At 61.2% G+C, this 223797-nt stretch carries 220 protein-coding genes and 5 pseudogenes (2 of these 225 only partly in view); 96 read left to right on the forward strand and 129 right to left on the reverse strand.

Features of this window, described 5'->3' with window-relative positions; genetic code table 11:
- Nucleotides 1–12, forward strand: the 3' portion of a protein-coding gene (locus TK06_RS33320) for a methyl-accepting chemotaxis protein (protein ID WP_371914168.1). 693 nt of this gene lie to the left of the window's left edge; 12 of the gene's 705 nt are visible here — the last part of the coding sequence; the start codon falls outside the window, past its left edge; its stop codon occupies nt 10–12.
- A 107-nt stretch (nt 13–119) separates the two neighbouring features.
- Here the strand turns inward: TK06_RS33320 and aceA are convergent, their stop codons facing one another.
- The 10 genes from aceA to TK06_RS01460 form a co-directional block, all read right to left on the reverse strand.
- Nucleotides 120–1445, reverse strand: a complete 1326-nt coding sequence (gene aceA, locus TK06_RS01415; RefSeq protein ID WP_063320477.1) for an isocitrate lyase — start codon at nt 1443–1445, stop codon at nt 120–122.
- Nucleotides 1446–1900: 455 nt separating this feature from the next.
- Nucleotides 1901–2662 (reverse strand): secretin N-terminal domain-containing protein, encoded by a 762-nt coding sequence (locus TK06_RS01420; RefSeq protein WP_063320478.1) that lies wholly within the window; start codon nt 2660–2662, stop codon nt 1901–1903.
- Nucleotides 2663–2832: 170 nt separating this feature from the next.
- Nucleotides 2833–3258 (reverse strand): GNAT family N-acetyltransferase, encoded by a 426-nt coding sequence (locus tag TK06_RS01425; RefSeq protein ID WP_018609216.1) that lies wholly within the window; start codon nt 3256–3258, stop codon nt 2833–2835.
- Nucleotides 3251–4417, reverse strand: coding sequence for a cupin domain-containing protein (locus tag TK06_RS01430; RefSeq protein WP_003203358.1), 1167 nt, complete (start codon nt 4415–4417; stop codon nt 3251–3253). The genes TK06_RS01425 and TK06_RS01430 overlap by 8 nt, the downstream gene beginning before the upstream one ends.
- An 84-nt stretch (nt 4418–4501) precedes the next feature.
- Nucleotides 4502–5872: an adenylosuccinate lyase gene (purB, locus tag TK06_RS01435; protein WP_063320479.1), complete on the reverse strand. Its 1371-nt coding sequence runs from the start codon at nt 5870–5872 to the stop codon at nt 4502–4504.
- 248 nt (nt 5873–6120) lie between these two features.
- Nucleotides 6121–6744: a high frequency lysogenization protein HflD gene (gene hflD, locus TK06_RS01440; protein WP_063320480.1), complete on the reverse strand. Its 624-nt coding sequence runs from the start codon at nt 6742–6744 to the stop codon at nt 6121–6123.
- The gene (mnmA, locus tag TK06_RS01445; protein ID WP_057450008.1) at nt 6741–7865 is read right to left on the reverse strand and encodes a tRNA 2-thiouridine(34) synthase MnmA; all 1125 of its coding nucleotides are present in this window, start codon (nt 7863–7865) and stop codon (nt 6741–6743) included. Before mnmA ends, hflD begins: the two co-directional genes overlap by 4 nt.
- A gap of 59 nt (nt 7866–7924) precedes the next feature.
- On the reverse strand, nt 7925–8371 hold the full coding sequence (locus TK06_RS01450) for an NUDIX hydrolase (RefSeq protein ID WP_063320481.1): 447 nt from the start codon (nt 8369–8371) through the stop codon (nt 7925–7927).
- Between the two features lie 199 nt (nt 8372–8570).
- Nucleotides 8571–9449, reverse strand: coding sequence for a hypothetical protein (locus TK06_RS01455; protein ID WP_063320482.1), 879 nt, complete (start codon nt 9447–9449; stop codon nt 8571–8573).
- A 453-nt stretch (nt 9450–9902) separates the two neighbouring features.
- A complete protein-coding gene (locus TK06_RS01460; protein WP_063320483.1) occupies nt 9903–12128 on the reverse strand; it encodes an NADP-dependent isocitrate dehydrogenase in 2226 nt (741 codons plus the stop codon).
- Between the two features lie 482 nt (nt 12129–12610).
- Here TK06_RS01460 and icd point away from each other — a divergent pair, with 482 nt between their 5' ends.
- Entirely contained in the window at nt 12611–13867 is a 1257-nt protein-coding gene (gene icd / locus TK06_RS01470; protein WP_063320485.1) for an NADP-dependent isocitrate dehydrogenase, read from the forward strand.
- A 77-nt stretch (nt 13868–13944) separates the two neighbouring features.
- Here icd and TK06_RS01475 read toward each other — a convergent pair whose 3' ends face one another.
- Nucleotides 13945–14214, reverse strand: coding sequence for a cold shock domain-containing protein (locus tag TK06_RS01475; protein WP_063320486.1), 270 nt, complete (start codon nt 14212–14214; stop codon nt 13945–13947).
- A gap of 226 nt (nt 14215–14440) precedes the next feature.
- On the opposite strand from TK06_RS01475, the gene clpS reads away from it, so the two are divergent.
- Both clpS and clpA read left to right on the forward strand, forming a co-directional pair.
- Nucleotides 14441–14803, forward strand: a complete 363-nt coding sequence (clpS, locus tag TK06_RS01480; RefSeq protein WP_003180089.1) for an ATP-dependent Clp protease adapter ClpS — start codon at nt 14441–14443, stop codon at nt 14801–14803.
- A 29-nt stretch (nt 14804–14832) separates the two neighbouring features.
- A complete protein-coding gene (gene clpA, locus TK06_RS01485) occupies nt 14833–17103 on the forward strand; it encodes an ATP-dependent Clp protease ATP-binding subunit ClpA (protein WP_063320487.1) in 2271 nt (756 codons plus the stop codon).
- Between the two features lie 217 nt (nt 17104–17320).
- Here the strand turns inward: clpA and infA are convergent, their stop codons facing one another.
- From infA to trxB, 4 genes are all read right to left on the reverse strand, one after another.
- The gene (gene infA / locus TK06_RS01490; protein ID WP_002553999.1) at nt 17321–17539 is read right to left on the reverse strand and encodes a translation initiation factor IF-1; all 219 of its coding nucleotides are present in this window, start codon (nt 17537–17539) and stop codon (nt 17321–17323) included.
- Between the two features lie 123 nt (nt 17540–17662).
- The gene (locus TK06_RS01495; protein WP_063320488.1) at nt 17663–18370 is read right to left on the reverse strand and encodes an arginyltransferase; all 708 of its coding nucleotides are present in this window, start codon (nt 18368–18370) and stop codon (nt 17663–17665) included.
- Nucleotides 18371–18427: 57 nt separating this feature from the next.
- Nucleotides 18428–19108 (reverse strand): leucyl/phenylalanyl-tRNA--protein transferase, encoded by a 681-nt coding sequence (aat, locus tag TK06_RS01500; protein ID WP_063320489.1) that lies wholly within the window; start codon nt 19106–19108, stop codon nt 18428–18430.
- Between the two features lie 81 nt (nt 19109–19189).
- The gene (gene trxB, locus TK06_RS01505) at nt 19190–20149 is read right to left on the reverse strand and encodes a thioredoxin-disulfide reductase (RefSeq protein ID WP_063320490.1); all 960 of its coding nucleotides are present in this window, start codon (nt 20147–20149) and stop codon (nt 19190–19192) included.
- Nucleotides 20150–20457: 308 nt separating this feature from the next.
- On the opposite strand from trxB, the gene TK06_RS01510 reads away from it, so the two are divergent.
- From TK06_RS01510 to cysG, 6 genes are all read left to right on the forward strand, one after another.
- Entirely contained in the window at nt 20458–22863 is a 2406-nt protein-coding gene (locus tag TK06_RS01510; protein WP_063320491.1) for a DNA translocase FtsK, read from the forward strand.
- Nucleotides 22864–22920: 57 nt separating this feature from the next.
- Nucleotides 22921–23544 (forward strand): outer membrane lipoprotein chaperone LolA, encoded by a 624-nt coding sequence (gene lolA, locus TK06_RS01515; RefSeq protein WP_063320492.1) that lies wholly within the window; start codon nt 22921–22923, stop codon nt 23542–23544.
- Nucleotides 23545–23647: 103 nt separating this feature from the next.
- A complete protein-coding gene (locus TK06_RS01520; RefSeq protein WP_063320493.1) occupies nt 23648–24973 on the forward strand; it encodes a replication-associated recombination protein A in 1326 nt (441 codons plus the stop codon).
- Nucleotides 24970–25347 (forward strand): fluoride efflux transporter CrcB, encoded by a 378-nt coding sequence (gene crcB, locus TK06_RS01525; RefSeq protein ID WP_063320494.1) that lies wholly within the window; start codon nt 24970–24972, stop codon nt 25345–25347. Before TK06_RS01520 ends, crcB begins: the two co-directional genes overlap by 4 nt.
- A 12-nt stretch (nt 25348–25359) precedes the next feature.
- Nucleotides 25360–26640, forward strand: a complete 1281-nt coding sequence (serS, locus tag TK06_RS01530; protein ID WP_063320495.1) for a serine--tRNA ligase — start codon at nt 25360–25362, stop codon at nt 26638–26640.
- Nucleotides 26641–28035, forward strand: coding sequence for a siroheme synthase CysG (gene cysG / locus TK06_RS01535; RefSeq protein WP_063320496.1), 1395 nt, complete (start codon nt 26641–26643; stop codon nt 28033–28035).
- Between the two features lie 127 nt (nt 28036–28162).
- Here cysG and TK06_RS01540 read toward each other — a convergent pair whose 3' ends face one another.
- The 8 genes from TK06_RS01540 to TK06_RS01575 all read right to left on the reverse strand — a co-directional run bounded on the left by TK06_RS01540 (nt 28163) and on the right by TK06_RS01575 (nt 32439).
- Nucleotides 28163–29161, reverse strand: coding sequence for a glutathione S-transferase family protein (locus tag TK06_RS01540; protein WP_063320497.1), 999 nt, complete (start codon nt 29159–29161; stop codon nt 28163–28165).
- 88 nt (nt 29162–29249) lie between these two features.
- The gene (locus TK06_RS01545; protein WP_063320498.1) at nt 29250–30251 is read right to left on the reverse strand and encodes a glycosyl transferase family protein; all 1002 of its coding nucleotides are present in this window, start codon (nt 30249–30251) and stop codon (nt 29250–29252) included.
- On the reverse strand, nt 30248–30583 hold the full coding sequence (locus TK06_RS01550; protein WP_063320499.1) for a TusE/DsrC/DsvC family sulfur relay protein: 336 nt from the start codon (nt 30581–30583) through the stop codon (nt 30248–30250). Before TK06_RS01550 ends, TK06_RS01545 begins: the two co-directional genes overlap by 4 nt.
- Nucleotides 30580–30873 carry a sulfurtransferase complex subunit TusB gene (gene tusB / locus TK06_RS01555; RefSeq protein WP_063320500.1) on the reverse strand — a complete coding sequence of 98 codons (294 nt, stop codon included), beginning with the start codon at nt 30871–30873 and terminating at the stop codon, nt 30580–30582. Before tusB ends, TK06_RS01550 begins: the two co-directional genes overlap by 4 nt.
- A complete protein-coding gene (tusC, locus tag TK06_RS01560) occupies nt 30873–31235 on the reverse strand; it encodes a sulfurtransferase complex subunit TusC (protein WP_063320501.1) in 363 nt (120 codons plus the stop codon). Before tusC ends, tusB begins: the two co-directional genes overlap by 1 nt.
- A complete protein-coding gene (tusD, locus tag TK06_RS01565; protein WP_063325040.1) occupies nt 31235–31627 on the reverse strand; it encodes a sulfurtransferase complex subunit TusD in 393 nt (130 codons plus the stop codon). Before tusD ends, tusC begins: the two co-directional genes overlap by 1 nt.
- Before the next feature lie 219 nt (nt 31628–31846).
- Nucleotides 31847–32176 carry a DUF6388 family protein gene (locus tag TK06_RS01570; RefSeq protein ID WP_063320502.1) on the reverse strand — a complete coding sequence of 110 codons (330 nt, stop codon included), beginning with the start codon at nt 32174–32176 and terminating at the stop codon, nt 31847–31849.
- 2 nt (nt 32177–32178) lie between these two features.
- The gene (locus TK06_RS01575) at nt 32179–32439 is read right to left on the reverse strand and encodes a hypothetical protein (RefSeq protein WP_063320503.1); all 261 of its coding nucleotides are present in this window, start codon (nt 32437–32439) and stop codon (nt 32179–32181) included.
- Between the two features lie 141 nt (nt 32440–32580).
- On the opposite strand from TK06_RS01575, the gene TK06_RS01580 reads away from it, so the two are divergent.
- Nucleotides 32581–32931: a hypothetical protein gene (locus TK06_RS01580; protein WP_013693699.1), complete on the forward strand. Its 351-nt coding sequence runs from the start codon at nt 32581–32583 to the stop codon at nt 32929–32931.
- Nucleotides 32932–33011: 80 nt separating this feature from the next.
- Here TK06_RS01580 and TK06_RS01585 read toward each other — a convergent pair whose 3' ends face one another.
- On the reverse strand, nt 33012–33443 hold the full coding sequence (locus tag TK06_RS01585; protein WP_063320504.1) for a GNAT family N-acetyltransferase: 432 nt from the start codon (nt 33441–33443) through the stop codon (nt 33012–33014).
- Nucleotides 33444–33607: 164 nt separating this feature from the next.
- On the opposite strand from TK06_RS01585, the gene ggt reads away from it, so the two are divergent.
- Nucleotides 33608–35335, forward strand: a complete 1728-nt coding sequence (ggt, locus tag TK06_RS01590; protein ID WP_063320505.1) for a gamma-glutamyltransferase — start codon at nt 33608–33610, stop codon at nt 35333–35335.
- A 40-nt stretch (nt 35336–35375) separates the two neighbouring features.
- Complete coding sequence (locus tag TK06_RS01595; RefSeq protein WP_063320506.1) at nt 35376–35909, forward strand: cysteine hydrolase family protein; 534 nt, start codon at nt 35376–35378, stop codon at nt 35907–35909.
- A 193-nt stretch (nt 35910–36102) separates the two neighbouring features.
- On the opposite strand, the gene TK06_RS01600 is transcribed toward TK06_RS01595, so the two are convergent.
- Nucleotides 36103–36963 carry a CAP domain-containing protein gene (locus TK06_RS01600; RefSeq protein ID WP_063320507.1) on the reverse strand — a complete coding sequence of 287 codons (861 nt, stop codon included), beginning with the start codon at nt 36961–36963 and terminating at the stop codon, nt 36103–36105.
- Between the two features lie 294 nt (nt 36964–37257).
- Nucleotides 37258–38223, reverse strand: coding sequence for an EamA family transporter (locus tag TK06_RS01605; protein WP_063320508.1), 966 nt, complete (start codon nt 38221–38223; stop codon nt 37258–37260).
- Between the two features lie 242 nt (nt 38224–38465).
- Between TK06_RS01605 and TK06_RS01610 the strand changes: the two genes are divergently transcribed.
- Both TK06_RS01610 and TK06_RS01615 read left to right on the forward strand, forming a co-directional pair.
- Nucleotides 38466–39596, forward strand: coding sequence for a sensor histidine kinase (locus tag TK06_RS01610; protein WP_063320509.1), 1131 nt, complete (start codon nt 38466–38468; stop codon nt 39594–39596).
- Nucleotides 39597–39692: 96 nt separating this feature from the next.
- The gene (locus tag TK06_RS01615; protein WP_063320510.1) at nt 39693–40784 is read left to right on the forward strand and encodes an SMP-30/gluconolactonase/LRE family protein; all 1092 of its coding nucleotides are present in this window, start codon (nt 39693–39695) and stop codon (nt 40782–40784) included.
- A 206-nt stretch (nt 40785–40990) separates the two neighbouring features.
- Here the strand turns inward: TK06_RS01615 and TK06_RS01620 are convergent, their stop codons facing one another.
- The 4 genes from TK06_RS01620 to TK06_RS01635 all read right to left on the reverse strand — a co-directional run bounded on the left by TK06_RS01620 (nt 40991) and on the right by TK06_RS01635 (nt 45666).
- Entirely contained in the window at nt 40991–41377 is a 387-nt protein-coding gene (locus TK06_RS01620; RefSeq protein ID WP_063320511.1) for a DUF1850 domain-containing protein, read from the reverse strand.
- Entirely contained in the window at nt 41374–43401 is a 2028-nt protein-coding gene (locus tag TK06_RS01625; RefSeq protein ID WP_063320512.1) for a TRAP transporter permease, read from the reverse strand. Before TK06_RS01625 ends, TK06_RS01620 begins: the two co-directional genes overlap by 4 nt.
- An 81-nt stretch (nt 43402–43482) precedes the next feature.
- Nucleotides 43483–44433 carry a TAXI family TRAP transporter solute-binding subunit gene (locus TK06_RS01630; protein WP_063320513.1) on the reverse strand — a complete coding sequence of 317 codons (951 nt, stop codon included), beginning with the start codon at nt 44431–44433 and terminating at the stop codon, nt 43483–43485.
- Between the two features lie 234 nt (nt 44434–44667).
- Entirely contained in the window at nt 44668–45666 is a 999-nt protein-coding gene (locus tag TK06_RS01635; RefSeq protein WP_063320514.1) for a LacI family DNA-binding transcriptional regulator, read from the reverse strand.
- 166 nt (nt 45667–45832) lie between these two features.
- On the opposite strand from TK06_RS01635, the gene TK06_RS01640 reads away from it, so the two are divergent.
- The 3 genes from TK06_RS01640 to TK06_RS01650 all read left to right on the forward strand — a co-directional run bounded on the left by TK06_RS01640 (nt 45833) and on the right by TK06_RS01650 (nt 49520).
- Nucleotides 45833–47008: a Gfo/Idh/MocA family protein gene (locus TK06_RS01640; RefSeq protein ID WP_063320515.1), complete on the forward strand. Its 1176-nt coding sequence runs from the start codon at nt 45833–45835 to the stop codon at nt 47006–47008.
- Entirely contained in the window at nt 47005–48096 is a 1092-nt protein-coding gene (locus TK06_RS01645) for a sugar phosphate isomerase/epimerase family protein (protein ID WP_063320516.1), read from the forward strand. Before TK06_RS01640 ends, TK06_RS01645 begins: the two co-directional genes overlap by 4 nt.
- A 191-nt stretch (nt 48097–48287) precedes the next feature.
- Complete coding sequence (locus TK06_RS01650; protein WP_063320517.1) at nt 48288–49520, forward strand: nucleoside permease; 1233 nt, start codon at nt 48288–48290, stop codon at nt 49518–49520.
- Nucleotides 49521–49538: 18 nt separating this feature from the next.
- On the opposite strand, the gene TK06_RS01655 is transcribed toward TK06_RS01650, so the two are convergent.
- Nucleotides 49539–50195: a polysaccharide lyase family 7 protein gene (locus tag TK06_RS01655; protein ID WP_063320518.1), complete on the reverse strand. Its 657-nt coding sequence runs from the start codon at nt 50193–50195 to the stop codon at nt 49539–49541.
- A gap of 246 nt (nt 50196–50441) precedes the next feature.
- Here TK06_RS01655 and TK06_RS01660 point away from each other — a divergent pair, with 246 nt between their 5' ends.
- Nucleotides 50442–50777: a hypothetical protein gene (locus TK06_RS01660; RefSeq protein ID WP_063320519.1), complete on the forward strand. Its 336-nt coding sequence runs from the start codon at nt 50442–50444 to the stop codon at nt 50775–50777.
- Between the two features lie 161 nt (nt 50778–50938).
- Here the strand turns inward: TK06_RS01660 and TK06_RS01665 are convergent, their stop codons facing one another.
- The 6 genes from TK06_RS01665 to TK06_RS01690 form a co-directional block, all read right to left on the reverse strand.
- Nucleotides 50939–52702: an L-lactate permease gene (locus tag TK06_RS01665; RefSeq protein WP_063320520.1), complete on the reverse strand. Its 1764-nt coding sequence runs from the start codon at nt 52700–52702 to the stop codon at nt 50939–50941.
- 241 nt (nt 52703–52943) lie between these two features.
- A complete protein-coding gene (locus TK06_RS01670) occupies nt 52944–53495 on the reverse strand; it encodes a thioesterase family protein (protein ID WP_063320521.1) in 552 nt (183 codons plus the stop codon).
- A 265-nt stretch (nt 53496–53760) separates the two neighbouring features.
- Nucleotides 53761–54141 carry a RidA family protein gene (locus TK06_RS01675; protein WP_063320522.1) on the reverse strand — a complete coding sequence of 127 codons (381 nt, stop codon included), beginning with the start codon at nt 54139–54141 and terminating at the stop codon, nt 53761–53763.
- A gap of 74 nt (nt 54142–54215) precedes the next feature.
- Entirely contained in the window at nt 54216–55094 is an 879-nt protein-coding gene (locus tag TK06_RS01680; protein ID WP_063320523.1) for an NmrA family NAD(P)-binding protein, read from the reverse strand.
- A 17-nt stretch (nt 55095–55111) separates the two neighbouring features.
- Nucleotides 55112–55795 carry an SOS response-associated peptidase family protein gene (locus TK06_RS01685; RefSeq protein ID WP_063320524.1) on the reverse strand — a complete coding sequence of 228 codons (684 nt, stop codon included), beginning with the start codon at nt 55793–55795 and terminating at the stop codon, nt 55112–55114.
- A 167-nt stretch (nt 55796–55962) separates the two neighbouring features.
- Nucleotides 55963–56916 (reverse strand): LysR family transcriptional regulator, encoded by a 954-nt coding sequence (locus TK06_RS01690; RefSeq protein ID WP_063320525.1) that lies wholly within the window; start codon nt 56914–56916, stop codon nt 55963–55965.
- Between the two features lie 100 nt (nt 56917–57016).
- Between TK06_RS01690 and TK06_RS01695 the strand changes: the two genes are divergently transcribed.
- Nucleotides 57017–57880, forward strand: a complete 864-nt coding sequence (locus TK06_RS01695; RefSeq protein WP_063320526.1) for an aldo/keto reductase family oxidoreductase — start codon at nt 57017–57019, stop codon at nt 57878–57880.
- Here TK06_RS01695 and TK06_RS01700 read toward each other — a convergent pair.
- Nucleotides 57877–58659 (reverse strand): MBL fold metallo-hydrolase, encoded by a 783-nt coding sequence (locus tag TK06_RS01700; protein WP_063320527.1) that lies wholly within the window; start codon nt 58657–58659, stop codon nt 57877–57879. The genes TK06_RS01695 and TK06_RS01700 overlap by 4 nt on opposite strands.
- A gap of 173 nt (nt 58660–58832) precedes the next feature.
- Between TK06_RS01700 and TK06_RS32865 the strand changes: the two genes are divergently transcribed.
- Both TK06_RS32865 and TK06_RS32870 read left to right on the forward strand, forming a co-directional pair.
- Nucleotides 58833–59105 (forward strand): hypothetical protein, encoded by a 273-nt coding sequence (locus TK06_RS32865; RefSeq protein WP_238992578.1) that lies wholly within the window; start codon nt 58833–58835, stop codon nt 59103–59105.
- A gap of 75 nt (nt 59106–59180) precedes the next feature.
- A complete protein-coding gene (locus tag TK06_RS32870) occupies nt 59181–59756 on the forward strand; it encodes a helix-turn-helix domain-containing protein (RefSeq protein WP_238992579.1) in 576 nt (191 codons plus the stop codon).
- Nucleotides 59757–59762: 6 nt separating this feature from the next.
- Here the strand turns inward: TK06_RS32870 and kefC are convergent, their stop codons facing one another.
- The 4 genes from kefC to TK06_RS01725 form a co-directional block, all read right to left on the reverse strand.
- Entirely contained in the window at nt 59763–61589 is a 1827-nt protein-coding gene (gene kefC / locus TK06_RS01710) for a glutathione-regulated potassium-efflux system protein KefC (protein WP_063320528.1), read from the reverse strand.
- 1 nt (nt 61590) lies between these two features.
- Nucleotides 61591–62112, reverse strand: a complete 522-nt coding sequence (gene kefF, locus TK06_RS01715; RefSeq protein WP_063320529.1) for a glutathione-regulated potassium-efflux system oxidoreductase KefF — start codon at nt 62110–62112, stop codon at nt 61591–61593.
- 177 nt (nt 62113–62289) lie between these two features.
- Nucleotides 62290–63636 (reverse strand): ATP-binding protein, encoded by a 1347-nt coding sequence (locus tag TK06_RS01720; protein ID WP_063320530.1) that lies wholly within the window; start codon nt 63634–63636, stop codon nt 62290–62292.
- A complete protein-coding gene (locus TK06_RS01725) occupies nt 63633–64343 on the reverse strand; it encodes a response regulator (protein WP_063320531.1) in 711 nt (236 codons plus the stop codon). The genes TK06_RS01720 and TK06_RS01725 overlap by 4 nt, the downstream gene beginning before the upstream one ends.
- 340 nt (nt 64344–64683) lie before the next feature.
- Here TK06_RS01725 and TK06_RS01730 point away from each other — a divergent pair, with 340 nt between their 5' ends.
- The 4 genes from TK06_RS01730 (at nt 64684) to TK06_RS01745 (ending at nt 67705) form a co-directional block, all read left to right on the forward strand.
- On the forward strand, nt 64684–65472 hold the full coding sequence (locus TK06_RS01730; protein WP_063320532.1) for an MlaA family lipoprotein: 789 nt from the start codon (nt 64684–64686) through the stop codon (nt 65470–65472).
- Nucleotides 65465–65701 (forward strand): hypothetical protein, encoded by a 237-nt coding sequence (locus TK06_RS01735; RefSeq protein WP_063320533.1) that lies wholly within the window; start codon nt 65465–65467, stop codon nt 65699–65701. The genes TK06_RS01730 and TK06_RS01735 overlap by 8 nt, the downstream gene beginning before the upstream one ends.
- A gap of 153 nt (nt 65702–65854) precedes the next feature.
- Nucleotides 65855–67156: an Nramp family divalent metal transporter gene (locus TK06_RS01740; RefSeq protein WP_063320534.1), complete on the forward strand. Its 1302-nt coding sequence runs from the start codon at nt 65855–65857 to the stop codon at nt 67154–67156.
- Nucleotides 67157–67225: 69 nt separating this feature from the next.
- Entirely contained in the window at nt 67226–67705 is a 480-nt protein-coding gene (locus TK06_RS01745) for a VOC family protein (protein ID WP_063320535.1), read from the forward strand.
- A 120-nt stretch (nt 67706–67825) separates the two neighbouring features.
- On the opposite strand, the gene TK06_RS01750 is transcribed toward TK06_RS01745, so the two are convergent.
- Nucleotides 67826–68227: a RidA family protein gene (locus tag TK06_RS01750; protein ID WP_063320536.1), complete on the reverse strand. Its 402-nt coding sequence runs from the start codon at nt 68225–68227 to the stop codon at nt 67826–67828.
- A 132-nt stretch (nt 68228–68359) separates the two neighbouring features.
- Here TK06_RS01750 and TK06_RS01755 point away from each other — a divergent pair, with 132 nt between their 5' ends.
- The 3 genes from TK06_RS01755 to TK06_RS01765 all read left to right on the forward strand — a co-directional run bounded on the left by TK06_RS01755 (nt 68360) and on the right by TK06_RS01765 (nt 70478).
- The gene (locus tag TK06_RS01755; protein WP_063320537.1) at nt 68360–69289 is read left to right on the forward strand and encodes a LysR family transcriptional regulator; all 930 of its coding nucleotides are present in this window, start codon (nt 68360–68362) and stop codon (nt 69287–69289) included.
- Nucleotides 69286–70020 (forward strand): CPBP family intramembrane glutamic endopeptidase, encoded by a 735-nt coding sequence (locus TK06_RS01760; protein ID WP_063320538.1) that lies wholly within the window; start codon nt 69286–69288, stop codon nt 70018–70020. Before TK06_RS01755 ends, TK06_RS01760 begins: the two co-directional genes overlap by 4 nt.
- A gap of 65 nt (nt 70021–70085) precedes the next feature.
- Nucleotides 70086–70478 (forward strand): GFA family protein, encoded by a 393-nt coding sequence (locus tag TK06_RS01765; RefSeq protein WP_063320539.1) that lies wholly within the window; start codon nt 70086–70088, stop codon nt 70476–70478.
- Nucleotides 70479–70483: 5 nt separating this feature from the next.
- Here TK06_RS01765 and TK06_RS01770 read toward each other — a convergent pair whose 3' ends face one another.
- The 4 genes from TK06_RS01770 to TK06_RS01785 form a co-directional block, all read right to left on the reverse strand.
- Nucleotides 70484–71932, reverse strand: a complete 1449-nt coding sequence (locus TK06_RS01770; protein ID WP_063320540.1) for an aldehyde dehydrogenase family protein — start codon at nt 71930–71932, stop codon at nt 70484–70486.
- 203 nt (nt 71933–72135) lie between these two features.
- A complete protein-coding gene (locus tag TK06_RS01775) occupies nt 72136–73317 on the reverse strand; it encodes an NAD(P)/FAD-dependent oxidoreductase (RefSeq protein ID WP_063320541.1) in 1182 nt (393 codons plus the stop codon).
- A 166-nt stretch (nt 73318–73483) separates the two neighbouring features.
- Nucleotides 73484–73888: a RidA family protein gene (locus tag TK06_RS01780; protein ID WP_063320542.1), complete on the reverse strand. Its 405-nt coding sequence runs from the start codon at nt 73886–73888 to the stop codon at nt 73484–73486.
- Nucleotides 73878–75014, reverse strand: a complete 1137-nt coding sequence (locus TK06_RS01785; RefSeq protein ID WP_063320543.1) for a DSD1 family PLP-dependent enzyme — start codon at nt 75012–75014, stop codon at nt 73878–73880. Before TK06_RS01785 ends, TK06_RS01780 begins: the two co-directional genes overlap by 11 nt.
- Nucleotides 75015–75109: 95 nt before the next feature.
- On the opposite strand from TK06_RS01785, the gene TK06_RS01790 reads away from it, so the two are divergent.
- Nucleotides 75110–75994, forward strand: coding sequence for a LysR family transcriptional regulator (locus TK06_RS01790; protein ID WP_063320544.1), 885 nt, complete (start codon nt 75110–75112; stop codon nt 75992–75994).
- Nucleotides 75995–76120: 126 nt separating this feature from the next.
- Here the strand turns inward: TK06_RS01790 and TK06_RS01795 are convergent, their stop codons facing one another.
- Nucleotides 76121–77068 (reverse strand): IS110 family transposase, encoded by a 948-nt coding sequence (locus TK06_RS01795; protein ID WP_063320545.1) that lies wholly within the window; start codon nt 77066–77068, stop codon nt 76121–76123.
- Nucleotides 77069–77620: 552 nt separating this feature from the next.
- On the opposite strand from TK06_RS01795, the gene TK06_RS01800 reads away from it, so the two are divergent.
- The 12 genes from TK06_RS01800 (at nt 77621) to TK06_RS01855 (ending at nt 91863) form a co-directional block, all read left to right on the forward strand.
- Entirely contained in the window at nt 77621–78289 is a 669-nt protein-coding gene (locus tag TK06_RS01800; protein WP_063320546.1) for a haloacid dehalogenase type II, read from the forward strand.
- Nucleotides 78290–78325: 36 nt separating this feature from the next.
- On the forward strand, nt 78326–79600 hold the full coding sequence (locus TK06_RS01805; protein WP_063320547.1) for an NAD(P)/FAD-dependent oxidoreductase: 1275 nt from the start codon (nt 78326–78328) through the stop codon (nt 79598–79600).
- A gap of 86 nt (nt 79601–79686) precedes the next feature.
- Nucleotides 79687–81330: an ABC transporter substrate-binding protein gene (locus TK06_RS01810; RefSeq protein WP_063320548.1), complete on the forward strand. Its 1644-nt coding sequence runs from the start codon at nt 79687–79689 to the stop codon at nt 81328–81330.
- Nucleotides 81331–81373: 43 nt separating this feature from the next.
- Complete coding sequence (locus tag TK06_RS01815; protein WP_014337747.1) at nt 81374–82330, forward strand: ABC transporter permease; 957 nt, start codon at nt 81374–81376, stop codon at nt 82328–82330.
- Nucleotides 82327–83202: an ABC transporter permease gene (locus TK06_RS01820; protein WP_063320549.1), complete on the forward strand. Its 876-nt coding sequence runs from the start codon at nt 82327–82329 to the stop codon at nt 83200–83202. Before TK06_RS01815 ends, TK06_RS01820 begins: the two co-directional genes overlap by 4 nt.
- Nucleotide 83203: 1 nt before the next feature.
- A complete protein-coding gene (locus tag TK06_RS01825; RefSeq protein ID WP_063320550.1) occupies nt 83204–85048 on the forward strand; it encodes an ABC transporter ATP-binding protein in 1845 nt (614 codons plus the stop codon).
- Nucleotides 85045–85353 (forward strand): (2Fe-2S)-binding protein, encoded by a 309-nt coding sequence (locus TK06_RS01830; RefSeq protein ID WP_063320551.1) that lies wholly within the window; start codon nt 85045–85047, stop codon nt 85351–85353. Before TK06_RS01825 ends, TK06_RS01830 begins: the two co-directional genes overlap by 4 nt.
- On the forward strand, nt 85335–86726 hold the full coding sequence (locus TK06_RS01835; RefSeq protein ID WP_063320552.1) for an NAD(P)/FAD-dependent oxidoreductase: 1392 nt from the start codon (nt 85335–85337) through the stop codon (nt 86724–86726). Before TK06_RS01830 ends, TK06_RS01835 begins: the two co-directional genes overlap by 19 nt.
- On the forward strand, nt 86723–87877 hold the full coding sequence (locus tag TK06_RS01840; RefSeq protein ID WP_063320553.1) for an NAD(P)/FAD-dependent oxidoreductase: 1155 nt from the start codon (nt 86723–86725) through the stop codon (nt 87875–87877). Before TK06_RS01835 ends, TK06_RS01840 begins: the two co-directional genes overlap by 4 nt.
- Nucleotides 87874–89031 carry an acetylornithine deacetylase gene (gene argE, locus TK06_RS01845; protein WP_063320554.1) on the forward strand — a complete coding sequence of 386 codons (1158 nt, stop codon included), beginning with the start codon at nt 87874–87876 and terminating at the stop codon, nt 89029–89031. Before TK06_RS01840 ends, argE begins: the two co-directional genes overlap by 4 nt.
- A 254-nt stretch (nt 89032–89285) precedes the next feature.
- A complete protein-coding gene (locus TK06_RS01850; protein WP_063320555.1) occupies nt 89286–90743 on the forward strand; it encodes an NAD-dependent succinate-semialdehyde dehydrogenase in 1458 nt (485 codons plus the stop codon).
- Nucleotides 90744–90783: 40 nt separating this feature from the next.
- A complete protein-coding gene (locus TK06_RS01855; protein WP_063320556.1) occupies nt 90784–91863 on the forward strand; it encodes a tartrate dehydrogenase in 1080 nt (359 codons plus the stop codon).
- A 131-nt stretch (nt 91864–91994) separates the two neighbouring features.
- Here the strand turns inward: TK06_RS01855 and TK06_RS01860 are convergent, their stop codons facing one another.
- From TK06_RS01860 to TK06_RS01870, 3 genes are all read right to left on the reverse strand, one after another.
- Complete coding sequence (locus tag TK06_RS01860) at nt 91995–92702, reverse strand: cupin domain-containing protein (RefSeq protein WP_063320557.1); 708 nt, start codon at nt 92700–92702, stop codon at nt 91995–91997.
- A gap of 41 nt (nt 92703–92743) precedes the next feature.
- A complete protein-coding gene (locus TK06_RS01865) occupies nt 92744–93601 on the reverse strand; it encodes a GNAT family N-acetyltransferase (RefSeq protein WP_063320558.1) in 858 nt (285 codons plus the stop codon).
- 225 nt (nt 93602–93826) lie between these two features.
- Nucleotides 93827–94753, reverse strand: coding sequence for a 2-hydroxyacid dehydrogenase (locus tag TK06_RS01870; RefSeq protein ID WP_063320559.1), 927 nt, complete (start codon nt 94751–94753; stop codon nt 93827–93829).
- A gap of 288 nt (nt 94754–95041) precedes the next feature.
- On the opposite strand from TK06_RS01870, the gene gabT reads away from it, so the two are divergent.
- The 3 genes from gabT to TK06_RS01885 all read left to right on the forward strand — a co-directional run bounded on the left by gabT (nt 95042) and on the right by TK06_RS01885 (nt 97612).
- Nucleotides 95042–96334, forward strand: coding sequence for a 4-aminobutyrate--2-oxoglutarate transaminase (gabT, locus tag TK06_RS01875; RefSeq protein WP_063320560.1), 1293 nt, complete (start codon nt 95042–95044; stop codon nt 96332–96334).
- A gap of 87 nt (nt 96335–96421) precedes the next feature.
- The gene (locus TK06_RS01880) at nt 96422–97078 is read left to right on the forward strand and encodes a hypothetical protein (RefSeq protein WP_063320561.1); all 657 of its coding nucleotides are present in this window, start codon (nt 96422–96424) and stop codon (nt 97076–97078) included.
- 45 nt (nt 97079–97123) lie between these two features.
- Entirely contained in the window at nt 97124–97612 is a 489-nt protein-coding gene (locus TK06_RS01885) for an Lrp/AsnC family transcriptional regulator (protein ID WP_003203167.1), read from the forward strand.
- A gap of 128 nt (nt 97613–97740) precedes the next feature.
- On the opposite strand, the gene TK06_RS01890 is transcribed toward TK06_RS01885, so the two are convergent.
- From TK06_RS01890 to TK06_RS01900, 4 genes are all read right to left on the reverse strand, one after another.
- Nucleotides 97741–98694: an alpha/beta fold hydrolase gene (locus tag TK06_RS01890; protein ID WP_063320562.1), complete on the reverse strand. Its 954-nt coding sequence runs from the start codon at nt 98692–98694 to the stop codon at nt 97741–97743.
- A 299-nt stretch (nt 98695–98993) separates the two neighbouring features.
- Nucleotides 98994–99641 (reverse strand): VOC family protein, encoded by a 648-nt coding sequence (locus tag TK06_RS01895; protein ID WP_063320563.1) that lies wholly within the window; start codon nt 99639–99641, stop codon nt 98994–98996.
- 39 nt (nt 99642–99680) lie between these two features.
- A complete protein-coding gene (locus TK06_RS32535; protein ID WP_158265810.1) occupies nt 99681–99833 on the reverse strand; it encodes a hypothetical protein in 153 nt (50 codons plus the stop codon).
- Nucleotides 99834–99994: 161 nt separating this feature from the next.
- Nucleotides 99995–100795: a DUF6630 family protein gene (locus TK06_RS01900; protein ID WP_063320564.1), complete on the reverse strand. Its 801-nt coding sequence runs from the start codon at nt 100793–100795 to the stop codon at nt 99995–99997.
- Between the two features lie 214 nt (nt 100796–101009).
- Here TK06_RS01900 and TK06_RS01905 point away from each other — a divergent pair, with 214 nt between their 5' ends.
- Nucleotides 101010–101759, forward strand: coding sequence for a substrate-binding periplasmic protein (locus TK06_RS01905; RefSeq protein WP_063320565.1), 750 nt, complete (start codon nt 101010–101012; stop codon nt 101757–101759).
- Nucleotides 101760–101799: 40 nt separating this feature from the next.
- On the opposite strand, the gene TK06_RS01910 is transcribed toward TK06_RS01905, so the two are convergent.
- From TK06_RS01910 to TK06_RS32610, 4 genes are all read right to left on the reverse strand, one after another.
- Nucleotides 101800–103188, reverse strand: a complete 1389-nt coding sequence (locus tag TK06_RS01910) for a surface-adhesin E family protein (protein WP_063320566.1) — start codon at nt 103186–103188, stop codon at nt 101800–101802.
- A gap of 249 nt (nt 103189–103437) precedes the next feature.
- Nucleotides 103438–104004: an RNA 2'-phosphotransferase gene (locus TK06_RS01915; protein ID WP_086936753.1), complete on the reverse strand. Its 567-nt coding sequence runs from the start codon at nt 104002–104004 to the stop codon at nt 103438–103440.
- Between the two features lie 235 nt (nt 104005–104239).
- Nucleotides 104240–104491 (reverse strand): hypothetical protein, encoded by a 252-nt coding sequence (locus tag TK06_RS01920; RefSeq protein ID WP_063320568.1) that lies wholly within the window; start codon nt 104489–104491, stop codon nt 104240–104242.
- Nucleotides 104488–104763, reverse strand: a complete 276-nt coding sequence (locus TK06_RS32610) for a hypothetical protein (RefSeq protein ID WP_063320569.1) — start codon at nt 104761–104763, stop codon at nt 104488–104490. Before TK06_RS32610 ends, TK06_RS01920 begins: the two co-directional genes overlap by 4 nt.
- Nucleotides 104764–105057: 294 nt before the next feature.
- Between TK06_RS32610 and TK06_RS01930 the strand changes: the two genes are divergently transcribed.
- Nucleotides 105058–105825: an SDR family NAD(P)-dependent oxidoreductase gene (locus TK06_RS01930; protein WP_063320570.1), complete on the forward strand. Its 768-nt coding sequence runs from the start codon at nt 105058–105060 to the stop codon at nt 105823–105825.
- A 58-nt stretch (nt 105826–105883) separates the two neighbouring features.
- Here the strand turns inward: TK06_RS01930 and TK06_RS01935 are convergent, their stop codons facing one another.
- Nucleotides 105884–106762: a LysR substrate-binding domain-containing protein gene (locus TK06_RS01935; RefSeq protein ID WP_063320571.1), complete on the reverse strand. Its 879-nt coding sequence runs from the start codon at nt 106760–106762 to the stop codon at nt 105884–105886.
- A gap of 191 nt (nt 106763–106953) precedes the next feature.
- Between TK06_RS01935 and TK06_RS01940 the strand changes: the two genes are divergently transcribed.
- From TK06_RS01940 to TK06_RS01950, 3 genes are read left to right on the forward strand one after another with little or no spacing between them, the layout of a single operon-like run.
- Nucleotides 106954–108231: a ribulose-bisphosphate carboxylase large subunit family protein gene (locus TK06_RS01940; protein ID WP_063320572.1), complete on the forward strand. Its 1278-nt coding sequence runs from the start codon at nt 106954–106956 to the stop codon at nt 108229–108231.
- 3 nt (nt 108232–108234) lie between these two features.
- Nucleotides 108235–109626, forward strand: coding sequence for a four-carbon acid sugar kinase family protein (locus tag TK06_RS01945; protein WP_063320573.1), 1392 nt, complete (start codon nt 108235–108237; stop codon nt 109624–109626).
- Between the two features lie 56 nt (nt 109627–109682).
- Nucleotides 109683–111026, forward strand: a complete 1344-nt coding sequence (locus TK06_RS01950; protein WP_063320574.1) for an MFS transporter — start codon at nt 109683–109685, stop codon at nt 111024–111026.
- A gap of 216 nt (nt 111027–111242) precedes the next feature.
- Here TK06_RS01950 and TK06_RS01955 read toward each other — a convergent pair whose 3' ends face one another.
- Together TK06_RS01955 and TK06_RS01960 are read right to left on the reverse strand one after the other, a co-directional pair.
- Nucleotides 111243–112808, reverse strand: a complete 1566-nt coding sequence (locus TK06_RS01955) for a GMC family oxidoreductase (RefSeq protein ID WP_063320575.1) — start codon at nt 112806–112808, stop codon at nt 111243–111245.
- A 58-nt stretch (nt 112809–112866) separates the two neighbouring features.
- Nucleotides 112867–113640 (reverse strand): alpha/beta hydrolase, encoded by a 774-nt coding sequence (locus tag TK06_RS01960; RefSeq protein ID WP_063320576.1) that lies wholly within the window; start codon nt 113638–113640, stop codon nt 112867–112869.
- An 87-nt stretch (nt 113641–113727) separates the two neighbouring features.
- Between TK06_RS01960 and TK06_RS01965 the strand changes: the two genes are divergently transcribed.
- The gene (locus TK06_RS01965; RefSeq protein WP_063320577.1) at nt 113728–115167 is read left to right on the forward strand and encodes an HD domain-containing phosphohydrolase; all 1440 of its coding nucleotides are present in this window, start codon (nt 113728–113730) and stop codon (nt 115165–115167) included.
- 21 nt (nt 115168–115188) lie between these two features.
- Here TK06_RS01965 and TK06_RS01970 read toward each other — a convergent pair whose 3' ends face one another.
- Nucleotides 115189–116097 (reverse strand): LysR family transcriptional regulator, encoded by a 909-nt coding sequence (locus tag TK06_RS01970; protein ID WP_063320578.1) that lies wholly within the window; start codon nt 116095–116097, stop codon nt 115189–115191.
- Nucleotides 116098–116202: 105 nt separating this feature from the next.
- On the opposite strand from TK06_RS01970, the gene TK06_RS01975 reads away from it, so the two are divergent.
- The 3 genes from TK06_RS01975 to TK06_RS33160 all read left to right on the forward strand — a co-directional run bounded on the left by TK06_RS01975 (nt 116203) and on the right by TK06_RS33160 (nt 117649).
- Nucleotides 116203–116535: a nuclear transport factor 2 family protein gene (locus TK06_RS01975; protein WP_063320579.1), complete on the forward strand. Its 333-nt coding sequence runs from the start codon at nt 116203–116205 to the stop codon at nt 116533–116535.
- The gene (locus TK06_RS01980) at nt 116529–117305 is read left to right on the forward strand and encodes an SDR family oxidoreductase (RefSeq protein WP_063320580.1); all 777 of its coding nucleotides are present in this window, start codon (nt 116529–116531) and stop codon (nt 117303–117305) included. Before TK06_RS01975 ends, TK06_RS01980 begins: the two co-directional genes overlap by 7 nt.
- Nucleotides 117306–117523: 218 nt before the next feature.
- A complete protein-coding gene (locus tag TK06_RS33160) occupies nt 117524–117649 on the forward strand; it encodes a hypothetical protein (RefSeq protein WP_259332198.1) in 126 nt (41 codons plus the stop codon).
- Here the strand turns inward: TK06_RS33160 and TK06_RS01985 are convergent.
- Nucleotides 117643–118254 carry a glutathione S-transferase family protein gene (locus tag TK06_RS01985; RefSeq protein ID WP_063320581.1) on the reverse strand — a complete coding sequence of 204 codons (612 nt, stop codon included), beginning with the start codon at nt 118252–118254 and terminating at the stop codon, nt 117643–117645. The two genes, TK06_RS33160 and TK06_RS01985, sit on opposite strands and share 7 nt — an antisense overlap.
- Before the next feature lie 120 nt (nt 118255–118374).
- On the opposite strand from TK06_RS01985, the gene TK06_RS01990 reads away from it, so the two are divergent.
- Nucleotides 118375–119166, forward strand: coding sequence for a helix-turn-helix domain-containing protein (locus TK06_RS01990; protein WP_086936545.1), 792 nt, complete (start codon nt 118375–118377; stop codon nt 119164–119166).
- Between the two features lie 162 nt (nt 119167–119328).
- On the opposite strand, the gene TK06_RS01995 is transcribed toward TK06_RS01990, so the two are convergent.
- Nucleotides 119329–121266 (reverse strand): M10 family metallopeptidase C-terminal domain-containing protein, encoded by a 1938-nt coding sequence (locus TK06_RS01995; RefSeq protein ID WP_238992580.1) that lies wholly within the window; start codon nt 121264–121266, stop codon nt 119329–119331.
- A gap of 209 nt (nt 121267–121475) precedes the next feature.
- Here TK06_RS01995 and TK06_RS02000 point away from each other — a divergent pair, with 209 nt between their 5' ends.
- The 3 genes from TK06_RS02000 to TK06_RS02010 all read left to right on the forward strand — a co-directional run bounded on the left by TK06_RS02000 (nt 121476) and on the right by TK06_RS02010 (nt 125431).
- Nucleotides 121476–121982, forward strand: a complete 507-nt coding sequence (locus TK06_RS02000; protein WP_063320584.1) for an RNA polymerase sigma factor — start codon at nt 121476–121478, stop codon at nt 121980–121982.
- Nucleotides 121979–122902 (forward strand): FecR family protein, encoded by a 924-nt coding sequence (locus TK06_RS02005; RefSeq protein WP_063320585.1) that lies wholly within the window; start codon nt 121979–121981, stop codon nt 122900–122902. Before TK06_RS02000 ends, TK06_RS02005 begins: the two co-directional genes overlap by 4 nt.
- Nucleotides 122903–123031: 129 nt before the next feature.
- A complete protein-coding gene (locus TK06_RS02010; protein WP_063320586.1) occupies nt 123032–125431 on the forward strand; it encodes a TonB-dependent receptor in 2400 nt (799 codons plus the stop codon).
- Nucleotides 125432–125566: 135 nt separating this feature from the next.
- Here the strand turns inward: TK06_RS02010 and cynR are convergent, their stop codons facing one another.
- The gene (gene cynR, locus TK06_RS02015) at nt 125567–126454 is read right to left on the reverse strand and encodes a transcriptional regulator CynR (protein WP_063320587.1); all 888 of its coding nucleotides are present in this window, start codon (nt 126452–126454) and stop codon (nt 125567–125569) included.
- A gap of 109 nt (nt 126455–126563) precedes the next feature.
- Between cynR and TK06_RS02020 the strand changes: the two genes are divergently transcribed.
- The 4 genes from TK06_RS02020 to TK06_RS02035 all read left to right on the forward strand — a co-directional run bounded on the left by TK06_RS02020 (nt 126564) and on the right by TK06_RS02035 (nt 128756).
- Nucleotides 126564–127223 (forward strand): carbonic anhydrase, encoded by a 660-nt coding sequence (locus tag TK06_RS02020; RefSeq protein ID WP_063320588.1) that lies wholly within the window; start codon nt 126564–126566, stop codon nt 127221–127223.
- Between the two features lie 39 nt (nt 127224–127262).
- Nucleotides 127263–127733, forward strand: coding sequence for a cyanase (gene cynS, locus TK06_RS02025; RefSeq protein WP_063320589.1), 471 nt, complete (start codon nt 127263–127265; stop codon nt 127731–127733).
- 112 nt (nt 127734–127845) lie between these two features.
- Complete coding sequence (locus TK06_RS02030; RefSeq protein WP_063320590.1) at nt 127846–128100, forward strand: DUF2790 domain-containing protein; 255 nt, start codon at nt 127846–127848, stop codon at nt 128098–128100.
- 218 nt (nt 128101–128318) lie between these two features.
- Nucleotides 128319–128756, forward strand: a complete 438-nt coding sequence (locus tag TK06_RS02035; RefSeq protein ID WP_238992581.1) for an ASCH domain-containing protein — start codon at nt 128319–128321, stop codon at nt 128754–128756.
- A gap of 276 nt (nt 128757–129032) precedes the next feature.
- On the opposite strand, the gene TK06_RS33165 is transcribed toward TK06_RS02035, so the two are convergent.
- A complete protein-coding gene (locus TK06_RS33165) occupies nt 129033–129617 on the reverse strand; it encodes an addiction module antidote protein (RefSeq protein ID WP_086936546.1) in 585 nt (194 codons plus the stop codon).
- Nucleotides 129618–129774: 157 nt separating this feature from the next.
- Nucleotides 129775–130047, reverse strand: coding sequence for a hypothetical protein (locus tag TK06_RS02045; RefSeq protein ID WP_063320592.1), 273 nt, complete (start codon nt 130045–130047; stop codon nt 129775–129777).
- 341 nt (nt 130048–130388) lie between these two features.
- On the opposite strand from TK06_RS02045, the gene TK06_RS02050 reads away from it, so the two are divergent.
- Both TK06_RS02050 and TK06_RS02055 read left to right on the forward strand, forming a co-directional pair.
- Nucleotides 130389–131348, forward strand: a complete 960-nt coding sequence (locus TK06_RS02050) for a hypothetical protein (protein ID WP_063320593.1) — start codon at nt 130389–130391, stop codon at nt 131346–131348.
- A 91-nt stretch (nt 131349–131439) separates the two neighbouring features.
- Nucleotides 131440–131706, forward strand: a pseudogene (locus TK06_RS02055) (pyridoxamine 5'-phosphate oxidase family protein); the annotation flags it as partial.
- Here TK06_RS02055 and TK06_RS32885 read toward each other — a convergent pair.
- A pseudogene (locus tag TK06_RS32885) lies at nt 131702–131860 on the reverse strand (HIT family protein); the annotation flags it as partial. The pseudogenes TK06_RS02055 and TK06_RS32885 overlap by 5 nt on opposite strands.
- A gap of 383 nt (nt 131861–132243) precedes the next feature.
- Nucleotides 132244–133110 (reverse strand): LysR family transcriptional regulator, encoded by an 867-nt coding sequence (locus tag TK06_RS02060; protein ID WP_063320594.1) that lies wholly within the window; start codon nt 133108–133110, stop codon nt 132244–132246.
- A 110-nt stretch (nt 133111–133220) separates the two neighbouring features.
- On the opposite strand from TK06_RS02060, the gene TK06_RS02065 reads away from it, so the two are divergent.
- Nucleotides 133221–134144 carry a DMT family transporter gene (locus TK06_RS02065; protein WP_063320595.1) on the forward strand — a complete coding sequence of 308 codons (924 nt, stop codon included), beginning with the start codon at nt 133221–133223 and terminating at the stop codon, nt 134142–134144.
- A gap of 219 nt (nt 134145–134363) precedes the next feature.
- Here TK06_RS02065 and TK06_RS02070 read toward each other — a convergent pair whose 3' ends face one another.
- The 11 genes and pseudogenes from TK06_RS02070 to TK06_RS02115 all read right to left on the reverse strand — a co-directional run bounded on the left by TK06_RS02070 (nt 134364) and on the right by TK06_RS02115 (nt 144430).
- Complete coding sequence (locus TK06_RS02070) at nt 134364–134906, reverse strand: hypothetical protein (RefSeq protein WP_063320596.1); 543 nt, start codon at nt 134904–134906, stop codon at nt 134364–134366.
- A 76-nt stretch (nt 134907–134982) separates the two neighbouring features.
- Nucleotides 134983–135165: pseudogene (locus TK06_RS30480) on the reverse strand (LuxR C-terminal-related transcriptional regulator); the annotation flags it as partial.
- 449 nt (nt 135166–135614) lie between these two features.
- A complete protein-coding gene (locus TK06_RS02075) occupies nt 135615–136688 on the reverse strand; it encodes a protein-glutamate methylesterase/protein-glutamine glutaminase (RefSeq protein WP_063320597.1) in 1074 nt (357 codons plus the stop codon).
- 2 nt (nt 136689–136690) lie between these two features.
- Nucleotides 136691–137188 carry a chemoreceptor glutamine deamidase CheD gene (gene cheD, locus TK06_RS02080; protein WP_063320598.1) on the reverse strand — a complete coding sequence of 166 codons (498 nt, stop codon included), beginning with the start codon at nt 137186–137188 and terminating at the stop codon, nt 136691–136693.
- On the reverse strand, nt 137185–138021 hold the full coding sequence (locus TK06_RS02085; protein ID WP_063320599.1) for a CheR family methyltransferase: 837 nt from the start codon (nt 138019–138021) through the stop codon (nt 137185–137187). Before TK06_RS02085 ends, cheD begins: the two co-directional genes overlap by 4 nt.
- Nucleotides 138018–138554 (reverse strand): chemotaxis protein CheW, encoded by a 537-nt coding sequence (locus TK06_RS02090; RefSeq protein ID WP_063320600.1) that lies wholly within the window; start codon nt 138552–138554, stop codon nt 138018–138020. The genes TK06_RS02085 and TK06_RS02090 overlap by 4 nt, the downstream gene beginning before the upstream one ends.
- A 39-nt stretch (nt 138555–138593) precedes the next feature.
- Nucleotides 138594–140252: a methyl-accepting chemotaxis protein gene (locus tag TK06_RS02095; protein ID WP_063320601.1), complete on the reverse strand. Its 1659-nt coding sequence runs from the start codon at nt 140250–140252 to the stop codon at nt 138594–138596.
- 33 nt (nt 140253–140285) lie between these two features.
- Entirely contained in the window at nt 140286–142388 is a 2103-nt protein-coding gene (locus TK06_RS02100; protein ID WP_063325042.1) for a chemotaxis protein CheA, read from the reverse strand.
- A 39-nt stretch (nt 142389–142427) separates the two neighbouring features.
- Nucleotides 142428–142712, reverse strand: a complete 285-nt coding sequence (locus TK06_RS02105; RefSeq protein ID WP_063320602.1) for an STAS domain-containing protein — start codon at nt 142710–142712, stop codon at nt 142428–142430.
- 15 nt (nt 142713–142727) lie between these two features.
- Nucleotides 142728–143096, reverse strand: a complete 369-nt coding sequence (locus tag TK06_RS02110; protein WP_063320603.1) for a response regulator — start codon at nt 143094–143096, stop codon at nt 142728–142730.
- An 11-nt stretch (nt 143097–143107) separates the two neighbouring features.
- Nucleotides 143108–144430 carry a methyl-accepting chemotaxis protein gene (locus TK06_RS02115; RefSeq protein WP_428993585.1) on the reverse strand — a complete coding sequence of 441 codons (1323 nt, stop codon included), beginning with the start codon at nt 144428–144430 and terminating at the stop codon, nt 143108–143110.
- Between the two features lie 332 nt (nt 144431–144762).
- On the opposite strand from TK06_RS02115, the gene TK06_RS02120 reads away from it, so the two are divergent.
- Nucleotides 144763–146109 (forward strand): MATE family efflux transporter, encoded by a 1347-nt coding sequence (locus TK06_RS02120; RefSeq protein WP_086936547.1) that lies wholly within the window; start codon nt 144763–144765, stop codon nt 146107–146109.
- Nucleotides 146110–146165: 56 nt separating this feature from the next.
- Entirely contained in the window at nt 146166–146834 is a 669-nt protein-coding gene (locus TK06_RS02125; protein WP_063325044.1) for an HAD family hydrolase, read from the forward strand.
- 129 nt (nt 146835–146963) lie between these two features.
- Here TK06_RS02125 and ppnN read toward each other — a convergent pair whose 3' ends face one another.
- The gene (ppnN, locus tag TK06_RS02130; RefSeq protein ID WP_063320605.1) at nt 146964–148337 is read right to left on the reverse strand and encodes a nucleotide 5'-monophosphate nucleosidase PpnN; all 1374 of its coding nucleotides are present in this window, start codon (nt 148335–148337) and stop codon (nt 146964–146966) included.
- A gap of 217 nt (nt 148338–148554) precedes the next feature.
- Between ppnN and TK06_RS02135 the strand changes: the two genes are divergently transcribed.
- Nucleotides 148555–149088 (forward strand): DUF3087 family protein, encoded by a 534-nt coding sequence (locus TK06_RS02135; protein WP_063320606.1) that lies wholly within the window; start codon nt 148555–148557, stop codon nt 149086–149088.
- A gap of 4 nt (nt 149089–149092) precedes the next feature.
- Here TK06_RS02135 and TK06_RS02140 read toward each other — a convergent pair whose 3' ends face one another.
- The 8 genes from TK06_RS02140 to TK06_RS02175 all read right to left on the reverse strand — a co-directional run bounded on the left by TK06_RS02140 (nt 149093) and on the right by TK06_RS02175 (nt 155656).
- Nucleotides 149093–149563, reverse strand: coding sequence for an arsenate reductase ArsC (locus TK06_RS02140; protein ID WP_063320607.1), 471 nt, complete (start codon nt 149561–149563; stop codon nt 149093–149095).
- 146 nt (nt 149564–149709) lie between these two features.
- Entirely contained in the window at nt 149710–149889 is a 180-nt protein-coding gene (locus TK06_RS02145) for a general stress protein (RefSeq protein WP_003203031.1), read from the reverse strand.
- A 125-nt stretch (nt 149890–150014) separates the two neighbouring features.
- Entirely contained in the window at nt 150015–150578 is a 564-nt protein-coding gene (locus tag TK06_RS02150) for an ATP-dependent Clp protease proteolytic subunit (RefSeq protein ID WP_063320608.1), read from the reverse strand.
- A 117-nt stretch (nt 150579–150695) separates the two neighbouring features.
- The gene (locus tag TK06_RS02155; RefSeq protein ID WP_063320609.1) at nt 150696–151751 is read right to left on the reverse strand and encodes a DNA topoisomerase IB; all 1056 of its coding nucleotides are present in this window, start codon (nt 151749–151751) and stop codon (nt 150696–150698) included.
- Between the two features lie 185 nt (nt 151752–151936).
- Entirely contained in the window at nt 151937–153016 is a 1080-nt protein-coding gene (gene modC / locus TK06_RS02160; protein WP_063320610.1) for a molybdenum ABC transporter ATP-binding protein, read from the reverse strand.
- A 3-nt stretch (nt 153017–153019) separates the two neighbouring features.
- Nucleotides 153020–153700, reverse strand: a complete 681-nt coding sequence (gene modB, locus TK06_RS02165; protein ID WP_063320611.1) for a molybdate ABC transporter permease subunit — start codon at nt 153698–153700, stop codon at nt 153020–153022.
- Between the two features lies 1 nt (nt 153701).
- Nucleotides 153702–154454, reverse strand: coding sequence for a molybdate ABC transporter substrate-binding protein (gene modA / locus TK06_RS02170; RefSeq protein ID WP_063320612.1), 753 nt, complete (start codon nt 154452–154454; stop codon nt 153702–153704).
- Nucleotides 154455–154582: 128 nt separating this feature from the next.
- Nucleotides 154583–155656 (reverse strand): NAD(P)H-dependent flavin oxidoreductase, encoded by a 1074-nt coding sequence (locus TK06_RS02175; RefSeq protein ID WP_063320613.1) that lies wholly within the window; start codon nt 155654–155656, stop codon nt 154583–154585.
- Between the two features lie 149 nt (nt 155657–155805).
- Between TK06_RS02175 and TK06_RS02180 the strand changes: the two genes are divergently transcribed.
- Nucleotides 155806–156294, forward strand: a complete 489-nt coding sequence (locus tag TK06_RS02180; protein WP_063320614.1) for a GyrI-like domain-containing protein — start codon at nt 155806–155808, stop codon at nt 156292–156294.
- Here the strand turns inward: TK06_RS02180 and ada are convergent.
- The 5 genes from ada to TK06_RS02200 all read right to left on the reverse strand — a co-directional run bounded on the left by ada (nt 156258) and on the right by TK06_RS02200 (nt 159620).
- A complete protein-coding gene (ada, locus tag TK06_RS02185) occupies nt 156258–157331 on the reverse strand; it encodes a bifunctional DNA-binding transcriptional regulator/O6-methylguanine-DNA methyltransferase Ada (RefSeq protein ID WP_063320615.1) in 1074 nt (357 codons plus the stop codon). The two genes, TK06_RS02180 and ada, sit on opposite strands and share 37 nt — an antisense overlap.
- A gap of 88 nt (nt 157332–157419) precedes the next feature.
- Nucleotides 157420–158100 (reverse strand): DNA oxidative demethylase AlkB, encoded by a 681-nt coding sequence (gene alkB / locus TK06_RS02190; protein ID WP_409077371.1) that lies wholly within the window; start codon nt 158098–158100, stop codon nt 157420–157422.
- Nucleotides 158087–158815, reverse strand: coding sequence for a 2OG-Fe(II) oxygenase (locus TK06_RS02195; protein ID WP_063320616.1), 729 nt, complete (start codon nt 158813–158815; stop codon nt 158087–158089). The genes alkB and TK06_RS02195 overlap by 14 nt, the downstream gene beginning before the upstream one ends.
- A 301-nt stretch (nt 158816–159116) precedes the next feature.
- Nucleotides 159117–159287, reverse strand: coding sequence for a hypothetical protein (locus TK06_RS32640; RefSeq protein WP_086936548.1), 171 nt, complete (start codon nt 159285–159287; stop codon nt 159117–159119).
- Nucleotides 159288–159317: 30 nt separating this feature from the next.
- Nucleotides 159318–159620 (reverse strand): DUF1883 domain-containing protein, encoded by a 303-nt coding sequence (locus tag TK06_RS02200; RefSeq protein ID WP_003182962.1) that lies wholly within the window; start codon nt 159618–159620, stop codon nt 159318–159320.
- 203 nt (nt 159621–159823) lie between these two features.
- Here TK06_RS02200 and TK06_RS02205 point away from each other — a divergent pair, with 203 nt between their 5' ends.
- Both TK06_RS02205 and TK06_RS02210 read left to right on the forward strand, forming a co-directional pair.
- A complete protein-coding gene (locus TK06_RS02205; protein ID WP_003203007.1) occupies nt 159824–160174 on the forward strand; it encodes a hypothetical protein in 351 nt (116 codons plus the stop codon).
- Nucleotides 160175–160283: 109 nt separating this feature from the next.
- Nucleotides 160284–160514: a hypothetical protein gene (locus TK06_RS02210; RefSeq protein WP_063320617.1), complete on the forward strand. Its 231-nt coding sequence runs from the start codon at nt 160284–160286 to the stop codon at nt 160512–160514.
- Here TK06_RS02210 and TK06_RS02215 read toward each other — a convergent pair whose 3' ends face one another.
- Both TK06_RS02215 and TK06_RS02220 read right to left on the reverse strand, forming a co-directional pair.
- Nucleotides 160515–160796, reverse strand: a complete 282-nt coding sequence (locus TK06_RS02215; protein WP_063320618.1) for a hypothetical protein — start codon at nt 160794–160796, stop codon at nt 160515–160517.
- Nucleotides 160797–160922: 126 nt separating this feature from the next.
- A complete protein-coding gene (locus tag TK06_RS02220) occupies nt 160923–161138 on the reverse strand; it encodes a hypothetical protein (RefSeq protein WP_063320619.1) in 216 nt (71 codons plus the stop codon).
- A 234-nt stretch (nt 161139–161372) separates the two neighbouring features.
- Here TK06_RS02220 and galU point away from each other — a divergent pair, with 234 nt between their 5' ends.
- The 4 genes from galU (at nt 161373) to ahpF (ending at nt 166196) form a co-directional block, all read left to right on the forward strand.
- Nucleotides 161373–162212 carry a UTP--glucose-1-phosphate uridylyltransferase GalU gene (gene galU / locus TK06_RS02225; protein ID WP_003182953.1) on the forward strand — a complete coding sequence of 280 codons (840 nt, stop codon included), beginning with the start codon at nt 161373–161375 and terminating at the stop codon, nt 162210–162212.
- Between the two features lie 200 nt (nt 162213–162412).
- On the forward strand, nt 162413–163771 hold the full coding sequence (gene gorA / locus TK06_RS02230) for a glutathione-disulfide reductase (RefSeq protein WP_063320620.1): 1359 nt from the start codon (nt 162413–162415) through the stop codon (nt 163769–163771).
- A 174-nt stretch (nt 163772–163945) separates the two neighbouring features.
- Complete coding sequence (gene ahpC, locus TK06_RS02235) at nt 163946–164509, forward strand: alkyl hydroperoxide reductase subunit C (protein ID WP_063320621.1); 564 nt, start codon at nt 163946–163948, stop codon at nt 164507–164509.
- 124 nt (nt 164510–164633) lie between these two features.
- Entirely contained in the window at nt 164634–166196 is a 1563-nt protein-coding gene (gene ahpF, locus TK06_RS02240; protein ID WP_063320622.1) for an alkyl hydroperoxide reductase subunit F, read from the forward strand.
- An 87-nt stretch (nt 166197–166283) separates the two neighbouring features.
- Here the strand turns inward: ahpF and gloA are convergent, their stop codons facing one another.
- Nucleotides 166284–166805, reverse strand: a complete 522-nt coding sequence (gloA, locus tag TK06_RS02245; RefSeq protein ID WP_063320623.1) for a lactoylglutathione lyase — start codon at nt 166803–166805, stop codon at nt 166284–166286.
- A gap of 194 nt (nt 166806–166999) precedes the next feature.
- Between gloA and TK06_RS02250 the strand changes: the two genes are divergently transcribed.
- Nucleotides 167000–167527: a DUF4946 domain-containing protein gene (locus tag TK06_RS02250; RefSeq protein ID WP_063320624.1), complete on the forward strand. Its 528-nt coding sequence runs from the start codon at nt 167000–167002 to the stop codon at nt 167525–167527.
- A 110-nt stretch (nt 167528–167637) separates the two neighbouring features.
- On the opposite strand, the gene TK06_RS02255 is transcribed toward TK06_RS02250, so the two are convergent.
- The 3 genes from TK06_RS02255 to TK06_RS02265 form a co-directional block, all read right to left on the reverse strand.
- The gene (locus TK06_RS02255; RefSeq protein ID WP_003202992.1) at nt 167638–168003 is read right to left on the reverse strand and encodes a histone-like nucleoid-structuring protein, MvaT/MvaU family; all 366 of its coding nucleotides are present in this window, start codon (nt 168001–168003) and stop codon (nt 167638–167640) included.
- Between the two features lie 211 nt (nt 168004–168214).
- On the reverse strand, nt 168215–169759 hold the full coding sequence (locus TK06_RS02260) for an EAL domain-containing protein (protein WP_063320625.1): 1545 nt from the start codon (nt 169757–169759) through the stop codon (nt 168215–168217).
- 105 nt (nt 169760–169864) lie between these two features.
- Nucleotides 169865–170728: a LysR family transcriptional regulator gene (locus TK06_RS02265; protein ID WP_063320626.1), complete on the reverse strand. Its 864-nt coding sequence runs from the start codon at nt 170726–170728 to the stop codon at nt 169865–169867.
- Between the two features lie 379 nt (nt 170729–171107).
- Between TK06_RS02265 and TK06_RS02270 the strand changes: the two genes are divergently transcribed.
- The 3 genes from TK06_RS02270 (at nt 171108) to hppD (ending at nt 174768) form a co-directional block, all read left to right on the forward strand.
- The gene (locus tag TK06_RS02270) at nt 171108–172376 is read left to right on the forward strand and encodes an IS110 family transposase (RefSeq protein ID WP_063320322.1); all 1269 of its coding nucleotides are present in this window, start codon (nt 171108–171110) and stop codon (nt 172374–172376) included.
- Nucleotides 172377–172496: 120 nt separating this feature from the next.
- The gene (locus TK06_RS02275; protein WP_063320627.1) at nt 172497–173441 is read left to right on the forward strand and encodes a DMT family transporter; all 945 of its coding nucleotides are present in this window, start codon (nt 172497–172499) and stop codon (nt 173439–173441) included.
- Between the two features lie 250 nt (nt 173442–173691).
- Nucleotides 173692–174768, forward strand: a complete 1077-nt coding sequence (gene hppD, locus TK06_RS02280) for a 4-hydroxyphenylpyruvate dioxygenase (RefSeq protein WP_003202983.1) — start codon at nt 173692–173694, stop codon at nt 174766–174768.
- A gap of 103 nt (nt 174769–174871) precedes the next feature.
- Here the strand turns inward: hppD and TK06_RS02285 are convergent, their stop codons facing one another.
- The 3 genes from TK06_RS02285 to TK06_RS02295 all read right to left on the reverse strand — a co-directional run bounded on the left by TK06_RS02285 (nt 174872) and on the right by TK06_RS02295 (nt 178191).
- Complete coding sequence (locus tag TK06_RS02285) at nt 174872–175819, reverse strand: IS110 family transposase (protein WP_063320545.1); 948 nt, start codon at nt 175817–175819, stop codon at nt 174872–174874.
- Nucleotides 175820–176118: 299 nt separating this feature from the next.
- On the reverse strand, nt 176119–177003 hold the full coding sequence (gene rarD, locus TK06_RS02290) for an EamA family transporter RarD (RefSeq protein ID WP_063320628.1): 885 nt from the start codon (nt 177001–177003) through the stop codon (nt 176119–176121).
- Between the two features lie 174 nt (nt 177004–177177).
- The gene (locus tag TK06_RS02295) at nt 177178–178191 is read right to left on the reverse strand and encodes an aldo/keto reductase (protein WP_063320629.1); all 1014 of its coding nucleotides are present in this window, start codon (nt 178189–178191) and stop codon (nt 177178–177180) included.
- Between the two features lie 262 nt (nt 178192–178453).
- On the opposite strand from TK06_RS02295, the gene TK06_RS02300 reads away from it, so the two are divergent.
- From TK06_RS02300 to TK06_RS02320, 6 genes and pseudogenes are all read left to right on the forward strand, one after another.
- Nucleotides 178454–179590, forward strand: coding sequence for a glycerate kinase (locus TK06_RS02300; RefSeq protein WP_063320630.1), 1137 nt, complete (start codon nt 178454–178456; stop codon nt 179588–179590).
- Nucleotides 179591–179880: 290 nt separating this feature from the next.
- A pseudogene (locus TK06_RS33325) lies at nt 179881–180651 on the forward strand (MCP four helix bundle domain-containing protein); the annotation flags it as partial.
- Nucleotides 180643–181506: a methyl-accepting chemotaxis protein gene (locus TK06_RS33330; RefSeq protein WP_371856948.1), complete on the forward strand. Its 864-nt coding sequence runs from the start codon at nt 180643–180645 to the stop codon at nt 181504–181506. The pseudogene TK06_RS33325 and the gene TK06_RS33330, both read left to right, overlap by 9 nt.
- Before the next feature lie 41 nt (nt 181507–181547).
- Nucleotides 181548–182732 carry a pyridoxal phosphate-dependent aminotransferase gene (locus TK06_RS02310; protein WP_063320632.1) on the forward strand — a complete coding sequence of 395 codons (1185 nt, stop codon included), beginning with the start codon at nt 181548–181550 and terminating at the stop codon, nt 182730–182732.
- 167 nt (nt 182733–182899) lie between these two features.
- Nucleotides 182900–183601, forward strand: a complete 702-nt coding sequence (locus TK06_RS02315; protein WP_063320633.1) for a response regulator transcription factor — start codon at nt 182900–182902, stop codon at nt 183599–183601.
- 4 nt (nt 183602–183605) lie between these two features.
- Nucleotides 183606–184907, forward strand: a complete 1302-nt coding sequence (locus TK06_RS02320; protein WP_063320634.1) for an ATP-binding protein — start codon at nt 183606–183608, stop codon at nt 184905–184907.
- Nucleotides 184908–184975: 68 nt separating this feature from the next.
- Here the strand turns inward: TK06_RS02320 and TK06_RS02325 are convergent, their stop codons facing one another.
- Nucleotides 184976–185617, reverse strand: a complete 642-nt coding sequence (locus tag TK06_RS02325; RefSeq protein WP_063320635.1) for a DUF1345 domain-containing protein — start codon at nt 185615–185617, stop codon at nt 184976–184978.
- A gap of 41 nt (nt 185618–185658) precedes the next feature.
- The gene (gene pncA / locus TK06_RS02330; RefSeq protein WP_063320636.1) at nt 185659–186312 is read right to left on the reverse strand and encodes a bifunctional nicotinamidase/pyrazinamidase; all 654 of its coding nucleotides are present in this window, start codon (nt 186310–186312) and stop codon (nt 185659–185661) included.
- A gap of 296 nt (nt 186313–186608) precedes the next feature.
- Here pncA and TK06_RS02335 point away from each other — a divergent pair, with 296 nt between their 5' ends.
- Nucleotides 186609–188687, forward strand: coding sequence for a putative bifunctional diguanylate cyclase/phosphodiesterase (locus tag TK06_RS02335; protein WP_063320637.1), 2079 nt, complete (start codon nt 186609–186611; stop codon nt 188685–188687).
- A gap of 6 nt (nt 188688–188693) precedes the next feature.
- Here TK06_RS02335 and TK06_RS02340 read toward each other — a convergent pair whose 3' ends face one another.
- Nucleotides 188694–189797 (reverse strand): DNA alkylation repair protein, encoded by a 1104-nt coding sequence (locus tag TK06_RS02340; protein ID WP_063320638.1) that lies wholly within the window; start codon nt 189795–189797, stop codon nt 188694–188696.
- 251 nt (nt 189798–190048) lie between these two features.
- Here TK06_RS02340 and TK06_RS02345 point away from each other — a divergent pair, with 251 nt between their 5' ends.
- Nucleotides 190049–190357, forward strand: a complete 309-nt coding sequence (locus TK06_RS02345) for an RcnB family protein (RefSeq protein WP_063320639.1) — start codon at nt 190049–190051, stop codon at nt 190355–190357.
- On the opposite strand, the gene TK06_RS02350 is transcribed toward TK06_RS02345, so the two are convergent.
- The gene (locus TK06_RS02350) at nt 190354–190677 is read right to left on the reverse strand and encodes a protealysin inhibitor emfourin (RefSeq protein WP_063320640.1); all 324 of its coding nucleotides are present in this window, start codon (nt 190675–190677) and stop codon (nt 190354–190356) included. The genes TK06_RS02345 and TK06_RS02350 overlap by 4 nt on opposite strands.
- Nucleotides 190677–191738 carry a M4 family metallopeptidase gene (locus TK06_RS02355; protein ID WP_063320641.1) on the reverse strand — a complete coding sequence of 354 codons (1062 nt, stop codon included), beginning with the start codon at nt 191736–191738 and terminating at the stop codon, nt 190677–190679. The genes TK06_RS02350 and TK06_RS02355 overlap by 1 nt, the downstream gene beginning before the upstream one ends.
- A 288-nt stretch (nt 191739–192026) precedes the next feature.
- Here TK06_RS02355 and TK06_RS02360 point away from each other — a divergent pair, with 288 nt between their 5' ends.
- On the forward strand, nt 192027–192368 hold the full coding sequence (locus tag TK06_RS02360; protein WP_003202944.1) for an FKBP-type peptidyl-prolyl cis-trans isomerase: 342 nt from the start codon (nt 192027–192029) through the stop codon (nt 192366–192368).
- Nucleotides 192369–192381: 13 nt separating this feature from the next.
- Here the strand turns inward: TK06_RS02360 and TK06_RS02365 are convergent, their stop codons facing one another.
- Nucleotides 192382–193518, reverse strand: coding sequence for a cytochrome P450 (locus tag TK06_RS02365; protein WP_063320642.1), 1137 nt, complete (start codon nt 193516–193518; stop codon nt 192382–192384).
- Between the two features lie 82 nt (nt 193519–193600).
- Between TK06_RS02365 and TK06_RS02370 the strand changes: the two genes are divergently transcribed.
- Entirely contained in the window at nt 193601–194356 is a 756-nt protein-coding gene (locus TK06_RS02370; protein ID WP_063320643.1) for an ArsR/SmtB family transcription factor, read from the forward strand.
- 76 nt (nt 194357–194432) lie between these two features.
- On the opposite strand, the gene TK06_RS02375 is transcribed toward TK06_RS02370, so the two are convergent.
- Nucleotides 194433–195227: an AraC family transcriptional regulator gene (locus tag TK06_RS02375; protein WP_063320644.1), complete on the reverse strand. Its 795-nt coding sequence runs from the start codon at nt 195225–195227 to the stop codon at nt 194433–194435.
- A gap of 110 nt (nt 195228–195337) precedes the next feature.
- Here TK06_RS02375 and TK06_RS02380 point away from each other — a divergent pair, with 110 nt between their 5' ends.
- Nucleotides 195338–196267, forward strand: coding sequence for a DMT family transporter (locus tag TK06_RS02380; RefSeq protein WP_063320645.1), 930 nt, complete (start codon nt 195338–195340; stop codon nt 196265–196267).
- A 175-nt stretch (nt 196268–196442) separates the two neighbouring features.
- On the opposite strand, the gene TK06_RS02385 is transcribed toward TK06_RS02380, so the two are convergent.
- The 5 genes from TK06_RS02385 to TK06_RS02405 all read right to left on the reverse strand — a co-directional run bounded on the left by TK06_RS02385 (nt 196443) and on the right by TK06_RS02405 (nt 202702).
- Nucleotides 196443–197462: a branched-chain amino acid aminotransferase gene (locus TK06_RS02385; protein WP_063320646.1), complete on the reverse strand. Its 1020-nt coding sequence runs from the start codon at nt 197460–197462 to the stop codon at nt 196443–196445.
- 283 nt (nt 197463–197745) lie between these two features.
- Nucleotides 197746–199131 carry a dihydrolipoyl dehydrogenase gene (lpdA, locus tag TK06_RS02390; RefSeq protein WP_063320647.1) on the reverse strand — a complete coding sequence of 462 codons (1386 nt, stop codon included), beginning with the start codon at nt 199129–199131 and terminating at the stop codon, nt 197746–197748.
- Between the two features lie 3 nt (nt 199132–199134).
- The gene (locus tag TK06_RS02395; RefSeq protein WP_063320648.1) at nt 199135–200406 is read right to left on the reverse strand and encodes a dihydrolipoamide acetyltransferase family protein; all 1272 of its coding nucleotides are present in this window, start codon (nt 200404–200406) and stop codon (nt 199135–199137) included.
- Nucleotides 200407–201465, reverse strand: coding sequence for an alpha-ketoacid dehydrogenase subunit beta (locus TK06_RS02400; protein WP_063320649.1), 1059 nt, complete (start codon nt 201463–201465; stop codon nt 200407–200409).
- 1 nt (nt 201466) lies between these two features.
- Nucleotides 201467–202702, reverse strand: a complete 1236-nt coding sequence (locus tag TK06_RS02405; RefSeq protein ID WP_063320650.1) for a 3-methyl-2-oxobutanoate dehydrogenase (2-methylpropanoyl-transferring) subunit alpha — start codon at nt 202700–202702, stop codon at nt 201467–201469.
- 192 nt (nt 202703–202894) lie between these two features.
- Between TK06_RS02405 and bkdR the strand changes: the two genes are divergently transcribed.
- Nucleotides 202895–203383 carry a Bkd operon transcriptional regulator BkdR gene (gene bkdR / locus TK06_RS02410; RefSeq protein WP_003180456.1) on the forward strand — a complete coding sequence of 163 codons (489 nt, stop codon included), beginning with the start codon at nt 202895–202897 and terminating at the stop codon, nt 203381–203383.
- A gap of 151 nt (nt 203384–203534) precedes the next feature.
- Here bkdR and TK06_RS02415 read toward each other — a convergent pair whose 3' ends face one another.
- From TK06_RS02415 to TK06_RS02450, 8 genes are all read right to left on the reverse strand, one after another.
- Complete coding sequence (locus TK06_RS02415; RefSeq protein ID WP_063320651.1) at nt 203535–204398, reverse strand: MBL fold metallo-hydrolase; 864 nt, start codon at nt 204396–204398, stop codon at nt 203535–203537.
- Nucleotides 204399–204718: 320 nt separating this feature from the next.
- Nucleotides 204719–205588, reverse strand: a complete 870-nt coding sequence (locus TK06_RS02420) for an aldose 1-epimerase (RefSeq protein ID WP_063320652.1) — start codon at nt 205586–205588, stop codon at nt 204719–204721.
- Nucleotides 205589–205784: 196 nt separating this feature from the next.
- Nucleotides 205785–207065: a TRAP transporter large permease gene (locus tag TK06_RS02425; protein ID WP_063320653.1), complete on the reverse strand. Its 1281-nt coding sequence runs from the start codon at nt 207063–207065 to the stop codon at nt 205785–205787.
- The gene (locus tag TK06_RS02430; RefSeq protein ID WP_063320654.1) at nt 207065–207592 is read right to left on the reverse strand and encodes a TRAP transporter small permease; all 528 of its coding nucleotides are present in this window, start codon (nt 207590–207592) and stop codon (nt 207065–207067) included. Before TK06_RS02430 ends, TK06_RS02425 begins: the two co-directional genes overlap by 1 nt.
- A gap of 75 nt (nt 207593–207667) precedes the next feature.
- Entirely contained in the window at nt 207668–208636 is a 969-nt protein-coding gene (locus TK06_RS02435) for a TRAP transporter substrate-binding protein (RefSeq protein ID WP_063320655.1), read from the reverse strand.
- A 58-nt stretch (nt 208637–208694) separates the two neighbouring features.
- Nucleotides 208695–209600 (reverse strand): SMP-30/gluconolactonase/LRE family protein, encoded by a 906-nt coding sequence (locus TK06_RS02440; RefSeq protein ID WP_063320656.1) that lies wholly within the window; start codon nt 209598–209600, stop codon nt 208695–208697.
- Nucleotides 209601–209642: 42 nt separating this feature from the next.
- Nucleotides 209643–210464, reverse strand: coding sequence for an NAD-dependent epimerase/dehydratase family protein (locus TK06_RS02445; RefSeq protein ID WP_063320657.1), 822 nt, complete (start codon nt 210462–210464; stop codon nt 209643–209645).
- Between the two features lie 173 nt (nt 210465–210637).
- The gene (locus tag TK06_RS02450; RefSeq protein ID WP_409077374.1) at nt 210638–211825 is read right to left on the reverse strand and encodes an OprD family porin; all 1188 of its coding nucleotides are present in this window, start codon (nt 211823–211825) and stop codon (nt 210638–210640) included.
- 902 nt (nt 211826–212727) lie between these two features.
- Here TK06_RS02450 and TK06_RS02455 point away from each other — a divergent pair.
- Complete coding sequence (locus TK06_RS02455) at nt 212728–213081, forward strand: DUF6124 family protein (protein WP_063320659.1); 354 nt, start codon at nt 212728–212730, stop codon at nt 213079–213081.
- A 273-nt stretch (nt 213082–213354) separates the two neighbouring features.
- Nucleotides 213355–213975, forward strand: coding sequence for a TetR/AcrR family transcriptional regulator (locus TK06_RS02460; RefSeq protein WP_063320660.1), 621 nt, complete (start codon nt 213355–213357; stop codon nt 213973–213975).
- A 55-nt stretch (nt 213976–214030) separates the two neighbouring features.
- On the opposite strand, the gene TK06_RS30490 is transcribed toward TK06_RS02460, so the two are convergent.
- Nucleotides 214031–215077: an RHS repeat-associated core domain-containing protein gene (locus TK06_RS30490; protein ID WP_086936549.1), complete on the reverse strand. Its 1047-nt coding sequence runs from the start codon at nt 215075–215077 to the stop codon at nt 214031–214033.
- Nucleotides 215078–215170: 93 nt separating this feature from the next.
- On the opposite strand from TK06_RS30490, the pseudogene TK06_RS02470 reads away from it, so the two are divergent.
- A pseudogene (locus tag TK06_RS02470) lies at nt 215171–215664 on the forward strand (TetR family transcriptional regulator C-terminal domain-containing protein); the annotation flags it as partial.
- A 29-nt stretch (nt 215665–215693) separates the two neighbouring features.
- Here the strand turns inward: TK06_RS02470 and TK06_RS30495 are convergent.
- The 4 genes from TK06_RS30495 to hydA all read right to left on the reverse strand — a co-directional run bounded on the left by TK06_RS30495 (nt 215694) and on the right by hydA (nt 221258).
- Nucleotides 215694–216809: an RHS repeat-associated core domain-containing protein gene (locus tag TK06_RS30495; protein WP_086936550.1), complete on the reverse strand. Its 1116-nt coding sequence runs from the start codon at nt 216807–216809 to the stop codon at nt 215694–215696.
- 183 nt (nt 216810–216992) lie between these two features.
- Nucleotides 216993–218267: an NAD-dependent dihydropyrimidine dehydrogenase subunit PreA gene (gene preA, locus TK06_RS02480; protein ID WP_063320663.1), complete on the reverse strand. Its 1275-nt coding sequence runs from the start codon at nt 218265–218267 to the stop codon at nt 216993–216995.
- Nucleotides 218268–219635 (reverse strand): NAD(P)-dependent oxidoreductase, encoded by a 1368-nt coding sequence (locus TK06_RS02485; protein WP_063320664.1) that lies wholly within the window; start codon nt 219633–219635, stop codon nt 218268–218270. It abuts the gene before it with no gap.
- A 183-nt stretch (nt 219636–219818) separates the two neighbouring features.
- Complete coding sequence (gene hydA / locus TK06_RS02490; RefSeq protein ID WP_063320665.1) at nt 219819–221258, reverse strand: dihydropyrimidinase; 1440 nt, start codon at nt 221256–221258, stop codon at nt 219819–219821.
- Nucleotides 221259–221866: 608 nt separating this feature from the next.
- Here hydA and TK06_RS02495 point away from each other — a divergent pair.
- Together TK06_RS02495 and TK06_RS02500 are read left to right on the forward strand one after the other, a co-directional pair.
- On the forward strand, nt 221867–223345 hold the full coding sequence (locus TK06_RS02495; RefSeq protein ID WP_063320666.1) for an NCS1 family nucleobase:cation symporter-1: 1479 nt from the start codon (nt 221867–221869) through the stop codon (nt 223343–223345).
- A 78-nt stretch (nt 223346–223423) separates the two neighbouring features.
- Nucleotides 223424–223797, forward strand: partial view of a Zn-dependent hydrolase gene (locus tag TK06_RS02500; RefSeq protein WP_063320667.1) — the 5' end (the start) only. 910 nt of this gene lie beyond the right edge of the window; only the first 374 of its 1284 coding nucleotides appear in the window; its start codon is at nt 223424–223426; its stop codon lies beyond the right edge, outside the window.

A 223797-nucleotide genomic window follows, 5' to 3' on the forward strand; every position in this document is an offset into this window, starting at 1 on the left:
TTCAAAGTGTAAAAAACGGAAAAAAAAAGCCCCGAACCAGTCGGGGCTTCAGATCGTCGGCTTTGCGGTTAGTTTTTATCCGGTCCGCAAGGGCCGCTTACTCGAGGCAAGCGTGTGAATCAGTGGAACTGTTCTTCTTCGGTGGAGCCGGTCAGTGCGGTCACCGACGAAGTGCCGCCCTGGATCACGGTGGTCATGTCGTCGAAGTAGCCGGTGCCCACTTCCTGCTGGTGAGCCACGAAGGTGTAGCCCTTGGCGGCGTCAGCGAACTCTTGCTCTTGCAGCTTCACGTAGGCGGTCATGTCGTTGCGGGCGTAGTCGTGCGCCAGGTTGAACATGCTGTGCCACATGTTGTGGATGCCGGCCAGGGTGATGAACTGGTGCTTGTAGCCCATGGCGGACAGTTCGCGCTGGAACTTGGCGATGGTCGCGTCGTCCAGGTTCTTCTTCCAGTTGAAGGAAGGCGAGCAGTTGTACGACAGGATCTGGTCGGGGTATTCCTTCTTGATCGCTTCGGCGAAGCGACGGGCTTCGTCCAGGTCCGGCTTGGCGGTTTCGCACCAGATCAGGTCGGCGTACGGCGCATAGGCCAGGCCACGGGCGATGGCCTGGTCGAGGCCGGCGCGCACCTTGTAGAAGCCTTCCTGGGTGCGGGTACCGGTTACGAACGGCTGGTCGTACGGGTCGCAGTCGGAGGTCAGCAGGTCAGCGGCGTTGGCGTCGGTACGGGCCAGGATGATGGTCGGTACCCCGGCAACGTCGGCAGCCAGGCGGGCAGCGGTCAGCTTCTGCACGGCTTCCTGGGTTGGAACCAGCACCTTGCCGCCCATGTGGCCGCATTTCTTCACCGAGGCCAGTTGGTCTTCGAAGTGAACGCCGGCGGCGCCAGCCTCGATCATGCTCTTCATCAGCTCGTAGGCGTTCAGGACGCCACCGAAACCGGCTTCAGCGTCAGCCACGATCGGCGCGAAGTAGTCGATGTAGCCTTCGTCGCCCGGGTTCTTGCCGGCTTTCCACTGGATCTGGTCGGCGCGACGGAACGAGTTGTTGATGCGCTTGACCACGGTTGGAACCGAATCCACCGGGTACAGCGACTGGTCGGGGTACATCGACTCGGCGGAGTTGTTGTCCGCGGCCACTTGCCAGCCCGACAGGTAGATCGCCTGGATGCCGGCCTTGACTTGCTGCACAGCCTGGCCGCCGGTCAGGGCGCCCATGCAGTTGACGAAATCTTTCTCGGGACGGAAGGCTGGCTTGGCGCCCTGGGTCACCAGGTTCCAGAGCTTCTCGGCGCCCATTTTCGCAAGGGTGTGCTCAGGTTGAACCGAGCCACGCAGACGGACGACGTCAGCAGCGGAATAATTGCGCTTCACGCCTTTCCAGCGCGGGTTTTCAGCCCAGTCTTTTTCAAGGGCTGCAATTTGCTGTTCGCGTGTCAGTGCCATGGAGATAAACCTCGTCGCATAGGTCTTGGTGGAAAATTCCTGCTCCTGCCGACCAGGGGTTGGCGTACAAGTCGGTTCAGGCGGGGAGGCGACGGGATGAACGATGGGCTCGAGGGGAAAGTGAGCAGGTAGGGGCGAACTGCGGGCGCATTCGGGCGTCGTGGGCCTCCATACGAACTCAGAGTGATGCCGGGTTACCTAGTTACGCTTCCGTCCCTCGGGACAACTTCGTTCCAGTCGCAACCTCGTCAAACACACCTTGTGGGCGGTACAGACACGAATCGGCTCGCAGGGTAGTTGCAAGCGTCGACCCGAAGGCCCTTGCCAGGGCCCCTGATTAGCGGGAGCGAGGCCATCATGCCTTCGGTTTTTTTGCTCGTCAAACGTTTTGTAGTGCTTTTTTTATGGCACTACATCTTTGGTCTAATACGACTCATCAGTCAGTTTTTGGTGCTTCAGTTCAGGGTATCGACCTTGACCCGCAAAATCATGTCGTCGCGGCCCTGGGTCGAGTAGCTGCGGGTCAGGCCCTGTTTGTCGGCTTGAGTCTGGCGATTGACGCCGGCCAGGGTGATCCATTCGCCCAGGCGGCCACTGACGGTTGTGTCGGTACTCTGAACGTTCACTACATCGGGACGCTCCTGGCTCATGCGGTCACGATTGGTGCTGATGCTCAGATGAACGGTCTCGCCGGTGACGCTGGCCGTGACATAAAAACCCTGGGTGACGTTGCGGTATTCAGTCTGGCTCTGCATGCGGCCGTAGTTGTCGGTCTGGTTGCTAGTGAATGGCACGCTCTGGCCGACCTGGATCAGCGCCGGCTGGCCTTCACTGGCCTGCACCTGCTGCACGCCGCCGTCACGGCTGGCGGTGCTGCGGTTGATAATGCGGGTCTGGCTGGGGGCGGCGCCGTTGATCGAATAACCCTGGTCGCCCTGCAGGTTGTTTTCGTTGGTGTCGACCGTAATCAGCAGGCGCTTGGGTGCGGTGTCCAATTGGGCGAGGAATTGCCGCAGTTCTTCGATCTTGCCGGGCTCGGCGTTGACGATCAGTTGGTTGCCGTAGGCGCTGACCTGGCCGTCCTTGCCGATGAAGTTCTGTGCCACCGGCAGCAGGTCGGCGCTGGTGCGGTAGTTCAGCGGCACGATTTGCGTGTCGGCCATGACCGACAGGCTGCAACCGAGCAGCAGGGTAACCAGGAAGGTGCGTAGAGGCATGTCCATTTCTCCGCGAGACAAAGGCTTGATATTGCCAGTTTGTCGGCCCCGGATGGGGCAAGTTGAATGGTAGACGGCAAAACGCCCCGGCATCGGGGGATGACGGGGCGTTTTGGATGTTGTGTGATGCCCTCGCCACAAAGGCCATCATCTTGCTGGTAGGCGGGGGTTCAAGCCGAATGCCGCACCATGTCCACATGCGGAATCCCGGCTTCCAGGAACTCCTCGCTGACCACCGCAAACCCCAGCCGCTCGTAGAACGGCGTGGCGTGCACCTGGGCGCTGAGCATCTGTTGCTGGAGCCCACGCTTCTCGGCTTCGGCGATCACGGCGTGCATCAGCGCGTCGCCCACCTTCAGGCCACGCCAGTCCTTGAGGACCGAGACACGGCCGATATGGCCATCGGTCAACAGGCGGGCGGTGCCGATGGGAAAGTCACCTTCAAACGCCAGAAAATGCACCGCGCTCTGGTCGTCGGCATCCCATTCCAACTCAGGAGGGACGGACTGCTCGGCAATGAACACGGTCTCACGAATGCGCCGGATCTCGGCGTTATCCTTTTGCCAGTCTGCGACACGAACGTGAATTTTATTCATCGGCAAACCCCAGGCTGCCTTGCTTGACCAGCTCGCAGACCAGGCCGCGACCGTCTTCGTCGGCCAACCACGGACCGAGGTTCTCGATGTGCAGGGCGTCGGCGGCGCAGATCATTTTCAGCAGCTCGCGCAGCTTGCCTGGCAGGTAACGGCTCTGGCCGCTGGCGAACAGCAGCAGGTCGTCATCGACTTCCGACCAAGCCAGGCGCGCGCTCGGGTTGCGAATGATCACAGCGCCTTGTTCCAGGCTGGCCAGCAGGTCGTCTTCTTCCAGTTCCGGGCCCACCACCAGTTCCGGGTAGCGCGGCTCGGTCATGAACTGGCCGAACCAGGTCAGCAGCAGGCGCTCGTCGCTCATGTGCTCGGCCAGCAAGCCCTTGAGGCGGTCGAGGGCGTCCTGCTGGATCTGGTGCGGGTCGGCCACCGGGCGCGCATCGGCGTCGGTGTAGCGTTCTTCGTCTGGCAGGAACTGGCTGAGGAAGTCGGTGAAGTGAGTCAGCACTTCAGCGGCGCTCGGCGCACGGAAACCCACCGAGTAGGTCATGCAGTCGTCCACGGCCACGCCACAGTGGGCCAGGCGCGGCGGCAGGTAGAGCATGTCGCCTGGTTCCAGGGTCCACTCATCAGTGGCTTCGAATTCAGCGAGGATGCGCAGGTCGGCGTGCTGCAGCAGCGGGCTTTCGGAGTCGCACATCTGGCCGATCTTCCAGTTGCGCTGGCCATGGCCCTGTAGCAGGAATACGTCGTAGTTATCGAAATGCGGACCCACGCTGCCACCTGGTGCGGCGAAGCTGATCATCACATCGTCGATGCGCCAGCTCGGCAGGAAGCGGAAGTTCTCCAGCAGCTCGCTGACTTCCGGTACGAACTGATCGACCGCCTGTACCAGCAGGGTCCACTCGCGCTCTGGCAGCTTGCTGAATTCGTCTTCGGCGAACGGGCCGCGACGCAATTCCCAGGGGCGCTCGCCGTGTTCGATCACCAGGCGCGATTCGACTTCTTCTTCCAGGGCCAGGCCGGCCAGTTCATCGGCATCGATCGGGCTTTGGAAGTCAGGAATTGCCTGACGGATCAGCAGGGGTTTTTTCTGCCAGTAGTCGCGCAGGAACTCCCGTGCCGTGATGCCGCCCAGGAGTTGCAGAGGAATATCAGGATTCATGTGTAACCTATTGAAAAAATATACTTTTCAGACGCGAATAAAAACGCCCGGCGCGGCCGGGCGTCTCAAAGGTAAAGCCGTGGATCAGATGCGCTTGGCTTGTGCCGCCGCGTTGCCGATGTAGCTGGCCGGCGTGAGCTTCTTCAGCTCCGCCTTGGCCTCGGCAGGCATGTCCAGGCCATCGATGAAAGTCTGCAACGCTTCAGGGCTGATGCCCTTGCCACGGGTCAGCTCTTTCAGCTTTTCATACGGGTTTTCGATGTTGTAGCGACGCATCACGGTCTGGATCGGTTCGGCGAGAACTTCCCAGCAAGCGTCGAGGTCGGCGGCGATCTTCTGCTCGTTCAGTTCCAGCTTGCTGATGCCCTTGAGGCTGGCTTCGTAGGCAATGACGCTATGGGCAAAACCCACGCCCAGGTTACGCAGCACAGTGGAGTCGGTCAGGTCGCGCTGCCAGCGGGAGATCGGCAGTTTGCTCGCCAGGTGCTGGAACAGTGCGTTGGCAATGCCCAGGTTGCCTTCGGAGTTTTCGAAGTCGATCGGGTTGACCTTGTGCGGCATGGTCGAGGAACCGATTTCGCCGGCGATGGTGCGCTGTTTGAAGTAACCCAGGGAAATGTAGCCCCAGATGTCGCGGTCGAAGTCGATCAGGATGGTGTTGAAGCGCGCGATCGCATCGAACAGCTCGGCGATGTAGTCATGCGGTTCGATCTGGGTGGTGTAGGGGTTGAAGCTCAGGCCCAGTTCGTCTTCGATGAAGGCGCGGGCGTTGGCTTCCCAGTCGATGTCCGGGTAGGCCGACAGGTGGGCGTTGTAGTTGCCCACGGCGCCGTTGATCTTGCCTAGCAGCGGCACGGCGGCGACTTGAGCGATCTGGCGCTCCAGGCGGTAGACCACGTTCGCCAGTTCCTTGCCCAGGGTGGTCGGCGAAGCCGGTTGACCGTGGGTGCGCGACAGCATCGGCACGTCGGCGAAGCGAATCGCCAGCTCGCGGATGGCCTGGGCGGTCTGGCGCATCAGCGGCAGCAGTACATCATCACGGCCTTCGCGCAGCATCAGGGCGTGGGACAGGTTATTGATGTCCTCGCTGGTGCAGGCAAAGTGGATGAATTCGCTGACGTTGGCCAGTTCCGGCAGCTTGGCCGCCTGCTCCTTGAGCAGGTATTCGATGGCCTTGACGTCGTGGTTGGTGGTGCGCTCGATCTCTTTGACGCGCTCGGCGTGCTCCAGCGCAAAATTGTCGGCCAGGGCGTTCAGCACGGCATTGGCTTCGGCGGAAAACGCCGGGACTTCGCCAATGGCAGGGTGGGCGGCCAGGCGCTGGAGCCAGCGCACTTCAACCAGAACGCGGGCACGGATCAGGCCGTACTCGCTGAAAATCGGGCGCAGGGCCTGGGTTTTGCCGGCGTAGCGGCCGTCAACAGGGGAAACCGCAGTGAGCGAAGAGAGCTGCATGGGGTGTTCTCGGACAGTCGGGCAACGAAATGGGGCGCGTATCATACATGAAATCTTGCGCCGGTCCGTCGCCAACTGACCGGCGTATTACGCGTAACGAGACACTATTTATTACTTGTGGCGAGGGAGCTTGCTCCCGCTGGGCTGCGTAGCAGCCCCTCTTGAGTCCGGGTTGCCCGGATTCAGGGCCGCTTCGCGCCCCAGCGGGAGCAAGCTCCCTCGCCACAAAAAAAATGGGCTGAGGCGACTTATTCGTTGCGCATCAACGGGTAAAGCTCTTTAAGCAATTTGCGCCGGCTGATCACCAGTTGCCAGCGATGGCCGCCCAACTGCCGCCACAACCGTGCCGAGCGGATACCGGCCAGCAACAGGGCGCGGATCTTCGAGGCATTGCTCGGTTGCTGCAGGTTGCGCATGTCGCCATGCACCTGGATGCGCTGGCGCAGGGTACTCAGGGTGTCCTGGTACAGCGCGCCGCAGGCCGCGACGACGTTTTCGTGGGACGGGCCGAAGTGCTCGACCTGGGACTGGATCTGCGGCAAGCGTTTGCCGATGGTCTCCAGCAGGTCGTCGCGCTTGGCCAGCTGGCGCTCAAGGCCCAGCATCGACAGGGCATAACGCAGCGGTTCGCGTTGCAGGGCGCTGGGATCGCGCTCCAGGGCGCCGATCAGTGCACGATAGCCTTCGCGCAGGTTCAAGTCGTCGCCGCCGTAGACTTCCAGGGTGTCCTTGGGGTCGCGAACCAGCAGGCTGCCGAGCATGCAGGCTACGCCCGCTTCGGTGGCCTGGCCGGTCTTGGCGATCCTGTCCACCAGCACGGCGGCGAGAAACACACCGCCCAATGCTGTCAGTTGTTCCTGGAGGGGGCTCATGCCTTGCTGCTCCAGGGTTCTGCGACTTCGATCACGCCACCGCCCAGGCAGATTTCGCCGTCATAGAACACCACGGACTGGCCGGGCGTGACCGCCCGCTGCGGGTCATCGAAGGTGGCTCGGTAGCCCGTGGCGGTTTTTTCCAGGGTGCAGGGCTGGTCGCTCTGGCGGTAGCGAACCTTGGCCGTCAGGCGGCGTGGTTCGCTGAGGTCGATCGGGTTGACCCAATAGATGTCGGAGGCGAGCAGGGCGCGGGAAAACAACCAGGGATGGTCGTTGCCTTGGCCGACGATCAGCTCATTGTGCTCCAGGTCCTTGACCAGCACGTACCACGGCTCTTCCCCGGCGTCTTTCAGGCCGCCGATGCCCAGGCCCTGGCGCTGGCCGATGGTGTGATACATCAGGCCATGGTGGCGGCCGATGACCTCGCCTTCGGTCGTCTTGATCTCGCCCGGTTGGGCCGGCAGGTATTGCTTGAGGAAGTCGCTGAAACGGCGCTCGCCGATAAAGCAGATCCCGGTGGAGTCTTTTTTCTTGGCGGTGGCGAGCTGGTGTTTTTCGGCGATCGCGCGCACTTCGGGCTTTTCCAGTTCGCCTACCGGGAACAGCGTCTTGGCGATCTGCTCGCCGCCGACGGCATGCAGGAAGTAGCTCTGGTCCTTGTTCGGGTCCAGGCCCTTGAGCAATTCGGTGCGGCCGTCGATGTCGCGGCGGCGCACGTAGTGGCCGGTGGCGATCAGGTCGGCGCCGAGCATCATGGCGTAGTCGAGGAACGCCTTGAACTTGATTTCGCGGTTGCAGAGGATGTCCGGGTTCGGCGTGCGGCCGGCCTTGTATTCGGCCAGGAAGTGCTCGAACACGTTGTCCCAGTACTCGGCGGCGAAGTTGGCGGTGTGCAGCTTGATGCCGATCTTGTCGCACACCGCCTGGGCGTCCGCCAGGTCGTCCATGGCGGTGCAGTATTCGGTGCCGTCGTCTTCTTCCCAGTTCTTCATGAACAGGCCTTCCACCTCATAACCCTGCTCGATCAGCAGAAGGGCGGAAACGGAAGAGTCCACGCCGCCGGACATGCCGACAATGACGCGCTTCTTGGATGTGTCAGAAGGAGCTGGATCACGCATAGGAGTTCAATGAGTGTCTTGAAAAAGGACGCGATTCTATCAGGCCCGGGCGCACAAGGCTAAAGAGAAGGACGGATCAGCGTCAGACTGTGGCAGTGGCCGGCCAGATAATCGTCGATGCAGCGGATGATCAGCTCGCTGCGCCAGCGGTCGCGTTGCTCCAGCAGTTCGTCGCGGCTTAGCCATTTGGCGCCGAGGATACCGTCATCCAGTTGATAGTCAGGGCGATGATTCAAGGCCTTGGCGGCGAAACAGACTCGCTGGTAGGTCACGCCGTTGCTGGGGGCGGTGTACAGATATATGCCCACCACGCTCGTGGGTTCGACGTCCCAGCCGGTTTCTTCCAGGGTTTCGCGCGCGGCGGCTTCGATCAGCGTTTCGTCGGGGTCCAGGTGGCCGGCGGGCTGGTTGAGCACCGCGCGTCCACCCTTGGATTCTTCCACCATCAGGAAGCGACCGTTGTCTTCGACGATGGTGGCGACGGTGATGTGGGGTTGCCAGTTCATGGGAGTCCTTATCTTGAAATTGGAATGCAGGCCGCTGTGGGGCAGAGCTTGCTCGCAATAGCAACGGGTTGCTCGATACTAAACGAATGATGAATCGCCGTCCCGAGCAAACTCCCATGCAGGTGATTGAGTCCTCCTGTCAGTGGCTGGGATGTAAGTTCAATTGCCCTTCGGGGTTCTAAGCAAAGTATGCCTATCCTCACAGGGCGATGCATATTGCATTCGGATAGTATTTGTCGAGGTAAGGGAAGTCCCGTATGTCACAAAGTTTGCCTGCGCCTGTAAATGATTTTATTGTAATGGTCACCTGTTTTTTTGAAGTGTCGTGGTTGAATTCGATGACGGCAGTTGCGTCCGAAAACCCGTCTTCTATCGTCAGGTTCGTTACGCCAGGCGGATAGCTTTTGTCCGGTGTCAGGTAGAGGTCGGTAGACATCGTCCCTACGAGTTTGTCGATTTTGTGCATTTCTCCCGGTGGGTACTCTTGGTATACATCGCAGTCTGAAAGATAGAGCGTGACGTTACCTAAAGATGAAAATCTGTCCGTGGGGTTGATAACGACTTGTAAGACCTTTTCTTTCGGGGTAGTAAGCGCGGGGCTGGTTGAGGAATGTTTGATGACCTGGTCGTTGATTTGCACCTCGGGCCATTCGGCCTTATCTGTCTGTTGGTCGAATTTTTTACCGGGTATGTGCATTTCGAGCTGAATTAACCCTGGAAAGTCCTCGAAGACAATAGAGGGGGCTCTGACGCTTGCGCCAGGTGAGTTGGTTGAGTAGATAACTTGATTTCCGAATTTGTTTAAATTGAATGTGTATGTGGCATCTGGGCTTGTAAAGGTTAGTTGTTGTGTGGTGGGGGTGTAGTTGTATATCTGTCCAAAGCGATTGGGGCGGATGTCTGTAGAGCAGCGTATGGCGTAACGGTCGGGAAATTCCTCTATTTTAGGGTATTCAAAAGGCTCGTCAGCGCCCTCTCTCCTAAATAGGGTGGGGGAGCCTCGCAGTTGTTGAAAGTCTAAATTTCCAATTGTGAAGGGTATTTGAGCGTTCATAATTGCTTGCGCAGTCTTTTTCATGGTGTATTTCCTCAGTTTATGAGTCAGGTAGTGAGTTTATAAGTGCGTATTTTTCGCTGAAAACTCAAACTATCCAAAAGGGTTGCTATCGCTACGTAGCCGATTTCAGCAATCCGGTTTTCGCTCACTTGAGGTCGATACACCTGCTGGCAATCAGAATGACGCCTGATCTGACTCTCTCTCTCGTTCTCTTGCCGAGACATCTCGCATCCACGAAGGTTGAAAAGGTGTAGGGGTCACACCGGTCATTCAGCGCTCGCGGTTTACTTCATGCACCTTCAGTGAAGAGGGCGTACTTAGAACGATGCTTTTAAGGCTAGGCTGTCTGATTGTACTGTCAAGGTAAGCCTGGGCAGCCAATGGGGTGGGGCAAGATAGGTTGGGGAGCGCTTGGTATGCCTGGAAACACAAACCCCGGCACAAGGCCGGGGTTCGTGGTGTTCCCTTACAACCTTACACCAGCGCGGCAATCGCCGCGTTGAAGGTGTTGCTCGGGCGCATGGCCTTGCTGGTCAGCTCCGGGTTGGCGAAGTAGTAACCGCCGATGTCCACTGGCTTGCCTTGGACGGCATTGAGTTCGGCAACGATTTTTTCTTCGTTGTCGGTCAATGTCTTGGCCAGGGTCGCGAACTGAGCCTTGAGGGCTGCGTCGTCATCCTGGGCGGCCAGTGCCTGGGCCCAGAACAGGGTCAGGTAGAAGTGGCTGCCACGGTTGTCGATGCCGCCGACCTTGCGCGAAGGCGATTTGTTGCGGTCCAGGAACTCGCCAGTGGCTTGGTCCAGGGTCTTGGCCAGTACCAGCGCCTTGGGGTTGTTGTAGGTCACGCCCAGGTGTTCCAGGGATGCGGCCAGGGCCAGGAACTCGCCCAGGGAATCCCAGCGCAGGAAGTTTTCTTCCAGCAATTGCTGCACGTGCTTGGGGGCCGAGCCGCCAGCGCCGGTTTCGAACAGGCCACCGCCGTTCATCAGCGGCACGATCGACAGCATCTTGGCGCTGGTGCCCAGTTCCATGATCGGGAACAGGTCGGTCAGGTAGTCGCGCAGTACGTTGCCAGTCACCGAGATGGTGTCCTTGCCTTCGCGGGTGCGGGCCAGGGTGAACTTCATCGCGTCGACCGGCGCCATGATGCGGATGTCCAGGCCGGCAGTGTCGTAGTCCTTCAGGTAGGTCTGGACTTTTTCGATCACGACGCCGTCATGGGCGCGCATCGGGTCCAGCCAGAAGATTGCCGGCGTGTCGCTGGCGCGGGCACGGTTGACGGCCAGCTTGACCCAATCCTGGATCGGCGCGTCCTTGGTCTGGCACATGCGGAAAATGTCACCAGCTTCGACGCTTTGCTCCAGCAGGGTGCGGCCGTTGCTGTCCGAAACACGGACCACGCCGTCGACCTTGATCTGGAAGGTCTTGTCGTGGGAGCCGTACTCTTCGGCTTTCTTGGCCATCAGGCCAACGTTCGGCACGCTGCCCATGGTGGTTGGGTCGAAGGCGCCGTGTTGCTTGCAGTCTTCGATCACCGCCTGGTAGATGGTGGCGTAGCAGCGATCCGGGATCACGGCCTTGGTGTCGTGCAGTTGGCCGTCGGTGCCCCACATCTTGCCGGAGTCACGGATCATGGCTGGCATCGAGGCGTCGACGATGACGTCGCTCGGCACGTGCAGGTTGGTGATGCCTTTGTCGGAGTTGACCATCGCCAAGGATGGGCGCGCCGCGTAGACCGCCTGGATGTCGGCTTCGATCTGCGCCTGTTGCTCGGCCGGCAGGGCCTTGATGCGGGCGTACAGGTCGCCGATGCCGTTGTTCAGGTTGAAGCCGATCTGCTCCAGCACTTGTGCGTGCTTGGCCAGGGCATCTTTATAGAACTCGGCAACGATCTGGCCGAACATGATCGGGTCGGAGACCTTCATCATGGTGGCCTTGAGGTGAACCGACAGCAGGACGCCTTTTTGCTTGGCGTCTTCGATTTCAGCGGCGATGAAGTCGCGCAGGGCGTTTTTGCTCATCACGGCGCAGTCGAGGATCTCACCGGCTTGTACGGTGGTTTTTTCTTTCAGGACAGTGGCAGTGCCATCCTGGGCGATCAGCTCGATTTTCACGCTGCCCGCGGCGTCGATCAGGGCGGCTTTTTCGCTGCCGTAGAAATCGCCGGTGCTCATGTGGGCCACGTGGGATTTGGAGTCGGCTGCCCAGGCGCCCATCTTGTGCGGGTGCTTGCGGGCGTAGTTCTTGACCGACAGCGGTGCGCGGCGGTCGGAGTTGCCTTCGCGCAGGACCGGGTTCACGGCGCTGCCCTTGACCTTGTCGTAGCGGGCGCGAGCGTCTTTCTCGGCATCGGTGGTTACGGTTTCCGGATAGTCCGGCAGTGCATAGCCCTGGGCCTGCAATTCCTTGATCGCGGCCTGCAGTTGCGGCACCGAGGCGCTGATGTTCGGCAGCTTGATGATGTTGGCTTCAGGCGTAACGGCCAGGTCGCCCAATTCGGCGAGGTGGTCGGCTACGGCTTTGTCACCCAGTTGCTCGGGGAAGCTGGCCAGGATGCGCCCTGCGAGGGAGATATCGCGGGTTTCCACGGCGATATCGGCCGAAGCGGTAAAGGCTTCGACGATCGGCAGCAGCGAATAGGTGGCGAGGGCGGGCGCTTCGTCGGTGAAGGTATAGATGATCTTCGAGCGGGTGGGCATATTCGGATTAACTCTCTTCTTTGCTAAAGCATGCGCAGAAACTCGAGGGCGCCGGGTAAGCGCGTTCGTTCAAAGTCATCCGTGAACCGAATGTCGAGGTTTCTTCGCGGTGATGTTGGGTGCATCAGTCGAGCGTCAAGCGGTTGGGCCGCGGTAACGGTCCGGCTTTTAAACTGGCGGAAAAGTCCTGTGATAGAGCGCTCAGCCAGCGTGACCCTGTGGTCAGCGGCGGCATTATACATAGGTAGCTGGCAATCTGCCGATGGTTCATAGACTTCCGTACACGTCCATTGGTCTAAACGTCGCAGTACCCAAGGTGCGGGCTATGCTCATGTTTGGCGCTTTTCCCTTGGTTTTCAGGGTTGTACACCGCGAACTGCAACGCTTTACCCCGGATGAGCCTAACGTAGGGTTTGCGCGCCGATTCAAGTGGGGTACGCTCGAACGCAGCCAGATGTTCAATCCAAGCAATGGAGTTCAGCATGGGGTATCAAAAGATTCAGGTTCCAGCCGTCGGTGACAAAATCACCGTCAATGCAGACCATTCTCTTAATGTTCCCGACAACCCGATCATCCCCTTCATCGAAGGCGACGGCATTGGCGTCGATATCAGTCCGGTCATGATCAAGGTTGTGGACGCTGCGGTTCAGAAGGCCTATGGCGGCAAGCGCAAGATTTCCTGGATGGAAGTCTATGCCGGTGAGAAAGCGACTCAAGTCTACGACCAGGACACCTGGCTGCCCCAGGAAACCCTGGACGCGGTCAAGGATTACGTGGTTTCCATCAAGGGTCCGCTGACCACGCCGGTGGGTGGTGGTATCCGTTCGCTGAACGTGGCCCTGCGCCAGCAGCTCGACCTGTACGTGTGCCTGCGTCCGGTGCGCTGGTTCGAAGGCGTGCCAAGCCCTGTCAAGAAGCCTGGCGACGTGGACATGACGATCTTCCGCGAGAACTCCGAGGACATCTACGCTGGCATCGAGTGGAAGGCCGGTTCGGCCGAAGCGACCAAGGTCATCAAGTTCCTGAAAGAAGAAATGGGTGTGACCAAGATCCGTTTCGACGAGGACTGCGGCATCGGCGTCAAGCCGGTTTCCAAGCAGGGCACCAAGCGCCTGGCCCGCAAGGCCTTGCAGTATGTTGTCGACAATGACCGCGACTCGCTGACCATCGTGCATAAAGGCAACATCATGAAGTTCACCGAAGGTGCCTTCAAGGAATGGGCCTACGAAGTGGCGGCCGAGGAGTTTGGCGCGACCTTGCTCGACGGCGGGCCGTGGATGCAGTTCAAGAATCCGAAGACCGGCAAGAATGTCATCGTCAAGGACGCCATCGCCGATGCGATGTTGCAGCAGATCCTGCTGCGTCCGGCCGAATATGACGTAATTGCGACCCTGAACCTGAACGGTGACTACCTGTCCGACGCCCTGGCGGCGGAAGTGGGCGGTATCGGTATTGCGCCAGGCGCCAACCTGTCCGATACCGTGGCCATGTTCGAAGCCACCCACGGTACCGCGCCCAAGTATGCCGGAAAGGACCAGGTCAACCCGGGGTCGTTGATCCTGTCGGCGGAAATGATGCTGCGCCACATGGGTTGGACCGAAGCGGCCGACCTGATCATCAAGGGCACCAATGGCGCGATTTCGGCCAAGACCGTGACCTATGACTTCGAACGTCTGATGGAGGGCGCCAAGCTGGTGTCGTCCTCGGGCTTCGGCGATGCCCTGATCTCGCACATGTAAGCGGATCGGCGCTCAGCGCGAATGCCCGGCTCGGGTGATCGAGCCGGGCATTTTCATTTGTCCGGTACGGCGGCCGGTCAATGGGTCTCGGTGACCCGGACATGGACGGGGGCGGGCTTTTCTTCGGCGGTGACAACCTTGATGTTGACCGCGTGCAGGCCCTTGGGTCCCTGGATGACGTCGAACGTCACAGGCTGTCCGGCCTTCAGGGTTTTATAGCCTTCCATGTTGATGGCCGAGTAATGGGCGAAAAGGTCTTCATCATCCCTGCCGGCCGCGATAATGAAACCGTAGCCCTTGGCATTGTTGAACCATTTCACCTTGCCATTCATCTTGACGACCGACATAACCCATTTCCCTCTGCAACGCACTCCATCACTGGAGTATCATCCAGTCCATCCGCAGGCTAATCTTGAAGTAAGGATAGATTCCACGGACCTTTTTAACCCACGATGGGCTCTATTGGTTGTAACACCGTTTTGCCGATAGTCAAGGTGGCCGGGTGGTCGTGGTTGAAATCGCCCACAAGCGCCCCCATCACTGTATTCGCCAACTAAACGAACCTTTCTTTCCATGCATGCAGTCAGCCAGATTCGACTAACATTCAATCAGGATCGCCCGGATCTACACGACGACGATTCCGCAGGCATTGCTGTTCAGGAGGCAAAGCCTGCATTACAGGCGCCACCGATGTACAAGGTGGTTTTGTTCAACGATGACTACACACCGATGGATTTCGTCGTCGAAGTGCTCGAGGTGTTTTTTAACCTGAATCGCGAGCTGGCGACCAAGGTCATGCTGGCCGTCCATACAGAGGGACGGGCAGTATGTGGAGTGTTTACCCGCGACATCGCCGAGACGAAGGCCATGCAGGTCAACCAATACGCCCGGGAAAGCCAGCATCCGCTACTCTGTGAAATCGAGAAGGACGGTTAACGCCGACCACTTGGGTATGAGGTGAAGCTATGTTAAACCGCGAGCTCGAAGTCACCCTCAATCTTGCCTTCAAGGAGGCTCGTTCGAAGCGTCATGAATTCATGACCGTCGAACACCTGCTGCTGGCCCTATTGGATAACGAGGCTGCCGCCACCGTTTTGCGTGCCTGCGGCGCGAACCTCGATAAACTCAAGCATGATCTGCAGGAGTTCATCGACTCCACCACGCCACTGATCCCCGTTCATGACGAGGATCGCGAAACCCAGCCAACCCTGGGCTTCCAGCGTGTCCTGCAGCGTGCTGTCTTCCATGTACAGAGCTCGGGCAAGCGTGAAGTCACCGGCGCCAACGTGCTGGTTGCCATCTTCAGCGAGCAGGAAAGCCAGGCGGTGTTCCTGCTCAAGCAGCAGAGCGTTGCGCGTATCGATGTCGTCAACTACATCGCCCATGGCATCTCCAAGGTGCCGGGGCATGGCGATCATTCCGAGGGTGAGCAGGATATGCAGGACGACGAGGGCGGTGAGTCTTCTTCTTCAGGCAACCCATTGGATGCCTATGCCAGCAACCTGAACGAACTGGCACGCCAGGGGCGCATTGACCCGCTGGTCGGGCGCGAAGCGGAAGTCGAGCGTGTTGCCCAGATCCTGGCTCGGCGTCGCAAGAACAACCCATTGCTGGTGGGCGAGGCGGGCGTGGGCAAGACCGCCATCGCCGAAGGCCTGGCCAAGCGCATCGTTGACGACCAGGTGCCGGACCTGCTGGCCAACAGCGTGGTGTATTCCCTCGACCTGGGTGCCTTGCTGGCCGGTACCAAGTACCGCGGTGACTTCGAGAAACGCTTCAAGGCGTTGCTCGGCGAGTTGAAAAAACGTCCGCAAGCGATCCTGTTCATCGACGAAATCCACACCATTATTGGTGCCGGGGCGGCGTCGGGTGGGGTCATGGATGCGTCGAACCTGCTCAAGCCATTGCTGTCGTCGGGTGATATTCGTTGCATCGGCTCGACCACGTTCCAGGAATTTCGCGGGATCTTCGAGAAAGACCGTGCCCTGGCCCGGCGTTTCCAGAAGGTCGATGTGTCGGAGCCTTCGGTGGAGGACACCATTGGTATCCTGCGCGGCCTGAAAGGGCGTTTCGAGCTGCACCACAACATCGAATACAGCGATGAAGCCCTGCGCGCGGCGGCTGAGCTGGCCTCGCGTTACATCAACGACCGGCACATGCCGGACAAGGCCATCGACGTCATCGACGAGGCGGGTGCCTACCAGCGCCTGCAACCGTTGGAGAAGCGCGTCAAGCGCATCGAAGTGCCTCAGGTCGAGGACATCGTGGCAAAAATCGCGCGTATTCCGCCTAAGCACGTCACCAGTTCCGACAAGGAGTTGCTGCGTAACCTGGAGCGTGACCTGAAGCTGACGGTGTTCGGCCAGGATGCGGCCATCGACTCGCTGTCGACCGCCATCAAGCTGTCCCGCGCCGGTCTCAAATCGCCGGACAAGCCCGTGGGTTCGTTCCTGTTCGCCGGTCCTACCGGCGTCGGCAAGACCGAGGCCGCGCGGCAACTGGCCAAGGCAATGGGTATCGAGCTGGTTCGCTTCGACATGTCCGAGTACATGGAGCGCCACACCGTATCGCGTCTGATCGGTGCGCCTCCAGGCTATGTCGGTTTCGACCAGGGCGGCCTGCTGACCGAAGCCATCACCAAGCAGCCACACTGCGTATTGTTGCTCGACGAAATCGAGAAGGCGCATCCGGAAGTCTTCAACCTGCTCCTGCAGGTCATGGACCACGGCACGCTGACCGATAACAACGGGCGCAAGGCGGACTTCCGCAACGTGATCATCATCATGACCACGAACGCCGGTGCCGAAACTGCGGCTCGCGCTTCGATCGGTTTCACCCATCAGGACCACTCGTCCGATGCGATGGAAGTGATCAAGAAGAGCTTCACGCCTGAATTCCGCAACCGCCTGGATACCATTATCCAGTTTGGTCGCCTCAGCCATGAAGTCATCAAGAGCGTGGTGGACAAGTTCCTTACCGAACTTCAGGCGCAGCTCGAAGACAAGCGTGTCTTGTTGGAAGTCACCGATGCGGCCCGCAGTTGGCTGGCAGAAGGTGGTTACGATGTGACGATGGGCGCGCGGCCGATGGCTCGCTTGATCCAGGACAAGATCAAGCGTCCGCTGGCCGAGGAAATCCTCTTTGGCGAACTGGCCGAGCATGGCGGTGTGGTGCACATCGACATCAAGGACGGCGAACTGACCTTCGACTTCGAAACCACGGCCGAAATGGCCTGATCGACCCGCAACAAAGCAAAAGGCGCCGAAAGGCGCCTTTTTGCTGTGTATGGGATCGTTCCCACGCTCTGCGTGGGAATGCCTCAACGGACGCTCCGCGTTCGGCTTTTGGGACGCAGAGCGTCCCTGGCTGCATTCCCGCGCAGAGCGTGGGAATGATCCGCGTTGCGCGCAAACAAAAACGCCCGGCATCAGCCGGGCGTTTTGTATTGACTTGTTAGCGAGCGCGGTAAGTGATGCGCCCTTTGCTCAAGTCATAGGGCGTCAGCTCGACGCGCACTTTGTCACCGGTAAGAATACGAATGTAGTTCTTGCGCATCTTGCCGGAGATATGCGCGGTTACGACGTGCCCATTTTCCAACTCCACACGAAACATGGTGTTGGGCAGGGTGTCGACGACAGTGCCTTCCATTTCGAAGCTGTCTTCTTTCGACATGCAGTAAAGCCCTCGGTATCCAGTGAATGGCCCGGTGCAACTGCGCCAGGCAAAAGCGGCGTGCATTGTGCCCGAAAAAGGGGGGGCAAGCCAAGGGGTTCTAGCTTTATAAGCCGAAGGGGTTTAACTCAGGACAACCCACCGCTGGTTAATCAGCAGTTCAATGGGGCGATATTGGGTCTTGTAGTTCATTTTCTTGCAGTTCTTGATCCAGTAGCCCAGGTACACCGCTTCCAGGCCCAGGCGCCGGGCTTCGTTGATTTGCCAGAGGATGGCAAACCGTCCCAGGCTGCGCCGTTCTTCGTCCGGCTCGTAGAAGGTGTACACCGCCGAAAGTCCATTGGGCAGCAGGTCCGTGACGGCGATGGCGACCAGGCGCCCGTCCAGTCGGAACTCGTAGAAGCGGGAAAACGGCAGGTCGCGCACCAGGAAGGTCGAGAACTGATCCCGACTGGGTGGGTACATGTCGCCATCGGCATGGCGTTGTTCAATGTAGCGCTGGTACAGGTCGAAATATTCTTCGGTGAACTGCGGCTTGGCCGGGCGGACCTGAAGATCGGCGTTGCGCTTGAAAATGCGTTTCTGCTGACGGTTGGGCAAAAATTGCGTCACAGGGATGCGCGCCGGGACGCAGGCGTTGCAATGCTGGCAATGGGGCCGGTAGAGGTGGTCGCCGCTACGACGAAAGCCCATTTCCGACAGGTCTGCGTAGACATGCACATCCATGGGCTGGCTGGGGTCGAGGAACAGCGTCGTGGCCTGCTCCTCCGGCAGATAACTGCAAGAGTGGGGCTGAGTGGCATAGAACTTCAAGCGCGCCAACTCGGTCATGATCAACCCTCGGATAAGCTTTTAGATTTAAGTGTAAGCCACGCGCGCGAATGTCGCTCAGCAAACCCAGGTTGCGTGGTTGGGTTGATCCAGATGGGCCTTGAGATAGCCAGCAAACTCAGTCCGTGGAATCGAGCGGGCGCCCAGGCTGTGCAGATGCTCGGTGGGCATCTGGCAGTCGATCAGCACGAAACCGGCGGCCTTGAGGTGTTGGACCAGCCTCGCGAAGCCGAATTTCGACGCATTGTCGGCTCGGCTGAACATCGACTCGCCAAAAAACAGCTGGCCCATGGCTAAGCCATACAGGCCGCCCACCAGCGCCCCTTGGTCCCACACTTCCACCGAATGGGCGAAACCGCGTCGGTGCAGTTCCAGATAGGCGGTTTGCATGGCGTCGGTGATCCAGGTGCCCTCGGCATACTCCCGCGGCGCCGCGCAGGCCTGGATGACTGCGGCAAAATCCCGATCGAACGTCACTTCATAGCGCTGCTTGCGCAGCAGTTTGCCCAGGCTGCGGGAAATGTGCAGTTCGTCGGGAAACAGCACCGTGCGCGGGTCTGGCGACCACCAGAGGATCGGCTGCCCCTCGGAAAACCATGGGAAGCAACCATGGCGATACGCCTGGACCAACCTGTCGGCGGATAGGTCGCCACCGGCGGCCAATAACCCGTTGGGGTCGCGCATGGCTTTTGCCAGGGGCGGGAACTCGAAGCTGTTGCGTTGTAACCAGGTCAGCATTGGTATCCGGCTTAGTAGAAGGGGAGGGCGGCTGGTGGCGGGCTTCGCCCATCCGCGAGCGCCCGCCTGGAAGGTTAACCGTCAAACGGCAGGGATGTCATCGAGATACTTCTCAGCGTCGAGTGCGGCCATGCAGCCGGCACCGGCGGAGGTAATTGCCTGGCGATAGACGTGGTCGGCCACATCGCCGGCGGCGAACACGCCCTCGATATCGGTCGCGGTGGCGTTGCCTTCGCTGCCGCCGCGTACGAACAGGTAGCCGTCACGCATCTTCAACTGGCCCTGGAATAGCTCGGTATTGGGTTTATGGCCGATAGCAATGAATACGCCGGCCAGGGGCAAGGTGCTGGTTTCGCCGGTCTCGCTGTGGCGCAGGCGCGCGCCAGTCACGCCGCTGGCGTCGCCCAGGACTTCATCCAGGTTCTGGTTCCAATGCAGCTTGATATTGCCGCTGGCGGCCTTTTCGAAGAGTTTGTCCTGCAGGATCTTCTCTGAACGCAGCTTGTCGCGACGGTGGATCAGGTGCACTTCCCTGGCGATGTTCGACAGGTACAAGGCTTCCTCGACCGCCGTGTTACCGCCGCCGACCACGGCCACCACCTGGTTTCGATAGAAAAAGCCATCGCAGGTTGCACAGGCTGAAACGCCTTTGCCGGCGAAGGTCTCTTCCGAGGGCAGGCCCAGGTATTGCGCGGAAGCGCCGGTGGCAATGATCAGCGCATCGCAGGTGTAGGTGCCGCTGTCGCCGATAAGCTCGAAGGGACGCTGTTGCAACTTGGCGGTGTGAATATGGTCGTAGACGATCTGCGTGTCGAAGCGCTCGGCGTGCCGTTGCATGCGTTCCATCAGTACCGGGCCCGTCAGGCCTTCGACGTCGCCGGGCCAGTTGTCGACTTCCACCGTGGTGGTGAGCTGGCCACCGGCCTGCAGGCCGGTAATGACAACGGGTTTGAGGTTGGCGCGGGCAGCATAAACGGCAGCGCTGTACCCCGCAGGGCCCGAACCGAGAATGATCAGGCGTGAATGCTTCACTTCGCTCATAAAAAACACCTCATAAGCCTTTGTCACAAAAGAGAATGCATGGTCCAATTGGCGCGTGTATACCCTGTATTCGGCTATGCTGTCAGGCAATGCCTTGGCGCGGACAAAACCGTACAATGCTTGAGTTTTGAACGCAGGATAGGCTAAAGATCAAAATCTTCGGCAACGCCTGCGGTTTTCTGGATGCACCCCACAGTGGTAAAAGTAGTACCGGTTGTGCACATTCACTTTTTTACCTGCTCGTCGTGGGCAGTTTTTTATAGTCATTCAACAGATGGACGCGCCGTTGGCGCAGGAAAAGAAGCGTTTTGAAGAAATCCACCGCAGCACCCAAACCAGTCGTTCCGCTCTGGCGCCAGCAACTGCACTACCGGCTCAAGGAAGGTGCGTTGATCGCCATCGGCGCCCTGTGCCTGTTCCTGATGATGGCCCTGCTGACCTACGGCAAGGACGATCCGGGCTGGAGCCATAACAGCAAGATCGACGATGTGCAGAATTTCGGCGGTCCGGCCGGTTCCTACAGCGCCGACATCCTGTTCATGGTGCTGGGCTATTTCGCCTACATCTTCCCGTTGCTGCTGGCGATCAAGGCCTACCAGATCTTCCGCCAGCGCCACGAGCCGTGGCAGTGGAGCGGCTGGCTGTTCTCCTGGCGGCTGATCGGCCTGGTGTTCCTGGTGTTGTCGGGGGCCGCACTGGCCCATATCCATTTCCACGCGCCCACCGGCTTGCCGGCCGGGGCGGGCGGGGCGTTGGGGGAAAGCCTCGGCGACCTGGCCAGGAACGCCCTGAACATCCAGGGCAGTACGCTGCTGTTCATCGCCCTGTTCCTGTTCGGCCTGACGGTGTTCACCGACCTGTCGTGGTTCAAGGTCATGGACGTCACCGGCAAGATCACCCTCGACCTGATCGAACTGATCCAGGGCGCCATGAACCGCTGGTGGGCGGCGCGCACCGAGCGCAAGCAATTGGTGGCGCAACTGCGTGAAGTCGACGACCGCGTCCACGACGTGGTAGCCCCGACGACGCCGGACAAACGCGAGCAGGCCAAGGTCAAGGAGCGCCTGATCGAGCGTGAGCAGGCGTTGAGCAAGCACATGTCCGAGCGCGAGAAACAGGTGCCGCCGGTCATCACCATGGCCCCGGCCAAGCCGCCCGAGCAAAGCAAGCGCGTCCAGAAGGAGAAACAGGCGCCGCTGTTCGTCGACAGCGCGGTGGAAGGCACCTTGCCGCCGATCTCGATCCTGGACCCGGCCGAGAAGAAACAACTCAACTATTCCCCCGAATCCCTGGCGGCCGTCGGCCATTTGCTGGAGATCAAGCTCAAGGAGTTCGGCGTCGAGGTCTCGGTGGACTCGATCCACCCGGGGCCGGTCATCACCCGCTACGAAATCCAGCCAGCCGCCGGCGTGAAGGTCAGCCGCATCGCCAACCTCGCGAAGGACCTGGCGCGTTCCCTGGCCGTGACCAGCGTACGGGTGGTGGAAGTGATTCCCGGCAAGACCACCGTGGGTATCGAGATTCCCAACGAAGACCGGCAGATCGTGCGCTTCTCGGAAGTGTTGTCGACGCCTGAGTACGACAACCACAAGTCGCCGGTTACCCTGGCCCTGGGTCACGACATCGGCGGCAAGCCGGTCATCACCGACCTGGCGAAAATGCCCCACCTGCTGGTGGCCGGTACCACCGGTTCCGGTAAGTCGGTGGGTGTGAACGCGATGATCCTGTCGATTCTGTTCAAATCCGGCCCCGAAGACGCCAAGCTGATCATGATCGACCCGAAAATGCTCGAGCTGTCCATCTATGAGGGCATCCCGCACTTGCTGTGCCCGGTGGTCACCGACATGAAGGACGCCGCCAACGCGCTGCGCTGGAGCGTCGCCGAGATGGAGCGCCGCTACAAGCTGATGGCGAAGATGGGCGTGCGTAACCTGTCGGGCTTCAACGCCAAGGTCAAGGAAGCCGAAGAGGCCGGTACGCCGCTGAGCGACCCGCTGTACCACCGCGAAAACATCCACGACGAAGCGCCGCTGCTGCACAAGCTGCCGACCATTGTGGTGGTGGTGGATGAATTCGCCGACATGATGATGATCGTCGGCAAGAAGGTCGAAGAACTGATCGCCCGTATCGCCCAGAAGGCCCGTGCGGCCGGTATCCACTTGATTCTCGCGACACAGCGGCCGTCGGTGGACGTGATCACCGGCCTGATCAAGGCCAACATTCCGACGCGCATGGCGTTCCAGGTGTCGAGCAAGATCGACTCGCGGACCATCATCGACCAGGGTGGCGCCGAGCAGTTGCTCGGTCACGGTGACATGCTCTACATGCCGCCGGGCACCAGCCTGCCGATTCGCGTGCATGGCGCGTTCGTCTCCGATGACGAAGTGCACCGCGTGGTGGAGGCCTGGAAACTGCGTGGTGCTCCTGAATACAACGACGACATTCTCAACGGTGTCGAAGAAGCTGGCAGCGGTTTCGAGGGCAGCAGTGGCGGCGGTGACGACGATGCTGAAACCGATGCGCTCTACGACGAAGCGGTGCAGTTCGTCCTGGAGAGCCGCCGAGCCTCGATTTCTGCCGTTCAGCGCAAGCTGAAGATTGGCTACAACCGCGCCGCCCGCATGATCGAAGCCATGGAAATGGCCGGGGTGGTGACGGCCATGAACACCAACGGCTCGCGCGAAGTACTGGCGCCGGGCCCGATGCGCGACTAATGACCCGGGCGGCCTGCTGACACGCCGCTCGCCCCCCACGACTTCATGAGGACTCCCATGCGCCTGATTCGCATGTTGCTGTTGCCCGTACTGGCCCTGACCACCTTGTCGGCCCACGCCGGCGAAAAGGATGTGGCCCGCCTGACCCAATTGCTGGGGGGCTCCCAGACCCTGACGGCACGTTTCTCCCAGTTGACCCTCGATGGCAGTGGTACCCAATTGCAGGAAACCGCCGGCGACATGGCCCTGCAGCGTCCAGGCCTGTTCTACTGGCACACCGATGCGCCAGCCGAACAACTGATGGTCTCCGATGGCAAGAAAGTCTCCCTGTGGGACCCGGACCTGGAACAGGTGACCATCAAGACCCTCGACCAGCGCCTGACCCAGACGCCGGCGTTGCTGCTCTCCGGCGACATCTCCGAGATCAGCCAGAGCTTCGAGATCACCTCCAAGGAGGCTGGGGGCGTGATTGACTTCACCCTCAAGCCCAAGACCAAGGACAGCCTGTTCGACAGCCTGCGCCTGTCGTTCCGTAACGGCCTGGTCAACGATATGCAACTGATCGACAGTGTCGGCCAGCGCACCAACATCCTGTTCACCGGGGTCAAGGCCAACGAGCCGATCGCCGCGTCCAAGTTCAAGTTCGACATCCCCAAGGGTGCCGATGTGATCCAGGAATAACCCCGGTCCCCCCTGTGGGAGCAAGCTCGCTCCCACAATGGATTGTGGTGTTCATTTGTTTAACTGATCGGCACAGGACCCAGCGGAGGTTTTGTAAGTAATCATGGACCTGTTTCGAAGCGCCCCGATTGCCCAGCCATTGGCCGCCCGCCTGCGTGCGACCAACCTGGATGAGTACGTCGGCCAGGAGCATGTGCTCGCTCGCGGCAAGCCTTTGCGCGAAGCCTTGGAGCAGGGTGCCTTGCACTCGATGATCTTCTGGGGCCCGCCGGGCGTGGGCAAGACCACCCTGGCGCGACTGCTGGCAGAAGTCTCGGATGCCCACTTCGAAACGGTGTCGGCGGTGCTGGCCGGGGTCAAGGAAATCCGCCAGGCGGTGGAAGTGGCCAAGCAGCAGGCCGGGCAGTACGGCAAGCGCACCATCCTGTTCGTCGACGAAGTGCACCGCTTCAACAAGTCCCAACAGGACGCGTTCCTGCCCTACGTCGAAGACGGCACGCTGATCTTCATCGGCGCGACCACCGAAAACCCTTCGTTCGAACTCAACAACGCCTTGCTGTCCCGGGCGCGGGTCTATGTGCTCAAGAGCCTCGACGAGGCGGCGATGCGCAAGCTGGTGCATCGGGCGCTGACCGAGGAACGCGGCCTGGGCAAGCGGCATTTGAGCCTCAGCGATGAAGGCTTCCAGATCCTGTTTTCAGCCGCCGATGGCGATGGCCGACGTTTGCTCAACCTGCTGGAAAACGCCTCGGACCTGGCCGAAGACGACAGCGAGATTGGTGTCGAGCTGCTGCAAAGCCTGCTGGGGGATACCCGTCGACGCTTCGACAAGGGCGGCGAAGCGTTCTACGACCAGATTTCGGCGCTGCACAAATCCATCCGCGGCTCCAACCCCGACGCCGCCTTGTACTGGTTTGCGCGCATGATCGACGGCGGCTGCGATCCGCTGTACCTGGCGCGGCGCGTGGTGCGCATGGCCAGCGAAGACATCGGCAATGCCGACCCGCGGGCCCTGAGCCTGTGCCTGGCAGCCTGGGATGTGCAGGAGCGCCTCGGCAGCCCGGAAGGCGAGCTCGCCGTGGCCCAGGCCATTACCTACCTGGCCAGCGCGCCGAAAAGCAACGCCGTCTACATGGGCTTCAAGGCCGCGATGCGCAGCGCTACCGAGCACGGCTCCCTCGAGGTGCCGCTGCACCTGCGCAACGCGCCGACCAAGCTCATGAAGCAGTTGGGCTACGGCGAAGAATACCGTTACGCCCACGATGAGCCGGACGCCTATGCTGCCGGTGAAGACTATTTTCCCGACGAACTCGAACCCCAGCGGTTCTACCAGCCGGTGCCCCGGGGCCTGGAGCTGAAGATCGGCGAGAAGCTCAACCACTTGGCCCAACTGGACCGCTTGAGTCCACGGCAGCGGAGAAAACCTTGATTCCCTTGATCCTTGCAGTCTCCGCTGGCGGTGTTGCCGGCACCTTGGCACGGTTCGCCACCAGCAATTGGGTCAGCGCAAATTGGCCGCGGCACTTCTATACCGCGACGCTGGCCGTTAATATCGTGGGCTGTCTGCTGATCGGCGTCCTGTACGGCCTGTTTTTGATTCGCCCGGAAGTGCCTGTCGAAGTGCGTGCCGGGCTCATCGTCGGCTTCCTTGGCGGCCTGACGACCTTTTCATCCTTTTCACTGGATACGGTGCGCCTGCTGGAAAGCGGGCAGGTGCCGCTGGCCCTGGGCTACGCGGCCATCAGCGTATTCGGCGGGCTGCTCGCCACCTGGGCCGGCCTGTCCCTGACCAAACTTATCTAACGAGAGACCGACATGCTCGATTCCAAACTGTTACGTAGCAACCTTCAGGACGTAGCGGACCGCCTGGCATCCCGTGGCTTTGCCCTGGACGTCGCGCGCATCGAAGCGCTGGAAGAACAGCGCAAGACCGTCCAGACCCGCACCGAAGCCCTGCAGGCTGAACGTAACGCGCGCTCCAAATCCATCGGTCAGGCCAAGCAACGCGGTGAAGACATCGCGCCGCTGATGGCCGATGTCGAGCGCATGGCGGGCGAGTTGAGTGCCGGCAAGGTCGAACTGGACGCAATCCAGACCGAGCTGGATTCGATCCTGCTGGGCATCCCCAACCTGCCTCATGAGTCGGTGCCGGTCGGTGAAGACGAAGACGGCAACGTCGAAGTGCGCCGTTGGGGCACGCCGACAACCTTCGATTTCCCGGTCCAGGACCATGTCGCCCTGGGCGAGAAATTCGGCTGGCTGGATTTCGAAACCGCCGCCAAGCTGTCGGGCGCCCGTTTTGCCTTGCTGCGTGGGCCGATTGCCCGTCTGCACCGGGCCCTGGCGCAGTTCATGATCAACCTGCACGTCACCGAGCACGGCTACGAAGAAGCCTACACGCCGTACCTGGTCCAGGCCCCGGCCCTGCAAGGCACTGGCCAGTTGCCGAAATTCGAGGAAGACCTGTTCAAGATCAGCCGCGAAGGCGAGGCCGACCTGTACCTGATCCCGACCGCCGAAGTGTCGCTGACCAACATCGTGGCCGGCGAGATCGTCGACGCCAAGCAACTGCCGATCAAGTTCGTCGCCCACACGCCATGCTTCCGCAGTGAAGCCGGGGCGTCGGGCCGTGATACCCGCGGCATGATCCGCCAGCACCAGTTCGACAAGGTCGAGATGGTCCAGATTGTCGAACCGTCGAAATCCATGGAAGCGCTGGAAAGCCTGACCGCCAACGCCGAGAAGGTCCTGCAGCTGTTGGAACTGCCGTATCGCACCCTGGCCCTGTGCACCGGTGACATGGGCTTCAGCGCGGTCAAGACCTACGACCTGGAAGTCTGGATCCCGAGCCAGGACAAGTACCGCGAGATTTCTTCGTGCTCCAACTGCGGTGACTTCCAGGCCCGCCGCATGCAGGCGCGTTTCCGCAATCCGGAAACCGGCAAGCCGGAACTGGTCCACACCCTCAATGGCTCCGGCCTGGCGGTGGGTCGTACCCTGGTGGCGGTGCTGGAAAACTACCAGCAGGCCGACGGTTCGATCCGTGTGCCTGAAGTGTTGAAGCCCTACATGGGCGGCATCGAGGTCATCGGCTAAATGGACTATTTGCCACTGTTCCACAACCTGCGCGGCAGCCGCGTGCTGGTGGTCGGCGGCGGGGAGATTGCCTTGCGCAAGTCTCGCTTGCTGGCCGATGCCGGTGCGCTGCTGCGGGTGGTCGCACCCGACATCGAACCGCAGTTGCGGGAACTGGTCAGTGGCAGCGGCGGTGAATGCATCCTGCGTGGTTACGTCGAAGCGGATCTGGACGGCTGCGGCCTGATCATCGCCGCCACCGACGACGAACCGCTCAATGCCCAGGTCTCGGCAGACGCTCATAAGCGTTGCGTGCCGGTCAACGTGGTGGACGCGCCGGCGCTGTGCAGCGTGATCTTCCCGGCGATTGTCGACCGTTCACCCTTGGTGATCGCGGTGTCCAGTGGCGGCGATGCGCCGGTGCTGGCGCGGTTGATCCGGGCCAAGCTGGAAACCTGGATTCCGTCGACCTACGGGCAGTTGGCTGGGTTGGCGGCGCGTTTTCGCAGCCAGGTCAAAGGCTTGTTTCCCGATGTGCAGCAACGACGGGCGTTCTGGGAAGAAGTGTTCCAGGGCCCTATCGCCGACCGGCAACTGGCCGGGCAGGGCGCGGAAGCCGAGCGTCTACTGCGGGAAAAGATCGATGGCCAGGCGCCGAACGCGCCGGGCGAAGTTTATCTGGTGGGCGCCGGGCCGGGTGATCCGGACCTGTTGACCTTCCGCGCCTTGCGCTTGATGCAGCAGGCCGACGTGGTGCTGTACGACCGCCTGGTGGCGCCGGCGATCCTGGAACTGTGCCGGCGCGACGCCGAGCGCATCTACGTCGGCAAGCGTCGTTCCGAACACGCCGTGCCCCAGGACCAGATCAACCAGCAATTGGTCGACCTGGCCCGCCAGGGCAAGCGCGTGGTGCGGTTGAAGGGGGGCGATCCGTTCATCTTCGGGCGCGGCGGCGAGGAGATCGAAGAACTGGCGGCCCATGGCATTCCGTTCCAGGTCGTCCCGGGCATCACCGCGGCCAGCGGTTGCGCGGCCTACGCCGGGATCCCGCTGACCCATCGCGACTATGCCCAATCGGTGCGTTTCATCACCGGCCATCTCAAGGATGGCACCAGTGACTTGCCTTGGGCCGACCTGGTCTCTCCGGCCCAGACATTGGTGTTCTACATGGGTTTGGTCGGCCTGCCGATGATTTGCAGCGAGCTGATCAAGCATGGCCGTGCGGCGGATACGCCTGCGGCACTGATCCAGCAGGGCACGACGTCCAACCAGCGGGTCTTTACCGGCACTTTGGCGGACTTGCCACGGCTGGTGGCCGAGCACGAAGTTCATGCGCCGACGCTGGTGATCGTTGGGGAAGTGGTGCAGTTGCGCGAGAAACTAGCTTGGTTTGAAGGGGCTCAGGGGCAGGTCTAGAAAGACCCGCACCGTTGATCGTTCCCACGCTCCGCGTGGGAATGCATCCGGTGACGCTCTGCGTCACTCCAAGAGCGGAACGCGGAGCGTCCCGGGCGGCATTCCCACGCGGAGCGTGGGAACGATCTTAATCGCGCTGCCAAATCCCGTTCCCACTCAACCTTCCCCGATCATGGGCAACCCTGAAATCCTGCTTCGGCCCCTTGGGCACGATTCCATTGGGGTTGATGGTCTTGTGGCTACCATAGTAATGGCCCTGGATATGCGTGAAATCCACGGTCTCGGCAATGCCCGGCCATTGGTACAGCTCTCGCAGCCAGTTCGACAGGTTCGGGTAGTCGGCGATGCGCCGCAGGTTGCATTTGAAGTGGCCGAAGTACACCGCGTCGAAGCGGATCATCGTGGTGAACAGGCGGATGTCGGCCTCGGTCAGGTATTCGCCAGCCAGGTAGCGGCGGGTTTCCAGTAACGCTTCCAGCCAATCCAGTTCGGCGAATAGCCGGTCGAAGGCTTCTTCATACGCGGCTTGGGTCGTGGCGAACCCGGCGCGATACACGCCATTGTTCACCGCCGGATAAATCCGCTCGTTCAAGGCGTCGATGTCGTCGCGCAGGTGTTCGGGATAGAGGTCCAGCCCGTTGCCGGTCAAGCCGTCGAAGGCACTGTTGAACATGCGGATGATTTCCGCCGATTCATTGTTGACGATGCGCTGTTGCCGTTTGTCCCAAAGGGCCGGAACCGTGACGCGGCCAGTGTAGTCCGGCGTGTCGGCGGTGTAGCGCTGATGCAGGAATTGCAGATGGTCGAGTTTGTCGCCAGTGGAGCCGTGGGCCTTGTCGAAGGTCCAGCCGTTTTCCAGCATCAGGTAGCTGACTACCGATACATCGATCAAGTCTTCCAGGCCCTTGAGCTTGCGCAAGATCAGCGTGCGGTGCGCCCAGGGACAGGCCAGGGAGACATACAAATGGTAGCGCCCGGCCTCGGCGGCGAAGCCGCTCTCACCCGAAGGGCCGGCGCTGCCGTCGGCGGTGACCCAGTGACGGCGCTGCGCCTGTTCACGCTGGAAGGTGCCGTCCTTGCTTTCATACCACTGATCCTGCCAGCGGCCCTCGACTAACAAACCCATCTCGATCTCCTCGGCCAATAAACGTTGGAGGTGAGTCTATTCCGATAGGTTTGAAGTAAAAGCGCAAAGGTTGGGCGCTAATGATCGGTTAAATCGAACGATCCCGGGCGTTCCAATACTGCCGGGCTTTGTCGAACGCTTCTTCGCGAGCCAGGCCCAGGCCACGCAAGGCCAACGCCATGGTCGCGATCAGCGCCAGTTGCGGGTAGCTGTCTTGCACGTCGCCGCGCCAGATGGCTTTCAGATGTTCGGGGTCGAGGCTTTCCGGTTTGACATGGCGCTGCTCGGACAGGCGGGGCCATTCTTCGTCCCAGCTGACGCCGCCGGTGGTGCCGTACAGGTGGCTGTCGGCGTCCGGGTTGATTTCGATCTCGCCGCCGTCGCCCTTGATCACGATGGCGGTATCACCGAGCAAACCGCTGGCGTCGCGATGCACGGCTTGGTAGCCCGGGTGGAAAATGCTTTGCAAGCCGCAACGGGCGGCCAGCGGGTTGAGGATGCGTGCCAGTGAGTGGATCGGCGAGCGCAGGCCCAGGGTGTTGCGCAGGTCGATCATCCGCTGCATTTGCGGCGCCCAGTCCACCAGCGGCATGAAAGCCAGGCCGCCATTGTCCAGCGCGCCGGCGACCTGTTGCCAGTCACGGCATAGCGGGATCTGCAAAAACGCCAACAGTTGTTCGGTGTAGAGCCGGCCCGCCGTGTGAGCGCCGCCGCCGTGCATGAAGATCCGCACGCCGTTCTGCCCAAGGCACTTGGCCGCCAGCAGGTACCACGGCAAATGGCGCTTCTTGCCGGCGTAGGTCGGCCAGTCGAGGTCCACCGCCAACGCCGGGACCACCAAGCGTTCACGCAGGGCCTCGGTGAAACCGGCCATCTCCTCGGCACTTTCTTCCTTGTGCCGCAGTAACATCAGGAAGGCGCCAAGCTGGGTGTCCTCGACCTTTTCGTCGAGCACCAGGCCCATGGCTTCGCGGGCTTCTTCGCGGGTCAGGTTGCGGGCGCCGCGCTTGCCTTTGCCCAGGATGCGCACGAACTGGGCGAACGGGTGTTCGGCCGGGGTCTCAAGGGTCAGCGATGGAAAGTCGGTCATAAGCAATTCGTCGGTTTGGGCAGGCCCGCCAGCTTGGCGGCGAGTTTGGCGGGAGTGCCTTTGAACAATCGGTTCAGGTGCAGGCTGTTGCCTTTGTCCGCGCCCAGTTTCAGTGCCGTGTACTTGATCAGCGGCCGGGTCGCGGGGGAGAGCTGGAATTCGTTATAGAAGCCGCGCAGCAGTTCAAGGATCTCCCAGTGTTCGGGGCCCAGCTCGATGTCTTCGGCAGTGGCCAGGGCTGTGGCGACCTCGGCCGACCAGTCGTCAAGGTCGGCCAGGTAGCCGTCCTTGTCCAGCGCGATGGTGCGGTCGCCCACGTTCAGCGTCTTCATAGCCAGGTGTTGACCTTGTCGTGCTCGATCGACAGCTCGACGAAACCCGAGTAGTTGATGGCTTCGGCCCAGTCAGGCGTGTCCAGGGCGCGGGCCTGGAGGTCTTCGGCAAGCACGAACAGGTTCACGCCAGCGGCCTGTAGCACTGCAAACGGTGGGCTGCCCGGTTGCAACGCGTACGTCGCGTCGCCGCACAGCAGCAGCGCATCCTGATTGCCCAGTACCCGCAGGCAACTGGCGAGGCGGTTATCGCCGAAGGGCGAATGAGACAACACGTGTAAAGTCGACATCAGAGGGTGATCACCTGGTCGTAACGGTCAATGAGCGCGGCGATTTGCGGCGCGGTCAGTGCTTTCACGTCGCCCAGCGCCAGGGTATCGGTGGCGATACCTCGTTCGGCGGCGCTGTCGGCGCAGACAAACAGGTCGTCGACGCCAAACATCGGCAATGCCTGCAAGTTCGCGCTCAGGTCCTTTTGCTGGACGACCTTGGCGTTCTGGCCGCTCGTCAGCTGGAACACCCCGTCATCGAGAAACAGCAGGCCGATGGGCAGGTCGAACGCGCCGCCGGCCAACACGATGTCCAACGCTTCCCGGGCGCCGGGGCCGGACCAGGGGGCCTGGCGGCTGATCAACAACAAAGACTTGGCCATCACGCGCCTCCAAAGCAGATCAAACGGTCGGCGTCCTGGATCGCATCGTGCAACTGGCCCAGCCCGGACAAGGCCCAGGGCGCCTCGACGCTAACCGCCGAGCGCTGGTAGCGCTGGGCCTCTTCCTCGTTCAACACCCCACGGCGCAACGCCGCCGCGATGCAGACCACACCGTCGAGCTGGTTGTCGCTGACAAAGGTTCGCCACTGCTGGGGCAGGTCCTGTTCATCCTGGGGCGTGACGACACTGGCGCAGGCGTTATAGACACCGTCCTGATAGAAAAACAGCCGCACGATCTCATGCCCGCCCGCCAGCGCAGCCTGGGCAAACAGCAAGGCACGGCGCGAGGAGGGCGCATGGGCGGCGGAAAACAGCGCGATGGCGAACTTCATGACAGACCCGATCAGCAAAACTGCGGCCATGATAAAGCTTTATGGGCGGGGGGGCGATTGGCAGAAAGCGGTGAGACCGTGTGGCGAGGGAGCTTGCTCCCGCTGGGCTGCGCAGCGGCCCCAACTCATCCGCTGTGGTTTGGCTGACACACCGCGTTGGGAGGTTTGGGGGCGCTACGCACCCCAGCGGGAGCAAGCTCCCTCGCCACAGGAGCTGTGCTAGACCTTGAGGCCATGCAACTCGCAATACTCTGCCCACGCCATTCCCGCCATCTCCGCCACTTCCTTGTGCACTTCCAGGCGCTGGGCCTGGTAGTCCTGGGGCGAGGCGGCGGTCAGTTGCAGGGTCAGTTCCCAGGCAAACAGGCCCAGGCGCTCGGCCTCGGCTTCGAAGGCTTCATGCAAGCGCTCGGCGCGGTACTGCGCGGCGGTCTCGCCCTTGGCCTGGGCCAGCAGCGGGTTGAGGTGGTCCAGTTCGTGGCGCAGTTCGGGGCGCTCATCGAGAAACTTTGCCAGGGCCCGTTCGTGTTGCTGTTCGGTTGCCGCCATGGTCACTCCTTGGGGGATGCAGACTGCTTCTTGCTGGCCTTGGCCGCAGCCGCCAGGCATTCGAGGGCGAACTGTTCGGTGTAGGTCATCTGGATCGGCGTGGTTTCGCCCTTGACGGTGCGTTCGCCGTCGAGGATGTAGCGAACCCGCTTGTCGGTGACGCCGATGCGCTTGGCGATCCAGGACGGTGTCTGGCCGATCTGGCTGATCAGTTTGTCGGCATATTCCGGGGTGGGCTTGTAGAACTCGGCGTTGGGCGTCATGGGGTGTTCCGCTTGGCTGGTGGCAATGGCGCGACAGGGTGCGCGAATCGCAGGCCGATGTCCCGTGTAAATTTCAGTAAAGCAGCACGAAGGCCCGGGCCGCAGTGCTACAGTCCGTTTTTTTCTTGATGAGTGAACGCAATGCGAATGTTGACCGTGGCCCTGGCCGCGACCTTGCTGGCCGGCTGCGCGGGTTCTGCGATGAACGAGGCCCGGACCCAGGCCCCTTACAAGACCCTGACCTCGGACAAACCCGAACAGGTCGTGGCCCAGTGCGTGCAGTTCTCCTGGCAGGACGAAGCGGTGTTCGGTGTCGATGCTGGCGCCTACCTGCAACCGGGCAAGAAGGGGGGCTCGACGGTCTACACCCGCTCCGCTGAATCGTTTGTCGATTTGCACGCCGGTGCGACGGGCACCGAGTTGAGTTATTACGCCAAGCATGACGACTTCGTGGCCAAGCGCCGGTTGGCGGCGTTGGCGACGTGTCTTTGAACAGATAGATCGATCGCGAGCAGGCTCGCCCCCACGGGTTGGAGGCTTAACTGACCGGCATTACCCACAGGGACTGGTTTTTAGTCAGAGGGCGTCAGGCGCTTCTGGAAGAAGAAGTGCTGGTGACCTGGCGGGTAGTCGTCGATCTGGCCGATTTCCGTGAAGCCGTGCCTGCGGTAGAACTCCGGCGCCTGGAAGTCGAAGGTGTCCAGCCAGATGCCCACGCAGTTTTTCTCCCGGGCCAGTGCTTCGGCCATCTGCATCAGGGTCGAGCCGGTGCCCTGGCCCCGGGCCTGTTCCGGCACCACCAGCAGCTCGATATACAACCAGCGGAAAAACACTCGGCCATAGAGCCCTCCGACGATTTCGTCGTGTTCATCGCGCACCAGCCAGGCCACCAGTTCAGGCACTGTCCCGCCGGTCTTGGCCGTGTTATAGGCGCGCAGCGGAGCGAGGATGGCTTGGCGTTCTTCGTCGGTGGGCGCGTCCGTGCGTTCGATTCGTAGCGTCATCGACAATGTCTTTATTCAGTCAAGATTAACCGCAGGAGCCTATCCCAAAGGCTACCGTGGCGTCACCCGGTCGGCTTGGAAACAGGCGCATTACGCAAACCGGGCCATACTAGCTAGTTGCTTGATGCGATCGCCGACTGTTTAAAACAAGAAGAGGCCGAGTCATGAAGTTCGAATCCTTAGCCCGAACCCTCATTGCCATATCCCTGACCCTCAGCTGTTTGTATGTCCAGGCCGCCTCTCAGGCACCGGTGGCCGCCGAGAACGGCATGGTGGTCACCGCCCAGCACCTGGCGACCCATGTGGGTGTCGACGTGCTCAAGAACGGCGGCAATGCCGTGGATGCGGCGGTGGCGGTGGGGTATGCCTTGGCGGTGGTGTATCCGGCGGCGGGCAATCTGGGCGGGGGTGGGTTCATGACCCTTCAAATGGCCGATGGCCGCAAGACGTTCCTGGATTTCCGCGAAAAAGCCCCCCTGGCCGCCACGGCCAACATGTATCTGGACAAGGACGGCAATGTCGTCCCCGACCTCAGCACCCGCGGACACCTGGCCGTGGGCGTGCCCGGCACCGTCTCCGGCATGGAGTTGGCGTTGAAGAAGTACGGCAGTAAACCGCGGGCGGAGCTGATCGCCCCGGCCATCAAGTTCGCCGAGGAAGGCTTCGCCCTGGAGCAGGGAGATGTCGATCTGCTGGAAACCGCCACCGATGTGTTCAAGAAGGACATGCGCGACTCCGGGGCGATCTTCCTGCACAACGGCGAGCCCATGCAGGTCGGCCAGAAGCTGGTGCAAAAGGACCTCGCCAAGACCCTGCGGGAAATCTCCGCCAAGGGTGCCGACGGCTTCTACAAGGGCTGGGTCGCCGATGCGCTGGTCACCGCCAGCCAGGCCAACAAAGGCATTATCACCCAGGCCGACCTGGACAAGTACAAGACCCGCGAGCTGGCCCCGGTGGAGTGCGACTACCGCGGCTACCACATCATCTCGGCGCCGCCGCCCAGTTCCGGCGGGGTGGTGCTGTGCCAGATCATGAACATCCTCGACGGTTATCCGATGAAGGACCTGGGGTTCCATTCGGCCCAGGGCATGCACTATCAGATCGAAGCCATGCGCCACGCCTACGTGGACCGCAACAGTTACCTGGGTGACCCGGACTTCGTGAAGAACCCCATCGACCATCTGCTGGATAAAAACTACGCCGCCAAGCTGCGGGCCGCGATCGAACCGCAAAAGGCCGGCGACTCGCAGAAGATCAAGCCCGGCGTGGCGCCCCATGAGGGCAGCAACACCACCCATTACTCCATTGTCGACAAGTGGGGCAACGCCGTCTCGGTCACCTACACCCTGAACGACTGGTTCGGTGCCGGTGTCATGGCGAGCAAGACCGGGGTGATCCTCAACGATGAAATGGACGATTTCACCGCCAAGGTCGGCGTGCCCAACATGTACGGCCTGGTCCAGGGCGAAGCCAACGCCATCGCGCCGGGCAAGGCGCCGCTGTCATCCATGAGCCCGACCATTGTCACCAAGGACGGCAAGACGGTCATGGTGGTGGGCACCCCGGGCGGTAGCCGGATCATCACCGCGACGTTGCTGACTATCCTCAATGTGATCGACTACGGCATGAACCTCCAGGAGGCGGTCGACGCGCCGCGCTTCCACCAGCAGTGGATGCCGGAGGAAACCAACCTGGAGGCGTTCGCGGCCAGCCCCGATACCCGGAAGCTGCTGGAGAGCTGGGGGCACAAGTTTGCCGGCCCGCAGGACCCCAACCACATTGCCGCGATCCTGGTCGGTGCGCCGTCATTGGGTGGCAAGCCGGTGGGCAAGAACCGCTTCTATGGCGCCAACGACCCCCGTCGCAACACTGGGTTGTCGCTGGGGTATTGAGTCATCGCGCGGCTCCGATAATGTTTGAAGAGGGAAGGTCATGAACACCGCATTGCTGATCATCGATGTCCAGAACGCGCTGTGCTCAGGCGAAGAGGAATGCTTCGACAGCCAGCGCATCATCCGGACCATCAACGACCTGGCGGCCAAAACCCGGGCCCTCGGCTTGACGGTGATCCTGATCCAGCACGAAGAGTTGGAAGGTTCGCTGACCTATGGTTCTGCCGCCTGGCAACTGGCCGACGACCTGTTGACCGCAGCCGATGACCTGCGGGTGCGCAAGACCACCCCCGATGCTTTCTACCAGACCGACCTGCAACCGTTGTTGCAGGCCCGAGGCATCGACCGCCTGGTGATCTGCGGGCTGCAAACCGACTATTGCGTCAACGCCACCGTGCGCCAGGCCCATGCCCTGGGGTACGACGTGGTTTTGGTGGCCGATGCCCACTCCACGGTGGACAACGGCAGCATGGCGGCCGAGCAGATCATTGCCAATCACAACAACCGATTGGGGCGGCTGAGCAGTGCGGTATCGCGGATCGATGTGGTGCCGGCTGCTGAAATCCGTCTGTAGCCGATACTCACTATTGGTACTGCGACGTAGGTTTGACTTGGGGGCACACTTGTGGCGAGGGAGCTTGCTCCCGCTGGGTTGCGAAGCGACCCTAAAATTTTTACGACCGCTTCGCGCTGGAGCGCCAGCCCGGTCGAGCGGGAGCAAGCTCCCTCGCCACAACAGCGGATGGCTCAGCATCGACGATGGTTTTTCACGGTGCGCCAAGCACCATCGTCCAGTACACCCCCGCATCACTGCGTGAATCGCTGGCGGAAGCGGCGCCCATCTGGGTGAACATCGGATTCATCAGGTTGGCGCAGTGCCCCGGGCTGGCCAGCCAGTCGTGCATGGCCTGGGTCGGTGAGCGTTGTCCGGCGGCGATGTTCTCGCCCAATTTATGTCCGCGAAAGCCGGCGCTCTTGGCCCGATCGGAAGAGGAGCGACCGTCCGGGTCGCGATGGGCGAAATAATTCTCGCGGGCCATCGACCGGCTGTGGCCTTGGGCGGCGGTTCCCAGCGCGGTGTTCCAGCTCAGCGGCCGGGCCGCGGCGAAGCGCTGGCGCCCGCACATCCGCGGCTTGGCCCTGGCGGCGTTGACCTGGGCCAGCAGCGACTTATCCGTCGCACCCGCGTCGCTCATCCGTGTGCCTCCCATGGGCTGCGCCAGCACCACGCGCCACTCATCACCGACCCGATTGACGCCGATGTCGGCGTATTGGTTGTCCAGCAGTGCTGCGCAATGTTCGTCGGTCAACATTTCGAATGCTTCTTCGGCGTCCCGCGCATCGGTCAGGCGGATGCTGCGCACGGCCCGGGCCTGGTAGCCGGCGTCTTTCAAGGTCTCCCGCAGCCCACCGCGAAAGCCCATCGGCAAGCCCAGGTTCGAGCGCAGCACCAGCGGCGGCGTGGCACGCACCGTGCGCCATTCACAGCGGCGTGATTGGCTACGGAAATCGTTGATGGCGTCCACCAACTGCCTTTCGCCACGGGCGTGGGCGGGGCTGGCAAATAAGGGAAACAGGGCAAGCAAGCACAGCGAAACGAAACGGCTAGAGCGAACAGGGTGGCGCATGGGGCGAACGGCTCAAGAAGGGGGAGGTGCTTAGCGCCAGGCTTGGCGCCGATCAGCTGGAAAACCCGGCGCTGCAGATCGGCGGGTTTTCACGGCTGGGGTAGGACTGTCGGTTTTGGAACAAGTTTCTGAGGACGAAGACTTTCTACGAGCTGGCACAACACCATTGTGGCGAGGGAGCTTGCTCCCGCTGGCCTGCGAAGCAGGCCCAACGCATTTGCGACCGCTTCGCGCTGGAGCGCCAGCCCGGTCGAGCGGCAGCAAGCTCCCTCGCCACAACGGTGTTCAGTCAGTTCAATTCGCTGTTCCAGCCACAGGCACCTTGACCCGCTCGACCTTGCGATAGGTCAGCAATACGATGCCCGTCACCACAATCGCGCCACCCATCACCTGGCCCGGGTTGAGCATCTGGTCCAGCACCAGCCAGCCGATCAGCAGCGTGGCCAGCGGTTCGATGTTCATCACCGGGGCGTTGCGCGGCATGTCCAGGCGGGGCACGGAAATGAACAGCACAGTGAAACCGGTGCCGTAAAGCACCACCAGGGTCGCCAGGGCGAACCAACCGGTGCTGCTGGCTGGCAGGTCGAAACCGCCGGGCAGGGCACCGGTCAGGCCGGCGAGGTTGACGCTGCTGAAGACGATGAAAATCGTCAGCAGGCTGCGCACCGAACCACGGACCTGTGACAGCTTGTGATCGGTGATCCACAGCGCACAGGCGAACACGCAAGCGGCACAGAAGGCCAGGCCCACCCCCAGTAGCCATTGCGGGCCAACGCTCTGTTCAGACGATAACCGCGCCGGCACCTCCAGCACGAACACCAGGCCCACCAGGATCATCCCCATCAACGTGGCGGTGCGTGCAGTGGGCCGTGGCCCGCCCAGCGCCCAGGTCAGCAAGGCCAGCAGAATCGGAAAGACGTTGCCCACCAACAGCGCCAGTGCCACCGGCACCCGGGCCACGGCCGAGTACAGGCACAGGCTCTGCGCAGCGATGAGTAACCCCAGCAGCACCTGCCAACGCCATGCGCCCGGCGGCAAACGCAGGCTCTGACGTTGCCACAGTACCATCGCGGCCAACACCAGCAACGTCCCGCCTGAGCGCAGCAGGATCGCCAGCAATACCCCAGCACCGTCATCGAACGCCGCTCGGGCGGCGACATGATTGCCGGCAAAGGCACAGCCCATGCACAGCAGAACGAGCACCGCGAGGTGACGGGGCAATGGAGGCGGGGCATCAGGTGCAGCGGCGGGGCGAGTCATGGCAGGGTGTCTCAATGGTGGGCCGCCCAGGCAAATCGCCTTGGAACAGCTGTTTTTAGTTATAGGTCGTCGTACAACTTTGAGGGCTGTTTTTACCCTATAGGATTACAAGAGACAAGGTCGGGGTCTCGGGGAGCTCTACCTTGTTAAGTGAACGACCGCGCGCACATTGTCCTGCGCTTTGCTGTACAACAACCTGACCGTTGTGTCGTTTACAGCATTGCCCTTTGCGGAGCTGCCCCATGCGCCTGGCCGATTTCATTCTCGACAATATCGAGCCGATTCTTCAGGCGTGGGAAGACTTCGCCAAAACCATCACCCCCGCGTCCATTGGCATGGATTCCGTGGCCCTGCGCGACCATGCCGAGCAGATGCTGCGCACTATCGCCGCTGACCTGCGCACCTCGCAAACGCGCAATGAGGCGATTGCCAAGTCCCACGGCGAGGCCCCGCCGGTTGATGCCGAAACCGCCGCCGAAACCCATGCGGTCATCCGCCAGTCCTCGGGTTTTACCGTGGAGCAAATGGTTTCCGAGTACCGGGCCCTGCGCACCAGCGTGCTTATGCTCTGGATGCCGCACACGCAGTTGGATCACAAACAGGTCATGGACGATCTGATTCGATTCAACGAGGCCGTGGACCAGGCCTTGGCCGAGTCCGTCGTCAGTTACTCGGGGGCGGTGGATGCGTCGCGCAATATCTTTCTCGGGATTCTGGGGCATGACTTGCGCAGCCCCTTGGGCGCGATCCTGCTGAGTTCCGAAGTGCTGCTGCGGGCGGGGGACCTGCCCGCCAAGGCGACCAAGATCACTTCGCGCATCTACACCAGCGTCAAGCGGGCCAACAAAATCGTCGGCGATCTGCTGGATTTCACCCGCACCCAACTCGGCTCGGGCATTCCAGTCCAGCGCTTCAAGGGCGATCTGGTGGCCGCCTGCGAAGGTATGGTGGAGGAGGCGCGGGCCTATCATCCGGAAAGCGAAATCCGCTTTGAAACGACCGGTGCCCTGGAAGGGGTGTTTGATCCGGCCCGCATGGAGCAGGTATTTGCCAACCTGATTGGCAATGCCGTCCAGCATGGTGCCGAAGGCACGCCAGTGACTGTTTCGTTGAGCGTTGAAAAGGATAGGGCCGTGATCGCGATCAACAACCAGGGCAAGCCTATCGAGAAAGAGGCCATTTCCAGTCTCTTCAACCCTATGATCCGGCATCTGCGCAGCGGTGAGATGCAGTACGGTTCCACGGCCGGGCTCGGACTGGGTCTGCATATCGCCTCGGCGATCGTATCGGCCCATAACGGCACCATCGAGGTTCACTCGAAGGCGCGAGTCGGCACGACCTTCACCGTTCGTATACCGCTGAACCCGGCCTGATCGACTGTGCGCAGAGCAGATTCACATACTTGTACGATGTCTTATCACGTAGTAAAACTGTCGTCCCGTCCAATAATAATTAACGGAGACGCACCGATGGATGCTTCGCAATCTGCAACCGCCGCCGATCAGGGCCGCCGGGTATTCCTGAAAAAATCCCTGGTGGTCTCGGCTGCTGCGGCCGCCCTTGGCAACCTGCCCGGGCTCGCTCAGGCCGAGCCCTTGAGTCAGCGTTACCCGGACCCGCTGATCAATATCCTTGACCCCAGCTTCATGGACTTGCGCATCTTCAATGCCAGCGTGGAGAAACTCGCCACCGGTTTGCGTTGGGCAGAAGGGCCGGTGTGGGTCGGTGACGGTCGTTACCTGCTGGTCAGCGACATTCCCAACAACCGCATCGTGCGCTGGGATGAAGTTACCGGTGGCCTGTCGGTCTACCGCGAGAACTCCAACTTCTCCAACGGCATGTGCCGCGATCGCCAGGGCCGGCTGCTGGTGTGCGAAGGCTCCACCACCGCCAGCGAAGGCCGACGCATCACCCGCACCGAGCACAACGGCACTATCACCGTGCTGGCGGACAGTTTCGAAGGCAAGCCGCTGAACTCGCCCAACGACATCGTGTGCAAGCGCGATGGCTCGGTGTGGTTCACCGACCCACCGTTCCAGACCGGCAACAATTACGAGGGACACAAAGTCACCCCCGCCCAGCCTCACGCGGTGTATCGCATCGATGGCGAAACCGGCAAGGTCACGCGGGTCATCGACGACCTGGCGGGGCCGAACGGGCTGTGTTTTTCCCCGGATGAGAAAATCCTCTACGTGGTCGAAGGCCGGGCCAAGCCCAACCGCTTGATCTGGGCGATCACCGTCAAGGATGACGGCACGCTGGGTGAGCGGCGCAAGCACATCGAAGGCCTGGATTACGCGGCGATCGACGGAATCAAATGTGATGAAAGCGGCAACCTCTGGTGCGGTTGGGGCGGCAATGGCGACCCCAAGGCCGACCTGGAAAAACTCGACGGCGTGCGGGTGTTCAACCCTGAAGGCAAGGCCATCGGGCACATCTCCCTGCCGGAGCGCTGTCCCAACGTCTGCTTCGGCGGACGGGAAGGCAATCGGTTGTTCATGGCCGGCAGCCACTCGCTGTATTCGCTGTTCGTGAATACCCGAGGGGCGACGTTTGCCTGAGTGACACATTCACCCTCGGAGTTGATGGACTTTTTGGCGAGGGAGCTTGCTCCCGCTGGGCTGCGTAGCAGCCCTAAAACCATTCACCTGGGTGTGCCTGGTTGGTCGCATTCAACATTCGGTCTCTTTGGGGTTGCTGCGCAACCCAGCGGGAGCAATCCCTGGCCACAGGATGTCCGCTGTGCCTGCGGTGTTTTCTGATGGGTTCAGGATTGTCCGCAGCTCCATAGCTCCACGGTCGGCTGGCCCTCTGTCGGCGGCCCCAGCCAATGACTCATCGCCCGACAACCGCCACCAAAACATAACTGATAGTCGCCAGCCTGCGGCGTGCGGCCCAGTTTCAGCGGTTGCAGGGGCGGCACCTGGCGTTGATAGTGCCAGCTGCCGTTTTCAAGCCTTGCATCGTCGGGAATCTCCATGCCCGCGCCATTGCCTTTGACCCTGGCCTCGCCCAGGATCAGGCCCTGTTCGCTGACGCGATAATCTTCCTCCCAGCGAATCTTCTCGATGGTGTGGTTCCATGCCAACGTGAAATCGGCCACGGCGAGCTGGGCCCAGACCACGCCGGACAAGCCCAGGCACAGACCGATCACGCCAAGGCCCGCCCACTGCGTCGTGCGCGCCAGACGTGTTGGAGAATCAGCAGCCCACCCAGCACGAAGCCGATCTCATCGGTCACGGGCAGGGCAACCACCAGCAACGCGCCGGCGGCAAAACACAGCAAGCGTTCCCAAATCGGCATTTTCTGTTGCAGGTAGCCGGTGGACGCCATGCCCCAGAGCCCGACGGCCAACAACGTCTTGATCAGCATGTACGCCGTCATCCACAGGTTGTCGCCCTGGAGCATCAGGGCCGGGTTATAGACGGTCATGAATGGAATGACGAACCCAGCCAGGGCAATGCGCACCGCCCAGAAGCTGATCTTCAGGCCACTTTCCCGGGCAATGGGCGCGGCGGCGAAACAAGCCAGCGCCACCGGCGGCGTCAGGTCGGCCAAGATACCGAAATAGAACACGAACATGTGCGACACGATCAGCGGCACGCCCAGTTCCAGCAGGGCCGGTGCGGCGATCGAGCTGGTGATGATGTAGTTGGGGATGGTCGGTATACCCATGCCCAGCACCAGGCAGGTGAGCATGGTGAGGATCAGCGACAGCAACAGGTTGTCCCGGCCGATGGCGAGGATGTAGCCGGCAAAGGTGGAGGCCACGCCAGTCAGCGAGACCACCGCGATGATGCTGCCCACCAAGGCGCAGGCGATCCCCACTGGAACGGCATGACGCGCGCCATCTACCAACGCATGCAAGCAGATGACGAGGGTTTCCCGAGTGCCTTGCATGAACCAGCAGGCCACCACCAACACGCCGATCACCGCAAACACGACACCGATGCCCAAGCGGAAAAAACCGACGCAAAGCAGCCCCAAGGCGATCCAGAAGGCGCAGCGCAACGCGTAGTTCGAGACTTTGAGAATGATCGCCGAGCCGAGAATCACGATGGCTGTCAATGCCAGGCCCACCATGCCGGAAAACAGGGGGGTGCGTCCGGAAAACAACAGGTAGACCAACACCCCGAGCGGGATCAGCAGGAACCAGCTGTCCTTGACCGCGCCCCAGGCGCTGGGGCATTGGTCCTTGGGCAAGCCCTTGAGGTCGGAGCGCTTGGCCTCCAGGTGAACCATCCAGAACACCGAGCCGAAGTACAGGCAGGCGGGTATCAACGCGGCCTTGGCGATTTCAACGAACGGCACATTGATGGTTTCGGCCATGATGAAGGCTACCGCGCCCATCACCGGCGGCATGATCTGGCTGCCCATGCTGGACGTGGCTTCCACACCACCGGCAAACGCGGCCTTGTAGCCGAAGCGCTTCATCAACGGGATGGTGAATTGCCCGGTGGTGACCACGTTGGCGATGCCAGAACCGGTGATGGTGCCCATCAGCGCCGATGACACCACGGCCACCTTGGCCGGGCCACCGAGCTTGTGACCGAACAGGCCCATGGCGAAATCGGTGAAGAGCTTGATCATGCCGGCCTTTTCCAGGAAGGCGCCGAACAGGATGAACAGGAAAATATAGGTGGCCGACACGTAGGTTGGCGTGCCGTACAGCCCTTCGGTGCCGAACGACAGTTGGTTGATGATTTGATCGAGGCCATAGCCGCGATGGGCCAAGTCGCCCGGTAAGTATTCGCCGAACAGGCCATAGGCCAGGAACAGGCCGCAAATGATCGGTAGTGCGATGCCCATCACTCGCCGCGCGGCTTCGAACACCAGCACGACCAGGACGATCCCCATGATCATGTCCGTGGTGGTCAAGTCGCCGGAGCGTTGGATCAGGTCCGACTCAAACACCCATTGATAAAGCGCCGTCGCCACGCCCCCCAGGCTCAAGACCCAGGCCAAGGGTTGCCAAGGGCGCTGCCTGCCATGCGCGGGGTAGCTGAGGAACACCACCCACAGCAGAAAGCCGACATGTACCGCCCTCAGCACAATGCTGGAGACCGGAGAAAACGCGGCGGTGACGATCTGAAATATTGAAAACAGCAAGGCCACGTAGAACAGGGTCTTGGGCCAGTCTCGCGGGTCCGTGGCGATGCCGTGCTGGTCTTCACTCATGAGGTGCCTGCCTTCTGTTCACATTCAAGGGGTGAAAACACGACGGATCAACGGCGATGGGCACCGTTGATACGCAGGGTGTTACAGCGCGCCCACTTCCTTGTAGTAGCGCTCGGCACCGGGGTGGAGTGCGATCGGCAGGTTCTTCGCGGCGTTTTTCAGGGTGATGTCCTTGGCCGCTGAATGGGAGGTGCCCAGGCGAGTGAGGTTCTCGAAGAGCAGCTTGGTCATCTGGTACGCCACCTCATCCGGGACATCCTCGCGGGTGACCAGGATGTTGGTGATGGCCACCGTCGGTACGGCCTCCGCCTGACCATCGTAGGTATTGGCCGGAATCATTGCGCTCTGATACGCCGGGTTGCCGATTTTCTCCACCACATCGGTGGGCACTGCTACGTAGCTCAGCGCCATGGTCGAGGCCAGGTCGCGAATGGCCGCCATTCCCAGGCCCGAGGACTGCAGTGTGGCGTCCAGTTGGCGGTTCTTGATCAAGTCCACCGACTCGGCGAACGGCAAGTACTGGACCTTCATGTCCTGGTAGGTCAGCCCCGCAGCCTTGAATATCGCCCGGGCATTGAGTTCGGTACCGGATTTTGCCGCGCCGACGGAAACGGTCTTGCCCTTGAGGTCGGCCAATGTCTTGATGCCGGACTCCTGGCTGGCGACGATCTGGATGTAGTTGGGATAGGCGCCAGCGATGGCGCGCAGCTTGGTCAACGGCGCCTTGAAACCGGCGTCTTCCACGCCGTTCTTGGCATCCGCCACCGAGTCACCCAGGGCCAGGGCCAGCTCACCACGACCGGCTTGCAGCAGGTTGAGGTTTTCCACCGAGGCCTTGGTGGCTTGCACCGATGTCTTGGCGTCCTGGATGCCGCTGCTGTAGATCTGTGAAAGCCCGACCCCGATCGGGTAATAAACTCCGCTGGTGCCGCCCGTGAGGATGTTGATGTACACCGGGGCGGCCTGGGCCGTGGTGCTGACCACCAGGGCTGCCGCGGCGGCCAGGAGGGTGAAGTGCTTGTTGACTCGCATGGGGACCTCTCCGTCTTGTTATGGCTTATGCAGAGTCTTTCCACTGTAGTTCAAGCGCGGGTGATGGCGAGTCGAGTGGCCGTAAAGGCTTCTGTGGCGAGGGAGCTTGCTCCCGCTCGGCGGCGCAGCCGTCGTAAAACCGACAAACACGGTCTGCCTGAAAAATTGCGTCAGCCTCTTTCGGGGCTGCTGCGTAACCCAGCGGGAGCAAGCTCCCTCGCCACTGGCCCCTTGTTAGGCCAGGGGCGCCGTACTGCCTCGCACCGTCAACTCGAACGGCAACACCACATGCCGCTCGGCAATCGGCTTCTTCTCGATCAGAGCAATCAGCATCTGCACCGCCTTTTCCCCAAAGATTTCGGCAGGCTGTGAAATGGTGGTCAGGGGCGGGTCGCAGTAGGCGGCGAACGGGATGTCATCAAAACCCACCAGGGAAATATCCTCGGGCACCCGCAGGCCCATTTGCTTGATGCGCCTGAGCGCGCCGATGGCCATCTCGTCGTTTTCACAGAACAGTGCGCTGGGGCGGTCGGCCAGCGCCAACATCGCGCCGGCCCCGTCATCACCGGCCTTCAAGGTGAAGTCGCCATGGCAGATCAGGCTGGGGTCGACGGCGATACCGGCCTGGCTCAGGGCATCCTGGTAGCCGGCCACGCGATCCAGGGTCAGGGGGCTGCTGCGTGGCCCCTTGATGATGCCGATGCGGCGGTGGCCGAGGCCGATCAGGTGCTCGGTCATGGCCTGGGCGGCGGCGCGGTTGTCGAGACTGATGGTCGGGTAGGGGGCGTTCTTGACCACTTCGCAGGCGTTGACCAGCGGCAGGCTTTCGACGCCTGCCGGCATCGATTCGAAAGGATCGCTGGCGCGCAACTGGATCACCCCGTCGGCCTGGTGGGCGTAGACCAGCGCGGCAAATTCCCGCTCGATCTGCGCGCGGCCCCGGGTGTCGCACAGCAGCAATCGATAACCCGCCGCCTGCGCGGCCTGCTGCGCGCCGCTGATGACCCGGGCGAAAAACGTATTGGCGATGGCCGGCACCAGGATCACCAGGTTGCCGGTGCGCCGGGAGCGAAATTGCACCGCCATCAGGTTGGGCCGATAGCCGGCCTGTTCCACCGCCGCGTTGACCTTGTCCCGCGTTTCGGGAAGCACCCGCTCGGGCGATTTCAGGGTTCTGGACACCGTGGCCACCGAAACACCCGCCAGCCGGGCCACCTCACGAATGTTGGACAAAATCACCTCGGGGAACAGGGGGTACGGTGGGGAGCTTACCGCAGGTTGAGCGCCTCACAAATATTCCACGGTGAACCTCGTGGGTTTGACACGCGGGGAAACTGAGCCTAGATTTTTGCCATGATGTAACCGGTTACATCATCATCCTGACAGGAAGACAATCGCGATGAATCCTGTAGCACCGAAAATAAGAATGGGCTTCGTCGGCGGTGGAGAGGGCGCGTTCATCGGCCAGGCCCACCGTCAGGCCGCGGGCCTGGACGGCGGTTTCGAACTGGTCTGCGGCGCATTCAGCCGCGACCCTCGCAACACTCGGCAGACCGGCGCGGCCCTGGGCCTGGCCGCGTCCCGTTGCTACCACGACTGGCAGCAGATGCTCGACACCGAAGCGCTGCTGCCGCTTGATCAGCGCATGGAATTGCTGGTCATTGTTACCCCCAATCATCTTCATGCACCCATCGCCAGCGAGGCCTTGAAAGCCGGTTTCCATGTGTTCAGCGAGAAACCCGCCGCGCTGGACCTCAACGAGTTGCTGGCCCTCAGGGAAGTGCTGCAAGGCAGCCGTTGCCTCTACGGGCTGGCCCATACCTACCTGGGTTATCCCATGGTGTGGCAGGCCCGGGAGATGGTGCGCTCGGGCGCGATCGGCCAGGTGCGCAAAGTGCTGGTCGAGTACCCCCAAGGCTGGCTCAGCCAGGATGTCGCCGCCCAGGGCAATAAACAGGCCGAATGGCGCGACGACCCCGGGCAGTCCGGCCTGGGCGGTTGCATCGGCGACATCGGCACCCACGCGTTTTCCCTCGCCGAGTTCGTCGCAGACCAGCCTATCCAGCAGCTATGCGCCACATTGGGCACCCATGTGCCGGGCCGGCAATTGGATGACGACGTTGCGATGCTGTTCAAGATGGCGGGTGGCGCCAGCGGTGTGCTGATCGCAAGCCAGGTCTGCACCGGCGAAGAGAACCCGCTGAAGATTCGCGTCTACGGCGATAAGGGCGCCTTGGAGTGGCGCCAGGAAGAACCGGCGAGCCTGATCCATCGCGCCTTCGACCAGCCTTTGCGCATCCTGCGTAGCGGCGTCGGCCAGCCGTGGCTGTGCGCGGCGGCCACGCGGCGCATGCGCCTGCCGGCCGGGCATCCCGAGGGCTACTTGGAAGCCATGGCCAACCTCTACGGCGATTTCGCCCACGCTATTCGCAACCATGTCGAAGGCCCTGACGTCCCTGGCGTGCCCGGCATCGAGACCGGCTTGCGTGGCATGGCCTTCATCGAGGCCGCCATCCTCAACCACCGTGGCGACGCGAAGTGGACCACCGTGCAAACCGGAGCATCCCTGTTGTGAATACCCTCGACACACCACCGAGCGGCCTGCGTGGCCCAGGTATTTTCCTGGCGCAATTCATGTCCGCCGAAGCGCCGTTCGATACCCTGGCCAACATCGCCCAGTGGGCGGCGTCGCAAGGCTACAAGGCCATTCAACTGCCGACGTCGGGCACCCAATACATCGACCTGGCCCGGGCCGCCGAGAGCCAGGACTATTGCGATGAACTCAAGGCCACCTGTGCCCAGGCCGGTGTCGAGATCAGCGAGTTATCGACGCACCTGCAAGGCCAGTTGGTGGCAGTGCACCCGGCGTTCGACGCGCTGTTTGACGACTTCGCTCCGGCCCATCTGCGCGGCCAGCCCCAGGCGCGGACCGAATGGGCGATCGAGCAACTCAAATTGGCTGCCCGCGCCAGCCAGCGGTTGGGGCTGAAGGCTCATGCAACGTTTTCTGGCGCGCTGCTGTGGCCGTATTTCTACCCCTGGCCGCAGCGCCCGGCGGGCCTGTTGGAGCAGGGTTTCGCCGAACTGGCCCGGCGCTGGTTGCCGATTCTCGACTGCTTTGACGCGGCGGGGGTGGACCTGTGCTACGAAATCCACCCCGGCGAAGACCTCCACGACGGGGCCTCGTTCGAGCGCTTCCTGGAGGCGGTCGATCATCACCCACGGGCGGCGATCCTCTACGACCCCAGCCATTTGCTGCTGCAACAGATGGACTACCTGGGCTTCATCGACCGCTACCACGCACGCATCCGCATGTTCCACGTCAAGGACGCCGAATTTCGCCCCGATGCCCGTTCCGGGGTGTACGGCGGTTACCAGGGTTGGGTCGATCGGCCCGGGCGGTTTCGTTCGCTGGGCGACGGCCAGATCGATTTCAAATCGATCTTCAGCAAGCTGACCCAATACGATTTCAGCGGTTGGGCGGTCCTGGAATGGGAATGCTGCTTGAAGGATTCACAACAGGGCGCCGCAGAAGGGGCAGCGTTCATCCAGCGGCACATGATCAGCAAGACCGGCAAGGCGTTCGATGATTTCGCCAGTGTCACGGCGGATGAGGATTCCAATCGACGGTTGTTGGGTTTGCCCCCAATGCCAATGACATAACCCTGTGGCGAGGGGATTTATCCCCGTTGGGCTGCGAAGCAGTCCTAAACCCTGACATCCCGGTTCGCCCAGGTTGATTGAGTCGACTGTTTTTTGGGGCTGCTTCGCAGCCCAGCGGGGATAAATCCCCTCGCCACAGGGGCTCTGCAAAACTCCATTTCCACAAGAACAACAATAAAACGGTGACGCTCATGACCACGATGAATGCACGCCTCAGCGTGATGATGTTCCTGCAGTTCTTTATCTGGGGTGGCTGGTTCGTCACCCTTGGCACCTTCCTCTCCAGCACCCTGGGCGCCAGCGGCGGGCAGATCGGCATGGCGTTCTCCACGCAATCGTGGGGAGCGATCATTGCGCCGTTCGTCATCGGCCTGATCGCCGACCGCTTCTTCAACGCCGAACGGATCCTGGCGGTGTTGCACCTGCTCGGTGCGGTGTTGCTGTATCAGCTGTATTCGGCGGCGGATTTCAGCGTGTTCTACCCGTACGTGCTGGTGTACATGGTGGTCTACATGCCGACGCTGGCCCTGGTCAATTCCGTGGCGTTCCGGCAAATGCGCGATCCGGCGCTGGAGTTCTCCCGTATCCGGGTGTGGGGCACGATTGGCTGGATCGTCGCGGGCGTGGTGATCAGTTTTGTGTTCGCCTGGGATTCGCGCGAAGCGATCTCGGCAGGCGGCTTGCGCAATACGTTCCTGATGGCGGCCGTTGCTTCCCTGGTACTGGGGCTCTACAGCTTCACGCTGCCGGCCACGGCGCCGCTCAAGGAACAGGCCCGCGCGGGCGGCGTCAGGCAGTTGCTGGGGCTGGACGCGTTGGGGCTGTTGAAGGATCGCAGCTACCTGGTGTTCTTCATCGCCTCGATCCTGATCTGCATTCCCCTGGCGTTCTATTACCAGAATGCCAACCCGTTCCTGGCCGAAACCGGGATGACCAACCCAACGGCGAAGATGGCCATCGGGCAGGTCTCGGAAGTGTTGTTCATGCTGCTGTTGCCACTGTTCATCCAGCGCTTTGGCATCAAGCTGGCGCTGTTGGTGGGGATGTTGGCGTGGGCGTTGCGCTACCTGTTGTTCGCCTACGGCAATAACGGCGACCTGGCGTTCATGCTGTTCACCGGCATTGCCCTGCATGGCATCTGCTACGACTTCTTTTTTGTCTCGGGGCAGATCTACACCGATGCCAAGGCACCGGAGCGCTTTCGCAGCTCCGCCCAGGGGCTGATTACCCTGGCGACCTATGGTGTGGGGATGCTGATCGGCTTCTGGGTGGCGGGGCAGGTGACCGATCACTTTGTCGTGGCGGGCGGTCATGACTGGCAGAGCATCTGGCTGTTCCCGGCCGGTTTCGCGCTGCTGGTGTTGCTCTGCTTCCTGTTTACCTTCCGCGGCCAGCAAGCGCTCGCTGCGTCGTCAAAGGCTTGAAGCAGGGCTGGGCGTCAGTCATTTGTGACTGACGTCCAGCTTGGTGTAGGTCACTTTCCCGCCTTCGTTGGAATAACCCTTGTTGTCCAAGGTGTAGACACCGGCCTTGAAATAGAAGTTATAGCCGTACCAGGACGGGTCCAACTTCACCTGTTTACCCGAGTTGCCGATCAGCACCGAGAGCTTGCCTTGCTTGTCCATTTGCAGCGAATAAGAGAAGGTCTTGTTCAGCGGCACGTTGGGCACGGTGTAGATCACCGGGCTCTTCTTGTCCTTGGGCTTGACCCGGTATTCCACGTCGATATTGCCGGTGCCCTTGGCGTAGCGGTACACCAGTTTCAACAACGGCGTAGGGGCGTCCTTGGCGTGGATCTGCGCCACCACCACCCGGCCTTCGGAAGGCACCTGGTTCACCGCCAGGGTGCCCTTGAGGGTATTGGTGCCGCTGTTGTAGCGCCAGTTGCGCAGCTTGCCGTCCTTGCTGGTTTCCCGCAGTTCGGAGCGCGGATATTCGCTTTTACCGGTATGGGAACCGGTGACCGGCGCCCAGAAGACGATTCGCTGGCCGTTATTGTCGAAATACTTGTTTTTCAGGGTTGGCATGGCTTTGGTCGCCACGACCTGCGCCGGCGTTTGCACGGGCAGGGTAATGTTCCAGACAGTCAGGTCAATCATGATAAAACCCTCCAACGGGACCGGCCGTTACCTGGCGGCCGTCAAGACAGAAACTGCCTTCCGTGGCGCAGTTTTCATGTTATCGACGATGGGCTGTTTCGCTGGAGGAGCACCTGACGGATGGCTCTGCAATGAGCCTTTCAGGCACTGAATTGAGCGGATTATCGTGTGTCAATTTGTTGCTGATCGGTTAGAGTACGCGCCGCCCGAGAGACGGATCCCGGGCGTCTTTCCATGGAGCGTCAAATGAATCAAATCAGCAAAGTTGTCGCCTGCGCACTGTTCGGCCTGGCCCTGGCGGGTTGCACCGGCACCCCGATGAAAACCCAGCAATACGACAGCAGCCAATACACCGTTGTCGGCCACAGTGAAGCCAAGGCCACCGGCCTGTTGCTGTTCGGCGTGATCCCGATTCGCCAGAACAACCGTTTCGTACGCGCCCAGACCGCGGCGATCAAGGCCAAGGGTGGCGACGCCATGATCAACACCCAAGTCCAGGAAAACTGGTTCTGGGCCTGGGTCTTGACCGGTTACACCACCTCGGTGTCCGGTGACGTGGTCAAGCTGAAAAGCGTTCAGTGACACCCTGCTTTAGAGTAGGTGAGCGCCGGTTGTAAAGGCGCTTACCTGTGGCGAGGGAGCTTGCTCCCGCTCGATCGCGCAGCGATCGCAAAAGGGCCGCTTCGCCGCCCAGCGGGAGCAAGCTCCCTCGCCACAACAGCCCGATCATGCCCGATCCTCTGTCACTGTCCTCCCACCACCATATGCGTGAACGGCGCCACATACGCCTGCAACGTCACCAGCCCGCCCACCAGAATCGCCAGCACCACCGAGTGGAAAAACACGTAGCGCAGGATTTCGCCTTCGTGACCGTACCAACGGGTCGCGGTGGAGGCGACCACGATCGACTGCGCGTCGACCATCTTGCCCATGACCCCGCCGGAACTGTTGGCTGCGGCCATCAACACCGGGCTGATGCCCAGTTGCTCGGACGTGACTCGTTGCAAGCCGCCAAACAACACGTTGGAGGCGGTGTCCGAACCGGTCAGCGCCACGCCGAGCCAGCCCAGCAAGGTGCCGAACATGGGGTAGAAAATGCCCGTGGCGGCGAAGGCCAGGCCCATGGTCGCGTCCAGGCCTGAGTAGCGCGTGAGAAACCCCAGGGCCAACATTGCTACGATGGTAATCAGCGAGTAGCGCACCACCCAGAGCGTTCGCAGGTAGTGGTGCAGCAGTTGCGGGATGGAATAGCCCATCAGCAAGCCACCGAGAATCGCCGCCAGGAAGATGCCGCTGCCCGTGGCAGTGAACCAGTTGAACTTGTAGACCGCTTCCTCGGTTTTAGGCTGGGGCACCACGGGCGGGACTTTTTCGATCTGCTGGTGGATGGTGCCGAAGGTCACCAGGGGCGAGAAGATCGGATTGGCCTCGCGCATCGGCTTGCCTTGGGGATCCAGTCGGGCCGATTGGGTCTGGGGGTCGATGGCCGGACGGGTGTCGAACAGGTTCTTGAAGCCTTGGGTGCCCCAGGCGAACACGAACACTGTGAGGATGATCCAGGGCATCCAGGCCCGTCCCACGGCGGAGCGAGTGTCGCTGGAAAATGCCGCGCTGGCGACGGGTTTTTCATCCTCGCTGGCGTCGATCTTCGAGTTGTCGACCCGCCCGGACAGCGCGGCGGAGGTGTGCACCGTGGCCGGTTTCCAGACCTTGAGGAAACCGGTGAGGCAGGCCATGGAAATCAGCGCGGCAATCACATCCACCAGCATCGGCCCGTGGTAGTTCGACACCAGGAACTGCGGGATGGCGAAGCTGACACCGGCCACCAGGATCGCCGGCCAGACCTCCAGCATCTTGCGCCACCCGGCAAACGCCCAGATCAACCAGAACGGCACCAGCACCGAGAAAAATGGCAACTGCCGACCGACCATCATCGACAGCTCCATTTCATCCAGCCCGGTGACTTTGGCCAGGGTGATGATCGGCGTGCCCAGGGCGCCGAAGGCCACGGGCGCGGTGTTGGCGATCAGCGCCAGGCCCGAGGCGGCCAAGGGGGAGAAGCCCAGCCCGATCAGGATCGCCCCGGTCACCGCCACCGGCGTCCCGAAACCCGCGGCGCCCTCGAAGAACGCACCGAAGCAAAAGGCGATCAGCAGCAATTGCAGGCGTCGGTCGTCGGTGATGCGGGCGAGGGAATCCTGCAGGACCTTGAACGAGCCGTTTTCGGTGGTCAGGCGGTGCAAGAAGATGATGTTGAGGACAATCCAGCCAATGGGCAACAGCCCGTTGGCCGCGCCGTAAAGTGCCGCTGACCCGGCCATGCCGGCGGGCATGCCGAAGGCGAAGATGGCGATCAGCAAGGCCGAGGCCAAGGCCATCAACGCCGCCAGGTGCGCCTTGACATGAAAGAACGCCAGGGACGCCAGCATCACCACCACCGGAACCGCCGCCAGGAGCGTCGACAGCACCGCATTACCGAAGGGATCGTAGACTTGTTGCCAGACCATGTTCCACCTCTGCTTTTTATTGTTGGAAGTGCAGGCCCCGGGGGGGATTGGCAGAGAAGTATAGGCGGGGATTGGCGAGGGGAATGGCGCAGAGGCCTGGGGTAAGCCCCTGTGGCGAGGGAGCTTGCTCCCGCTGGGTGGCGAAGCCGCCCCAAGAATTTGTGCTTAAACAAAAAACTTGGGCCTGTTGCGCAGACCAGCGGGAGCAAGCTCCCTCGCCACAGGGTAAGTGGTGTGCTGGCTAGCGTGGGGGCTCACCTTCCTCCTGGCGAAGCTCGAGGCTCAAGCCGTCGCAGCTTTGCGACCAGGCGACCAGCCAGTCGGGCACGGCGGGCGATTGTTCGGCCAGGCCCAACTCGCGGATGAACTCAGCCGGTGCAATCGTGCCTTTGGCCGAGCGGAACAGGCCGCGCATGATCACCACCCCGACCACACGTCCCTGGCTGATGAAACGGTGCTCCATGAACGTCCATTTTTCGTCCCAACCGAGCAGGCGGGTGTGCACCTCGAACGCCTCGAACAGTTTCAATTCCCGCCTGAACTTGCCCCAGACATCCCCCACGATCGGCACCGCCCGGTTGCGCAACGCCACTTTGTAGGCGCCGCTGCGCAGCACGTAATCCATGCGTCCCACATCGGCCAACGTGAAGTAGCGTCCGTTGGTGACGTGGCGATTGAGGTCCAGGTCCAGCGGCCATACCCGCATGCGCACCACCGTGGTGCCCAGGGGCGCCGCCGGCTTGCGCCACGGGCGGCGGAACAGCATCAGCAACAGTCGAAACCAGAGATTCATAAGGAGGCCGTGAAGAGGGAAAACGGCGCACTTTAGACCCCGTGCAGGAAGCGGGCTAGGTGCGAAAGTGACGATTTGCGTGGCAATCGCGCATTTGGGGCATGTTCGAGCGGCTGTTGTGGCCAGGAGCTTGGGCCCGCTGTATGGCGAGCCGCTCCAAGAGTTTGGGTCGAAACAAAAGAACTGGGCCTGCTGCGCAGTCCAGCGGGAGCAAGCTCCCTCGCCACAAAAGCAGTGCAGCGCTACAAAGGTGCAAGGCGCTCGTTCAGCCCTTCGCCGCCATCGCCGTCACTTCCACTTTCATGCCTTCAACCGCCAGCGCTGCCACACCCACCGCCGCACGAACCGGCCAAGGCTTGGCGAAGAAGCGTTTGTAGACCTCGTTGAACGCGGCGCGGTCGGCCATGTCGGTCAGGTAGATGGTCAGGTGCAGGACCCGGTCCATGGAGCTGCCGGCGCCTTCCAGGGCAGTCTTGAGGGCTTGCAGCGTGCATTCGCTCTGCAGGGTGATGTCGCCCAGTTCCAGGCTGCCGTCGGCGTGGGTGGGGATTTGCGTGGAAACCAGCAGGCCGCCGAAACCGGCGACGTCGGAGGAAATGGAGTCCGCATCCGGATCTTGAATAAACGTGATGTCTGGGTTGCTCATGCAAAACCTCATGCTGGAAAAGAAAAAGGAGCGCCGCAGTTTACCGTTCATTGCCGCGCCGTTCCTGCATTCCTTTATCCGTGCGCTCCCAGCCCGTTGTTTTGCACCAGTGCCTGGATGTAGGCCTCAAGCGTCATGGTGCCGTGCAAGGCGTCGTCGCCCACGTCGAAGCCGCTGTCTAGGCTGACGGCGCTCATGCGCGCATAGGAGTGCGCCGCAGCGGGGCTGAAGCCGAGGCTCTGGAAGGTGCTTTCCCATCGGTCCCTGGGTATCACGTGTACCTCGACCGGCCGGCCGAGCGCCTGGGAAAAAGCCTGCGCCACATCGTTGGGCGAGTACAGGCCAGGCCCCTGCACGTTACGCACGCCAATGTCATCCACCGACGATAGCAATCGCGCGGCCGCCACTTCGCCCAGGTCCCGAGGCGCAACCATGGGGAAGGCCAGGTCGGCTGGAAACAGCGTCGGCAGCTTGCCGGTCTCGCGGACGGTATTGAGCAGGCTGTCCCAGTTGCTCATGTAATAAGCGCCGCGATTGATCGCCGCCGGGATCGACTGGTTACGCAGCCCTTCTTCCAATTCCCACAAGACGCTGAGATCGCCGATACGCCTGCCAGGCTGGGCGCCGGCGGTGGATTGCACGACGATTTTCTCAAGACCCGATCCGTCGAGGGCGGCCAGGATGTTGGCGACCGTGCGCCGTTCCACCGCATCGGTATCGGTACTGGGAGCCGCTGGCGGGTTGAGAATGAACGCCCTGCGCCCGAGCCGAAACGCTGCGCGCAACGACTCGACGTTTTCGGCGTCCGCTTCGACGATTTGAGCGCCCCTGGCCCGCCATTCAGTGGCGTGGGTGGCGTTGCGGGTCATGATGATCACGGCATGCCCTGGCGCCAGCAAGGCGCGGCCTGTGGCCGAGCCAACGTGACCTGTGGCGCCCATGATCACGTACATGGCTTTATCTCCTGAAGTCAAAGTCCGCCCTGGGCCGGACGGTGGGTTGTCAGTGCCGGTTCATGGTGCGGTTGCGCGCCGCTCAGGCGTGCGGCCAACTGTTGTGCCTGTTCCCATCCCAGCGCGGGCTCCAGCCATTCGAGCGCATCTTCGGCACTGAAGGCCAGTACCCGCTGCTGCTGGCTGGCGATGTCGCCATACGTCACCAGGGTCAGGCCGTCACAGCCAAACGGGGTCTCGCTGGCCTGGGCCAGGGCAGCCAGGAAAATCGGGACCGACTGCCGGGCGGTCGTGTAGGTGAGGCGTTGCGCCTGGGAGGGCGAGGCGGGGGCTTGTGACTCATACCAACCCTCCACGGGAACCAATACGCGGCCTTCGTGCTTGATGGGGTCGAAGACCTTGGAGCGCATCACCAGATGCAAGGGTAGATGGGTCAGGGGCGGCATCGTCCCGACCGACCAGATTGGCGACCAACCCCAGCGAACCTTGATGCACTCCAAGTGCCCACCGCGACGACGAATGGCGCTGACCTGCATGTTTGGCTTGATCAGACTCTGGCGCTCCTGGACCTTGGGTGGCGTTGTCACGTACAGGTCCAAGGGCGTCACGCTTGCACCGAAACGGCTGCCGGGCGTGTCTCGCTGGGCGAAATACGCCAGGGAGTCTTTTGAAGAAACGTGTTGAACAAGACTGTCACACATAACGAAAACTCCCGGCAGTGAACGCAAAGAAGCCTTGATCCACCCGCTGTTCAAGCCGTGACGTCGAAGCGCGTCAGCATGGCTTTCAGCGGTGTCATGTAGGTCCGAGCCGTGGCGAATGGCTTGGTTCGAAAATCCTTGCGGCGGGGAGACGAGCGGGCGGTGTGTCAGTTTGCAGAGAGGTTGGCTGTGCCGATGCCTTCGCGAGCAGGCTCGCTCCCACACTGTTGTGCGTTGATGAAGTCCACGAAAGCCCTCAATGGCGAGGGCAGGTAGCGGCGGCCGGGGTAGTAGAGAAATGGGCCGGTAAAGCGCTGCCACCAGGGTTCGAGTACCGGTTCGAGGGCGCCGCTGTCCAGGTACGGTCGTAACCAGTCTTCGAACAGGTAGACGATGCCCAGACCGTCTACAGCGGCTTGCACCGACAGGTCCACCGCACCGCCAATGCGCGTGATCAACGGGCCGCTCGGGTCGACGCTGATGGTTTCGCCGCCGCGCTCATACTCCCACAGCGGCATGGCGCCGCTGGGGAACTTGCCCCGCAGGCACGCGTGTTCCAGCAGGTCTCTGGGATGTTCCGGCCTGCCCCGGGCATCGAGGTATGCCGGGGCGGCGGCCGTGGCGAAGCGCTGGAACCGTGGGCCGATGGGGATGGCGATCATATCCTGCTCCAGGCGCTCGTCGTAGCGAATGCCAGCGTCACACCCGGCCGCCAGCATGTCGACGAAGCTTTCTTCGGTGACCACTTCCAGGCGGATGTCGGGATAGCTTTTCAGGAACGGCGTGATAATCGCCGGCAACACCAGCCGGGCCGCGCTGACCGGCACGTTCAGCCTGAGGGTGCCCGAAGGACGGTCGCGAAAGTCGTTGACCACGTCCATGGCCGCCTCGACCTCGCCCAGGGCCGGGACGATGCGTTCCATCAACCGGGCACCGGCCTCGGTCGGTACCACGCTGCGGGTAGTGCGATTGAGCAGGCGTACGCCGAGCCGGCTCTCCATCCGGCGTACGGCGTCGCTCAGGCTTGAGGCAGACTTGCCGCTCAGCCGCGCGCCTTCACGAAAGCCCTTCGCGTTGACCACGGCCACGAAGGCCAGCAAGTCTTGAATATCCGTCGCCATTGTTCTCTCCGCCGTACAACCTGTGCTGATTGCACCTGATTATCATGAGAATGGTCAACGCCTATAGTCGGCTCACTCACATTGAACCGAGGGCGACGAGATGAACATTGCAGGCAAGGCAGGCAGCTTTTTACTGGGCGATCGCACGGTCAATCGCATGGGTTACGGCGCGATGCAGTTGGCGGGGCCCCAGGTCTTCGGACCGCCGAAAGACCCGGCGGCCGCCGTCGCCGTGCTGCGCGAAGCATTGGCGAGCGGGGTCAACCACATCGACACCGCCGATTTCTATGGGCCCCATGTCACCAACCAACTGATCCGTGAAGCGCTGCACCCTTATGCCCAGGACCTGGTCATCGTGACCAAGGTCGGTGCCGTGCGCGGTGCCGATGCGTCCTGGAACCCGGCCCACAGCCCCGCCGAGCTGACTCGGGCGGTCCACGACAATCTGCACAACCTGGGCGTGGAGGTCCTGGACGTGGTCAACCTGCGGGTGTGGGGTGACCTGCATTCGCCCACGGAAGATTCCATTGAGGAATCGTTCACGACACTGGCCGAGCTGCAGCGCCAGGGCCTCATCCGTCACCTGGGCCTGAGCAACGTCACGGCCGCGCAGGTCAAGCAGGCCCAAGGCATTGCCCAGGTGGTCTGCGTGCAGAACCACTACAACCTGACCCATCGCGACGACGAACACCTTATCGCCGACCTGGGCCGGCAGGGCATCGCCTACGTGCCGTTCTTCCCCTTGGGCGGCTTCACACCGCTGCAATCGCAAACCCTTTCCAGCGTGGCAGCGCGCTTGCAGGCGTCACCGCTGTGCGTGGCCCTGGCGTGGTTGCTGCAACGTGCGCCGAATCTGCTGCTGATTCCCGGCACATCGTCCCTGGCGCACCTGCGGGAAAACCTCTCGGCGAGTGAGCTGAAGATCCCTGCGCCGATGCTCGCCGAGCTGGACGCGTTGGCCTAGGCCGCCTGGAAAACCAACGTCTCGCCATCTTCCGGTATCAACAACCGGTCTTCGACACCGGCCTTCGCGGCGGCTGCGGCAAGGGCCTTGCGAGTCGTCGGGCAGTGGCTGATCGCTTCCAGGTGATTGGCCACCACGGTCCCGCGGGACAAACGGGTGAACTCCAGCGTCTCGTCGATGCCCATGATGATGTCGCCGCCGATGTCGAATCGTGCCCCGCCCGCCGGAACTACGCTGACCTGTGGCTGGTGTCGCAAGACGAATTCGCACACGGTGGGGGTGAGCACGGTGTCGCCGGTGAGGTAGACACTCGGTTCGCCGGGCAGCTCGATCAGGTAGCCGACGCCATGCTCCATCAACTTTCCCACCAGGCCCCGCCCGTGGGTGCACCGGACCGTGCGAATAGTGCCGCCCAGGAATGGGGTGGGTTGGTCATGGGCCTGGGCGAGCGCCTGGACATTCAAGCCACGCTTGTTGAGATAGGGCGCGTCAAGGGGCGTGCAGATGACCGGGATCTGTTTTTCCCTCAGCCAGCGCTTGGCCGCGCGGTCCAGATGGTCGAAATGGCCTTTCTGGCAGTGGGTGATCAAGCAATGGGTGACGGTCTCGAGGGCCTGCGCTGTCGAGGCCGGAAGTGCCACCAGCGGATTGCGTTGCGTGGCGCCAAACAGGCGAAGCGGCGGCAGCGTGCCCTGGCCAGCCAGCATCGGGTCGACGAGCACGCGATACGGGCCGAATTCAAGAATGATCGTGGCGTTACGGATCTGCTGGATGTTCATGAGGCGTTCCTGTTGAGCGAGTGCTTCATGGTGCCGATCCGGTCCCGTGTGCATAATGGCCGGATCTGACATCTTTGATTCGTTTCAGGCCATGACAAACAAACTTCGAATCGGTTTGCTTCTATTTCCCGGCTGCATGCCCGCCGGCCTGTTCGCGTTCGCCGATCTGCTGCATGCCCGCCGGCCTGTTCGCGTTCGCCGATCTGCTGCATGCCGCCAACCGCAGAAGAGGGCGGGCGCTGTTCGAGGCCCGCTACATCGCGTTGCAGGCCGGGCCGGTGGTGTGTGCCCATGGCGTGACCCTGCAGGCGGAAGCGGCGTTGGGCAGCGCCGGGCTGGATGCTGTCCTGGTTCCCGGTTTCTGGGCCGAGTCGGCCGAGCAGATGAATGCGCTGCTGGCTGAACAGACAGCCCTCGTGAGTGCGCTGTCGAAACATGCCCGATAGCTTCAGCTCTGGTCCTATTGCACCGGTGTCTGCCTGCTGGCCGCCGCCGGCCGATTGGACGGGCAGGGTGCGACGGTGACTTGGTGGCTGGCGCAGGCGATGCAGCAGCAGTATCGAAAAGTCCATTGGCAAAGCGAGCGGAACTGCGTGTTCAACGAGCGCACGGCGACCGCGTCTGGGGTGAACGGTTACCTGCCCATCGCCGAAAAACTCATTGAGCAAAGTGTCAGCAGCGACGTACTGCGCGATATCACGCGGCTCATGGTGCTGCCGCGCCCAGCCATTCCCCATGCGGCGTTCCAGGGCATTGCCCTGATCGAGCAACCCAGCGGATGGTTGCGGCAGTTGCATGGGTTGATCGAACAGATGCCGGCCGAGCGGGTCACTGTGCAGGCACTGGCCAGCCAGTTGGCGGTGTCCGAGCGCACCCTGGCGCGCAAGGTCAGCCGTGAGACGGGGCAGGCCGTCGCGGCCTACGCCCGGCGCATCAAGTTGAACCAGGTCAGCGAGCGTCTGACGTTGACCACGCTGCCCCTCGCCAGCATCGGCGCCGAGCTGGGGTTCAGCAGCAGCTCCAACTTGCAGCGGATGTTCAAGGCGTTGACCGGGCTGACGCCGATGGAATACCGGCGCAAGTTCGGGCGGGTATGACGCCGGTCAACCCGGCGTCTTGTCGGTTTCGTTGCGATGGTGTTCCTGCCAGTTGTCGACGGGGCGGGCACGGTCTTCGTTGAACATGTCCGTGAGCAGCGCGTTGGCGCGCCGGTAGGCGTCGTGGCGGAACTTGAGGTCGTCTTCCGGCTGGGCGACGATCTCCTCCAACATCTTGAGGTTCAGCCGGCGGAACTGATCCGCCCGTTCCCGCGCTTCGTAAGCCCCAACGCCCATGTGCTCCAGTGCACTGCGACCCAATGCCAGCGCGCTCTCGAAGGTTTCCCGCTCGGCCGCCTCCACGCCCATCTGTCGCAGGGTGATGAGGTGGCCCATGTCCCGCGCCCGCACGATCAACTGCAACGCGGGGAAGTGCTCCTGGGCCAGCCGGGTCAGTGTCAGGTTGTCTTCTCGATCGTCGATCGCATTGATCAGCACCACCGCTTGGGCCGCGCCGGCTGCATGCAGCAGATCAAGGCGCGTGGCATCGCCATAAAAGACTTTCACGCCGAATTTACGCAGCGTCTCGATGTTGTCAGGGTCGTGATCCAATACCACCACTTCGACGCCGCAAGACATCAGCAGGCGTCCGGCGATCTGCCCGAAACGGCCGAACCCGGCGATGATCACCCGTGGATTCTGCTGGTCGACGAGGTCGGATTCGCGTTTGTTTTTCTTGGCGACGGATTCGAACCGATCCAGCAACACGATCAGCAAGGGCGTCAGGCACATGGACAGGGCCACCGCCAGGGTCAGGCTCTTGCCCCATTGATCGGTCAAGATGCCGGCCACGGTCGCCGCGCCAAACACCACGAAGGCGAATTCGCTGCCCTGGCCCAGCAACACCGCCTGCCAGGAGCGCTGGCCGGCGGGGACGTTGAGGAACCGGCCCGCCATCTTGATCACCAGCAGCTTGATCAGGATGAAGCCCAGGGTCAGGGTGACGACTTTCAGCGGTGCGTCGATCAGGGTGCCGAAATCGATCGACATGCCGACACCGATGAAGAACAGGCCCAACAACAGGCCCTTGAACGGCTCGATGTCGCTCTCCAGGGCATGGCGGTATTCGGAACTGGCGAGCAGCACCCCGGCGAGGAACGCGCCCATGGCCATCGACAGGCCGGCTTCCTCCAGCAGAAAGCCGAAGCCGAACACCAGGAAAAGCGCCACGGCACTGAAGATCTCGCGCAAGCCTGACCGCGCGGCGAAGCGCAGCAGCGGTCGCGTCACGTAGCGCCCCAACAGCACGACGATGGCGATGGCAGCGACGATTTTGCCAATCGATAGCAACAGCGCCGTGCCCGAAGGCGTGTCGCCGTGGGCCGACAACAATGGGATCATCGCCACCAGGGGAATCGCCGCGATGTCCTGGAACAGCAGCACGGCAAAGCTGCTGCGCCCGACCGCGGTGGCGGTCAGGTTGCGTTCGCTCATGGCCTGCATGGCGATGGCCGTGGAAGACAGGCTCAGGGTCAGGCCGACCAGCAACGCTGCCGTCCAGTTCAGGCCCAAGGCCGTGCAGAACAACCCAATGGCAGCGCCACAGGCGAGCATCTGCAGGGCACCGCCACCAAACACCATCCGGCGCAGGGCCCAGAGCCGTTTGGGGTCGAGCTCAAGGCCGATGATGAACAGCATCAGCACCACGCCGATTTCAGCGAACTCCAGGATGGCTTTTACATCGGTAATCAGCTTCAGCCCCCACGGGCCGATGATGCACCCGGCCAGTAGATAACCCAACACCGGGCCCAGGCCAAATCGAACGGCAATGGGTACGATCAGCGTCGCCGAGGCCAGGTAGATGAGCATTTCAATCAGGCTGTGAGTTTCCACTTCAATCTTCCTTCCAGGCGGCCAGGCGAGCGGCATAGTGTTCGATTTGGACGTGTTGGGCATCCGCTTCGGCGGCATAGGCGCCATGCACGACGACCGGCTCCAGCCAGCGCATGCCGCAATAGAGGGCCGTGGCGTGGAGCGGTTGGGCCAGTGCGGCAAAGCCTGGGTAGCCGCCGATCTGGAAATGCCCCTGATCGCCACCGGTGGTCACCGCCCACAGCAGGGACTTGTCCTTGAGCGCCGTGGCGCCTTTGCCATAGGCCCAGCCGTGGGTGAAGACTTTATCGATCCACAGCTTCAGCAAGGGCGGTGTGCTGTACCAGTACATCGGGTGCTGGAGCACGACCAGCTCTGCTTGTTCCACCGCACGCTGTTCCGCCTCGACGTCGATATCGAAGTCGGGATAAAGCGCATAGAGCGAACGTATGACCACGTCCGGGTTGGTCGACACTCGCTTGAGCATCTGCTGGTTGACCCGCGATTTGTCGGGGTAGGTGTGCGCATAAATGATAAGAATCATCGGTGAATTCCTTGGTTTGGCTCCGTCGATTCCTGTCTGTCGTGAGCGCGAACGATGGCATTGAGTCGAGCGATACAAACAAGAGCGCCTTCCCGGAACAGGGCCCAGGCCGGAAAAACCGGACATCCTACCGAGGAAGGCGCTGATTGTTTAGCGCGGATCGTCACATCGGGCACTTCAGTCAAGCGGCAGCGAGACCCTGGCCTCCAATCCGCCGCTATTTCGATTGCGCAGGGTCAGCGTGCCGCCATGCTCCAGCACCGTCGCCCGGGCCGCCGACAGGCCCAGCCCGACGCCGCCAGTGTGCTTGTTGCGAGAACCTTCGATGCGAAAGAACGGCGTGAAGACCTGCTCAAGGTATTGGGCGTCGATGCCCGGCCCTCGGTCCAGGATGCGAATGTCCACACGGTGGGCGTCGGCTTCGAGTCGAACCGTCGGCTGGCCGCCATATTTGATCGCGTTGTCGATCAGGTTGACCAAGGCGCGTTTGATGCCGATGGGGCGGCCGACATAGACGAAGCGCTGGGCACCTTCGAACGCGACCTCGGTGCCGGCGTCCTTGAGGTCATCGACGATGGTGTGAAGCAGCTCAGCCAGGTCGAACGCGGTGGCGTGTTCAAGCCGGGCATCGTCGCGGAAGAACGCCAGGGCTGAGTTGACCATCGCCTGCATTTCGTCCACGTCCCTGAACAAGCGCGATTGTTGTTCGGCATCCTCAATGAACTCCCCGCGCAGGCGCATGCGGGTCAACGGCGCGCGCAAGTCATGGGAGATGGCGGCGAGCATCTGCGTGCGGTCCTGTAGAAAGTGCTTGAGCTGGGCCTGCATGGCATTGAACGCGAGGATCGCCTGGCGGATTTCGTGGGGGCCGATGACCGGAATCGGTGGTGCCTGGTGGTCGACGCCAAAGCGCCGGGCGCCTTTGGCGAAACGTTCCAGCGGTGCGGCCAGGTGCCGGGTGGCGATCAGCGCGACGATCAACGTCGAGAGCAGGATCAGCGCGATGATGATCCCGTTGCGCGCCCATTCGCCCAGCCCCCAACTGCGCGACGGCACGGAGAAGATCACCCACGAATGGTCGGCCAATTCGATGATCACCGCGTAGCGTGCATCCGGTTGGTCGGCCGGCCAGTCGCCCGGTTCGTAGGCTTCGATCCTGGCGTCCGGCCGACCCAATTGTTGGCGCAGGAGCGCCGAACCTTCACTGAACTCCGGGTCGTCGATCACCGGCAACCGCGCGTCTTCATGCCGTTGCAGCCATTGTGCGTTGAACGCCTGGTCGCTGGCGGCCCTGGCAATCGCGGGGCGTTGTGCGGGGGCGACGGAGTCAATGATGCGGGTGATGGCGGCGGCCTTTTCCATCAGGCCGGTTTCCATCAGGGGAGGGCGCGCCCAGGCACCGGCCAGCAGGCTGAACAACTCATTGAGGGCCAACAAGGTCAGCATGGCGATCATGGTGGTCAGGGCGATCCAGCGCGCTACCGTGTCCCGTGGACGTTGGGAGCCCGAGCGCGAGGGCTTCATCGCTTCACCACATGGGGGCTGAAAAGGTAGCCGCTGTTGCGCACGGTGCGGATCATCGACGCCCCGGTGATGTCGGTCTCCAACTTGCGCCGCAAGCGGCTGACCTGGACATCGATGCTGCGGTCAAACGCCTCGAAGGTTTCGCCGCGGGCCAGGTCCAGCAACTGCTGGCGCGTCAGCACCCGGCGCGGGTGTTCGGCAAACACCAGCAGCAGTTCGAACTCTCCGGCGGACAGCGGGATCATGACCTTGTCCGGTGAGCGCAGTTCGCGCCGGGTAACGTCCAGTTGCCAGTTCTCGAACTCCAGGATCGGCCGGGAGGCGTCGCTCGACGCGTCCCTGGCTTCACCGGTGCGCCGCAGGACCGAACGCACCCGGGCCAACAGCTCCCGGGCGTCGAACGGTTTGGTCAGGTAGTCGTCCGCCCCCAGCTCCAGGCCGACGACGCGATCACTCAACTCGCCCATGGCGGTGAGCATGATGATGCCGACCGTGTGCTCGGCCCGCAGTCGTTGGCACAGCACCAGCCCATTGTCGCCCGGCAGCATGACGTCGAGGATGACGAGGTCCGGCACCCGACGCTGCACCGCCTGCCACAGGGCATTGCCGTCTGCGGCCACCTCCACGCTGTAGCCATGTTGTTCGAGGAACTTGCGCAAGAGGGCGAGGACTTCGAGGTCATCGTCCACCAGTAATAAATGGCTCACGGTGGGCACGCAGGGTAATGAATACAGGAGGCGATACTAGGGGCAATCCAGGGCCTGCGTCATATATTTCAATCCGGCAATAAAGTTGCCGACGGGCAATATTCTGGAAATCTCCAGGCAAAGAAACAGCGGCAGGATGGCCTCGATGTCAGTCAGTTAAACAGCCAGCCAACACCGAACCCTGTGGCGAGGGAGCTTGCTCCCGCTGGGTCGCGAAGCGGCCCCAAAAAAGCGGTGAGCGCTTCCCACTCAAGCGGGAGCAAGCTCCCTCGCCACAGGTTTAGGTGTTCGGCTTTTAACCGGCATAGGCAGCCCCCATTCCTCGCCGAGATCACCCTGTATGCCGATCACCAGACCCGCTCCGTTGCTTGTTCGATCCACCGTTGTGGTTGTATTGATGGCACTCGCCAGTGGTTGCTCCAGCACACCCGCTGCAAAACCGGGCGTGTGTGAGCGCGCGGCCTATACCGTTCACGATCCCGCAGAACCGGTCAACCGCGGCATCTTCGCGTTCAACCGGACCGTGGATGACTATGTGCTGGCCCCGGTCGCCCGTGGTTACCTCAAGTTGCCGGAGATGTTCCAGGCCGGCGTCCACAACTTTGTGGCGAACTTCGGCGAACCCAAGGTCTTCATAAACGACCTGCTACAAGGCAATGGCCAACGCTCGGTCAACACACTGGGCCGTTTCGTGATCAACACCACCGCAGGCATCGTCGGGCTGATCGACGTGTCGGGCAAGCTGGGCATCGAGCGCCATAAGGCCGATTTCGGCCAGACCTTCGGCGTCTGGAACGTCGCCCCCGGACCGATCGTGGAACTGCCGTTGCTGGGCAGCGCCAACCTGAGGGACGCGTCGGGCAAAGTGCTGAGTTTTGCTGTCGACCCGTTTGGCGACAACAGCAGCACCGTCGACACCCTGGGTACGATCAACACCGTCGGTGGCGTTGTCGATGGCCGCGCCGAGGCATTGCCGCTGACCGACCAGTTGCAGGCCCAGGCGGATTACTACGCGGCGCTTCGCGATGCAACGGCGCAGCGGCGTGCCGATTTTGTCGCGCAAGGGAAGTTGGGGGCGGTAGTGCAGGACCATCCGCAATGCCAGGACGGAACCGCCGCTGATGAGTAGCGAGGTGTTGGTCCTGCATCGGCGAATGCGCACGCTCGATCCGGATGTGCTGCATTGCCGTGAGGTTGAACTGCGGTTGGCCGAGGATGGCCGCCACGTGCTGCTCAAGCGTTATGTCGAGTTGTATCGCCATGAGCACGTCAGTTGGTGCGCCATCCAGCAGCATCGGGTGCCGTTGGCGAGGATGGTGCGCTGGATGGTCGATAACGGCGAGCAGGAGAGGGGTTAGTGGCAATTTGCTCTTGGAATGCAACGGTATTTAGGGAGCGGATACCATGAAACATTTCTACATAATTAGGCAACAATAATGGTTGTACGACGTCGTATCTAATATGTTCGACTGTGGCCGTTTCTCACAAAAAAAATAACGGAGATTCCATCCATGACGAGCATTCCTTCCGCTGAAGGCCAGGCTGCGGCGCCCGCGCAAGGCCGTTTTGTACGCCTGCTCAAGCTTCTCGGCCCCGGCATCATCGCGGTCCTTTCCTGGCTGGGCGCAGGCGACTTGATCACTTCATCCGTGGCCGGCGCGAATTATGGCTACGCGATGATGTGGGTACTGGCGGTCTCTCTGCTGCTGCGTTACCTGATCGTCAACATCATTGCGCGCTTCCAGCTCTGCAATAACCAGGGCATGACCATCTTGCAAGGCTATGCCCAGCTCAATCCGTTTTTCGCCTGGTTCCTGTTGGTGTATGCGTTGCTCATGGGGCACCTGATGAACGCTTACATGATCAAGGGAGCTGGCGAAGCCTTGGCCATGTTGCTCAAGGTCGACTATCCACTGCTGTGTTCGGTGGCGGTGGTGTTGGCGGTGTGGATGCTCGTCGGGCGCAATATCTATTCGATGATTGAAGGCGTGATGAAAGGACTGCTGGCGATCATGACGCTGGCGTTCCTGGCCCTGGCGGTGATGTCCGGCCCGGATGTCGCCGGCATCGTCAGAGGCACCATCGGCTTCAGTATCCCGCCCGATGAAGGGGTGCACGGCGCGTTGCTGGTGGCCGTCTCGGTGATCGGTGCGGTGGCCGGTTCCATCGCCAACTTCGTTCATCCGTATGTCATGCGCCAGAAGGGGTGGGTGGGGCCTGAACACAAGCGTATCCAGCGTAACGACCTGCTGTTTGCGGTGTTTGTCGGGATCGTCATCAACCTGGCCATCTGGATCGTCGGTGCGGAAATCCTGCGACCCAACGGCATCGAGGTCAAAACCCTGGGCGATCTGGGCAAGGCCCTGGAAATGTTCTTCGGTTCGATCGGTTGGTACGTGTTCTTTATCGGTGTGTTTGCCACGCTGTTCGCCAGCATATCCGGCAAGACCACGGCGTTCCCGATGCTCATCACCGACGCCTTCCAGCACGTACGGCCCGAGCGCCGGGAGCGTTACGGCAAAGAGTTCCACCGTGACCCGATGCACAAATGGTTCATGCTGTTCATCCTCGTGACACCACTGATCTGGTCGCTTCCCGGCATGCCGGACTTCGTCACGCTGACCATCGGCGTCAATGCGCTGAACATCATCGGCTTGCCGGTGATTTCCCTGGGCCTGCTGATCATGTCCAACCAGAAGTCCCTGCTGGGCAAGGAGTACCGCAACAACCTGTTCGAGAACATCGCGTTGATGTTTGCCACGGGCCTGGCGTTGTGGGTTGCGTTCCAGTTGGGGGTCGATCTGTTTACCTGAGGCCCGGCCATCTGCAACTTTCGGGGGGACTGCTAGACTTTATCGTCCAGTCCCTTTCGGAGAAGCGGAATGAACAATAAAAACAGGATCTGCCTCTGGTACGACGGCAATGCCCAGGAAGCTGCGCAGTTCTATGCCAAAACGTTTCCCGACAGTGCGGTGAACGCCGTCTACCAGGCCCCGAGCGATTATCCGTCGGGCAAGGAGGGCGATGTGATCACGGTGGATTTCACGGTGATCGGCATCCCTTGCATTGGCCTCAACGGCGGGCCGGTGTTCAAGCACAGCGAGGCCTTTTCATTCCAGATTACAACTGAAGACCAGGCCGAAACGGACCGCTTGTGGAACGCGATCATCGACAACGGCGGCCAGGCCAGTGCCTGCGGCTGGTGCAAGGACAAGTGGGGCTTGTCGTGGCAGATCAGCCCGCGTGTGTTGCTTGAAGCGGTCGCCAGTCCTGACAAGGCCGTCGCCAAGCGGGCCTTCGAGACCATGATGACGATGACCAAGATCGACATTGCGGCGATTGAGGCGGCGGTGAAAGGTTAGCCGGCGCAGCACTTCCATTTCCTTGTGGGAGCGAGCTTGCTCGCGATGGCGTCGGCACAGCCAACAGTGATGCAAGCTGACCCACCGCTATCGCGAGCAGGCTCGCTCCCACACTCGATATCACGAGGTGGTTTCGGGCAACCTGGCAATCACCTTGATCTCGAACTGAAACCCATATAGCCACGTCACGCCCACCGCCGTCAGCGTCGGATGCGGCGCGCTGCCCCAGAACTCGGGTACAACGCTCCAGACCCGCTCGAAGGTCGATTCGGGATCGACCATGAAGACCGTGACGTCCACCACATCGTCAAAACTGCAATGGGCGGCAGCCAGAATCGCCTTCAGGTTGTGGAACGCCAGCCGAACCTGAGCCTCCAGGTCTGGCTCTGGCGAGCCCTCGGCAGTACTGCCGACCTGTCCCGAGACGAACAGGAAACCATTGGAACGAATCGCCGGCGAATAGCGATTGCGCTCATAGAGTGCCTGGCGTCCAGGTGGGAAAACCACGTCGCGCTGTGTCATGAGTACCTCCATCAAAGAGTGGGTTCCAAACGTTGAACGCACTCTAGGGGCTTGTGTCCTGGCGATAAACGAGCAACCTTGGCGATCACTGTTTGTAGAATCCAAACAATCGGATCGACACCCGAGGCACAGATGGATCGTTTTGATGCAATGCAAGCGTTCGTTCGAGTCGTGGAGGCGGGCAGCTTCACCAAGGCGGCTGAAACCCTGCACATGAGCAAAACCACCGTGACCCAATTGGTGCAGCAGCTCGAAGCACGGTTGCGAGTCAAGTTGCTCAACCGCACCACGCGCAAGGTCAACGTCACCGCCGACGGTGCGGTTTATTACGAGCGGGTGATCCGGCTGCTGGCCGACATGGACGATGCCGAGACCAGCGTGTCCGGCGCCCAGGCGCTACCTCGCGGGCGACTGCGTGTGGACGTGCCGAGCCCGCTGGCCGCGATGATCCTGATACCGGCCTTGCCGGCGTTCTACGCGCGATACCCGGACATCCAGATCGACATGGGCGTCAGTGATCGCATCGTCGACATGCTCGATGAAAACGTCGATTGCGTGGTGCGCGGCGGTGAGTTGAGGGATCAGTCGCTGGTCGCCCGACGCGTTGGCGATCTCGCCCTCGGCGTCTTCGCCGCCCCGAGTTACCTGGCACGATTTGGCCTGCCCGCGCATCCGCGAGAACTGGAAGATTCGCACCACCGCACCGTGGGTTTCCTGTGGGCACGCACCGGCAAATCCTTGCCCTACGCCATGCGCCGTGACGGTGAGCTGCTCCACGTCAAAGGGCGTTACTCGCTAGCCATCGACGACGGCAACGCCTACCTCGCGGCTGGTTTGGCGGGGCTGGGGGTGCTCTGGCTGCCCAAGTACATGTCCAGGCCTCATGAAGCGCAGGGTGAGTTGGTGCCGCTGTTCGAAGACTGGCACCTCGAGCCGATGCCGCTGTATTTGGCTTATCCTCCGAACCGGCACATCAGCGCCAAGCTGCGAGTGTTCATCGATTGGGTTGTGGAACTGATGGCGCAACATGCGCCGGTTGACGCCAAGGGAAGCGCGCAATGATCGCCGAAGGACTCGTTGTACTGCTGGATTACACCCTGTATCTGCTGCCGAGCCTGGCGCTCTTCGGCCTCTGGTTCGCGTTGACGCCCAAGACCCAGACAGCGTTGCGTATCGTGATTGTGCTATTGGCGTTCGTGTTGATGCGCGATGCGATGACGCCCTTGGGCATGTGGTCCCTGAACGGCGATCTGCAGATTGGTTTTCTGGCCAACCCGTTCGTCCTGGCGATGTTGGGCGCTTCGTCGCTGCTGTTGGTCGCGTTGAGCGCGCGCCTGTTGCCGGACTTGTGGCAACTGGTCGTTCTATTCAAAGGCAATCGATTGGCTGGCCTGGTCCTGGGCATCGCCGTGGGTTGCTTGATCGGCTTGCCGCTGCGGCTTTCTCAAGGGGCTGAAACGGCGATTCCAGGTTATTGGGCCTGGCTGCTCGGCATGACGGTGCTGGCCTACGGGGCCAACGCCCTGGAAGAAGTATTGTTTCGTGGTTTCCTGCAGGGCTACCTCGAACTGCACGTCAGCGCCTTGCGAGCAGCGTTGATCAGTGCCGTGGCGTTTTCGGCGCTGCATGCTTTTCTCGCCTTGAGCGTCACCCCACTCGGTTGGCCCGTGTTGCTGTTTACACTGATAGAGGGCCTGGCCTGCGGGCTCATTCGCATGCGCTACGGCGTCGTGGCATCGAGCGCTACCCATGGGACGGCGATATTGCTGATCGCCGTGCCGATGATGAGTTAAACCAGGAACAGGCAGGCGCGGTCGAAGGTTGTATCTCGACCGCTCGACGACAGAGGAGACCCACCATGGACCGATTCACCGGCGGTTGCCTATGCGGCAACGTGCGTATCGAGGCCTCGGGCCGTCCGTATCGGGTTGGCCTCTGTCACTGCCTCGACTGTCGCAAGCATCACGGGGCGTTGTTCTACGCGGCTGCCGTGTTCCCCCAGGATGCCGTGACGATCGAGGGTGAAACACGGGATTACGCCGGGCGCTTTTTCTGCCCTCGCTGTGGCGCGTCGGTGTTCGCCCGCACCGGCGATGAAATCGAAGTGAACCTCGGCACGCTGGATGCCCCCGATCAACTGGTGCCCACCTACGAAAGCTGGACCGTTCGCCGTGAGGCCTGGTTGCCGGCGTTTCCGTTCAGCCGACATTACGCGCATGATCGCGAGGGCACCGGGCGGGCTGAGGAGTAGGGCGCTCATTCGAAGCCGACAATCGCCTTGATTTCCAGATACTCCTCGAAGCCGTGAACCCCATACTCACGACCATTGCCCGAACGCTTGTAGCCACCGAACGGTGCCATCGGGTTCCACGCCGGGTAGTTCAACAGCACTTGCCCTGCGCGGATACGCGACGCAACGGCGCGCACAAGATCAAGGTCCTGACCCTGGACATGCGCCCCCAGCCCATAGACGGTGTCGTTGGCGATGGCGACGGCTTCATCCACCGTGTCATAGGCAATGATGCACAGCACCGGGCCGAAAATTTCTTCCTGGGCGATGCGCATGGCGCTGTCGACCTGCGAGAAAACCGTGGGGCGGGTGTAGAAGCCTTGTTCAAGACCCTCCGGGCGTCCTGGGCCACCGCACACAAGCTTGGCTCCTTCATTCATGCCGACTTCAATCATGGCTTGCACGCGATTGAACTGGGCCTCGTTGGCGATGGGACCGAGTACGGTTTCTTCCAATTGCGGATTGCCCACGATGATCGCGTTGGCGGTGGCGGCAGCCAACGCCTCGACTTCTGCCAGCCGATTCCTTGGCACGATCATGCGGGTCGGTGCGCTGCACGATTGGCCGACGTTGCGAAAAGCCGACATCACGCCCGACGGTACGGCCTTGGCGAAGTCGGTGTCGGGCAACAGCACGTTCGGTGACTTGCCGCCCAACTCTTGGGTAACGCGCTTGACCGTAGGGGCGGCTGCCTGGGCCACCAGTGCGCCCGCGCGGTTCGAGCCGGTGATGGAGATCAGGTCGATGTCGGGATGCGCCGCCATGGCCGCGCCGACCTCGGCACCGCTGCCGTTCACCAGGTTGAAGACGCCGGCAGGCAGGCCTGCGTCATGCACCAATTGGGCGAAGAGCAGGGCGCTCAGGGGCGACAGTTCGCTGGGTTTCAACACCACCGTGCAACCGGCGGCAATCGCCGGGGCGACTTTGGCGGTGATTTGGTACAGCGGCCAGTTCCACGGCGTGATGAGGCCGCAGACGCCAATGGGCTCGCGTTGAATGGCCGTGCCATGCTCAATCTTCTGGAAGGTGTAAGTGGACAGCACATCGCGGGCCACCCGTACGTGTTCAGCGGCCAGCGGCACTTGCATGGCCCGTGCGAAGCTGATGGCCGCGCCCATTTCCAGCGAGAGCGCCTGGGCCAGTTCTTCTTTGCGTTCAAGGATCAGTGCATGGATCTTTCCCAGGATTGCCATGCGGGCATCCACCGGAGTCGAAGACCAGCCGGCAAAGGCTGCGCGAGCCGCCGCTACGGCGCGGTCTACGTCTTCGCCGGACCCTCGGGCGACCTCGGCAATGACGTGCTCGGTAGCGGGATTGACCACGGGCAGCGTGGCCGGGTATGCCGGAGACAGCCAGTCACCATTGATATAGAACTGCTGGGACGTAGGCGAGGTGTTCAAAAAAGGGGTGGTCATCCAACGGGCTCCCATAGAGCGGTGATAGCACTGCCGGCGACAGATCCTGAGGCCGTTTTCTTCTCGATAAACTAACAAAGCGGCCCGGATGGGATATGCCGTTCTCAAGCCTGGCAAAGAAGAATCTGCTGTATCTGCCGGGCTAACTTGGCAAAAAAATGGCGACGCCCGTCCAGGTCAAAAAGGGCGTCCAGTCGCTTGTGTCAAATGAGTCTGCCGGTGCCGGGCGTGCTCATCTGGGGCATTGTCAGGGCGGTCGGTTCGGTGAACCTGCGAATATCGAAGGGGCTGATCAGGGTGCGGGTGCTGCCGGTGCTGATCAGCTCGGCCATGACGTCGCCGACGCCCGGGCCGAGCTGGAAGCCATGCCCGCAGAACCCAAAGGCATAGAACAACCCCTTGACCTTGCCGCTTGGGCCCATGATCGGCAGCGAGTCTGGCGTATAGCTTTCGATGCCGCTCCACACCCGGATGATGTTGAGGTTCGCCACCCCGGGCAGCAGGCGGCTCATCTGCTGCATCTGGTTGAGCAGGCTCTCGGGCTTGAAGTAGGCGCGACGGTTGATCATGTCCGGTTTGCAGCGGTTGCCGCCACCGATGATGAGATTGCCTCGGGGGATCTGCCGGAAGTAAATCACCTCTTCCTTTATCTTGGTGAACACGCCGATCACGGTCGGCAAGGCATAGGGCACAGGTTCGGTGACCGACATCTGTGGGCCATTGGCTTGCAACGGCACCGCTTCGTCGAATTGCTCGGACAGCTTCGCCCCCCACGCGCCCGCCGTGATCAGAAGTTGCTCAGCGATGAATAGCTGGCCGTTGGTGGTGGTCACGTGGAAATGGTCATTCTCCTTTCGTACCGTGGCGACTTCCGTTCGCTCGCGGATGCTGGCCCCGGCCCGTGTCGCCGCGCGGGCAAATGCCGGGGCTGCCAGGCGCGGGTTGGCGTGGCCGTCGTGCGGGGCGTACGAGCCGCCCTTGACCTCCGCGCCGAGGAACGGGAAACGCGCGTGCAACGCCTTGCCGGTGATGATCTGCAAGTCCAGCTCCCGGGCTTCGGGGGCGGCGGCGTAGGCTTCAAGCTCGGCGATTTCGTCCTCGCGATAACAGACGCGCATATGGCCGCTGGGGATGAACTCCAGGTCATCGCCAATCAACTCGGGGAGCCGTTTCCACAATCCGTACGAGCGATTCGACAGTTCCAATTGGCCGAGGAATCGCCCTTGGCGTCGCACGTTGCCGAAATTCACCCCACTGGCGTATTGGCCGATCAGATCGCGTTCCAACAGGGTCACCGAGTGCCCACGCTGGCGCAGAAAGAATGCCGACGCCGACCCCATGATGCCGCCGCCGATAATCAATACATCGCTTTTTTCTGGCTTCATGATATTCCCTCGAAAATCCTCGACCGCGGTTCAATAGCAATACAAGACCTGGCCCAGCCCCCCTGTGGCGAGGGAGCTTGCTCCCGCTTGAGTGCGAAGCGCTCACCGCTTTTTTTGGGGCCGCTGCGCGACCCAGCGGGAGCAAGCTCCCTCGCCACAGGTTCATCTAGGCCGTCGGGAAGGCGTGCACACGTGCCAGCGCTTCGATTTCGATCAGGTACCCATGGTGCAAGGCCGGAACGGGCACTACCGCACGCGCGGGCCGGTGTTCGCCGAGATAGTGGGCGTAGATCTGGTCGAAAGCCGGCCAGTGTTCGATGCCGACGACATAGATCGTCACCTTCAGCAGGTCACTGGGGCTGCGGCCTGCCGCGCCGAGAATCGCCATCAGGTTGTCCAGGGCGATGGCGGCTTGCACTTCGAACGGTTGGTCGACGCTGTGGCTGCCATCGGCGCGTACCGGCAGTTGCCCGGACACGTACAAGACGCCCTGGTGCAAGACCGCCTGGGTGTAATGCCCGCCCGCTGCGGCCGCCTGGGTCGTGTGAATCAACTCGATTTCACCAGCCATGCAGACGACTCCAGGTGTGCACCGCGCCCGAGGCATCGCAGGCGTGGTAGTCAGGGAATTGCGCACCGGTGGCGCAGGCGTGGTTGGGCAGGATGCGCAGGCGACTGCCGATGGAAAACCGCTCGGTGATATCGATGTCCCCGGGACTGGAAAGGGTGACGATACCGTGCTCCTGGTTGGCGCTGCAGAGCAGGGCGCCCTCGATCCAGTCGCCGGCTTCGCTGCACACTTGCCCATACCCGAAATCCCGCTGCTGGCGCTGGGTACCCCGATCACGACTCATGGCCATCCAACCGGCATCGGTGATGATCCAGCCTTTGTCCGGCTGATGGCCGATCACGGTGGTCAGTACGCTCAGGGCCAGCTCATCCGCCTGGCAAACACCGATGTTGTGCATCACCAGGTCGAAGAACACATAGACGCCAGCGCGCACTTCAGTGACGCCCTCCAGGCTTTGTGCCGAAAGTGCCGTGGGTGTGGAGCCGATGCTGACCTCGGGGCAGGCCAGCCCGGCTGCGCGGATGCGCTGGGCGGCGCTGACGCAGAGGTGGCGTTCTTGTTCGGCCAAGGCTTGCAGCGCTTGGGGCGTATCGAGCTCGTAGCTGGACCCGGCGTGGGTCATGACGCCGCAAAGCTGCATGCCGCCTTCGCTGAGTCGCCGTGCGATGTCGACGAGTGCATCGTCTTCAGCGCGCACGCCGGAACGATGGCCATCGCAATCGATCTCGATCCAGACCTCGAAACGCTCGTCGTGCTGCCTGCCGAAATCGACGATGGCCTGCGTCGCCGCCAGGCTGTCGGTCAAGATGCTCAATCGACAGCCCTTGCGCCGCAGCCTCAGGGCCTGGGCCAGTTTGCCAGGTGCCATGGACACGGCATAAAAGATGTCGCGGATGCCGTCGGCGAAGCAATGCTCGGCTTCCTTAAGGGTCGACACGGTGATGGCGTTGGCGCCTGCTGCAAGCTGCGCCCGGACCACCGGCAGGCATTTGCTGGTCTTGATGTGCGGGCGCAAACGCACGCCCAAGGCATCCATGCGTTGTTGCATGCGCTGAATATTGCGCTGCATTCGCGGCATATCGATGAGCGCGACTGGAGTATCGAGGGAAGCAATTGAGACTGGCATGAACGAGGCTCGCGGGTGAAAGACAGGTTCGACTCTACTCAGTCATCGTAAAGCCGTGGTTCAATGCCCTGTCATCAATCATTAAGTTGAACTGAATGATCAGCCTCGAAGACCTGCGTATGGCCGTGACGCTGGCACGCTGCGAATCGTTGAGCGCCGCTGCCAGGGCCCTCAATGTCTCGCCACCGGCGCTGTCCATGCGCTTGCGCAAACTGGAGACGCTCCTGGGCCTGACCTTGGCCAATCGCGACGCCCGGCGGCTGAGCCTGACCGCCGACGGCGAGCGTTTCTCGCGCCAGAGTGCGCTGTTGCTGGAACAGCTGGAGGCGCTTCCCGAATCGTTCAGGCAGCAAGACGATCAACTGGCCGGCACCCTGAGGCTGGCGGCACCGTTCGGCTATGGACGCCAACGCCTCGCGCCGCTGCTGGCCCGTTTTGCCAGGTTGCACCCGCAGCTATGCCTGCATCTGGATCTCCGGGAAACGCCCTGGCCTGACCGTCATGACAGCGATGCGGTGATTCACATCGGTCACCTGAGCGACAGCCAGTGGGTCGCCCGGCCCCTTACGCAAAATGACCGTTGGCTGTGCGCGAGCCCCGCTTACCTGGAGCAGAACGGCACACCGTTAGCGCCGGAGCAACTCGCCGAGCATCGTTGTATCTGTATTCGTGAAAACGATGAAGATGTCACCCTGTGGCACCTGCGCAACGCGCACGGGCGCAAGACCCTGCGGATCAAGCCTGCCTTGTTGAGCAACGATGGCAGCGTGGCTCGACGCTGGGCCGAACAGGGCCTGGGGCTGGTGCTGCGTTCGCAATGGGACGTCAACAAAGCCATCGCCGACGGCCGCCTGGTACGGGTGCTCGCCGATTGGCAATTCGACAGCGCCCCAATCAACCTGCTGGTGCCCTCGCGCAAACTGCGCAGTGCACGGGTGCAGGCGTTGGTGAGTTTCCTGGAGGCCGAACTGAAGGTCTGAACAGGACACTGTTCCTACCGACCCACCGCCATCGCGAGCAAGCTCGCACAATGGATCGGCGGCGTTTCCTGAACCCGTGCCCACCACCACCCCCCTGTGGGAGATTCTATGGTGCAGGACTACCCCCTAAATGCCTTTCGGTAAGTATTCGCTCTGGTTCTTCAGCAGGGCGAATACCACTCGGGCAAGCTTGCGGGCCAGTGCCACTAATGCTTCGGTTGTGCTGAGTCCCCGGGCCCTTAGTGCCTCATAAAAACCCTTCCATGCCGCTGTGCGCCTTGCCGACATCGCGGCGTTATGCATCAATCGACGGGCCTCTGGGTCACCTCGCTTAGACAGGCAGCGGCGTCCCTTCTTTTTCCCTGAGTCCGATATACGCAGGTCTAGGCCCAGAAAAGCGATGAAGGCATCGGCATTTCTGAAATCCCCACGCTGAAACGACGTGAGCAAACGGGCACCGTTCAACAGGCCAATGCCTTCGACTTTCATGCAACGCTTGAGCTGAGCGCCCAAGCCAGCGGCTTCCAACTGCGTCTGGATTGTTTTCTCGAGCAAGATCTCCAGTCGTTGCATGGCTTTTATCTGGTTCTCAAAGGCCCTTTTGAGCAACGGTTCGTTGGACCAACTTTGCTTGAGGCTGACACGCGCCTGGACCAAGGCTGCCCGACGTCGGAAGAGGCTTATAAGCCGGCAATACAAGGGCGATGGCGGGGTCCACGGGTGCAACTGGTGGCCTTCGTTGTTCAAGTAGCGAGCCAACAACCGAGCATCCAGCGCATCGGTTTTAGCGCGAACTTTCACACCTTTGCGGTAATGGCTGAGCTCGTAGCCGCCGATCATGTAGATCACACAGCCTTTCGCATAAGCCAGGTCGGCGAATTCCTGATGATAGATATTGGTGGCTTCGATGGCGACATCCACTGGCGCGGACAACTCCTTGAGCCACTTTTTGATCGCTGCCTTGGTGTTGGGGATCGCTTCCAGTCGATCTGTTTCTGCGTGATAAATCACCAACTCATCTTTGGCGACATCAACACCCACGATCGGCTTTGCGACAGAAACCGGCATTGCCATTGAAAATCCTCCGGGCTAAGGTTTGAACACTTGAAGGGTTCACCCAGAGGCGCAGGCTTGTTCCTATCGTCGGTCTAGGCCAGATGCATTCTTTATCGGCGCTTGGGTGAAAGGAGGAGGGGTGAAATCTCCCACGGTCTGTACTGCGGCTAACAGTCAGAATCGAGCTTTGTCCCTCCTCCTCCCTTCAAGTCCTACCATACAAGCGAGCTTGCTCGCGATGACGGCAGCCCATTCACCAGGGGGGCTGAAGCTGCTGCGCCAAGCGCAGATTCTGCCGAAAACAACGCTTTGCAGAGCCGTTTGGCGCACCATAACTGCCCGCAAACCCAAAGAAACACGGGCGCGACGCCCACGCCTGGAGCATCCCGCAAAGTCTGCTGAGCGAGCCCCGCAAAACGGTGGTTTGTACCAAGCGGCCGGTATTTTTAACGATTTATCCACGGTCTCATGGTGTTGTAATGAAAACGTGATGCAGCGTTGCACCGATGCCTCACGAAAGGCGCCATGTTCGCCTCGTCGAGCCTTCAACAACAATCCAGGACCGCACTCATGAGCTTTCTTCGACCCAAGTACATCACCTTCGACTGCTACGGCACGTTGACCAATTTCCAGATGGGCACCATGACCCGCGAGCTGTTCGCCGACCGTGTCGATGCCGGGCAGATGGACCAGTTCGTCAAGGATTTCTCCGCTTATCGCCTGGACCAGGTGATGGGTGACTGGCGGCCCTATGATGAAATCATCAAGACCTCCCTGATGCGGGTCTGCAAGCGTTGGGGCGTCGAATATCGTGGCGAAGGCCAGCTCTATTACGACGCCGTGCCAAGCTGGGGCCCCCACGCCGATGTACCGGCGGGCCTGTCGAAAATCGCCGACAAGATCCCCCTGGTGATTTTTTCCAACGCGATGGACGAGCAGATCATGTCCAACGTCGACAAGCTCGGCGCGCCTTTTTACAAAGTCTTCACCGCCCAACAGGCCCAGGCCTACAAGCCGCGCCTGGCCGCGTTCGAATTCATGCTCGATAACCTTGGCTGCGGACCGGAAGACGTCCTGCATGTGTCGTCGAGCTTCCGCTACGACCTGATGTCGGCCCACGACATGAAGATCAAGCACAAGGCCTTCGTCGCCCGCGGTCATGAACAACCGGCCAACGCTGCCTTTGGCTACCAACAGATCTTGGACATCGGCGGGTTGCCCGCTCTGGTCGGGCTCTGAGTCTCGACGCACGCTTGAAGGCGAAAGGGGTTAGACATGGGCAGTGAGTCCTATTGGCTCGACACCGCACCGGCGTTCACCGGTGCTCAGCTCGGCGGATTGCCCGGGCAGGTCGATGTCGCCATCGTCGGTGGCGGCTTCACCGGCCTGGCGGCGGCGCGGGCCCTGGCCTTGAAGGGGGCCAGCGTGGCGGTGCTGGAAGCGGGCAGGGTGATTGGCGAGGCGTCAGGGCGCAACGGTGGGCATTGCAGTACCGGCGTGGCCCAGGATTACGCGGCGCTCACCGCCAGCCTCGGCGCCGACAAGGCCCGGGCGTATTACCAAGCCTATGAAAACGCCGTGCACAGCGTTGTGACGCTGGTGGAGCAAGAGCAGATTGCTTGCGACCTCAAGCGCAACGGCAAGCTCAAGCTGGCTGCCAAGCCGATGCATTACGAAGGGTTGGCGCGCACCTGTGAATTGATCCGCAAGGAAGTCGATGCCGAGGTCGAGTTGCTTTCGGCCCAGGAGACGCGGGCGGAAGTCAATTCGGCGCAGTTTCATGGCGGCTTGTTGCAGCGCAATGGTGTGCAGATGCATGTCGGGCGTTTCGGCGTCGGCCTGGCCGAAGCGGCTGCCCGTCACGGTGCGTTGATCTTCCAGGGCGTAGCGGTGCAGGACTGGAAGGCCAGTGCCGGCGGCTATCGAGTCAACACCAGCAAAGGGGCGCTGCAGGCCTCGCAGATCCTGCTGGCGACCGGTACCTGTCAGCAGGGCGGCCTGGGCTGGTATCGGCGGCGAATCGTGCCGGTGGGCAGTTTCGTGATCGCCACCGAGGTATTGCCCCAGGTGTTGATCGACAACTTGCTGCCGGCACGCCGCTCCTATGTCACCAGCCGCATGATCGGTAACTACTTTCGCCTGACCCCGGACAACCGCTTGCTGTTTGGCGGCCGTGCGCGGTTTGCCATGTCCGACAGTGTTTCCGATGCCAAGAGCGGCAAGGTGTTGCAGGCCGCCATGGTGCAGATGTTCCCGCAGTTGGCGAACACCCGGATCGACTATTGCTGGGGCGGCCTGGTGGACATGACCTCCGATCGCCTGCCCCGGGCCGGCCAGCATGGCGGGGTTTATCACTCCATGGGCTACAGCGGCCACGGTGTGCAGATGTCGGTGCACATGGGCCAGGTCATGGCCGAGGTCATGGCCGGCAAGGTCGAGGCCAACCCTTGGCGCGAACTGGACTGGCCGGCCATTCCCGGGCACTTCGGCAAGCCTTGGTTTTTGCCGCTGGTCGGCGCGTATTACCGCTTGCAGGACTACCTGCACTGAGTTTCACCGCGTTGTTTGGCGTTTCAACCACGTTGCGTTAACGCAACGTCATCGAGCCCTATCATTTTCCGAAAGGTAGAACTGACATGAGTGACACTAAAAACGGCATCAAAGACCAGTTGATCACCGGTACAGAAAGTCTGCGTGTTTTCGAAGGGCTCAATCGTGGCATGTCACGCCGGCATGCCTTGCAAATGCTGGGGCTGGCCGGTGTGGCCGCGGCGGGTGCCGGCAGCCTGTTCGGCGCCGCCGGCAAGCTGCTTGCCGATGAACAGGCGAGCCCCGGCAAAGGCAAGCCCGGCGGGCGTATCCGGGGCGCCGGTATCTCCAGTTCCACCGCCGATACCCTGGACCCGGCCAAAGGCTCATCGTCCACGGACTACGTGCGCCATTACATGTTCTACAACGGCCTGACGCGTTTCGACAGCCACATGGTGCCGCAACTGGAACTGGCCGAACGCATGGACACCACCGATGCCACGCTCTGGGTGATTACCCTGCGCAAGGAAGTGACCTTCCACAACGGCAAGGGCCTCACCGCCGCCGACGTGGTGTTTTCCCTGATGCGCCACAAGGACCCGATCACCGGTTCCAAGGTCTTGCCGCTGGCCGAGCAGTTTGCCGAGGTCAAGGCCACCGGCACCCATGAAGTGCAGATACGCCTGAGCGGCCCGAATGCCGAGCTGCCATCGATCCTTGCCATTTCCCACCTGCTGATCGTCCCCGAGGGCACCAGCGACTTCAACCAGGGCATCGGCACCGGTCCATTCAAGGTCAAGGAGTTCAAGCCTGGGGTGCGTTCCATCGGTGCGCGCAATACCAATTACTGGAAACCTGGCCTGCCGTACCTGGACGAAATCGAATTCATCGGCATCGGTGACGAGCCGTCACGGGTCAACGCGTTGCTGTCGGGCGACGTGCAGATCATCAACGAGGTCAACCCGCGCTCGACCACGCGCATCAAGGACAGCACCACCCATCGTGTAGTGGATTCGCCGTCGGGTAACTACACCGACCTGATCATTCGCCAGGACCAGATGCCCGGCCAGAGCCCGGAGTTCACCGAGGCGATGAAACTGCTGCTGGACCGCGAACAGGTCAAGTCGGCGATCTTCCGTGGGTTCGCCAGGGTCGGTAACGACCATCCGATCGCCCCCGGCGCACGCTTCTACAACGCCGACCTGCCGCAACGGACCTACGATCCGGAGAAGGCTCGTTTCCTGCTGAAGAAGGCCGGCATGGAAAGCATCAGCATGCCGGTGATGTGCTCGCCAGCCGCCACCGGTTCGGTCGACGTTGCCGTGCTGCTGCAGCAATCGGCCAAGGAGGCCGGGCTCAAGCTCAACGTCAATCGCCTGCCGAGCGACGGCTACTGGTCCAACCACTGGGCCAAGCACCCGCTGAGCTTTGGCAACATCAACCCACGGCCCAACGCCGACATGATCTTCTCGCAATTCTTCCAATCGACCGCGCCCTGGAATGAATCCGGCTGGAAAAACCCGCAGTTCGACCAGTTGCTGATCCAGGCCCGGGGTGAAACCGATGAGGTCAAGCGCGGCAAGATGTACGGGGACATGCAGGCCCTGGTGCATGAACACAGCGGCATCGGCATCCCGGTGTTCATCAGCAACATCGATGGCGTCGACCAACGCGTCAAAGGTTATGGCACCAACCCGCTGGGCGGTTTCATGGGCTATATGTTCGCCGAGCAAGTCTGGCTTGACGCTTGATGCGTGTTGTCTTGCGGCGTGACATGGCACAAGGGGTAGGGCGATGAATAGCAACACACTTTGGTTGATCGGCCGGCGTCTGGGCGCTGCGGTCGTGACCCTGTTGATCGTATCGATGGTGGTGTTCGCCATTACGGCGGTGTTGCCGGGAGACGCGGCGCAACAGTCCCTTGGACAGTTCGCCACGCCTGAGCAAGTGGCGGCGCTACGGGTGAAGATGGGCCTGGACCAACCGGGTGTGTTGCGCTACCTGCACTGGTTGATGAGCCTGCTCAGCGGTGACATGGGCGTGTCGATCTCCAACGCCACGCCGGTCAGCGAGTTGATGGCTGGCCGGGTGCCCAACACCCTGATGCTGGCGGCGGCCACGGCGCTGGTGTCGGTGCCCGTGGCGTTGATCCTGGGCATCGGCTCGGCGATGGGGCGAGGGGGACGCATCGACGGCTTCCTGAGCTTCTTCACCCTGACGATGGTGGCGGTGCCGGAGTTCCTGGTCGCCACCCTTGCAGTGCTGATTTTCGCGGTGAACCTGGGTTGGCTTTCGGCGTTGTCCTATTCCAGCGAGATCACTTCGCCTCTGCAATTCATGCGTACCTACGCCTTGCCGGTGATGACCCTGTGCTGCGTCATCGTTGCGCAGATGGCGCGCATGACCCGGGCGGCGGTGATCGATCAACTCGACAGCCCCTACGTGGAAATGGCCCGTCTCAAAGGTGTGAGCCCGGTGCGGGTGGTGCTGCGCCATGCCTTGCCCAATGCCATCGGGCCGATCGCCAATGCCATCGCCCTGAGCCTGTCCTACCTGTTGGGTGGGGTGGTGATCGTCGAGACGATTTTCAACTATCCCGGCATCGCCAGCTTGATGGTCGATGCCGTGACCAACCGCGACATGGCGTTGGTCCAGGCCTGCACCATGCTGTTTTGTACGGCGTACCTGGCGTTGGTGCTGGTGGCTGACCTGTGCGCGATCCTGTCCAATCCGAGGCTGAGAAACCAATGAACAATCTCATTGTGAAATCCCCGCCTGCGGCGCCCGAACCGGCGTTGGTCAAGGTGTCGCGCAAAACGCCCTGGCTCGGCCTGATCGGCGCCGCGATGTGTGTGATCTGGTTGCTGGTGGCTATCTTCGGGCCATGGCTGGCGCCGCACCCGGTGGGGGAAGTGGTCTCCGACAACGTCTTCGACAACCTCAGCGCCACTTATCCGCTGGGCACCGATTATCTGGGCCGCGACATGCTCAGCCGCATTCTCGTGGGCGCGCGCTTCACGGTGGGCCTGGCGTTGGTGGCGGCGGTGCTGGCCAGTGGGCTGGGCACCAGTTGCGCGCTGCTGTCGGTGGTTTCGCCGAAGTGGCTGGACGAGCTGATCAGCCGCCTGATGGACGCCTTCATTTCAATCCCGAGCAAGATGCTGGCGCTGATCATGGTCTCGGCGTTCGGTTCGTCGGTGACGCTGCTGATCTGCACGGCGGTGCTCAGTTTCATGCCGGGGGCGTTTCGTATCGCCCGCAGCATGGCGGTGAACATCGAGGCCCTGGAATACGTGCAAGTGGCCCGCACCCGTGGCGAACGCCGGCTGTACATCGCTTGTGTGGAAATCCTGCCGAACATGCTCAACCCGGTGCTGACCGACCTGGGCCTGCGTTTCGGCTTCATCGTCCTGCTGCTTAGCGGCATGAGCTTCCTCGGCCTGGGCGTGCAACCGCCGGATGCCGACCTGGGCTCGCTGGTGCGGGAAAACATCGGCGGCCTCAACCAGGGGGCGCCGGCCATCGTGATTCCAGCCCTGGCCATCGGCACCCTGACCATCGGCGTCAATCTGTTTATCGACCGCTTGTCTTCGCGGCGCAACCGACGTACGGGAGGCCATTGATATGAGCCAATTGATCCGAGTCGAGAACCTGCGCGTAGTCGCCTGTGGCGAGCGCAGCGAGGTGGAGATCGTCAAGGGCGTGAGTTTTTCCCTGGAGAAAGGTGAAGTGCTGGCGCTGATCGGCGAGTCCGGTTCGGGCAAGACCACCATCGCCCTGGCGTTGCTCGGTTATGCCCGGCGCGGTTGTCGCCTGGCCGGCGGCGTGGTGCAGATTGGCGAGCACGACATGCTCGCCTTGAGTGAACGCGAGCTGCAAGGCCTGCGCGGCAATCGGGTGTCGTACATCGCCCAAAGCGCCGCGGCGGCGTTCAACCCGGCCAAGAAACTCATCGACCAAGTGGTGGAAGGGGCGGTGATCCATGGCCTGGGCAGCCGTGCCGTGCTCGAAGCCAAGGCCATCGAACTGTTCCGCGACCTGGCGCTGCCGGATCCCGAGCGCATCGGCCAGCGTTATCCCCATCAAGTGTCCGGCGGCCAACTGCAGCGGGTGATGGCGGCCATGGCGCTGATCAGCGACCCGCTGCTGGTGGTGCTCGATGAGCCGACCACGGCCCTCGATGTGACGACCCAGATCGACGTGCTGCGTGCCTTCAAGCGGGTCGTGCGCGAACGTGGCGCGACGGCGGTCTATGTGTCCCACGACCTGGCCGTCGTGGCGCAGATGGCCGATCAGATCGTGGTGCTCAACGGCGGGCAGATCTTCGAACAGAGCGCCACGGCGCCGTTGCTCAAGGGCCCGGCTCACGCCTACACCCGCAGCCTGCTGGCGGCGGCACGGCCAGACACGACGATTCGCCCACCCTGCGGCGTGGCCGAAGACACACCGCTGCTGACCATCCAGGGCCTGACCGCAGGCTACGGCAACAAGAACCAGCAGGGCATGCCGGCGATCCGGGTGCTCGAAGACATCGACCTGACGGTGCGCAGGGGCCAGGCCATCGGTGTGATCGGTGAGTCAGGCTCGGGCAAATCGACCCTGGCGCGGGTGGTGGCCGGGCTGTTGACCCCGGCCCTGGGCGGGCTGACGTTTGACGGTCAGCCCCTGGGTGGCAGCTTGTCGGAACGCACGGACGAACAGTTCCGGCGTATTCAAATGGTGTTCCAGAATGCCGACACCGCGCTCAACCCGATGCACAGCATCAGCACCATCCTGAGCCGGCCGTTGAAGATGTATTTCGGCCTCAAGGGCGCGGCGCTGCGTGAGCGTATCGGCGAATTGCTCGACCTGGTGCGTCTGCCACGGGACATGGCCGAGCGCCGCCCGAGCGAACTCTCCGGCGGACAGAAACAGCGGGTCAACCTGGCCCGGGCGCTGGCGGCCAAGCCGGATCTGATCCTGTGCGATGAAGTGACCTCGGCCCTCGATACTGTGGTCGGCGCGGCGATCCTTGAACTGCTGCGCGACCTGCGCCAGCAACTGGGGGTTTCCTACCTGTTCATCAGCCACGACATCTCCACGGTTCGGGCGCTGTGCGACGACATCGTGGTGATGTACAGCGGCCACAAGGTCCAGGCGGGCACCCGACAATCGTTCGCCCAGGCGCCGTTCCATCCCTACACCGACCTGCTGATCCACTCGGTACCGGAGATGCGTCAGGGTTGGCTGGAAAGTTGTGGCGCCACCACCTGCGGCACGCTGCCGGTGTTGGGCGCGCGCGCCGAGGTGCCGGACCTGTGCACCTTCCTCAATCGCTGCCCGGTGCGGGTCGACGGCCTGTGCAATCACACCGCGCCGCCCCGGCGGATCATCGATGGCGGCAGCGAGGTGCTCTGTCATCACGACAGTGCCGAGCTGCTCAAGCGCCAACAGGATTCAAACAGCATGATCGTGGGAGCCTACGCATGAACGCGCGTTTCGTGAGGTTGGCCGAACAGGACCGACCTGTCGTCAAATTGAAAGTGGATGGCGTCCCGGTCGAGGCGTTGCAGGGCGACACCTTGATGGTCGCCTTGCTGACCCACGGCCCGGCGTTGCGCCAGTCGGAATTCGATCCGGGCAGCCGTGCCGGTTTCTGCCTGATGGGCGCCTGCCAGGATTGCTGGGTCTGGACCCGCAGCGGCGAACGCCTGCGGGCCTGCTCCAATGAAGTACGCGAAGGGCTGGACATCATGACTCAACAACCGGAGGCGATATGGCCACTGCGCGGCTGAACACGCATCGAGTCGTCATCGTCGGCGCCGGGCCGGCCGGCATCCGTTGTGCCCAGACCCTGGTCGCAGCGGGCTTCAAGCCGATCCTGCTCGACGAAAACCGTCGCGATGGCGGGCAGATCTATCGGCGCCAGCCCGAAGGGTTCACCCGCAACTACGCCACGCTGTACGGCACCGAGGCGGACAAGGCTCGTGACCTGCACGAAAGCTTCGACCGCTTGCGCCCGCAGATCGACTACCGTCCGGACACCCTGGTGTGGAACCTGACACCCGGGCAATTGTGCTGCGTCAGCCAGGGCCAGCACACGACGGTGGATTACGACGCGCTGATCCTCTGCACCGGCGCCACCGACCGCTTGATGCCCGTCGAGGGCTGGCAGTTGGGCGGCACCTACAGCCTCGGCGGCGCGCAGATTGCCTTGAAGGCCCAAGCGGTTTCCATCGGTCATCGGGTGGTGTTCATGGGCAGCGGGCCATTGCTGTATCTGGTCGCCAGCCAATACCTCAAGGCCGGCGCCAATGTCGCAGCGGTGCTGGACACATCGCCGCTGGGCCAGCGCATCAAAGCCTTGCCCAAGCTCATGGCGCGCCCGGGTTTGCTGTTCACTGGCATGAAACTGTTGGCGCAGTTGTATCGGGCGAAGATTGCCGTGCACCTGGGCATTTCGCCGCTGCAAATCCTGGGAGAGGCGAGCAGCGGCGTCAGCGGCGTGCGGGTCCGTACCGCGAGTGGGGAAACCTTGACGGTGGCGTGCGACGCGGTGGCGCTGGGTTATCACTTGCGTCCGGAAACCCAACTGGCTGACCTGGCGGGCTGCCGCCTGCGCTTTGACGAGGCCTCCAGCCAATGGCTGCTGGACACGGACGAGGAGGGGCGGACCTCGGTCAGCGGTGTCTACGCCGCCGGTGATGGTTCGAAGATCCGTGGCGCCGATGCCGCCGAGCACGCCGGACGCCTGGTCGCCCTGGCATTGTCGAGCGATCTGCAGCAGCCGGTGGACGCCGCACTCGTCGCCGAACAGCGCCAGGCGCTCAAGGTGATGGACGCGTTTCGCCTAGGCCTGGCCCAGGCGTTTCCCTGGCCGGCGGCACAAGCCAAGGCCTTGCCGGACGAAGCCATCGTCTGCCGCTGCGAGATGATCAGCGCCGGCGAACTGCGCCGCACGGTCAGCGAAAAGGGCGCCTGTGAAGTCAATCGGGCCAAGGCGTTCAGCCGGGTTGGCATGGGCCGCTGCCAGGGACGTTATTGCTCCCAGGCCGGGGCCGAAGTCATTGCAGCAGCAGCGGGTGTCCAGGTGCAGGAGGTGGGTCGCCAGCGCGGCCAGGCGCCCGTGAAACCCCTTTCGATGCTCACTCGGGAGGTGACGCTATGACGCTGAATAAAGCCGATGTGGTGATTGTCGGCGGCGGCCTGATGGGCTCGGCGGCAGCGTTTTTCCTGCGCCAGCGGGGGCAGTCGGTGATCCTGCTGGAGCGTGACCAGATCGGCCAGTACGCCAGCGGCGTCAACTTCGGCAACGTCCGGCGCCAGGGACGTTTCCTTGGGCAACTGGAACTGGCGAACCGCTCCTGGGCGCTGTGGAAACGCCTGCCTGAGCTGATCGACGACGACCTGGAGTTCATCGCCAGCGGGCACATGCGCGTGTGTTATCGCGAGGATGAAATACCCGAGCTTGAGGCTTACGCAGCGGCACCGGAAGCGGCGCAACTGGACTTGCAGATCTATCGCGGCAGCGAGCTGCACGCGCGTTTTCCGTTTCTTGGCAAGGACGTCAAGGGCGGCTCCTATGCGCCCCACGACGGTCACGCCAACCCGCGCCTGGCCGCCCCGGCGTTCGCCCGGGCGGCGCGGCGGCTCGGGGCACGCATTGAGGAGCGCTGCGAAGTGGCCGAGGTGCAGAAGGTCGGTGAAGGGTTCGGTATCAGCACCACCGATGGTCGCCAGTTCAGCGCCGCGCAACTGTTGATTACCGCAGGCGCTTGGGGCCAGAAGCTCTCGGCGCAATTCGGCGAGCCGGTGCCGCTGGAAACCAACGGCCCGCAGATGGCCGTCACCGAACCGGTGCCTTACGCCTTGCCGACGGTGATCGGGGTGTACACCAAGATTCCTGAAGAAGTGATCTATTTCCGCCAGATTCCCCGGGGCAATATCATCATCGGCGGCGGCTATCGCAGCAAGCCGGACATGCTCAACCGCCGGGCCTATGTCGAGCCGCGCAGCATCCTCAACCAACTGGACCAGATGCGTCGGCTGCTGCCGGGTGTCGGCCATCTCAACATCATCCGCGTGTGGAGCGGCATCGAAGGCTACCTGCCCGATTCCCTGCCGGTGATGGGGCCCAGCGGCAACGTCGATGGCTTGTACTATGCGTTCGGCTTCAGCGGCCATGGCTTCCAGCTCGGTCCGGGCGTTGGCGATGTCATGGCTGAACTGATCAGCACCGGCAGCACTCGAACCTTCATCGAGCCGTTCTCCATCCGCCGGTTCGCCCTTTTCGCCGAGCAACGGAGCAAGGCCTCATGAAACCCCGCGTATTAGCCATTTTCGAACGCCTGCTGGCGTTTGAAACGGTCTCTTCAGAATCGAACCTGGCCCTGATCGAGTACGTGCGCGAGCTGTTGCTGAGCAAGGGCATCGAGTCGCTGATCGTCAAGGATGAGAGCGGCAAGAAGGCCAACCTGTTCGCCAGCACTGGCCCGCGTGACTTGCCCGGAGTCCTGCTGTCCGGCCACACCGACGTGGTGCCGGCGGCGGGGCAGGCCTGGACCGTTCCGGCGTTCCAGGCGACCGTGCGCGATGGGCGGGTCTACGGGCGCGGCAGTTGTGACATGAAAGGTTTCATTGCGCTGGCCATCGACGCCATGCTCGATGCCGCCGACCATTCGTTGAACCGGCCATTGCAACTGGCGCTTTCCCACGACGAAGAGATCGGTTGCGTGGGGGTGCGGCGCTTGCTCGACGTGCTGCACCTGGCGCCGGTGCGACCGTTTCTGTGCGTGATCGGCGAGCCGACCAACATGCAATTCGTGCTCGGCCACAAGGGCAAGGGTTCCTATCGCACCTACTGTCGCGGCCTGGAAGCGCACTCATCGCTGGCACCGCGCTCGGTCAATGCGATTCACGTGGCCTGCGATTTCATCGCGGCGTTGCGCCAGAGCCAGCAGCAATTGCAGGAGCAAGGCGCCCAGGACGCGGATTACGACGTGCCCTACAGCACCGTGCATGTCGGGCAGATTGTCGGCGGCAAGGCACTGAACATCGTGCCAAACCTGTGCACCCTGGATTTCGAAGTGCGCAATTTGCCGGACGATGATCTGGACCTGTTCCTGGAGCAACTGCGTGAGCGCGCCGAGGTGATCGTGCGCGAGGCGAAAAAACTCTCCAGCGTCGCGGACATCGAGATCGAAACCCTGAATGTCTATCCGGGCCTCGACACCCATCCGAGCGTCGAAGCCGTGCGCTTCCTGAAAAACTTCGCCACCCCGGGCACCGGCACCGCCAAGGTCTCCTTCGGCACCGAGGGCGGCCTGTTCAAGCAGCGTCTGGATGTACCCGTGGTGGTCTGCGGCCCAGGCTCCATCGAACAGGCGCACAAGCCTGACGAGTTCATTGAGATCAGCCAGATGGACGCGGGGGAGCGGTTTTTGGAGGGGTTGTTGGGGTCGTTGAAAATCTAAGCCATGTACATGACTAAATGTGGGAGCGGGCTTGCCCGCGAAGGCGATGTGTCAGTTGACGATGAGTTGACTGGCACGCCGCTTTCGCGAGCAAGCCCGCTCCCACATAGGCTTCAGTGGTGACGCTGACACCTCGGTAGAGCCTGCCGTCCCACCGCGAAATTTCAGCATCCAACACTGCCCAATCCCCGCTTTCAGCATCCTGCCCCGCGGCATCTCCCTAGACTGGAGCTACCTCGGAACAGGACGCGACCATGCTCAAGAATCGATTGAAAGACCCCAGCCTGTTGGCAGAACTCGCTTACGTCGACGGTCAGTGGATCGGTGCCGACAACGCCGCCACCCTTGACGTCATCGACCCGGCCACCGGCCATTCGCTGGCTCGTGTACCCGCGATGCAAGGCGTGGAAACCCGGCGTGCCATCGAGGCCGCCGAGCGCGCCTGGCCAGCGTGGCGCGCGCGTCCGGCGGCGGAGCGGGCAGCGCTGTTGGAGCGCTGGTATCAGGCCATGATGGACAACCTCGACGACCTCGCGCTGATCATGACGTGCGAACAGGGCAAGCCGTTGAGCGAAGCCAAAGGCGAAATCCGCTACGGGGCCGGTTTCGCCAAATGGTTTGCCGAAGAGGCCCGGCGGGTCTATGGCGAGACCATCCCGGCGCCCAGCGGCGACCGACGCCTGCTCACGCTCAAGCAGCCGGTGGGTGTCTGTGCCGCGATCACCCCATGGAATTTCCCCAATGCGATGATCACTCGCAAGTGCGCACCGGCCTTGGCGGCGGGGTGCCCGGTCATCGTCAAACCCTCGGACCTGACTCCCTTGTCGGCCCTGGCCCTGGCGGTGCTGGCCGAGCGGGTCGGGATTCCGGCCGGGGTGTTCAATGTCGTGACGGGTATGCCCGCCGGTATCGGCGAAGAACTGACCGGCAACCCGACGGTGCGCAAGATTTCCTTTACCGGTTCGACGGCGGTCGGGCGTTTGTTGATGCGCCAGAGCGCCGAGCACATCAAGCGCTTGAGCCTGGAGCTGGGCGGCAACGCGCCGTTCATCGTGTTTGACGATGCGGACCTGGAGCAAGCCGTCGCCGGCATCATGCTCAGCAAGTTTCGCAACGCCGGCCAGACCTGCGTCTGCGCCAACCGCATCCTGGTGCAGGACGGTATCTACGAACGCTTCGCCGCGCGGCTGGTGGAGGAGGTGGGCAAGCTCAAGGTCGGCAATGGGCTGGAGGCTGGCGTGATGATCGGCCCGCTGATCAACCTCGCTGCGGTGAACAAAGTTGCCCGGCACATCGACGATGCGTTGAGCCAGGGCGCGCGCCTGCTCTGTGGTGGCGTTCCCGAGGGCGACAGTCAGTTCGTCCAGCCAACGGTACTGGGCGAGGCCCACGCCGGGATGTTGCTGGCCAACGAAGAAACCTTCGGCCCGGTGGCTCCGCTGATGCGCTTTACTACAGAAGAGCAGGCCCTGGCCCTGGCCAATGCGACGCCGTATGGCCTGGGCGCTTATTACTTCACCCAGGACCTGCGCCGCTCATGGCGTTTCGGCGAGGCGCTGGAGTTCGGCATGGTCGGGCTCAACACCGGGATCATTTCCATGGAAGTCGCGCCCTTCGGCGGCATCAAGCAGTCGGGCCTGGGGCGCGAAGGCAGCAAGTACGGCCTGGACGAATACCTTGAAGTCAAAGCCTTCCACATCGGTGGGTTGTGATGCGACCGTCATTTGAACAGACACCAGGGAGCCACGATTGATGAGCAAACCATTTCGAATCGCTGCCATTGCCGGCGATGGCATCGGCAAGGAAGTCCTGCCGGAAGGGCTGCGGGTACTGGAGCAAGCCGCGAAAAAGTGGCAGTTGTCGCTGGACATCGAAGTGCTCGATTGGGCCCATTGCGATTACTACTTGGAACACGGGCAGATGATGCCCGCCGACTGGTTCGAACAGCTCAAGGACTTCGACGCCATTTACTTCGGCGCCGTGGGCTGGCCGGACAAGGTGCCGGATCATGTTTCCCTGTGGGGCTCGCTGCTCAAGTTCCGTCGCGACTTCGACCAGTACGTGAACATCCGCCCGGTGCGGCTGTTCCCGGGCGTGCCGTGCCCCCTGGCCGGGCGCAAGGCGGGGGACATCGACTTCGTGGTGATTCGTGAAAACACCGAGGGCGAATACTCTTCCATCGGCGGCAAGATGTTCGAGGGCACCGAGCATGAGTTCGTGCTGCAGGAGTCGGTGTTCACCCGGCGCGGGGTCGACCGGATCCTGAAGTTCGCTTTCGACCTGGCCCAGACCCGACCGCGCAAACGGTTGACAGCGGCAACCAAGTCCAACGGCATTTCCATCAGCATGCCGTATTGGGACGAGCGCACGGCGTTGATGGCCGGGCGGTACCCGGATGTGCAGTGGGACAAGCAACACATCGACATCCTGTGCGCTCGCTTCGTTTTGCAGCCCGACCGGTTTGATGTGGTGGTGGCGTCGAATCTGTTCGGCGACATCCTTTCCGACCTGGGCCCGGCCTGCGCCGGCACTATCGGCATCGCACCGTCGGCCAACCTTGATCCGGAACGCCGCTACCCGTCGCTGTTTGAACCGGTGCATGGCTCGGCCCCCGATATCTATGGGCAGAACATCGCCAACCCGATCGCGATGATCTGGTCCGGCGCCTTGATGCTCGACTTCCTGGGTAACGGCGATGAACGCTACCGCGCGGCCCATGATGGGATTCTCAAGGCCATCGAACAGGTGATCGCCGAAGGCCCCATCACCCCCGACCTGGGTGGACAAGGCTCGACCCAGGATGTTGGCCAGGCCATCGCCGCGGCGCTCTGAGGCTTGATCCAACCTGTTGACACCTTTTGCCCGCCCACACGGCGGGCTTTTCTTATTCCAGATCGACCACCCACTTCACTCCCGCCACCAATCCCTTGCTCGCGATAGCGCCAGTGCTGCCGTACACCGGATTACTTGACGACGTACACCTTGCGCACATAAACGCTGCTTTTCCAGGCACACGGGGCATTCAGCGGGACGAATACGGTATCGCCGGTGTTGACCGTCAAGTCGCTGCCGTCGGCTGCCTGTAAGGTGACGCTGCCTTCGAGCAGGTGCATCAGTTCATGCAGTTTGTGCGGTCGTGACTTGCGGGTGTAGGGCGTCGAATCCCAGATACCGATGCGCAGGTTGCTCACTTCTTCGACAAACAGATTGTGCGAGCGACATTGCGGTGGCGGGCTGAGCAGGATCTCGTCATCCGGGGCTGCGGAAGGCGAGAGCAGGGTGTGGGCGGGGAGTGCCGTCAGTCCGGGAAGGTGCGCTTCGATGCGCTGGGTGTCGGCACAGAAGGCCCAAAGCGAGCCGGGTTGCGCCTCGACCTCAAGCGCGGTCCTCCGACCGATCACCGCGCTTTCACCTGGCTTGAGCTGCAGCGTCTGCCCTTGGCTGCGCAGCGTTACTGCGCCGGCATGCACCACGAGCGTCTCACTGAAGGGGTATTCATCGACGCTGAACAGCCCGCTCGCCCGGACCACGCCGGCAGTCATGCCATCCTCTCCGGCATAGGCGATGAGGCGGTCGAACGGATCCTTGGCGCCCAGTGAACCCGGGGTGAACGGGGTTGAGGCAAGACTGCCATCGGCGTGTGCCAACAGCACTGCAGTGGGTTCGAGCATGAAGATGATTCTCCAGGGAGCATTGAGGGACGTGTGGGTTTTCAGCCAATGGCCTGGGTCACCGGCGCAAATTGCCGAACCGCACCGCTAGCCTGCGGGGGCGTGCCCCGTGCCATTTGGGCGACGGTGTCGACTTGCTTGAGCCCGGCTTCTTCCAGCCAAGGGGCCAGACCGCTGTTTGAGGGAATGTCGATGCGAACGAATGCCCCCGGCACTTGGGCCAGCAGTACGGCGATCAAGTGCTGAGCCTGTTCCAGGGTCTGGGCGATGACCGGGCCAATGCAGCGACCACGGCCAAAGGGGCGCAGCAGGGCGAAAGCGCACAGGTGACCGTCCTGTTCGATACCCACGCAATGTTCAACGACACCGAACAGGTCATTGAGTACGGCGGTTCGTTCCAGCCCGCTCCCGGCATTGGCCAGTTTGATCAACTCGGCGTGATCGGCTTCGTCCAGCACGCGGCAGTGCTCGCCGGCGGCCAGTTCTTGCGGGGCCGGCACCAGCGCTTGCCCTTGATGCTGCTGGATATGCCCAAAATCCACGAACCCCTGGCTGGCATACAGCGGGGCACCGGCCAGCGTCGCATTGAGGATGGCGGTTCGCGAGCCGCAAGCCTCGATTGCCAGTTCCATCAGTTTGCGACCGATTCCCTGGCCTTGATATTCATCGTCGACAATCACCAGGCCGATCGTGGCGTAATCCCCCTGGGCGCAGGTGAACGCCGTGCCAATCAAACGGCCCTGGTCTTCCACGACAAAACCCTGGGCAACACGTTGCAACATCGCCCAGTCTTCCAGGCGATGGGGCCACTTCAACTGCACGGACAAGGCATGGGCCGCAGGCACGTCGGCGGCGGTCATGGCGCGATAGAAGTAAGTAGGGCGTTGCGAAATGGACATGGCAGATCACCATAAAATAAGGGGCGAAATCGGATGGATGTGTGCGCTGAAAGTCTTTGTATCTCACCTGCCATCGGGCCTGGCAAGGGCGGCAAATCGATTCGGTATCTTCCGTAAGCAACGGCTCTGCCGGCCACATTTCTTGCTCAAATCAGACGCTTGGCCAGCAGTAAATACCGGGTCGTTTTTTCGCTGTTCAGATCGAAACCAGAGATCATCGAGGGCTCAATAGTTACGCTCACGATCAACCAGGCCCAGCATCGATTTGCCCCGTTGATGCCGGCGGATGTTCTCCAACAACACGCCAAAGGCACTTTCAGGCTGAGTCATCGCCGCGATGTGCGGCGTCAACAGTATCTGCGGATGGTGCCAGAAGGGGTGATCCATCGGTGCCGGCTCCTGCTCCAGCACGTCCAGCACCGCGGCGCTGATCTGGCCGTCGGCAAGGGCTTCAAGCAGGTCCGCTTCCACCAGGTGCCCACCCCGGCCCATGTTGACCAACGCTGCGCCCTTGGGCAGGTGTTGGAACAGCTGGCGGTTGAGGATCCCTCGGGTCTGCTCGGTCAACGGCAGGACGCACAGTACAATGTCGCATTGACCGAGAAAGGTCGGCAATTGCTTGTCGCCAGCAAAGCACACGACCCCCTCGATGTCATGCTCGCTGCGGGCCCAGCCCGACAAGGCAAAACCAAAGGTCTTCAAGGTGGCGAGTATCTGCCGTGCCTGCAAACCCAGGCCCATTACGCCCACCCGGCGTTGCCCGGCGGGCACCAGCCGGTGCGCTTGCCAGCACCGTTCGGCCTGTTGCTGGCGATAGCGCAACATGTCCCGGTGCAGGCTGAGCACGGCGAAACTGGCGTACTCGCACATGCCCTGGCTGATGCCCGGGTCGAGCAAGCGCACCACCGGCAGCGTCGTAGGCAACCGGCTCAGGTCAAGTTGATCCACACCGGCCGACAGGGCAAACAGCACCTGCAGATTCGGCAACAGCGTTTCGACGTCGTCCGGCGCCTGCCAGGCCGCCAGGTACTGGATATCCCGCGGGTCGCCGATGTCTGGCCAGGCACGCCATTCGATGTCCGGCGCGTGTTCGGCGAATAGGCGCCGCCAGTGTTCGCCGCGTACCGGGTCAGCTTTATAGAGCAGGGCCATGGGTCACTTCTCGCCTGAAATCAAGGAGCCCCTAGCATGCCTCAACGCCAGAGCAGGATCTGTCGAAAGGGCCGGCGTAGCAGCATCGCACTGCGTTGCAAGGTGCCTTTTGCGGCAGATTCCATGGGGCTGGAATGCCTCTGGAGGATTCTGCTGTTTGCCGGGGTGTAAACAGTCGATCCGAATTTCTCAACGACCAAGTTCGGCTTAGACAATCGCGTCGAACGCTTAACCTGTGAACACACCGCAGCCGCTTCCTGGGTGCGAGGCTCACGATGGGAAATGCCAATGAACAGTAAAGTCGAAGAAACCCCAAGTTTGCTCCGTCAGCGTGATCAATTCGTGCCACGTGGCCTGGTCACCGCGCACCCGTTGGTGATCGATCGGGCCCAGGGTTCGGAATTATGGGACGTGGATGGCAAGCGCTACCTGGACTTCGTCGGCGGCATCGGTGTGTTGAACATCGGCCACAATCACCCCAAGGTCGTCGCGGCTGTGCAGGCCCAGTTGCAGAAGATCTCCCATGCCTGCTTCCAGGTCGTGGCCTACAAGCCTTACCTGGACCTGGCCCAGCGCCTGTGCGAAATGATCGGCGGCCAGCACGCCTATAAAGCGGCATTTTTCACCTCCGGTGCCGAAGCGGTGGAAAACGCGGTGAAGATCGCCCGGGCCCACACCAACCGCTCGGCCGTGATTGCCTTTCGCGGCGGGTTCCATGGCCGGACCTTGCTCGGCACCACGCTGACCGGCATGAGCCAGCCGTACAAACAGAACTTCGGCCCGTTCGCCCCGGAGGTCTTCCACACGCCGTATCCAAATGCCTATCGCGGCGTCACCAGCGCCATGGCGTTGCAGGCGCTGGACGAGCTGTTGGCCACCCAAGTGGCACCTGAGCGGGTCGCAGCCATCATCATTGAGCCGGTGCAGGGCGATGGCGGTTTCCTGTCGGCCCCCGCCGAGTTTTTGCAGGGCCTGCGCGCATTGACGCAAAAGCATGGCATTGTGTTGATTCTCGATGAAATCCAGACCGGTTTCGGTCGTACCGGTAAATGGTTCGGTTTCCAGCACGCTGGCATCCAGCCGGACCTGGTCACGGTCGCCAAGAGCCTCGCCGGTGGCTTGCCGTTGTCGGGTGTGGTCGGCAAGGCCGAGATCATGGACGCTCCACTGCCGGGTGGCCTGGGCGGTACGTACGGCGGTAATGCGCTGTCGTGCGCGGCGGCGCTGGCGGTGATCGAGGCGTACGAGCAAGAACAGCTGCTGGCCCGTGGCGAAGTCCTGGGTGAGCGCTTGCGCCAGGGCCTGCTGCATCTGCAAACGCGTTACCCGCAGATCGGCGACGTGCGCGGCAGCGGCTTCATGCTGGCGATCGAACTGATCAAGCATGACGAGGCGCGGACCCCGGATGCCGATCTGAACCAACGCCTGATCGACGAAGCCCGGGCCGGTGGTTTGCTGGTGATCAAGTGTGGGGTGTACCGCAACGTCTTGCGCTTCCTGGCGCCGCTGGTGACCAGCGAAGCGCAGATCGACGAAGCGTTGCAGATTCTCGACGGCGCCTTGGCACGCGTCCTGGGCTGATGCCCGCGTTCATGACGTTTGCCGGGGCAAGCGTCAGTGGCGGTTAATGGAGCGTTGATCGATGGGACATCATCGGAGGCTTTACAGATGAGGCTGACTGAATATCGGGCGTTGTTGATCGACTGCGATGAGGTCTTGGTGGATCGGGACTCCGGCGTCTGGACGGCGTTGCAACCGTTGCTGGAAAACCATGGCGAGCCGTTGGACAAAGCACAGGTGCTCGCCGATTTTGACGAAGTACTGCAAGCCTTGTACCCGCGTTTCGGCGAACTGGGCTTCAGCGGCTTGCTGTGTTTCGCCCACCGTCAATTGGCCGAGCGCTGGAAGCTCAAAATCAGTTGGGAGGAGGGCATGAGCTTCGCCCGCTCGGCTGCCAGTTGGACGCTGTTCGAGGATGCGCCGGGTGCGATGCTCTATCTGCGCAAGTTTTATCGGTTGTTGGTGCAAGGGGATCGCGATGCCGAGGACCGGGGCGTGTTGTGCGAGCGCCTGGGCATCGAGCCTGATGATTTTATTTCGCTGGCGAGCGACCCGTTGCAGGATCACGATTGGCTGGCGGCCAATGGCCTGAGCGCCGAGACGATTCTTCAGGTGACCCGTCCTGGCGCCCGTCCACGGTCGGTTGGGGCTGTCTGCCTGATCTGCCGCAACGCCGATAGGTCGCCCGCGCCCTGTGCGGCGGACTACTGCATCAACAGCATGGCTGATCTGGTCGCTCAGCATCAGCTGTCCTTACGACGCTGATTTTGTTAGAAGATTGTCTTACAAACGGCAGGCAAGAGGTATGCGATGGAAGGTTTAGCGAAACTGGACCGGATCGACATCAGCATTTTGGTAGAGCTTCAAAAAGATGGCCGCATGACCAACGTCAGCCTGGCCGATGCCGTGGGCTTGTCCGCCAGCCCGTGCCTGCAGCGGGTCAAGCGACTGGAGTCGTTGGGGTACATTTCCAGCTACAAGGCCCATCTGAACCTGGCCAAGATTACCGACTCGGTGACGGTCTTCACCGAAGTCACCCTGAGCGACCACAAGCGTGAGGACTTCGCCAAGTTCGAATCGAACATCCGCCTGGTGGATGAAGTACTCGAATGCCACCTCATCAGCGGCGGCTACGATTACCTGGTGCGCTTCATGACCCGCAGCATCCAGGACTATCAGGACGTGATGGAAAGCCTGTTGGACAAGAACATCGGCATCTCCAAGTACTTCAGCTACATCGTCATCAAGTCACCGGTGCGCAAGGATGAGATTCCATTGCGCAAGTTGTTGCGGCATTGAGTTCGGGAACCATCCTAAAACAGCTGCGGGAGCGAGCTTGCTCGCGAAGGCGTCGGCAGATTCGGCATTGAGGCAAGCTGATCCACCGCCATCGCGAGCAAGCTCGCTCCCACAAGGGATCTGGGCTTTTATTCCTTGAGGAAGGTCAGCAGATCCTGATTGAGACGATCCTTGTGCGTCTCGGTCAAGCCGTGCGGCGCGCCAGGGTAGACGATCAGTCGAGCGCCCTTGATCAGCGCCGCCGAGGCCCGGCCTGAAGCGTCGATAGGCACGATCTGGTCGTCATCGCCATGGATCACCAGCGTCGGCACATCGAATTTCTTCAAATCGCCGCGGAAGTCGGTAGCCGAGAATGCCGCGATCGAGTCATAGGTATTCTTGCTGCCACCCTGCATGCCTTGCACCCAGAACGACTGGATCAACCCCTGGGATGGCTTGGCGCCCTTGCGGTTGTAGCCGTAGAACGGGCCCGAGGCAATGTCCAGGTACAGCTGCGAGCGGTTCTCCAGGGATGCCTTGCGCAGGCCATCGAACACCTCGATAGGCAAGCCACCGGGGTTGGTGTCTGTCTTGAGCATCAACGGCGGGACAGAGGACACCAGCACGGCCTTCTTCACTCGAGCGGTGCCGTGACGGCCGATGTAGCGAGCCACTTCACCGCCCCCTGTCGAGAAGCCCACCAAGGTGACGTCCTTCAGGTCCAGCGCTTCAATCACCGCCGCCAGGTCATCGGCATAGTGATCCATGTCGTTGCCTTCCCAAGGCTGGCTGGAGCGACCGTGGCCGCGACGGTCATGAGCCACCACGCGATAACCCTTCGAGGCGAGGAACATCATCTGGCCTTCCCAGCTGTCGGAGTCCAGTGGCCAGCCGTGGCTGAAGGTCACGACCTGACCATCGCGCGGGCCCCAGTCCTTGTAATACAGCTGGACGCCATCCTGGGTGGTGATGTAACTGGCGGACTGAACCACGCTGCCGACAGCAGACGCGCTGGTAGCGGACTGGACAGGTGACGCGGCTTCGGCGCTGAGGGTGGCCAATGCCAGGGTGGCGACAGCGAGGGTGCGGTTGAATGTGTTCATCGTTTCTCTCTCCATAAGGTCAGTTTGATCTGCGGCGATCGTCGTCGATCGCGTTGGTGGGCAGATTAGAGAGAGAGGCCGAGGACGAGAACGGCGCCGGTATCGATAGCAACTATGGGAAAATCGGATAGCTGCGTTTCGCTTCGGTTGCGTGTGAATGGTCGGCGCGGGTTATGGTGACCTTGTGGCGAGGGGATTTCTCCCCGCTGGGTTGCGCAGCAACCCCAAAATTTAAGGGGACTGCTACGCAGCCCAACGGGGATAAATCCCCTCGCCACAATTGCCTGCTCTGTACAGATTCACACGGATGAAAGCGGCAGTGTCTTCAGGCCATTTGGCGTTTGAATATGCGCCACCAGGTAGGGAGCCGAAGACCCTTGCCGTGCATGAAGATGAACCGGGCCAGAAAAGTTCATGGCCGTCAGGATCGCGCTGACTTTTTCCGGATCCGTATGGAAGATCTCCAGCGCCAATAGCGCGCACCCCTTGTCCTGGAGCATGTCCGCAGGATGAGGCCCAGGCGCCCATTGAATGAGGGTGGGGACTGATCCAGCCATGGGAAGGCTTCCATCAGCCGGTATGGTGATTTGCCAATTCAGTGCTCCTCTCGTCATGGGTTCGACATCTCCGACAAGGCCAGGGCAGGCATCACGAGCCGTATGGATATCATCGGTGCGTGCTACCCAGGTCGCCAGGCGTGCCGGCGAATCGGGGGCCAATTGATCGAGGCCGAACCAGCGTGCCCGGTGCGGACGTAGGGCGGACGGGTCCACGGCAATCACTTCGAGGTAGACCCCGGGGCCAAGGTGCAGCAGCCTGTTATGGGTGCCCATGCGTGAGTGGACGCCACCCGGCTGAAGGTCGACGCCCAGCGCGTCAGTCACGAACGCGCAGCCGGTATCGAGGTCCGTTGCCACGATGACGAGGTGATCAAGGGTGGTTTTCATGTGTTCATCCATCCGTGGGTTGGGAACTATCTGTCGTCATCAACCAAAAGAAGGCATCGGCCCCAGCGAGTGCAAGATCCACATGACCGCCGCCACTGCTGCCAGCGCGGCGACCACAATGCCGATCAGCACCCATTTCAGGATTTTCTGCCCTTTCGACGGCTGGGACCTTGGCCCGTGTGCCTCGACCATGTGCCGAATTTCTCCGGCGCATCGCGGGCAAACAGCGGTGTCGTAAGGGAGGAGGGACCCGCATTGATCACAGTTTGTCATGTCGTCACTTCGAGGCTCAAAGGAGGGGGTGCCCTTTATGGGCTCGTAAAAGCGGACCGAACATGTGTGGCGTCAGTCACTTAATATTTGTAGACGATGCCCAGCCTGCCCATGATCTCCAAGGCATTGATCAGGCCCAGGCCGTTCATGGGCAGGCAGGCGAAGGCCTGGTATTCATCGAAGTGCGTGCCGATGGCCAACAACTTCAAGTTATGGGCCTCCAGCTGGGCGTTGAAATACTGCAGGAGCGCACGCTCCCAATCGTTGGCGCGGTTGATGGCATCGATGGCGTTACGCTCGGGCGCAGGGATTTCAATGCCCAACTGTCGCAGCGGGGCGAGGGCATTGACGGCATCGATCCCGCAGGACGACCACTCCTTCCATTCGAACCCGGCCAACTGATTGGTCTCGGTGAGTGCTGACTCGATCTGCGTCCAAGCCCAATCCCACTGCCCGGTAGGCGCCGGGATGTTCTGAATGAGCGCCTGCGCGCGCGCCTCGTCGAACAGGCAATCAAACAGATCGGCCAGGGTATCGGCCAAATCGGGCTGCGGCCCGTGTCCCTGGGTGTCCAGGTCGTGGCTCAAGCGCTGCCATAGACTGCTCAGCTCGGCCCAGTCCTCGTCGTCCATGTCGTCATCGATCACCTGGGCCTTATGGCCGCGCAGGTAGTTATCCAGCCGTGTCTTGCGCACGCGTACGCTGCCCTCGGCGAGATCGACCTCATAGCTGCGGTAATCCAGGTAGTTGGTCTGGAAAACGATGCGGTCAGCAAACACCTCATGGGCGAGGCTTTCCTCAGCGTCGAAATACGCCGCGCCTTCGCAGTTGCCATGGGCGGTGATGATGCGTTGAAACGACAGTGGGTCGATCGGATTCATGTGGGCGGGTCACAGGAAGAAGGGCGAAACGGAAGCGCGGCGTACGCTGTCCGATATCCAGATCGTGCTGATCGTACACCAAGGCCTGGAGATTGCTAAGGGCGGAATGTGGGCTGCGTCAACTGGCGGGCGCGTGTTTGGGTCTATGCTTACCTTGCCCCTTTGAACCAAGCCCGTCCATGCACAAACACCGAACAATCCACCGGGAGAACATGTGAGACATTCGACACCGGTTGCAGCGCTGATCTGCCTATTGCTTGGCACGGTTGATGCCAGGGCCGAGGAGTATCAAGTCATCACCGAAGAGTGGGCACCGTACAACTATCAGGAAAACAATCAGCTCACCGGCATGACCACCGAGATCGTCCGGGCCATCATGGCGCTCACCGGGAATGACTTCGAGGTGCTGTTGCAGCCGAGTATGCGAGCCACCCAGGTACTGAAGACGCGACCCAAGACCATCATGTACTCCCTGTTCCGCACACCGGAGCGCGAGCCGTTGTACAAATGGGTCGGACCGATCGTGGAGGAGTCCATCCACCCCTATCAACTGGCCAGTACGCCGCCGGTGAACTCCCTGGAACAACTGCTGCATGCCCCGCAGATCACCACCCGTCACGCCGGCCTGGTGCCGCAGATGTTGCAGTCGCTGGGCTTCAACAACCTGGATAAAAGCGCCACCGAGAGCAAGTTGCTTTACCGCATGCTGCTTGCCGGGCGCACCGGCATCATCATCGGTGACACCGATGCGGGCGTGGCTTATTACAGCCGTCAGTTGAACATCGCGCCGGGCACCTTGCGACGGATCCCTATCGAACTGTATCGCTCATCGCTGTACATCGCCTTCAGCCCTGACAGTGAGGATGAAGTGGTGGCGGCGTGGGCCAGTGCGTTGGAGAAGTTGCGGCGTTCCGGGGAGTTGGAGCGGATTCAGCGGCGGTATGAGGGGGCGGTGGGGCAATGAGCGCGCGGAACCGGCGAAAGCCGGCCCCGCAGACCTGCACTCACTTCACGCTCTGCACATGCATGTCGATGGATATCGAGTCATTTTTGTCAGTACTGGCGTGATAGAAGAACCCATAGTCAACCAAGTAGTAATAGTGCTTCAGCGGCACGACTGTTGAGCTTGGGCGCTGTTCACGGCAGCTCAACGCCTTGGCGTTACCGCTCAAGGCTGGGTTCAGTCGTTTGGCTGGCCCTTCACTGTCGACGGTACAGTCGAAGGTTTTCGGTTCCTTGCCCACGGTGCCGATCAGATTGCTGGTGAGGCTGCCCTGGCGGGTAAAGCCCAACTGACTGCCCACAGGCATACGCTGCCAATCGCCACGGAAACTCAGGCTGTTGACCACCTCGGTGTTCTCGGAACGCGTGGCCTGCTCTGTGCCCGATAGCCTGATCAGGCCGCGCCAGTTGATCTGGCGACCATTGAGGTTTTCGCTTTTGTGAACAATGCTGAGCTGCCGGGTCACAGGGTCAGTGGACAGGAAGTACTCAGTACGCTCCGGCCAACTTTCTTGGGCATGACTGGCGGTGCCTGCCAACTCAATATAAGTCAGCGTCTTGACCGGGGCCGGCATGTGAAGTTGCTCAATGCTCCTCAACACACCTGGGTTGATGTCGGGCAGAGCGTCCGCCGCGATCGGTGCTTTGGTACGTGACTTGAACGTCGGCAGAGTGGCAATGGTCGTAGGCGCGTTGCACACGAGTTCAAAAACCTTCAACTGATCCTGAGTGGCCGCTGTCATCGCCTTGGCCTCGGGAAACATCTCGATTTTCCCGTCAGTGACCTCGTTATTGGCATTGAGGTAATAACGGGCCAACAGCGTGACCTTTCGCGCTGCGCAGTCCAGCGTGTACTGCTCGCGGGTCTGCGTGAAAGGAGACCGACTCAGCGGGTTCAGGCGGGTCTGCGGCTCGTCGTAGGCCATCCAGAACTGCACCTGTTTACCGTTTTTGCGCACGCTGCTGTTATCCAGCAACAGCCACCGTTCAGCGTCCCCCTTCATCACCTGGCGCCAATCCGGAGCGGGGAGGTTTTTACACGCCTGGGTGAACTCCCGGTTGTTCATCAGCGTGGCGTGATAACGCTCGGGCAACGCTGTTGGCGGGGCATAGTGGCCGCTATTGTTGGCGTAGGAGCGGCGGAGCATGAACGAGTAAACCTGGTTGACCTGAGGTCTGGAGCAGGCCGCCGAAAACTGAACCGTTTGCCAGAAGGGTATGTTCGGTTCGCGGGGGGCGAACACCTGGAAGTTGATGACGTCGCCTTCGCGCATCAGGCTATTGGGCGTCAACGGCTGAGCGAGCAGGGTGGCTTGCTTATCGGCTGGTGGCTGTTGGCTGGCGCAGGCGGTTAGCAGCACTGAGGCGATGAGAAGGGTAGGGCGTTGCACAGATGTCTCCGGTAAGTCCATTGAGGGAGGCGGGGTGGGGCGATGTCTTGGGGCTGGGGCTTAGAATAGAGGGAGTGATTAGCAGATGCGAGCCCTGGCCAGCAATCAGGCCGGCCAGCGTCGGTGAAACGACGACTACCGGCCTGTGGCACTGCATCGAGCCACAACACGGGTTGGGGCTTAACGGAACGTCCAATGGGTAACTGGTTTACCTACGGGCGCTAGGCCAAAGGTATAACACGGACCCATTCATGTATGAGTTTTATCCTCTACCGTCTTCAAGTAGGCCGCAGGTACCGACTCCACAAGCCAAACGCCGTTGTCCGCCTGAAAGAACCGAACCCCTGCCTGTTTCATACCCTGTACATCAACAGCGAGTAGAACAGGTTGTCCATAGCGCTTGCCGACGGCCATTGCCGTTTCGGGACTTTCAGTCAGATGGACATGGTGCCGACTGCCTGGGATCAAGCCCTGCACCTCGATGGAGGCCATGAAGCGGCTGGCGGTTCCATGATAGAGCTGGGCAGGTGGTGTTTTTTCGACGTGTTGCACCTGGACTTGCCCGGTGCTGTGACCTTGTGCGGCTCGAATGCGTTGGCCATCTTCAGAGAGCGTGAAACGCTTCTTTTCGTTGGTCTCGACCACCTCGTGCAGCATCTGGTAGTCGAAGGTATGGCCATGTTGGTGGGCGTTCGAAATCAGATTATCAATGTCGGCCCAACCGTCGCGGTCCAGGACTAGCCCCATGGATTCGGGGGCGTGGCGTAGTACGTAGCTGAGGAGCTTGCTGATGTCGTCGCGTTGTTTCTTGTTCAAGGAAAGGTCCGTTTTCATTAGCTGATTGCAAATAGTACTGTGCTTGGTTGTATGGCGGCACTCAAACGAACGTTGCCCGCAGGCCGACGCGGGCAGTTTCGTCGGCTTTGGCGCACAAGGTAAGGGATTCCCACGGTTTCGCAGGCGTTGTGATGGCTGCGCGGGGAAACGGCGTATCGACTGATTTCGGGGGGCGTGAGGCAGGCGCATGATGAAATCACTCGCGGCAGTCTTTCTACCGCGCTTGATAGTACTGCGCTCTACGCCTGGCTTCTTCCCGCTCCATTTCTTCATAATGCTTGCGTTCTTCCCGCTCCCTCGCTTGATGGCGCTCGCGGTGTTTCCTGTCTGCTGCTCTATCCATTTCGCGCTGGTGTTCCCAGTGACGCCTGTTTGCCTCTCGATAGTCCTGGTTCCGATCACCGGCAAATGCGCCCGCTGAGGTGAAGCCAATCCAGGCGAGTACAAAAATGGCAGCCATTTTCATGTGATTGTCTCTCTAGCGCAGAGGTATGCAGGGGGTGCCATTTGCGGCTTCCGGTAGACCATAAGGATGGTCGCAAGTGCACTGCTTTGGGTTGAGAGGGGACGTTCCAAGTGGGCGCCAACGTTAATGCCGTTGTAGCCACTCGGGATGCCGTCATATATCAAGTTGTCGATTTCAAAACCGCGCGCCTTGTAGATCTGCCGACCAGGACCAGAGGAAAAGTCCAGGAACAAACCGGGCGTCGCCTTGACCACGTCGTTGATGTCGGTCATCGGTTTTCATGTGGTGGAGCGAGGGTTTCCGATCCGTCGGGGTGTAACGCATTGAGAATGCGTTGATGCGGAAAAACCTGAGGTGCGGAGCATGAATGCCCAGGGGAGCAAGTCTCTGCGGCTAATTAATCCAGATGCGTTGCATCTGGGCTGAGGTACTGAGACCAGGCACGGCGGTCAGTGAGTTTTTGTGACAGCCGAGCGAATTTTTATCGATTGCTGGATTGACAGCGCCTTCTTAGGATTTCCACTGACCAACTGGGCTTGGCAACGATAATAAAAGAGGAATTCTCGATGACGCTTGCAAACAAGAAAGTCGCCGTAATTACCGGCGGCGCTATGGGTATCGGAGCGGAAGCGGCAAGTGCGCTGGCGAGTGATGGCCACCATGTAATCATTTGCGACATCAATACCACCGAGGCCGAACGTTTCGCGCAACAGCTGCGTGACCAAGGTTTCTGCGCCGATGCCTTCCAGATCGATGTCGGTACACCTGCCTCTGTGTCTGCTGCGTTCGAATGGGTTGAGGCCAAGTTTGGGCGCTGCGATGTGTTGGTCAATTCTGCAGGCATCGCCAAGACCATGCCTTTCCTGGAATTTGATGCCGATGTCTTCAACCGGACAATGCTGATCAATGTCACGGGCACGTTCTTGTGCTGCCAGCTGGCGGCACGCATCATGCGTAAGCACGAGTTCGGTCGGATCATCAACATTGCCTCCGTTGCCGGGATGCGCGCAGTGGGCAAAGGCCGGACGGCCTACGGCACATCAAAAGGTGCTGTGATCGCGCTGACAAGGCAGATGGCCGTCGAACTGAGCGAATACGGAATCACCGCAAATGCCATCGCCCCTGGACCGGTCGATACGCCGATGACCAAAGAGCTGCACAGCGATGAGTTCCGTAAGGCTTACAGCAATGCCATCCCAGCGAAACGTTATGGCACCACGCGTGAAATCGCCGGAGCAGTCAGCTATCTGGCGTCTGACGTCTCAGCTTACGTCAACGGAATTGTCCTGCCCGTGGATGGTGGTTTCCTTGCGTGGGGCGCTGGCGATATCTGAGTTGCGCTGATACGAATAAACGGGGTGCGTAATGACTAGGCACTCCCTGTGCGGCTGATCATTCGGCCGCCATTTCTTCTACGATCCACTTCACCAGGTCTGCTGTGTCGGCCCGCGCTCTGGCGTTGGGCGAGATCCACAGCACCAATTTTTCCGGGCCTTCAACACAGCCAAACGGGGCTACCAGCGCGCCGCTCTCCAGTTCCGCTTGCACCAGCATCCGCGGCACACAGGCAAATCCCAAGCCGACCTTAGCCGCTTGAATCAGCAGATAGAAATGCTCGAAGTATTCCAATTCAGGGGGATCGGGCATGGTCATCTGCAACGCTGAATACCATTCTTTCCAAGCATGCGGGCGAGTCTTGGTAGCCAGCAGCTTTTTGCCGCTCAAGTCGCTCACTTGCTGCACACCTGAAGCCTTAAGGTAATCAGGCGAGCATATAGCCCCAATCCATTCATTGGCCAACGGGATCGGCGCGATGCCGGGAGGTGGGTCAATGCTTTCCAAGCGTATTGCGACGCTGACGCCATCTTGGACAAAGTCGATTGGACCGTGTCCGGTTCTCAAGCCCAGCTCCATCGTCGGAAAGTTGCTGTGCAACCCGGCAAGCCTGGGTAGCAACCAATGCATCATGATCGACGCCGAACATGACAGCTCCAGCGGTTGAGGGCGCACTTCGTCAATACTTTGCTGGATCAAGTTGAATGCGCGGCTCAAGCCAGCGGCAAGGCGCGCGCCTTCTGGAGTCAGTTTAGTGCCATGCGCATTGCGCGTGAGCAAGACGACCCCCAGCACATCCTCAAGCGTCCGAATGTGTCGGCTGATAGCACCGTGAGTCACGGAAAGGGCATCAGCGGCTTCGCCGAAGGTGCCTTTCCTCGCAACCATTTCGAAAGCTCTGAGTGCATTGAGAGACGGTCGCGGAGGGGATGACATGTGCGCACCTCGTGAACAGGCCATGGCGACCAGAGCGCCGGTCGAATCAGAAGCCTAATGTGAGTTTTTCTCAACTTAGCGGGAAATCATATCGTTAGCCCGTCAGCAGGGTCAATGTATATTCGAGGTGAAGGCCGCCCCTGCAAAAGCGGCCAATGAATATAAAAAAAGTAGAGCCAAGGTGATTATCGATGGTCGATCAAACAGCCGGGCGCGAAGAGTTTACGGCCCGTTTCTTCGTAGAGAGCAGTTACCCGATTGAACGGGTCGGCGAGGTCATCGCTGGCGAGCAATCCAGCGGTACATTCATTGCCTTGCCCGGCGAATCAGCTGAGTTGAAAGAGCGTTCACGGGCCCGTGTGGTGTCGGTCAAGTCTCTTCCAGCGGTCACCAGCGCTTCGTTACATAGCGAATACCTGGCTAGGCACAATCCTTCGGCGACGTACTATCGCGGCGAAGTTGAAATCGCTTTTCCAACGGCCAATATTGGTCCGAATCTTCCTGCATTGCTGACCACCATTGCCGGCAATCTATTCGAGATAGGTGAAGTCAGCGGTTTAAGAGTGCTCGATGTCGATCTTCCGGCAACATTTGCCGCTGGCTTCTTGGGCCCACAGTTCGGTATTGAAGGGACTCGTAAACTGTGCGGCGTTCATGACCGTCCAATCATTGGCACCATCATTAAACCCAGCATCGGCCTGACACCTGAGCAGACCGCTACCGTGGCCGATGAGCTGTGCGCGGGTGGTATTGAGTTCCTCAAAGATGATGAACTCTTGATCGACCCGACCTATGCATCCTTCGATGCGAGGCTAAATGCTGTCATGCCTGTACTTCACAAGCATGCAGATCGCCTCGGCAGGATGCCAATGTACGCGATCAATATTTCTGGGAGCATTGATGAAATGCTTCGCCGCCACGACGCCGTGCTGGAGTCGGGGGGGACCTGCGTCATGCTCTGCCTGAACTGGGTTGGGCATTCGGGGGTCGAGCATATCCGCAAGCATTCCCAACTACCTATTCACGGCCATCGCAACGGCTGGGGTGCCTTTACCCGCAATCCACAGCTGGGCTTTTCGTTTGAGGTCTATCAGAAAATCTGGCGCCTGGCTGGCATCGATCATCTGCACGTCAATGGCATTCAGAGCAAATTCTGGGAACCGGATGACTCAGTTATTGCCTCGGCACTGAGCTGCCTGACCCCGTTTTCGGGCGTCCAACCGATCCTGCCGGTCTTCTCTTCCGGCCAATGGGCTGCGCAAGCGCCAACGCTGTTCGAAAAGCTGCAGTCGGTGGACCTCATGCATCTGGCGGGTGGTGGAATTATCGGCCATCCCCTAGGTATCGGTGCCGGCATTCAGAGTATGCGCGAAGGATGGGAAGCGGCAACTCAGGGCATACCCCTGCAACAGTATGCAGAGGGCAGACCCGCACTAACCGCCGCCTTGGCAAAATTCGGAGGCGTATAAATCATGCGTTCAGCCAATACGCCCAGGCTTCGTCTGGTGTTTTACGGTGATGATTTCACCGGCTCGACCGATGCTCTGGAAGTCCTTACCGCAGCCGGCCTGAGATGCGCACTGTTTTTGACGCCACCGTCGCCCGAGTTGTTAGAAGAGCTGGGTGGTTTTGACGCCATTGGCATCGCTGGCGATAGCCGCGCGTTATCCAATGCTGAAATGGATGAAGTGCTTCCAGACCTATTCGAAGCAATCAAGCGCCTGTCCCCCGATCTTGTGCATTACAAAGTTTGCTCCACGTTCGACAGCGCTCCCGACGTGGGCAACATTGGCCATGTCATTGAGCTCGCATCACGCGCCTTTGGGGTCAAGGGGGTGCCGATCATCGCGGGTAACCCGGCCCTGGGTCGTTACTGCGTGTTTGGCAATTTGTTTGCGTTGTCCAAGACGGACCACTGTGTACACCGGATCGACCGCCATCCCGTCATGCGGGCGCACCCCATCACGCCTATGGGAGAAGCCGATCTGAGTGTCCATATCGGCCAGCAAAAGCATTTATCGATTGCCAAAATCGACATCCTTCAGCTTGACCAAACTGCCGACCTGACTTCCTTGGTCAGCCAAGCTTCTCTGAGTCATGACTCGGTTCTGATCGACGGCACTACCACTGCTCATATGACCCTTGCAGGAAAAGCACTCACGGAGATCTCTAGCCGCTCGGCGCCGTTATTCGTGGTTGGCTCTTCAGGTGTCGAGTATGGATTAACGCAGCACTGGCATTCGGTGGGGCTGATAGATGCCTACCAAACTCAGGTCATTGCGCTGCAGCCCGCCAGACAAGTGTTGGTCATTTCTGGAAGTGCGTCCCCGTTAAGTCGCGCTCAAATCGATACCGCTATCGCGAGTGGATTTGTCGAACTGGCGGTGGATGCGGCAGCGATCCTCGCAGAGTCACATAAAGGCGGGATGGTCCAGGATGTGGTGGCGACGGCAGTCGCGCACCTCAAAAGCGGACGCTCCGTGCTGATCCACACGGCAAAAGGTCCGGATGACCCGAGAATCGAACAGATGATCGACGCGATGACCGCCAAAGGACTGCTTCGTGACGAGGCAAAAATCCGCGGCGGTAAGCAATTGGCTGTCGAAATGGGCTACATCGTCCTGGACATTCTTAAGGCGTATCCGCTCGAAAGACTGGTTATATCCGGCGGTGATACGTCAAGTCAGATCACCAAGATTCTCGCCCCTGATGCATTGGTCATCAAATCCGATCTCTCTCCCGGTGCGCCCCTCTGCCAGGTGCGCTCAAACAAACCGTACTTGGACAACCTGGAAATCGCCTTGAAAGGCGGGCAGATGGGTGACCAGGACTACTTCGTAAAAGCGCTCACAGGTAGGCGCTAACTTCCGTTCCAGGACAGGAACACGCTTGCATATTTACAATAACAACAGGTGAAACTATGCAAACCTCACTCTTAAGTAACAGCGAGACTCATCATGAACATGTTGATGATGAGAAGAAAAAATCCATGAAAAATGTTGTTGCCGGAAGTCTCTTCGGCACAGCGTTAGAAACCTATGACCTCTATTTGTACGGTACCGCGGCGGCGCTGATCTTTGCTCCTCTGTTCTTTCCTGGCACTGATGAAGCTGTCTCAAGACTCGCCTCGCTAGCGTCCTTCGCCATATCGTTTGTCGCACGGCCACTGGGTTCGCTGGTGCTTGGACATTTCGGCGACCGGATAGGCCGCAAGAAATTGCTCTACCTCACGCTGATCATCATGGGCTTGAGCACCGTCGGCATCGGCTTGCTGCCTACCTACGCGAGCGTAGGAATCTGGGCACCCATCATGCTGTGTGTGCTGCGCTTCATCCAGGGCTTCGCTTTTGCCGGAGAATACAGCGGTGCAGTGCTCATGCTACTTGAGCATGCGCCCCGGCGAAAACGTGGTTTTTATGCAGCCATCAACAATATTGGTCCGGTGTTCGGATTCATCGCCTCGGCGGGGTTGCTGCTGATCGTCAGCAGTTTATTGTCGGTGGAGGATTTCTATAAGTGGGGATGGCGCATCCCATTCATTGCCAGTCTCGCCCTGTTGGTCGTTGGCGTCTTCGTACGGTCTAAAGTTGCCGAATCTCCGGTGTTCGAAAAGACCGCCGAAAAACGCGCGGTAGCCAAGGGGCCGGACCTATCACCGGCCATGCGCCTGTTCACCAAGTACCCTAAACAGTTACTTTTGGTCGCAGGTGCCAACATTTGTCATTTTTCGACATTTTATCTTTTTACCGTGTTCGCATTGAGTTACGGTCAGAAGGAACTGGGCCTTTCCAATGCCTTTGTGCTCGCGGTAGCGATGGTAGCCATTTGCACGCACCTGGTAATCGTTCCCTTCGCCGGCGCAATGGCCGATCGACTGGGTCGACGCACCATGATGTTGATCGGCTTCGCGGTGACTGCGCTGGCCGCGTTTCCCTTCTGGCATCTATTTTCCACAGGCCAGTTCCTACCCATGGTCTTGGGCTCATGCCTGTTCATGGCCGGCTACGGCCTGGTATACGGTGCTGTGCCTTCATTCACCGGCGAGGCATTCGGACCCAGCGCACGATTCACCGGGTTCGCCATGGCCACCAATGTCGGTGGCATCATCGGTGGCGGCACGGCACCCATCGTCGGCGCCTATCTGCTCAGCCATTATGGCTCGCCCTATGCCATCTCGGTCTACACGGTAGTGCTCGCGGCAATCTCTGCCTTGTGCGTCTACCTGTCAGCCGAAACCAGAACGATCAATATCACTGACGAGTAATGACCCCCGCGTGCGGCTTGTCCACATGTGCCGCACGCTTGTTCGACTCGGCAAGCGTAACGCCCTCCAGGCATAAGCGGGTGCAGACCACATTTATCAGTAAGCGGGTCAGACCACGTTCATGAATCGTGGTCTGACCCATACCCTCCTGGCGAATATGATGATTCGAACAGCACCGGTGGCATAGGAATCCGGTGTCTCGAGAGGTTCGTGGTTTTAACTGGCCAGAGTGATCACACTCTGGGCAGCGAGGACGAGGTCTGCTGCCCGCTCGCCAATGACCACGCAAGGCGCCATGGTGTTGCCGACGGTGATTCGGGGCATGACCGAGGCATCCGCGATCCGCAATTTCTCGATGCCATACACGCGCAACTGATGGTCGACCACAGACATTTCATCTCGGCCCATTTTCGCGGTGCAGGACGGGTGCCAATAGGACACGGCGGAATTGCGGATGAACTGCTCCATGGCGCGGTGCGCTTTCGGCCCGGGCACCACCTCGCGTTTTACCAGGTCGTTGAAGGTTTCGCTGTTCCCGAGTGCCCTGCAGAGGTCGATCGATGCAAACGCCGCCGCCATGTCCTCGGGCGCGCTCAGCGAGTTCGGCTCGATGAGTGGAGCATCCGACGGCCCGGCGCCCGATAGGCGCAGGCGCCCTCGACTGACAGGCCTGGCCAGCCCTGCGAACATCGTCCAACCCTGTTGCGGTGGCTGGATACCCACTTCAGCAGGAGAGGGCACCGCAAATTCAAGCTGGCAGTGCAGCAGGTCTGGCGCGTCCAGGCGACTGTCGCTTTTCCAGTACAACGTGGTTTCACAACCGCCGCCACCAACCGCCTGGGGTTGCAGGTACTCCCAGGTACAGCCAAAGGCAACATGATCCTGAAGATTCTGACCCACACCGGGAAGGTGACTGGCCGGGACGATGCCATGGGTGCGCAGTTCACTCTCCGGGCCGATGCCTGACTGCATGAGCACCTTGGGCGTGTTCACCGCGCCCATGGACAAGACGACTTCGGCTTCGGCATAGAAGCAGTGCCGTTGCCCTTCGATGATCACTTCGACACCGACAGCTCTTGTGCCCCTAAGCAGGACACGGGAGACCAGCGCGCCGGTGAGGACGGTCAGGTTCGGTTGGTGCAGCCGTGGTCGGACATAGGAATCGTAAACGGATTCGCGCCTGCCCTGGTTGATGCGTAGATCGGTGATCGCAGCCCCGCCGGGGCCTTCCATCATCGCTCCGTTGGGACTGTCATATCGGGGGATACCCAGGCGGCTGGCCGCTTCCAGGGTTGCCCAGGCGAGGGGTTGAGGCGAGGCCGGCTGCTCGACATGCACGGGGCCACCTGAACCACGCCGTGCGGCATCCGGGCTGCCGTGCCAGTTCTCGATCCTGCGGTAGTAATCCAGCACCGAATCGTATCCCCAGGCGCAGTCGCCGGACTCGGCGGCGAAGTGATCCCAGTCCGATCGATGCCCGCGTGCCCAGACCATCACGTTGATGCTGGAGCCACCTCCAAGCCCCTTGCCCATGTTCAAGGAAAGACGACGCCCGTTGAGGTGCGGGTTGGATTGTCCTGCGAATGCCCAGTCGCGCTCTGAACCGAGGTTCAGCGGCCACTGCGCCGGCTCTGCAACTTCAGGGCCGGCGTATTCGTTGCCTGCTTCAATCAACAACACGCGTGCGTTGTCCTGTTGGGCAAGGCGGGCCGCAACCACGCAGCCGGCCGTACCCGCACCACACACGATGAAGTCGTAGTTCCGATCACGCCGATGATTCATGCGTCCGTCCATATCGATGCAGCGGCTGGGTTCAGGGTTATCCGGGGGGCCGCGGCGATCACTGTTCGCCAACGCTTTTCACGGCATCGAGAATCACCTTGGCCACTTCGGCTGGCTGCGACTGCTGGGGCACGTGGCTGGTGTGCACCTGCGCCAGGGTGGCGCCGATACGCTTGGCGGCGGAGCGCTGGACATCGGGATGGATCATCCGGTCCTCGGTGGCGAGCAGATACCAGGACGGTTTGGTCTTCCAGGCAGAGACGGTCGTTTTGTCCTCGAACGCGGATGCCTTGATGGGGCCTTGCGTCGCGGTCATCACGGCGGTCTGCGCCGCTGGAAGATCCTGGGCGAAGTCCTTGGCCATGCCTTCCGGGGTCAAGTAGAGGAAACCGTTGCCGTCAGCCTTGATCTGACTGATACCCGGGGGAGTGGGCGCGCCTTTGCCTTGTTCGCCGCTGGTTTGACCGGCATCGGGAGCGAAGGCGGCGACGTACACCAGGGCACGGACTTTCTTGTCGCTGCCGGCCTGGGTAATCACGGTGCCGCCCCAGGAATGACCGACCAGCACGACCGGGCCCGGCTGATTGTCCAGCGTTCTTTGCGTGGCAGCGACATCGTCGGCAAGCGAGGTGAGCGGGTTTTGCACGACCGAAACGGCGACCCCCTTGGCCTGCAGAAGCGGCACGACCTTGGCCCAATCGGAGCCGTCGGCGAATGCGCCGTGTACGATGACCACCGAAGGCGTTGTATCTTGGGCCTGGCTGATACCGGCGGCCAATGTGCTTGCAAGGGCGAAGGCGACGGTGACGGCTTTTGATCTGAATGTTTTCATGGCATGAACTCCTGTGTGGGGGCTCAATTCTGCTGACTGGCCTGCTTCGTGGGCATCGGTCATTTATCCGACCCCAAGGCATTTTTCATGGATAGTGCGTTGCAACTGGACATTTCATTGAGCGCGGCGCTGCAGGCGATCGGCCAGGTCGGGGACCTCAGCATGGGCCAGCCACTCGGGCATTCCCGACGCGTTGCCGCACTGGCGCGCAGTCTGGCGCAGGCCTCACACGGCGATGGCGAGCACCTGAGGGTGGCGGAGCAGGTCGCCTTGCTGCGCTGGTCCGGCTGCACCGCCAACGCCGAAGGGTTTGCGGATCTGCTCGGTGATGACGTCGATGGCCGCCGCGCGATGCTCGACCTGACCCTGAGCAAAGAGGCCATGAACGCGGTGCATCAGGCGACCCCGCTGGCCGTTGTGCACTGCGAGGTCTCCGGCGAAGTCGCGAAAACCCTCGAACTGGGGGCCGCTGTCGAGGCAGGCTTGTGCCGCGTATTCGAAACCTACGATGGGACTGGCCGGCCGCTGGGCTTGACCCATGAGCACATTCCGGAGGTCGCCTATCAGGTGGTGCTTGCCGGTGATCTGGATATTCTCAGTCGAGCACATGGCTTGGACGCGGCGCTGCGCTGGATCCGCGACCAGTCGGATCGGCGCTATCCCGCTGCCCTCGCGTCGTTGCTCATGGATAACGCCAGGGCGTGGCTGGCAGACCTGGATGGCCGCTCTCAAAACCCGGTCCATGGGGAGGCCGAACGCTCCGTCTCGCTGACCTTGGTGGGGGACGTGATTGACTTGAAGCTACCCTGGCTGGCGGGGCATTCGCGGCGGGTGGCGCATGTCGCCATGGAGACTGCGCGCTTGTGGGGGCTAGGTGAACCCACCCTGATAGCGCTCGGAAAGGCGGCGCTTGTCTACGGTCTGGGTCGGGCAGCCGTTTCCAACCAACTCTGGAACACCGCCGGGGCGCTGCCTTATAGCGCCGCGGAGCGGGTGCACCTGGTTCCCTACTGGACGCAACAGGCGCTGAGGCCTATCAGTGAACTGGCCGTGCCTGCCGAGATTGCCGCCCATGCCTACGAACGGCTCAACGGCAGTGGCTACTTTCGAGGTGTGATGGGGGATGCACTGTGTGCCGAGCATCGACTGTTCGCCACTTCCGTAGCCTGGGTCGCACTCAGGGAAGCCAGGCCCTGGAGGGCGGCCTACGGCGAATCGGAGGCGGCCAGACTGCTGGAGCAGGATGCCGCCAGTGGTTTGTTCGACAAGGCTGTATGCGAAGCGGTTATCGCCGCTGCACGTGGCGAGCGTCGGACTCATCAGCCGAAGAGTTCGTTACTCACCGCACGGGAGTGTCATGTGCTCCTGGAAATCAGCCGTGGCGCCAGTAACAAGCAGGTGGCGCGACTGCTTGACATCAGTCCGAGCACCGTTCGCACACACATGGAAAGCATATTTCGCAAACTGGAATGCTCGACCCGAGCTGCCGCGACTCTGAAAGCATTGACGCTGGGCTTGATCTCCTGATGCCAAGGCGCGGCAGATCGATCATTCTTGGGCGGACGGATTGGCGCGAGCCAGGGCGATGAATGCCTTGACCGCGGCAGAGGGGTTGCGACGGTTCGGGTAGTACAGGCAAAGCTTGTCCCTGGGCGGTGTCCAATCTTCCAACACTCGCTCGAACTGTCCGGCCTGGATTTCATCCTGAACGTCCTGCTCCATGAAAAAGCCGAGCCCCATGCTTTCCTGCACCACTGCCTTGACGACGCTCGGTTCATCGAGCGTGAGCGGGCCGCTCACATCGAGCCTGGTCACTTCCCCATCGCGCTCGAAATGCCAAGGAAAAATCGCCCCATTCGGCAAACGAACACGCAGGCACCGATGGTTGAGCAGATCAGGCGGCGTCCGTGGCCTACCGTATTGCTCGAAGTACGCCGGTGTACCGACCACGGCATACCGCTGCGGCAGGCCGAGGGGGATCACGATCATATCGCTCGGTACGAGGCTCGCGGAACGGACGCCGAAATCGAAGCCGTCAGCGACGATATCCACCAGGCGGCCTTCGGTGACAAGGTCGATGTGTACCTTCGGATGATGCCGCAGGAATTCCATCATCAACGGCAGCAGTGCCGCTCGAGCTGCGCTGGCGAACGCATTGATGCGCAGCGTGCCCGAAGGACCGGCATTGTGAGATCGCACCGCGTCGAGCGCAGTACGCAAATCCTGCAGGGCCGGCCCCACCTGCTCCAGAAAGATCCTGCCCGCTTCGGTAACGGCCACGCTACGCGTCGTACGATTGAACAACCGCGTTTCGAGGCTCGCTTCCAGCTTGGCGATGGTGCTGCTTAGCGCGGTGGTCGAGACATTGAGATCGATGGCGGCTTGTCGGAACGAAGCCCTGCGGGCAACCGCTAGGACAGCGTCCAGCTCGCTCAGGCCTAGACGAGTATCTGACATGAATTATCCTGGATTTTGGGATAGGCCATAAAGTTTATCCCAGTTGAGCAAACTATCGGTCAGGTAGCAAGATCGCTCCCAGCAATCCATCCAGGAGACCGGCCAATGAGCCTTCAGCTTCCCGACGTCGTTGAGACGTACTTCAATATCAGCAATGGCGGCGACGTATCACAGCTTGCGAGCTGCTTCTGCCCACAGGCCACGGTGTTCGATGAAAACCAGACGCATGAGGGCATTCAGGCCATCGAAGCTTGGCAACAGGAGGTCCGGCGGACGTTCTCCTTTGACGTTCAACCTTTGCAGGCGCTGCTGGGGGAGGGCAAGTTGACTGTCATCGCACGGCTTACTGGCGATTTTCCTGGTGGCCCGGTTCATCTGAGTCACGTCTTCACTCTGGAGGGCGATCGAATAGGTGCTCTGGAGATCACGCCATGCTGAACCTTGGCTTGAGTGGTAAGCGAGTCCTCGTCACCGGAGGCACCAAAGGCATCGGGAAGGCTGTAGTCGAGCTGTTCCTGGCGGAGGGCGCGCAGGTGCTTACCTCCGCTCGGAAGGCAAGCGGTACGCTGTCGGATAACCTCTTGGTCCAGGCCGATCTTTCGACCCGGGAAGGCTGTGATGCGGTCGTCGCCGCGACCAGGCAGCGATTGGGCAGTGTGGACATCATTGTCCACGTCCTGGGTGGTTCCTCGGCACCCGGCGGCGGCTTCGCGGCACTGGACGAAGAGCAGTGGCAACGTGAGCTCAATCTGAATCTGTTTCCGGCCGTGCGTCTGGATCGCGCCTTGCTACCGGATATGCTGGAGCGAAAGGAAGGGGTCATCCTCCACGTGACCTCCATCCAGAGTCGGCTGCCGCTGCCGGAAGCTACGACAGCCTACGCAGCGGCCAAGGCTGCGCTTTCGACTTACAGCAAGAGCCTATCGAAAGAGGTTTCGCCCAAGGGCGTCCGTGTTGTCCGGGTTTCGCCGGGCTGGGTGGAAACCGAAGCCTCGGTCGCCTTGGCCGAGCGACTCGCGCAGGAAGCCGGTACTGACTATCAAGGCGGCAAGCAGATCATCATGCAAGCCCTGGGAGGCATCCCGCTCGGGCGCCCCTCGTCCCCGTCAGAGGTGGCCGACCTGATTGGCTTTCTGGCTTCGCCGCGAGCTTCATCTATCACGGGAAGTGAGTTTGTGATCGACGGCGGAACGGTGCCGACGGCCTAGGCGGTTGTTTCGGCCGAGACATTACGATGCATCCCGGCGCTGAGCGAGGACGCAGGAACCAGTCAAAGTGTTTTGTGATCAACGGGCTCACGATAAAGACAATGAGGCTTACGGTGATCGGCGTTAGAACCAGTGTTCGATGCCACACAGCCCAATTGTCGGCCAGCGGACTCAATGCGTAGAGCAGGAGCGTCACGATGGGGTAAACGAATACAGTCATGACGATTGCCATTCTGATTCTGGAGGGTCTGATCGGAACGAAGACGGGGCCGTCGTTTGCCTTCAGTCTCTTTGAGTTGCAGTTTATGGCCTTGGGCGTGTTCAAATCACTGGCCTCTCAGTAGTCGGCGCTCGTCCGCTGGCGAAACTTCTTGTACCAGGCGTCAAGGCGCGGGTGAGCGGAGCCGAAAGGGTGGTCGAATCTCTCCCGGCATGTTTGAAAAATTGAAAATACCGTGCAATCCACGATCGAAGGCTTGTCTCCTGCCAGGAACTCGTTATCTCCGATCGTCGTCTCCAGGACATCCAGTATTTCGGTGACGTACCCAAAGAGCTTTTCAGCAACCTCCGGTGACGGGGACGGCTCCTTGGCAGGAAAGGATGGGGTCACGTTCCACAGCCAAAGCTGAGCCCGGACTACCAGATCAGTGCCCAGGCGTTCAAGCGACCGTATCTTTGATCGAGAAATGGCGTCCGTCCCAATCATCGGCGTGTCGGGATACAGCTCCTCCAGATATTCGACGATGGCGGCGGAGTCGGTGATGGGCACACCTTCATCGGTGAGGAGTGTCGGGGCTCGTCCGCTGGGATTGATTGCGAGGTATTCGCGCGACTTGTGCTCTCCGCCGGCGTAATCAAGTTCATATCGCGGAACGTCAATCCCCTTTTCGCTCAGGTAGATGATAACGCGCCGCGGATTCGTGCCCTTTTGAAATTGGTAGAGGAGCATACGATCCAACCTCCCGAGTTTGACATTCGATCACTTCGTGCCCCAGAGATTACCCGCAATACATCCTGTTACAATGGGGCATTTATGCTGTTACTAAAGTGATGCTTTAGGAGGTGTGAAGTGACGTCTGATCGATTAACGCGTGTGCCGGCCAGACAGGCGCTTGCGGACTTCATCCGCCAATGTCGCGAGCGCACGTCTCCAGAATCGCTTGGCCTACCGCAGGGGCGCCGCCGTCGAACCAGGGGCCTGCGTCGTGAAGAAGTCGCCGCGTTGGCGGGTGTCGGCTTGACCTGGTACACCTGGTTTGAGCAGGGACGCGACATCGCGGTATCGGACGACTTCCTCCAGCGATTGGCGCGAGGGCTTCGGCTCGACCGAGCCGAACGGGAGCACCTTTTTGCCCTGGCCGGCCGTGAGACATTTGCGGATGGGGCTGAAAGTGCTGAGCTTCCTCAGTCGCTCGTAAGGATGATCAATGCTCTCGATCAAGCCGCCTACATAATGGACAGCTCTTGGGATGTACTGGCCCATAACGAAGCGGCAAGGATCCTGTTTGAAGACTTCGCATTGCCGCGACCGAATATGATCCGCATCGTTTTCTTTTCCGACCACTACCGGCAAAAGATTCAAGACTGGCAGTTCGCCGCGAGGCTTGTCCTGCTCAAGGCGCGCCATGACTATCTGACGGGAGGGAAGAGCCCGATCCTAAAGTCCATCCTCAACGAGGTTCTTCAAGCCGTCCCACAAACGATGGAATGGTGGGATGACCCCGAAATCCTCCCCATCGGCGATACGGACATTACGCTGCGTGATGCACAGGGCCGTTGGCGAAGTTATCGCATCAATATCCTTGTCTCCAAGGACAGGCCCGGACTTCGCATCGCCTTCTACGATGAAAACGTAGCTTAGAGTGGAATGTACCGAACGGATCCCCTCTTTGAGCGAAGAGGTTCGCCACGGCTTCAGGGCCGCCCTCGCCAAGCTCACCATCATCACAAGAAGCGAGGACTCTGATAGCGCCTTAGACCGCTCGGGATGCGGCCCAAGGCAAGGAATAACCAGGTTTGCGTTCTACACCCATAAATCAGCCACTCCGACCAACTGAAAGACCTCCTCTGCCGGGGGCTCGGCGAAGATGATGTCCAAGTCACGGTAACCGGAGTGGTCCCCGACCAAGCTCAACTCGAATCGAGCCCCATCGGCGTCGGCTTCATAGCTCTTCAAGTAAGTCAGGTTCTTGGTTTCATTGAAAACCACGTCCAGCGTGCCGTTGTAGCCATTTCCCAGCCGGGTAAAGCCCAAGGCGGACAAATCGATGGTGTCTTCACCCACGGTGTAGTCAACCAGGCGATCAGTGTGGTTTTCGGTGGCGGTACGGTAGCTGTCGCTCAGTACGTCGAAGCGGAACACATCGTTGTTGCCGCCACCCGTCAATAGGTCCCGGCCCTCTGCGCCAACCAATACATCATTGCCTAGCGCTCCATAAAGGCGATCATCGCCCGCGAATCCTTCGATGATTTCGCCGCGAGCGTTGCCTTGTAAACGATCGGCCTCTTCGGTGCCCATCAGCCTGGCTGGCTGAAACAGGAGGTTGGTTTCATTCAGCGCTTGGCTCAAGTCACCGTCGAAGACCACTTCGAAGCGTTCCCCATCCGCGTTGGCATCGAAACTCTTGAGGTAGGTCCGCGTCCCGCTTTCATTGACTCGAATCGCCAGCGTTCCGTCATGTCCATTGCCCAGCCCGAGGAAGCCCAGGGAGGCGAGGTCGATCGTATCGGTGGTGGGGTCGAAGTCGGTGATGCGGTCGCTATGGGCCGCGGTTGCGGTTCGGTAACTGTCTGTGACTGACTGGTAGCGGAACGTATCGGCCCCGGCACCGCCCGTCAGCAGGTCACGACCTTGCTGGCCATCGAGCAGATCGTCACCGGCCCCGCCGAAGATCGCATCGTCGAACGAGGCGGTACCGAGCAAGAAGTCATCATCGCGGCCACCGTCAAGGTGGTAATAGCCGTCGTCGGGATTGCCAAAGCTGTGGTCCAGGCTGCCGTCGGGGTTCAACTGGACCAGGGCGGCCAGATAGCCGTCCGCGCTGGTACCTTGGCTTCCGCCAATCAACAGCTTGCCGTCGGCCAGTACGACCATGTCGGCTACGGCGAAAGGCGCGCTTTGCGAGCCCCAACTTACCCGACCCTGATTACCGAAACCGGTGTCGAGCGAGCCGTCGGCGTTGAGCCGGATGACGGTCGCCACGCCGCCCGAGGCGCCCGCCAGGAGGATTTTGCCGTCATCCTGGAGGACGAGGGCGTCTGCGTGAACATCCAGGGCCAGGCTGCCGCCGTTGGCAAAGCTGCTGTCCAGGGTACCGTCCTGGTTGAGGCGGGTCAGGGTATCCTGCCCCGTGACCAATACCTTCCCGTCTCCCTGCAGCGAAACGTCGATCGTGCGGCTGGGTTGAATGCCGACGGACGCTGGCAGGTGCAGGATCCCGGCCTCTGCGAAAGACGAGACCAAGGCCCCCGTCGCGTCGAAGCGGGCGATATAGATCTCCCCAGAGGGATACGCGGCGCTGGCGAAAAAACTGCCGTCGCGTTGCACGGAGAACGACGCTTGCTGGCCTAGAGAGTCATTCCAGTAGAAAGGCACTGTCGCGGTGCCGCCATTCCCGAAACTCGTATCGAGGCTGCCGTCAGCCAAGGTACGGCTTACGCCCGACACCCAGGTGTCGCCTACTTTCACGTATTGCGCCACCAGGTAACCCCCTCCCGGCTGCACCGCGGCATTACCGCCGTCCTCGATATCGAGCGCCACAGGCAGGAGGGATTTACCGTCGCCACTGAAGTGGCGGTCCAGGCTACCGTTGGCATTGAACCGGACCAGGCTGCCGGTGAAGCCTGAATCCTCTTCGCCGCCGAGTCCCAGGCGACTATAAGCGCCAAGCCAGATAGCACCGTCCGGATCGACCGTGATACCGCCGATTTTGTCCGAGCCCCACAAGGACGTGGCGACCATGCCTGTGTTCCCCACAGCTGAAGCGGCGGGCGAAATGCTCTGATTCATGTCCATGCCTCCGATAGCTATTCCGTCGCCAAAAACAATAGACAGGGTTCAGTCTGGTTGCCAGCAGCGGCGAGGATGTGGTCTTTCGCAGATGTCTCACTAATTGAAAGTCATTATCATTTGATATATTCTCGCGATTCTTCCTCGCTTGAGTCGCTTGCGTGTCCAGGCCATCCGATCCTCATTCCACCGACGGCCAGTTCGAGAGCCATTCGAGCGAGCTGCTGCACTTCCTCACACGGCAGGTGAAGTGCGCAGAACTGGCGGCCGACCTGCGCCAGGAGACTTGGCTGCGCTTTCGCAGGCGCGAATCCGGGCAGGAGATCGGCAACCTTCGTGCGTTCCTCTATCGCATCGCGCGCAACCTGATCATCGACTACCGCCGTCAGCAAAAATCCCGCCCCGTCGAGGAGGAGCTATCCATCGAATTGGTCAGTGCCCAGCCGGGTCCGGAGCGAGCGGCAAGCGACGCCCAGCGCCTGGAGCGACTGCAGCGCGTGGTCCAGGATTTGCCACCGCACCTGCGCCAGGCGTTGTTTTGGAATCGCCTGGACGGGCTGACCCAGCGTGAGATCGGCGAGCGCCTGGGTGTCTCGGAAAGCATGGCCGGACGCTATATCCTGAAGGCCCTCGAACACTGCCAGCAGCAGATGGACCCGCAGCCGTGACTCATCCTTCGCTTCTCGACCAGGCCCGACAATGGCAGGTGCTGCTGCATTCTGGCCGCGCCACCGCTGCCGATCGCGCTGCCGCGCAGGCCTGGCGCCAGGCGGCGCCCGAACACGAGCAGGCGTTGCGGGAGGTGGAAGGGCTGTGGTCGTTGCTCGGCCAGATAGAACGTCCGGCCGAGCAGCCCCAGGTGCGCGTGCTGCGTCGTCGTCGACTGTGGGCGGCTCCACTGGCCTGCGCCGCGATGCTGTTGCTCGCCCTGTGGCTACCGCGCGGCACCTGGATTGGCCTGTATGCCGACATCAGCACCCAACCGGGGGAGGTGCGCGAGGTGCGTTTGGCCGATGGTTCGCTGTTGACCCTCAACGGCGATTCGGCGCTGGACTGGCAGTTTATCGACGGTCGCCGCGAGGTCAGGCTGTACCGCGGCGAGGCGGATTTCCAGGTCGCCCATGACCCGGCTCGACCGTTCACTGTCAGGGCCGGCGAGGCGCGCATCCGCGTCACTGGCACGCGCTTCGATGTGCGTCTGGAGGAGGGCGGTGTCGACCTCGCGGTAAGCGAGGGCCGCGTGTTGGCCTCCAGCGAGGGAAGCGAACCGCTGCCCGTGGTCGGCGGGCAGCAGGTGCAGTGGCGCGGCGGGGCGCTGCAGGCGCCGCAGGCACTGGATGCGCGCCAGCGCTTGAGCTGGCAGCGCGGCAAGCTGGTGTTCCGCGACCAGCCGCTGGAGCAAGTGTTCGCCGAGCTTGAGCGCAGCCAGTCTGCGCGAGTGCTGTTTGTCGACGAAGCCGCTCGCCGGCTACAGGTGACCGGCGTGTTCGCCCTTGACGACCCACAGGCGGTGTTGAGCGCTGTGGAAACCACCTTGCCTGTGCGTCTGGTGCGCCTGCCGGGGTTGATCCTGGTCACGTCCCGCTGAGCCCCGCGCCGCGCCTGTACCTTCAAAAAAAGAAAATATTTAGGCGGCGATGGTTCAGAAATCATCGCCGCCTTCGTCTTCCGTTCCTGCAAATGCGACTTCTTCGTATTGAAAGCCAAGGACATCAGCATGCGGTCGACTTCCTTCCTCGCGGCGCTAGCCGTTCTTCCCCTGGCCATGGCCACCGCACAGGCGCAAGCCGTCGAGCTCGACGTGCCTGCCCAGCGGCTCGACGCGGCACTCACCGATTTCGCCGAGCAGGCCAACGTGCGGTTGCTCTATGACGCTGGCCTGACCCGTGGCAGCGCCATGGTGCCGGCACTCAAGGGCGACTATTCGGTGGTCGACGGCCTGCAGCGGTTGCTGGAGGGCAGCGGCCTGACCTTCCAGGCCGGCAATGACGGCACCATCACCCTGGTGCCACTGCCCGAGCAGGGCGTGCTGGAGCTGGGCCCGACCACTATCAGTGGGCTCGCCGAAGACCGTGTCGACCTGCCGGCCGAGTACGCCGGCGGGGAGGCGGCGCGCGGTGCGCGCATCGGCGTGCTGGGCAACCAGGACATGCAAGATGTGCCCTTCGCCTTCTCCAGCTACACCTCCGAGCTGATCGAGAAGCGCCAGGCGCAGACCCTGGCCGATGTGCTGGCCAGCGATCCGGGTGTGCGTCAGTCGTTCGGCTTCGGCAACTTCTCCCAGGTGTTCGTCGTGCGCGGGTTCCAGCTGTTCAGCGACGACATTGCCTTCAACGGCCTGTACGGCATTCTGCCGCGCCAGATCATCTCCACCGAGTCGGTCGAGCGGGTCGAGGTGTTCAAGGGGGCCAACGCCTTTGTCAATGGCGTATCGCCGTCGGGCAGCGGTGTCGGCGGGGCGATCAACGTGGTCTCCAAGCGTGCCGAGGACACCCCCACGCGCAGCGCCACCCTGGACTATGCCAGCGACAGTCGGGTAGGCGGGCACCTCGACCTGGGCCAGCGCTTCGGCGAGGACAACCGCTTCGGCGTGCGGGTGAACCTGGCCCAGCGCGAGGGCGAGACCGCGGTGGACGATGAGCACTCGCGCTTCAGCCTGGCCACCCTCGGGCTGGACTATCGCGGTGACCGTCTGCGCCTGTCCGCGGATCTCGGTTACCAGAAGCAACGGGTCAATGAGGGACGCTCGGTGGTCTACCTGACCACGACGGGGCCCACCAGCACACTCAACGGCAAGACGCCGTCGGCACCCGACGCCGACCACAACTACGCGCAACCCTGGAGCTGGTCGCAGCTCGAAGACACCTATGGCATGTTCAGCGCCGAGTACGACCTGTCGCCCACATGGACCGCCTACCTGAGCGCCGGCGGCAAATACACGCGGGAGAACGGCGTCTACGCCTCCAACTACGTCTATGGCGCGAATGGCGACGCCCGTATCGGCCGCCTCTATTCGCCGCTGGACCAGGAAACCCTCAGCGCCGTCACCGGGCTGCGCGGCGAACTCGCCACCGGGCCGGTCAGCCACCGCATCAACCTGGCCGCCAACGGTATCTGGCAGGAGAAGCGCAACGCGTTCGAGTCCACCGCGGCGGGCAGTCGCGGCTTCGGCAATCTGTATGACGGCCAACCCGTCGCCGAGCCGCCGGCCACCAGCGTCTCCGGCGACATTCACGACCCGGACACCACCGCCAAGGTGCAGAACCGTAGCCTGGCAGTCTCCGACACCCTGGGCTTGCTCGACGACCGCGTGCTGCTGACCCTGGGCCTGCGCCGCCAGTCCATCGGCGCCGACGCCTGGAACGCGGCCAGCGGTGCCCGCACCTCCAACTATCAGGAAAGCATCACCACGCCGGCCTATGGCCTGGTGATCAAACCCACCGAGTACCTGTCGCTCTATGCCAACCGCGTCGAGTCTCTGCAGCAGGGCCCGACCGCGCCCGTCGCCGCACTCAACAACGGCGAGATGTTCGCGCCTTATCGCTCCAAGCAGACCGAGATAGGCGCGAAGCTCGACTGGGGCACCTTCGGCGGCAGCCTCAGCCTGTTCCGCATCGAGCAGCCCCAGGGCGTGCTCGGCGGCGATGGCTACTACCGGGTGGATGCCGAGCAGCGCAATCGCGGCGTGGAACTGAGCCTGTTCGGCGAACCGCTGGACGGCCTGCGCCTGCTGAGCGGCGCCACTTGGACCAAAGCCGAACTCAGCGGCACCACCGGCGGTCGCGACGATGGTAACCAGGCGGTGGGGGTGCCGAAATTCCAGTTCAATCTGGGCGCCGACTGGGATGTGCCCGGCTTGCCCGGGGCGAGCCTGAACGGCCTGCTACTGCGCACCGGCGGCCAGTTCGTTGACAGCGCCAACGAATACAGCATCCCCGCCTGGACCCGCGTCGACCTGGGCGCGCGCTATCGGACGAAAATGGATGGCCGCGGGGTGACCTTCAACGCGATGCTGGAGAATGTTGCCGATGAGAACTACTGGGCCTCGGCTAATGGTGGTTATCTGACCCAAGGGGCGCCGCGTATGCTGAAGGTGTCGGCTACTGTTGATTTCTGAGGTTGTTGGCGATTAACGAGGTGCCGTCGCAAGTTGTGTGACCATGCTATAGGCGATTTCACTAGACCCTCCGAGAGGCTGCATTTGCGGCCTCTGTTGTTATTGATTTGATTGGAGTCTTGCGCGCTAGACAGATTACACGTTCAGTTGAATGGCTACCTCTTTAGCCACTTCGATGAAAACTCGCATCGCTGCGCTCTGAAAGGCATCCTTGCGCCGCATCAGGACGGCGGTGCGTTGCAAGCGCTCGGGCTCCAGTGCGATAGCCACCAGATCATCATGGGCCAACGCGATTTTGGCAGGCAATAAAGTCGATAGATTTGTCCTGCGAACAATTTCGATCACGGCGCCGAGGGCATTAGCCTCCATCTGCACCTGAGGGTGAATCGCGTGTGTGCGGAAGTAGCGGTCGATTTGTTCGCGGGTTGCAAACTCTGGACTGAGCAGAATCAGGGACTCAGCATTCAGGTCCTGCAATCCAATGGACCGCTCCTCGGCCAAGCGGTGTTGGCGACTCACCACCAAAGCGAGGGTTTCGTTCAGCAAAGGGATGGCATCAATGTTCGGTGTATTTATTTCATCGAACGCGATCCCCGCGTCCAACTCGCCTGCCAAAAGCAGCTCCTCAATACGCTCTTGGGAAATCTCCTTCAGGTTGAGAGTGATTTTAGGATACCGGGAGTGAAATGCTTTGATCACCGGCCCTACCAGATAGGTCGTGAACGTCGGCGTCACGGCCAGGCGCAATGAGCCGCGGGTGAGGTCGCTCACATCATGGATGGCGCTTTTGGCTTCCCGCAATTGCTGATAAGCGCGGCGCGCATACAGAAGATAGACGTCTCCCGCGTCAGTCAAACGGGTTGTGCGTCCTGAGCGGTCGAACAACTGGGCTCCAAGGCTCTCTTCCAACTGCCTCACCTGCTGCGAAAGGGCTGGCTGAGAGACGTGCAGCGCCGCTGCGGCCTTCGTAAAACTGAGATGTTCCGCAACCGCGAGGAAATATTGGACGTGTCGAGCAAGCATGGTTTTTACCATAAGGTAATCTGATCTATCTCATAATAAATGAGACTTTTACCTTATGTAACGCGTTGCTTAGTCTTTGTTTCACACCCGCGACATTGAGACAGCAACCATGAAAGCGATCATCGACGGTTTTCTGAAATTCCAAAAAAACGCCTTCCCTGAACGGGCCAAATTGTTCAAGGACCTGGCGAATCAGCAGAGCCCGAGAGCGCTGTTCATCTCCTGTTCTGATAGCCGCTTGGTGCCGGAGCTGGTCACCCAGCGCGAGCCAGGCGATCTGTTTGTCATTCGAAATGCCGGCAACATCGTGCCGTCGTATGGGCCAGAGCCGGGCGGCGTTTCGGCCTCGGTTGAATACGCAGTCGCCGCACTTCAGGTCGCAGACATCGTCGTATGCGGCCACTCCGACTGCGGCGCGATGACCGCCGTGGCAACTTGCAAGTGCCTGGATCACATGCCTGCCGTTGCCGGATGGCTCCGTTACGCCGACTCGGCCAAGGTCGTTAACGAAGCCCGCAAACACCCGGATCTGCCGAGCAAAGTAGCGTCCATGGTGCGCGAAAACGTCATCGCGCAGTTGGCCAACATCCAGACACACCCATCCGTTCGCCTGGCTCTCGAAGAAGGCCGCCTGACCCTGCATGGTTGGGTCTATGACATCGAGAGCGGGCGTATCGACGCCTTTGATGGCAGTACCGGGATCTTCGTGTCCCTCGCAGAGAACCCCGAAGTTCACGCCGTTTCCCAACACGCCAGGCACGTTGCCTGAAGCCCGTACCTGCACCCTTGCTAACCCAGGAGATACGCCATGATCCAGACTCAAGCCACCCGCACTGCTCGCCAGGAGCTGACTGAAACCATCATTTTGGCCAAGGCTCGCAAAGACCTGTCCTTCGCCGAAATCGTTGACGGCACCGGCTTGTCCGAAGCCTTCGTCACTGCTGCCTTGCTCGGCCAGCATCCGCTGCCTGCCAGCGCCGCCAATGTCGTGGGCAGGAAACTCGACCTCGATGCTGATCAGATCGCCTTGCTGCAATCGATGCCAATTCGCGGCAGCTTTTTTGACGGCGTACCGTCCGACCCGACCATCTACCGTTTCTACGAGATGATTTCGGTATACGGCACCACCCTCAAAGCTCTGGTTCACGAAAAGTTCGGCGACGGCATCATCAGTGCCATCAACTTCAAGCTGGACATCAAGAAAGTCGAAGATCCGGAGGGCGGCCATCGCGCCGTGATCACCCTGGACGGCAAGTACCTGCCTACCAAGCCTTTCTGATGTAAGTCAGCCCGGCGTCTGGCGGCGACCGGGCTACACCCAAAACCTTTATTACGACTGAGCACAAATTGAATGCTTTGGCCTTCTCACGCCCTCATTACAGGTGATTGCTATGAAACTGTTACTCGTTTTATTCCTGGGCTGCCTTGGCTCTGTCGCCATGGCTGGTGAACAGGATACTCAGGCGGCGCAAGTTAGGGTCGAGCCCTATCGTTACTCTCAGAACCTGGATATCGCGCACATTGTGGCGATGACTCCAATACCCAATATCTGCGACGTAGTGCCGGTGCGGATGACTTACGACGACTCCAAGGGCGATCGGCACATCATGGAGTACCAGGTTATAGGTACTGGCTGTACCAATTGACTCCTCTGCCGTCGACTCACCTGGCGCTCGATCACTCGGCGCCGGGGGAGGGGGCTCAAACATCCGCCGACCCCTGTGCTTTTTGAGGGTAATATCCTTCGCGACTTGCGCCACGCGCCACGCTTGCTGCTTCTACTCGTACGGTATTCTGGAGAAAGGAACAGATTTGTTTTTCTGATAAAAAATCTGTTTCCTTTTTTGCAGGTGAATTCAAAATCGTGGCCTGTCTCCAGCTTCACGTTATCCCTTTCGAAAAAGCGGTTCAGTCGTACGCTGACTTTCAGGAGAGATCCATCAAAGCCTTATCAATAGTTCGACCCAGTGGTGGTCGAATCGCGTCTGGCGAGAAAACACTTGAAGTTCGTCGTTGGCATCCAGATCTAGATCCCGCCGAGGATCTGCTGATTGTCGAAAACAAACGATTTCTCCACGCCGAGGGAGACGAAGATGCTGACGGTATAGCCGTTGCAATCGTACGCGTTAAAGTCGTGCGTCCTTTCGTCCTGGCTGACATGGAAGCAGCCTGTGCAAGCTATTTTGAAGAGGGCTGGCTAGCCTGGGAGCTGAGTCACGTGAGGCCAGTCGCACACCCTGCCATTGTCCGCGCGGCAAGGGGGATCTACGAGGTAGATTTTCTTCTTCCAGGCAAGTACTGAAATATGAGCAGGTTGTGTTCGCGCAGATGCGATGCTGGACCACTACGCAGCGGCAAACGGGCGGCAGTGAACATGAGTCTCATCCAGTCAGCACGCGAAGGAAAAAGAGGACCAGGTAAGCCCCAATTCTTTGAGGCTCACAGGGATGACGCAATCAGGAAGTAGCCATAACGATGATTTTGGTTGTTGAAGGTATCAGCGCCAGCGGGAAAACCACATGGTGCACCAAGCATGGAGGTCAACGTGTCATCCCTTGAAAAAAAGAAAGGGGCTGATTTATTTGCTTGAAAATAGTTCCGTTCCCTTATCGGTCCCTCGTTTGTTATTTGTATTGCCAACACCGGGCAGGCTTGGAGTTCTTTCCGATGTGGCAGGTTTGACCGCAGCTGATTTTCTCGCAGCAGGTTTCGCGTCTGTTTTAGCCGCCGGTACGGCTGGTTTTTTCGCAGCGGATTTTGCTGTAGGTTTTGATGCAGCGACCGGTGGTTTTCCAGCTTTTGGAGCCGCAGCTTTGGAAGCCACCGCTAATGTTTTAATCGGTTGTACCGTGAGATCCACACCCATCGCGGTCATCAATTTCCTGATGGTTTCAAAACGCGTTTTTGCTCCAGATTTCAGCACCTTATAAAGGCTTTCACGATTAACTCCGGCATCTTTGGCGACTTTATTGACACCTTTAGCTTTTGCGACCTCGGCCAACGCATGAATAAGACTCTCTGTGTCATCGGCTTTCATACTTTCAGCCAGATAAGCCGCTATAGCTTCTGGGGTATCGAGAAAACGCGAAGCCTCGTAACGAGTCGTACCGGTAGTGCCGAGGCTAAGGACCGGCATATCCTCAGGATTGAATTTGTCGCTCATGTCATTGACCTCTCAGGGCATCAAGAATCACTTTGGCTCTCTTAATGCCTCGTCTTTGATCTGTTTATCGCTGATGGTGTCGCTCTGGCTGGCAGTAGGCGCTATTTGTATGCTGCAGTTGCGTGAAAACGGGCGCTCTCAGGCGCCCGTCGTTCCATTAGTTTTCGACCTGCGCCTGAAGTCGCCTACCAATCACCTCCAGCAAGTCACACCCATCCCGCAGCGGAATCACCAAAAGCTGCGCGAAATCCGAAAGCACCACCGTATCGCTGGCAATCTCGGAGCGAAACGCGATGTTTTCCAATACCTGGGTCACGGTACGGATACGGTAATCGGCAGTTGCGTGCAGGACGTCAAGGGGGGCTTGGGTGTCGATAAGCAGGGCGGCTGGGGTGCAGTCGATGCCGGTGATGGGGATGTATCTCTGCATGGGATTGCTCCATTTGGTTAGAGGGCTTATCCGATACGCAGGTCGCCAAACCTGATCACCATGGTTGGCGACGGAAAGAACTATAGATTTGCGCCCCCAAGACGAACAAGGTGAGAGATTCCGAGGCCTTCGTAGGAATCATGAGAATTCTCCGAGGAAACGAACCGACGTGATCCATTTCTGTAGGAGCAGTTACTCACACCGCAGAAAACCCCACCCCAACCCCGAGGCCGCGACATCCGGTATCCTGCGCCTCTGGAACACCATCCCGGCCCGAGGCGTTCCAATCGTCATCCTGGCCTCTCGAACAGCCTGCAAAGCAACGCACCAGGAGGCATGCAATGTTGATAGGACATCGGTTCGAGCGCACGGCGCAGGGTGACCTGCACATCCATTCGCGCAACGTGGTGCAGAGCTTGGTCGTGTTGGTGATAGGGGCGTTGGCCTTTATCTTGCCAATGGCGTTCGCCGTGTTCGTGATGGTTGACGGGGCCTCGTTGATGGCTGAGGTGGATCCACTGTCCGCTCTATTGATGGTGCTGCTGTGGCTGCTGATTCCTGCCCTTGGCCTGCTGCTGGTGGTGTACACCGGCGTCCACGAGACGTTGGTGTTGTCGCGGGTCGACGGCGAAGGCAAGCGCCTGACCCGTAACTTTTTCGGGCGTCGCGAGCGTGTGCAATCGGCCTTCCGGATCGAGGCTGCCAAATCCCTCGAACTGCGCCGCCTCCCGCAGGCTGGGCGAGCTCGCACCCAGCTGTGGCTGATACTGCGCGATGGCACCGCGCACCGCCTGACCACCGACAACGTTCCGGTGGTGCCGGGCAGTCAACGCACGGACTTGTGGCTGCGGGAGCTGGCCGACTACCTGGGCGTGGCGTTGCCCACCGAGGTCGTCGAGGGGGCGGCGCCGGTTGTGAAGGTGCCCTATAGGCCAACTCCGGCCCCTAGCAGCGGCAAGGCAGTAAGGGCAGCCCGTCAGCGCCGGGAAAAGGGCGATGCTGCTACGCCTGAGCCGACCGAGAAACTGGGCGTGCCCGCACGTGCCTTGCTCACGCTGTTGGGCGCCTTCTTTGCGGTGCTGGAGCTGACTAACGTCATGACCTTGGTGCCGGCCATTTTTACCGGACGGCTGCGCGTCAGTGGCTTTCGAACGGGCTCGACGACGTTCTATTGGGCCGAACAGCCGCTCAGTTTTTCCTTCAACTTACTGGTGGGTGTCGCCGAGGGCGTGATCGTCGGCTTTATTGCCTGGGGTTGCTTGCGCGTGGCGATCCAGGGGCGCATGAGCTCCAAGACCTGAAAGCGGTCGATTCGGGCGTCGTTGGGTCGGAAGGTTGAGAGGGCGCGGCGCAACTGAATGCGATTTTTAAACAGCTACAGAGGAGATGAGCATGGAACGCCAGAACGACAGCAGCGCCTACATCACCACCACCACCCAGGCGCTGGAAAGCCTCTACGGCCCCGTCGCGACACCCTCGATCCTCAAGGAAGTCGACCATATCCATCCGGTTTACCAGCCCTTCATCGAGGCGGCATCCTTTGTGATCCTCGCTTCCTCAGGCCCCGGAGGGCTGGATGCGTCTCCGAGGGGCGACGCGCCGGGGTTCGTTCATGTCCATGACAGCAAGACGCTGTATCTGCCCGACCGCCCGGGCCACCCAGTTCCGCTAGCGCCGGGGCGGGTAATTGGGTCAATGAGTTCACATGAGCCTTGGCGCCGAGCATGAGGTAGCCGGGTAGGGCGGACGCCAGGTGATGGTTGACTGTCCAATGGTTCGTTTCATGGAGGATAAACGGTGGTGCTAGTTCCAAAGCTGACTCCCTGTCGTAGTGCGGTCAGGACCGCTCCTTCAACTATGTACCATTTTTCAGCCGTGCGCTGACAGGCGAGGCGGGTAAGGACCCGTGGCGAGGGAGCTTGCTCCCGCTGGGCTGCGCAGCAGCCCTAAAACCTACCCCGCGGTGCATCAGGCAGAACGCGTTCAGCTTGGTTGGGGTCGCTTCGCAACCCAGCGGGAGCAAGCTCCCTCGCCACGGGGTTTTGTGTTGTCCGGGCACCGAGGTGAAAGCTTTAGGGCCGCTTCGCGGCCCAACGGGGATAAATCCCCTCGCCACAGGGATGCATAAGAGTGCACAAGGATGGTCAGCGGGATGCCGTTCAGTGCAGTTCAATGGCTTTTGTGGCGAGGTTGTAACTAACCTTCGAACTCCGCCTGCAACATCGCTAGAAACGCTTCCCTGGCAGGATGCCGGCCAGCGTTTTCATGCCAGTAGAAAAGGTTATCGATGCCTGTCAGCTCCGGGAACTCATACCCTGTCCAGCCAGCCCCCTGGCGGTATTGCTCATAGATCCCACGCGGCACCAGCGAGACGCCGGCGCCGGCACTGACGCAGCCGACGATGGCGCCATAACTGGCGATGCTGATGATCGGTTGCACTTGGTCATGGCGCAGCAACCACTGCTCCAGGGCAAAGCGGTACGGGCAGCCTGGGGGCCACATGAAGATCGCCTTACCTTGCAGGTCTGCGGCATTGCGCAAGGGGCCGTGGGATTCGGAGGCGATGAGCATCAGGTCTTCGCGGTACATTACGGCGCGCTTGAGCCCCGGCCGTTCCACGTCGACCGCCACGATCACACCGTCGAGCCGGTGGTGCTGGGTATCGTCCAGTAACTGCGCCCAAGTCCCCGTGCTCAGTTCCAGCGACACCTGAGGATACTGCGCGTGATATTTGGCCAATAACTGCGGTAGGCGCCCCGTGGCGCTGGATTCGATGGCGCCTATGCGCAACGGTCCGCTTGGCGTGTGGCTGGGGTTTACCGCGCGGCGGGCTTCTTCCGTCAGGCCGAGGATTTTTGTCGCATAACCCAGGAACACCTCGCCCGCCGGGCTGACCCGCAAGCCGCGGCCTTCGCGGAAAAACAACGGTGTACCCAACTCCCGCTCCAGGGATTTGAGTCGTGCCGTGATGTTGGACGGTACGCAGTGCAGCACTTCGGCGGCGCGGGCGATGCTGCCGGTGTCGCAGACGGTCTTGAACATGCGCAGTTGGGACAGTTCCATAACTCACCCAAAGTGAATGGTTGGCTGAGTTTAAGTCACTTGTATTGAGAGTGGGTGGTTTTGATACTTCAGGGTAAATCGACCAGACGCCCAGTGCGCAGGAACTCTGAATGGAAACCCGTTGTGTGCCGTTTGAGGGCTTGAAGAACCCCAGCAGACCCCGCGTAAAAGTGATCCTGGCGACCACGTTCGTGATTCTTTGTTGGGCCTATTCGCCCGTTGGTATTCGCATCGGCTTGCAGGCCTACGAACCGGGTCAACTGGCGTTGATGCGGTTTCTCATCGCTTCGGTGTTCATGGCCGTCGTCGCGATGGCGAAGGGTATTTCCTGGCCGCGTCTCGGGGATTTACCGTTGCTGGCGGTATTGGGTTTCTTTGCCGTGAGTCTGCACCACATCGCCCTCAACTACGGCCAACGGGGCGTCAGTGCCGCGGCGGCGAGTGTGTTGGCCCAGTCCACGCCGTTGTTCAGCACATTGCTTGCGCATTTTGTCTTCAAGGAAAGAGTCGGCGCTTGGCAATGGGGCTGTGTCCTGTGCGGCTTGCTTGGCGCAGCCGTGGTCGTCACGGGGGATCGAGGCTTGGGTGACATGGACGCCCATGGACTGTTGATCCTGCTGGCGGCGCTGTCCTGGAGTGTGTATTTCGCTTTGCAGAAGCACCATACCCATCGTTACGAAGGCTTGACCCTGGTTTGTTACACCGTCTGGTCGGGCACACTTCTGTTGTTCATTTTCGCGCCGGGCATGTTGAGCGCGGCGCGACAGGCTTCGGCTTCGGTGAACCTGGCGGTGTTGGTTCTCGGTATTTTCCCCAGCGCGCTGGCGTACCTCGCCTGGGCGTACGTGCTGGCCCACAGCGACGTGAGCCGCGCTTCCATGGCGCTTTACCTGATACCGCCCACGGCGATGTTGATGGCTTGTCTGGTCCTGGCCGAACGCCCAGCGACGATGGTGATTGTTGGGGCGGTTATCGTGTTGGCGAGTGTGCTTGCGTTGAATTTCGGGCCGGTGAGTGTGGCGAAAGTCGGCTGATTCTGTAGCGGATGTAGGCAATGATGTTCGATGCTGTCCTGTTTAGGGCTGCTGCGCAGCCCAGCGGGAGCGAGCTCCCTCGCCACGGTTCGATCATTCCCACGCTCCCGCGTGGGAACGCCACCAGGGACGCTCTGCGTTCCGCCCTTGGCATGTGACGCAGAGCGTCACGGGATGCATTCCCATGCGGAGCGTGGGGACAATCAACGTACCGCCACCTTATTTTTTAACCTGATAATCCTGGCCCCACACGCGCACGGTGTCGATTTTCTCGTTCAACCCTTCAAACACAAACTTCTGCCGCACGGCTGTCTTCGGCGGAATGGTGACTTCATCCGGGTTTTCAAACCCTGCGAGCTTGTTGGCGTAACCGGCCTGGTCGATGGCGAGCAGGGCGCCTGTCTGGCCGAGGTTGATCAGGCGCAGTTGCGTGTCAGTGCTGTTCTTGAAGCCGAGGGTGACGCTGAAGGTGTCGTCAACGGGCTCCAGCTTCAGGACTTCGATGGAGACGCGGTCTTTCAGTTGCTCGTTGGAGGAAATGATCGCCGCGCCGTCGGCGCCCTGGGCCGACTCGCGGCCATCGAGCACGCCTTCGCTGACGCCGCCCAACAGGTTCTTGCCGGCGGTAATGAAGCTTGAGACGGCTGCCTTGGTCGAGTCCTTGATGAGGCTGCCGTCGGTTGGCTCGCCTTCGGCGAAGCACAGCGAGCTGAGCAAAAGGCTGGAGACGAAGAGGGTGGAGCGTGACGGCAGAAGGTTCATACCTGAGTCCTTGAGGGGGGCAGCGACATCGCCCGACAACAGGGCGAACGGCAATGATAGCCGTGATCATGGGCTGCTAGCGATCGGCTTCCTTGAGTTTTTCCGACATCTTCACCAGCGTTGCCAACGAGTCCGCATTCATCTTGCGCATCAACGACCCGCGGCGCACTTTCACGGTCACCTCGCTCAAGCCCAGTCGGGCGGCCACCTGCTTGTTCAACAGCCCTGACACGACCAGCTCCATCACCTCGCGCTCGCCGTCAGTCGGAGAGAGAACTTCGCGGTATGGCTTTAACTTTTTTCGCCTATTGAAAGTTGTGCGACGAGGGAAGGCGTTCGTCTGATCCGTATTTTTCTGCGCCAGGTGCCTCTGTAATGACCCCGGGCCCAGCCCCAGAATAATCACGCGGCGGGCCTATCGGGCTACCCGTGTACTGCAATTTTTTGGTCCAGGAGTGCTCATGGCGAAGATGGCGATTTTTTTAGGTGGGTTTTTGGCACTGACTCTTTTGATCGGCGTGCTGGCGACGATTTCGCCCGTGTAGGCACATGCTGCTGAAGCGCCTGTGGCGACAAGCCCACTGCGGTCGATCATTCCCACGCTCTGCGTGGGCATGCATCCCGTGACGCTCTGCGTCACTTTCCAGAAAGCGGAGCGTGGGGAGCGATCATTCACCTGATCAAGCTCCACTGTAGGGACGGTCGTTGTTACCGATGCAAGATCACCTGCGCAATCTCCTGCAACCCCATCACCCGTTGCGCCGCATTGAGTTTGATCGCTTCCTTGGGCATGCCGAAGACCACGCAACTGGCTTCGTCCTGGGCCACGGTGGTGCTGCCGGCGTCGAGCATTTCCTTCAGGCCGCGGGCGCCGTCGTCGCCCATGCCGGTCATGATGATGCCGGTGGCGTTGCGGCCGGCGAATTTGGCCACGGAGCGGAACAGCACATCCACCGAAGGGCGGTGGCGGTTGACCAGTGGGCCATCCACCACCTGCACGTGATAGAACGCGCCGCTGCGGGTCACCATCATGTGTTTGCCGCCTGGTGCGATGAGTGCCAGGCCCGGGTGGATGCGGTCGTTGTTGCGGGCCTCGCGCACTTCGATCTGGCACAGGCTGTTCAGCCGGGCGGCGAACGAGGCGGTGAATTTTTCCGGCATGTGCTGGACGATGACGATGCCCGGGCACACTCGCGGCAGGGCGGTGAGCACCGCTTCCAGGGCCTGGGTACCACCGGTGGAGGTGCCCAGGGCGACGATGCGTTCGGTGGTCTGTGCCATGGCGTGGCCGTTGGCGGCGGGCAGCATGGCGTCGGCGGTGAGTTTGGTCGCGGGCGTCAGCGCGATCGGGGCGGGACGCTTGCCCAGGTTGTGCACGTTGACCTGGGCGGCGGCACGGATCGCCGACACCAGTTCCGGCGCCGACTCCAACAGAAAGTTCTTCAGGCCGGTGGTGGGCTTGGTGATGATTTCCACCGCGCCAGCGGCCATCGCCTGCAAGGTGGTTTCCGCGCCCCGGGGCGTCAGGGACGAGCAGATCACCACCGGAGTGGGGCGCTCGCTCATGATTTTTTTCAGGAACGTGATGCCGTCCATGCGCGGCATTTCCACGTCCAGCACGATCACGTCGGGCCATTCCTTGGCCAGTTTGTCCATGGCGAAAATCGGGTCGGACGCCGCGCCCATGACGTGGATGTCCGGTGTGTCGCTGAGGATCGCCAGCAACACCTGGCGAACCACCGCAGAGTCATCCACCAGCAGTACATTGATCTTTTTTGACATAGTCAGTGCCGGGTCCTTATAGGTTGGTGCCTGACCCATACATCGCCGCTGCAAAGGTCGAAGATGATGCTTCGGTGGCCGGTGCTACCCATGTCCTGGGCGATCAGGTCCAGGCGGTAGAGGGCAGCGATTTCCAGCGCCGCATTGACGTTCAACCGCGCCACATCGCCGTAGGGCACATGGCGTTGCAGTTCGGGGAACATCTCGCCGCCGCCGAACAGCTTGAGTTGATAGTCCTCGGGTTCGGTGTGATGGGCCCTGGCCTGACGGATGAACAGCTCAATGGCTTCATCGGCGTATAGGCCGTTCAAGGCCTTGGAGCAACGCACCCGACTGGGCAGCATGAAGTGGCACATGCCGCCGATCTTGCGTTCGGGGTGCCACAGCGTGATCGCCACGCAAGAGCCGAGAATCGTGCGCAGGCGGGTCGGGCAAGTGGCAAAGCGAAACTCCCCCGGCGCCAGGTACACCTCGGCCACTGCCCTCATTGCGGTGTTCATGGCTTGCGATAAATCGAAGGGGCCACCAGTTTCAACGCATCGGACACACCGTTGAGACTCTCCGAGTGGCTGACGATGAAATACCCGCCGGGCTTGAGTCGGGGGATCAAGCGGGCGACCACTTTGCTTTTGGTGGGTTGGTCGAAATAGATCATGACGTTGCGCAGGAAGATCACATCGAACTCCCCCAGCTCCGGCAAGGTGTCGTTGAGGTTGACCTGGATGAAGTTGACCCGGTTGCGCAACGCCCGGTCGATGAGGAACGTGCCTTGCTGGCTACCGGTGCCCTTGAGGCAATATTTCACCAGCAGCGGCTGAGGCAGGGTGCGGGCGCGTTCCATCGGGTAATGCCCGGAGCGCGCCTTGGCCAGTACCTGGCTGCTGATGTCCGAACCGATCACTTCCCAAGGCGTGGTGCCCAGCCCTTCGGCCAGGGTCATGGCCAGGCTGTAGGGCTCTTCCCCGGAAGAGCTGGCCGCGCTCCACAGGCGGAAGGTCTTGCCCGGCGTTGCGTGGGGCAGTACGTGTTGGCGCAGGAAATCGAAATGTTTGGGCTCGCGGAAAAAGTAGGTCTCGTTGGTCGTCAGCAGGTCCAGCGCCACTTGTAACTCATCGGTGCGCTGGCCGTTCATGATCAGCTTGAAATACTCGCCATAACTGTCCAGCCCATAGTGCTTGAGGCGCTTGAACAAACGCCCGGCCACCAGGGCTTTCTTGGCCTCGGACAGGCTGATGCCGGCGGCCTGGTACAGCCAGGACTGGAACTGGCCGAACTCTCGGTCACTGAGCGCCAGCGCGTTCGCCGTGCGTTCCTTGCAGGTATCGGCGTTCACGGGGCATCCACTTCCAGCGCGTTCGGGCTGGCTTCGGCGAGTTGGGACATTTCGTCGATGGACAACACGCGGTCCACCTCCAGTACGATGACGAACTTGCCATCGACCTTGGCCATGCCACTGATGAAATCGGCCCGGATCTTCGCGCCGAAGCTCGGTGGCGGCTCGATCTGCGAGGCCGGGATTTCCAGCACCGCCGACACCGTGTCCACCAGCAGGCCAATGTCCTGGGCCTGGCCGTCGGCGCTGGACGCCTCGATGATCACCACGCACGAGCGCCGGCTGATCGCCGAATTCGGCCGGCCGAAACGGGCCGACAAGTCCACCACCGGCACGACGGCACCGCGCAGGTTGATCACCCCGCGCACGAACGTCGGCATCATCGGCACCACGGTCAGGTTGCCGTATTCGATGATTTCCTTGATGCACAGGATGCCGATGGCAAACATCTCCGTGCCGAGCATAAACGTCAGGTATTGCGCTTCTTCCTCGACCGCGATGGCGGTTTGACGTGTGGTCGCGATGGCGCCCATTGCTTTTTCTCCTTTAAGCAAGCCTGTGGAACCGGGCCATCAGAACCGGGTGAATTCCGATTCGTCCGGGGCACTGGCCATGTTGTAGGCAAACGCCTTGGGCATGATCGGTGCCGGTGTCCGCGTCGGTTTGCGGCCGGAGGAGCCTGGGGTGTTGTCGACCCTGGCAACTTGCACGGCAGACTTGGGCGGCGTGTCCAGGGTGAAGAAGCTCATGGCCTGTTGCAGCTGTTCGGCCTGGCTGCTCATTTCCTCGGCGGTGGCGGCCAGTTCTTCGCTGCTGGAGGCGTTTTGCTGGGTCACCTGGTTGAGCTGGGTCATGGCGGTGTTGATCTGCGCCACACCGGCGGCCTGTTCTTCGGAGGCGGCGCTGATTTCCTGCACCAGGTCCGAGGTCTTGTTGATCGAGGGGACCATCTCGTTGAGCAGGTTCCCGGCCTTCTCGGCCATATCGACGCTGCTGGAGGACAGCTCGCCGATTTCCTGGGCGGCCACCTGGCTGCGTTCGGCCAGCTTGCGCACTTCGGCGGCGACCACCGCGAAGCCTTTGCCGTGCTCACCGGCGCGGGCGGCTTCGATGGCAGCGTTGAGCGCCAGCAGGTTGGTCTGGTAGGCGATGTCGTCGATGATGCTGATCCGCTGGGCGATTTTCTTCATCGCCACCACGGTCTGCTGCACCGACTCGCCGCCGTCGGTGGCTTCCTTGGCGGCCTTGCTGGCCATGCCGTCGGTGACCTTGGCGTTCTCGGTGTTCTGGTTGATGCTGGCGCTCATCTGCTCGATGGAGGCGCTGGTTTCCTCGACGCTGGCTGCCTGTTCACTGGTGGCCTGGCTCATCGATTGCGCGGTGGCGCTGACTTCTTCGGAAGCACTGGCCAGGTTGTCCGCAGCGTTACGCACTTCGCCAATGATGTGCGAGAGCTTGCCGATCATGTTCTGCATGGCGTTGAGCACCATGCCGGTTTCGTCTTTGGAGCCGCCGTCGATTTTGGCGTTCAGGTTGCCTTCGGCCAATTGCTCGGCGACGGTCGCGGCCTGTTTCAAGGGGCGGGAGATGATGCGCGAGATGAACAGCGCCAGGCCCAGGCCCACCAGCAGGGCGGCAATCAGCACGACGATGATCGACAGGCGCGATTTTTCAAACAGCGCTGCGCCATGCTCGCTGGCGGCGCCAGCGCCCGCGTCATTGAGTTCCACCAGTTTTTGCAGGTCGTTGACCACCAGATCGAATTGACGCTTGGATTGGCCCTTGAGCATTGCATGGGCTTGCTCGGTCAGGTTTTGCCGAGACAGTGCAAGCAGGTCTTTGCTGACTGCGAGGTAAGCGACCCAGTCATTGCGGGTGGTTTCGAACAGCTGGCGATCTTCCGCGCTGGAGAGCAGTTTTTCATAGGTCGCCATGCGGGTTTCAAACCCCTTCCTGGCGTCTTCCGCTTCTTGTTCGACAGTGAGGCGTTCCTGTTCGGAATCGGCGGTAATGTGGCGGTTTTCCTTGAGGCGATAGTTTGCCGCGTAGAAACGCATGCCCGAGGCCGCACGCATGGACGGCATCCAGTTTTCCCTGATATCGACGGTGGTGCTGTTCACCTCGCCCAGTTGGATGATCGCGAACACTCCCATGACGGCGGTCAGGGCCAGCACCACAAGAAATGAAGTGATCAGTTTGGTGGCGATTCTAAGATCGTAGAACCATTTCATTGGGAAGTACCTCTCCATGGAATTGCTTAAGCGTCAGCGAGCGTTGGCTTGTTGTAATTGAGTTGATGTGAAGCGGTTTTCCACTTGGGCGATCTGGGTGAGCAGCGCCGGTACGTCGAGAATCAACGCCACCGCGCCACTGCCCAGGATGGTCGAGCCACTGATGCCGCGAAGGGCACCAAACAGCTTGCCCAGCGGCTTGATCACGGTCTGGAATTCACCCAGCAAGTCATCCACCACCAGCCCGGCCTTGAGTTCGGCGTAGCGCACCACCACCACGTTCTGCCGGCGAGCGGGCGGGCCTTCGTGGCTGAAGTGATCGCGCAGGTAGACCAGGGGCAGCACCTCGCCGCGCAGGTCGAGATAGCCCTGTTCGCGGCTGGCGACCCCATCGTTCTCGCTCAGCTCGATGCATTCCTGGACCATGTCCAGCGGAATGACATAGGTTGACTGACCGATGCCCACCAGAAATCCATTGATGATCGCCAGGGTCAGCGGCAGGCGGATACGCACCACGGTACCCTTGCCGGGCTGGCTGTCGAGGTCGACGGTGCCGCGCAGCAGGGTGATGTTGCGCTTGACCACGTCCATGCCCACGCCACGCCCCGAAAGGTTGGTCACGGCCTGGGCGGTGGAAAAACCGGGCTCGAAGATCAGGTTGTAGATCTCCTGGTCGGTCGGGCTCGCGCCGGGGGAGACCAGGCCGCGCTCCTGGGCTTTTTCCAGGATCCGGTCACGGTTCAGGCCGGCGCCGTCGTCGGCGATTTCCAGCACGATGCTGCCCGAGTCGTGATAGGCGTTGAGGTGCAGGTGCCCCTTGGCCGGTTTGCCCGCCGCCAGCCGGGCCTCGGCGGTTTCAATGCCGTGGTCCATGGCGTTGCGCAGCAGGTGCATGAGCGGGTCGCCGATTTTTTCCACCACGGTCTTGTCCAGTTCGGTCTCTGCGCCGCTGATGATCAGGTCGATGTCCTTGCCCAGCTCCTGGCTGACATCGCGCACCACCCGACGGAACCGGTTGAAGGTTTCGCCGATGGGGATCATGCGCAGGCGCAGGGCGCCGTCGAGGATTTCTTCCACCAGTGACGACACCGTCGAGGTGGATTCCTGCAACGGATCGTTATGGCAGGTGCGGGCCAACAGGCTGGCACCGGCGCTGGCGATGACCAGTTCGCCCACCAGGTTGATCAGTTCATCGAGCTTGTCGGCATTGACACGCACATAGGTGCCGTCCTTGGCCTTGCTGTCGCTGCTCACCGCTTGTTTGTCGGTGGCGATCTGGGCGGGCATGCGTGGTGTCTTGCGCTGGTCGGACAACAACTCGCCGGTGGCGACCAATGCGGTGGTTTCCTCGGCCGGTTCCGGCGACGTCGTGACCAGGCCGGTGTTGGCCTGGGGCGCGATGTCGTCGTCCTGGGCAACGATCTCGATCTCGCAGTCTTCCCGGACGAAATCGAACACTTCATTGATCGCGCCGTGGCCGGCGGCCGAGCGAAACTCGATGTCGAAACCCAGGTAGCAGGACTCGGCGTCCCAGGCATCGGCGGCGGGCAGGGCGTCGGTCAAGGTGGTGATGTCGACGATTTCACCCAGGGTTTGCAGGTAGCGCAGGAACGACAGAGGGTCCATGCCGTTGCGGAACACGTCCTGGCCGAAACGCAGGGAGATGTGCCAGAGGCGCGTTTCGCCGGGTTCACGGGTTTCGGTGTTCTGGGCGGGCGTTGGGGCCGTGGCCGGCGAGGGCGCCTGGTACTCCTGCAGGATCTGGCACAGTTCCACTTCCCGTTGCAGGGCCGGTGGCGGTAGCGCTCCGCCCTGGTTGGCGGCCACGTTGATCAGCTCCAGCATGTGATCGCTGGACTTGAGCAGTACCGCGATCAGGCCTGCGTCCACTTCGACGCTGCCGTTGCGCAGGCGATCGAGCACGTCTTCGACGATGTGGGTGAAGCTGACGATCGGTTCCAGGCCGAACAGCCCGGCCGAGCCCTTGATCGTGTGCGCCGCCCGGAAGATCGCGCCGATGGCGTCATCGTCGCCGGGGTCGGTTTCCAGTTGCAGCAGCGACTCTTCCATCGCTTGCAACTGTTCCCGTGCCTCGACGATGAACGTCTGTTGTGCCTGATCGAGATTGATGCTCACGCTCATATCCTTTGTCGTGTCCGACGTATTGCAGCAGCCCTAGGCAACCAGGTTGCACAGGGCAAGTGTTTCCATGACGGCCTTGCTCTGGCCGGTCAATGTCAGTTGGGTGCCGGCCTTGGCGGCCTCGCGTTGTACCATCAGCAGCAGTTGCAGGCCGGCGCCGTCCATCTCGGTGATCTGCGACAGATCAAGGGCCATCCGCGGTGTTGCGCCCAGCTGCGGTAACCATTGCGCGGCCAGGTCGGCGGCGGTGTAGATCGTCAGCTCGCCGTCGATGTGCACCTGGGCGGTGTCATCCTGTGTTTCGTAGTGCAACGACATGGGCGCCTCCGCTCATCAAGGAAGAATCAGCTTGGATACCGCCGCCAGCATCTGCGCCGGCTGGAACGGCTTGACCACCCAGGCCTTGGCTCCGGCGGCCTGGCCTTCCTGTTTCTTCGATTCCTGGGATTCGGTGGTGAGCATGATGATTGGCGTGAACTTGTAGCTGGCCAGCTTCTTGACCTCCTTGACGAAGGTGATGCCGTCCATGTTGGGCATGTTCACGTCACTGATGATCAGGTGCACTTTCTGGCCATTGAGTTTGCCCAGGGCATCCTTGCCATCGTTGGCTTCGATCACGTCATAGCCGGCACTTTTCAACGCGATGCCGACCACCTGCCGAACGCTCGCGGAGTCGTCGACAACCAATACACTTTTAGCCATGAACGGCGCTCCTAAAAGAAGGTGATTTCCTGTGAAGTCTGTTGCGCGGCCGAGTCGCCGTGGTGATTGCGGCGTTGCTCGTCGGTGGCGTAAGTGGTTTCCATGCGCGCCAGCCATTGGCGAGCGTCGATGGAAACGGCTTGTTCGGGCGACTGGCTGGCCTGCTGCATGTGCACATGCAGGTCCTCGATGTTGTCGCGCACGTGGCTGAGGATCTGGCTGACCCGATCCTGGAATTGCAGGCTGACCAGCACCTCGGTGAGTTCATCGCGGATGCCGAAGCTCTCCCGCTGCAGCATGTCGGCCGAGTCGGCCAAGCTGCCGGTGACACTCTTGAAGCGCTCCAGCACCTGCTGGATGCTTTGCTCGGAGGCACTGACCGAATGGCTGTCCTGGTCCGCGCCGCTGGACGCGGCATGCACCAGTTGGGTGATGGCGGTGTTGATGATGTCGACCTTGGCCGACATCTGCTGGCCGGTCTCGCTGGACTTGCTCGAGAGGCTGCGCACGGCGTCGGCCACCACGGCAAAGCCACGCCCGGCCTCGCCGGCACGGGCGGCTTCGATGGCGGCGTTGAGGGCCAGCAGGTTGGTCTGCGCGGCAATCGCCGCGACATCGGCGGCCATGGTCCGCAGTTCCCCGGTATAGGCCGTCAGGTTGCGTACCTGGGCCAGGGTTTCATCGCGGCTGGCCTGGGTGGCCTTCAGCGAATCGATGACCTTGACCAGTTCACTTTCGCTCTGGGCCAGCACCTGCACGGCACCGCCACTGCTGCTGCCGGCCAACTCACCGGCGGCCAGTTGCGAGGCTTGCACGGTCTCTTCCAGGCGCGAAGAAATGCCGGTGAAGCGGCTGGTCAGCGAGACGATTGCGGTTTCGGTCTGCTGCCGAGAGCTTTCGACCTGCTTGGCCCAGATCGGCATGGCGCCGAGAATGACTTCGTTGAGTTGCTCGCTGGCTTTATGGGCCAGATGCTCGCTGGCTTGCAGGTCGTTGCGGGCCATGGCGGCGATGGCGCTGTCGAACTGCTGACGTTGCGAACGCGCACCCCATACACCAGCACCGACACCAACGGCCAGGAGGGCAACAGCCAGGATGATGTTTTGTACACTTGGACCATTGAGCAGTAAGACGCCAACGGCAGCAACGAAAGCGACGAGCACTGTGTTCCAGAGGATGCGAGGTGGTTGAGCGAAGGAATGACCGTGTGGGTACGACGTCATGGTTCGGTCCTTGAACAGAGTTTCTAACAGGTTATTTGCGAATAACTGGTTATCTGCGACCTCTACTCGGACTTTAAGACCGGCTGTCCGATACCGGTATTGCATAGGCATTGGCCTACACAGTACGTGGCACTGTGCTATTTCAGGTTAGACGCAGTCTGGGAAATGTCGAATGCACCCGACGAAGGTATGAGCCACCTGGCGAGGGAGAGGGCGCACGGGCCTTTGTGGCGAGGGAGCTTGCTCCCGCTGGAGCGCGAAGCGGTCCCAAACTTGGCGGGTGCGGTTGGCCTGAAAGATTGCGTGTTTAGGTTTTGGGGCTGCTGCGCAGCCCAGCGGGAGCAAGCTCCCTCGCCACGAAAAACGGACATCTTCCGAAACAGAATCCATGGATTGCGCTAAATTACCCCGCATTGGATTTCGAACCTGCCATCAGAGCCCCCATGCCCACCCAGCCCCTCTGGAAAACCTACCTCCTGTTCCTGGCCCCTATGGTCTTGTCCAATTTCCTGCAGTCCATGTCTGGCACGTTCAACAGCATCTACATCGGCCAGATGCTCGGTACCCAGGCCTTGGCGGCGGTGTCGGGCATGTTTCCCATCGTGTTTTTCTTTATCGCATTGGTGATTGGCCTCGGCGCGGGGGCGGGTGTGTTGATCGGGCAGGCCTACGGCGCCGGCGAAACCGGGACGGTGAAGGCGATTGCCGGTTCGACCTTGTTGCTGGGGGCGATCATCGGCCTGGCGGCGGCGGTGCTTGGCAGTGTCTTTGCGCGTCAGGCGTTGCAGGGGCTCGGCACGCCGGCCGATGTGCTGGAGGATGCCGTTTCCTATGCCCGGGTCATGCTGTGGATCCTGCCGATGTTGCTGATATTTGTGCTGTTTACCCAGCTGCTGCGCGGGGTGAGCGATACGGTGTCACCGATGTTGGCGCTGCTGACCTCCACCAGTGTCGGGTTGCTGCTCACGCCAGCGTTGATTCGTGGCTGGTTGGGGTTGCCGCAGATGGGCATCCAGAGCGCGGCGCTGGCGGGGTTGGTGGGGACGGCCTCGGCCATGGCCATGCTGGCGTGGCGCTTGAACCGTCGCGAGCATGCCCTGGCGCCGGACCGGGCGTTGTTCGCGGCGATGCGCCTGGACATGGAGATCCTTGGCAAAGTGCTGCGCATAGGCTTGCCCACAGGGTTGCAGATGGTGGTGATCTCGTTGTCCGAGTTGGTCATCCTGACGCTGGTCAATAGCCATGGCTCCCAGGCCACGGCGGCCTACGGCGCGGTGACGCAGATCGTCAACTACGTGCAGTTTCCGGCGCTGTCGATCGCCATCACCGCTTCGATCCTCGGCGCCCAGGCCATCGGTGCCGGACGCCTGGAGCGCCTGGGGCCGATCCTGCGCACGGGGTTGTTGATCAACCTCTGGCTTACGGGCGGGTTGGTGGTCCTGGGGTATTTGTTGTCCCACTGGCTGCTGGGGCTGTTCATCACCGACCCGGCGGCACGGGTCCAGGCCGAACACCTGCTGCACATCATGCTCTGGAGCCTGCTGGTGTTCGGCTTCCAGGCGATCGTCGGCGGCATCATGCGCGCCAGCGGCACGGTGCTGGTGCCAGTCGCTATCTCGATCTTCTGTATCGTCGTCGTGCAGGTGCCGGCGGCGTATCTGCTGGACGCTCACTTCGGCCTGCAAGGGGTGTGGGTGGCGTTCCCGGTGGCCTACTTGAGCATGCTGCTGTTGCAGACGCTGTACTACAAGCAGGTGTGGCAGCATCAGCCGATCGAGCGGTTGGTGTAACCAACCCACCATTTAATCCTGTGGTCATCACCCGCCACGCCGCCACCGAGGATCCGATGCCTGCCAGTCTCCCCACCCCCATTGCCTACCGCGCCTTCCTGTTCGACATGGACGGCACACTGCTCAATTCCATTGCCGCCGCCGAGCGGATCTGGACGCGCTGGGCCCTGCGCCACGGCGTGGACGTGGCGACATTCCTGCCGACGATCCATGGCGTGCGCGCCATCGACAGCATCACCCGCCAGCACCTGCCGGGGGTGGATGCCCAGGCCGAGGCCGAGCAGATTACCCGCGAGGAAATCGAAGACGTCGAAGGCGTGGTGCAGGTGCCCGGTGCGCAGGCCTTTCTGAACAGCCTGCCGCCAGAGCGCTGGGCAATCGTCACCTCGGCGCCGATGGCACTGGCTTTGCGGCGTATGGAAGCGGCCGGGATCCCACGCCCCGCAGTGATGGTCACTGCCGAGGACGTGAGCGACGGCAAGCCCAACCCCGCCTGCTACCGCTTGGCTGCCGAACGCTTGCAGGTGGCACCGCAGAAATGCCTGGTGTTTGAAGACGCCGAGGCGGGCATTCGGGCTGGCGAGGCGGCGGGGGCGGATGTGCTGGTGGTGACGGCGACGCATACGCACCCGGTGGTCACCCTTCATCCGCAGATCAAGGATTACCTTGGGCTAGGCATTGAGGTGGATGAGGCCGGCCTGATGCGGTTGCCTTCGATTCTATGACCGCCGCAGAACACCTGTGGGAGCGAGCTTGCTCGCGATAGCGGAGGTTCAGCTTGCATCAGTGCTGAATGTACCGGCGCCATCGCGAGCAGGCTCGCTCCCACATTGGATCTGTGGTCTTCGGGTAGGTCAGGTCACCACGCGATAGCACGGCACATACGCCGCGCCGCCTGGCAGTTTCATGCGGTGCTGGGCGACGAAGGCCTGGAGCAGGCGGTCGAGGGGTTCCATGATGGCGGCGTCGCCGTGGATCTCGTAAGGGCCGTGTTCTTCGATCAGGCGGATGCCCTTGTCCTTGACGTTGCCGGCCACGATGCCCGAGAACGCCCGGCGCAGGTTGGCCGCCAGTTCGTGGGCGGGCAGGTCGCGGCTCAGGCCCAGGCTGGCCATGTTGGCGTGGGTCGGGTCGAACGGGCGCTGGAAGCCTTCGTCGATCTTCAGCAGCCAGTTGAAATGGAAGGCGTCGTTGCGCTCGCGGCGGAACTGCTTGACCTCCTTGAGCCCCTGGGTCATCTGCCGCGCCACTTCGGCCGGGTCGTCGATGATGATCTGATAGTGCTTCTGCGCGGCCTCACCCAGGGTTGCACCGACAAATGCATGCAACTGATCGAGGTACGGCGCGGCGCTTTTCGGTCCGGTGAGCACCACCGGGAACGGCAGGTCCTGGTTGGCCGGGTGCATCAGGATACCCAGCAGGTAGAGGAACTCTTCCGCCGTACCAGCGCCACCCGGGAAGATGATGATGCCGTGACCGACACGTACGAAAGCCTCGAGGCGTTTCTCGATGTCCGGCAGGATCACCAGCTCATTGACGATCGGGTTCGGCGCCTCGGCGGCGATGATGCCTGGCTCCGTCAGGCCCAGGTAGCGACCGCCATGGATACGCTGCTTGGCATGGGCAATGGTGGCGCCTTTCATCGGGCCTTTCATCACGCCAGGGCCGCAGCCGGTGCAGATATCCAGGCTGCGCAGGCCCAGCTCGTGGCCGACCTTCTTGGTGTATTTGTATTCTTCGGTGTTGATCGAGTGACCGCCCCAGCACACGACAATTTTCGGCTCCACGCCAGGACGCAAGGTGCGGGCGTTGCGCAGCAGGTGGAAGACGTAGTCGCTGATGCCCTGGGACGAGCTGAGGTCGATGCGCTGGCTGTCCAGCTCGTTCTCGGTGTAGACGATGTCGCGCAGGGCGCTGAACAGCATTTCCCGGGTGCTGGCGATCATTTCGCCGTCGACGAACGCGTCGGCCGGCGCGTTCAGCAGCTCCAGGCGCACGCCCCGGTCCTGCTGGTGAATACGGATCTCGAAGTCCTTGTAGGCTTCCAGGATGGTCTTGGCGTTATCAACATGGGCGCCGGTGTTGAGGATGGCCAGGGCGCACTGGCGGAAGAGGGTATAGATACTGCCGGAACCGGCTTCGCTCAGTTGCTGGACTTCGCGCTGGGACAAGGTCTCCAGGCTGCCTTTGGGGCTTACCGAGGCGTTGATTACATGTCTTTGATTCATTCAGCTTTCCTTGAAAACGATGCCATGCACACAACGACGGCATCTTGAAAAAAACGTCCACGCAGAAAGATCGCACGATCCTTGCGCTATCGCCATGGACTTCGATCCAGACCCGGCGAGTCGGTTGCGATACAAAATGAGCTCCAGCATAGCTAAATCGACCGGGCAGGCGATAATGCGTGACTCTTTTGATGCCGTACAAGGAAATTGCACCGCGATGTTCGAGATCAAACCGTGGGATAGCGACACCTATCGCAAGCAGACTCGCCGCAGCACCCTGATCATCGCGGTGGTGTTCCTGGCCCTGGCGATGTTGCTGTCCAGCCTGGCCGTGCTGCTGCTGGGCACGCCCGGAGGCGATAACTTTCGCTTCAATCTCGGCGGGGTGCTTGTCGCGGTGCTGGCAATGGCTGCGCTGATGCGCCTGTATTTCTGGTCGCAGCCATGGATGGCCGCCGCCGTGTACGGCTGGCAGCTCAAGCGCAGCCTGATGAAAATCACCAACGTGATGCACCAGGTGACCGCTGGCGTGCAAGCCCAGGACCCCACCGCTATGAAGCTGCTGCGTTTCTATCACCTGGGGCTGGCCCAGATGCATCAGCTGGACGCCAACTCCAGCGCCCAGGGCTCCCTGGCGCGAGAGGCCGACGCGCACCTGGCGAAGATGCAGGCGCTGGGCCTGGGCACCGAACAGTCGCGCCTGGAGGCGAGCTGGATCGAGACGGTGAAGCAGGCCTATCGCGCAGGTTGAGCGGTCAGAGGGTGCCGATGCGGTCGAGCTCGGCTTTCAAGGCCTGGGCATCGAGCTGGTCGAAGGGCAGGGCAAAAAAGGCCCGGCAGCGGGTTTCGATACGATCCAGGGTGGCATGGAAGGCCTGGCCGATCTGATCATCGCTGCCTCTGACGGTCGATGGATCGACCAGGCCCCAGTGGGCCTTGATGGCCGGACCGAAGTACACCGGGCAAGCATCGCGAGCGGCGCTGTCGCACACGGTGATGACGATGTCCGGCGGACTGCCCTCGAACGCGTCGTTACCCTTGCTGCGCAAGCCTTTTACGCTGATACCGGCTTCTTGCAAGGTGCTCAGGCTGCGCGGGAGCACGTGGCCCTTGGGGAAACTGCCGGCGCTGACGGCCTGGAATCCGGCCGGGGCCAGATGGTTGAACATCGCTTCGCTGAGAATGCTGCGGCAACTGTTGGCTGTGCACATGAAGAGGACTTTCATCGATCGGCTCCGATAAGCGCAAGGTTGGGCTGCGCCGGAGTATATGCGGACAATCGAATATATGGAATTTCGTATTTGTAGCGAGGGCGAGGACGAGAGCGGATAGCGCCGGGGCGCAGTACTCTGCGCCCCAACGATTTGCGTGGTTACGATTTTCTGCCGCCGCCTTGGCTGCGTTCGCTACCTTTGTTACCGGCTCCAGTGCCTTTTTGCCGGTCGTTGGCAACGTTGCCGCCCGACGCTTGTCCGCCTTTCTTGCCGGCTTCCGATGCTTTTTCACGATCATTGGCGAAGTTGCCTGGGTTTTTGTTTCCGCTACTGGCCATTTCGAGAATCCTCATTTTGGTTGAGCGAGCAACGTGCCTCGCATTAGTTGGGAAAGAAAATGGCCGGGGGAAGTTTAAAAAAAACCGCTTGCTGGCGACGAATGGTCTGCCACCAGCCTTCACTTCTAATCCTCGCCACCGCTGACTTTCCAATGCTTGGCATCTGCCGGGAATACCACTTGCTCGACCCGATGGGCAATGCCGAAAGCCAGGGAGTTCTCCGCTGGAATCACCCGTTCCTCGGCACACAGGCATTTGAAGATATCCAGCTGCGTCGCCGCGCCAGCGGTTTCCTTGACGTAGATTTCCACGTAGCGCGCCACGTCGTTGTCCAGGCTGGACAGGTACTCGCGCAAGCGTGAGTGGTCCACCGACTTCTGACCGAAGTACCAGTTCATCGGATGAATCAGGAAACGCGAGTGCGGGGTGGTGGTGCGGTCGCTGGCGGCCAGGTACATGACGATGCCCATCGACTCGATGTTGCCGGCGTTCACCGCACGTACCGGTATCGGCAGGGACTTGATGAAGGTGTAGAGGGTGAAACCGAAGTTGGTGCTGCCACCGACTGTGGAGAGATTGAGCATCAGCGAGTCGGCGCCTTTCTCAATGGCCTCCAGGCAGTTATCGCGAAAGCGTTCCGTGGTTCCCTGATCGATCTGGCAATGAAAATGGACAATGTGTTCGGACATCTGAAACTCCTGTCGACTTCACCCTTTGCAAGTGCCTGCGGATCGGCTGTGCCGTACAGTTGGGAGTCCAGCGGTCTGCGGATGTTCCTCATCCATGGCTGGCTGCCGGTGAGCACATCAAGTCGGTTGCTGCTGTTCGCATTTCTGGGCAGCTTGCGTCATGCGCTGCAGGAATAACGCCAGCCCGGCTTCTTCTTCGCTGAGGCCTTTACGTGCCCGGGGTTTGGGCAACTGGGTCAGGGCACCGAGCAGGAAACTCTCCACCACCGCAGGATGAATGTAGCACTTGCGACAGACGGTCGGCGTGTTGCCCAGTTGTCGGGCGACTTGCCTGACCATCTCGGCGACATGCCTTTTGGCCTCGCTTTCGGTTTCCCAGCGCAGCGTCCGCAACCCGGCCAGAGCGGCTGCGCTGCCGGCCCAGGTGCGGTAGTCCTTGGCGGTGAAGTCAGCGCCAGTGAGGGTCTTGAGGTAGGCGTTGATGTCCGAAGAACTGATGGCGTGGCGTTCGCCGTGTTCGTCCAGGTACTGGAACAGGTTCTGCCCGGGGATCTCCTGGCAGCGCTTGATGATCCGCGCCAGGCGCCGGTCCTTCACGGTGATCTGGTGCTCGATGCCGCTCTTGCCACGGAACTGGAAGGCGATGGCGCTGCCGTTGACCTCGACATGCTTGTTGCGCAGGGTCGTCAGGCCATAGGAGCGATTGTCCCGCGCGTATTGGCTGTTGCCGACGCGGATCAGGGTCGTGTCCAGCAGGGTGATGACCGTGGCCATGACTTTGTCGCGGCTGAACCCGGGCGTGGCGAGGATTTGCTCCAGGCGTTTGCGCAAGCGCGGCAGGGCCCGTCCGAATTCCAGCATCCGCGAATACTTGTCCGCATCACGGACCTCACGCCAGCGCGCATGGTAACGGTACTGCTTGCGTCCACGGGCATCGCGCCCGGTGGCCTGGAGATGGCCGCGCGGGTCGGTGCAGATCCAGACATCGGTATAGGCCGGTGGCACCGCTAGGGCATTGATGCGCTGGATCTCGGCTGTGTCGGTGATGCACTGGCCTTGCGGGTCGAAATAACAGAACTTGCCACGCAATTTCTTGCGGGTGATGCCGGGGGCCGTGTCGTCGACGTAATGCAGGTCGGCCGGCAATGCATCCGGCGGCAGGGTGTCGGGCATGAAGAAAGTCCTTGGCAGCGAATCCGGTGGCCATGTGATCGATTGACCGCAGCCCGTTGCGGTCGTGCCAAGATTCTGCGGTTACCCGCAACCCCTGTGTGCGAGCTTGCTCGCGATAGCGGTGAATCAGCTTGCATCAATGTTGGATGCGTCGTCATCGCGAGCAAGCTCGCACACAAGGTGGACTACGCCAACACCGCCACCGCCTTGATCTGCGCCCACAGCAACTGCCCTGGATGCAGCTTGAGCTGATCGCGCGAATAGCGGGTGATGCGTGCCAGCAGCGGGGTGCCGGCGGCTTCCAGGCGGACCAGCACATGGGCGGCGTTGTCGGCGGCCTGTTCGCTGACCACGGTGACCGGCAGGCGATTGAGGATGCTGGTCTGGGCATCGTTCGCCAGGCTGAGGCTGACGTCCCGGGCCTGGACCTTGAAGCGCAGCGGCTGGCCGAGGGCCAGGGACGTGTGGGCCACGCGTACGTTCAGTTGGCTATCGGGCAGATTCAGGGTCAGCAGTTGATAAGCCAGGTCATAACCGCTGACCTTGCCCTCGATCACCACGCCGGCGTCGTCCCCCAGGGCCAACGGCAGGTCGAGCCGGGCCAGGGTTTCGCCGATCGGCCCACTGGCCAGCGCGCGGCCGCCGTCGAGCAACACGATGTGATCGGCCAGGCGCGCCACTTCGTCCTGGGAATGGCTGACATACAGCACTGGAATGTCCAGCTCATCGTGGAGCCGTTGCAGGTACGGCAGGATTTCGTTTTTGCGCCGGGTATCGAGGGCCGCCAGCGGCTCATCCATCAGCAGCAGTTGCGGGCTGGTGAGCAAGGCGCGGGCGATGCCCACCCGCTGGCGCTCGCCGCCGGACAGGTTGTGCGGCTGCCGATCGAGCAAGTGCCCGATGCCCAGCAGTTCGGTCGCCTGTTGCATGTCCACCCGCCGTTGTGCCGGCGCGATGCGCTTGAGGCCGAACGCCAGGTTGGCCCGCACCGACAGATGGGCGAACAGGCTCGCCTCCTGGAACACATACCCCACCGGCCGTTTATGGGGCGGCATGAACACCGCGTGCTCACTGTCTTGCCAGACTTGGCCGTTGACCTCGATAAAACCCCGGGCCGGTCGCTCCAACCCGGCAATGCAGCGCAGGCAGGTGGTTTTACCGGAACCGGAAGGTCCGTACAGTGCGGTCACGCCACGGCCGGGCAGTTGCACATCCAGGTCCAGGGAAAAAGCCCCGTGGTCGAGCTGAAAACGCGCCTGAATCATCGATCAGCTCCAACCGGCACGGGTTCGGCGGCTGGAATACAGCGCCAGCAGCACCAGGAATGAAAACACCAGCATCGCCGCGGCCAGCCAGTGGGCCTGGGCGTATTCCAAGGCTTCGACATGGTCGTAGATCTGCACCGACACCACCCGGGTTTTCTCCGGAATGTTGCCGCCGATCATCAGCACCACGCCGAATTCGCCGACGGTGTGGGCAAAGCCGAGAATCGCCGCGGTGATGAAGCCGGGGCGGGCCAGGGGCAGGATGACGCTGAAAAACGTATCCCAAGGCCCGGCCCGCAGGGTAGCGGCGACTTCCAAGGGGCGACTGCCGATGGCGGCAAAGGCGTTCTGCAACGGCTGCACCACAAACGGCATGGAGTAGATCACCGAGCCGATCACCAGCCCGGTGAAGCTGAAGGTGAGGGTGCCCAGCCCGAGGGCCTGGGTGAATTGGCCGATCCAGCCGTGCGGCCCCAACGCCAGCAACAGGTAGAAGCCGATCACCGTGGGTGGCAACACCAATGGCAATGCCACCACCGCGCCCACCGGCCCGCGCAGCCACGAGCGGGTGCGCGACAGCCATAAAGCGATGGGCGTGCCGATGAGCAGCAGGATCACCGTGGTCAAGGACGCCAGTTTGAGGGTCAGCCAGATGGCGGCATAGTCGGCGCTGGTCAGGGGCATTTTAGCGTTGGTAACCGTAGGCTTGGATGATGGCGGCGGCTTTCGGCCCCTTGAGGTAATCCACCAAGGCCCTGGCAGCGGGGTTGTCCCGGCCCTTGCTGAGAATCACCGCGTCCTGTTTGATCGGGTCGTGCAGTTCGGCCGGAACGATCCATGCCGAGCCGCCTGTCACTCTGCCGTCCTTGTACACCTGGGACAAGGCGATGAAACCGAGTTCGGCGTTACCGGTGGAGACGAACTGATAGGCCTGGGTGATGTTCTGGCCTTCGACGAGCTTGCCTTTCACCTGCGCGGTCAAGCCGAGCTTGTCCAGCACCTGGGTCGCGGCGAGGCCGTAGGGTGCTGCTTTCGGGTTGGCAATGGACAGGTGCTGGAAGTCGTTGTGCTTGAGGACCTGCCCCGTGCCATCGACATAACCCTCTTTGGCTGACCACAGCGCCAGGGTGCCGACGGCGTAGGTGAAGCGCGAGCCCTTGACGGTGTCGCCCTCGCTCTCGAGTCTGGCCGGGGTGGTGTCGTCGGCGGCGAGGAAAACTTCGAATGGCGCGCCGTTCTTGATCTGCGTGTAGATCTGCCCGGTGGCGCCGTAAGCCGCCACCAATTTATGCCCGGTGTCTTTTTCGAAGTCGGCGGCGATGGCCTGGATCGGTGCGGTGAAATTGGCGGCGACCGCCACCTGCACCTCGGCGGCCTGGACGGCGCCAATAGTCAGGAACGGGATCAACAGCAACGGCGCGAAGCGGGTGAGGCGCATAGGTGAGGCTCCGAGGGCAGGTTCGCTATATACCGGAATATATAGCGAATGGCCGACAAACGGAACGTGGCATTTTGCCTGGGGAGCGAGGGAGCAAGCGATGGCGGCCTGACAGGCGATGACGGCTGTCAGGACCGCCCACGATTGTTGAATCGGGCCAATGCCTCTTCAGCCAACCGCCGGGTCAACTCGGCGCTCGACAGTTCGCGGCCCAGGGGAAACGCCTGGCCGGCCCACAGGTTGCTGAAGTCCGCTTCATCCTTGGCGCGCAGCGGCATCAACGCGCCGCCCGCCAGGGGAAAGGCCGGTGCGAGCGGGCTCATCGGGCCCACTTCGCGCATCACCCGGTTGACGATGCCTCGGGCCGGGCGCCCAGTGAACAGGTTGGTAACAGCGGTCTGGCTTTCCTTGGCCGTGCGCAACGCGCGGTGATGGGAAGCGCTGATCTTCGCCTCGGGGGTGAACAGATAGGCGCTGCCCAGTTGCACCGCCGAGGCGCCCAGGGCGAACGCCGCGACGATCCCCCGTGCATCGCCAATGCCGCCGGTGGCGATCACCGGCACCTTCACCGCATCCACCACCTGCGGCAGCAAGGCAAACAGCCCGACTTGGGTGTTGAGGTCGTCGCTGAGGAACATCCCGCGATGACCACCGGCTTCGTAACCCATGGCAATGATCGCATCGCAACCATGCTGTTCCAGCCAGATGGCCTCCTCGACGGTAGTGGCCGAGGAAAGGATTTTCGCGCCAGTGGCCTTCACCCGATCCAGCAAGGATTTTTCCGGTAGGCCGAAATGAAAACTGACCACTTTGGGACGCATCTCTTCCAACACCTGGCAGGCGGCATCATCGAAGGGTGTGCGGTTGGACACCGGGGTCGGCGCGTCGAAGTCGACGCCCAGTTCCTGGTAGTACGGCTTGAGCCGTTGCTTCCAGGCTGCGGCCCGCTGTTCGTCGAAGGCCGGGGGCTGGTGACAGAAAAAATTCACGTTGAACGGCTTGTCGGTTTGCTCGCCGATGGTCGTCAGCGCCTGGCGCAGTTGTTCGACATCGAGCATCGCCGCCGGCATCGAACCCAGCCCGCCGGCGTTGCACGTCGCGACCACCATGGCCGGCCCGGTCACCCCGGCCAGTGGCCCCTGAATGATGGGCAGCTCGATACCGAGCAGGTCAAGAATGCGAGTGTCTGGCCACTGGCTCATGGGCGGGGTCTCCGACGGCAGAAGGAAACAGCGGTTTTAGCAGGTGTGGACCGGCGAGGGCCAGTCGAGTTTTTCAATCGAGCGCTGCAACTTGATCCCGACGGTGGGAGGGTTACCATGCGGGCTTCATACATCAAGGAGCCCGATCCATGGACGTGAAACTCAAGACCGTCGAACCCTTCACCGTGGCCGGCCTGCAGGTGCGCACCCGCAACACCGACGAGCAGCAGCCCGGCACCGCCCGAATCGGCCCGATGTGGCAGCAGTTCTTCAACGAAGGGCTGTTCGACACGATTCCGGCCCGGCAGTCGGAGTCGTTCGTCTACGGGGTGTATTCCAACTACGAGTCCGACGCCACCGGCCACTTCGATGTGACGGCCGGGGTGCAGGTGGATGCGACCAGCGCAGGCTATCCCGCCGTGGACATCGAGGGCGGCGACTACCTGGTGTTTTCGGCCAAGGGGCCGATGCCCGATTGCGTGATCCAGACCTGGGGCCTGATCTGGGCGTACTTCGCGGATAACCCGCAGACATTGCGCCGTTTCACCACCGATTTCGAGGTCTACAGCGGCCCCGACTCGGTGGCGATCTACATCGGCATTCAATCCCCGGATGAGCGCTCCAGCGCCAGCAACTGACGCTTGCGTTCCACACCCCAGCGATAGCCCGACAGGTTGCCGTCGCTGCGTACCACCCGATGGCAAGGGATCGCCACCGCCAGGCTGTTGGCGCCGCAGGCCTGGGCCACGGCGCGCACGGCCTTGGGCATGCCGATGCGCTGGGCGATCTCGGCATAGCTGGCGGTGCTGCCTGCGGGAATGTCCCGCAAGGCTTGCCAGACCCGCTCCTGGAAGGCGGTGCCGCGCAGGTCCAAGGGCAGGTCCAAGCCTAGGGCCGGTGTTTCGATGAAGCCAACCACCTGGGCGATCAACTGCTCGAACTCGCGGTCGGCGCCGATCAGGTTGGCCCGGCGGAATTTGTCCTGCAGGTCGCGCACCAACGCGTCCGGATCGTCTCCCAGCAGGATCGCGCACACGCCACGCTCGCTTTGCGCCACCAGGATGGCCCCGAGGGAGCATTGGCCGACGGCGAACCGGATGTCGGTGTTCTGCCCGGCGGCGCGATAGTCGGCGGGTTTCATGCCCAACACCTTGTCGGCAGCCTCATAAAAGCGGCTGTTGGAGTTGAAACCGGCGTCGTACAGCGCCTCGGTGATGCTGCCGCCATCGGCCAGGCGTTCGCGAACCTTGCGTGAGCGGTGGGCGGCGGCATAACCCTTGGGGGTCAGGCCGGTGACAGCCTTGAAGACCCGATGAAAATGGAACGGGCTCAAGCCCGCGCTTTCTGCCAGCTCATTCAGGCCAGGCAGTTGCTCGGCCGCCTCGATTTGCCGGCAAGCGGCGGCAACCCGTGCCGCTTGTTGGGCGGCGATCTGGGTCTGGTCCCGGGCTACGCGCTTGCTGGGCCGATAACCGGCGGCCTGGGCCTGTTCCGGCGTGTCGAAGAACTCGACGTTGCGCGGGTTGGGCAGGCGCGACAGGCTGCTGGGGTGGCAATAGATGCCAGTGGTTTTTACGCCATAGACGAAGGTGCCGTCGGCGCGTGGATCCCGGGCGAGCACGGCGGCCCAGCGCGGATCCAGTTCAGGGGCGAGATGATTCGAAGTGCTGTTCATGGTCGTTATGTCCATTGGCCCGTTTTGGCTACAGTAGCGAGCCTGGGGAGCGGCGACACTCCGGGTCTTGCGGTTGAATTCTGCACCTTCATCCGGCGGTGCGAAACGTCAGGTTGATGCGCTGGGCGCCCAGGCGCGGATGCTCTCCCGCCTTGAGCGGCAGCACGCCGTGGTAACGCAACCGGTCCACGCCGCCCCAGACCACGATGTCACCATGGAACAGTGGCACACGCAGGCTTTTGTCGCTGCGCTCGAACCCGCCGAACTGAAACATTGCCGGCAGGCCCAGGGACATCGAGACGATAGGGGCGCTGAGTTGGCGTTCGTTTTTATCTTGATGCAACGACATCCGTGCGCCGGGCACGTAGCGGTTGATCAGGCAGGAGTCCGGCTCGAAATGCTCGAACCGTGCCTGCCGGGCGGCGGCCTGGGCCAGTTCGCGAAACACCGCCGGCATGGCGGGCCAGGGGTGGCCGGTCTGAGGATCAACGGCGCTATAGCGATAGCCGCTGCGGTCGGTGGTCCAGCCCAGGGCGCCACAACTGCTCAAGGCCACCGACATAGTAAAACCGCCGGGCGTGACCATCTGCCGGAACGGCGCGGCCTGCAACACGGTTTCCAGGGCCGGCAGCAAACGGTCGAGCCAGGGCAGGGCAAAGCCACGCAACACGAACGATTGCGGGCCAATCTGTTCGACCTGGCCGGGCGTCGTCGGCGTCTCGTCGGCGAACAGGTCCAGGGTGATCGGGTTGTCGTCATTGCGCATCATGAAAAATGATTCCCAAGGTGTGTCGTCTACCGTCGTGCACGCGGCTGACGCCATGGCGCATGTTCACTCGATAATAACCGCGAACGCCTTTGACGGGCCGCTGATGCACCGCGAACACCACTGCGTCACCCTGTTTCAGATCGATGACCTGCGGCCGCGACTGCATGCGTGGGCGTTGTTCGGTCAGCACGAACTCGCCGCCGGTAAAATCCTGGCCCGGTGCCGACAGCAGGATCGCGACTTGCAGCGGGAACACCTGCTCGCCGTACAGATCCTGGTGCAGGCAGTTGTAGTCCTGGGGGCCGTATTGCAGCAACAATGGCGTCGGACGCGATTGTCCGGCAGCGTGACAGCGCTGGATGAAGTCGGCGTGCTGGTCGGGATATCGCCCTTCAAGGCCCATGCATTCATTCCAGCGGTTCGCCAGTGGCACCAGCATTGGGTACAACGCCTGACGCAGCTGTTGGATGAAGTCCGGTAGTGGATAGCGAAAATACTGATACTCGCCACGCCCGAACCCATGACGGGCCATGACCACCCGCGAACGAAAAAGCCCGCTCTCTGCGTACAGACCACTGAGCATTCGACATTGCGTGGCGGGCAGCAGGTTGCGGATGAGCGCGCTGCCGTCCTGCTCGAGACTGTGTTCCAGGGCCGACCAATCCAGTTGATTTATTCGTTGGGTCAGTGAGGGCAGATGCGGGGGAGTGGGCATGATGACAATCCTTGGTGCAAAGGATTGGTCAGTCTGGAGGGTGTTTCGTTGGTCAGCACTCCGGTTCTTGCGATGCATCAATGTCCTGAGTCACTCCCGTCAGCAGGCACGACAAATCCCCTGTGGCGAGGGAGCTTGCTCCCGCTCGACTGCGCAGCAGTCGTAAAACCTGCCAGCGCGGTCTGCCTGCAAGAATGCACCAGGCAATTGGGGCGGCTTCGCCGCCCAGCGGGAGCAAGCTCCCTCGCCACAAAAGCATCGTGCCCGCCCTGGAGCCACAAACATTTATCAGGGTGAGTCTTTACAGCGCCTTGCTGACACTGACGTTGCTGATCACATCGTCGGTTTCGCCATGCAGCTTTTGCAACGCGGCTCGGGCTTCTTCCTCGGTGCCGGTTTCCAGTTGCGCGAATTCGAAGCGGCGTTCGTCGTTGAGCTTGTACTTGATGACGTATTTGGTCGTCTGGGCCACGGTTTTGCCTGTCTTGAAAGTGGGCGAGGCTCAGCTCAGTTTCGAGCTGGAACGCCGGATGATTTTGATCTTGTGGGTCAGGGTCGGCTTGCGCGTGACGCTGATTGCACGGCGGTTGACGGTGTCGATGGTGATGTTCCAGAAACCGGTGCTAGGGGCAGTGATCCGGGCCGGAAAGGTGTCGAACGCGCCGCCGTGATACGTGTGCCGGCCGCCGTTCTTGAAGCTACGGAAGTTGGCGTCGTTCATCAAACGGATGTTGCACATTTGGGAGCATTCGATGACGACAATGTCGTCTTCGTTCAGGTGCTCGCGCTGGTGGATGAATTTCATGGGCGCCTCCAGAAGGGCTTTTTCTACAAAATCAAAACGATAGCAAGGGGCAATGATGCGCAGTTTATCAGCCCCGAGTGTTAATATCCGGCCCGCGCTCCAGGCTTTGTTCATTTATTGCAGGTTGCGGGAAAAATAAAGCTGTGCGGCGCCGGAGAAAAACGGGGTCTGCACTGTCGGAGGATCTTTATCGGAGGAATCATATGAAGCGCAGCGTGTGGGTGTTGGCATTGGCCATGAGTGGATGTGCATCGGTATCGGACATCAACCAGACGCCCCCCACCATGAGCGTCATCTCCGGAAAGAAACCTCACGAATATGCCAAGTGTGTTTCCGACAAACTGGCCAAAAGCCGTGGTCCGCTGCAAGTGGAGCCACACAAGAATGGTGTTCGACTGATCGTCCCGGGCAAACTGTCGACCCTGCCGGCGGCGGTGTTCGACATTGACGAGCGCTCCAGCGGCAGCAGCATCAAGCTGCACGAAAGCATGTCCAATGTACCGGTGCGTCCGGGCGACGTGCAGGATGCGGCCAACGCCTGCATTTCCGGCTGATCACATTCCGCGCCTGACGAGCGGACCGGGCATCGGATAAACTACGGCCCTCGACAAAAGATGCCGCCACGGTTCACGTTGGCGGCATTGTCATTTATGGAGCCAGTCGATGAAACGCGAGCAGGTGCGCGAGCGCCATGCAGAAGGTCTTATCTGTGCCACTCACGTGATCCAGAACCCGGCGAGCCCGGGCGAATGGATCGTGTTCTTCAAGAAAAGCGCCGGGCGCAGTTTTTTCCTGGTGGATGACCAGGATGAAGTGGAGTCCTTCAGCCGTCTTGATGAACTGATCGATACCTTGCGCGGGCTGGGCATCAAGTTTGCCGAGATCCACATTTGATTACTTGCAGACCACCACGACACTGCGGCTGGTGAAGTTACCGACGTCGACGCCCAGGGTCTTCTCGCTTTCCTTGGCCTGGGGTGTGCCGTCGGTGCCGACAATGCGGTAGCCGGTGCCGGCACAGGACGCGTCAGCCTTTTCGTAGCACGTCGCCCAGGAGTTGGCCTCGCCCGAGCAGTCGATGGCCAAGCCCTGCTCGCCGTTATCGAGATAGGTTTTTTCGGCCGAGGCACAGCCCGCCAGGGCCAGGACTGTAAACAGTGCCAGAAGTGTCTTCATGGGATCGTCATCGAGAAGGGAAGGGCAATGGCGAGATTATAGCGAATGGCCATTGCGGTACAGCTAAAGCACTGCTGAACCAGCCTCGTTCAATGCCCGGGAGGCATCTACTAGAGGCTCGTTTGTTTATTTCTTGCGGCGGGGGCTGCGTGCGGGAGCGGTGTCGCGTTCTTTCGCCGCCGGGGCAGCGCGCTCATCCTGGAATACCGCGGCCACTTCCACCGCCATGGCCTTGCTGGGCAAGGGACCGGCGACCTGCTCGCCGTGGTAGTTGATAATCCACCACTGGCCGTCCTTGCCCTGGCTGACCGAATAGCCGTTTGCGTTTCTTGTTACCGACATCTAGCTGCCTCATTGGCGTGATCAAGGGCGCCATGATACGTCAAATGCTCGCAAACAGCGCCTACTGGCGTACAGTGAGTCCGCTGCAGCCATCGAAACGAAAGGCGATTGAACTATCCGCCGTTTTTTATTTCTCTATGATGGCACCGGTTGGCCAGTGCGGGCATTGTAAGGTGCCCGTCGCCTGATTAGACTGCGCCGAAACTCGTACACACCGCCTTTTCAAGGACTTATATGATCAAGAAATGCTTGTTCCCAGCAGCCGGTTACGGTACTCGCTTCCTGCCAGCGACTAAAGCCATGCCCAAAGAAATGCTGCCGGTGGTGAACAAGCCACTGATCCAGTACGGCGTCGAAGAAGCCCTCGATGCGGGCCTGACGGAAATTTCCATCGTCACCGGCCGCGGCAAACGCGCCCTGGAAGACCATTTCGACATCAGCTACGAGCTGGAAAACCAGATCAAGGGCACCGACAAGGAAAAATACCTGGTCGGTATCCGCAAACTGCTGGATGAGTGCTCGTTCTCCTACACCCGCCAGACTGAAATGAAAGGCCTGGGTCACGCGATCCTGACCGGCCGCCCACTGATCGGTGACGAACCGTTTGCCGTGGTCCTGGCGGACGACCTGTGCGTCAACCTCGAAGGCGACGGCGTACTGACGCAGATGGTCAAGCTGTACAAGCAGTTCCGCTGTTCCATCGTGGCAATCCAGGAAGTCGATCCGCAGGAAACCAACAAGTACGGCGTGATTGCTGGCGAAATGATCCGTGACGACATCTACCGCGTTCACAGCATGGTTGAAAAACCAAAACCTGAAGACGCACCGTCGAACCTGGCGATCATCGGTCGCTACATCCTGACCCCGGACATCTTCGACCTGATCGAACAGACCGAGCCAGGCAAGGGCGGCGAAATCCAGATCACCGACGCCCTGATGAAACAGGCCCAGAACGGCTGCGTCATGGCCTACAAGTTCAAAGGCAAGCGTTTCGACTGCGGTGGCGCCGAAGGCTACATCGACGCGACCAACTTCTGCTTCGAGAACTTCTACAAGACCGGCAAGGCTTACTGATAGCCTGCGCCGCGCCTTGAAAAAACGCCCCGACGGGGCGTTTTTTTTGTCTCCAAATCACAGGCGCTGAAGCTCCCTCGCCACAAAGGCAAGCTGCGAAAGATGCCGTTTGGCTTTTCAGGTTCCGCCCCCATAACCATCGCAACGCTGCCTCAGGTGAAAACAGCAGGTATGCTGATGACCTGCCGAAGGAGATAGAAATGGCCTACGATTTTGACTTGTATGTGATTGGCGCCGGTTCCGGCGGTGTACGGGCGGCGCGGTTCGCGGCCGGTTTTGGCGCGAAAGTGGCCGTGGCGGAGAGCCGCTACCTGGGCGGTACCTGCGTGAACGTGGGGTGCGTGCCCAAGAAGCTGCTGGTCTATGGTGCGCATTACGCCGAGGATTTCGAGCAAGCGTCGGCCTATGGCTGGACGGCGGGGGAGCCGAGTTTCGACTGGGCCACGCTGATCGCCAACAAGGACCGGGAAATCAATCGCCTCAACGGCATCTACCGCAGCCTGCTGGTCAACAGCGGCGTCGTGCTGCACGAAGGTCACGCCAGGCTGACCGGGCCCAATGAGGTCGAGATCAACGGCCAGCGCTACACCGCCAAACACATCCTGATCGCCACGGGCGGTTGGCCGGTGATCCCGGACATTCCGGGGCGCGAGCATGCCATCAGCTCCAACGAAGCGTTCTTTCTCAAGGAACTGCCCAAGCGCGTCATCGTCGTGGGCGGCGGCTACATCGCGGTGGAGTTCGCCGGGATTTTCCACGGCATGGGCGCGCAGACATCGTTGCTATATCGCGGCGGACTGTTCCTGCGCGGCTTTGACGGTGCGGTGCGCAAGCACCTGGCAGAAGAACTGACCCGCCGTGGCCTGGATCTGCAATTCGACGCTGACATCAAATGCATCGAAAAACTGGACGATGGCAGCCTGAGGGTCGAGCTCAAGAATGGCCAAACGTTGCTCACCGATTGCGTGTTCTACGCCACCGGCCGGCGGCCGATGCTCGATAATCTTGGCTTGGAGAACACCGCGGTCACGGTGGACGAGAAAGGGTTTGTCCAGGTCAACGAAAAATACGAGACCACCGAGCCGTCGATCCTGGCTATTGGCGATGTGATCGGTCGTGTCCAGCTCACACCCGTGGCCCTGGCCGAGGGCATGGCGGTTGCGCGACGTCTGTTCAAGCCCGAGCAATATCGCCTGGTGGATTACCGGATGATCCCCACCGCCGTGTTCAGCCTGCCGAATATCGGCACGGTTGGCCTGACGGAAGAGCAGGCCCGGGAAGAAGGCCATGAGGTGCAGATTTTCGAAAGCCGCTTCCGGCCGATGAAGCTGAGCTTGACCGAATGCCAGGAACGCACCCTGATGAAACTGGTGGTGGATGCCCGGACCGACAAGGTGTTGGGATGCCATATGGTCGGGCCGGATGCCGGTGAAATCGTCCAAGGGCTGGCCATTGCCCTCAAGGCCGGCGCCACCAAGCGTGACTTCGACGAAACCATCGGCGTGCATCCGACGGCTGCCGAAGAGTTCGTGACGATGCGTACGCCCGTCGCCTCCTGATCACCGGACGAACATATGGCGGGCGAGCCGGCTCGCCATATTAAGTTTTCTTCTATCTATTTAGCTGCTGATAGCCAAAACCAATCATTCACATCAGGTTTGCCAATGAGCCAGCCTGGGGATGAGTGGTTAAGATCCTCTCCATCAACTTTCAACCCTGACGGAGAAACATCGATGCCTATCATCAACAGCCAAGTTAAACCGTTCAACGCTACCGCCTTCAAAAATGGCGAATTCGTCGAAGTATCGGACGCCAACCTGAAAGGCAAGTGGTCTGTCGTGTTCTTCTACCCGGCTGACTTCACCTTCGTTTGCCCAACCGAGCTGGAAGACCTGGCCGACAACTACGCCGAATTCAAGAAGCTGGGCGTCGAGATCTACAGCGTTTCCACCGACACTCACTTCGCCCACGCCGCCTGGCACAACACTTCGCCAGCCATCGGCAAGATCCAGTACACCATGATCGGCGACCCGACCCACGTCATCTCCCGCAACTTCGACGTGCTGATCGAAGAAGTCGGCCTGGCTGACCGCGGTACTTTCGTGATCAACCCAGAAGGCCAGATCAAGATCGTCGAGATCAACGACGGTGGTGTCGGCCGTGACGCTTCCGAACTGCTGCGCAAGGTCAAGGCCGCCCAGTACGTTGCCGCTCACCCGGGCGAAGTCTGCCCAGCCAAGTGGAAAGAAGGCGAGGCCACCCTGGCTCCGTCCCTGGACCTGGTCGGCAAGATCTAAGACCGTGCGTCCCTTGAGGGCGGTCATCCGCACCTAAGCAAGCTGCACCGCCCACAAAAAACGCCCGGGCGAGATTCGCTCGGGCGTTGTTTTTTCTGAAATTCAAAAAATGGAAATCGCCCGTATGTTGGACGCCAATCTTAAAGCTCAGTTGAAGTCATACCTGGAACGGGTCACCCAGCCGATCGAGATCGTCGCTTCCCTCGACGACGGTGCGAAATCCCAGGAAATGCTTGCGTTACTCAAAGACGTTGCCAGTCTTTGCGACCAGATTACTTTGCTCGACAACGGCACCGATGCGCGCAAGCCTTCGTTTTCGTTGAATCGCCCGGGTGCCGATATCAGCCTGCGTTTTGCCGGCATCCCCATGGGCCACGAATTCACTTCGCTGGTGCTGGCCTTGCTGCAAGTCGGCGGTCACCCATCGAAGGCCAGTGTCGACGTCATCGAACAGATCCGCTCCCTCAAGGGCGAATTCAACTTCGAGACCTATTTCTCGCTGTCGTGCCAGAACTGCCCGGACGTGGTCCAGGCGCTGAACCTGATGGCGGTGCTGAACCCGAACATTCGCCACGTCGCCATCGACGGCGCGCTGTTCCAGGCCGAAGTCGATGAACGCCAGATCATGGCCGTGCCCAGCATCTACCTGAACGGCGTGAACTTTGGCCAGGGCCGCATGGGCCTGGAAGAGATTCTTGCCAAGATCGACACCAGCGGTATCGAGCGCCAGGCCGAGAAGATCAGCGCCAAGGATGCGTTCGATGTGCTGGTGGTGGGCGGTGGCCCGGCCGGTGCTTCGGCGGCGATCTATGCGGCCCGTAAAGGCATCCGCACCGGTGTGGCGGCCGAGCGTTTCGGCGGTCAGGTGCTCGACACCATGGCCATCGAGAACTTCATCTCGGTCCAGGAAACCGAAGGGCCGAAACTGGCCGTTGCCCTGGAAGAACACGTCAAGCAGTACGACGTGGACATCATGAACCTGCAACGTGCCGATGCCTTGGTGCCAGGCAAGGCCGGCGGGTTGCATGAAATCAAGTTCGCCAGCGGTGCGAGCCTCAAGGCCAAGACCGTGATCCTGGCGACTGGTGCCCGCTGGCGTGAAATGAACGTGCCGGGCGAGCAGCAGTATCGCAACAAGGGCGTGGCGTACTGCCCGCACTGCGACGGTCCGCTGTTCAAAGGCAAGCGCGTGGCGGTGATCGGCGGTGGTAACTCCGGTGTCGAGGCGGCCATCGACCTGGCCGGTATCGTCGCCCACGTCACCTTGCTGGAGTTCGATGTGCAATTGCGTGCCGACGCGGTATTGCAGCGCAAGCTGCACAGCCTGCCGAACGTGACGGTGATTACCAACGCCCAGACCACCGAAGTGACTGGAGACGGTCAGAAGGTCAATGGCTTGCGCTACAAGGACCGTCCGAGCGGTGACGTGCGGGATGTGGAGTTGGAGGGGATCTTCGTGCAGATCGGCTTGTTGCCCAACACCGATTGGCTCAAAGGCACCGTCGAGCTGTCGCCGCGGGGTGAGATTATCGTCGATGCCCGGGGTGAAACCTCGATCCCTGGCGTGTTCGCCGCCGGTGACGTGACCACCGTGCCGTACAAGCAGATCGTGATTGCCGTAGGCGAGGGCGCCAAGGCTTCGCTGAGTGCCTTCGACCACCTGATCCGCACCTCCGCGCCGGCATAAGCAGCCGAAAGCGGCAAGACAAAACCCCATGGGCCTGGCTCATGGGGTTTTTTATCGGCCCTTATTTTGCGGGAGCGGTGGTGAGGTTTACAGCGGTGCAGGCTGGATGATTTCCACCCAGTAGCCATCCGGGTCCTTGATGAACGCCAGGCTTTTCATGCGACCGTCGTTCAGGCGTTTCTGGAAATCGCAGCCCAATGCTTCGAAGCGCTCGCAGGCGGCGGCGACGTCCGGTACCGAGATGCAGATGTGGCCGAAGCCGCGTGGGTCGGTGTTGCCGTTATGGTAGGCGAAGGCCGGGTCGCTTTCGGTGCCATGGTTGTGGGTCAATTCCAGGATGCCAGGGATCGACTTCATCCATTCGGTTCGCGCCGCCGCGTCCGCCGGGATCTGGTTCTTGTCCACCAGCGCCAGGAAATACAGGCTGAATTCGGCTTCCGGGAAGTCGCGTTTTTCCACCAGCGAGAAACCCAGCACGCGGGTGTAGAAATCCAGGGACTTGGTGATGTCCTTGACGCGCAACATGGTGTGGTTGAAGACGAACTTGGCCGTGGCAGCGTCGGGTTGGGCGGTGACGCCAGGGAAAGTGTTGAGTTCGTGCAGGCTCATGGGCCCTCCGGATATAAGTGGGGCAAACGGCGTCGCATGCTTGGTTGCGACGGTTCCTGGGCTTGCGTCAGACGGCTTCCTTGCAGGTGCGAGCATGATACGCAAGGGATGCGGTGTCGCCAAACCGTGTGTGGCTATTGCCTGCTTCTGTCTCGGGCTTCAGACTTTACGATTCGCCCTTGAGTGCCAACGCAATGATTCGACCGTTCCTTTCGCTGTTTGTCCTGCTGTTTGCCTGCATTGCGAGTGTCGGCGGCGTCCAGGCGGACGAACCGCAGATCGCCTGGCCCCAAGGCTGGGTTGTCGAGCCTCTGCCCGCCGACGCCGCGGCACCGGGCCCCTTGCGACAACGTGCAACCAAGAGCGATTCGGCAGGCAATGCCGTGATGGTCATGGAATTGACCACGACTACCATCGAACCCGATCACCAGGTCAACTTGCAAGGCGTGTTGCTGGAAATGCGCAAATCGATCCAGAAGGATTTCTTCCAGGGCGGTTACCAAAGTGTGTGCAATAAAATCCATGCTTCCATGTTGGGCGGCGTAACTGCGTTGGAAACCACTTGTACGATCACGCAAAACGGACGACATGTATTGTCTCAGGCACTCGTCGCGGCACTAAATGAGGGCAAGGCTTATGTGCTGTCCTATGCAGGGCAGGCGCAGGTGTTTGTTGAAAGCCAGGATGAAATACAGTCGGTGCGAAACAGTTTGAAACTATAACGCCGTCAGCGTAGTACGCTCGGAATTTAATCCAAAAGTTTAGCCCATAAAAAAGCCCTGAGTGTATTCAGGGCTTTTTTGCATCATGGACGCTGTCAACCGCGCCCGTGTCAACCACGCAACCAAGAGTCGACGGTAGCTGCACCGTACTGTTCTTTCCAGGCTTTCAGGCCGCGGTGATTGCCGCCCTTGGTCTCGATCAACTCACCGGTGTGCGGGTTCTGGTAAACCTTTACCACTCGCGCACGGCGGGTCTTGATGGGTTTGGTCGATTGCAGGCTTGCCTTGGACGGGTTCGGGTCGAGGATCGCGACGATGTCGCGCAGGCTCTTGCCGTAGGTTTTCATCAGTCCCTGGAGCTTTTCCTCGAATTCGATTTCCTTCTTGAGCCCGGCATCGTTCTTCAGCGATTCCAACTGCTTGAGCTGTTCTTGAAGGGCCTTTTCGGCTGCACGAAATTCAGCGAGTCTGGACAAAATCGTTACTCCAATCAAAATATTTGGCTGATACCAACCGCAAACAAAGCTATAAGCCGAGCGCCTTGGTGTTAATGACTCTCCTGCTATCTGGCACAGGTAGAAAAATTGTAGTAGTTAATCCGTAAAGTGTAAATCGTAACTTTTTCGTTATGTAACAACAGCAAAAGCTTTTATCAGTTGGGCATCGTCGTCAATAGATCGGCGGCGGTTAACTGCCATTAAGCCCGGTCAAGGTCTCAATGAACGCCTGTCCGCTAATCGGTCGACCAAATAGATAACCCTGTAGAAAGTTCACCCCATGGGCGCTCAGGTAGTCGCTTTGCTCGACGGTTTCGACGCCCTCGGCCACCATGTCCAGGCCCAGCTTGCCCGACAGTTCGATGATGCTGTCGAGCAGGTGCCGTGACAGAGTATCGGCACCGATCATCGCGACAAAACTCTGGTCGATCTTCAAGAAGTCCACATTGAATTGACGCAAGTACGCCAGGCTGGAATGACCCGTGCCGAAATCGTCGAGAGCGATCTTGACGCCCAACTCCCGCAGTTGGTCGAACAGTTGCCGGGTAACGGGCGTAGGTTCGATCAACTCGCGCTCGGTCAACTCCAGCACCAGGGCAATCGTACCCGGCGCGAAGGTGGCGAGAAATTCGCGACAATCGTCCACCAGCGCCAGATCCTGGCAGTGGCGGGCGGTGATGTTGATGCCCACATGAAACGGCGCTTCCAGATGAGGCGCCAGCGGTTCCAGCAGGCGCATGGTCTGCTGCATCAGCGCCCGGGTCATCGGTACGATCAGGCCGCTGTGTTCGGCGAAGGGAATGAACAGGTCCGGGCGAACCAGGCCTTCCTTGGGGTGGTTCCAGCGCATCAGCACTTCGACGCCGGCCCAGCGTTTGCTGTCGCTGTGTACGACCGGTTGCAGATAGGGCACGAACTCACCGGCTTCCAGGGCCCGTTGCAGTTCACGACTGGGCGAGGAGGCGCGTTTTTGCAGCCAGTGTCCGAGGGTCCCCGCCACGACGCCGAAGAAGATCAGCAAGCTGAACAGCGGCGGATATTCCCTGGCCATGTAGCGCCAGGTTTCACCCGCGTCGAAGCCGGCTTCTACATTGAAGGCGTAGCGCGATGACCCCAGCTCATGCTGGGCGACCGGCAGCCCGGGCATGGGCGCTGGCCGGACCTTGCCGTCCGCCGCCAGCCAGTTCGGCCCGACTTGCAGCCGTAGCCGGGTCTGGCGGCCGATCAAGCGCAAGACGTTCGTCAGGTGGTACCCGTCAAGCGTGGCCAAGGCGCCTTGATGGCCCTCGTTGAGCCGGTAAATCAGCAGCGCGGTGTTCGGCGTGACCGGGTTGCCGTCCATGAGCCACAAGCTGCCTTGATGGTAGTCGCTCGGGTTGACGCGTTCCTCGAAGGCACCGAACAGCGAGCTGCAATACAGGTTGTTGTCCCAGATAAGGTTGGTCGAACGGACAAAGGGCCGGCGCGTCACTTGTTCGCGTAATGCCAGCTTCACCGCTTCGCAGGGCTGGCCGGCCAGGGGTAATAGTTCATGGGCCGCCTGGGCCGTGTTGTCGAGCATCAGTTCGATCTGCCTGACCAGTTCCTCGGCTGTCTGCCGGGTGTGTTGCGCCAGCGTCCGTTCGGCCTGCATGTACAAAATGGCCAGCCCTGACAGCATCGGTACCAGGCCGCAAAGCAGGGTGACGAGCGCGCGACGGGGCCGGGTGTGCGAGCGTGTGGCGGTCAAGGGCATCGGCACAACCTGAGAAGAAAAGGGATGAGGGGGAATCGTCGGGTGCCGTCCATGATAGATGGCTTGCCGAGAGCTTGCTGACGCAGCGTGACTGTGGGAGCGGGCTCATGACTGTCGGGCCAGCTCGATGAACGCCAGGGTGGCGGGCGAGGCCTGGCGGCTGTCCAGGACTGCCAGGCCAATCTGACGCGGCACTCGTGGGGACAAGGGGCGGGCAACGTAACCGGGATTTCCATCGTCCGGCAACGACCCCTCGGACACCACGCTCACCGCCTCACCGCGCCTGACGATATCCAGGGTGCTGAGCAGTTGCGAACAACGAAAACGCACATTCGGGGTCAGCCGGGCGGCATTGAACAGGCGCGAAACCAGTTCCGACGATCCGGCCTCGGTGTGCACGAAGGGGTCGTTGCACAGGTCCTTGAGGCTCAGGCTGGCCTGGGCGGTGAGGGGATGGTTAGTGGGCAGCAGGGCGACCATCTGATCTTCCATCAGCATGAACGTATCGAAACGCTCCTCGGGCAGCACCACGAAGCCGACGTCGATCCGCCGTTCGTCCAGCCATTGGAGGACCTGCCTGTCGGGCCCTTCATCGATGTGCACTTCGATGCCCGGGTGCAAGTCTCGATAGCGCCGCAGGATACCGGGCAACAGTTTCATCGATGACGTCGGCCCGAACGAGCCGATGCGCAAGGTGCCTCGGCGCATGCCTCGGGCATCGGCGGCTTCCTGGCGCAAGGTGTTGGCCAGCCCGAGCATGGCCCGGGCCCGCAGCAGCAATTGCTGACCAATGTCGCTGAGTTCCACCTGGGATTGATGACGCCTGAGCAATTCCACGCCCAATTCTTGTTCCAGGGACTTGATGGCGTGGGACACCGCTGACTGGCCGATGCCCAGACGCGTTGCCGCCGCCGTGAACCCCCGCAGCTCGGCGACCAGAGAGAAGATTTCGAGTTGGGTGAGGGTCATGAGGGATTGCTCATTTTACGATGATTAAGCATGAGGCAAACAATGCGACATCTCAACCGTGCACGGAACCGCGGTCCAGGCTTTTCTGTGGCGAGGGAGCTTGCTCCCGCTGGGCTGCGATATAGGTAGTCCGTTCCTTGCTCCCCCATACTGATACTCGCTGGAGTCCGGTTGTTGCGAGGAAGGAACATGCACCTGCGAGCTACGAATAGGGCTGCAACGCATCTCGATGATTACTGCTTCACCTTCGAGCCCAGCAGGTGCGCTTGCGCCCTCTAACGAACACTCAGGGAAAGCCGGGCACGGCTCTCTATATCGCCTTCGCTGGACGCAAGCATGCATGTTCCTGCATGTACTTTAGCGTCTGTGGAGGTGTGCGATGCAAACGCTCTTGTCTCAGAAATTCACTGCTTATATCGGAATTGATTGGGCCGATACCAAACATGACGTCTGTTTGCAGGTTGCTGGGCAAGCCCAGCGGTGCTTCTCGGTCATCCGACACAACCCCGAAGCTATTGATCAATGGGCTCATGCGCTGTATCAGCGTTATGGCGGTCCTATCGCCATTGCCGTGGAGTTAGACAAAGGACCGTTGATAGCGGCCCTGCAAAAATATGATTTTTTTTGTTTGTTCCCGATCAACCCCGCCACCTTAGCCAAGCAGCGTAAGGCCTTCGTTCCCAGCGGTGCGAAGGACGATCCGAGCGATGCCCAGTGGGCACTTGAGCTATTGCTCAAGCATCCCGACAGATTTCCCCAGCAGGAGAAACAAAGTCCTGCCATACGTTCTCTGGCTAGCTTGACTGAACATCGGAGAACCTTGGTTGATGAGCGGGTAAGAATCAGTAATCGGTTGGTTTGCATGCTCAAGCAGTACTATCCGTTGGCGCTGGAGTTGTTCCACGATCATGACACACAGGTGTTCTGTGATTTCCTGGAGCGCTGGTCGACGTTGGAAACACTTAAACGTGCTCGGCCTACAAGCGTTTTGAAGTTTCTTAACGCGCATAATGTTCGCCATGCAGAACTCAATCAGCAGCGTCTGGCCTTGATCCTCAAGGCCACGCCGCTGACAGAGGATCCGGGGATTGTTAACCCTTCAGCGCTGTATGTGCGGACCCTGGCATCGCAACTGAGTGGGATGCTGGTGGCGATCAAGCAGTTTGATGCGGCGATCGAAGAAACGGCCAATACCCTGGCCGATTACAGCCTCTTCAAATCCTTGCCTGGAGCCGGGCAACAGCTTGCACCACGGCTAATGGTAGCTTTTGGTGAGCAACGTGATCGCTTCAAGGATGCTGGTGCTATGCAGCGATATGCCGGGATCGCTCCGGTTACCGAGCGCAGTGGCAAGAAGAAAATCGTTCGCTGGCGCTATCAATGTTCAACCTTTTTGCGCCAGACATTTGTCGAGTGGGCTGCCCACAGCATCAATCAATCGGTATGGGCAGGGGCGTACTATCGCCAACAGAAGGCCAAAGGCTGCTCTCATCAAGCAGCCCTGAGGGCACTGGCTTTTAAATGGATCAGGATCGTTTATCGGTGCTGGAATGCTGGATCCCAGTATGACGAGAGCGTCTATTTACAAGCCTTGGCCCGCCACGACTCGCCTTTGATAAGAGCACCGGAGGCAACGAAAGCATGTTGACGGAAGAGCTCAGGGCGTGAAGCAGCCCTCCGGGCCAAATCAGCAGGGGCCCGCTGCGCGGTCCAGCGGGAGCGAGCTCCCTCGCCACGGATGTCCGATTGATCTCAATGTGGTGAAATCATGAAAACCCTCGAACAAACCCTCCCAACCCCATCAGACCTGCCGGTCTACCTGAAGCTCGCCATGGTCACCATGATCTGGGGCGGGACCTTCGTCGCCGGCCGGATCCTTTCCGATGCCTTGGCGCCGATGTTTGCCGCCAGCCTGCGTTTCCTGTTGGCGAGTATCGCGCTGCTGGCGTTTCTCGCCCTGGCCGGGATCCCGCTGGCCAGGCCCAGTGTGAAGCAGGGGCTGCACTTGGCCGCGCTGGGCTTCTTCGGCATCTTTTTCTACAACCTGTGCTTCTTCTATGGCTTGCAGTACATCAACGCGTCGCGGGCTTCGCTGATCGTGGCCTTGAACCCAGCGGTGATCGGGCTGGCGTCCTGGTGGTTGTTCAAGGAGCGGTTGAGCCGCTTGAAAGTGGCGGGCATCGTGCTCTGCATCGGTGGGGCGGGGCTGGTAATCGTCAGTCGTGATCCGTCCTTGTTGCAAGGCGCCGCGCAGGGTTGGATCGGCGACCTGCTGATTTTTGGTTGCGTGCTGGGCTGGGGCATCTATTCGCTGTTTTCCAGGCGCTTGAATGACAGCCTCGGCCCCTTGCAGACCGTGACCTGGTCGATTCTGCTGGGCACGCTGATGCTGTGGCTGGCCTGCGCGGCGGCGGGCGAGATTCGTGTCGAAGCCCTGCGCGCGCTGGATTTGGAGCAATGGCTGAGCCTGTTGTACCTCGGCGTGCTGGGCTCGGCCCTGGCCTATATCGCCTGGTATGACGGCATTCGCCGGATCGGTGCGACCCGTTCCGGGGTGTTCATCGCGCTCAATCCGTTGACGGCGGTGCTGTTGGGGGCGCTGCTGCTGGACGAACGGCTCACGGCCTTGATGTGTGTCGGCGGGGGCGTGATTCTGGTGGGCATTTTCCTGTGCAACAAACCCCTTGCGCGGTCGAAGGAAAAGGCGATTTGATACAGAAGGCGGACAAACCAGTTTACGCTGTGTAGAATCGGGTTACGCATATAAGAATAACGTCTTCTGGCAGCAGAAGCCTCGCCCGCAAGAGCCTTGGGTCGACAATGAAGATACTTGGGTTTCAACTGATCTATGGCGATTTCCTCGCCCGCAGCGTTCGTGGCATTTCCTGCGCGCCGCCCCGTGTCCTCAGCATCGCCAGCAACTAACGTTTTTTGTTAATTGACCCGACTGATGAGGCGCCGACATGGCAGATCTATACGAAAACCCCATGGGCCTGATGGGCTTCGAATTCATCGAATTCGCATCCCCGACCCCCAATACCCTGGAGCCGATCTTCGAGATCATGGGCTTCACCAAAGTGGCCACCCACCGCTCCAAGGACGTGCACCTGTATCGCCAGGGCGCGATCAACCTGATCCTCAACAACGAACCCCACAGCGTGGCGTCATACTTTGCCGCCGAGCATGGTCCGTCTGTGTGCGGCATGGCGTTCCGGGTCAAGGATTCGCAAAAGGCCTACAAACGTGCCCTGGAGCTCGGCGCCCAGCCGATCCACATCGAGACCGGCCCGATGGAGCTGAACCTGCCGGCGATCAAAGGCATCGGCGGTGCGCCGCTGTACCTGATTGACCGTTTTGGCGAAGGCAGCTCGATCTATGACATCGACTTTGTGTTCATCGAGGGCGTTGACCGCAACCCGGTGGGCGCGGGCCTGAAAATCATCGACCACCTGACCCACAACGTGTATCGCGGGCGCATGGCCTACTGGGCCGGATTCTACGAGAAGCTGTTCAACTTCCGCGAGATCCGTTACTTCGACATCAAGGGCGAATACACCGGCCTGACCTCCAAGGCCATGACCGCCCCGGATGGCATGATCCGTATCCCGTTGAACGAAGAATCGTCCAAGGGCGCCGGACAGATCGAAGAGTTCCTGATGCAGTTCAATGGCGAAGGCATCCAGCACGTGGCTTTCCTCACCGATGACCTGGTCAAGACCTGGGATCACCTGAAAAGCATCGGCATGCGCTTCATGACCGCGCCGCCGGATACTTACTACGAAATGCTCGAAGGCCGCCTGCCGAACCACGGCGAACCGGTGGATGAACTGCAATCGCGAGGCATTCTGCTGGACGGTGCTTCCGAGCAGGGCGACAAGCGCCTGTTGTTGCAGATCTTCTCGGAAACCCTGATGGGGCCGGTGTTCTTCGAATTCATCCAGCGCAAGGGCGATGATGGTTTCGGCGAAGGCAACTTCAAGGCGCTGTTCGAATCCATCGAGCGCGACCAGGTGCGCCGTGGAGTGCTGGCGACCGAGTAAGGCCTGAGTGCAAAAAAAGCCCGCCTGGCAGTGATGCCAGGCGGGTTTTTTCATGCCGATACAAATCCAGACTGTGGGAGATTCTATGGTGCAGGACTACCCCCTAAATGCCTTTCGGTAAGTATTCGCTCTGGTTCTTCAGCAGGGCGAATACCACTCGGGCAAGCTTGCGGGCCAGTGCCACTAATGCTTCGGTTGTGCTGAGTCCCCGGGCCCTTAGTGCCTCATAAAAACCCTTCCATGCCGCTGTGCGCCTTGCCGACATCGCGGCGTTATGCATCAATCGACGGGCCTCTGGGTCACCTCGCTTAGACAGGCAGCGGCGTCCCTTCTTTTTCCCTGAGTCCGATATACGCAGGTCTAGGCCCAGAAAAGCGATGAAGGCATCGGCATTTCTGAAATCCCCACGCTGAAACGACGTGAGCAAACGGGCACCGTTCAACAGGCCAATGCCTTCGACTTTCATGCAACGCTTGAGCTGAGCGCCCAAGCCAGCGGCTTCCAACTGCGTCTGGATTGTTTTCTCGAGCAAGATCTCCAGTCGTTGCATGGCTTTTATCTGGTTCTCAAAGGCCCTTTTGAGCAACGGTTCGTTGGACCAACTTTGCTTGAGGCTGACACGCGCCTGGACCAAGGCTGCCCGACGTCGGAAGAGGCTTATAAGCCGGCAATACAAGGGCGATGGCGGGGTCCACGGGTGCAACTGGTGGCCTTCGTTGTTCAAGTAGCGAGCCAACAACCGAGCATCCAGCGCATCGGTTTTAGCGCGAACTTTCACACCTTTGCGGTAATGGCTGAGCTCGTAGCCGCCGATCATGTAGATCACACAGCCTTTCGCATAAGCCAGGTCGGCGAATTCCTGATGATAGATATTGGTGGCTTCGATGGCGACATCCACTGGCGCGGACAACTCCTTGAGCCACTTTTTGATCGCTGCCTTGGTGTTGGGGATCGCTTCCAGTCGATCTGTTTCTGCGTGATAAATCACCAACTCATCTTTGGCGACATCAACACCCACGATCGGCTTTGCGACAGAAACCGGCATTGCCATTGAAAATCCTCCGGGCTAAGGTTTGAACACTTGAAGGGTTCACCCAGAGGCGCAGGCTTGTTCCTATCGTCGGTCTAGGCCAGATGCATTCTTTATCGGCGCTTGGGTGAAAGGAGGAGGGGTGAAATCTCCCACGGTCTGTACTGCGGCTAACAGTCAGAATCGAGCTTTGTCCCTCCTCCTCCCTTCAAGTCCTACCATACAAGCGAGCTTGCTCGCGATAGCGGCGGCACAGCCTACATCTGCGCCAACTGATCCACCGCCATCGCGAGCAAGCTCCCACAGGGCAGGCGGTGACCTTAAGTCCTGCGCTGCTGCCGCACCAGGTGCTTGAAGCCTTCGAACACCAACACCGCCACGGCCATCCAGATCGGGATATAGGTCAGCCATTCACCGGCCTTGATGCTTTCACCCAACAGCAGCGCAACGCCCAGCAGCAACACCGGCTCAACATAACTCAACAGCCCGAACAGGCTGAACGGCAGCAATCGACTGGCGACGATGTAGGACACCAGCGCGCTGGCGCTGATCACCCCGAGCACCGGGATCAGCAGCGACAGCCATGGGTATTGATCGAAAACGTCGAGGCCCTGTTCACCGCTTTGCACGAACCACAGTGCAACGGGGAGCATCAGGGTCATGTCCAGCCAGAGTCCACCCAGGTTGTCGGTCTTGATGCGTTTGCGCAGGATGAAATAGATCGGGTAGCCAATCACCACCAGCAAGGTTGCCCAGGAAAAACCACCCACCTGGTACAACTCGTTGAACACGCCCAGGGTGGCGAAGAACACGGCGACTTTCTGCAGGTAGGAAAGACGTTCGCCATAGACGATGCGTCCGGTCAGGACCATCGACAGCGGCAACAGGAAGTACCCCAGCGACACGTCCAGGCTGTAGCCATTGAGCGGCGCCCACATGAACAGCCACAGTTGCGCGCCCATCAGTGCCGACGAGGCTATTGCTGCGATCAACAGCCGTGGCGTGGCGATCAGGCGTTGGATCAGCGCCGTGACCAGTTTCCATTCCCGCGTCACCAGCATGAACGCGGTCATGCACGGCATCGTCAGCAGCATGCGCCAGCCGAAGATCTCCACGCCGGTCAGCGGTGAGAGCAACGAGGTGTAGTAGTACATGACGGCGAACAGCGCGGAGGCCGAGACCGATAGAGCGATGCCTTTGGACACTTTTATTCTCTTGAGGGGAGCAACTAGCACCCTTTGTGGCGAGGGGATTTATCCCCGCTGGGGGCGAAGCCCCCGTTCGTGAAACCTGAGATTTCGTGGTGCCAGGCCCAGGGGGCTGCTTCGCAGCCCAGCGGGGATAAATCCCCTCGCCACAGAGGGTGCACTTCAACGATCTTATGAGGTACGCGGTACTCGCCCCGGCACGAAATGGCTCACATCGTTGAACCCCGGCGTCGACGCATGCCCCGGCGTCACCAGCGAATCGATGAACGCTTCATCTTCCGCGCTGATCTTCACCGATTGCGCCTTGGTGTACGAGTCCCACTGCTCCTCGGTGCGCGGCCCGACGATGGCCGAGGTCACGGCGTTGTTGTTCAGCACCCAGGCGATGGCGAACTCGACGATGCCCACGCCGCGGCCTTGGGTGTATTGCAGGATCTGCTGGGCAATGCGCAGGGACTCGACCCGCCACTCGGTTTCCAGGATGCGTTTGTCCTGGCGTCCGGCGCGGCTATTGGCGTCCGGCGCCACGTCCGGTGCGTATTTGCCGCTGAGCACGCCTCGGGCCAGGGGGCTGAACGGCACCACGCCGAGGCCGTAGTTCTGCGCGGCAGTGATCTGTTCGGTTTCGGCCTGGCGGTTGACGATGTTGTACAGCGGTTGGCTGATCACCGGTCGGTCGATGCCCAGGCTGTCGGCGATCCTGATCACTTCGGCGATGCGCCAGCCACGGTAGTTCGACAGGCCCCAGTAGCGAATCTTGCCTTGGCGAATCAAGTCGCCGATGGCCGATACGGTGACGTGCAGCGGCGTGTTGTGGTCTTCGCGGTGCAGGTAATAGATGTCCAGGTAATCGGTGCCCAGGCGCGTCAGGCTGGCCTCGATTCCATTGAATATGTGCTTGCGGCTCAGGCCGCTGCGGTTGGGCATGCCGTCCGGCGGGCCGAAGCCGACCTTGGTGGCCAGCACCCATTCCTGGCGATGACGGGCGATTGCCTCGCCGACGATTTCCTCGGAGCGACCGTTGGTGTAGACGTCCGCGGTGTCGATGAAATTGATGCCCTGGTCCCAGGCCTTGTCGATGATCCGCAGCGAATCCTCGGTGCTGGTCTGTTCGCCGAACATCATCGTGCCCAGGGTCAGCGTCGAGACTTGCAACCCGGAATGGCCTAGCGTGCGGTAGCTCATGACAAGATCCTTTCATCCATGGGGAAAGGCCCAATCAAACCCCAGAACCACCGCACGGATCAAACAGAATTCTCAAACACCCTCCAAATCAACTGTGGGAGCGAGCCTGCTCGCGATGAGGCCGGCAGCTTCAACCTGAATCTTCCTGGAAAACCTGTATTTGTGAATTTGAACAATAATGCCCGCTGCCTTTTGTGCAGCGGACCGGCATCATGGCGGCGGTCAACTGGCAGCATGCTGTGCATCGGAACCGGAGAATAATATGAAAATAGTCATCGCCCCCGACTCGTTCAAGGACAGCCTCAGTGCCCAGGGCGTCGCCGATGCCATCGCCCAGGGGCTGGCCGAGGTCTGGCCGGATGCGCAGTTGATCAAATGCCCGATGGCGGACGGCGGGGAGGGGACGGTGGAGTCGGTGTTGGCGGCCTGTCACGGTGAGTGGCGCCACACCCGGGTCCGCGGTCCGTTGGGTGTCGCTGTCGAGGCGCGCTGGGGCTGGTTGGCCGAGAGCCGCACCGCGATCATCGAAATGGCCGAAGCCAGTGGCTTGCAACTGGTGCCGCCGGGGCAACGCGACGCCTGTTCCAGCAGCACCTACGGCACCGGCGAGCTGATTCGCGCGGCCCTCGATGAGGGCGCTGGCCGGGTCATCCTGGCGATCGGCGGCAGTGCCACCAACGACGCCGGGGCCGGTGCGATGCAGGCCCTGGGCGTGGTGTTGCTGGATAACCAGGGCCAACCCCTTCCTCCCGGTGGCCTGGCCTTGGTGAACCTGTCGCACATCGACCTGAGTGAACTCGACCCACGCCTGGCCCGGGTCAGCTTCGAGATCGCCGCCGATGTCGATAACCCGCTGTGCGGCCCCCATGGCGCGTCCGTGGTTTTCGGTCCGCAGAAGGGCGCTTCGGCTTCTCAAGTGCAGGCACTGGACCGGGCCCTGGGGCATTTCGCCGAACGCTGCGCGCGGGCGCTGAACAAGGATGTGCGCGACGAGCCGGGCAGCGGCGCCGCCGGTGGCCTGGGGTTCGCGGCCAAGGCGTTCCTGGGGGCGCAGTTTCGTACCGGCGTGGACGTTGTCGCCCAATTGACCGGGCTGGCCGAGGCGGTCAGCGGTGCCGACCTGGTGATCACCGGCGAAGGCCGTTTCGACGCCCAGACCCTGCGCGGCAAGACCCCCTTCGGCGTGGCCCGCATCGCCCGCCAGCACGGTGTACCGGTGGTGGTCATTGCTGGCACGTTGGGGGAGGGTTACCAGGCGCTGTATGAACACGGCATCGACGCCGCCTTCGCCCTGGCCAGCGGACCGATGACCTTGCAGCAAGCCTGCACCGACGCCCCGCGCCTGCTGAGCGAGCGTGCCCGGGACATTGCACGGCTTTGGCGGGTGGCGCATCGATAAAGCGGTCGAACACTGTACCCGTGGCGAGGGAGCTTGCTCCCGTTGGGCCGCGAAGCGGCCCCGAAACCATCCACCGCAATGTGCAAGGTTGACCACGTTCGATTTGGGCTGCTGCGCAACCCAGCGGGAGCAAGCTCCCTCGCCACAAAAAGCATTGGGAAATATTTTTTTTACACAACCCTGCACAAACCCTAAAGCCCAGCCGATAACGGATTAAGCGTATACCCCCATAACTCCAATCAGTGCGCTTGCCAGCATGGACGCTCGACCCAACATTTCGAGGTCTTTCCATGTCCCTACGCAGCCTGAATATCGCCCCACGAGCCTTTCTCGGCTTCGCCGTCATCGCGTTGCTCGTCGTTATCCTCGGCGTATTCGCCGCCAACCGCATGTCTGTCATTCGCCAGGCCTCGCTGGAGATGGAACAGACCCAGGTGCCCAGCGTCGGCTATCTGGCCAATGTGCTGGAGAACGTGCTGCGCATGCGCATCCTCTCGTTCCGCATTCTGGTCAACCGGGATCCGGCCAGCCTGACCGAGGCCGAGAGCCGCATCGGCGTGCTGGTGGAAAAACTGAACAAGGCCAATAGCAGCTACGCCGCGCTGCCGAGCACGCCGCAGGAGGCCGAACTGTACAAGGTCTTTTCCGCGACCCTGGAAAAATACCTGCAAGCCCAGAAGGAAATGCTCGACCTGTCGCGGCAGAACAAGGCCGATGAGCTGCGCACCCACATCAATACGCGAATCAAGGAAGGTACCGACCTGATGGGCGAGCAGCTCAACAAGCTCATCGCGATCAACGTGGCCGGTGCCAGCGAATCATCGGCCAAGGCAGGTGAGCACTACGATAGCGCGATCACCGGCATCATTATTGTCTCGATCTCCGCCGCCCTGGCCACCGTGGTGCTGGCCTTGCTGCTGACCCGCAGCATCGTCGCGCCGCTCAACCGGGCATTGGAGGCTGCGCGGACCATTGCCAGCGGCAACCTGGTCCAGGTCATCGCGGACGATGGCAAGGATGAGCCCGGCCGGTTGCTCCAGGCCTTGGCCACCATGCAAGTCAGCCTGCGCCAGACCATCGAGCAGATTGCCGGTTCGGCCACTCAACTGGGCGCTGCGGCGCAAGAGCTGAGCGCCGTGACCCAGGAATCCTCCCGCGGCCTGCAACAGCAGCACAACGAAATCGAACAGGCGGCCACGGCGGTCAACGAAATGACCGCCGCGGTCGAAGAGGTAGCCCGTAACGCGGTGTCCACCTCCGAGGCGTCGAACCAATCGACCCAGGCCGCCCAGGAAGGCCGCACACGTGTGGTCGAAACCGTCGACGCGATCCAGACCATGACCCACGACGTGCAGGCCACCGCCTCGATGATCGAAGGCCTGGCGGTCCAGGGCCGCGACATCGGCAAGGTGCTGGACGTGATCCGCGCCATCGCCGAACAGACCAACCTGCTGGCCCTCAACGCCGCCATCGAAGCCGCTCGCGCCGGGGAGGCCGGACGCGGTTTTGCGGTGGTGGCCGACGAAGTCCGGGCCCTGGCCCATCGCACTGCGCAATCGACCCAGGAAATCGAAAAAATGGTCGCCGGTATCCAGAACGGCACCGGCCAGGCCGTGCAGTCGATGCAACAAAGCAACCAGCGTACCCAAAGCACTCTGGAAATGGCCCGCGCCGCCGGCGTGGCCCTGGAGCAGATCACTCAGTCGATCCACCAGATCAACGAGCGCAATCTGGTCATCGCCAGTGCATCGGAGGAACAGGCCCAGGTTTCCCGGGAAGTGGACCGCAACCTGGTGAACATTCGCGACCTGGCCACCCAGTCGGCCAGCGGCGCCAAACAGACCAGCGATGCGACCCACGAACTGTCGCGCCTGGCGGTGGGGTTGAATGCGATGGTGGCGCGGTTTGTGATTTGAGATAGGGTTGAGGCTGGATATCGCGCAATCAGGAGAGATACATGCGCTTTTCAGTCTTGACCCAACGCATCACCGGCGATGGTGCCGCCGCCTGGCAGATTCACGACCGGGCGCTGGCCATGCGCGAACAGGGCATGGATGTGTTGTTGCTGTCAGTGGGCGATCCGGACTTCGACACCCCGCGCGCCATTGTCGATGCTGCCGTGGGCAGCCTGCGGGCCGGTGAGACCCATTATTCGGACATCCGCGGCTTGCACACCTTGCGGACCAGTATTGCCCGGCGTCATCGCCTGCGTTGCGGCCAGCCTGCGGGGGCCGAACAGGTCGTCGTACTGCCGGGGGCGCAGTGCGCGGTGTATGCGGTCGCGCAATGCCTGCTCAACCCTGGCGACGAAGTCATCGTCGCCGAGCCGATGTATGTCACCTATGAAGCAGTGTTCGGTGCCTGCGGGGCGACAGTGGTGCCGGTGGCGGTCCGTCCGGAGAACGGTTTTCGGGTCGAACCTGCGGACGTTGCCCGTCTTGTGACCCCGCGTACCCGGGCGATGCTGCTCAACAGCCCGAACAACCCGTCCGGCGCCAGCCTGCCGATGCCCACCTGGCAGGCATTGGCCCGGTTGTGCATCGAACATGACCTGTGGCTGATCAGTGACGAGGTCTACAGCGACTTGCTCTATGACGGCGAGCACATCAGCCCCGCCAGCCTACCGGGCATGGCCGAGCGCACCGCGACGATCAACAGCCTGTCCAAATCCCACGCCATGACCGGCTGGCGCATTGGCTGGGTCATCGGCCCTGAATCCCTCGCCGACCATTTGGCAAACCTGTCCTTGTGTATGTTGTTTGGCCTGCCGGATTTCGTGCAACGCGCAGCCCAGGTTGCCCTGGAGCAGGCGTTGCCGGAAGTGGCGCAGATGCACGACGAGTATCGCCAGCGCCGGGACCTGGTGTGCGCCATGCTCGACGACTGCCCAGGCCTCAAGCCGGTGCGGCCCGATGGCGGCATGTTCGTGATGGTCGATGTGCGCCGGACCGGTCTCGACGCCCAGGCATTTGCCGAACGGTTGTTGGACGACTATGGCGTGTCGGTGCTGGCCGGCGAGGCGTTCGGGCCCAGTGCGGCAGGGCATATCCGCCTCGGGCTGGTGGTCGATCAGGTGAAGCTGGCGGATGCTTGCCAGCGGATCACCTCGTGTGCGGCGGATCTGCTGCGGGCCCAGCGGTAACGTTTTGTAGTGGCTGTGTGAAATTGTGTAAGGGTTTTGCTCGTGGATGAGCGGGGGCGTATATCCTTGGCAGCTTGAGATTTTCTGCGCCTGTGGCGTCTCCATCGCGAGCAAGCTCGCTCGCGATGAGGCCCAACCAGGCGCCACAGCACTTTCTGGAAACACCCATGCCCAACATCCTCCTGGTCGAAGACGACTGCGCACTCTCCGAACTGATCGCCAGTTACCTGGAGCGCAACGGTTATCAGGTCAGCGTGCTCAGCCGTGGCGATCATGTGCGTGAACGGGCACGCGTCGATCCGCCGGACCTGGTGATTCTCGACCTGATGCTGCCGGGGCTGGACGGCTTGCAAGTCTGCCGCCTGCTGCGGGCCGACTCGGCGACCTTGCCGATCTTGATGCTCACTGCCCGGGACGACAGCCACGACCAGGTCCTGGGCCTGGAGATGGGCGCCGATGACTACGTCACCAAGCCTTGCGAGCCCCGGGTGCTGCTGGCGCGAGTGCGTACCTTGTTGCGCCGCAGCAGCCTGACCGAGCCGCAGACGGTCAACGACCGCATCCTCATGGGCAACCTCTGCATCGACCTGTCCGAGCGCACCGTAACCTGGCGCGGACAAGCGGTGGAGCTGTCCAGCGGCGAATACAACCTGCTGGTGGTGCTGGCCCGGCATTCCGGCGAAGTACTGAGCCGAGACCAGATCCTGCAGCGCCTGCGCGGCATCGAGTTCAACGGCACCGACCGTTCGGTGGACGTGGCGATTTCCAAGTTGCGGCGCAAGTTCGACGACAATGCCGACGAAGCCCGCAAGATCAAGACCGTGTGGGGCAAGGGTTATCTGTTCAGTCGTTCCGAGTGGGAATGTTGAACCGATGTGGAAGCTGCTGATTCGCCTTTACCTGGTCACTATCGTGTCCTACAGCGCGGCGATCTACCTGATGCCGGAACTGGTGATCCGCCTGTTCCAAGACCGTTTCATGACCTACAACCTCGATTACTCCCGTGGCCTGCAAACCTTGATGGTCAAGCAGTTCCGCGCCGTGCCCAGCGAGCAGTGGCCGGCGCTGGCGGCGCAGATGGACAAGGAGTTCGAGCCGCTGCGCATCGAGCTGGCGGCGATCGATGACGGCGGCTTCAGTGCCGATGAGCAGGCACGTCTCAAGCGCGGCGAGAACGTGGTGCGTATCGGTGACTGGGCCTGGCGCACCTTGGCGGCGGCGCCGCTGGACGGGCGCACAGCGGTGAAGATGGTCGTGCCGCCGGACCCGGCCGACGTCAGCTGGTTGTACTGGAGCATCAACGTGTTGATCGGCGCGACCATGCTGGCCTGCCTGTTGCTCTGGTTGCGGCCTCACTGGCGCGACCTGGAGCGCCTCAGGCGCACCGCCGAACGCTTCGGCAAAGGTCATCTGGGTGAGCGTACGCACATTGCCTCCAGTTCGAACATCGGCAGCCTGGCCCATGTGTTCGACACCATGGCGGGTGACATCGAGAACCTGCTCAACCAACAGCGGGACCTGCTCAACGCCGTGTCCCACGAACTGCGCACGCCACTGACACGGCTCGACTTCGGCCTGGCCCTGGCGCTGTCCGATGACCTGCCGCCGGCCAGTCGCGAGCGCCTGCAAGGGTTGGTGGCGCACATTCGTGAGCTGGATGAGTTGGTGCTGGAACTGCTGTCCTACAGCCGTCTGCAGAACCCGCAACGCCTGCCCGAACGGGTCGAGGTGGCATTGGACGAGTTCATCGACAGCATCCTGGGCAGCGTCGACGAGGACCTGGCGGCGCCGGACGTGGTGATCGACGTGCTGCTGCATGGGGCGCTGGAGCGTTTCGTACTGGACCCACGCCTGACCGCACGGGCCTTGCAGAACCTGCTGCGCAATGCCATGCGCTATTGCGAAAAGCGCATCCAGGTGGGCGTGCTGGTCAGTGATCAAGGCTGTGAGATCTGGGTCGACGACGATGGCATCGGCATTCCCGACAGCGAACGCGAGCGCGTGTTCGAGCCGTTCTACCGTTTGGATCGCAGCCGCGACCGCGCCACCGGTGGCTTTGGCCTTGGCCTGGCCATCAGCCGCCGAGCCCTGGAAGCCCAGGGCGGCACGCTGACCGTCGAAGCCTCGCCGCTGGGCGGGGCGCGCTTCAGGCTGTGGCTGCCAACACCCGCTTGAGCCTCGGTCCGATCTCTGTGGCGAGGGAGCTTGCTCCCGCTGGACCGCGAAGCGGTCCCAATGGCCCCTTACCCAAACAACCCCGCCGCAATATTGATCGAAAACCCCAGGATCGCCGTGTTGAACACAAACCCGATCAACGACTGCGCCAGGACGATCTTGCGCAGCTGCCGGGTGGCGACTCCCACGTCGGACGTCTGCACCGCGACCCCGATGGTGAAAGAGAAATACAGGAAGTCCCAATAGTTGGGCGTGGTCAGCCCTTCGGCAAACCGTAGCGCCGGCTCCTTGCCTTCCCAGGTGTAATACAACCGCGCGTAGTGCACGCTGAAGATCACCCCGATCAGCAACCACGAACCGATCACGGTCATTGCCGTGAAACCGTAATGCAGCAGTTTGCCGGCGGCGTCCAGGTCGCGGCTGCCGGCCAGTTCGAAGGTGATGGTTGCCAGGCTGGCCAATGCCGCGATGCAGACCACCAGCAGGACCAGCCCGGCATTTTCATCTTCGATTTCGGCGATGCGCCGGACGTCGGGCGCCTTGGCCCGCACGGTCAGCCAGGACATCAGCACCAGGTAGGTCCAGACGCCGACATTCCAGCCGATCAGGATTTTGCTGATGATCGAGTCCACGGGAACCAGGATACCCACCGCCAGGCCAAGGACCGTGGCGCTGGACAGACGCGGGTGGGTGCGGGCGAGGAAGGGCATGGAGACTCACTGTCCGGAACGGAGGCGCCTAGTATGAGCCGTCAAGCGAAGGGGCGGCCATCTATCGCGCTGGAGTCGATCAATTGCACGCCCGCTTCCTGCATCCGTCGGATTGCCGCCTCCATCGAGCCGTCGATATCGATGCCCCGGCAGGCATCCAGTATCACCAGCGCATTGAACCCCGCCAACCGGGCATCCAGCGCCGAGAACATCACGCAGAAATCCAGGGCCAGCCCCACCAGGTACACGGTGTCGATGCCGCGTTCCTTGAGATAGCCGGTCAAGCCGGTAGGGGTCAGGTGATCCGCTTCCATGAAGGCTGAATAGCTGTCGATGTCCGGGTTGCAGCCCTTGCGAATGATCAGCTTGGCATGGGGGAGGTCGAGTGCCGGGTGCAGCGCGGCGCCATTGCTGCCCTGTATGCAGTGGTCGGGCCAGAGTTTCTGCTCGCCGTAGGGCAATTGGACGATGTCGAACGGCTGCTTGCCTGGATGGCTGGACGCAAACGAGGCGTGCCCGGCCGGGTGCCAGTCCTGGGCAAGGACGACGTGCCTGAATGAATGGCCGAGTTGGTTGATCAGCGGCACGATCTCATCGCCGCCTGGCACGGCCAGTTGGCCGCCGGGGATGAAGTCGTTCTGTACATCGATGACTACCAGCGCAGTGGTCAAAGCCCGGTTGGCGGGAACGCCCATGAATGAATCCTCCTTGAAGTGGTTCTTCGATAGTAGCTGAACGGCTTGGGCCTGGTGCGTAGACTGACGCACCGCCATCGCGAGCAGCCTCGCTCCCACAACGAATCTGCGGTGAACGCAGGATTGATGGTTTACAAAAATAGTCCTTCTGCGAGGGGTGGTGTCTTTCGTCGAAAATATTCCAGCGTTGATGGCTTTTTGATATTTGGTTCGTGCGTCCCTGTCACGATTAAGTACAATCGCCGGCCTTCAACCGGGCATGGAAGCAGTCCGGTCTCCAGTTACGAGAAAAAAACATGCTCATCGGCAGTTATTCCCCCGCCCTTGTTTCGATTTCCTTGTTTGTTGCTGTGCTGGCTTCCTATACCGCCCTGGACCTGGCCGGGCGGATCGCGACCGCCCAGGGGCGCGCCGCGCATTTGTGGATGGCCGGGGGCGCGCTGGCGATGGGGGTGGGGATCTGGTCCATGCACTTCATCGGCATGCTCGCGTTCAGCTTGCCGGTGGAGCTTGGCTACGACGTATCCATCACCGCGCTGTCGCTGCTGGTCGCGATTCTTTCCAGCGGTTTTGCCCTGTGGCTGGTCAGCCAGCCGCGATTGCCGGCGTGGCAACTGGCGTTCGGCGCGCTGATCATGGGCGCCGGGATCAGCACCATGCACTACACCGGCATGGCCGCACTGCGAATGCAGCCAGGCATCGATTATGACCCGACACTGTTCGGGGCTTCGTTGGTGATTGCTGTCGGCGCTTCGGCGGCGGCGTTGTGGATTGCCTTTCGCCTGCGCCAGAACACGCCCCACGTGCGCCTGGCTCGTGCAGGCGCTGCGGTGGTCATGGGTGTCGCCATCGTCGGCATGCACTACACCGGCATGGCCGGGGCGCGGTTCAGCGACGGTAGCTTTTGTGGCTCCCTGGACGGCTTGAGCGGCAAGGGCCTGGACAATCTGGTGTTGATCACCACCCTGGCGGTGCTGGCCATCGCCTTGCTGACGTCGATTCTCGATGCGCGCCTGGAAGCCCGTACTGCGGAGTTGGCCCAATCGCTGACCCTGGCCAACCGGGAACTGACCCAGTTGGCCCTGCACGACCCCCTCACCGGACTGCCCAACCGGGTATTGCTGGCTGATCGTATCGACCAGGCCATGCACCGGGTGCAAGAGCAGGGTGGCTGCTTCGCCCTGATGTTCATCGACCTGGATGGTTTCAAGCCGGTCAACGACGCCTTCGGTCACCACATGGGCGATTTGTTGCTGCGGGACGTGGCCCTGCGCCTGCGTGAGGACCTGCGCAGCCAGGACACCCTGGCGCGGATCGGCGGTGATGAGTTCGTGCTGCTGGTGCAACTGGCTGAACCCGACGACGCCTTGCGATTGGCGGCACGTCAGGTCGGCCTGATCGCACGCACGTTCCGGGTGGCTGAGCATGACTTGCAGATCTCCGCCAGCGTCGGTATCGCCCTTTACCCTGGCAACGGCCAGAGCGCCGACGAACTGTTGATGAACGCCGACGCCGCGATGTACCACGCCAAGGGCGCCGGCAAGAACGGCTACAGCTTTTTCGACGCGTCGATGAACAGCAACGCCCGCAAGCAATTGCAGTTGCTGCAAGACCTGCGCATCGCCGTCGAACAGCGGCAATTCAGCCTGTACTACCAGCCCAAGTTCGATGCCGCCAACGGCCAGCCGGTCGGCGCCGAGGCCTTGTTGCGCTGGAGCCATCCGACCCAGGGCCTGTTGATGCCCGACACCTTCATCGACCTGGCGGAAAAGACCGGGTTGATCATCCCCATCGGCGAATGGGTGTTGAACGAAGCCTGTCGGCAGATGCGTGAATGGTACGTGCTCGGTTATACCGATTGGCGCATTGCGGTGAACCTGTCGGCGTTGCAGTTCTGCCATACCGGTTTGGTGCAGAGCGTGGCCAAGGCCCTGGAAACGCATCAGCTGCCGGCCAACAGCCTGACCCTGGAAATCACCGAAACCACCGCCATGAGCGATGCGGACGCGAGCATGACGGTGCTGCAACAGCTCTCGGACATGGGCGTGGACCTGTCCATCGACGACTTCGGCACCGGCTATTCGAGCCTGATGTACCTCAAGCGCCTGCCGGCCAACGAGCTGAAGATCGATCGCGGCTTCGTGCGTGACCTGGAGCACGACAGCGATGACGCGGCGATCGTCTCGGCCATCGTCGCCCTCGGCCAGGCCCTGGGCCTGCGGATCGTCGCCGAAGGTGTGGAGACCGATGTGCAACAAGACTTCCTGACCCAGTTGGGCTGCGATTCGCTGCAGGGCTATCTGCTGGGGCATCCACTGCCGGCTGAGCGGTTCATCCACGACATTCGCCAGGCACAACGGGTGGCGGTGGGCTGAGCCACTTCAAGGCACGATGTCGAACGCCGTGCTGCCAAGTCGCTCGCCGTTGACCAGCAAGTGCACGGCATGCCGGCCCGCGTAGTGTTTGCGGGTGGTCAACTCGCGAATGTGCTGGGAGCGGCTGAGGTTGACGCAACCCTGGGCGGGCAGGTCGAAGGTCTTGAGCTTGAAGACTTTGGCCGAGGTGCCGCCCGAGGCTTTCACGTAGTCGACGGCATAGTCGATCACCAGGCGTTGGCTCTGCCCGAGGGTTGATTGCACCGTGAAGGACAGCGTGACCTGTTCCCCCAGGCGAATCACCGCAGGCGTCACTTGCAAATCCAGCACCTGGACCTGCGCCTTGCCGCCGACCCCGATGACGCCCAACGCCCTGGGGTTGCCTTGTTTGATCAGGCTGCGCAGCGCGTGCCGGGCGATCCATGCCGTGTGGCGGTCTTGCAGCGGCCAACCTTCGATCTGGTCCAGCACCCAGTCGGGATGCTGCTTGGTGACGTCGTTGAGGTGGTTGGCCACGGATTTGCGCACATAAAGGCTATCGTCGGCCTTGAGCGTGTCGAGGATCGCGGCGGCGAGGTCAGGGTTGGCCTGGATCGGCTCCAGGTGAAACGACCACGGCAAGCGTGGCCGGCTGCCTTCGCTGGCCAGGCGGCGTACGTGCTCGTTGGCGTCCAGCGCCCAGTCGTGCATGACCTTGAGGGTGCGTTCCAGGTCATCGCGCAGGAAGTGCCGCACGGCGAACTCCGACGAGCCGAACCGGGTGAAATACTTGAGCGCGTCCAAAGACACGTCGAAGCGATGCCGGCCATAAGACGCCACGTAGTGTGGCAGGAACATGCTGACGAACATGCTGTTCAGACGCGGGGCCAGGGCGCGCAGCACTTCCAGCGAAGCTTCATAACCGAGGGGCAGTACCGCATGCAGGCACTCACTGACCCGGGCCATGCGCTGCATCACCGATAACTCGGCCAGCCCATCGTTAGCCATGTGCAAGAACGCCTTGGCGTCGAATGCCGGATACACCGCGCGCATTTCGTTGGCGATGTGTTCCAGGCGGGCGCTGTTGAAGATTTCCTTGAGGGCAGGGGAGGCAGTGGTCGAAGTCGTCATGGCAGGGTCCGTCGTGCAGGGCTTGTCACTATATCCCGTGGCGAGGGAGCTTGCTCCCGCTCGGCTGCGCAGCAGTCGTAACCCCCGTGAATGCCGCATCACTGAATGACCGCGTCGCCTGGATTGGGGCCGCTGTGCAGCCCGGCGGAAGCAAGCTCCCTCGCCACGGGGTACAGTTTCCAGGAATTAAGGAATGATTCGCCGCCCGCGAAGTCCCAGATTCAGTCCCTCGAATAACTGGAGTTTTTTCTATGCGCAAACCATCCCTGATCGCCAGCCTGGTCCTGATCGCCGGCCTTGGAGCCCTTGGGCCTGTTGCGCAAGCGGTCGAGAAAACCGGAGACGCCCTGGAGCATTCGCCGAGCAATGGCCGCAGGCTGGTGGAGAACGACCGGGTACCGGCGGACTACCAGCGCGCGGACAGGGCCATGAAAGACTGGAAACAGAAGGAACTCGAGCAACCGACAAACGAGCAGCAATGGGTGCAGATCGACGACAAATACCTGCTGATCGAAACCGTATCCGGCGCCATCGTCAAGATCGTGCCGGCCACACGCTAGAGCACTTCGCCCTTGTCCCACAGGTGAACCAGCTCGCCGGGTGCCTGGTCCTCAGGCACCTGCAGTACCATCTCGTCATCCTGGTCGTTGGCGCGATAGCGCACCTCGATCTGGAAAAAACGCTGGTCGCCGCGCCCAGGCGTGGAGGACGTCAATGGCAGGCAACCCTCCAGGACCGAACAGATGCGCGTGCGCTGGTCGAGGTCGCACTGGGCGAATTCGATTTCCCGTGGCCGGGTCAGCGCATGGATGGCGGCCACGCCACCTTGGCGCGACAGCCGTACCACGGCTTTGTCGTCGAGGTCTGGAAGGGTTTTCATCAGCTCTCCTGTGTCAGGTCGACGCCGACCTGGGCCCAGCCGTTCTGTACCGCTTGCACTTCCCGCGTGCCGAAGCGCTGGCGGGCGTGCTCGACGGTCAGGCGGGCGAAGGCGCTGAAGGACGCGTCATTGGCCAATCTTCGGTCGCACAAGGTTTCATACCAGATCCGGCCGGCCTTTTCCCAGGCAAATCCGCCCAGCGTGGTCGCCACCAGATAAAAGGCCCGGTTGGGAATGCCCGAGTTGATGTGCACGCCGCCGTTGTCTTCACGGGTAATGACGAATTCGCGCATGTGCGCCGGTTGTGGGTCCTTGCCCAGCAACGGGTCATCGTAGGCGCTGCCGGGGTTGGACATGCTGCGCAGGCCGTCGCCGTTGATCTTGTCGGTGAGCAGGTCGGCGCCGATCAGCCAGTCGGCTTGGTCGGCGGTCTGTTCAAGTACGAACTGCTTGACCAGCACACCGAACACGTCGGAGATGGATTCGTTCAGCGCACCGGACTGGTTGGCGTAGATCAACCCGGCTTCGCTTTCGGTGACGCCATGGGCCAGCTCGTGGGCCACCACGTCCAGGGAACGGGTGAAGCGTTGGAAGATTTCACCATCGCCGTCGCCGAACACCATCTGCGCGCCGTTCCAGAAGGCGTTTTCATAGCCCTGGCCATAATGCACGCTGCCCACCAGGGCGAAGCCTTTATTGTCGATGGAGTCGCGCCCCAGCACGTTCCAGAAAAAATCATAAGTGGCGCCGAGGGCGTCGTAGGCTTCGTCCACGGCCGGGTCGCCACTGGCCCGCTGGCCTTCCAGGCGGACCGGCTGGCCGGGCAGTTCCATGCTGTTCTGGGCGTCATGCACGCTGCGTTGCGGCTGTCCGGCCTTGCCGGGCTTGGGCAGCTTCGCGGCGGCGGGAAGGTTGCCGGGCGGGCCGGGGTTGTGCCGTAGGCTGCGCACGTGGGTCAAGGTGCCGAGAGCGCTGGAGCGCTGCTGTTCGGAGCCGTGGGCGATGATGCGATTGAGGATGTATGGCGGAATGAAACCGTGGAGCGGACGAGAGTCGAACATCAGAAAATCCTTATCTGAAATGCAGGGTCGATACCCATGTGAACCGAAGAGGCCGCTGCGGTTCCCTAGCGGGCGGGTTTGTGTGATCGACCCCTGTGGCGAGGGAGCTTGCTCCCGCTGGGCTGCGAAGCAGCCCCAAAACCTTGCCCCTGAATGTGTCAGGCAGACCGCATGCAACCTGTCGGGTCGCGGCGCAACCCAGCGGGAGCAAGCTCCCTCGCCACAAAAGATTGCCAGATGCCTGGAATTCTGCGAAAACCCGGCGCTTGAATGACACGGACAGATCCCATGAATGAAGAACTGCAAATCATCGACCTGGAACAGGGCGATGGCAAAAGCGTAGTCAAAGGTGCGCTGATCACCACCCAATACCGCGGCACCCTCGAAGATGGCACCGAATTCGATTCGTCCTACAGTCGCGGCAAGCCGTTCCAATGCGTGATCGGCACCGGTCGCGTCATCAAGGGCTGGGATCTGGGCCTGATGGGCATGCAAGTCGGTGGCAAGCGCAAGTTGTGGGTGCCGGCGCACCTGGCCTACGGTGAGCGGTCCATGGGTGCCCACATCAAGCCCAACGCCAATCTGATCTTTGAAATCGAGTTGCTGGAAGTCCTGACCCGCGACGACTGATGGGCTGAGCGGGTCATGGCCTGTCGGTACGTGATCGCTCGCTGAACAGCGGGATGCGGCCGTTGACGGAGGGGCGATAGCGCCAGGCTAGCTGATCCAGTGGCGGTTGCTGCTCGATAATCGCCGCCAGTGTGGCGCGGGCGATGTCCATCGCCAGGGTTTGGCCTGGGCATTCATGGCGCCCGCTGCCGAAGCTGAAACTGCGGCGGTTCGGGCGGTCGAGCAGCAGGGTGTCTGGTCGGGGGTTGAGTTGCGGGTCGCGGTTGGCTGAGGCCAGCAGCACCAAGACAACCTCCCCAGGGTTCAGCGCAGTGCCGAGGATTTCGCAGGGCGCGGCGACGAAGCGGCGAGTGTTTTGCACCGGCGGGTCGAAACGTTGGACTTCGGCCAGCAATGAGTCGACCTGTGTGGGAGCCTCCCGCAGCGTCCGGCGCAACGCTGGATCGCCGATCAGTGCCAGCAACGCGTTGCCAATCAGGCCAGCGGTGGCTTCATAGGTTTGCGAGAACAGCCCGATCAGGTTGGCGATTTTACTGTCCGGATCAGCGCCTTCGAAGCCTTGGTCAATGCCCCGCAACACAGCGTTGTCCTGCGCCTCTATCCGCGCCTGGAATAAACTGGCCAGTTGCTCGCTGGCCTGGTGCGCCGCGTCCAGTTGCTGTGCTTGGCTCAACGGCGATAGGCCGGCGACGAAGTCTGCGGTCAATTCGCTGACCCGGTGACAGTCCGTCGGGCAGAAACCCAGCAACGCCGCGACCACGCTGGCCGGCCCGATGAACTGGGCCTGGTGCAGGCCTTCGGCGCCCCCTTGGAGAACGCGGGCCCTGACCAGTGCCTCGACCTGCCGGGGGGCGATGTCCTGCAACCGCGGCGCAATCGCCGCCCTCGGGCAACGCTGCTGTTCCCCTTCGTTCATGCGCATCAGGAGCCCGAACACCCGCCCCGCCGGCCCCTCGGCGATGGCCTTTGGCACCGGCTCGTGGGCCGGACGCACATGGCAATCGGGATGGTGCAGCACCGCGCACACGGCCTCGGCGCTGCTGGCGATCCACTGGTTCAGTTCGGGATCGAAGGCCAGCCCGCCGGCAGCGCGCAGGGCGGCATAAAAAGGATAGGGGGCGGAATGTGTCGCGGCGGTGATCGGGTCCATGAAGCGCGGCCTTGTTCGTGATGGAGAAAGTGTTGCTACTATCTCCAGTCGATGCATGGCTTGATTCGTCGGGGAGCGAAATATGAACGCAGAGCACCATGACCTGGGCGTGTCCCAAGTGGCGGCGGCCATTGCCGAACCGGCGCGCACCCGGATGCTGTGCGCGTTGATGGATGGCCATGCCCGCACCAGCACCGAATTGGCGAGCATTGCCGAGGTCAGCGCCTCGACCGCCAGCGCCCATCTGGCGAAACTCAAGCAAATGGCCTTGGTGCGCTTGCATGTCCAGGGCCGTCATCGTTATTACAGCCTGGCCGACCCGCGCGTCGCCCAGGCACTGGAGGCACTGATGGTGATCGGCCAGAGCGCCGCACCGACCTTCACCCCGCGCACACCGGATCGCCTGCAATTTGCCCGCACCTGTTACGACCATATGGCCGGCACTCTGGCGGTGCGCCTGCATGACCGGATGATTGAGGCTGGATGGCTGATAGAGGTGGAAGGCGATGGCTATCGGCTGAGTGATTCCGGCGAGGCGGTGCTCGAGGGCTTGGGCATCGATGTCCTGCACCTTGCCACGCAACGCCGTCGATTCGCCTGCCCCTGCCTGGATTGGAGCATGCGCCGCCCCCACCTGGGCGGTGCCTTGGGCGCGGCGTTGCTGCAAGTGGCGATCAAGCGCAAATGGGTGATCCAGGACCTGGACAGTCGGGCGCTGGGGGTGACGGCCAGTGGTCGCCGGGAGATGGCGGGGCGGTTTGGGGTCAGTGCCGAAATCGATGCCAAGCCCGCCTCCGTCATCGCGAGCAAGCTCGCTCCCACAGTGGGCCTGCGCTGAACACAAGACCCATGAACACCCAAGATCCCGGGGGGCAGCGAGCTTGCTCGCGATAGCCGTTTCAGCACCACCCACATCATCCAGCCATATGCCGGCGCCGATACTCGTCCGGCGTGGTGCCCATCATTTTGCGGAACATGCTGATGAACGCCGAGGCGCTGCTGTAGCCCAGGTCCAGGCCGATGGTTTCCACGCTCTGGCCACGTTCGAGCAGGGCCAGGGCCTCGATGACTTTGAGACGTTGGCGCCATTCCACCAGTGACATGCCCAGGTCCCGCTGGGCCCGGCGCATCAGCGTGCGCTCGGTGGTGTTGGCGGCGCGGGCCAGTTGCGGCAAGGAGCGCGGGTCGCCGGGGTTCGCTTCCAAGGCCCGCAGCACGGGGCCCAGCAATGGATCGTCCGAGGAGGGCAGGTAGCTGCCGACATGGGGGGCCTGCGCCAGCTTGTCCACCAACACCTGCAGCAAGCGCTGCTGCTCGGGCGTCTGCGGTTGGCTCGGTGGATCGCTGCGCAGCTCTTCCAGCAGGGCACGGATCAGCGGGCTCAAGGTCAGCGCGCAGGGTACGGCCGGCAACGCGTCGCACAGTTCGGCGGCCAGGTACAACGAACAATGGCAGGCCTCATGCCGATTGAAGCCAACGTGTTCCATGTCCGGTGGCAACCAGATGCCGTACTGCGGTGGCGCCAGGTAATGGTGTTGGGCGATCTCGATTTCCATCACGCCACTGTAGGAGTAGACGAACTCACCCCAGGCATGTCGGTGCCGGGGGTAAGTGGCATGGGCCGGCATGCAGGCGCTGCGAAAGAAAATCGGCGAGGGCAGGACCGCTTCGAACGGAGGAATCTTCAGATGTTGGGCTGGAGGCTGCATATCGACCGCAATGGCGGATTACCGGGATGGCTTGTCGGGTAATCACTATATCCAGCAAAGGTGTCAGGTAGACAATCCTTTCCATCTCTTTCTGTCCAAGGACCGTTCCCATGACCACCCGCCGCGCCCTGGATGGCCAGGTCTGCGCCCTGATGACTGGCCTCTGTGCCATTTGGGGTTTCCAGCAAGTCGCGATCAAGGCCGGCGCCGCCGACATGGCGCCGATGCTGCAACTGGGCGTGCGCTCCGCCATCGCTGCGGTATTGGTCTGGTTGTTGGTGCTGGTGCGCGGTGAACGCCTGTCCCTGGCCGATGGCAGTTGGCGTCCGGGCATGCTGGTGGGATTGTTGTTTGCCTTGGAGTTCGTGATGGTGGGCGAAGGCCTGCGGCATACGACGGCTTCGCACATGGTGATTTTCCTTTACACCGCGCCGATGTTCGCCGCCCTCGGCTTGCACTGGAAACTGCCGAGCGAACGCCTCAAGCCGGCGCAATGGCTGGGCATTGCCGTTGCCTTCGGCGGGATCGTGGTGGCTTTCAGTGGGGGCTCGGGCGCGGCGGACGGCAGTTCGTTGCTCGGTGACGGCATGGGCTTGCTGGCCGGTGCGCTGTGGGGCGCAACCACGGTGACGGTACGCTGTTCGCGGTTGACGAATCTGCCGGCCAGCCAGACGCTGCTTTACCAACTGGTGGGCGCCGGGATGCTGCTGATCGGAATGTCGGTAGCTCTGGGGCAAACGACGATCAACCCTACGCCACAACTCATTGCCAGCATGGCGTTCCAGGTGTTGCTGGTATCCTTCGCCAGCTTCCTGATCTGGTTCTCCCTGCTGCGCCACTACCTCGCTTCGCAACTGGGTGTGCTGTCGTTCATGACGCCGCTGTTTGGCATCGGTTTTGGCGTCTGGTTGCTGGATGAGCCGCTGGAGCCGAACTTTATCGTTGGCGCGGTTCTGGTGCTGGGCGGGATCTTGCTGGTCAGCGGTTACGGATGGTTTCGCCAGCGTTGGGGGCGATGGCCGGTCTTGCGTCGAGAGTAGTGGGGGCAGATCCATGTGGCGAGGGAGCTTGCTCCCGCTGGTCTGCGCAGCAGCCCCAAACCAGGCAACCCGGCCATTCAGACAGATCGCGTTTACCGGGTTGCGACTGCTGCGCAGCCGAGCGGGAGCAAGCTCCCTCGCCACAAAAGCTCCCGAGTGCTGCCGGGGGCTTGGATCAAACCTTGACGATCCAACCCGCTGGCGCTTCCACGTCACCGGTCTGCACGCCGGTCAGCTCTTTGTAGAGCTTCTGGGTGATCGGGCCGACTTCGGTTTCGCTGTGGAACACGTGCAGCTTGTCTTTGTAGCTGATGCCGCCAATCGGGGTGATCACCGCCGCGGTACCGCAGGCGCCGGCTTCCTTGAAGTCCGACAGCTTGTCGATGAACACGTCACCTTCGATCACTTCCAGGCCCAGGCGCGATTTGGCCAGTTCGATCAACGACAGGCGAGTGATGCCCGGCAGGACCGAAGGGGAGTTGGGCGTGACGAATTTGTTGTCGTGGGTGATACCGAAGAAGTTGGCCGAGCCGACTTCCTCGATTTTCGAGTGGGTCATCGGGTCCAGGTAGATGCAGTCGGCGAAATTGGCCTTTTTGGCCTGGGAACCGGGCATCAGGCTGGCGGCGTAGTTGCCACCGACCTTGGCCGCGCCGGTGCCTTGTGGGGCGGCGCGGTCGAAGCTGGAGATCAGGAAGTTGTGCGGGGTCAGGCCGCCCTTGAAGTAGGCGCCGACCGGGATGCAGAAAATCGAGAAGATGAACTCGGGTGCGGTGCGCACGCCGATGTTGTCACCCACGCCGATCACGAACGGGCGCAGGTACAGCGCGCCGCCGGTGCCGTAAGGCGGGATGAAGCGCTCGTTGGCGCGGACCACTTGCTTGCAGGCCTCGACGAACTGCTCGGTGTCGACGTGCGGCATCAGCAGGCGGGCGCAGCTGCGCTGCATGCGGGCGGCGTTCTGGTCCGGGCGGAACAGGTTGATGGAGCCGTCCTTGCAGCGATAGGCCTTCAGGCCTTCGAAGCACTGCTGACCGTAGTGCAGGGCGGTGGAGCCCTCGCTGATGTGCAGCACATTGTCTTCGGTCAGGGTGCCCGCGTCCCAGGCACCATCGCGCCAGTGCGACAGGTAGCGCTTGTCGGTCTTGATGTAGTCAAAGCCCAGTTTGTCCCAATTGATGCTCTCGTTACCCATGACACCCTCTATTTCTTGACAGCCGTCGAAACGGTTCAAGGCTTCTGACGTTTTTTGGATGGGGACAACAATACTTCATTCCGGGGCTGTTTCGCAGCCTGCTCGATGGGTGACAGGCAGATTTTCTGCCGACTCCCCCGTGGCGAGGGAGCTTGCTCCCGCTCGGCTGCGAAGCAGTCGTCACCCGGCCAACGCGGTGTGACTGACCGATCCTAGTGCTCGGATAGGGGCTGCTGCGCAGCCCAGCGGGAGCAAGCTCCCTCGCCACAGGTGAAACGCATGCCTACAGATGCAACGCATGCCCCAACGCCCGCAACGCCGCTTCCTGCACGGCCTCACCCAGCGTCGGATGGGCGTGGATGGTGCCGGCGATGTCCTCCAGGCGCGCGCCCATCTCCAGGGATTGGCCGAAGGCGGTGGACAGCTCCGACACGCCGACGCCGACCGCTTGCCAGCCAACGATCAGGTGATTGTCCCGGCGCGCCACGACCCGGACGAAACCGCTTTTCGATTCCAGGGTCATGGCCCGACCGTTGGCGGCGAACGGGAAGCTCGACACAATGCAATCGAGCCCGGCCGCCTTGGCTTCGTCCGGCGTCTTGCCGACCACCACCAGTTCCGGATCGGTGAAGCACACCGCGGCGATGGCCGTGGGGTTGAATTCCCGATGCTGGCCGGCGATCAGCTCGGCGACCATTTCTCCCTGGGCCATGGCTCGGTGGGCGAGCATCGGTTCACCGCTCAGGTCGCCGATGGCCCAGACGTTGCGCATGCTGGTCTGGCAGCGCTGGTCGATTTTCACTGCCGCACCGTTCATCGCCAGGTTCAACGCTTCGAGATTCCAGCCCTGGGTGTTGGGTTTGCGACCCACGGCCACCAGTACCCGGTCAGTGTCCAGGTTCAGCGTGTCGCCAGCGGGGTCACGCACTTGCAAAGTGCTGGCCTGGGCATCGAACCCTTCGACGCTGTGCTTGAGGTAGAGCTTCACGCCCAATTGCTTGAGCGCTTCGTGCACCGGTTGGGTCAGTTCGCCGTCGTAGGCCGGCAGGATCCGTTCCTGGGCCTCGACCACGCTGACCTCGGCGCCGAGCTTGCGGTAGGCGATGCCCAGTTCCAGGCCGATGTAGCCACCGCCGACCACCACCAGGTGCTTGGGCACCGAGGTGGGGGCGAGGGCTTCGGTGGAGGAAATGATTGGCCCGCCCACTGGCAGCATCGGCAGGTCGACGCTTTTCGAACCGGTGGCCAGCAGCAGGTGTTCACACTGGATGCGGGTGTCACCGACCTCGACCGTCTTGCCATCGATCACCTTGGCCCAGCCGTGAATGACCTGGACCTTGTGCTTTTTCAACAGCGCCGCGACGCCGGTGGTCAGGCGATCGACGATGCCGTCCTTCCATTCCACACTCTTGCCGATGTCCAGGCTCGGCGCCGACACCGTGATGCCCAGGGCCGAACCCTGGCTGTGGTGCCGCGTCTGGTGGAACTGCTCGGCCACGTGAATCAAGGCCTTGGACGGGATGCAGCCGATGTTCAGGCAGGTCCCGCCCAACGCCTGGCCTTCCACCAGGATGGTCGGGATGCCCAGTTGACCGGCGCGGATTGCCGCCACATAGCCGCCGGGGCCGCCGCCGATGATCAGCAGCGTGGTGTTCAAAGTCTGTTGCATGCCTTACTCCACAAACAGCGTTGCGGGTTGTTCGAGCAGGCCACGCAGGGCCTGGATGAATTGCGCCGCGTCCATGCCGTCGACCACCCGGTGATCGAAGGAACTGGAGAGGTTCATCATCTTGCGGATCACGATCTGCCCCTTGATCACCACCGGCCGTTCGACGATTTTGTTCACCCCGACAATGGCTACTTCCGGCAGGTTCAGCACCGGCGTGCTGACGATGCCGCCCAATGCCCCAAGGCTGGTCAGGGTGATGGTCGAACCGGACAGCTCATCGCGACTGGCCTTGCCCGTGCGGGCCGCCGTTGCCAGGCGCGAAATTTCCGCCGCGTTGTCCCACAGGCTGCGGGCTTCGGCGTGGCGCACCACCGGCACCATCAGGCCAACGTCGCTCTGGGTCGCGACGCCCACGTGCACCGCGCCTGAGCGGTGGATGACCTGGGCTTCGTCGTCGTAGCGGGCGTTCATTTGCGGAAAATCGCGCAGGGCCACGACCAACGCACGAACCAGGAACGGCAGCAAGGTCAGCTTGCCGCGACTGGCGCCGTGTTTTTCATTCAGATGCACCCGCAGCTCTTCCAGGGCCGTGATGTCGATTTCCTCGACGTAGCTGAAATGCGCGGCGCGTTGAGTCGCCTCCTGCATGCGCTGGGCGATCTTGCGGCGCATGCCGATCACCGGGATCTGTTGCTCATCGTGGCGCTCGGCATAGCCCGAACCGCCCTTGGCCTGGACCGACGGACCTTGGGCCAGATAGGCCTCGAGGTCTTCGTGCAGGACCCGCCCGGCCGGGCCGCTGCCCTGGACCAGGCGCAATTGAATGCCCAGGTCCAGCGCGTGTTTGCGCACGGCCGGCGACGCCAGTGGACGCTCGTCGGGATCGCGGGCCACAGGCGCTTGCGGGGCGCAGCGCGGCGCGGCGGTTTTTTCCAGTACCGGTTCAGGTGTCGCCACGGGTGCCGGCTTCGGTGCCTGCGCAGCCGGCGTTGGCGTTGGCGCCTGTTGGGCCGATTCTTTCAGGTTACCCGCACCTTCGACTTCAATGCGGATCAGTTCGCTGCCCACTGCCATGACTTCACCGGGCTCGCCACCCAGAGCGATGACCCGGCCATGCACCGGTGAGGGGATGTCGACCATGGCCTTGTCGGTCATGACATCGGCCAGTACCTGGTCTTCGACCACCATGTCGCCGACCTTGACGTGCCACACCGACAGTTCAACTTCCGCGATGCCTTCGCCGATGTCCGGCATCTTGATAACGTGCGTGCCCATTCAGACCTCCATGACCCGTTTCAACGCCGCGCCCACACGGGACGGCCCTGGGAAATACGCCCATTCTTGCGCGTGCGGGTAGGGGGTGTCCCAACCGGTGACACGCTCGATAGGCGCTTCCAGGTGGTGGAAGCAGTGTTCTTGCACCAACGCCACCAGCTCGGCGCCGAAACCGCAGGTGCGGGTGGCTTCGTGGACGACCACACAACGGCCGGTCTTCTTCACGGATTTGACGATGGTCTCAAGGTCCAGCGGCCAGAGGCTGCGCAGGTCGATGACTTCGGCGTCGATGCCGGTCTCTTCGGCAGCCACTTGGGAGACATAGACCGTGGTGCCGTAGGTGAGAACCGTCACGTCCTTGCCCGGACGGGTGATGGCGGCGACGTCCAGCGGCACGGTGTAGTAACCGTCTGGCACTTGGGCCGAGGGGTGTTTCGACCACGGCGTTACCGGGCGGTCGTGGTGGCCGTCGAACGGGCCGTTATACAGGCGCTTGGGTTCGAGGAAGATCACCGGGTCATCGTTTTCGATGGAGGCAATCAGCAGGCCCTTGGCGTCGTAGGGGTTCGAAGGCATGACGGTGCGCAGGCCGCAGACCTGGGTGAACATCGCTTCGATGCTCTGGCTGTGGGTCTGGCCGCCATAGATGCCGCCGCCGCAAGGCATGCGCAGGGTCATCGGTGCGGTGAACTCGCCGGCCGAGCGATAGCGCAGGCGCGCCGCCTCGGAAATGATCTGGTCCGACGCCGGGTAGACGTAGTCGGCGAACTGGATCTCGGCGACGGGCCGCAGGCCGTAGGCGCCCATGCCCACCGCCACGCCGACGATGCCGCTTTCGGAAATCGGTGCGTCGAACACCCGCGAGGTGCCGTACTTGTTCTGCAGGCCTTCGGTGCAGCGGAACACGCCGCCGAAGTAACCCACGTCCTGGCCGAACACCACGACGTTGTCGTCGCGTTCGAGCATCACGTCCATGGCCGAGCGCAGGGCCTGGATCATGGTCATGGTGGTAGTGGTCATGGCGGTATCCAGCGCAATATTGGTGTTGTGATCGTTCATCTCAGATCCCCAACTGCTGACGCTGGCGCTTCAAGTGCTCCGGCATCTCTTTGTAGACGTCTTCGAACATGGTCGCGGCGCTTGGAATCTGCCCGCCAGCGAGGGTGCCGTACTGCTCGGCTTCCTTCTGCGCGGCGATCACCTCGGCTTCGAGTTCGGCGGTAACGGCGGCATGTTCCTCTTCGGACCATTGGCCGATCTTCACCATATGCTGCTTGAGACGGGCAATCGGATCGCCCAGCGGGAAGTGGCTCCAGTCGTCGGCGGGACGGTATTTCGAAGGATCGTCCGAGGTGGAGTGCGGGCCGGCGCGGTAGGTGACCCATTCGATCAGCGCCGGGCCGAGGTTGCGGCGGGCACGTTCGGCGGCCCAGCGCGAGGCGGCGTAGACCGCCATGAAGTCGTTGCCGTCCACGCGAAGGGAGGCGATGCCGCAACCGACGCCGCGTCCGGCGAAGGTCGTGGCTTCACCGCCGGCAATGGCCTGGAAGGTGGAGATCGCCCACTGGTTGTTGACCACGTTGAGGATCACCGGCGCCCGATAGACGTGGGCAAAGGTGAGGGCCGTGTGGAAGTCCGATTCGGCGGTGGCACCGTCCCCGATCCAGGCCGAGGCGATCTTGGTATCGCCCTTGATCGCCGAGGCCATGCCCCAGCCCACGCCTTGGATGAATTGCGTGGCGAGGTTGCCGGAGATGGTGAAGAAACCGGCGTCCTTGACCGAGTACATGATCGGTAACTGCCGGCCCTTGAGCGGATCGCGCTCGTTGGACAGCAGTTGGCAGATCATGCCCACCAACGGCACTTCGCGAGCCATCAGGATGCTTTGCTGGCGATAGGTGGGGAAGCACATGTCATCGATGTTCAGCGCCAGGGCCTGGCCGCTGCCGATGGCTTCCTCGCCGAGGCTCTGCATGTAGAACGACATTTTTTTCTGGCGTTGGGCGACCACCATGCGGTTGTCGTAGATGCGCGTCTTGAGCATGGCGCGCATGCCTTTGCGCAGGATGTCGAGTGGCACGTCTTCGGCCCATGGGCCGTGGGCATTGCCTTGGTCGTCGAGCACGCGGATCAGGCTGCGGGCCAGGTCGGCGGTGTCGGCGGGTTCGACGTCGATGGAAGGTTTACGCACCGTGCCGGCATCGGACAGATGCAGGTAGGAAAAGTCGGTCTTGCAGCCGGGACGGCCCGAGGGTTCGGGAACGTGCAGGCGTAGCGGTTCGTACGCTGGGTTCATGGCTTTCTACGCTCGATCTTGTGAATTTCTTGTAGTGGGCGCGCTAGCTGACGAATTTCCCCGGGTACGGGAAATTGTCCTACAACAATCATAGGCTCGACGCAGAAGAATATTTTTCTCTGTTGGCTTGCTGTTCAGATCATTTGCAGATAAAAAATCTGCACAACGATAAAAAACAGGATTATTTGTCTCATGCGTAAATTGGATCGCACCGACATCGGCATTCTGAACAGCCTTCAGGAAAACGCCCGCATCACCAACGCCGATCTCGCCCGTTCGGTCAATCTGTCGCCCACTCCGTGCTTCAACCGTGTCCGGGCCATGGAGGAGTTGGGGGTGATCCGCGAGCAAGTCACCTTGCTTGATGCCGATATGTTGGGTTTGCACGTGAACGTGTTCATCCACGTCAGCCTGGAGAAACAGGTGGAAGAGGCGCTACAGCATTTTGAAGAGGCGATCTCCGACCGACCGGAAGTGATGGAGTGCTACCTGATGGCAGGCGATCCGGATTACCTGATCCGTGTGCTGGTGCCGACCATCCAGTCGCTGGAGCGCTTCATGATGGACTTCCTGACCAAGGTCCCGGGCGTGGCGAACATCCGCTCCAGCTTTGCCCTCAAGCAAGTGCGCTACAAGACTGCGCTACCGTTGCCGGCCAATGGGTTGACCTTGGGGACCTGAAGATCAAATGGTTTTTGAGGGCCGCTTCGCGGCCCAGCGGGAGCAAGCTCCCTCGCCACGGGGATGGGTGGCTGGCGAGCCGGTAGCCATCAAGCACCGTCCTGTGGCGAGGGAGCTTGCTCCCGCTGGGCTGCGCAGCAGCCCCAAGCTTCTAAAGCTGATTGATCGGAATCTTCAGGTAGGTCACGCCATTGTCCTCGGCCGGCGGCAGGTGGCCGGCCCGCACATTGACCTGGATTGCCGGCAACAGCAGCGTCGGCATGCCCAGCGTCTTGTCGCGCTGGGTACGCATGGCCACGAACGTGGCTTCATCGATCCCATCGCGCACATGAATGTTGTGCTGGCGTTGTTCACCCACGGTGCTCACGCAATGGGGCTCGCGCTCATCCGGTGGATAGTCGTGGCACACATAGAGCCGCACGCTGGCGGGGAAGGCCAGCAATTTGTGAATCGAGGCGTAGAGTTGATGGGCGTTGCCGCCGGGAAAGTCGCAGCGGGCGGTGCCCACGTCCGGCATGAACAGCGTGTCGCCCACCAGGATCGCATCGCCGTCGATCAGGTAGGCCATGTCCGCCGGAGTGTGGCCGGGCACATGCAATGCGGTGGCCTTGAGGTTGCCAATGAAAAAGGACTCGTCGTCGGCGAACAGGTGATCGAATTGCGAGCCATCCACCGCGAATTGCGGTTCGAGGTTGAACAACGCCTTGAAGACGCTCTGGACCTGGTGAATGGACTGGCCGATGGCGATCTTGCCGCCCAGCGCTTGGCGCAGGTAAGGCGCGGCGGACAAATGATCGGCGTGGGCGTGGGTTTCCAGTAGCCATTGCACGGTCAATCGGTGTTCGCCCACGAAGGCAATCACCCGGTCAGCCTGTTCGGTGCCGGTGCGTCCCGAAGTCGGGTCGTAGTCGAGCACCGGGTCGACCACTGCGCATGGCCCACCGTCGTGCTCGAAAATGACGTAGGTGTAGGTCTTTGAGGCAGGGTCGAGAAAGCTTTGGATCTGCGCGGGCATGACAGCGAACCTGTGCGGGAAGAACGCATGAAAGGGGCTGCAGCGCAGCCCAGCGGGAGCAAGCGCCCTCGCCACACACCCATCTAAAATAGCGTGTTGCAACGCTTGGGACTTACACCCTACGGTCCGCAGCTTAGTGAGGGCCAAGGCGTCCTGCAAATGCGATCGCACCTGCCAACAGGAACCGCGATTACCATGGCCCCTGTGGCGAGGGAGCTTGCTCCCGCTGGACTGCGAAGCAGGCCCAAGTTCTTTGTTTTAGCACAAATTTTTGGGGCGGCTTCGCCACCCAGCGGGAGCAAGCTCCCTCGCCACAGGTGTTACAGCAACCTGCATTGCATCGAAAACCCCAGCGCCACCGATTGCCCTCGCTCCAGCAAGCGCAACCCCGGTCGCCCCGGCAGGTGGTGGGCGTTGACCGGATGGCTGACCGGTTCGATGCAAAAGAAATCCAGGCCCACGGGGCAGTAGAGCAGGAAGTAATCGCAGCCGCTGGCCCGGCATTCTAGCTCATAACCTAGGTCCGGCTGCTGGATCAGGCATTGCCCGTCCCAGCCACCGAAGCCGTTGTCGACAAGCGTGTCCGGCAGTAAACGGAGCGTCTGGAAATCCCAGTGTTCAGGAATGTGGGTCAGTTCCGTGGGCAGTTTCGTGGCATCGCACATCCAGACCTCGCTGGCGCGGGTTTGCAGGCGCGTGGCGGCGGTGCGTGGAAAGTACGGATGCAAGCCCAGCCCGTGCCACGCGGCCTGTTCGGCCATGTGGGTGACGTGCATTGCGAGCTGCAACTGGCCGCCGCTCAGACCGATCCGCAGGCTAGCGCGGTAGGTGAACGGCTGTTGGCTGTCGAGTTGCAGCAACGCTTCCTGGGCACTGTGCTCGATCACCTGCCACGCTTGTTGCCACGCACTGCCATGGATCGGAAACGGATCGTTGGGGCTGTTGGCGTCCAGGGCCAGCCAGCCGCCGGGACAGTCGAAGCCGCCGTGGGCGATCCGGTTTGACCAGGGAATCAACGGGAAGCCGCCGAGCTTGCCAGGCAGGCCGTTTTCCAACGCGTGGGGCGCTGGCGGGCGCAGTAGCGGGGCGCCGTTACTGCGCAACGTCCAGTCGACCAGGCTGGCGCCCAGATGCGGGGCCAGGGTGAGACGAGTCAGTTCGTCTTCGAGGTGGAGAAGGGGTGGCGTCATGGTGGTTGTCTGCTGGATTGAAAAGCAGTGAGGGGAATGCAGATTTTGTGTGGACGCTGTTGTGGCGAGGGAGCTTGCTCCCGCTGGACTGCGAAGCAGGCCCAAGTTCTTTGTTTCAGCACAAATTTTTGGGGCGGCTTCGCCACCCAGCGGGAGCAAGCTCCCTCGGCACAAGGGGGCTTGCTGGTTGATGGGATTACAACACCAGATGCGGCAACCACAGGGAAATGGCGGGCACATAAGTCACGAGCATCAGCACCACGAACAACATGGCGTAGAACGGCAGCAGCGCCTTGACGGTGCTTTCGATGCTGACCTTGCCAATGGCCGAGCCCACGAACAGCACCGCGCCCACCGGTGGCGTGATCAACCCGATACCCAGGTTCACCAGCATGATCATGCCGAACTGCACCGGGTCCACGCCGATGCCCACGATCACCGGCATCAGGATCGGCGTCAGGATCAGGATCAATGGCGCCATGTCCATCACGGTGCCCAGCAGCAGCAACATCACGTTGATGCACATCAGGATCACGTAACGGTTGTCCGACAGCGTCAGGAACGCGGTGGTGATCTTCGCCGGGATTTCCATCAGCGTCATGATGTAGCCGAAGCTGGCGGCGAAGCCGATCAGGATCATCACGATGGAGATGGTGCGCACCGTACGGTGCATCAGTTTCGGCAACTCGCTCCACTTGTAGTCGCGATAGATGCACATGGTCACGAAGAACGCCCACACCACGGCGATGGCGGCCGATTCGGTGGCGGTGAAAACACCCGAGAGAATGCCGCCAAGGATGATGAACAGGGTCATCATGCCCCACATGGCTTCCCTGCAGATCTTCAGCGCTTGCTTGAGCGGAATCACTTCACCTTTGGGGTAGTTGCGCTTTTTCGCGAAGACCAGGCACAGCGCCATCAGGCAGAGGTTCATCATGATGCCGGGGACGATGCCGGCCATGAACAGCGAACCGATGGAGACGGTGCCGCCCGCGGCGAGCGAATACAGCACCGCGTTGTGGCTGGGCGGTGTTAGCAGCGCTTGTACCGAACCACTGACGGTGACGGCGGTGGCGTAATCACGCGGATAGCCTCGGCGTGTCATTTCCGGGATCAACACCGAACCGACCGAGGCGGTATCGGCTACCGAGGAACCGGAGATTGCGCCAAAAAAACTCGAGGCCACGAGGTTGACCAATGACAGGCCACCGCGCACGAAGCCTACCAACACGCTGGCGAATGCCACCAGTCGGCGGGACATGCCGCCTTCGGCCATGATCGCACCGGCCAGAACGAAGAAGGGAATGGCCAACAACGAGAACTTGTTCACGCCGCCCGTTACCTGGATCATCATGGCCTGGAACGGAATATCGATCCACCACGCCCCGATCAGGGCGGCAGCGCCCAACGCGTAGGCGACCGGCATGCCGATCAGGATCAACAGTAAAAAACTGCCCAGCAAAATCAGAGCGTCCATTAAGCGGCACCTTCGTTTTCTTCAACCAGGTCGAACTGCACGACCCGACGCTGGCTTTGATCACCCAGGAAGAGTTTTTCCAGGACAAAAATCAGGGTCAGGAAACCTCCAATCGGAATCGGCATGTAGGTGATGCCGACGCGCAGGGTGGGTATGGCACTCATGAATTGATTCCAGGTGGTCATGCACAGCTTGGCGCCCCAGACCGTCATGAAAATGCACACCGCGGCCATCAATAACTGGGTGAAGACCGACGCCACTGTGCGCCAGTGCGAGGGCAGGCGGCTGGTGACCATATCCACGGCCATGTGCGAGCCAGAGCGGTAACTGGCGGCGGCGCCGATGAAGGTAAATACGATCATCAGCAGGATGGCGGTGGGCTCGGGCCAGCTCGAGCCGGAACCCAGCACGTAGCGGGCGAACACACCCCAGGGAATCATCAGCGCAACGGCGAGGACAGAGAGGCCGGCCACCCAGATGCAAGTCATGTAAATCGTGTCGTTGATACGCAGCAGCAAATTCTTCATCGGGTTCCACCGTAACTGGGCGCGCCTTCAACCGCAGGCGCGCCCGGCCTTTTCATGAGTGCAGATTGAGAGGCTTTACTGGACAGCTTCGATACGCTTGATCAGGTCGGCATACGGCGCGCCGTATTTGGCCCGGATTGGCGCCGTGGCGTCGTAGAAGGGTTTTTTGTCGACGGTGATGAACTCGACGCCGGCGGCCTTGAGTTTTTCTTCACTGGCGGTGGACTTCTTGTCCCACAGCACGCGCTCTTCAGCCTGGGCGGCCTTGGCGGCTTTTTTCACCATGTCTTGCTGCTCTGGGGTGAGTTTGTTCCAAGTGATTTTCGACATCACGATCGGCTCAGGCAGGATCAGGTGGCCGGTCAGGCTGTAGTACTTGGCGTTCTGGTAGTGGTTGTGTTCGAGCAGGGTTGGTGGGTTGTTTTCCGCGCCGTCGATCACGCCAGTCTGCAAGGCGCTGAAAATTTCGCCGGTGTCCATGGCGATGCCGTTGGCGCCCATGGCATTGAAAGTCTCGATGAACATCGGGTTGCCTTGGACGCGGATCTTCATGCCCTTCAGGTCTTCGAGCTTGTGCACGGGTTTCTTGGTGTAGAGGTTGCGCGTGCCGCCGTCCATCCAGGCCAGGGCCACCAGGCCGAACTCGGAGTTGGTGATCCGGTCGAGGATCGCATCGCCGACATCACCGTCGATGACCGCGCGCATGTGGGCCTGGTCGCGGAAGATGAACGGCATGTTGAAGACGTTCACGTCCGGAACGACGGGGCCGACGATACCCAGGCTGACCCGGGACATCTGGACCGCACCGGTTTGCATCTGCTCGATCACTTCTTTTTCGGAGCCCAATACGCCGCCCGGGAAGTACTTGAACTTCAGTTCGCCATTGCTTTCTTTCTCCAAGGTTTTACCCATGGATTCCTCGGCGACCACGGTTGGGTAGCCCTTGGGGTGGATGTCGGCGATCTTGATATCGAGGGCGTGCGCCGCCTGGGCCAGAAAGGCCAAGGGGAGGGCTGCGATCAGAAGCGTACGTTTGAAATTCATGGTCAATCTCCAGTCTTGTTGTTTTTTTATGGCTCATCCAGTGAAGCGGTGAAGCAGATCAGTTCGCGGAGTGCTCCCGTCCTCCGAAAGCAGGTTCAGCCAGGCCCTTGACGCCGGGGTTGAGGGCGAACACGCCACCGGCCAGGGACTGCGGGTCGTTGTCGTCACCGGGACGGATCGAGGTGACGAAGAGGGTGTCCAGGCGACTGCCGCCAAAGGCGCACATGGTCGGTTTCTTCACCGGCACTTGCAGTGAACGGTCGAGACGTCCGTCCGGGGTGAAACGGTGAATCAGCCCGGCATCGTTGGCGCAGATCCAATAGCAACCGTCGGCATCCACCGCGGCGCCATCCGGACGACCGGCCAACGGCATCATGTCGACGAACAGCCGCCGGTTGGACGGTGTGCCGCTGTCGATGTCGTAGTCGAAGGCCCAGATCTGCTGCACCAGCGGGTGTGAATCGGAGAGGTACATCGTGCGTCCGTCCGGGCTGAAGCCCAGGCCATTGGGCACGATGAAACCGCTCAGTTGCGCCTCGACCGGGCTGCGCTGGCCTGCCTCGTAACGATACATCCGGCCTTCGTCAGCGTTGGCGCCCATGTTCAGCACCATGCTGCCGGCCCAGAAACGGCCCTGGCGGTCGCAGCGGCCATCGTTGAGGCGCATGTCGGTGCGGCTGTGCTCGACGTTCGCGCACAGTTCGCTGTCCAGGCTGCCGTCGTCATTGGGGTGCAGGCGAAAGAAACCGCTTTCCATGCCGGCTACCCAGCCACCGTCCTGGTGACGGGCAATGCAGGCGAGCATTTCGGGCGCTTCCCAGCCCTGGAGCTTTCCGCTGCTAGCGTTCCAGCATTGCAGGCCACCGCTGGGAATGTTCACCCAATACAGGGCGTTTTCCTCGGGAACCCATACCGGGCTTTCCCCGACGGCGTTACGTGCATCGACAATCAATTCGGCTTGCATGGTGATTCCTTTGTGCGTGCGTATCCCATGAAAAACAGCGAATCAGTCGTCGAATGGGCCGGCTGCCACAAAGGCGCCACCCTGATAAACCATGGCCGGGTCATCGGCGGCCGGCATCGGCTGCGCTTCGACCTTGGCGCGGAAGATTTCCGAGGTGTCCTTGGGCTGGTAGCCCAGGTGCGCGGCGTGGCTGTTGTCCCACCAGACGTCGCGGTTGGCGGACATGCCGTAGACCACGGTGTGGCCAACCTTCGGCGTGTAGAGCGAACATTCGATCAGTTGGGTGAGGTCGTCGAAACTCAGCCAGGTGCTCATCATCCTGCGGTTCTGCGGTTCGGGGAACGACGAGCCGATGCGGATGCTGACGGTCTCGATGCCGTAGCGATCGAAGTAGAAACTGGCGACGTCCTCACCGTAGGACTTGGACAGGCCGTAGTAGCCATCCGGGCGGCGAGGGGAGAGAGCGTCGATGGTCTCATCCTGTTTGTAGAAACCGATGACGTGGTTGGAGCTGGCGAAGATCACTCGCTTGACGCCGTGTTTGCGGGCGGCTTCATAAATGTGAAAGACGCCGCTGATGTTGGCGCCGAGGATTTCTTCGAACGGACGCTCCACCGAAACACCACCGAAATGCAGGATGGCATCGACGCCTTCGACCAGTTGGTGCACGGCCTGCTTGTCCGACAGGTCGCACGGCATCACTTCTTCGCTTTCGTCGATGGCCGGGGCCATGTTGGCGATGTCCGACAGGCGAATGTGGCGGGCGAAAGGCTTGAGGCGTTCGCGCAAGACTTTGCCAAGGCCGCCAGCGGCACCGGTCAATAGGAGGCGATTGAAGGGGTGACGAATCTGTGTCGTGGTCATGGCATTACCTGAGCAAACTATGAGAGGTACAGTTGTTATAAGTTGTCGTACGACCGAGAGGGAATATCCTTATCCTTCCGTTACCTTGTCAATGTTTGATCGACGAACCGCTCTGGATCGGCGTCCCTGCCGCAGGTTGCCATGGGATGCGCTCATGGCAATGGATCCTGGTGTTACAGAAGCGAAAGCGGGTAGCTGATGAAAATGCGGTTCTCGTCAAATTCGTTGGTGCTGTAGTCCCGACGAATCGATGCGTTACGCCATTTCACGTTGAGGCTCTTCAGCGCACCGCTCTGTACGGTGTAGGCCAGTTCGGTTTCGCGACCCCATTCCTTGCCGTCGTCGACCGTGGCGGTGTGCACGTTGTCGCCGCTGATGTAGCGGTTCATCAGGGTCAGGCCCGGCACGCCGACGGCGGCGAAGTTGAAGTCGTGGCGCAGTTGCCAGGATTTTTCCTTGGCGTTGTCGTAGCTGGAGTTGTAGCTGTCGTTGGCCAGGGTGCCGCCGCTGGTGCCGTTGACGCGCATCCAGGCATCATCGCCGCCGACTTTCTGCAGGCCGACATAAAAGGTGTTGCCGCCATACTTGGCCGAGAGCATGGCGAACGCGGTTTTGTTGTCCAGGTCGCCGGCCAACGCACTGCCGTTTTCCTTGCCGGTGAAGTAGCCGAGGTTGGCGCCCAGGGTCCAGTCGCCGATGGGCTGGCTGTGGGTCAGGTTGAAATATTGTTGCTGGTAGATGTCGGACAGTTCCGCGTACCACACGCCGACCTGGGTGCGTTTTTCGTTGAAGGCGTATTCACCGCCGCCGAAGTTGAAACGGTCGGAGGTGAACGCGCCGCGGCCATTCATCGACATGTCTTCCATGCTCGCGTCGTTGCGCGGGCTGTTGGCGCGGAACTGGCCGCCGTACAGCGTCAGGCCGCTGATTTCGGTGGAGGTCACCTGGCCGCCACGGAAGGTTTGCGGCAGGGAGCGACCGTCGTCGGAGCGCAGGATCGGCAGCACCGGCATCCATTCGCCGACTTTCAATTCGGTCTTCGATACCTTGGCTTTCAGGGCGACACCCAAGCGACCGAAGTCATCGGCGGGGCGACCGTCGTCATGCACCGGCAGCAATTGCGTACCTGCCGTGCCACGGCCGCCGTCGAGCTTGACTGAGTACAGGCCCAGCACGTCCACGCCGAAACCGACCACACCCTGGGTGAAACCGGACTTGGCGTCGAGGATGAAGTTCTGGGTCCATTCCTCGGCTTTGCCCTGGGCGGCGTTCGGGTTGGTGAAGTTGCGGTTGAAATAGGCGTTGCGCAGGGTCAGCGTAGCCTTGGCGTCATCGACGAAGCCTTCGGCGCTGGCGGTCATCGGGAGAAACAGGGACAGGCTGCTGCAACCGAGCAAGATCAGTGCAGGGCTGGTGTTGAGAAGGGTACGGTGGTTTGGACGGTGCTCGGGCGAAAAACGGACACGTGTGCTCACTATGACGCTCCCTACTTTTTTGTTGTTTTTATTTGTTATACGTCGTCGTACAACATGAGGGCGATTATTTGGAAGCCGCACGTCGTTGTCAACTGGCCATTATCGGAATTATCCAACTCGAGTGTGCTTCAAAATGAGGCATTTCAATGGTTGCAGCTGAGCGATGTAAAGAGAGAAGGCTTTGACGCCAGGCCTGTGCGGGACTCTGAGAACAGTTGTGTGGGGTGTAGTTGTGCGATGACTGGTCTAAGACATTAGTCGAATGCCCACGATCTAATGGACGCAGAAGTCTCCTGTGGCGAGGGAGCTTGCTCCCGCTGGACTGCGAAGCAGGCCCAAGTTCTTTGTTTCAGCACAAATTTTTGGGGCGGCTTCGCCACCCAGCGGGAGCAAGCTCCCTCGCCACAGGTGTGCTGTTGACCCTATTCCCAGTCCAAACAGGGCAGTGTTTATCCGAATGTAGGATCGTTCTGGATTGGGCTACGTTGTCTTGCGCCATTGCCTACACCTGCGCCAGAATCCGCCGGCTTGTGCACCTAGAGGCCGGGTTCTATCGTTTCCGGGTCGCTGAGGAATCAGCGATCGGGTTTGGTAGCCCTGGTGTCGGTGCATAGCGTCATCTCTTGCAAGTGCAATCATGCACTTCGCTTTTTGGTGGCCATGCGCAGGGTCTCTTCGGAGGCGCCGGCTCCGATGCCCGGTCTACCAACCTTCGTATGGCCGCCACCCTAATTCGTTTGGTAGCGAGAGGGTGTTGGCTCCCTTACTACAGCATCGGAGCTTCAACTATGTTCAAAGTAACCCCCAACCCACCGGACACCGACCCGACTCCACCACGCAAAAAAACCAAGAAACTCGACGAAGCCGCCGAACGCGTACTCGACTATTACCTGAACCCCAAGCCGGACAAGCCCGAAGCCGAGGCTGCGCCCGGCCAACTCTTCACCGTCATCAAGGACGTCGACACCGAAAGCCTGCTCGCCAACCTCAGCGAAACCCTGGCCTCGGCCAATGTCATGGTCAGCGACCTGGCTTTCGACCTGGATGGTTCACGCCGGCATTTTGCCCTGGGCATCCAACAACTGATTGAACTGGGCACCTTATTGGCGAACCGCGCGCTGGATAACGTCGAAGCACGCTAGCCGCTTCACCAAAAAACTTGTGGTGAGGGGATTTATCCCCGTTGGGGGTGCGAAGCGCCCCCATAACGATCAAATGCCATCCGCCTGACACACCGAGGCGAGGTCTGGGGGCTGCTGCGCAGCCCAACGGGGATAAATCCCCTCGCCACAAAAACGGCTGCGTACATCTGCCTGAATGGCAATAAACGTGTGAGCAAGCTCCCACAGAGATCCCAGTGTTATCGAAAGTGAGTGAATGCTAACCTTGGCCAACGCTGTCCCCAGGGAGCCCTCATGGGCAATCACAAGATCGAGATTCGTCGAAGTAACGTCGAGAAAATCCTGCTGGCCGCCGAGAAGGTCTTTGCCGAAAAAGGCTTCGGCAGCACCGCCATGGCCGACATCGCCGCCGAAGTGCAATTGCCCCGTTCCAACCTGCACTATTACTTCAGCACCAAGAGCGAACTCTACAGCGCCGTGCTGTTCGACCTGCTGGAGGTCTGGAAGCAGGACGCCTTGTGCTTCGAAATGTTCGACGACCCCCGGGTGGTGCTCAGCAGTTACATCCGCGCCAAGATGAACCACTCCCGTAGCCGCCCCTACGGCTCGAAAGTCTGGGCCAACGAAGTCATCCACGGCGCCCCGACCCTGGGCGAGGCCCTGGATGCCAGCCTTTACGACTGGGCCAAGATGAAGGAAGCGAAAATCCGCCAATGGGTGGAAGACAAACGCATCCTCCCGATAGAACCCTCAAGCCTGCTCTACATGATCTGGGCCTCGACTCAGCACTACGCCGACTTCGACCACCAGATCAACATCCTCAACGACCACCAGCCGCTGTCGGACATGCAGTTCGAACGGGCGGTGCAGACGGTGACCAGTGTAATTTTGCGGGGGATTGGGTTGGAGCCGTAGTCGGTGACCGATTGGGATAATACATAGTAGTGCATAAGTTAGTTATAACTTGTACTTACTGGCTGCGAATTCCCGTTCTCAATGTTTCTGTGAGTTTTTCAATATCGCGGCTTTTAGCGATCCATCGAGCGAGGGTAAGCTTTACCGTCGCATCATTAAGCTCTTGGCTCGATGCGTTATTAGCGATAAGGGTTTCATGGTGTGCTTGAAGTTTTTTGTATTGTATATGTGTTGGAGTATCGCCCCACGTATCCATGATTGGATGCATTATCCTAGCTTTATCGTACAGCGTTGCCTCGTTGATGAGCCGGTTTATAAAGCTGATTTCTTCGATTGGGATGTTTGAGGAGTTAATCTGTGTAGGTGGCGTAAGCGGAGGCTCTGCTGGCAGTAGTGAAGGCGTAGAAGGAGCAGTTTTGTATCGCTGTGACCAAATTTTGCGCGGCGTAAGTATTCTTGTTTGGTTAGATTCCGAAACAGTGCGAGAAGTTGAAGGGTTCAATGTGGTTCGTTGTAGTGGCGGAAGGGCTGTTTGGGCGAGCTTTCTAACTTTCAATATGAGAGGGAACGAAGCATTCCCGCTCGGATCATGTCGATTAACCGGATCATTCCCACAATAAGCATACGCATTAATCCCCCCATCCCCAAAAGGACTCAACTCATCCGGACTATTGAACCGCATCAACACCGGATTAAAAGCCCGATTACCCTGTCCCAACAAATAATGACCGGTTATCGAGTCAGGCCGCTCCCCATTAAAACCGAGCAGGCAACTCAAACCGCTTTCCCCTGTGCGATAACCGTAGGCGGTATAGGCCATCTGTCGCGAGTCTGTATCCGCCACTGTCCTGAGCAACGAACGTTGTTGATCCGTTGCCAACAGCGTCGTCTCGGCGGCGGCGTCGGTGCCTGATCGTTGCGCCAGCGGCTGGGGGCCGTGACGCATGATCGTCAGCTGCGACTCACCCTCTATCTCGTTAACCAACTCGTCTTCTTGATAGAAACGTTGGGTGCCTGGGCTCTCCAGAGGCTTCAAGCCTACGAGGCGATCCAGTGGGTCATATTGATAGCGGCACAGTATTTTTATTGGCGGCGCTGACATGGGCTGGGTTCTGCTTGGCGAACTGGGTTGTGTCAGGCTCGGATATTTTTTGAGTGGCGTCTACTAGCAGAACTGTTAGTTTGGGGCGTGCTTTTACCCCGTCCCCACCTGCATTACTACTTCAGCACCAAAAGCGAACTATACAGGCCGTGCTGTTCGACCTGCTGGAGGTCTGGAAGCAGGACGCCTTGTGCTTCGAAATGTTCGACGACCCCCGGGTGGTGCTCAGCAGCTACATCCGCGCCAAGATGAACCACTCCCGCAGCCGTCCCTATGGCTCGAAAGTCTGGGCCAACGAAATTATCCACGGCGCCCCGACCCTGGGCGAGGCCCTGGACGCCAGCCTCTACGACTGGGCCAAGATGAAGGAAGCGAAAATCCGCCAATGGGTGGAAGACAAACGCATCCTCCCGATAGAACCCTCAAGCCTGCTCTACATGATCTGGGCCTCGACCCAGCACTACGCCGACTTCGACCACCAGATCAACATTCTCAACGACCACCAGTCGCTGTCGGACATGCAGTTCGAACGGGCGGTGCAGACCGTGACCAGTGTGATTTTGCGGGGGATTGGGTTGGAGCCTTAGTTTGTCTGCCCGGTGCGTGACGGCGGAAACTAATAAAGTTTAAATCTTTGCTTTCGAATTAACGTGGCGTTATCTTCGAGGAACTTAACCTTGGCTCTGATTCGACTGTTTCTGACGTTAGCGGATGCACGACCACGCTCATCCTTCGGCGCTCTATTAGCCAAAAGTTGTGAATAATTTTTAGTGGCGATTTTGAAGCGGCTTTCCAGTTTTTTATCTATAACTATCAGGTGGTGTGGAGTGTTTTTTAAGAGTGGTCCGATTATTCTATCGTACCGGCGTGCACGCCCAGGGTCTATTCTAGAATTAGCTAGTTTATTAAGTTCTTTCTCGGAGAAATGATCCGATTTAGGACGGTAGGGTCCTCTTTTTTCTCTCTCGCGAGGCAATGCTTCTAATCCCGTCGGGGCTTCACTAGGAGTGCCGGACGATGTGCCGGGAGTTGAGTGATTATTGGCTGGCAATTCTGCTATTAGGTTGGTTTCAGTTTGGGTAGAGCGGGTAAAAGTGCGAGGAGTGGAAAGGTCTAATGCGGTTTCTTGTACCGGTGGCAGGTATGCTTGGCTAGTCGATGGTCGGATATATCTTTGGCTAGTCGATGGTCGGAAAAATGGCATGTTCCCACTCGGATCATACCGATTAACCGGATCATTCCCACAATAAGCATACGCATTGATCCCACCCTCATCAAAAGGACTCAACTCATCCGGACTATTGAACCGCATCAATACCGGATTAAAAGCCCGATTACCCTGTCCCAACAAATAATGACCGGTTATCGAGTCAGGACGCTCCCCATTAAAACCGAGCAGACAACTCAAACCGCTTTCCCCTGTGCGATAACCATAGGCGGTATAGACCATCTGTCGCGAGTCTGTATCCGCCACTGTCCTGAGCAACGAACATTGTTGATCCGTCGCCAACAGCATCGTCTCGGCGGCGGCGTCGGTGCCTGATCGTTGCGCCAGTGGCTGGGGGCCGTGACGCATGATTGTCAGCTGCGACTGGCCCTCTATCTCGTTAACCAACTCGTCTTCTTGATAGAAACGTTGGGTGCCTGGGCTCTCCAGAGGCTTCAAGCCTACGAGGCGATCCAGTGGGTCATATTGATAGCGGCACAGTATTTTCATTGGCGGCGCTGACATGGGCTGGGTTCTGCTTGGCGAACTGGGTTGTGTCAGGCTCGGATATTTTTGGGAGGCCGTCTACTAACAGAACTGTTAGTTGGATCGGGCGCTTCTGGTGGGGGAGCCCTGAGGTTTTGTGCTGTGGCTGAGGGCCTCATCGCGAGCAAGCTCGCGATGGCGTCAGCCCAGGCACCTCAACTTTCAAACCGCCACATGATAGGGATTACGCGGATCATGGTTCCAATCCAGGAACGGCTTGCCGGTGTCCACCGTCACCATCTCGATGCAGTCTTGCACCGGGCAGGTGATCTGGCACAGGTTACAGCCCACGCATTCCTCATCGATTACTTCATATTTACGTGTGCCGTCCGCTTGCTTGAGGCTGGCGATGGCCTGGTGTGAGGTGTCTTCGCAGGCGATGTGGCAGCGACCGCAACCGATGCACGCCTCTTGGTCGATTTTTGCGATGACCTGGTAGTTGATGTCCAGGTACTTCCAGTCGGTGGTGTTGCTCACTGCGCGACCGGAGAAGGCCTGGAGGTTGGCGTGGCCGTGCTCGTCCATCCAGCGTGACAGGCCGTCCTTCATCTCGTCGACGATACGAAACCCATGCAGCATTGCGGCGGTGCAGACTTGCACCGCGCCGCTGCCCAAGGCGATGAATTCCGCCGCGTCGCGCCAGCTGCCGATGCCGCCGATGCCGCAGATCGGTAAGCCTTGGGTCTGCGGGTCACGGGCGATTTCGGCGACCATGTTCAGGGCGATGGGCTTGACCGCCGAGCCGCAATAACCGCCATGGGTGCTCTGGCTGCCGACGCTGGGCAGGGCGACCATGCGGTCGAGGTCGACGCTGGTGATGGAGTTGATGGTGTTGATCAGCGACACCGCGTCCGCACCGCCGCGATGGGCGGCCCGGGCGGCGACGCGGATGTCGGTGATGTTCGGCGTGAGCTTGACGATCACCGGCAACGAGCAATAGGTCTTGCACCAACGGGTCACTTGCTCGACGTACTCTGGCACCTGGCCGACCGCCGCGCCCATGCCGCGTTCCGGCATGCCGTGGGGGCAGCCGAAGTTCAGTTCGATGCCGTCGGCACCGGTGGCTTCCACCAACGGCAGGATGCGTTTCCAGGATTCTTCGACGCAGGGCACCATCAGCGACACGATCAACGCCCGGTCCGGCCAATCCTTTTTCACCTGGGTGATTTCCCGCAGGTTGATCTCCAGGGAACGGTCGGTGATCAGCTCGATGTTGTTGATGCCCAACACCTCGCGATTGGCGCCGTAATGGGCTGAGTAGCGCGACGACACGTTCACTGCCGCCGGATCTTCCCCAAGGGTTTTCCAGACCACGCCCCCCCAGCCGGCCTCGAAGGCGCGGACCACGTTGTAGGCCTTGTCGGTGGGCGGCGCGGAGGCCAGCCAGAACGGATTGGGGGCTTTGATGCCGGCGAAGACAATCGACAGATCGGCCATTTACGCAGCCTCCACGTTGAGCATGAGTTGAGCGTTGATCGCCTCGGCGGCGAGCTTGCCGTGCTGCACGGCCTGCACGGTCAGGTCCTGGTCCAGGCTGGTGCAATCGCCGCCGGCGTAGACACCGGGAATGCTGGTGCGCAGGTGTTCGTCCACCAGGATTCGTCCGTCCTGGCGCTTGAGCTCCCGGGCCAGCGGGTCCACCAGTGCGTTGTCATCGAAGGCTTGGCCGATGGCTTTGAAAATGGCGTCGGCGGGCAGGTCGAAGGTGTCGGTGCCGATGACCAGCCGACCGTTTTCCAGGTGGGTGCGGGAGAAGCGCATGCCGCGCACATTCCCCGTGTCGTCGAGCAAGACCTGTTGCGGCTGCGCCCACGTCAACAGGCGCACCTGATTGGCCTTGGCGATGTCCTGTTCATGGACGGTGGCGCCCATGTCTTCCAAGCCGCGGCGGTACACCAGGTTGACATCCCGGGCGCCGAGGCGAGCCATCTGCACGGCCATGTCGATGGCGGTGTTACCGGCGCCGAGCACGATGCAGCGGTCGGCCAGCGGCAACTGGCTGAGGTCGTCGGCCTGGCGCAGTTCGCGGATGTAGTCGGTGGCGGCCAGCAGCCCCGGCGCCTGTTCGTCGCTCAGGCCCAGTTGTTTGCTGGCCGCCAGGCCGAGGCCGAGGAACACCGCGTCAAACTGCTGGTGCAGGTCGCTCAGGCTCAGGTTCTCGCCGAGTTTTTGGCCGTGACGGATTTCGATGCCGCCGATCTCCAACAGGAAGTCCAGTTCACGTTGGGCGTAGTCGTCCACCAGTTTGTACTTGGCGATCCCGTATTCGTTGAGGCCGCCGGCTTTTTCACGGGCTTCGAAAACCACCACGTCATGGCCGTGCATTGCGCTGCGATGGGCGCAGGACAAGCCCGCCGGGCCGGCCCCGACCACGGCGATGCGCTTGCCAGTGGTGGCGGCACGTTTGAACGGGTGTTCGCTGAAATGGGCGTTATCCACGGCGTAGCGTTGCAGCTGGCCGATCAATACCGGCGCGCATTCATGGACGTTGTTGCGCACGCAGGCTTGCTGGCAAAGGATCTCCGTGGGGCAGACCCGGGCACAACTGCCGCCGAGGATGTTGGCCGAGAGGATTTTCTGGGCCGCGCCTTGGACGTTGTCCTGGTGGATATTACGGATGAATGAAGGGATATCGATTTCGCTTGGACAGGCGTTCACGCACGGTGCGTCGTAGCAATACAGGCACCGGGAGGCTTCCAGGTGGGCCTGGCGCGCATTGAGCGGTGGTGCCAGGTCGCTGAAGCGGGCGGCGAGGGTGGCCGGGTCTTCCTGGGAATGGGGGAGGTGACTCAAGGGCTGGATCATGGAGTGGGCCTCACGGTGTTTGAGGTGCTGCCTCTGGTGGGCAGTGGTTTTTTTCGTTGCCTTGATCGTTCCCACGCTCTGCGTGGGAATGCGGCCCGGGACGCTCTGCGTCCCAGAGCGGAACGCGGAGCGTCCCCAGAGGCATTCCCACGCGGAGCGTGGGAACGATCAAAGGCCCGGATTTCAGCGTTTCACGGCGGTTGGCTTGTTCAACTCCGCCCGCTTGCTCAGCAAATCGAACACCGCCGGGTACGCCGGCCGCTCGATATAGCGCCCCGCGCTGCGCTCGGCCCGTAGGTCGCCGTCGGCCCACACCAGCCGGCCCTGGCTGATGGTGTGGCTGGGCACGCCGCGCACGGTCTTGCCTTCGAAGATGTTGAAGTCCACCTGCTGATGGTGGGTCTTGGCGGAAATCGTGCGGCTGCCTTGCGGGTCCCAGAGCACCAGGTCGGCATCGGCGCCGACGCGGATCGCCCCTTTGCGCGGGTAGAGGTTGAAGATCTTCGCGGTGTTGGTGGAGGTGAGGGCGACGAAGTCGTGCATCGACAATTTGCCGCTGTTGACCCCCTCGTCCCAGAGCACGGCCATGCGGTCTTCGATACCGGCGGTGCCGTTGGGGATTTTGCTGAAGTCGTCGCGACCGGCGGCTTTCTGTTCCGCGCAGAAACAGCAGTGGTCGGTGGCGGTGGTGTGCAGGTTGCCGGATTGCAAGCCGTGCCAGAGTGCTTCTTGATGCCCGCGTGGGCGGAAGGGCGGGCTCATCACGTAGCCGGCGGCGGTCTGCCAGTCGGGGTCGCGATAAACACTGTCGTCCAGCAACAGATGCCCGGCCAGTACTTCACCGTAGACCGGTTGGCCCTTGCTGCGGGCGTAGGTGATTTCGTCCAGCGCTTCCTTGGTGGACACGTGCACCAGGTACAGCGGTGTGCCCAGGGTTTCGGCGATGCGGATGGCCCGGCTCGCGGCTTCGCCTTCCACTTGCGAAGGACGCGACAACGGATGGGCCTCGGGGCCGGTGATGCCCTGGGCCAGCAGTTTGCGTTGCAGGTGGTAGACCAGTTCGCCGTTTTCGGCGTGCACGGTGGGCACCGCGCCCAGTTCCAGGCAGCGCTCGAAGCTTGCCACCAGGGTATCGTCGGCCGCCATGATCGCATTCTTGTAGGCCATGAAATGCTTGAAGCTGTTCACGCCGTGATGGTTGACCAACTCGGCCATTTCTTCGCGGACCTGTTCGCTCCACCAGGTGATTGCCACGTGAAAACCGTAGTCGCTGGCACTTTTCTCGGCCCAGCCACGCCATTGGTGAAAGGCTTCCATCAACGATTGCTGGGGGTTGGGAATCACGAAGTCGATGATCGACGTGGTGCCTCCGGCCAGACCTGCCGCCGTGCCGCTGAAGAAGTCCTCGCTGGCGACCGTGCCCATGAACGGCAACTGCATATGCGTATGGGGATCGATGCCGCCGGGCATCAGGTATTGACCGCCGCCATCGAGCACTTCGACAGCGGCCGGAACATCCAGGTTGTCACCGATGGCCTTGATCACGCCGTCGGCGCAAAACACATCGGCGCGATAACTTTCATCATGGGTAATAACGGTGGCGCCACGGATCAACAGAGACATTCCGAGTTCCTCGCAGGCATGACCGACTGTTGCCGGTTCTTTATGTTTTATCGATCACGGTAGGTAAAGTCGTGGCGGTTTATATTCTTGTCACGACTGTCAGGATTAGACGCTAGCTGGAGTTTATGAAATGAGCAAGATTATTTTTTATAAGTTTATTTGTTAATTAACTTATTGAAATTAAAGGATTAATTTATAAATTCACCAAAATGGTGAGCCTGCTCACCATTTTGACGCACTTGACAGGATCGTTATTTGAGCGAGATTTGTCATGGTAAATCAGCGGCTTGAAAGCGTTGCAAGTGCGGTCTAGACACCTTGCGTTGATCCGGGGTGCACCACTTTGAATCTCCCCCTCGACAGGGCGTGAAGGTCATCTAGCCTCAAGAGCGGTAAGCCGGGAGTGAAACAAGGCAATAACGTGGCTCTAAAACGTTAAACATCAAAAGGTTGAAAGGGTTATATCGATCATCCGGTCAGCTCAGCGCATTATCCGGCACGGTTATTGAGTGCCGTCGTGGGTCTGGCGGGGTGGTCGGTAGCACGCGTGCAAGTACTCCGGCCATCGCCCGTCGATGAGCAAAAATAATGAAAACAGTGGAGCGGACATGACCAGATCAACAGTGACCGAGCGCGACGGATTGTTCGAGCTTGAAGCCGGCAGCGACGTCCTCGACAGCCCCCGTTATAACCACGACATCGCGCCGACCAAGGTGCATGAGCGAACCTGGAACAAATGGCACATCACTGCACTGTGGGTGGGCATGGCGATTTGCGTGCCGACCTACACCCTCGGTGGCGTGCTCACCGCCTATTTCGGCCTGACGGTGGGCGAGGCGCTGCTGGCGATTCTGTTTGCCAACATCATCGTGCTGATCCCCCTGACCCTGAATGCCTTTGCCGGAACCAAGTACGGCATTCCGTTTCCGGTGCTTTTGCGTTCATCCTTCGGCGTGATTGGTTCCAACGTGCCGTGCCTGATCCGCGCCCTGGTGGCCTGTGGCTGGTTCGGGATCCAGACCATGTTCGGCGGGCTGGCGATCCACCTGTTTCTCGGCTCGGTGTTCGAAGGCTGGAAGAGCCTGGGTGGCACCGGCGAAGTGATCGGCTTCATGGTGTTCTGGGTCATCAACCTGTGGGTGGTGCTGCGCGGTGCCGAGTCGATCAAGTGGCTGGAAACCTTGTCAGCGCCGCTGCTGGTGCTGGTGGGCGTCGGTCTGTTGGTGTGGGCATTGCCCAACGTTTCATTGACTGAACTGATGGCGGTCCCGGCCAAGCGTCCCGAAGGCGCCGGCGTGACCAGCTACTTCCTTGCCGGCCTGACGGCCATGGTCGGTTTCTGGGCTACGCTGTCGTTGAACATTCCTGACTTCAGCCGTTATGCCAGGAGTCAGAAAGACCAGATCGTGGGGCAGATCATTGGCCTGCCATTGACCATGTTCCTGTTCGCCTCCCTCGGCGTGGTCATGACCGCCGCCTCGGAAAAACTGGTGGGGGTGACCGTCTCCGACCCGGTGACCTTGATCGGGCACATCCAGAGCCCGGTGTGGGTGGCTCTGGCGATGGTGCTGATCATTGTCGCCACGCTCTCGACCAACACCGCCGCCAACATCGTTTCGCCCACCAACGACTTCCAGAACCTGGCGCCGAAACTGATCGGCCGCACCAAGGCGGTGATGCTCACCGGGTTGGTGGGGCTGGCGCTGATGGCCCACGAACTGCTGAAGAAGCTTGGCCTGATTGTGTCCGAGGTCAGCCTGGAGTCGGTCTATTCCAATTGGCTGCTGGGCTATTCGAGCCTGCTGGGGCCGATTGCCGGGATCATGGTGGTGGATTATTTCCTGATCAAGAAACAGCAACTGGACCTGGCCGGGTTGTACCGCGACGACGTTTACCCGGCGTGGAACTGGAACGGCTTCATCGCCTTTGGCGTGCCGGTGGTGCTGACGCTGCTGTCCCTGGGCAGCGATGCGTTCAGTTGGTTCTACAGCTACGGCTGGTTCACCGGCTCGGCGCTGGGCGGGGTGATTTATTACGGGTTGTGCAGTCTGCGTGCGAGCCCATCCATCGCCAAATCTGCGGTGTGAAGGCGGGCCTCATCGCGAGCCTGCTCGCGATGGCGGCCCCAGACACACCAAAAAATGCCTGAAAAAAGGAGAACCCTCATGAATGCTGCCATCGATGTCCTACAGTCCACCCACCCGCACATCAACCGCGATCGCCTGTGGCAGTCGCTCATGGACCTGGCCCAGCTCGGTGCCACGGTCAAGGGCGGTGTGTGTCGGCTGGCCCTGACCGACCTCGACCGCCAGGCCCGCGACCTGTTCGTGCAATGGACCCAGGCGGCGGGCTGCACCGTCAGCATCGATGCGGTGGGCAACATCTTCGCCCGTCGCCCGGGGCGCAATCCGAACCTGCCACCGGTGATGACCGGCAGCCACATCGACACCCAGCCCACCGGTGGCAAGTTCGACGGCTGCTTTGGCGTGCTCTCCGGGCTGGAAGTGTTGCGCACCCTCAACGACCTGAACATCGAAAC

Origin of the sequence: Pseudomonas fluorescens, assembly GCF_001623525.1 — a bacterium.
Classification (GTDB): Bacteria; Pseudomonadota; Gammaproteobacteria; order Pseudomonadales; family Pseudomonadaceae; genus Aquipseudomonas; species Aquipseudomonas fluorescens_Q.

What these genes read in the sequence shown, in the direction of transcription:
- TK06_RS01940 (WP_063320572.1), top strand. Translation starts at nt 106,954, where the DNA reads ATGGTCGATCAAACAGCCGGGCGCGAAGAGTTTACGGCCCGTTTCTTC.
- TK06_RS02335 (WP_063320637.1), top strand. Translation starts at nt 186,609, where the DNA reads ATGCTCATCGGCAGTTATTCCCCCGCCCTTGTTTCGATTTCCTTGTTT.
- TK06_RS01685 (WP_063320524.1), bottom strand. Translation starts at nt 55,795, where the DNA reads ATGTGTGACAGTCTTGTTCAACACGTTTCTTCAAAAGACTCCCTGGCG.
- TK06_RS01950 (WP_063320574.1), top strand. Translation starts at nt 109,683, where the DNA reads ATGCAAACCTCACTCTTAAGTAACAGCGAGACTCATCATGAACATGTT.
- TK06_RS02285 (WP_063320545.1), bottom strand. Translation starts at nt 175,819, where the DNA reads ATGGCAATGCCGGTTTCTGTCGCAAAGCCGATCGTGGGTGTTGATGTC.
- TK06_RS01770 (WP_063320540.1), bottom strand. Translation starts at nt 71,932, where the DNA reads ATGACCACCCCTTTTTTGAACACCTCGCCTACGTCCCAGCAGTTCTAT.
- TK06_RS02450 (WP_409077374.1), bottom strand. Translation starts at nt 211,825, where the DNA reads ATGACCGCCAGCGCCGAAGGCTTCGTCGATGACGCCAAGGCTACGCTG.
- TK06_RS02195 (WP_063320616.1), bottom strand. Translation starts at nt 158,815, where the DNA reads ATGCCCACTCCCCCGCATCTGCCCTCACTGACCCAACGAATAAATCAA.
- TK06_RS01690 (WP_063320525.1), bottom strand. Translation starts at nt 56,916, where the DNA reads ATGGCGACGGATATTCAAGACTTGCTGGCCTTCGTGGCCGTGGTCAAC.
- TK06_RS01890 (WP_063320562.1), bottom strand. Translation starts at nt 98,694, where the DNA reads ATGAACACATTCAACCGCACCCTCGCTGTCGCCACCCTGGCATTGGCC.
- pncA (WP_063320636.1), bottom strand. Translation starts at nt 186,312, where the DNA reads ATGGGCGTTCCCGCCAACCGGGCTTTGACCACTGCGCTGGTAGTCATC.
- TK06_RS02370 (WP_063320643.1), top strand. Translation starts at nt 193,601, where the DNA reads ATGAACGCAGAGCACCATGACCTGGGCGTGTCCCAAGTGGCGGCGGCC.
- ada (WP_063320615.1), bottom strand. Translation starts at nt 157,331, where the DNA reads ATGAACAGCACTTCGAATCATCTCGCCCCTGAACTGGATCCGCGCTGG.
- cysG (WP_063320496.1), top strand. Translation starts at nt 26,641, where the DNA reads ATGGACTATTTGCCACTGTTCCACAACCTGCGCGGCAGCCGCGTGCTG.
- TK06_RS01790 (WP_063320544.1), top strand. Translation starts at nt 75,110, where the DNA reads ATGATCAGCCTCGAAGACCTGCGTATGGCCGTGACGCTGGCACGCTGC.
- TK06_RS01785 (WP_063320543.1), bottom strand. Translation starts at nt 75,014, where the DNA reads ATGCCAGTCTCAATTGCTTCCCTCGATACTCCAGTCGCGCTCATCGAT.
- TK06_RS01570 (WP_063320502.1), bottom strand. Translation starts at nt 32,176, where the DNA reads ATGGCGGCAACCGAACAGCAACACGAACGGGCCCTGGCAAAGTTTCTC.
- TK06_RS02010 (WP_063320586.1), top strand. Translation starts at nt 123,032, where the DNA reads ATGCGGTCGACTTCCTTCCTCGCGGCGCTAGCCGTTCTTCCCCTGGCC.
- TK06_RS01850 (WP_063320555.1), top strand. Translation starts at nt 89,286, where the DNA reads ATGCTCAAGAATCGATTGAAAGACCCCAGCCTGTTGGCAGAACTCGCT.
- alkB (WP_409077371.1), bottom strand. Translation starts at nt 158,100, where the DNA reads ATGATGCGCAATGACGACAACCCGATCACCCTGGACCTGTTCGCCGAC.
- TK06_RS01945 (WP_063320573.1), top strand. Translation starts at nt 108,235, where the DNA reads ATGCGTTCAGCCAATACGCCCAGGCTTCGTCTGGTGTTTTACGGTGAT.
- TK06_RS01865 (WP_063320558.1), bottom strand. Translation starts at nt 93,601, where the DNA reads ATGTCCATTTCGCAACGCCCTACTTACTTCTATCGCGCCATGACCGCC.
- trxB (WP_063320490.1), bottom strand. Translation starts at nt 20,149, where the DNA reads ATGAGCGAAGTGAAGCATTCACGCCTGATCATTCTCGGTTCGGGCCCT.
- TK06_RS02155 (WP_063320609.1), bottom strand. Translation starts at nt 151,751, where the DNA reads ATGCCCGACACCCTGCCGCCGGATGCATTGCCGGCCGACCTGCATTAC.
- TK06_RS02365 (WP_063320642.1), bottom strand. Translation starts at nt 193,518, where the DNA reads ATGGACCCGATCACCGCCGCGACACATTCCGCCCCCTATCCTTTTTAT.
- TK06_RS30490 (WP_086936549.1), bottom strand. Translation starts at nt 215,077, where the DNA reads ATGTCAGCGCCGCCAATAAAAATACTGTGCCGCTATCAATATGACCCA.
- TK06_RS02115 (WP_428993585.1), bottom strand. Translation starts at nt 144,430, where the DNA reads ATGCCTATGCAATACCGGTATCGGACAGCCGGTCTTAAAGTCCGAGTA.
- TK06_RS01735 (WP_063320533.1), top strand. Translation starts at nt 65,465, where the DNA reads ATGAGTAGCGAGGTGTTGGTCCTGCATCGGCGAATGCGCACGCTCGAT.
- TK06_RS02445 (WP_063320657.1), bottom strand. Translation starts at nt 210,464, where the DNA reads ATGACCACGACACAGATTCGTCACCCCTTCAATCGCCTCCTATTGACC.
- TK06_RS01650 (WP_063320517.1), top strand. Translation starts at nt 48,288, where the DNA reads ATGACCACGATGAATGCACGCCTCAGCGTGATGATGTTCCTGCAGTTC.
- TK06_RS02300 (WP_063320630.1), top strand. Translation starts at nt 178,454, where the DNA reads ATGAAAATAGTCATCGCCCCCGACTCGTTCAAGGACAGCCTCAGTGCC.
- TK06_RS02415 (WP_063320651.1), bottom strand. Translation starts at nt 204,398, where the DNA reads ATGCCCGCGCAGATCCAAAGCTTTCTCGACCCTGCCTCAAAGACCTAC.
- TK06_RS01895 (WP_063320563.1), bottom strand. Translation starts at nt 99,641, where the DNA reads ATGAAAACCACCCTTGATCACCTCGTCATCGTGGCAACGGACCTCGAT.
- TK06_RS01815 (WP_014337747.1), top strand. Translation starts at nt 81,374, where the DNA reads ATGAATAGCAACACACTTTGGTTGATCGGCCGGCGTCTGGGCGCTGCG.
- TK06_RS02065 (WP_063320595.1), top strand. Translation starts at nt 133,221, where the DNA reads ATGGAAACCCGTTGTGTGCCGTTTGAGGGCTTGAAGAACCCCAGCAGA.
- serS (WP_063320495.1), top strand. Translation starts at nt 25,360, where the DNA reads ATGCTCGATTCCAAACTGTTACGTAGCAACCTTCAGGACGTAGCGGAC.
- TK06_RS02120 (WP_086936547.1), top strand. Translation starts at nt 144,763, where the DNA reads ATGCCCACCCAGCCCCTCTGGAAAACCTACCTCCTGTTCCTGGCCCCT.
- TK06_RS01755 (WP_063320537.1), top strand. Translation starts at nt 68,360, where the DNA reads ATGGATCGTTTTGATGCAATGCAAGCGTTCGTTCGAGTCGTGGAGGCG.
- TK06_RS02495 (WP_063320666.1), top strand. Translation starts at nt 221,867, where the DNA reads ATGACCAGATCAACAGTGACCGAGCGCGACGGATTGTTCGAGCTTGAA.
- TK06_RS01880 (WP_063320561.1), top strand. Translation starts at nt 96,422, where the DNA reads ATGAGGCTGACTGAATATCGGGCGTTGTTGATCGACTGCGATGAGGTC.
- TK06_RS01670 (WP_063320521.1), bottom strand. Translation starts at nt 53,495, where the DNA reads ATGAATCTCTGGTTTCGACTGTTGCTGATGCTGTTCCGCCGCCCGTGG.
- mnmA (WP_057450008.1), bottom strand. Translation starts at nt 7,865, where the DNA reads ATGCGTGATCCAGCTCCTTCTGACACATCCAAGAAGCGCGTCATTGTC.
- TK06_RS01420 (WP_063320478.1), bottom strand. Translation starts at nt 2,662, where the DNA reads ATGCCTCTACGCACCTTCCTGGTTACCCTGCTGCTCGGTTGCAGCCTG.
- TK06_RS02460 (WP_063320660.1), top strand. Translation starts at nt 213,355, where the DNA reads ATGGGCAATCACAAGATCGAGATTCGTCGAAGTAACGTCGAGAAAATC.
- TK06_RS32535 (WP_158265810.1), bottom strand. Translation starts at nt 99,833, where the DNA reads ATGGTCGAGGCACACGGGCCAAGGTCCCAGCCGTCGAAAGGGCAGAAA.
- TK06_RS02060 (WP_063320594.1), bottom strand. Translation starts at nt 133,110, where the DNA reads ATGGAACTGTCCCAACTGCGCATGTTCAAGACCGTCTGCGACACCGGC.
- TK06_RS01885 (WP_003203167.1), top strand. Translation starts at nt 97,124, where the DNA reads ATGGAAGGTTTAGCGAAACTGGACCGGATCGACATCAGCATTTTGGTA.
- gabT (WP_063320560.1), top strand. Translation starts at nt 95,042, where the DNA reads ATGAACAGTAAAGTCGAAGAAACCCCAAGTTTGCTCCGTCAGCGTGAT.
- clpS (WP_003180089.1), top strand. Translation starts at nt 14,441, where the DNA reads ATGCATGCAGTCAGCCAGATTCGACTAACATTCAATCAGGATCGCCCG.
- TK06_RS02125 (WP_063325044.1), top strand. Translation starts at nt 146,166, where the DNA reads ATGCCTGCCAGTCTCCCCACCCCCATTGCCTACCGCGCCTTCCTGTTC.
- TK06_RS33160 (WP_259332198.1), top strand. Translation starts at nt 117,524, where the DNA reads ATGACGATTGCCATTCTGATTCTGGAGGGTCTGATCGGAACGAAGACG.
- TK06_RS02315 (WP_063320633.1), top strand. Translation starts at nt 182,900, where the DNA reads ATGCCCAACATCCTCCTGGTCGAAGACGACTGCGCACTCTCCGAACTG.
- TK06_RS02380 (WP_063320645.1), top strand. Translation starts at nt 195,338, where the DNA reads ATGACCACCCGCCGCGCCCTGGATGGCCAGGTCTGCGCCCTGATGACT.
- TK06_RS02020 (WP_063320588.1), top strand. Translation starts at nt 126,564, where the DNA reads ATGAAAGCGATCATCGACGGTTTTCTGAAATTCCAAAAAAACGCCTTC.
- TK06_RS01640 (WP_063320515.1), top strand. Translation starts at nt 45,833, where the DNA reads ATGAATCCTGTAGCACCGAAAATAAGAATGGGCTTCGTCGGCGGTGGA.
- tusB (WP_063320500.1), bottom strand. Translation starts at nt 30,873, where the DNA reads ATGTCGACTTTACACGTGTTGTCTCATTCGCCCTTCGGCGATAACCGC.
- TK06_RS02135 (WP_063320606.1), top strand. Translation starts at nt 148,555, where the DNA reads ATGTTCGAGATCAAACCGTGGGATAGCGACACCTATCGCAAGCAGACT.
- TK06_RS01870 (WP_063320559.1), bottom strand. Translation starts at nt 94,753, where the DNA reads ATGGCCCTGCTCTATAAAGCTGACCCGGTACGCGGCGAACACTGGCGG.
- TK06_RS01835 (WP_063320552.1), top strand. Translation starts at nt 85,335, where the DNA reads ATGGCCACTGCGCGGCTGAACACGCATCGAGTCGTCATCGTCGGCGCC.
- purB (WP_063320479.1), bottom strand. Translation starts at nt 5,872, where the DNA reads ATGCAGCTCTCTTCGCTCACTGCGGTTTCCCCTGTTGACGGCCGCTAC.
- infA (WP_002553999.1), bottom strand. Translation starts at nt 17,539, where the DNA reads ATGTCGAAAGAAGACAGCTTCGAAATGGAAGGCACTGTCGTCGACACC.
- TK06_RS02030 (WP_063320590.1), top strand. Translation starts at nt 127,846, where the DNA reads ATGAAACTGTTACTCGTTTTATTCCTGGGCTGCCTTGGCTCTGTCGCC.
- TK06_RS01545 (WP_063320498.1), bottom strand. Translation starts at nt 30,251, where the DNA reads ATGACCGACTTTCCATCGCTGACCCTTGAGACCCCGGCCGAACACCCG.
- TK06_RS01970 (WP_063320578.1), bottom strand. Translation starts at nt 116,097, where the DNA reads ATGTCAGATACTCGTCTAGGCCTGAGCGAGCTGGACGCTGTCCTAGCG.
- TK06_RS33330 (WP_371856948.1), top strand. Translation starts at nt 180,643, where the DNA reads ATGCAAGTCAGCCTGCGCCAGACCATCGAGCAGATTGCCGGTTCGGCC.
- hppD (WP_003202983.1), top strand. Translation starts at nt 173,692, where the DNA reads ATGGCAGATCTATACGAAAACCCCATGGGCCTGATGGGCTTCGAATTC.
- TK06_RS01625 (WP_063320512.1), bottom strand. Translation starts at nt 43,401, where the DNA reads ATGAGTGAAGACCAGCACGGCATCGCCACGGACCCGCGAGACTGGCCC.
- TK06_RS02070 (WP_063320596.1), bottom strand. Translation starts at nt 134,906, where the DNA reads ATGAACCTTCTGCCGTCACGCTCCACCCTCTTCGTCTCCAGCCTTTTG.
- ggt (WP_063320505.1), top strand. Translation starts at nt 33,608, where the DNA reads ATGAAGTTCGAATCCTTAGCCCGAACCCTCATTGCCATATCCCTGACC.
- TK06_RS01805 (WP_063320547.1), top strand. Translation starts at nt 78,326, where the DNA reads ATGGGCAGTGAGTCCTATTGGCTCGACACCGCACCGGCGTTCACCGGT.
- TK06_RS02270 (WP_063320322.1), top strand. Translation starts at nt 171,108, where the DNA reads ATGCAAACGCTCTTGTCTCAGAAATTCACTGCTTATATCGGAATTGAT.
- TK06_RS02045 (WP_063320592.1), bottom strand. Translation starts at nt 130,047, where the DNA reads ATGCAGAGATACATCCCCATCACCGGCATCGACTGCACCCCAGCCGCC.
- TK06_RS02360 (WP_003202944.1), top strand. Translation starts at nt 192,027, where the DNA reads ATGAATGAAGAACTGCAAATCATCGACCTGGAACAGGGCGATGGCAAA.
- TK06_RS01800 (WP_063320546.1), top strand. Translation starts at nt 77,621, where the DNA reads ATGAGCTTTCTTCGACCCAAGTACATCACCTTCGACTGCTACGGCACG.
- hydA (WP_063320665.1), bottom strand. Translation starts at nt 221,258, where the DNA reads ATGTCTCTGTTGATCCGTGGCGCCACCGTTATTACCCATGATGAAAGT.
- TK06_RS02340 (WP_063320638.1), bottom strand. Translation starts at nt 189,797, where the DNA reads ATGACGACTTCGACCACTGCCTCCCCTGCCCTCAAGGAAATCTTCAAC.
- TK06_RS02215 (WP_063320618.1), bottom strand. Translation starts at nt 160,796, where the DNA reads ATGAAGACACTTCTGGCACTGTTTACAGTCCTGGCCCTGGCGGGCTGT.
- TK06_RS01960 (WP_063320576.1), bottom strand. Translation starts at nt 113,640, where the DNA reads ATGAAAACATTCAGATCAAAAGCCGTCACCGTCGCCTTCGCCCTTGCA.
- TK06_RS01855 (WP_063320556.1), top strand. Translation starts at nt 90,784, where the DNA reads ATGAGCAAACCATTTCGAATCGCTGCCATTGCCGGCGATGGCATCGGC.
- TK06_RS02400 (WP_063320649.1), bottom strand. Translation starts at nt 201,465, where the DNA reads ATGAACGATCACAACACCAATATTGCGCTGGATACCGCCATGACCACT.
- clpA (WP_063320487.1), top strand. Translation starts at nt 14,833, where the DNA reads ATGTTAAACCGCGAGCTCGAAGTCACCCTCAATCTTGCCTTCAAGGAG.
- TK06_RS02275 (WP_063320627.1), top strand. Translation starts at nt 172,497, where the DNA reads ATGAAAACCCTCGAACAAACCCTCCCAACCCCATCAGACCTGCCGGTC.
- TK06_RS02405 (WP_063320650.1), bottom strand. Translation starts at nt 202,702, where the DNA reads ATGAACCCAGCGTACGAACCGCTACGCCTGCACGTTCCCGAACCCTCG.
- TK06_RS02090 (WP_063320600.1), bottom strand. Translation starts at nt 138,554, where the DNA reads ATGGGCGCCATCGCGACCACACGTCAAACCGCCATCGCGGTCGAGGAA.
- TK06_RS02355 (WP_063320641.1), bottom strand. Translation starts at nt 191,738, where the DNA reads ATGTTCGACTCTCGTCCGCTCCACGGTTTCATTCCGCCATACATCCTC.
- TK06_RS02395 (WP_063320648.1), bottom strand. Translation starts at nt 200,406, where the DNA reads ATGGGCACGCACGTTATCAAGATGCCGGACATCGGCGAAGGCATCGCG.
- TK06_RS33165 (WP_086936546.1), bottom strand. Translation starts at nt 129,617, where the DNA reads ATGAGCGACAAATTCAATCCTGAGGATATGCCGGTCCTTAGCCTCGGC.
- modC (WP_063320610.1), bottom strand. Translation starts at nt 153,016, where the DNA reads ATGATTCAGGCGCGTTTTCAGCTCGACCACGGGGCTTTTTCCCTGGAC.
- TK06_RS01450 (WP_063320481.1), bottom strand. Translation starts at nt 8,371, where the DNA reads ATGAACTGGCAACCCCACATCACCGTCGCCACCATCGTCGAAGACAAC.
- TK06_RS01980 (WP_063320580.1), top strand. Translation starts at nt 116,529, where the DNA reads ATGCTGAACCTTGGCTTGAGTGGTAAGCGAGTCCTCGTCACCGGAGGC.
- TK06_RS01935 (WP_063320571.1), bottom strand. Translation starts at nt 106,762, where the DNA reads ATGTCATCCCCTCCGCGACCGTCTCTCAATGCACTCAGAGCTTTCGAA.
- TK06_RS02385 (WP_063320646.1), bottom strand. Translation starts at nt 197,462, where the DNA reads ATGGGTAACGAGAGCATCAATTGGGACAAACTGGGCTTTGACTACATC.
- TK06_RS01540 (WP_063320497.1), bottom strand. Translation starts at nt 29,161, where the DNA reads ATGGGTTTGTTAGTCGAGGGCCGCTGGCAGGATCAGTGGTATGAAAGC.
- TK06_RS01900 (WP_063320564.1), bottom strand. Translation starts at nt 100,795, where the DNA reads ATGAATCCGATCGACCCACTGTCGTTTCAACGCATCATCACCGCCCAT.
- modA (WP_063320612.1), bottom strand. Translation starts at nt 154,454, where the DNA reads ATGCGCCTCACCCGCTTCGCGCCGTTGCTGTTGATCCCGTTCCTGACT.
- TK06_RS01580 (WP_013693699.1), top strand. Translation starts at nt 32,581, where the DNA reads ATGCGAATGTTGACCGTGGCCCTGGCCGCGACCTTGCTGGCCGGCTGC.
- TK06_RS02350 (WP_063320640.1), bottom strand. Translation starts at nt 190,677, where the DNA reads ATGAAAACCCTTCCAGACCTCGACGACAAAGCCGTGGTACGGCTGTCG.
- TK06_RS01975 (WP_063320579.1), top strand. Translation starts at nt 116,203, where the DNA reads ATGAGCCTTCAGCTTCCCGACGTCGTTGAGACGTACTTCAATATCAGC.
- TK06_RS02200 (WP_003182962.1), bottom strand. Translation starts at nt 159,620, where the DNA reads ATGAAATTCATCCACCAGCGCGAGCACCTGAACGAAGACGACATTGTC.
- modB (WP_063320611.1), bottom strand. Translation starts at nt 153,700, where the DNA reads ATGCCCCTGACCAGCGCCGACTATGCCGCCATCTGGCTGACCCTCAAA.
- TK06_RS01930 (WP_063320570.1), top strand. Translation starts at nt 105,058, where the DNA reads ATGACGCTTGCAAACAAGAAAGTCGCCGTAATTACCGGCGGCGCTATG.
- TK06_RS01840 (WP_063320553.1), top strand. Translation starts at nt 86,723, where the DNA reads ATGACGCTGAATAAAGCCGATGTGGTGATTGTCGGCGGCGGCCTGATG.
- cynR (WP_063320587.1), bottom strand. Translation starts at nt 126,454, where the DNA reads ATGCTTGCTCGACACGTCCAATATTTCCTCGCGGTTGCGGAACATCTC.
- TK06_RS02175 (WP_063320613.1), bottom strand. Translation starts at nt 155,656, where the DNA reads ATGAGCCAGTGGCCAGACACTCGCATTCTTGACCTGCTCGGTATCGAG.
- TK06_RS02425 (WP_063320653.1), bottom strand. Translation starts at nt 207,065, where the DNA reads ATGGACGCTCTGATTTTGCTGGGCAGTTTTTTACTGTTGATCCTGATC.
- TK06_RS01730 (WP_063320532.1), top strand. Translation starts at nt 64,684, where the DNA reads ATGCCGATCACCAGACCCGCTCCGTTGCTTGTTCGATCCACCGTTGTG.
- TK06_RS01630 (WP_063320513.1), bottom strand. Translation starts at nt 44,433, where the DNA reads ATGCGAGTCAACAAGCACTTCACCCTCCTGGCCGCCGCGGCAGCCCTG.
- TK06_RS02095 (WP_063320601.1), bottom strand. Translation starts at nt 140,252, where the DNA reads ATGAAATGGTTCTACGATCTTAGAATCGCCACCAAACTGATCACTTCA.
- bkdR (WP_003180456.1), top strand. Translation starts at nt 202,895, where the DNA reads ATGCGTAAATTGGATCGCACCGACATCGGCATTCTGAACAGCCTTCAG.
- TK06_RS32610 (WP_063320569.1), bottom strand. Translation starts at nt 104,763, where the DNA reads ATGACCGACATCAACGACGTGGTCAAGGCGACGCCCGGTTTGTTCCTG.
- TK06_RS01810 (WP_063320548.1), top strand. Translation starts at nt 79,687, where the DNA reads ATGAGTGACACTAAAAACGGCATCAAAGACCAGTTGATCACCGGTACA.
- TK06_RS01680 (WP_063320523.1), bottom strand. Translation starts at nt 55,094, where the DNA reads ATGTACGTGATCATGGGCGCCACAGGTCACGTTGGCTCGGCCACAGGC.
- TK06_RS02050 (WP_063320593.1), top strand. Translation starts at nt 130,389, where the DNA reads ATGTTGATAGGACATCGGTTCGAGCGCACGGCGCAGGGTGACCTGCAC.
- TK06_RS02375 (WP_063320644.1), bottom strand. Translation starts at nt 195,227, where the DNA reads ATGCAGCCTCCAGCCCAACATCTGAAGATTCCTCCGTTCGAAGCGGTC.
- kefF (WP_063320529.1), bottom strand. Translation starts at nt 62,112, where the DNA reads ATGATTCTTATCATTTATGCGCACACCTACCCCGACAAATCGCGGGTC.
- icd (WP_063320485.1), top strand. Translation starts at nt 12,611, where the DNA reads ATGGGGTATCAAAAGATTCAGGTTCCAGCCGTCGGTGACAAAATCACC.
- TK06_RS02145 (WP_003203031.1), bottom strand. Translation starts at nt 149,889, where the DNA reads ATGGCCAGTAGCGGAAACAAAAACCCAGGCAACTTCGCCAATGATCGT.
- TK06_RS02485 (WP_063320664.1), bottom strand. Translation starts at nt 219,635, where the DNA reads ATGATCCAGCCCTTGAGTCACCTCCCCCATTCCCAGGAAGACCCGGCC.
- TK06_RS01780 (WP_063320542.1), bottom strand. Translation starts at nt 73,888, where the DNA reads ATGGCTGGTGAAATCGAGTTGATTCACACGACCCAGGCGGCCGCAGCG.
- TK06_RS01595 (WP_063320506.1), top strand. Translation starts at nt 35,376, where the DNA reads ATGAACACCGCATTGCTGATCATCGATGTCCAGAACGCGCTGTGCTCA.
- TK06_RS01665 (WP_063320520.1), bottom strand. Translation starts at nt 52,702, where the DNA reads ATGGTCTGGCAACAAGTCTACGATCCCTTCGGTAATGCGGTGCTGTCG.
- TK06_RS02150 (WP_063320608.1), bottom strand. Translation starts at nt 150,578, where the DNA reads ATGTCCGAACACATTGTCCATTTTCATTGCCAGATCGATCAGGGAACC.
- ahpC (WP_063320621.1), top strand. Translation starts at nt 163,946, where the DNA reads ATGCCTATCATCAACAGCCAAGTTAAACCGTTCAACGCTACCGCCTTC.
- TK06_RS01660 (WP_063320519.1), top strand. Translation starts at nt 50,442, where the DNA reads ATGAATCAAATCAGCAAAGTTGTCGCCTGCGCACTGTTCGGCCTGGCC.
- TK06_RS02220 (WP_063320619.1), bottom strand. Translation starts at nt 161,138, where the DNA reads ATGTCGGTAACAAGAAACGCAAACGGCTATTCGGTCAGCCAGGGCAAG.
- TK06_RS02250 (WP_063320624.1), top strand. Translation starts at nt 167,000, where the DNA reads ATGATTCGACCGTTCCTTTCGCTGTTTGTCCTGCTGTTTGCCTGCATT.
- ppnN (WP_063320605.1), bottom strand. Translation starts at nt 148,337, where the DNA reads ATGAATCAAAGACATGTAATCAACGCCTCGGTAAGCCCCAAAGGCAGC.
- TK06_RS01820 (WP_063320549.1), top strand. Translation starts at nt 82,327, where the DNA reads ATGAACAATCTCATTGTGAAATCCCCGCCTGCGGCGCCCGAACCGGCG.
- TK06_RS02140 (WP_063320607.1), bottom strand. Translation starts at nt 149,563, where the DNA reads ATGAAAGTCCTCTTCATGTGCACAGCCAACAGTTGCCGCAGCATTCTC.
- aat (WP_063320489.1), bottom strand. Translation starts at nt 19,108, where the DNA reads ATGCTGACCTGGTTACAACGCAACAGCTTCGAGTTCCCGCCCCTGGCA.
- ahpF (WP_063320622.1), top strand. Translation starts at nt 164,634, where the DNA reads ATGTTGGACGCCAATCTTAAAGCTCAGTTGAAGTCATACCTGGAACGG.
- tusD (WP_063325040.1), bottom strand. Translation starts at nt 31,627, where the DNA reads ATGAAGTTCGCCATCGCGCTGTTTTCCGCCGCCCATGCGCCCTCCTCG.
- TK06_RS01760 (WP_063320538.1), top strand. Translation starts at nt 69,286, where the DNA reads ATGATCGCCGAAGGACTCGTTGTACTGCTGGATTACACCCTGTATCTG.
- lolA (WP_063320492.1), top strand. Translation starts at nt 22,921, where the DNA reads ATGCGCCTGATTCGCATGTTGCTGTTGCCCGTACTGGCCCTGACCACC.
- TK06_RS02105 (WP_063320602.1), bottom strand. Translation starts at nt 142,712, where the DNA reads ATGTCGTTGCACTACGAAACACAGGATGACACCGCCCAGGTGCACATC.
- cheD (WP_063320598.1), bottom strand. Translation starts at nt 137,188, where the DNA reads ATGAACACCGCAATGAGGGCAGTGGCCGAGGTGTACCTGGCGCCGGGG.
- TK06_RS02295 (WP_063320629.1), bottom strand. Translation starts at nt 178,191, where the DNA reads ATGAGCTACCGCACGCTAGGCCATTCCGGGTTGCAAGTCTCGACGCTG.
- TK06_RS01550 (WP_063320499.1), bottom strand. Translation starts at nt 30,583, where the DNA reads ATGAAGACGCTGAACGTGGGCGACCGCACCATCGCGCTGGACAAGGAC.
- TK06_RS02265 (WP_063320626.1), bottom strand. Translation starts at nt 170,728, where the DNA reads ATGACCCTCACCCAACTCGAAATCTTCTCTCTGGTCGCCGAGCTGCGG.
- TK06_RS01495 (WP_063320488.1), bottom strand. Translation starts at nt 18,370, where the DNA reads ATGACCGAGTTGGCGCGCTTGAAGTTCTATGCCACTCAGCCCCACTCT.
- TK06_RS01455 (WP_063320482.1), bottom strand. Translation starts at nt 9,449, where the DNA reads ATGAAAAAGACTGCGCAAGCAATTATGAACGCTCAAATACCCTTCACA.
- TK06_RS02440 (WP_063320656.1), bottom strand. Translation starts at nt 209,600, where the DNA reads ATGCAAGCCGAATTGATTGTCGATGCACGTAACGCCGTCGGGGAAAGC.
- TK06_RS01475 (WP_063320486.1), bottom strand. Translation starts at nt 14,214, where the DNA reads ATGTCGGTCGTCAAGATGAATGGCAAGGTGAAATGGTTCAACAATGCC.
- TK06_RS02320 (WP_063320634.1), top strand. Translation starts at nt 183,606, where the DNA reads ATGTGGAAGCTGCTGATTCGCCTTTACCTGGTCACTATCGTGTCCTAC.
- TK06_RS02110 (WP_063320603.1), bottom strand. Translation starts at nt 143,096, where the DNA reads ATGGCTAAAAGTGTATTGGTTGTCGACGACTCCGCGAGCGTTCGGCAG.
- gorA (WP_063320620.1), top strand. Translation starts at nt 162,413, where the DNA reads ATGGCCTACGATTTTGACTTGTATGTGATTGGCGCCGGTTCCGGCGGT.
- TK06_RS02430 (WP_063320654.1), bottom strand. Translation starts at nt 207,592, where the DNA reads ATGAAGAATTTGCTGCTGCGTATCAACGACACGATTTACATGACTTGC.
- TK06_RS30495 (WP_086936550.1), bottom strand. Translation starts at nt 216,809, where the DNA reads ATGTCAGCGCCGCCAATGAAAATACTGTGCCGCTATCAATATGACCCA.
- TK06_RS01965 (WP_063320577.1), top strand. Translation starts at nt 113,728, where the DNA reads ATGGATAGTGCGTTGCAACTGGACATTTCATTGAGCGCGGCGCTGCAG.
- cynS (WP_063320589.1), top strand. Translation starts at nt 127,263, where the DNA reads ATGATCCAGACTCAAGCCACCCGCACTGCTCGCCAGGAGCTGACTGAA.
- TK06_RS01995 (WP_238992580.1), bottom strand. Translation starts at nt 121,266, where the DNA reads ATGGTCGCCACGTCCTTGTGGGGCTCGGACAAAATCGGCGGTATCACG.
- TK06_RS01830 (WP_063320551.1), top strand. Translation starts at nt 85,045, where the DNA reads ATGAACGCGCGTTTCGTGAGGTTGGCCGAACAGGACCGACCTGTCGTC.
- tusC (WP_063320501.1), bottom strand. Translation starts at nt 31,235, where the DNA reads ATGGCCAAGTCTTTGTTGTTGATCAGCCGCCAGGCCCCCTGGTCCGGC.
- aceA (WP_063320477.1), bottom strand. Translation starts at nt 1,445, where the DNA reads ATGGCACTGACACGCGAACAGCAAATTGCAGCCCTTGAAAAAGACTGG.
- TK06_RS01520 (WP_063320493.1), top strand. Translation starts at nt 23,648, where the DNA reads ATGGACCTGTTTCGAAGCGCCCCGATTGCCCAGCCATTGGCCGCCCGC.
- TK06_RS01745 (WP_063320535.1), top strand. Translation starts at nt 67,226, where the DNA reads ATGAACAATAAAAACAGGATCTGCCTCTGGTACGACGGCAATGCCCAG.
- TK06_RS01740 (WP_063320534.1), top strand. Translation starts at nt 65,855, where the DNA reads ATGACGAGCATTCCTTCCGCTGAAGGCCAGGCTGCGGCGCCCGCGCAA.
- TK06_RS01600 (WP_063320507.1), bottom strand. Translation starts at nt 36,963, where the DNA reads ATGCGCCACCCTGTTCGCTCTAGCCGTTTCGTTTCGCTGTGCTTGCTT.
- TK06_RS01695 (WP_063320526.1), top strand. Translation starts at nt 57,017, where the DNA reads ATGAACATTGCAGGCAAGGCAGGCAGCTTTTTACTGGGCGATCGCACG.
- TK06_RS02345 (WP_063320639.1), top strand. Translation starts at nt 190,049, where the DNA reads ATGCGCAAACCATCCCTGATCGCCAGCCTGGTCCTGATCGCCGGCCTT.
- preA (WP_063320663.1), bottom strand. Translation starts at nt 218,267, where the DNA reads ATGGCCGATCTGTCGATTGTCTTCGCCGGCATCAAAGCCCCCAATCCG.
- TK06_RS01460 (WP_063320483.1), bottom strand. Translation starts at nt 12,128, where the DNA reads ATGCCCACCCGCTCGAAGATCATCTATACCTTCACCGACGAAGCGCCC.
- TK06_RS02310 (WP_063320632.1), top strand. Translation starts at nt 181,548, where the DNA reads ATGCGCTTTTCAGTCTTGACCCAACGCATCACCGGCGATGGTGCCGCC.
- TK06_RS01825 (WP_063320550.1), top strand. Translation starts at nt 83,204, where the DNA reads ATGAGCCAATTGATCCGAGTCGAGAACCTGCGCGTAGTCGCCTGTGGC.
- TK06_RS02205 (WP_003203007.1), top strand. Translation starts at nt 159,824, where the DNA reads ATGAAGCGCAGCGTGTGGGTGTTGGCATTGGCCATGAGTGGATGTGCA.
- lpdA (WP_063320647.1), bottom strand. Translation starts at nt 199,131, where the DNA reads ATGCAACAGACTTTGAACACCACGCTGCTGATCATCGGCGGCGGCCCC.
- gloA (WP_063320623.1), bottom strand. Translation starts at nt 166,805, where the DNA reads ATGAGCCTGCACGAACTCAACACTTTCCCTGGCGTCACCGCCCAACCC.
- TK06_RS01610 (WP_063320509.1), top strand. Translation starts at nt 38,466, where the DNA reads ATGCGCCTGGCCGATTTCATTCTCGACAATATCGAGCCGATTCTTCAG.
- TK06_RS02260 (WP_063320625.1), bottom strand. Translation starts at nt 169,759, where the DNA reads ATGCCCTTGACCGCCACACGCTCGCACACCCGGCCCCGTCGCGCGCTC.
- TK06_RS01775 (WP_063320541.1), bottom strand. Translation starts at nt 73,317, where the DNA reads ATGAAGCCAGAAAAAAGCGATGTATTGATTATCGGCGGCGGCATCATG.
- TK06_RS02325 (WP_063320635.1), bottom strand. Translation starts at nt 185,617, where the DNA reads ATGCCCTTCCTCGCCCGCACCCACCCGCGTCTGTCCAGCGCCACGGTC.
- TK06_RS02435 (WP_063320655.1), bottom strand. Translation starts at nt 208,636, where the DNA reads ATGAATTTCAAACGTACGCTTCTGATCGCAGCCCTCCCCTTGGCCTTT.
- TK06_RS01765 (WP_063320539.1), top strand. Translation starts at nt 70,086, where the DNA reads ATGGACCGATTCACCGGCGGTTGCCTATGCGGCAACGTGCGTATCGAG.
- TK06_RS01955 (WP_063320575.1), bottom strand. Translation starts at nt 112,808, where the DNA reads ATGAATCATCGGCGTGATCGGAACTACGACTTCATCGTGTGTGGTGCG.
- TK06_RS02420 (WP_063320652.1), bottom strand. Translation starts at nt 205,588, where the DNA reads ATGACGCCACCCCTTCTCCACCTCGAAGACGAACTGACTCGTCTCACC.
- TK06_RS01430 (WP_003203358.1), bottom strand. Translation starts at nt 4,417, where the DNA reads ATGAATCCTGATATTCCTCTGCAACTCCTGGGCGGCATCACGGCACGG.
- TK06_RS01675 (WP_063320522.1), bottom strand. Translation starts at nt 54,141, where the DNA reads ATGAGCAACCCAGACATCACGTTTATTCAAGATCCGGATGCGGACTCC.
- TK06_RS02180 (WP_063320614.1), top strand. Translation starts at nt 155,806, where the DNA reads ATGGACGTGAAACTCAAGACCGTCGAACCCTTCACCGTGGCCGGCCTG.
- TK06_RS01655 (WP_063320518.1), bottom strand. Translation starts at nt 50,195, where the DNA reads ATGATTGACCTGACTGTCTGGAACATTACCCTGCCCGTGCAAACGCCG.
- TK06_RS02075 (WP_063320597.1), bottom strand. Translation starts at nt 136,688, where the DNA reads ATGTCAAAAAAGATCAATGTACTGCTGGTGGATGACTCTGCGGTGGTT.
- TK06_RS02455 (WP_063320659.1), top strand. Translation starts at nt 212,728, where the DNA reads ATGTTCAAAGTAACCCCCAACCCACCGGACACCGACCCGACTCCACCA.
- TK06_RS01425 (WP_018609216.1), bottom strand. Translation starts at nt 3,258, where the DNA reads ATGAATAAAATTCACGTTCGTGTCGCAGACTGGCAAAAGGATAACGCC.
- TK06_RS01575 (WP_063320503.1), bottom strand. Translation starts at nt 32,439, where the DNA reads ATGACGCCCAACGCCGAGTTCTACAAGCCCACCCCGGAATATGCCGAC.
- TK06_RS02210 (WP_063320617.1), top strand. Translation starts at nt 160,284, where the DNA reads ATGAAACGCGAGCAGGTGCGCGAGCGCCATGCAGAAGGTCTTATCTGT.
- TK06_RS01920 (WP_063320568.1), bottom strand. Translation starts at nt 104,491, where the DNA reads ATGAAAATGGCTGCCATTTTTGTACTCGCCTGGATTGGCTTCACCTCA.
- hflD (WP_063320480.1), bottom strand. Translation starts at nt 6,744, where the DNA reads ATGAGCCCCCTCCAGGAACAACTGACAGCATTGGGCGGTGTGTTTCTC.
- argE (WP_063320554.1), top strand. Translation starts at nt 87,874, where the DNA reads ATGAAACCCCGCGTATTAGCCATTTTCGAACGCCTGCTGGCGTTTGAA.
- TK06_RS01700 (WP_063320527.1), bottom strand. Translation starts at nt 58,659, where the DNA reads ATGAACATCCAGCAGATCCGTAACGCCACGATCATTCTTGAATTCGGC.
- TK06_RS01750 (WP_063320536.1), bottom strand. Translation starts at nt 68,227, where the DNA reads ATGACACAGCGCGACGTGGTTTTCCCACCTGGACGCCAGGCACTCTAT.
- TK06_RS32865 (WP_238992578.1), top strand. Translation starts at nt 58,833, where the DNA reads ATGCCCGCCGGCCTGTTCGCGTTCGCCGATCTGCTGCATGCCGCCAAC.
- TK06_RS01720 (WP_063320530.1), bottom strand. Translation starts at nt 63,636, where the DNA reads ATGAAGCCCTCGCGCTCGGGCTCCCAACGTCCACGGGACACGGTAGCG.
- TK06_RS01860 (WP_063320557.1), bottom strand. Translation starts at nt 92,702, where the DNA reads ATGCTCGAACCCACTGCAGTGCTGTTGGCACACGCCGATGGCAGTCTT.
- TK06_RS01795 (WP_063320545.1), bottom strand. Translation starts at nt 77,068, where the DNA reads ATGGCAATGCCGGTTTCTGTCGCAAAGCCGATCGTGGGTGTTGATGTC.
- TK06_RS01615 (WP_063320510.1), top strand. Translation starts at nt 39,693, where the DNA reads ATGGATGCTTCGCAATCTGCAACCGCCGCCGATCAGGGCCGCCGGGTA.
- galU (WP_003182953.1), top strand. Translation starts at nt 161,373, where the DNA reads ATGATCAAGAAATGCTTGTTCCCAGCAGCCGGTTACGGTACTCGCTTC.
- TK06_RS01585 (WP_063320504.1), bottom strand. Translation starts at nt 33,443, where the DNA reads ATGACGCTACGAATCGAACGCACGGACGCGCCCACCGACGAAGAACGC.
- TK06_RS01605 (WP_063320508.1), bottom strand. Translation starts at nt 38,223, where the DNA reads ATGACTCGCCCCGCCGCTGCACCTGATGCCCCGCCTCCATTGCCCCGT.
- TK06_RS01985 (WP_063320581.1), bottom strand. Translation starts at nt 118,254, where the DNA reads ATGCTCCTCTACCAATTTCAAAAGGGCACGAATCCGCGGCGCGTTATC.